Consider the following 221827-nt stretch of genomic DNA (forward strand, 5'->3'; position numbering starts at 1 on the left):
GCGCCGCGCCATCCCGATCCTGGTTCTGACCACCGAGAGCGACGCGGAGAAGAAGGCGCGGGCCAGGCGGGCCGGAGCCACCGGCTGGATCGTCAAGCCGTTCGACCCGGTGAAGCTGGTGGACGCGATCAACCGCGTCGCCGCCTGACGCCTCGCAACTGCTGCGGCGCGCCGTTCGCCGGCCGCACCGCCGTCCATCCATTCAGTCACCCGCCACGCCAGGGCGCTTGTGCCCCGAGCCGACAGTCACCCGCGCATCCGACACCAGCGCAGCCGAAGGGGCAACACGTCATGGACGCCATGGCAGAAATCCGGCAGACCTTCTTCGAGGAATGCGCCGACGGCCTCGCCGAACTCGAACAAGGCCTCCTCCACATCGAAAACGGTGAGGCCGACTCCGATACGGTCAACGCCGTCTTCCGCGCGGTCCACTCGATCAAGGGTGGCGCCGGAGCGTTCAACCTGAACGACCTCGTGCATTTCGCGCACGTCTTCGAGACGACGCTGGACGAGGTCCGCTCGAACCGGCTCGAAACGACGCCCGACGTCGTCAAGGTGCTCCTGCGCTCGGCCGACGTCCTCGCCGACCTCGTCACGGCGGCGCGCGACGGCGGCACGGCGAATGCCGAGCGCACGGTCTCCGTGACCGAGGAGCTGAAGACCTATGTCGGCGCCAAGGGCGGCGGCGCACCCGCGGCGGGCGGCGCACCGTCGGCCTCGATCTTCGGCGACGCGCCGAGCGACGACGGCATGGACGGCCTCGATTTCACGCCGGTCACCATCGACTTCTCCGACATCCTCGGCGGGGGCGGGGCCGGCGAGGGCCCGAGCTACCGCGTCGTCTTCACGCCGAAACCCGAACTCTACGTGAAGGGCAACGAGACCGCGATCCTGATCCGCGAGTGCCTGGCGCTCGGGCAGGGCACGGTGACCTGCGACACGGGCGGCCTGCCGTCCTTCGAGACGCTCGATCCGGAAGGCGCCTACCTTACCTGGACGATCGATCTGATGACGGATGTCGAGGAAAGCGCCATCCGCGAGATCTTCGACTTCGCCGAGATGGATTGCGAGCTGACCCTGGAGCGCGCCGAAGGCGGAGCCGAGGATGCCGGTGCGGTGGACGCGGCGCTCGCCGACCTCCTCGCGCAGATCCAGTCCGATTCGGTCAGCGCCGGCATCACCGACGACGACGAGCCCGTCGCTGCCGCCCCGCCGCCGGCACCGGTCAGCATCGCGCCGCCTGCCGCGGAGAAGGCTGAGGCCGCGCCCGCCGCCGCGCCGACCAAGGGGAAGGCCGCCGCCGCCAACGAGGGCGGCGACAAGGCCGGGGGCGCCGGCGCGCCGTCCGCCACGATCCGCGTCGATCTCGACCGCGTCGACCGCCTGATCAATCTCGTCGGCGAGCTGGTGATCCATCAGGTCATGCTGTCGCAGCGCGTCGCGCAGGCCGGCCTGCAGCGCGCCTCCGATGTCGCCGTCGGCATGGACGAGCTGGAGCAACTCACCCGCGAGATCCAGGACAGCGTCATGGCGATCCGCGCGCAGCCGGTGAAGTCGGTGTTCCAGAAGCTGCCGCGCCTGGTGCGCGAGGTTGCGGACCTCACCGGCAAGCAGGTGAAGCTGGTGACCGAGGGCGAGTGGACCGAAGTCGACAAGACCGTCATCGAGCGCCTGTCGGACCCGCTGACGCACATGATCCGCAACGCCATCGACCACGGCGTCGAGACGCCGGAGAAGCGTCTCGCGGCGGGCAAACCGGAAGAGGGCACGGTACGCGTCGCGGCCATGCACCGCTCGGGCCGCATCGTCATCGAAATTTCCGACGACGGCGCCGGCATCAACCGGCAGGTCGTGCGCAACATCGCGGTCACGAAGAACCTCATTCCGGCGGACGCGACGCTGACCGACGAGGAGACAGACAACCTCATCTTCCTGCCGGGCTTCTCGACGAAGGAGCAGGTGTCGGAGCTTTCCGGCCGCGGCGTCGGCATGGACGTGGTGAAGCGCTCGGTGCAGGCGCTCGGCGGCCGCGTGTCGATCTCGTCCCGCCCCGGCGAGGGCTCGATGTTCACGATGAGCCTGCCGCTGACGCTCGCCGTCCTCGACGGCATGATCGTGACCGCCGGCGAGCACACGCTCGTCGTGCCGCTCACCGCCATCATCGAGACGCTGAAGCCCAAGTCCGGCGAGGTGCGCGCCTTCGGCCGCGACCAGCGCGTCATGTCGGTGCGCGAGAAGTTCCTGCCGCTCGTCGATGTCGGCTGCCAGCTCGGCTACTGCGATACGCCGACCGATTCCAACGAGGGCGTCGCGATCCTGGTGGAAACCGAGAACGGCATGCGCTCGGCGCTCCTGTTCGACGCGATCCAGGGCCAACGGCAAGTGGTTATCAAGAGTCTTGAGGCAAACTACGGGCATGTGCCCGGCGTGGCGGCGGCGACCATCCTCGGCGACGGGCGGGTGGCACTGATCCTCGACGTGGACGTGGTCGCGGCGACGTCGCGATACGAGCAGTCTTATTCCGGCATCAACCTTCAAGCGGCGGAGTAGCCCGCATGTCACGTACCAAAGTCCCCGAGGGCGGCAAGGCCGAGGAACTCATCGCCTTCCGCATCGCCGAGCAGGAGTTCTGCGTCGACATCCAGTCGGTGCGCGAGATCCGCGGCTTCGCGCCGGCGACGCCGCTGCCGCACGCGCCGTCCTTCGTCACGGGCGTCATCAACCTGCGCGGCACGGTGCTGCCGATCATCGACCTCGCCGCCCGCCTCGGCTTCGGCAAGATCCAGCCGACCGCCCGTTCGGTCATCATCGTGGTGCGGGTGAACCAGCAGCTCGTCGGCCTCCTCGTCGACGCGGTGTCGGACATCCTGACCGTGACGGACGAGATCCTGCAGCCGACGCCGGACGTCGGCTCCGATCTCGCCAAGAGCTTCGTGCGCGGCGTGATGGCGATCGAGGGGCGCATGATCTCGCTCATCGCGATCGACGGGGTCCTGCCGCAGATGGAGATGGCCGCCTGATCTGATCGGGCGGCGGTCCGCTTAAGGATCGGTCGAGGGGCCGGCCGGGCGGGGTTTCGAGGCATCGGCGACAAGCCGGCGGGGGCACGGTTCCGTGTTGAATTCCAAACCAAAGGGCCGCGAAGGCCAGGGCTCGGAAGGCGAGTTCCTGCTGACCGACGGCGACTTCGATACGATCGCGAAGATCCTCTACGAGGACGCGGGCATCGTGCTCGCGCCGCAGAAGTCGACGCTGGTCTATTCGCGGCTCGCGAAGCGGCTGCGGGCGCTCGGGCTCGCGAGCTTCAAGGACTACTGTTCGCTGATCGCCAGCACCGGCGGGGCCGGCGAGCGCATGACCATGATGGCGGCGCTCACCACCAACGTCACGCAGTTCTTCCGCGAGAACCATCACTTCGAGCATCTGAAGAAGAGCCATCTGCCGCCGCTGCTCGAAGCCGCGAAGCGGGGAGGGCGCGTCCGGATCTGGTCGGCCGGCTGCTCCAACGGCCACGAGCCCTACACGATCGCGCTGACCATCCTGTCGATGCTGCCGAACGCGGCGGACTACGACATCAAGGTCCTCGCCTCCGACATCGATCCGAACGTCGTCGCCTTCGGACGCGCCGGCATCTACGACGAGGGCGCGATCGAGCCGGTTCCGGCGGAACTGCGCCGCCGCTGGTTTTCGGAAGCCGTGAACAGCATGCCGGGCAACCGCCTGTTCGAGGTCTCGGACGCGATGCGCACGCTCGTCGCCTTCCGCGAATTGAACCTCATCGGCGAATGGCCGATGAAGGGCAGCTTCCAGGCGATCTTCTGCCGCAATGTGACGATCTACTTCGACCAGCCGACGCGCGAGCGCATCTGGCGACGCTTCTGCGATTTTCTCGAACCGGATGCCTGGCTCTATGTCGGCCATTCCGAACGGCTGACCGGGCCGGCGCAGGACTTCCTCGCCTACGAGGGCACCACCGCCTACCGCTGCATCCGGGGAACGGGGCGATGAAGCCGGTCAGCGTTCTGGTCGTCGACGATTCGGCGACGATGCGCGCGCTGCTGCGCCGCCATCTCACCGCCGACCCCGGCATCGAGGTGATCGCCGAGGCCTCGAACCCGCTGGACGCGCGCGAGAAGATCAAGGCGCTCAATCCGGACGTCATCACGCTCGACATCGAGATGCCGAACATGAACGGCCTCGAATTCCTCGAGAAGATCATGCGGCTCAGGCCGATGCCGGTGATCATGGTCTCGAACCTCACCCAGCCCGGCGCGGCCGCGACGCTGAGCGCGCTCGAAATGGGCGCCTTCGATTGCATCCCGAAGCCGAGCAGCCTCGCCGGCAACACGTTCGAGACGCTGCCGCAGCTCATCCGCGAGGCCGCAAAGGCGAAGCGCCAGGTCGCGGCCCGCGTCGCCGGCGACGGTCCGGGCACGGGCGCTCCCGTCGCCGCGAACCGCCATCCCGGCTGGCCGGACGTCGTCGGCATCGGTTCGTCGACCGGCGGGGTCGAGGCGCTCCTGAACGTCCTGTCGGGCTTCCCCTCGGACTGCCCGCCGACCTTCATCGTGCAGCACCTGCCGGCCGCCTTCACGGAATCCTTCGCGGCGCGGCTGAACCGCGTCTGCAAGGCGGAGGTCGCGCCGGCGAGGAACGGCGAACCGGCGACGCGCGGGCGCGTCTACCTGGCGCCGGGGGGCATGCACCTGACGGTCAAGGGCAAGGGCGCGCTGCGCTGCGCCCTGTCGCAGGAGGATACGGTCCAAGGGCACCGTCCGTCCGTCGACATGCTGTTCCATTCGCTCAGCGCCGCGGCCGCCGGCACGATGACCGGCGTGATCCTGACCGGCATGGGGCGCGACGGCGCCGACGGCCTTCTCGCCATGCGGCGCGCGGGCGCCCGGACGATGGCGCAGGACGAGGCGACGTCGCTGGTCTACGGCATGCCGAAGGTCGCCTACGAGAACGGCGGGGCGGAGCGCCGCCTGCCGCTCGGCCGCATCGCCCAGGAGATCTTCGCCTGATGATCATGCCGCCGCCGGGCCATCAACGAAGATTTTGCATTTCCATAGGTAAGCTTTCCCGCATCGCCTCTTTGCCGAAGCGCGCGAGCATCACAGCAGGGGGCATGGCGACATGAGCCTGAAGTCGCAGTTGAAGGTCTTGATCGTCGACGACCAGCGGACGAGCCGGATGCTGATCCGGGATGCGCTGGATCAGCTGGGGATCCAGAACATCGTGACGGCGGAGGACGGCGAGCAGGCGTTGAAGCAGATGATGGCCTCGCCGTGCCACATCGTGATTTCGGACTTCAACATGCCGAAGCTGGACGGCTTGCAGCTGTTGCAGGCGATCCGCTCGTATCCGCCGACCAAGAAGGTGCCGTTCATCATCCTGTCGGGGCGGGGCAACAAGGAGCTGGTGCAGAAGGCGGCGCAGCTGGGGGTGAACAATTTCCTGGTGAAGCCGATCTCGGTGCCGGTGCTGCAGAAGACCATCGAGGCGGTTGTGGGGCGGCTGCAGTGAGTCGGATCGAGACGCGGGCCGAGGGCCCGTTCCGGCGCGTCCACATCATCCAGGGCGAGGCCAAGGTCGATACCCGCCCCGACGCCGTCATGACCACACTCCTCGGTTCCTGCGTCGCAGCCTGCATCCGAGATCCGGCCGCCGGCGTCGGCGGCATGAACCACTTCCTCCTGCCGGGCGACGGGGCCGCGGGCGGCGGCCAGTCGGAGTCCTACGGGCTCTACCTGATGGAGCTTCTGGTCAACGGCCTGATGAAGAAGGGGGCTCGCCGCCACGCTTTGGAAGCCAAGCTGTTCGGCGGCGCGCGCACGGTCGGCGGCCTGTCCGACATCGGGGCGAAGAACGCCGAGTTCGCCAAGAGATTCCTCGAGATGGAAGGCATCAACTACGTCGGCGGCAGCCTCGGCGGCGACCAGGGCCGGCGGATCGAATACTGGCCGATCAGCGGCCGCGCGCGCCAGGTGCTGATGGACAAGACCGCCGCTCCGACGAAGCCCGCCGTGTTCGCGGCGCCGACCTTCAGCGTGCCCGCGCCGGCGCCCGCCTCGGCCGGCGGCGACCTCGAACTCTTCTGACGAAACCTCTCGCCCCCGGCGGAACGCAAGGATCATCGAAATGTCCGTCGGAACCCTGGCCCGACTCCTGTCGGCGCTGTCCGCCGAATGCGACGAACTCGCCGTTCGCGTCGACGACATGCACCGCTTCCTGACGCGCGATCCCTCGGCGGCCCCGCGATCGTCGGAGGTGGACTACATGGTGGCGGCGCAGGACATCGACTTCATCCAGCAGCACCTCGCTGGCCTGTCGGAATTCCTGATGGTGATGGCCGAGATGACGCCGGACGCGATCCGCGTCGACCTCGCCGCGCCGCTCGCCACCGTCAAGCTCTCCGACATGAAGCGGCGGCTGTCCGGCACGGACGACGACGACGCCCCGCAGGTGCGTCCGGGCGAACTCGAACTGCTCTAGGGATTCACCTTTTCGAAGGCGAGCTTCTTCGCTGCGCTGTCGTCGACCGGCGGGGGTGGGCCGAGAAAGGCCGGCACCACGATGAAGGCCGCCAGCAGCGTGAAGACGAGCGAGATCGCCAGGAGCTCGCCCATGCTCGACGTGCCGGGATGGCTCGACGCGTAGAGGCTGCCGAAGGCGACGCCCGTCGTCAGCGCCGAGAAGAAGATCGCCCGCGTCAGGCTGGAGGCGAGGACGTCGGTGATGCCGGCCCGCCACGCGATCAGGTAGTAGATGTGGAAGGCGACGCCGACCCCGAACATCAGGGGCAGGGCGATGATGTTGGCGAAGTTCAGCGGCAGGCCGACGAGCGCCGCCGCTTCGAGCGTCAGCACGCCGGCCAGCACCAGCGGTCCCAGCGCCAGCACGACGTCCTTCAACCTTCTCAGCGCGATCCAGAGGATGACCGTGATCGCGATCAGCGCGTAGAGCCCGGCCTCGGCGAAGGCGCGCACGATGGTGCGCCCGCCCTCGTTGATGCCGACCGGCGCGCCCGTCGCGTCCGGCGCGACGGTGCGGACCGCGTCCGCGAAACGGCGGATCACGGCGTTGCTATTCGAGTCGCCCTTCGGCGAGACCTCGATTCGCGCCCGCCCGTCCGGCGCGATCCAGTCGGCGACGAGGTCCGGCGGCAGCGACGCGCGCGTCACCCGTTCCGGCGAAAGCGTCGCCTGCAGCGTCGCGACGAGCTGCGGGAGGTCGCCGAAGGCCGCCGATCCGGCCGCCTGACGAAGGTCGGCCGAGGTTTCCGCCAGATCGTGGAAGGTTTTTGCCAGCCGATGCAGCGGTTCTTTTCCCGCTTCGTCCGGGATCGCGCCCTCCGCCCGCTTCAGGGCGGCTTCCGTCCGGCGCAGGGCCTCGATGGTTTCGGGATCCGCCGGGCCCGGCACGGGCGAGTTGAATGCCGCGACGACGGGCGCGACGGCCTCTCGCGCCTTGGCGATGAGCGCGAGCTTCTGCTCCTGGTCCTCTGGCACGAACGTGTCGATGTCGATCGTCCGGGCGACTTCCGGCAGCGCGTTCAGCCGGTCCGTCATCGGTTGGATCGCCGCCTCGTCCGGCACCAGCACGTCGAGGGTGTTGGGTGCGGTGCGCGGGTCCTTCGACAGGTCGATGAAGGTCGAAACGGATTCCACCTTGGGGCTGCGGAGGTTCATCGGATTCGAATCGAAGGGCAGCCCCAGCAGAAACGGGATGCCGGCGACGACGAGGATCGCCGTCGAGGCGATCACGAGCAGCCGGTGACGGCCGATCCAGTGGTCCACCGCCGCCAGCCCGCGCGTTTCCACCGGCTTGCGCTCCGGCCGCGAGCCCATCACCGCGATCAGCGCCGGCAGGAGCGTCAGGCTCGCGAGATAGGCGACGATCATGCCGATCCCGGCGATGAGGCCGAGTTCCGACACGCCGCTGAACTCGGTGGGAATGAACGAGAAGAAACCGGCGAGCAGCGAAAGCGCGGCCAGCGTGAGCGACATGCGCACGCCGCGCGCGGCCCGCACCAGCGCCGTGCCGACGTCGCCGGCGGCGAAGCGCTCCGCGCGATAGCGCACCGTCACCTGGATGCCGAAATCGACGCCGAGCCCGATGAACAGGACCGCGAAGGCGATCGAGATGAGGTTCAGCTCTCCGACCAGCGCGAGGCCGATGCCGGCCGTGCAGGCGAGCCCGGCGAGAAGCGTCGCGAGCACGCTCAGGATAAGACGCGCCGAGCGCAGCGCCATGAACAGGATGGCGGCCACCGCGACCAGCGTCAGCGACATGTTCAGTCCGGCGTTCTCGGCGACCGTCGCGAATTCCTGGTCCGACAGCGGGACCGGACCGGTGAGGCGCAGCGTGACGCCGCTGGTGCCTGTCACACCTTGGGCGTCGGCGACATCGTGAAGAAGCTGGATCGCCTTTTTGCCGGGTTCGAGCGAGTTGAAGTCCAGCACGGGATTCATGAGGACGATGGCCCGGTGCCCGCCGCTGTCGGCCGGAGGGCCGCCGGTTGCCAGAAGTTCGCGCCAGGAGAGGGGGTCGACGTAGCCTTGCAGCCCCGATTGCAGGGCGCTCGTCAGCGCGGCGAACTGCGCCGCCGCACTTGCCGCGGCTGCCGGATCGTCGGCGGACGATTGCAGCGTCTGGAGTATGAGGTTCGACAAACCGCGCAAGGTCGGATCCCGAACCAGCCCGACGAGAAGCGGCGCCTGACGCTGCAGGGTCTCGCTCGTTCGCGCGACCTCGGCGGTTGGCAGCAAGAGAAGGCCGTTCCGCTGCAGGAACGGCGTCGCATCCGGCCGGCGGACGTTCCGGAACGTTTCCGGCCGGGACCGAAGCCCGCTCGCCAGCGCTTCGGCCGCGCGGTCCGCCCCTTCCGGCGAGCGCGCGTCGATCACCGCGACAATCAGCCCTTCCGTCTGCGGGAAGGCCTTCGCGAAGGCGATCTCGTTCTTCCGGTAGGGAACATCGGGCGAGATGAGCCGCGCCGTATCGGTATTGATCGCGAAATGCGCGACGGTCCACCAGACGGCGAGCGCGGTCAGCACGGCCGAGACCGCGATCACGAGCCAGGGATGGCGGATGCAGCGGGCGACGACCGCTTCGATCAAGCTGGCACCTCGACGGGAAGGAACGGGGAAGGGCGGACGGCACGTCCCTAGCGGGCGGGCGGCCCCGGATCAATCTCCACCCGGAACGGCATATTTACCGGACGAACGATCGGTCGGGGTTGGCTTTGGTCGCCGAGGCGCCCATTATGGCGCTGCAGCATTCGAACCGGCGTGTGATCCTTGTCCATTCCCCTCCGCCAGGCCGTTTCGGTCGGCAGCTATATCCTCAAGCAGCATCTGAAGGGCGTGAAACGCTACCCGCTCGTCCTGATGCTGGAGCCGCTCTTCCGCTGCAACCTCGCCTGCGCGGGCTGCGGCAAGATCGACTATCCGGACGAGATCCTGGATCGGAACCTCACCTATGACGATTGCGTCGGCGCGGCTGAGGAATGCGGCGCGCCGGTGGTGGTGATCGCCGGCGGCGAGCCGCTGATCCTGAAGCACCTGCCGCAGGTCGTGGCCGAGCTGGTGCGGCGGAAGAAGACCACCATCGTCTGCACCAACGCGATCCTGCTCGAGAAGAAGATCGACGCCTACGAGCCGAGCCCGTACTTCACCTGGTCGATCCATCTCGACGGCGACCGCGAGATGCACGACGCCTCGGTCTGCCGGAAGGGCATCTACGACAAGGCCGTCGCGGCGATCAGACTGGCCAAGGAGAAGGGCTTCCGCGTCACGATCAACGCGACCTTCTTCAACAACGCCGACCCGGAGCGCATCGCGAGCTTCTTCGACGAGGCGATGGCGCTGGGCCTCGACGGCATCACCGTTTCGCCCGGCTACGCCTACGAGCGCGCGCCGGACCAGCAGCACTTCCTGAACCGCGCGAAGACCAAGGAGATCTTCCGCGACGTGTTCCGCCGCGGCGACGGCGGCAAGCGCTGGAGCTTCAACCAGTCCTCGCTGTTCCTCGACTTCCTCGCCGGCAACCAGACCTACCATTGCACGCCCTGGGGCAACCCGACGCGCACGGTCTTCGGCTGGCAGAAGCCCTGCTACCTCCTCGGCGAGGGCTACGCGAAGACGTTCAAGGAACTGATGGAAGACACGGCCTGGGACGACTACGGCACCGGCAACTACGAGAAGTGCGCCGACTGCATGGTCCACAGCGGCTTCGAGGCGAGCGCCGTCGAGGACGCGTTCCGCCGGCCGTGGAAGGCGGCGAAGGTCGCGCTCGGCGGCATCCGCACCGATGGACCGATGGCGGCCGAGATCCCGCTCGACAAGCAGCGCCCGGCCGAGTTCGTATTCTCGCGCAACGTCCAGATGAAGCTCAGCGAGATCAAGGCCCAGAAGGAAGCCGAGGCGAAATCAAAGGCCGAAGCGCGGGCCAAGCAAACGGCGGACGCGGCGTAAGGCTCGCATCGCCCGAAGGGTGTCGAGCGCCGTCCCAGGCAGCAGGAGAAGCTGGCCGGGACGGAAAGCGAGTTCGCCGCTGATGGCGCGCCAGTCCAAACGGCCAGTCGGTCCGATCGCCCGGACAGCGAGCGGCGGCAGGTTCGCTTCCGCTGGATCGCTGACCGCGCGCAGGATGGCGAAGGGCAGATCGTGCTTTGCCGCATAGGCGGCCGCGACATGCGACTCGGTATCGACGGCGACCGCGCCCGTCCGTTCGTGCAGCGCGGCCTTGTCCCGCGCGGCGAGGAGCGGCGAGGCGGCGCAGGCGAACGGGCCTTCGATGGCGTTCACGCCCGCATTCGCCGCCGCTTCGATGAAGCGGGACGCGAGCCGAGGATCGCAAGTCCATGATCGGCCGTCGTGGAGCGCTTTGGTGCCGACCGCAAGCCAACCGGCATCCAAACTTGACGCGAGACCGCCGCACAGTCCGAAACTGATCACGCCGCAGGGTTCGGCCGCGAGGTCCTCCAGCTTGCCCGCGAGCGCGGACGGCGGCGCGGCGAGGCAGATCACGCCCGGCCCGGCGGCGATGCGCGCCTCGGCCGCGAGGCCGCCGACGACGAGGACGGGACGACCGTCCGCCTTCAATCCGGCATCGTTTCGAAGACGTTCAGCCCCGGCGGCAGGCGCACCCAGTCCGGCCGGTCGCGCGCGAAGATGACGTCGCGCGGTTCGAACTGCGACGGATCGTCGAGCGAGCCGGCATAGACCGTGTGCATCGCGTCCTTGCCGTATTCGCCGCCGAAGACGAGCGAGCCGCAATCGGGGCAGATGCTGCGGACCGACTCGGTTCCCCGGAACGAGGTCGAGCGGACCTGCTTGCTCCGGCCGACGACCTCGATCCGGTCCGCGCGAAACCCCATGAAGGGAATGAAGCCGGAGCCGGACGCCTTGCGGCAGTCGGCGCAGCAGCAATAGCCGGCGAATTCCGGCTTGCCGCTCGCGCGGTAGCGGAGTTGTCCGCAGAGGCAGCCGCCGGTGACGTCGCCCATCACATCCCCACGGTCACGCGCCGGCTGTTGCCGGCCTTGAGATTACGGTAGCGCGCCAGCGCCCAGAGCGGGAAGAACTTCGCGTAGCCGTGGTACTTCAGGTAGAAGACGCGCGGGAAGCCGACCGCGTTGAACAGGCGGTCGCTCCACAGGCCGTCCGCGTCTTGCGTTCGACTCAGATATTCGACGCCGCGCTCCACCGCCGGATCGTCGGCGCGGCCGGCGGCCATCAGGCCGAGCAGCGCCCAGGCCGTCTGCGAGGCCGTCGAGGGCGAGGGCTCGAAGCCGCGATAGTCCATCCTGTAGCTCATGCCGTCCTCGCCCCAACCGCCGTCCGGGTTCTGGACGGCGAGGAGCCAGTCCGCCGCCTTCGCGACGGCGGGCGCCTCCGGCGCGTGGCCGGCGGCGTTGAGGGCGGAGAGCGCCGACCACGTGCCGTAGATGTAGTTCATGCCCCAGCGGCCGAACCAGCTTCCGTCCTCGCGCTGTTCGGCGATGAGCGCTTCCACCGCGCGGGCGAGGCGCGGGCTCGTCTCGGCCGTCTCCCCGAGCTGCGCGAACATCGAGATGCAGCGGGCGGTGACGTCCGCGGTCGGCGGGTCGAGCAGCGCGCCGTGATCGGCAAAGGGGATGTAGTTCAGGTGGTGGTGGGTGTTGTCGGCGTCGAAGGCCGCGAAGCCGCCGTCGCGGCTCTGCATGCCGCCGACCCATTCCGCCCCCCGCGAGATGGCTTCCGCATACGTTTGCGATCCCGCGTTCCTGTCCGCCCGGTCCATCGCCATGGCGACGACGGCCGTGTCGTCGAGGTCGGGGTAGTGGGGGTTGGCGTACTGGAACGCCCAGCCGCCGGGGCGCACGTCCGGCTTGATCTCGGCCCAATCGCCCTTGTGATCGAGTACCTGCAGGGGTTTCAGCCATTCGAGGCCGGCCTTCGCGCGGGCCTCGGCCTCGCCGCCTGCTTCGAGCAACGCATGCGCGGCGAGCGCGGTATCCCAGACGGGCGAGAGGCAGGGCTGGCAGTAAGCTTCCGTCCCGGTCTCGACGAGAAGGCCGTCGATCGCTTCGCGCGCCGTACGCACACGCGGATCGTCGCGCGAAACGCCGAGCGCCTCGTACATCATCACCGCGTTCGCCATCGCCGGATAGATCGCGCCGAGGCCGGCGGTGCCGTTCAGCCGCTTGTCGACGAAGGCGACGGCCGCCTCGATGGAGCGTTGGCGCGAAGCCTTAGGGAAGCGCGGCTCCGCCACCTGCAGCACGCGATCGATGCCGCCGAAGATCTGCGACCAGGGAGCGACCTGATGCGGACCCTTCGGCCAGTGCTTCACCTTCTCCGGCGGCACGGCGAACAGTTCGGCGATGCCGACGCCGCGCGGGTTCGCGGCGACCGGCTTCAGCGCCTGGAGCACCAGCAGCGGCACCAGCACGGTGCGCGCCCAGTAGCTGACCTTCGACAGATGGAACGGGAACCAGCGCGGCAGCGCCATGATCTCCACCGGCATCACCGGCACGCCGCGCCACGGGATCTGCCCGTAGAGCGCGAGGAGGATGCGGGTGAAGACGTTGGCGTTCGCCGCCCCGCCGCGCGAAAGGATCGCCTTGCGGGCGCGAACCATGTGCGGAGCGTCCAGCGGCTCGCCGATCATCTTCAGGGCGAAGTATGCCTTCACGCTGGCGCTCATGTCGAACGCACCGTCGGTGAACAGCGGCCAGCCGCCATGCACGCCCTGGATGCGCCGCAGATAGGCGGCGATCTTCGCTTCCAGCGGCCGGTTCTCCTCGCCGAGCCAGTGGAGCAGCAGCACGTATTCGGAGGGGATCGTCGCGTCGGCTTCGAGCTCGAAGCAGAAGTGCCCATCATCTTTCTGGTGTGCCAGCAGCCCGGCGGTCGCGCGGGCGATCCGCTCGTTCAGCGTCGGCGGCAGGGACGGGGCGTCGGCTTCGGCAAGGGAAGGGGCATCGAGATCACGCGACTCGAACACAAGATCGTCGGTCATGCTGCCATGCGGTTCCGCGATATCCTGCCGCCGCTTCGCAGCGCGAGTTCGGCGGCCTTCCGCCCCGAGCGGATGGCTCCCTCGATCGTCGCCGGAAGGCCGGTATCCGTCCAATCGCCCGCGAGGAAGAGATTGTCCAGCGGGGTTCTCGTCTTCGGGCGCTTCGCCACCTGCTCCGGCGTCGCGCGGAAGGTCGCGCGCTTCTCGCGCACGATCTGCCAGGGCGGCATCGGTTCTGCGGAAAGGCCCGCGACGGCGGCGACCTCGCGCCAGATGTCGGCGGCGAGCGTCTCGCGCGGCCGGTCGTTCAGGCGGTCCGCCCCGCTGATCGTCACCGACAGGCGGTCGGGAAAGGCGAAGATCCACTCGCTCAGGGATCGGACCAGTCCGACGATCGTCGGCATGCCGGGCGGCGGGGCGATACGGAAATGCGCGTTGGCGATGGCACGGTGCTCGTCCGGCGCGGCGAGGTCCGGCAGCAGCGAGCGGGCGACCCAGGCGGGAACGGCGAGCACGACCCGGTCGTCGGGTCCGAGCCGGATATCTTCCCCGGTCAGACGCAGACCCGCGACGCGCCCGCCTTCGACGTCGAGCCCGCGCAAGGACGAGCCGAAGCGCACCGGCATCCCCCGCCGTTCGAGGAGCGCCACGGCCGGGTCGACCAGCGCCGCGCCGAGACCGCCGCTGGCGATCACCGGGCGGCAGGCATCGCCCCCCATTCCAAGCGTTTCGCGCATCAACGTGGCGGCCAGCCGGGCGGAGGCCTCCGCCGGATCGGTGTTCAGCGCCGCGAGCAGCAGTGGGTGCCACAGCCGCTCGTAGATCGGCCCGGTGGTCGGCATGACCTGCCCCAGCCGCCTGTTCGGGCCGGCGAGGAAGAGACGCAGCGGCGAAAGGTAGTCGCTCGCGCGGCTCCCCGGCACGCGGCGGGCGGGGTCGAAGATCCAGCGCGGCACACGGCCGGCGTTCGGGCGCAGCGTCCAGCGCTCGCCGCTCCCGAGATCGACGAAGGGAAAAGCGCATTCGTTTGCGATCTCCAGCGCGCCGCCGCCGCCGATCCGAGCGACGTATTCGAGCGCCGTGCGATTGCCGGAGAGCAGCAGGTGGTTGCCGTTGTCGATCCGCATGTCCAGCGCGACATCGTGGTAGGAGCGGCAGCGGCCGCCGGCCTGCCGCGCCGCCTCGTGCACGACGACCGTCGTGCCGGAGCCGAGCATCGCCTCCGCCGCCGCGAGGCCGGCAAGGCCGGCGCCGATGACGTGCACCGTGCCCATCGTCACAGGAAGCCGTAGCGGAGCACCGCGCCGGCGATGGCGAGCTTGCGTTTCGCGACCTTGCGGCGCGGCGGCGCCCAGCCCCGCGCCATCAGGCCTTCGAGCAGCGGCCGGTAGGCCGCCGCCATCAGCCGCGGCGCGCGCACCCGGTCGCGCGGGCAGGCGTCCATGATGCGGGTCGCTTCGGCGAAATGCTCCACGGCGCGGCTCGCGAGCGTCCGGCAGACGCCGTCGAGGCGCGGGTCGGCGAGGATGTCGGCGATGGGCAGATCGGCCAGCCCGGCATCCGTCAGCCGTTCGCGCGGCAGGTAGAGGCGGTCCATCGCGGCGTCCTCGTCGAGATCGCGCAGGATGTTGGTGAGCTGCAGGGCGCGGCCGAGCCGGTCGGCGAGCGGGATGCCGGTCTCGTCGGGGAGGCCGAAAACGCGGGTCGACAGCCGGCCCGGCGCCGAGGCGACGCGGTCGCAGTAGAGGTCGAGCTCGGCCTCCCTCGGTTTCACCGTCTGCCCGCGCACGTCCATCGCCATGCCGGCGATGATCGCGTCGAAGTCCTCGCGGCGAAGCTCGAAGCGCCGGATGGCCTCCCGCAGGCCCGCGAGCGGCATCGTCGGGGTCCGGTCGGCGTAGAGGTCGGCGATCGCGGCGCTCCAGCGGTCGAGACCGCTGAGGCGCTCCGGCACGGTGCCGCCCTCGTCGGCGACGTCGTCCACCTCGCGGCAGAAGGCGTAGACGGCGTACATCGCGGTGCGCCGGTCGCGCGGCAAGAGGCGCATGCCGAGATGGAAGGAACTGCCGACCGGCGCGCGCTGCTCATCGGGCACCGGCTGCGCCCGGCTCACGAGCCGGCTCCGGCGCGGTGGACGGAAAAGCGCGCCGCCTTGCGCCCGCCGAAGTAGCCGACGAGGGCGGCGCGTACGGCCACGAAGGCCATTGCCGGCTTGCCGAGATGCACGCGCTCGCTCAGCGGGTCGCGGCGCTGCAGGCCGCGGTTCAGCGTCTCGGCGAGCCGCTGGATCACGACGATTTCGGTGCGCAGGCGCCGGTTCTCGACATGCGCCGGCAGCGCCCTCCCGGTTTCGAGGAGGGCGTCCGTCCGGCGCGCGAGATCGGTGATGGCAGCGCGCAGGCCCGGCGTGGCCTTCGGCGCGGCGAGGTCCTCGACCCGCGCGCCGTGCTCGCGCAGCGTCTCCTCAGGCAGGTAGACGCGGTCGAGGGCGCGATGGTCCTTGGCGCAGTCCTGCAGATGGTTGATGACCTGCAGCGCGGCGCAGAGCGCGTCGGAGGCCGGCCAGGAGCACTGCGGCTCGCCGTGGACATCGAGCACGAAGCGGCCGACCGGCGCGGCCGAGACGGCGCAGTAGTCCATGAGGTCCGCCCAATCGCGGTAGCGCCGTTTCTCGACGTCGAGCCGGAACGCCTTTAGGAGGTCGCAAGGGTGGCGGGCCGAGAGCTTGCGTTCGGCGAGGATGGCGCGGAGCGGCACGGCGTCAGGCGCTTCCGCCTCGCCGAACAGCGTCGCCTCCAGCTCGTCCAGCCGCTCCAGCTTTTCGGGCCCCGGCATCGTCGGATCGTCGGCGATGTCGTCGGCGGCGCGGGCGAAGCGATAGAAGCCGAGGATCGCCGAGCGATGGCGCGCGGATACGAGGCGCGAGGCGACGGGGAAGTTCTCGCCGCGATGCGTCTTCGTCGGGATCCGCGCCTGGCCTTCCGTCATGTCCTCGTCTCGGCCTGCACGCGCCCTTTCCACGTGCCGCCCCGGCCCCGGCCGTGCTGCAGGGCGGAGTCGAAGGTGAAGAAGGCGTAGGCCCCAGCAATAAGCGGCAGGAGCGGCGCCGTCCACCACCCGGTGCGATAGAAGCGCACCATCGGCAGGAAGGCGAGCGTCATCGCCGCCCAGCCGGCGAGGCCGAGGAGGCGAGCCCAGCCGGCGGAGAACAGTGCCGCCAGCGCCGGAACCAGGAACACCAGCGCGAGGCCGGCGAGGGCGACGAGGAGGCGTGAGGGCGAGTAGCGCAGTTCCGCATAGGCCGAACGCGTCACCATGGCGCGGATGTCGGCGAAGGCGGGGTAGGGGCGCACGCTTCGCACGTCCGGCGTCAGCCCGAGCCAGACGGGGCCGACGCGCTTCATCAGGCGGCCGAGCGCACAGTCGTCGATCAGGCTGTTGCGGATCGCCGCCACGCCGCCGGCCTCGATCAGCGCGGTGCGCGTCAGCAGCATCGAACCGCCGGCCGCCGCGGCGCAGCGGTGCTCCGGGCGCCGCACTAGAGCGAAGGGGTAGAGCATGCGGAAGAAGAAGACGAAGGCCGGCACGAGCAGCCTCTCGGCGAGGCTTGCCGTCCGCAGGAGGACCATCAGCGAGGTCAGCACCGTTCCCCGGCGCCGATGCTGCGCGACGAGGCGCGCGAGCGTACCGGGGCCGTAGGAGATGTCGGCATCCGTGAAGAGGATCAGCTCCGGCGGCTCGGGGTTCGCATTCGCCCGGTCGAAACCCTGGCTCATGGCCCAGAGCTTGCCCGTCCAGCCGGGCGGCAGCGGCTGGCCGCGCAGCACGGTCAGCGCGTCGCTCCGGCCGATCTCCGCTGCCGCCTGGGCGGCGACATCGGCGGTGCCGTCGTCACTCCCGTCGTCCACCACGACGAGGTGGAACGGGCCGGCATAATCTTGGCCGAGCAGCGAGCCGACCGTTCCGGCGATCACCGACGCCTCGTTCCGCGCCGGAACCACCGCGACGACGGACGGATGGCGGTCGGACACGGGGGATGCCGGCAGCATGTCGGGCGCGAGCCGCCAGAACCCGCCCCGGAAGGCGAGAAGATACAGCCAGACGACGAGGGCGAGGCCGGCAAGAAGGATCACGCGATCCGCCCCGCCTCAGTGAACCAGCGGAGCGCGTCGGCGATGCCCTCCTGCCAGGGGCGGCTGCGGTAGCCGAGTTCGGCCCGGGCCTTCGCGTCGTCGAAGAACATGCGTTTGCGGGCCATGCGGAGCGCGTCGAAGCTGATGAAGGGCTCGCGCCCGGTGACGCGGGCGACGCCTTCCGCCAGCGCCGCCAGCGGCAGGAGCGCCGGCACGGGCAGGCGCAGGGACGGCGCCCGACGACCGCGCCGCGCCGCGATCTCGGCCAGCATGTCGGCGAGGGTCACGTCCTCGCCGCCGAGGATGTAACGCTCGCCGATCCGCCCGCGTCGGAGCGCCAAGAGGTGGCCGGCGGCGACGTCGTCGACATGCGCGAGGTTGAGGCCGGTGTCGACGAAGGCCGGCATGCGCCCGCCCGCCGCCTCGATGATGATCCGGCCGGTCGGCGTCGGCCGGGCGTCGCGCGGACCGATCGGCGTCGAGGGGTTCACGATTACGACGTCGAGGCCCTTCGCCGCGTAGTCGAGCGCCACCGCCTCGGCGAGCACCTTCGAGCGCTTGTAGACGCCGACGGCCTCCGACGCCGAGGCCGCGTCGTCTTCGGTCGCCCGGCGGCCCGGCTCGGTCGGCGGCCGCAGCGTCGCGACGCTGCTGGTATGGACGACGCGCTCGACCCCGGCGCGAAGCGCGGCTTCCATCACGTGCTGGGTGCCCTCAACATTGGTGCGCAGCATCGCCGCCGGGTCGCGGGTCCACAGCCGGTAGTCGGCTGCCGCGTGCACCACGTAGCGCGCGCCGTCGAACACCGCCGCCAGAGAGGCGGGATCGGTGACGTCGCCCGATGCCAACTCGACGCCGGGCAGCTCGGCGCCGCGACGGTCGCTTGCCGGGCGCACCATCGCGCGCACCGCGAAGCCGGCATCGCGGAAGGCGCGCACCAGCGCCGAGCCGAGGAAGCCGCCGGCGCCGGTGATCGCGACGATGCCGCCGGGCTCGGAGGCGGGCGAAGGATCGCCCGACGCCTCCGGCCTGCCGGCCACCGATGAGTCCGAATTCAGGATGGTCCCGTCCTTCCCGCGCGCCGCCGCATGGAGCGTTCGAGCGCCGCTTAGCACGCACCCGCCCGGACGGGGAGCGATTTGCTTCGCCGCCGAACGATGGCGGGCGATGTCAGTCGCCGCGCGGAAAGCGCTGGCGTTCCTCCAGGTCGTCGAGGTTCATGTGGTTGCGCATGTAGCGCTCCGAGGCCTTCTGCAGCGGCTGGTAGTCCCACGGGAAGTACGCGCCGTTGCGCAGCGCCTCGTAGGCGACGCGCCGCCGCGCCTGGCTCTCGCGCACCTCGGCGTCGAAGCGGGCGAGGTCCCAGCGCTCCGCCGCCTGCGCGCGCAACCGCGTTTCGGCTTCCGCGTAGAACGGCTGCCCGGCGAGGTTCGTCAGCTCGTGCGGGTCGGTGTCGAGGTCGAAGAGCTGCGGCGGGTCGCGGTCGCAGCGGACGTACTTGAACCGGCCCTCGCGAAGCGCGACCATCGGCGCTTCGGAGCCTTCCGCCGCGTATTCCATCGGCACCGCCGGCCGGGCCTCGCCGCGGGTGATCGCGGAGAGCGGCACGCCGTCCGTCCAGGGCTCCACCGCGGCGAGGTCGAGCCCGGCGATCTCGGCCAGCGTCGGCACGATGTCGAGCGTCGAGACCGGGGTCTCGACGAGGCCGGAGCGCAGGCCGGGCGCGGCGATCAGCAGCGGCACGCGCGCCGAACTCTCGAAGAAGTTCATCTTGAACCACAGGCCGCGCTCGCCCAGCATGTCGCCGTGGTCGGAGGTGAAGAGGATCGCCGTGTTCTCGTCCAGCCGGCAGTCGCGCAGGATGCGCAGGAGCTCGCCGACCTTGTCGTCGATGTACGAGATGTTGGCGAAATAGGCCCGGCGCGAGCGCCGCACCATCTCCGGCGTGATGTCGTAGAGATGGTCGTTGCAGGCCTTCAGGAGGCGCAGCGAATGCGGATCGAACGCCGCGTCCGGCAGCCTTCCGACCGCCGGTTCGAGCGCCGGGCAGTCCTCGTAGAGATCCCAGAACCGCCGGCGCGCCACGTAGGGATCGTGCGGATGGGTGAAGGACACGGTGAGGCAGAACGGCCGCTCGTCCCGGCTCCGGGCGTAGTCGTAGAGCTTCGCGCCGGCGAAGTGCGCGACCTCGTCGTCGTATTCGAGCTGGTTGCTGATCTCGGCGACGCCGGCATTCGTGACCGAGCCGAGGTTGTGGTACCACCAGTCGATCCTTGTCTCCGGGTGGCGGTAGTCCGGCGTCCAGCCGAAATCGGCCGGATAGACGTCGGTCGTCAGCCGCTCCTCGAAGCCGTGAAGCTGGTCCGGCCCGACGAAGTGCATCTTGCCGCTGAGCGCCGTACGGTAGCCGGCGCGACGGAGGTGATGCGCGTAGGTGGGAATCGCGGAGGCGAACTCGGCCGCGTTGTCGTAGACTTCCGTGCGGGACGGAAGCTGCGCCGTCATCAGCGAGGCTCGTGCCGGGGCGCAGAGCGGGCTCGCGGTGTAGCAGTTACGGAAACGGGCGGCGCGCGCCGCGATGCCGCGAAGGTTCGGCGCGTGCAGGAACGGCGCGGGACCGTCCGGGAACAGCGTTCCGTTGAGCTGGTCCACCACGACGACGAGGATGTTGGGGCGGGACATTCGGCACCGTTCGGCAGGGTCGCGGCGAGTCGCCGCCTGGGCGAAGCTTTACGCGCTCCCCGGCCGGAGGTCGAAACCGCCTGCGCCGCCGCGCGGCGCGATGAGGACAGGGCCGGCGGGTTCCGCAGCGGCCTTACCCGTCACGCCGCCGCGCGGAGGGCGCGGCCGGCGCGGTCGCCGTCGCAAAAAGGATGGTTCGCCCGTTCGCGACATGCTCTCACTCGGCGCGATGCGAAGGACGGGCGGGCCGGAGTTGCGGTTTGCCTCGGGTCGGGGCCGGTGTTAATCGGCTCCCGGCCCCGTTTGCCGAACGGGCTCGCTCCTGATCCTCGCGCCGGAACCGGTGGTGTTTGCGATGAAGATACTGGTCTGCGTCAAGCGTGTCGTCGACTACAACGTGAAGATCCGGGTGAAGGCGGACGGCACGGGCGTCGACCTCGCCAACGTGAAGATGTCGATGAACCCGTTCGACGAGATCGCGGTGGAGGAGGCGGTCCGCCAGAAGGAGAAGGGCGGCGTCGAAGAGATCGTCGCCGTTTCGATCGGTCCGCAACAGGCGCAGGAGACGCTGCGCACCGCTCTCGCGATGGGCGCGGATCGCGGCATCCTGGTCAAGGCGGACGGCGTCGTCGAGCCGCTGGCCGTGGCGAAGATCCTGAAGGGCGTCGTCGAGGCCGAGAAGCCGGACCTCGTGATCCTCGGCAAGCAGGCGATCGACGACGACGCGAACCAGACCGGGCAGATGCTCGCCGGGCTGCTGGGCTGGGCGCAGGGCACTTTCGCCTACCGGCTGGAGACGGCGGAAGGCCGGTCCAAGGTAACGCGCGAGGTCGACGGCGGCCTGCAGACGGTGGACCTGAAGCTGCCGGCGATCATCACCACGGACCTTCGCCTCAACGAGCCGCGCTACGCTTCGCTGCCGAACATCATGAAGGCGAAGAAGAAGCCGCTGGAGGAGAAGGTGCCGGGGGACTTCGGCGTCGACGTCGCGCCGCGGCTTGAGGTTCTGAAGACGGTGGAGCCGCCGAAACGCTCGGCCGGCGTGAAGGTCGGCTCGGTGGACGAGCTGATCTCGAAGCTGCGCACCGAAGCCGGCCTGATCTGAGGGACGAGAACCATGACGACGTTGCTGATCGCCGATCACGAGAACACCACGCTGTCGGACCAGACGGCGAAGGCGCTGACCGCCGCGCTGGCGCTGGGCGGCGACGTCCACGTGCTGGTCGCCGGCGAGGGGGCCGGGGTCGCGGCCGATGCCGCGGCGAAGCTGCAAGGCGTCGCGAAGGTGCTGCTCGCGGAAGGGCCGGCGTTGGCGCACCGTCTGGCCGAGCCCTTTGCCGACCTCGTGGTGAAGCTCGCCGCGAACTACGACGCGATCGTCGCGCCCTCCACCACGACGACGCGCAACGTGCTGCCGCGCGCGGCGGCGCTGCTCGACGTGATGCAGGTCTCCGATGTCACCGCCATCCACGGGGCCGATACGTTCGAGCGGCCGATCTATGCCGGCAACGCCGTGCAGACGGTGAAGTCGAGCGACAGGGTGAAGGTGCTGACGGTCCGTACCACCGCCTTCGCGGCGGCGTCCGAAGGCGGGTCGGCGCCGGTGGAGCGGATCGAAGCGGGCGGCGATACGGGCCTGTCCGCCTTCGTCGAGGAGAAGCTGCAGGAGAGCGAGCGGCCGGAACTGATGAGCGCGAAGATCGTCGTCTCCGGCGGCCGGGCGCTCGGCTCGAAGGAGAAGTTCGAGGAAGTTGTGCTGCCGCTGGCCGACAAGCTCGGCGCGGCGGTGGGCGCTTCCCGCGCGGCGGTTGATGCCGGCTACGCGCCGAACGACTGGCAGGTCGGGCAGACCGGCAAGGTCGTCGCGCCGCAGCTCTACGTCGCCTGCGGCATCTCGGGCGCGATCCAGCATCTCGCCGGCATGAAGGACTCCAAGGTCATCGTCGCGATCAACAAGGACGAGGAAGCGCCGATCTTCCAGATCGCCGACTACGGCCTCGTCGGCGACCTCTTCCAGATCCTGCCGGAGATGACGAGCAAGCTCTGAAACCGGCGCGGCGGGGGACACGTCGAAGTTTAGGCGTTTACCCAACGGACCTCGCGTCGCGCGAACAACTTGTTTGCCGGTCATGCCTTCGTTAAGCTTTTGTAAAAGCGGGCGAAGGCGTGTTTTGCCTCGCCCGGTCGCGTGAGGCGTTCGAGCATGAGCCGGAAGTTCTCCATCCTGGTGGCATTCTGCGTCGTGCTTTTCGGCGCGATACTGGCCGGCTACTGGGACATGCTCGACTCGGAGAAGCTGCGGCTGGTCCGCGATCAGGCCTCCGACTCCGTCGCCGAACTGACCGGGACGCGCTCCGACGCCGGAGGAACGTCGTCGGATGGAGCGCCGCCGGTGCAGACCCCGCCGGCCGTGGTGCCGGCCTCGCCCGAGCCGGTGGCAGCAGCGGGTGCGGCGGCCGAGCCCGGAACGGGCGCAGCCGGACCGACCGAGGCGGCGGGGGGCGCGCCAGCGAGCGAGCAGCCGACGCGCGAGGCATCCTTGCCGCCAGCCGCGCCCCCGGCGGCGCAGTCGCCGAAGGCTCCGGCCGCTTCGCCGGCCGCTGAGCCGCCGCGCTTCGACATCCTCCGGGTGGAGCCCGACGGTTCGGCCGTGCTCGCCGGCCGCGCCGCGCCGAACGCCGAGGTGAAGCTCCTCGACGGCGAGCGGACGCTCGGCACCGCCAAGGCCTCGCCCGGCGGCGACTTCGCCATCGTGCTGGACGAGCGCCTGCCAGCCGGCGATCACCAGATCCGCATCGAGGCGGCCGGAAACGGCAAGCCGCCGACGCAGTCCGAGGAAACGGCGATCGTCAGCGTGCCGCGTCCCGGCGAGCCGGGCGAGCTGCTCGCCATGGTCGAGGCCCCGAACCGGCCTTCACGCATCATCACCCTGCCGAGCGCGGAACCGGCGGCAAAGGGGCCGGCGGAAGCGCCTGACGTTGCCGCCGCGGGTTCCGGCGATACCGACGAGTCGAAGGCAGCTGCCCCGGCGGGCACCGTGGAAACGGCCGCGAACCAGCCGGAGCCATCGGTGAAGCCGGCCCTTTCCGCTCCCCCTCCCGCCGTGGCCGCGATCCCGCAGAACCCGGCGAAGACACCGGCTGCCGCTTCGCCGTCGCCTTTCGGCGTGGAGGCGGTCGAGATCGAGAACGGTCGCGTCTATATCGCCGGGCGCGCGCCGGGCACGGATCCGGTGCGGGTCTATATCGACAACAAGCTGGTCGGCGAGGATTCGAAGCGTGCGAACGGCCGCTTCCTCGTCACCGCCAAGGTGCCGCTAGCCACCGGCGATCACCAGATCCGCGCCGACATGATCACGACCGGCGGCATCGTCGCCTCCCGCGTCGAGGTGCCCTTCGCGAAGCCGGAGGGCGAGGCGATGTCCGCGATCGCTTCCAACGATGCGGGCGGCGGCGAGGATCGCCCGGCGCCGCCCGCATCGAGCGTCGAACCGCCGGCGCCAGCCGTCCCTTCGGCTACACCTGCGCCAGCGGCTTCCGCGGCTGTAGCCGCGGCGACTCCTTCCGCTGCCGAACCGTCGGGGCAGCCCGAAGCGACCGCGTCGGCTCCCGCACCTCTCGCGACGCCGCCCGCTTCGACCCCGCCCGCCGAGGTCGCCGTCGTCGCGAAACCGGTGGATGCCGCCAAGGCGCCGTCCCCGGCCGCGACGGAGGAGACGAGCAAGATCGCCACCGTCCGCCAGCCGGCGCTGGAAAGCGTCCAGGCGCGCGTCCTCATCCGGCGCGGCGATTCGCTCTGGCGCATCTCGCGACAGACCTACGGTGCCGGCCGCCGCTACACGGTGATCTACCTCGCGAACGGCGACCAGATCCGCAATCCGAACCGCATCTATCCGGGCCAGGTCTTCCGCCTGCCGAAGCACGATGCGAAGCCGGGATCGACCGCGTCGAACTGACCTGCCGGCGCGCGAGCCTTTCCTTCGGCCGGCCGAGCGATTAGAACGCCTCCAAACCGGCCCGCCCGTCGCGGGCCCGGACGGACCGATCCCTCCTTGTCGAACCCGCATTCGAAGACCGTCGACAGCGGCCAGACGCTGTCCACGCTGCGCAACCTCTGGCCCTACATGTGGCCGATGGAACGGCCGGACCTTCGGGCCCGCGTCGTCTGGGCGACGTTCTGGCTGGTGCTCGCCAAGGTCCTCACCGTTGGCATCCCCTATTTCTACAAGTGGGCGACCGACGCGCTGACCGGGCGGAACAGCGCGGCGGAATGGCTGCCGCTTTTCCTCACCGGCGCGGCGACGCTGGTGATCGCCTACAACGTCGCGCGGATCCTGTCGGTCGCGTTGAACCAGTTGCGCGACGCGCTCTTCGCCAGCGTCGGCCAGTACGCGGTGCGGAAGCTCGCCTTCCGCACCTTCAACCACCTGCACCGGCTGTCGCTGCGCTTCCATCTGGAGCGGCGCACCGGCGGGCTGTCGCGCATCATCGAGCGCGGCACCAAGGGTATCGAGACGATCGTGCGCTTCACGATCCTCAACACGATCCCGACCGTGTTCGAATTCGCGTTGACGGCGGCGGTCTTCGGCTTCGGCTACGGCCTCTCCTACGTCGCCGTGGTGACGCTGACGGTTGTTCTCTATTCCTGGTTCACGATCTGGGCGAGCGACTGGCGCATCGTGATCCGTAAGGAGATGAACGACTCCGATACGGACGCGAATACCAAGGCGATCGATTCGCTCCTGAACTTCGAGACGGTGAAGTACTTCGGCAACGAGGCGATGGAGGCGGACCGCTTCGACCGCTCGATGGCGCGCTACGAAAAGGCGGCGACGGCGACCTGGGTCTCGCTCGGCTGGCTGAACTTCGGGCAGGGCGTGATCTTCTCGATCGGCATGGGCGTCGCGATGGTGATGTCCGCCTTCGAGGTCCGCGCCGGCACGCAGACGATCGGCGACTTCGTGCTGATCAACTCGCTGCTGATGCAGCTTTCGATCCCCTTGAACTTCATCGGCTTCATCTATCGCGAGATCCGGCAGGGGCTCACCGACATCGAGGAGATGTTCGCGCTGCTCGACGTGCCGGAAGAGGTGCGCGACCGCGCCGACGCCGCGCCGTTGCGCGTTTCCGCCGGCGCGATCCGCTTCGAGGACGTGCGCTTCCGCTACGAGAACGGCCGCGAGATCCTGCGCGGTATCTCGTTCGACGTGCAGCCCGGAGCCACGGTCGCGATCGTCGGCCCGTCGGGTGCCGGCAAGTCGACGATCTCCCGCCTCCTGTTCCGCTTCTACGACGTCCAGTCGGGGCGGATCACGATCGACGGACAGGACATCGCCAGCGTCACGCAGTCGTCGCTGCGCGCGTCGATCGGCATCGTGCCGCAGGACACGGTGCTGTTCAACGAGACGATCGAGTACAACATCCGCTACGGCCGCACGGAAGCGAGCGCCGAAGAGGTCCGCGCCGCCGCGAACCGCGCCCAGATCGGCCGGTTCATCGAACTCCTGCCGGAGGGCTACGGCGCGATGGTCGGCGAGCGGGGGCTGAAGCTTTCGGGCGGCGAAAAGCAGCGCGTCGCCATCGCCCGCACGCTCCTGAAGTCGCCGCCGATCCTCGTGCTCGACGAGGCGACCTCGGCGCTCGACACCCATACGGAGCAGGAAATCCAGTCGGCGCTGGACGAGGCGGGCAGGGGCCGCACGACGCTGACCATCGCGCACCGGCTCTCCACCATCGTCGACGCGGACGAGATCCTCGTCCTGAAGGCCGGCGAGATCGTCGAGCGCGGCACGCACCGCTCGCTGCTTGAAGCCGGGGGGCTCTATGCCGAGATGTGGCGCATGCAGCGCGAGGCGACGGAGGCCGAGGAGGCGCTGCGCCGCGCCCGCGAGGCCGACGAGTTCGGCATCGTCGACCGCAAGCGCATCGCCTGACCGCCGGGCCTTGCGCCTCCAACGTCACTTGAACCGCGCCCGTTTTCGGGCTTGATGGCGCCTGCTCGACGCGACCTGCCGAAAGGAATGCCCGAGGATGGATATCCTCAATTCGATCCGAAACGTCCTCGTGCCGATCCACCGGGCCGGCTATCCGTTCATCGCGACCTTCCTCGTGGTCTCGATCCTGCTCGGCCTGTTCTGGCAGCCGATGTTCTGGCTCGGCCTCGTGCTGACGCTCTGGTGCGCCTACTTCTTCCGCGATCCGCAGCGCGTGACGCCGCTCGCCGAGGACGTCGCGGTCAGCCCGGCGGACGGGCGCGTCTCGCTGGTCGGCCACGTCACGCCGCCGGCCGAGCTCGAACTCGGCACCGATCCGCTGCTGCGCGTCTCGATCTTCATGAACGTCTTCGACTGCCACGTGAACCGCGCGCCGATGCGCGGCCGCGTCGCGCGCATCAGCTATCGCGAGGGCGAGTTCCGGAACGCCGAGCTCGACAAGGCGAGCGAGGTGAACGAGCGCAACTCGATGGTGATCGAGAGCGCCAAGGGCGAGATCGGCGTCGTGCAGATCGCCGGCCTCGTCGCGCGGCGCATCCTCTGCTTCTCGGCCACCGGCGACCGGCTGGAAGCGGGCGAGCGGATCGGCCTCATCCGCTTCGGCTCGCGGCTCGACATCTATTTTCCCGAAGGCGCGCGCCCGCGCGTCGCCGAAGGGCAGAAGGCGGTGGCGGGCGAGACGGTGATCGCCGAGTTCGCTGACGGTCCGTCCTCCTATCCCGCCCGGCGGGACTGAGCCCTTGGCGTCGCCGTTCCAGCCCTTCGAGCCGGCGGTTCCCGACTACGAGGACGAGATGGCCGCCCGCGCCGGCGAGCGTCGGCGCATCCCGGTCCGCCATATCGTGCCGAACCTCGTCACCATCGTCGCGATCTGCGCCGGCATGACCGGCATGCGACTCGCCTTCGAGGGCCGCTTCGAACTCGCCGTCGGCCTCGTCATCGTGGCGGCGCTGCTCGACGGCATCGACGGGCGCATCGCGCGGATGCTGAAAGGCCAGAGCCGGTTCGGCGCGGAGATGGATTCGCTCGCGGACATCGTGAACTTCGGCGTGGTGCCGGCGACGGTGCTCTATGCCTTCTCGCTGCACAATGTCGGGCCGACGGGCTGGATCGCGGCGCTGCTCTACGTCAGCACCTGCGCGCTCCGCCTCGCGCGCTTCAACACGATGCTGGAAGGGCCGAAGCGGCCGGCCTGGCAGACGAAGTTCTTCACCGGCGTTCCCGCGCCGGCCGGCGCCGGTCTGGCACTGTTTCCGGTCTATCTCAGCTTCACCGGCATCGACATCGGCGAGCCGCGCCTGACCGCGGCCCTCTCGGCGGTGCATCTCCTCCTCGTCGGCTTCCTGATGGCGAGCCGCATCCCGACCTGGTCCGGCAAGACCATCTCGGTGCGCGTCCGGCGCGACTACGTCATCCCGGTGATGCTGGGCGTCGTGCTCTACATCGTCCTCTTGGCGACGTTCCTGTGGGAAACGCTGACGGTGACGGTCGCCGCCTACTACGTCTCGATCTTCTTCTCGCTCCGCGATTATCGCCGGCATCTTCGGATGCCGGAGGCGGAGCCGGAAGAAGGGTAGGGCGCGAGGGCCGGCGGCGTCAGACGATGCCGAGCGCCAGGAGGTCCTTGAGCTGGACGAGGCCGCAGATGCCACCGTCCGCATCGGTGACGAAGATGGCCGAAACGCGCCGTTCCTCGCACAGCGCCAGCGCGTCGACGGCGAGCCGGTCCGCGCCGATCGCGAGCGGCGAGGCCGTCATCATGTCGGCGGCGCTCTGGTCGAGCGTCGGCCGCGCTTCCAGCGCCCGCCTGAGGTCGCCATCGGTGACGATGCCGGCGAAGCGGCCGCTCTCGTAGACGGCGGTCGCACCGCACTGGCCCCGGCTGATTACCGCGATCACCTCGGTCATCGGGCTCGTCGTCTCGACGCGCGGCATGGCTTTGAGGTGCGGCATGCGGTCCAGCACCTCGTGCAGCTTCAAGAGCTGCGCGCCGAGCTTGCCGCCCGGGTGGAACTTGGCGAAATCGTCACGCTGGAAGTTCCGCACCCGCATCAGCGCCGAGGCGAGCGCGTCGCCGAGGACGAGGCTCATCGTCGTCGACGTCATCGGCGCAAGCGAGATCGGGCAGGCTTCCGCCGCCTCCGGCAAGCGCAGCACGGCATCGGCGTAGCGGCCGAGCGACGAATCAGGCTTTGCCGTCATCGCGATCAGCCGGACTTGGAAGCGGCGGCAATATTCGACGATCGGCTGCATCTCGGCGCTTTCGCCCGAGTTCGAGATGGCGAGCACGATGTCCGTCTCGCCGATCATGCCGAGATCGCCGTGCGCGGCTTCGGCGGCGTGCAGGAAGAAGGCCGGCGTGCCGGTGGAAGCCAGCGTCGCGGCGATCTTCTGGCCGACATGCCCGGACTTGCCGACGCCGGTGACGACGACCCGCCCCCGGCAGACATCGATCAGTTCCACCACATGCGCGAACGCGGCGTCGATCGAGGCGGCGAGCGCGTTCAACCCCTCGATCTCGATCGCGATCGTCTGACGCGCCGTTTCCAGCGGCTCGTTGCCGATCGGATCGAGGGCGACGAGGGAGGGCCGCGACATCAGGCCGGCTTCTGGTAGGCGGTGAACCGGTTCTCACGGACGTTGAAGAGCCCGCCGGTTTCCGTCACCTCGGTGAAGAGCAGCGGCAGGATGCGCGCCGCGACGTCCTCGGCCGTCGGCAGCGTCAGCGGGTCCTCGCCGGGCATCGCCTGCTTGCGCATGGCGGTGCGCGTCGCGCCGGGATCGACGGAGTTGACGCGCAGCGCCAATGTGTCCGTCTCATGCGCCCAGGAGCGCACCAGTGCCTCGCAGGCGGCCTTGGTCGCGGCATAGAGGCTCCAGAACGCCTTGCAGCTATGCGCCGCGCCGGACGACAGCACCACGGCGCGTCCGGCCTCCGAGCGCCGCAGGAGCGGGTCCACCGCGCGGATCAGCCGCCAGGTGGCGGTGACGTTGACGGCAAACGTCTTCTCGAAGACCTTCGCCTCGATATGCCCGATCGGCGACAGGACGCCGAGCATGCCGGCATTGGCGACGAGACCGTCGAGCCGGCCCCACCGCTCCGCGATCGCCCCGCCGAGCCGGTCGATCCCGGCCATGTCGGCGAGGTCGAGCGGCGCGAGCGTCGCCGAACCGCCGGCCGCCTTGATCTCGTCGTCGAGCTCTTCGAGGCCGCCGACCGTGCGGGCGACCGCCACGACATGCGCGCCCTCCGCCGCGATCAGCCGGGCGAGCGCGCGGCCGATGCCGCGAGACGCGCCGGTGACGACCGCGACCCTGCCTTCGAGCCGCCGCGCGGCCGGGTCAGACATTGCCGCCGAGGACCGAAAGCGGACGGACGTTGTCGGCGGCGTCGAGGTCGGTCAGCGAGGTCGGATAGTCGCCGGTGAAGCAGGCATCGCAGTATTGCGGCGCGTGCGGGTTGCGGCCGCTCGCCTCGTCCGTCGCCCGATAGAGGCCGTCGATGGAGATGAAGGCGAGCGAATCGACCTGGATGAAATCGCGCATCTCTTCGATCGACATCTTGGCGGCGAGGAGCTTCGAGGTTTCCGGCGTGTCGACGCCGTAGAAGCAACTCGACGTTGTCGGCGGCGAAGCGATGCGCATGTGCACCTCCTTCGCGCCGGCATCGCGCACCATCCGCACGATCTTCTGCGAGGTGGTGCCGCGCACGATCGAATCGTCGACCAGCACCACGCGCTTGCCTTCGATCATGCGGCGGTTGGCGTTGTGCTTCAGCTTCACGCCCATGTGGCGGATCGCGTCGCCCGGCTGGATGAAGGTGCGCCCGACATAGTGGTTGCGAATGATGCCGAGCTCGAAGGGGATGCCGGCTTCCTGCGCGTAGCCGAGGGCGGCGGGGACGCCGGAGTCGGGCACCGGCACCACGACGTCCGCCGGTTCGCCGCTCTCGCGCGCGAGTTCGGCCCCGATGCGCTTGCGGATCTCGTAGACGTTCCGACCCTCCACATGGCTGTCCGGCCGGGCGAAGTAGACGTATTCGAAGATGCAGAAGCGCGATTTCCGCTTCTGGAACGGGAAGAGGCTCTCGATGCCGCTTTCCGAGACGATGACCATCTCGCCCGGCTCGATGTCGCGGACGAAATCCGCCCCGATGATGTCGAGCGCGCAGGTTTCGGAGGCGAGGATCGGCGAGCCTTCGAGATCGCCGAGGACGAGCGGTCGGATGCCGAGCGGATCGCGGACGCCGACCATCGTCTTCGGCGACAGACCGACGAGGCTGAACGAGCCTTCGAGCCGCGACAGCGCGTCGATCAGCTTGTCGGCGAGGTGACGCGCGCCGCTCGTCGCGACGAGATGCAGGATCGTCTCGGTGTCGGAGGTCGAGGAGAAGATCGAGCCGCGCCGCTGCAACTCGCGCTGCACGGTGAGAGCGTTGGTGATGTTGCCGTTGTGCGCGACGGCGAAGCCGCCGGAGGAGAGTTCGGCGAAGAACGGCTGCACGTTGCGCAGGCCGCCGCCGCCGCTCGTCGCATAGCGCGTATGCCCGATCGCGGCATGACCCGGCAGGCTTTCGAGAACGCTTTGCCTGGTGAAGCTGTCGCCGATGAGGCCGGCATGGCGCTCGACATGGAACTGCGCGCCGTCATGGCTGACGATGCCAGCCGCCTCCTGGCCGCGGTGCTGGAGCGCGTGGAGGCCCAAAACGACGAAACGCGCCGCGTCCTGCCGCTGGAAGATGCCGAAGACGCCGCATTCGTCGTGGAACGCATCGTCGTCGGAAGCGTCGAACGGAGTCTCATCCATGACGTGGGCTCGCCTGCGAAACGACGCGGGACCCGGTCGATACGTGATCGCCGGTCCGAATGCCGAACGTTGCCAAGAGCTTCATATAGTCGACATGCCCGCCCGATGCGAGCCGTTTGGAAAAGCCGGTCAGTTCGCGGGGGCCGGGCGCTGCTGCGCATCCGGTTCGTCGGTCGGCGCGTCGCCGGAATTGCCGATGACGCCCTCGATCGTGTTCGGCTCCTGCGCCGGCGCCTCGTTGGGGTTGGCGGGCTCGCTGCCTTCCAGCTTCTCGCGGATGCCCGCGGGGAGGAGTTCCATCGGCTTCTGCGGCACCGCCGCCTCCAGCCGCGCGCCGATATCGTCGAGCATCGGCTTCGACCGGGCGTTCGCCACCCAGGCCGGCTGGCTTTCCGGGGGCGTGAGGAAATTGAACAGCAGCATCGCCACGACGACGAGGAGGACGCCCCGCACCGCGCCGAAGACGAAGCCGAGCATGCGGTCCAGCGCGCCGACGCGGCTGTCGATGATGAAGTCGGCGATGCGCAGCGTGATGAACGAGACGACGATCAGCGTCACCACGAAGACGCCGGCCGCCGCGCCCGCCATCGCGATCTTCTCGTTGTCGACGTACTTCTGCACGTAGGGCGTGACGGGCTGATAGAAGAAGAAGGCCGCGGCGGCGGCCACCGCCCAGGACAGGATGGACAGCACCTCGCGCGAGAAGCCGCGGACCATGGCGAGCAGGGCCGAGATCAGCGTCACGCCGAGAAGGATTCCATCCAGCAGGGTGACGGTCATCCGCGTCCAAGCCTCGTATCGCGCCGGGCGGTCTCCTAGCCGATCGCCCGCGAAGAATTGCCGGACCGCCGAACCCGCGCTCCGCTGCGGCGCGTCATAGGCGGTTTCGCTCAGGAATCATAGTCGAGCGACCTTGCCTCGTCCCGTCGCCGGCCGCTCCCCGCGACGGCCGCGGCGAGGTGCGGCAGGCTCTCGATCTCGTGCGCGACGCCGTCCCGCATGCGCTGTCCGTCGGAAAGCTGCGGCAGCACGGACTGGGCGAAGCCGAGCTTCTCCGCCTCCTTCATGCGCTGCGCCGCGTGCGCCACCGGCCGCACCGCGCCGCTGAGGCTGATCTCGCCGAAATAGACGCAGTCGGGCGGGAGCGCGACGCCTGACAGCGAGGAGACGAGCGCCGCCGCGACGGCGAGGTCCGCCGCCGGCTCGGAGATGCGGTAGCCGCCCGCGACGTTCAGATAGACGTCGTGGCTGCCGAGCCGAACGCCGCAATGCGCCTCCAGCACCGCCAGCACCATCGCCAGGCGCGCCCCGTCCCAACCGACCACGGCGCGGCGCGGCGTGCCGAGCGAGGTCGGCGCGACGAGCGCCTGAATCTCCACCAGAACGGGACGCGTGCCCTCCATGCCGGCGAAGACCGCCGCGCCGGGGGCCTTCGAGTTCCGCTCGCCGAGGAAGAGTTCGGACGGGTTCGCCACCTCGCGAAGCCCGATATCCGACATCTCGAAGACACCGATCTCGTCGGTCGGACCGAAGCGGTTCTTCACCGTGCGCAGGATGCGGAAATGGTGGCCGCCTTCGCCCTCGAAGTAGAGGACGGCATCGACCATGTGCTCGACGACGCGTGGGCCAGCGATCTGCCCGTCCTTCGTCACGTGGCCGACGAGGATCACCGCCGCGCCGGAGGATTTGGCGTAGCGCACCAGCGACTGGACGCCAGAGCGCACCTGCGTGACCGTGCCGGGCGCGGAATCCGCCATGTCGGACCAGAGCGTCTGGATCGAGTCGATGATGACGAGATCCGGCCGCCGCTCCTGCGCGAGCGTCGCGAGGATGTCCTCGACATTGGTCTCGGCCATGAGCTGCACGTCGGTCTCGGCCGCCTGCAGCCGTTGGGCGCGAAGCCGCACCTGCGCGACCGCCTCCTCGCCGGAAACGTAGACGACCTTGTGCCCGGCGCGCGAAAGGCCGGCGGCCGCCTGCATCAGGAGCGTCGACTTGCCGATGCCGGGATCGCCGCCGATCAGGATCGCGGAACCCCGCACGATGCCGCCGCCGGTCGCCCGGTCGAACTCGGCGATGCGCGTGCGAATGCGCGGCGCTTCCTCCAACTCGCCGGAGAGCGGCATGAGCGCCACCGGCTTGCCCTTGCGAAGGCTACCGCGCTGCGGCCCGCCGCCGATGCCGCCGGCCGCATTCTCCTCGACGATCGTGTTCCACTCGCCGCAGGCCTCGCACTTGCCCTGCCAGCGCGAGGTGACGTTGCCACAGTTCTGGCAGACGAAGGTGGATTTCGGCTTTGCCATGATCGTTCGAACCCTATGCGAACCTCAAATGGCATGCGAACAAACAGGAAACAAGCTGCTCACGGCCAGACGCGCGCCACTCTCGCTCCGAGTCCCGTCAGCAACTCATACGGGATCGTCCCGGCGCCGAGCGCCACGCGATCGATGGAGACGTTCGGACCGAAGAATTCGGCGCGGTCGCCGGGCTTCACCGCGCCGTCCGGCAGGTCGGTGACGTCGAGCAACGTCAAGTCCATCGAGATGCGCCCGAGGATCGGTACTGCGCGGCCGGCGATGAAAGCGGCTGGAGGCGGGCGGTTCGCGGGGGCGGGGACGCCCGCGCCGGACGCCATCCGCATCAGCCCGTCCGCGTAGCCGATGCCGACCGTCGCGATGCGCGTGTCGCGCCGCAGCCGGGCTGCCGCGCCGTAGCCGGCGGCTTCGCCGCGGTCCGCGGTGCGGACCTGCAGGACGGCGGCGGTCAAGGACGCGACCGGGGCAAGCCCGAAGCGGCCGTCCGGATCGCCGCCGCCGTAGAGCGCGATGCCGGGACGGTTCAGGTCAAGGCGGAACGGCGCGCCGCGCAGCATGGCGGCGGAGTTCGCCAGCGAGCGCGGCACGCCGGGAAAGAGGTTCGCGAGGAGGTCGAAGATGCCGAGCTGCTGCTCCGCCTGCCCGCCTGCCTCGTCGGCGGAGGCGAGGTGGCTCATCACCAGCTTCAACTTCAGCGCGCCGGTCGCCGTGAGCTCCGCCGCCCGCATCGCGTCGGCGGCGTCGAGGCCGAGCCGGTTCATGCCGGTCTCGAACTGCAGCGCCGCCGGCATGCCGCCGCCGGCCTCGAGCCAGAGCGCGACGTCCTCCGGCGTCGACAGCACCGGCACGAGGCCGGCGTCGCGGATGTCCGAGACGTTGGACGTATCGAGACCCTGCAGCACGAAGATGCGCGCGGGTCTGTCGCCGAGCGATTCGTGCAAGGCGATACCTTCGGTGGCCCACGCGACGAAGAAGTCGCGGCAGCCGGCGTCGAACAGCGTCGACGCGACCCTTGCCGCGCCGAGCCCGTAGCCGTCCGCCTTCACCGCCGCGCCGGTGCGCCCGGCTGGGGAAAGCGCCGCGAGCTTGCGCCAGTTGCCCGCCAGCGCCGCGGCGTCGATCGAAACGCGCGGCATCCGGCCTTCGGTAGTGGCGGCGCTCATCGCTCTATTCGAAGCGTTCCGGCAGGAAGGCGTCCTCGGCGAGGTCGGTGAAGCGCGTGTACTCGGCCTGGAAGGCGAGGGGCACGGTGCCGGTCGGTCCGTGGCGCTGCTTGGCAACGATCACTTCCGCCTTGCCGCGCGCCTCGTTCATCTCGGTCTGCCAGTTCAGGTGCTCCTGCGTGCCGAACTTCGGTTCCTTCGACTGGAGATAATATTCCTCGCGATAGACGAAGAGCACCACGTCGGCGTCCTGTTCGATCGAGCCCGATTCGCGCAGGTCCGAGAGCTGCGGCCGCTTGTCGTCGCGCGACTCGACCTGGCGCGAAAGCTGCGACAGCGCGATGATCGGGACGTTCAGCTCCTTCGCCAGCGCCTTGAGGCCGGTGGTGATCTCGGTGATCTCCTGCACGCGATTGCCGGAGGTCTTGCCCGAGCCCTGCATGAGCTGGACGTAGTCGATCACCATCACGTCGAGGCCGCGCTGGCGCTTGAGGCGCCGCGCCCGTGCCGCGAGCTGCGCGATCGAGATGCCGCCGGTCTGGTCGATGTAGAGCGGCAGGCGCTGCATCATCTCCGAACAGGCGATGAGCTTCACCAGTTCCTGGTCGTTGATCGTGCCGCGCCGGATCTTCGAGGACGAGATCTCGGTCTGCTCCGACATGATGCGCGTCGCGAGCTGCTCGGACGACATTTCGAGGCTGAAGAAGCCGACGACGCCGCCGTTCTTCGCCGTCACCGAGCCGTCGGCCTGCTCCGCCGCCTCGTAGGCGGAGGCGATGTTGAAGGCGATGTTAGTGACGAGCGACGTCTTGCCCATCGCCGGGCGGCCGGCGAGGATGATCAGGTCTGAACGCTGCAGGCCGCCCATTTGCTTGTCCATCCGGGCAAGGCCCGTGGAAATGCCGGACAGGCCGCCGTCGCGGTCCTTGGCGGCGGTCGCCATCTGCACGGCGAGCGTCAGCGCCTCGGTGAAAGGCTGGAAGCCGCCGTCGTAGCGGCCGGTCTCGGCCAGCGCGAAGAGCTGTCGCTCGGCCTCCTCGATCTGATTCTTCGGCTCCATGTCGACCGGCGCGTCGAAGGCGACGTTCACCATGTCCTCGCCGATGCGGATAAGGTTGCGCCGGATCGCCAGGTCGTAGATCGCCCGGCCGTAGTCGTTGGCGTTGATGATGGTGGTGGCTTCCGCCGCGAGGCGGGCGAGATATTGCGCCACCGTGATGTCGCCGACGCGGTCCTGCGCGGCCAGAAACGTCTTGATCGTCACCGGATTGGCGATCTTGCCCATCCGGATCATCTCCGACGTCTTGGCGTAGATCTCCCGGTGCAGCGGCTCGTGGAAGTGATCCGGCTTCAGGTAGTCGTGGACGATGTAGTAGGCGTCGTTGTTGACCAGCATCGCGCCGAGCAGCGCCTGCTCGGCCTCGATATTGTTCGGCACCTCGCGATAGGGTGCAGCCGCATCGCCGCCGTGCAGCCTGAGCACCGTCGCTTCCGCCATGGCCGCACCCCCGATCCGATCGCTCGAAGGGCGACCTTAGCGGAGAGCCGTTACCGAATCCAAGCTGCGCGAAGCTGGCGCGAGGAAAGTTTTCTTATCGCCGCTCTCGATCGCACAGCGTGTGAGACAGCTGTGGATAAGTGCGTGGATCATCCCGAATGCGGCTATTCCGCCGCGTGCCGCCGGTCGTTCGCGAGGCAAAGCGCCGATTCGCGTTCGCGCAGACCATGCTCCGCCGCGGCGATGTAGTCGCGGGTGATCGGCACGACGCCATGGCGCTTCACGAGCTGGAACTGGAAGACGTTGAGGTCCCACATCCGGAACGACGCTTCCGAGCCGGCGAGATAGAATTCCCACATGCGGCAGAAGCGTTCGTCGTAGATCGCCTTCGCCTCCTCGCGATGCGCGAGGAAGCGCTCGCGCCAGGCCTTCAGCGTCTCGGCGTAGTGGATGCGCAGGATCTCCACGTCCGCCACCATCAGCCCCGCGCGCTCGATCGCCGGCGTCATCTCCGACAGGGTCGGCAGGTAGCCGCCGGGAAAGATGTACTTGGCGATGAAGCTGTTGGTGTTTCGCGGCGGCGAGGAATGGCCGATCGTGTGGAGCAGCATCACGCCGTCGCGATCGAGCAGCCGCGCCGCTTGGCCGAAGAACTCGTCGTAGCGGTCGAGCCCGACATGCTCGAACATCCCGACCGAGACGATCCGGTCGAACGGGCCGGCGGCCTTGCGATAGTCAAGGAGCTGGAAGTCCGCGCGACGCGACAGGCCTTGCGCGGCCGCCCGCTCGACCGCGATCGCGTGCTGCTCGGTGGAGAGCGTCACGCCCGTCACCTTCGCATCCGCGAGGGAGGCGAGGTAGAGGCCGAGACCACCCCAGCCGCAGCCGATATCGAGCACGGACAGGTCCGGCCGGTCGAGCACCAGCTTCGCCGCGATGTGCCGCTTCTTGGCGAGCTGCGCCTCCTCGATCGTCATGTCCGGCCGCTCGAAATAGGCGCAGGAATACTGCCGGTCCGCATCGAGGAACAGCGAATAGAACTCGGACGACAGGTCGTAGTGGTGATGGACGTTGCGGCGCGCCCGCGTGAGGTTGTTGTTCTGCGCCAGCCGGCGGACGAGCAGCCGCGCGCTCTCGATCGCGCGCATCCAGGCCGTGTCCCAGCGCGGGTCGGCGGAGTTCGCCGCGGCGAGGTGCAGGAGGTCGTAGACCGAGCCTTCGACGATGTCGAAGCCGCCCTCCATGAAGCATTCGCCGAGCTTCAGCGAAGGGTTCGCCGCGAGCGCGCGCTCGGCCGCCGGGCTGTTGAAGCGAAGATGGACGCTGGGGCTGCCGCCGGATCCGAACCTGTGCACCCTGCCGCCGGAATCCGTGACGGTAAGGCTGCCTTGCTGGGTGAAACGGCTCAGGAAATAGGAAAGGACCCTGTTCATCGCGTGTACTCCGCACTCGACCTATCGCTCGCGGCGCTGATCTCGCGGCAGACGGCCTGCACATTCGGCGGTTATTGAACCCCTCGGAAAGTGATAAGGCGCGAGTTTTCGAAGACAAGCTCCGGTTTGCTTGGATCACAACAAATGGCCCCGGCGCCGACGCGCCGAGGCCATGTTTCGAACGCAAATGAAGCTGGGTTTCAGGCCTCGGGGCCTTCGCGCTCGTCGGTGTCCTCGGCGAGTTCGACCGCCTCGAACTCTTCTTCCTCGTCGCGGCCGTAGATCGCTTCGGCGGAGGTGAGACTTTCGCCCTGCGCCTGCCGGTCGGCCTCGTCCTGCGAGCGCGCGACGTTGAAGTCGACTTCGAGTTCGACTTCCGGATGGAGCGACAGGAGCACGCTGTGGATGCCGATCGTCTTGATCGGCTGCTTCATCTGGGCGACGCCGCGGCCGACCTTGATGCCCTCGGCGTTCAGGAGATCGGAAACGTCGCGGGCGGAGACCGAGCCGTAGAGCTGGCCGGTCTCGCCGGCCGAGCGCACGATCACAAAGGTCTTGCCGCGAAGCTGGCCGGCGATCTGGAACGCCTGCTGCTTGCGCTCCTCGTTGCGGGCGACGAGATCTGCCTTCTGCGACTCGAACTTCTGACGGTTGGCCTCGTTGGCGCGCAGCGCCCGGCCGGTCGGCAGCAGGTAGTTGCGCGCGAATCCGTCCTTGACGCGCACGGTGTCGCCCATCTGCCCGAGCCGGGCGATGCGTTCGAGGAGAATGACTTCCATGGGATTGTTCCTTTCGAGGTTGAGGACGATCAGTTGATCGATGGCGGCGCGGGCCGCCGTTTCGCCGTCTCGCTGAGGCCAAGCACGGTGGCCACGACGAGGGGGAAGGTGAGGAAGAGGATCGACATGTAGAGGGCGAACAGGATCAGCCCGCGCGAGCGCGTGGCGCGCGTCATCCGGTGGATCGCGGCGAGCCCGGACAGCGTGAACGCCATGCCGAGGCTGCCGGTCGCGACCGCGCCGATCATCCCGACCGCGCCGGGCGCGAAGCTCGCGGCGAGGGCGAGGCCGAAGAGCGGCAGCGCCAGCTTCGGCAAGGATCCCGCGGTCGCCGGAATGTCGTCGCGCGGGCGCGCCAGCTTGCCGGACAGCCGGGTGATCGCCCCGCCGAGATAGAGGCTGGTCGCCAGCACCAGCGTCAGGAGCGCCGGCTGGAGGAAGGGTATGATGCGGACGACCTGCCGGGCGAACTCCTGCAACTGCGTCCGCGCCGCCTCGTTCTCGCCGACCTGCGAGGCGAACATCTCGCCGAGCTCGTTGCCGACCGCCACCGGATCGTAGCCGACCAACCAGCCGGTGAAGGTGCAGGCGAGTATCGCGACGAGCGCGATGCCGAGGAGGATGCGGGGAACCGGGAACCAGTCGAGCGCCGGATTGCCCGCCGCGTCGCTCGCGACCGGCCGGGCGAGGCCGGCGATGTGCCCGACGACGGCCGCCGGCAGCGCGATCGAGGCGAAGAGCAGCGCGCCGCTCATCGTCGAGCCCGTCACGACGCCGAGACCGCCGCCGGCGGCGAGCGCCGCGAGAAAACCGATCGGGCTGCCCCAGCCGAGGCTGGCGATGATGATCGGCAGCGGCGCCGCGAGCGACAGGAAGATCGCCAGCGAGGACTGCACGACGACGCCCGCGAAGAGCAGCGCGGTGGCGAAGCCTGCCAGAAGGCCGATCAGGATGGCGGAAGGGCGCATGCGGTCGGGTCGCTGTCCTGCTTGGGGCAGTTAGGAACGCCGTTCGCGTCCCAGCTTGGCGGAAAGGTCGAGGGTCGCTCCGGTGCCGGCGGAGCGAACGGGCGGCGCGCTCAGGAAAAGCGCGCCGCCGCGTGGCTTACTTCAGGACGTAGGGCAGGAGGCCGAGGAAGCGGGCGCGCTTGATCGCCTGGGCGAGGGCGCGCTGGTTCTTCTGCGAGACCGCCGTGATGCGGGACGGCACGATCTTGCCGCGCTCCGAGATGTAGCGCTGCAGGAGGCGGACGTCCTTGTAGTCGATCTTCGGGGCGTCGCTCGCCGCGAAGGGATCGGACTTGCGGCGGCGGTGGAACGGCCGGCGCGTCGGGATCTGGGAGATGTCGACCATGGGTGCTTACTCTCCCTCGAACGGGCGCTCGCGGCGCGGGCCGCGGTCCTCGCGGTCGCCACGCGGCGGGCGGTCGTCGCGGTCGCGGCGCGGGCCGCGGTCGTCGCGGCGCGGACGGTCGTCGCGCTTCTGCATCATCACCGAAGGCGCGTCGTCATGGCCGTCGACCTTGATCGTGATGTAGCGGAGCACGTCCTCGTTGAAGCGCATCTGGCGCTCCATCTCCTGCACCGCCGTCGCCGGAGCGTCGATGTTCAGGAGGGTGTAGTAGGCCTTCCGGTTCTTCTTGATCCGGTAGGAGAGGGTCTTCAGACCCCAGTTCTCGACCTTGCCGATAGAGCCGCCGTTCCCTTCGATCACGCCGCGGAACGAGTCCACGAGCTGATCGACCTGCTGGCCGCTGATATCCTGGCGGGCGAGAAACACGTGCTCGTAGAGAGCCATGGCGCTTCGCCTTTCCGTTCGATTTTCGTCGCGTCCTGCCCGGAACAGCGGCTAAGCCTCTGCGACTCTCCATATCGGAAAGGCGCGTCGTTTCGGACGGTCGAGAGCGGGGACACGGGAAGCGGACACGCCCGGAGGCGCGACCTCATGCCGGCGAGCCGGCATCTTCCGTTCAGCCCCCGGCTTGTCGCCGGGCAATGACGGATGGGCCGATACGCGATAGCGCCCGAAAAGGCAAGCCGCCGGCCGGCTTTCACCTTGACACGCAAGGCGGATATGCATTCAACGCGCCAACTTTCGCCGCGGGAGGGCGCATCGGATGAGCTTCGCGTTGGTGTTTCCCGGACAGGGAAGCCAGACCGTCGGCATGGGCCGGGCGCTGCGCGACGCCTTTCCGAAAAGCCGCGCCGTGTTCGAAGAGGTCGACGAGGCGCTGGGCCAGAAGCTTTCCGACATCATCTTCGACGGGCCGGAGGACCGGCTCACCCTGACCAGCAACGCCCAGCCGGCGATCATGGCAGCGTCGCTCGCGGCGCTCCGTGCCATGGAGGCGCGCGGTTTCGACGTGACGCGCGCCGCCTTCGTCGCCGGTCATTCGCTCGGCGAATATTCGGCGCTCGCGGCAGCGGGAGCGATGACGGTCGGCGAGACGGCGCGGCTGCTGCGCATCCGCGGCGACGCGATGCAGCGGGCGGTGCCGGCCGGCGAGGGCGCGATGGCCGCGATCCTCGGGTTGGAGCCGGACGCGGTGGCGGACCTTTGTAGGGAAGCGGAGGCCGGCGGCGGAGTCTGCCGGCCGGCCAACGACAACGGCGGCGGCCAGATCGTCATCTCCGGCAGCGCCGAGGCGGTCGGCCGCGCGGTGGCGCTGGCGCCCGAACGCGGCGCCAAGCGCGCGATCCCACTTGCCGTATCCGCTCCCTTCCATTGCAGCCTGATGGCACCGGCCGCCGATGCGATGGCGGAGGCGCTCCGCGCAGCCGACCTTCGCAGCCCCCGCGTGCCGCTCGTCGCGAACGTCACGGCCTCGCCGCTGGAGGACGATTCGGAAATCCGCGAACGGCTGGTCGCGCAGGTGACAGGGCAGGTGCGCTGGCGCGAATCGGTGGAGTTCATGGCGCGCGCCGGCGTCGACCGGCTGGTCGAGATCGGCAACGGCAAGGTGCTGGCGGGCCTCGCCAAGCGCATCGACCGCTCGCTCGGCACGGTGAACGTCGGCACGCCGGACGAAGTCGAGGCGGCGGTCGCCGCACTCGCCTGACCGGCGCTCGCGAAACCCGAGAAGGAGAAGCCATGTTCGATCTCAGCGGCCGCAAGGCCCTCGTGACGGGCGCCAGCGGCGGTATCGGCGAAGCGATCGCGAGGAGCCTTCATGCGGCCGGCTCGACGGTGGGCCTCCACGGCACGCGGCGCGAGAAGCTGGAGGAACTGGCGGCGGCGCTCGGCGAGCGGGCGCACGTCTTCCCCGCCGATCTCGGCAGCCGGGAGGAGCAGACGGCGCTCGGCGAAGCGGCCGACAAGGCGATGGACGGCGTCGACATCCTCGTCAACAACGCCGGCATCACCAAGGACGGCCTGTTCGTCCGCATGGCCGACGCCGACTGGGACCGGGTGATCGAGGTCGACCTGACCAGCGCGATGCGCCTCACCCGCACGCTGACGCATTCGATGATGCGCCGCCGCTTCGGCCGCATCGTCAATATCACCTCCGTCGTCGCCGTGACCGGCAATCCGGGGCAGGCGAACTACTGCGCCGCGAAGGCCGGCATGATCGGCTTCACCAAGTCGCTGGCGGGGGAGATCGCGTCGCGCAACGTCACGGTGAACTGCATCGCGCCCGGCTTCATCGAGAGCGCCATGACGGACAAGCTGAACGACAAGCAGAAAGAGGCGATCATGGGAGCGATCCCGATGCGCCGCATGGGTTCCGGCGCGGAGATCGCGGCGGCGGCCGTGTTCCTCGCTTCGAACGAGGCCGCCTACGTCACCGGGCAGACGATCCACGTCAACGGCGGCATGGCGATGATCTGAACGATCGGGGTCGACACCCGAAATCTGCCGCAATCGGGTCGCCCGCCGATCCGCAACGCTTGATCTCATCGGTTCGCGCGTCTAGTCAGGGCTTCGAACCGTCTCCCAAACGAGGAATACACATGAGCGATGTCGCTGAACGCGTGAAGAAGATCGTGGTCGAGCACCTCGGCGTCGAGCCGGAAAAGGTGACCGAGAACGCGAGCTTCATCGACGATCTTGGCGCGGACAGCCTGGATACGGTCGAACTCGTGATGGCGTTCGAGGAGGAGTTCGGCGTCGAGATCCCGGACGACGCGGCCGAGACGATCCTGACCGTCGGCGACGCGGTCAAGTTCATCGAGAAGAACCAGTCCTGACCGCTTTGCAGGCGTAAGGTCGAAGGCGATCGGGAGCGTGATGAGACGAGTCGTCATCACCGGCGTCGGGGTGGTCAGCCCCCTCGGTGCCGGAGCCGGAATCACCTGGTCCCGGCTGCTCGCCGGCCGCAGCGGCGCGCGCAAGGTCGAGAGCTTCGAGGTCTCCGACCTGCCTTGCCAGATCGCCTGCGAGATCCCGCGGGGCGACGGTTCCGACGGCACCTTCAATCCCGACCAGTGGATGGAGCCGAAGGAACAGCGCAAGGTCGACGACTTCATCATCTACGCGGTGGCGGCGGCGGCGGAAGCGCTGGACGACGCCGACTGGCATCCGGACTCCTACGAGGACCAGTGCGCCACCGGCGTCCTGATCGGCTCCGGCATCGGCGGTCTTCAGGGCATCCAGGAAACCTCGCTGGCGCTGGACGCCAAAGGGCCGCGACGCGTCAGCCCGTTCTTCATCCCCGGCAGCCTGATCAACCTCGCCTCGGGCCAGGTCTCGATCCGCAACAAGCTGAAGGGGCCGAACTCCTCGGTCGTGACCGCCTGCTCGACGGGCGCGCACGCCATCGGCGACGCGTCGCGCATGATCATGCTCGGCGATGCCGAGGTGATGGTGGCGGGCGGGGCGGAATCGCCGGTCTGCCGCATCGCGCTCGCCGGCTTCGCCGCCTGTAAGGCGCTGTCGACCCATTTCAACGATCAGCCGACCAAGGGTTCGCGCCCCTACGACCGCGACCGCGACGGCTTCGTGATGGGCGAGGGCGCCGGCGTCGTCGTCTTGGAGGAACTCGAACACGCCAAGGCGCGCGGCGCGAAGATCTATGCCGAGGTGATCGGCTACGGCCTGTCCGGCGACGCTTATCACATCACCGCACCGTCCGAGGACGGCGACGGCGCCTATCGCTGCATGAAGGCGGCGCTGAAGAGGGCCGGGATCGAGCCGCATCAGATCGACTACATCAACGCGCACGGCACCTCGACGCCGCTCGGCGACGAGATCGAACTGCGCGCCATCGAGCGGATGCTCGGCGACGCGGCGGAAGGGCGGCTGATGTCGTCGACGAAGTCGGCGATCGGGCACCTGCTCGGCGCGGCTGGGTCGGTGGAGGCGATCTTCTGTGCGCTCGCGATCCGCGATCAGGTCGTGCCGCCGACGCTCAACCTCGACAACTGCTCGGTCGAGACCCGGATCGACCTCGTGCCGCACCAGAAGCGCGCGACGAAGGTCGACGTCGCGCTGTCGAACTCCTTCGGCTTCGGCGGCACGAACGCTTCGCTCGTCCTGCGCCGCTACGCGGAGTAGGCGCGGACGAGGTCGCCCGGTCTTTCGCCACAATGAAAATCTAGTGCGGGGCGGGTGCGTCGACGGGGCGGACGCCGGGAAGCCATTCGGGGAGCGGCGTTGAGCGACGAACGAGGGACCGAGGGGCCGGACGAGCGCCGCATCCGAAAGGCGGCACGACGATCCCGCGGGGCGCGAAGCCGCGTCGTGGTCCTGTTCAACTTCCTCCTGTCCGGCGCTCTGGTCGCCTGCCTCGCGGTGGTCGCCGTGGTGCTCTGGGGCCGCTCCGAATTCGAGGGACCGGGTCCCCTGACGGCCGCGACGACGGTGGTGATCCCGAAGAACACAAGCCTCGAATCGATCGCCGGCAACCTCCAGCGCGAAGGCGTCATCTCGAACGCCCGCATCTTCGAATACGGTGCGCGCGTCACGAAGACGGCCGCCAAGCTGAAGGCCGGCGAGTACGGCTTCGATCCCGGCGTCTCGATGCGTGGCGTCCTCGACAAGCTGGCGAGCGGCGAGTCGATCATGCATTCGGTGACGGTGCCCGAAGGCTGGACGGTACGCCAAGTCTTCGACCGTGTCGCCGGCGAAGAGGTGCTGGCTGGCGACATGCCGCCGATGCCGGCGGAAGGCTCGCTGCGCCCGGATACCTACCGCGTCCAGCGCGGCATGCAGCGCGCCGAACTGATCCGCCAGATGCAAGAAGCTCAGACCGAGCTCGTGCAGCAGATCTGGGCCGGCCGCTCGAAGGACGTGAACCTCCGCGATATCGGCCAGTTCGTGACGCTCGCTTCGATCGTCGAGAAGGAGACCGGCAAGCCCGAGGAGCGGCCGCTCGTCGCCTCCGTCTTCCTGAACCGGCTGAAGAAGGGCATGCGCCTCCAGTCCGATCCGACGATCATCTACGCCGTCTGGGGCGGCGCGGGGAAACCGCCGGACGAGCCGATCCGCCAGTCGCATATCCGCAACGACAGCCCCTACAACACCTACGTCGCGAAGGGATTGCCGCCGGGGCCGATCGCCTGCCCGGGACGCGCGGCGCTGGAGGCGGTCGCCAACCCCGCCGCGTCGAAGGACGTCTACTTCGTCGCGGACGGCGACGGCGGGCACGTCTTCGCCTCGACGCTGGAAGACCACAACGCCAACGTCCGACGCTATCGCGAGATCGAGAAGCAGCGGAACCTGCCGGTGCCACCCACCGTCGGTCTGGACGATCAGGCGCTCGCTCAGTAAGGCATGGAAACGCCGCGCGGGGCGGCGGACGAGGGGAAGGGCATGCCCGTCGCCAGCATGACGGGCTTCGCCCGCATCGAGGAACAGACGCCGAGCGGCTCATTCGCGTGGGAACTGCGCTCGGTGAACGGCAAGGGGCTGGAGCTGCGGCTGCGGCTGCCGCCGGGCTTCGAGGCGCTGGAGCCGGAAATCCGCCGCCTTGCGAGCGCGCGTCTCGCCCGCGGCAACGTGCAGGTGGCGCTGACGGTGGCGAAGCCTGACGAGCGGCTGCGCTTCACCATCAACGAGACGATGCTCGCCGAGGTCCTGGCGCTGAGCGGCAAGCTCGTCGCGAACGGCGATGCCGCGACGCCGACGGCGGACGGCCTCCTCGCGATCCGCGGCATCATCGAGCCGGCCGAAGCCGGCACGGTGGAGGAAGTGCGGTCGGAGGCGCGCAACGAGGCGGCTCTTGCCGCCTTTTCCCGCGCGCTCGACGCGCTGGCCACCGCGCGGCAGGAGGAGGGCGCGGCTATCGCCCGGGTGTTGCGCGAGCGTCTGGCGACGATCGCCGACCTCACGGCGCAAGCCGAGGCCGACCCGGCTCGCCGGCCGGCTGCGATCTTCGAGCGCCTCCGGGCGCAGGTCGCGCACCTCCTCGGCACGGACGCCGCACTGGACGAAGGGCGTCTCCACGCCGAAGCCGCGCTGCTCGCGACGCGGGCCGACGTCAGCGAAGAGCTCGACCGGCTGCGTGCGCATGTGGAAGCGGCCGCCAAGCTCATCGACGGTGGCGGGCCGGTCGGCCGCAGGCTCGATTTCCTTTCACAGGAATTCAACCGCGAGTCGAATACGCTCTGCTCGAAGAGCAACGCGACCTCGCTGACCGCCATCGGCCTTGAACTGAAGGTGATCGTGGATCAGTTTCGCGAGCAGGTGCAGAACATCGAATGACGGCGTCCAGCGAACCAGGCTCGCATCGCGGGATCGAGCGGCGCGGCATCATGCTGATCCTGTCCTCGCCGTCCGGCGCGGGCAAGTCGACCATCGCGCGCCGCCTGATGGAGGAGGACCCGCAGTTCTCGCTGTCGGTCAGCGTCACGACGCGCGGGCGGCGGCCGAGCGAGGTCGAGGGGCGGCACTATCATTTCATTGATGCGGTGGAGTTCTCCCGGCGTGTGCTTGCTGATGAACTGCTCGAATGGGCCGAAGTTCACGGCAATTCCTACGGCACGCCGCGCGCGCCAGTTGAAGAGGCCATGCGCGAAGGGCGCGACATGCTGTTCGACATCGATTGGCAGGGCGCCGAGCAGATGCAGGTTAGGGCAAAGGCCGATATCGTCTCCGTCTTCATCCTTCCGCCGACAATGGAAGAACTACGCAGCCGCCTCGTCCACCGCGCGGAGGACGCGAAGGACACGATCGAGACGCGCCTGCGCAATGCCCGGCGCGAGATCGAGCGCTGGGTGGACTATGATTATGTCGTCGTGAATCACGACCTGCCGCAGGCCTACTCCGAGGTGAAGGCGATCGTTGCCGCCGAGCGGCTGCGCCGCGCCCGGCGTCCCGGCCTCCAGCGGTTCGCCTCGGCGCTGATCGCGCAGACGCTCGACGGGATCGACGGCTAGAGCAGCGCCGCGAGGCGGCAGAATTCGGCGATGTCGAGCGTTTCCGCGCGACGCTGCGGGTCGATGCCGGCCTGCACGAGCAGCGCTTCGCCCCCGAGCCCCTTGATGCTCTGGCGCAACATCTTGCGCCGCTGACCGAAGGCGGCCGCGGTGACGCGCTCCAGCGCCGCTACCGGTACGTCGATCGGCGCGGGCAGCGGTTCGAGCCGCACCACGGATGAGGTGACCTTCGGCGGTGGTGTGAAAGCCTCGCGCGAGACGTCGAACAGGATCGCGGCACGCGTGCGCCAGCCGGCGAGAACGCCGAGCCGGCCATAGGCGTCGGAGCCCGGCGCGGCGACGATCCGCTCCGCCACCTCGCGCTGGAACATCAGCGTCAGGTCGCTCCAGGCGGGCGGCCAGCCGCGCGGCGTCAGCCAGTTCAGGAGAAGCTGCGTGCCGACATTGTAGGGGAGGTTGGCGACGATCTTCACCGGCCCGCGGTTCGCGAGACGCGCGATGTCGACCGTCAGCGCGTCGGCTTCGATGATCTCCAGACGGCCCGGATAGTGGCCGGCGATCTCGCCCAGCGCCGCGATGCAGCGTCGATCCTTCTCGATTGCGACGAGGCGCTGCGCACCGTTGGCCAGCAGCGCCCGGGTGAGGCCGCCGGGGCCCGGGCCGACCTCGACGATCGTGGCGTCGCCGAAAGGCAGCGCCTGCCGCGCGATGCGGCCGGTGAGGTTGAGATCGAGCAGGAAGTTCTGCCCGAAGGATTTCTTCGGATCGAGGCCGTGCGCCGCGATCACCTCGCGCAGCGGCGGCAGACCGTCGATGGCGAGGCTCAAGCGGCAGCGGCCGCGGCGACGCCGGCCTCGGTCGCCGACATCCGGCCGGCGAGCCGGATCGCGGCGATCATGCTGTCCGGCAGCGCTTCGCCGGTGCCGGCGAGCGTCGACGCGGTGCCGTGGTCTGGCGATGTGCGCACGATCGGCAGGCCGAGGGTGACGTTGACCGTCTCGTCGAAGGCGAGCGTCTTCGCCGGGATGAGCGCCTGATCGTGATACATGCAAAGTGCCACGTCGTAGGTGCGGCGGGCGCGGGGGTTGAACATCGTGTCGGCGGGCAGGGGACCGGCGGCGTCGATGCCCTCCAGCCGCAACGCCTCCACCGCCGGGCGCACCACCTCCTCGTCCTCCAGTCCCATCGCGCCGCGCTCGCCGGCATGCGGGTTGAGGCCGGCGAGGGCGAGGCGGGGCGCAGGGAGGCCTAAGCGCGTGCGCATCTCGCGGGAAACGATGCGCGCCGTTTCGACGATGAGCTCGGTCGTCAGGCGTTTCGGCACTTCGGCGAGCGGAATGTGGATCGTCACCGGCACGCAGGAGAGTTCCGGCCCGGTCAACAGCATCACCGGCGTGAACGCACCGCCCTCGATCGTCGCGCAGAGATCGGCGAGATACTCGGTGTGGCCCGGATGCCGGAAGCCGCCGTCGTAGAGCGCCTTCTTGTCGATCGGCGCGGTGACGATGCCGCCGCATTCGCCCGTGAGCGCGGCGCGCACGGCGCGGTCGATCGCCTCCACCGTGCCGAGCGCGTTGGCCGGATCGAGCCGGCCCGGCGCTTCCGCATGGCGATTGACCAGCGGCATCACCGGGAGCGCCGAGCGAAAGGTTCGCGCCGCTTCGTCGAACGCGGAAATCTCGGCGATCGCGATGTCCAGGCCGAGACGCGCGGCCCGCGCTCGCAGCATTTCCGGATCGGCGAAGATGGCGAAAGGCGGAAGCTCCAGCGCGCCCCGATCGCGGAAGGCGGCCAGCGCGACGTCCGGTCCGACGCCGGACGGCTCGCCGACGGTCAGCGCCAGCGGCAGCGGTGGCCGGACTGGCGGCGTCATCGACGGATGATCGCCGCCTTCTCCTTCAGCTTGGCGAGAAGCTTGGCATCCGGTCCGTCCTTGCTGCTCTTCTGCAGATCCTCTGACTGGAAAACCATAGCCGCCACTTTGTCGTCGGAGACGCTGCGCGAGGAACAAACGGCGATGAACTCGAGGCCCTTCTCGGTTTCCAATACGGGCGTGACCCCGCCTTTGCCCAGCCGCGAGATGGGGTCGGTCCACAGGGCCGGCAGTTCCGGCTGCGTGACCCGTCCAAGATCGCGGATCGTCACGTCGCGCAGGCCCTTGGCGATCGTGTAGTTGTTCTCGCAGCCGCTGAAGCGGTTGCGCATGCCGTTCGCCTCGGTCATCCGGGACGCCTTCAGCGCGGCGCGTTTGGCTGGCGGGATGACGAAGATGACCTGCTGCAGCTGGTATTCGGTCGTGCTCGGCTTGTTGCCGCCCTGCTGCAGCATGCGCTGCACGACGTCTTCTTCGGAAAGTTTGCCCGCGTTGTTGCGCATCGAGGCCTGCACCGCCTGGCCCCAGCCCATCTGCACGCGGATGTAGTCCTTGAAGCCGCGCTGCGAGAAGCCGGCATGGCCGAGCACCTGGCCGAGCTGGTCGGGCGTCAGCTTGTTGTCGGACGCGAACTTCAGATAGGCCTGATCGACGGCGGCGTCGGGCACGCGGATGTTCAGGCGCCGCGTTTCCTGCTTCTTCAGCGCCTCGTCGATCAGTTCGTCCGTCGCCGCCTGGCGCGGGTCGCCCTTGACGCGCCGCAGCTTCACGAACGCCATCCGCTCCTGGATGGCGAAGGTGGTGATCGGGTCCTTGTTGACGATGATGGCGATCTCGGACGCCGCGAGCGCCGGTTGCCCTGCTGCCAGAACGGAAGCGGCCACGGCCAGGCCGAGCGCTGCGACCTTCAACCGACGAGCTGCGATCATTCCCTTCGTTTCCCCCGTTGTGCCACGCGTTCCCAAGCCGCGTTTTGCCCGTATCTCGTTGTTTCGCTAGCGCGAACCTTTGGCGAAAGAATGGTCGCCGGTCAGTCGTCGTCCTTCAGCTTGTAGGTGTAGTTGGTATCCGCCACGGTGCGCAGCGACAGCTTGAACATGATCTGGTTCTGCGAGTCGTTGAGCCGGTAGCGATCGTCGGTCTGCGTGTACTGCGCCAGCAGGCTGAAGCACTCGTCGAGATACCCGAACCCGAGCGACTTGCTGATCAGCGCGTCGTTCTCAATGTCGTAGCCGAGCGAGCCGTAGGCGGTCCAGACGTCGGTCAGCTTGAGGCTGGCGCTGACGCCGGCCTGGCTGCGGTCTTCCGGGAAACCGTAGATCGGCTGGGCGGCGATCTGCGAATAGGTTACGCCGAGGCCCAGCCGCGTATTGGCGTAGGTGCCCGAGAAGTCCGTGCGGCGGACGTCGAGCGAGTCCTCGTCGAGGCGGGTGCCGACCCCGAAGCCGAGACCGATCGGCGTGCCGACCGCGATGGACGCGACGTAGTCGGAGCGATCGGTTTCCAGTCCGGAATCCGGCCCGACGAGCGCCAGATCGGCATTCTTGTAGGGGTTCTCGCCGGCGAGGTGGAAGGATTCGCCGAGCACGGCATTCATCGTGTAGCCGCTGTCGTAGGTGCCGGAATAGCGCAGGCCGACATTCGCGCGCGTGCCGCCTTCGAGCCGGTCGTAGCCGGAGAACTTGTCGGTCGCGAAGAGGTTCGTTGTGTTGAAGACGAGGCTTTGGGCATCCTCGTTCGGCAGGTTGCCGATGTCGGTCTCGTTCGGGCGCACTAGGATCTGCCCGATCGGTTCGAGGACATGCGTCGAGCCCTTCGCCTCGAACAGGATCGGATAGCGCGCTTCGAGCCCTGCCGTCGCCATGCCGCGGAAGCCGGAATCGTCGATGTCGGCGGAGCCGGGGAAGGGTTGGCCCTGATACGGATTCGTTCCCGAAACCGGCAGGTTGATGTTGGTCGGCACGAAGGGGTAGCCGCCGGTCGACATGTTCGCGTCGTAGAGGTCGCCGCGCAGGCTGCCGAACGGCGTGAGCTGCAGGCCCCCGTCGGTCGTGAAGGTGCGACGCCATTCGGCTTCCAGGGTGCCGCGCGTGTAGTTGCCCTCCAGCGCGCGGCGGCGGAAGTAGTCGGTGCGGTAGGGGAAGCCGGAGAGGACGCCGGCGTTGAGCGCCGCCGTCGAGCTGCAGGAACCGTTGTCGAAGAAGTCCGGATCGCACAGCAGGAACTCGGACGGCCGGACGTCGGCGTCGCCGCGGCGAAGATGGATCAGGTTCGCGTTGACCTGAACCTCGCCGCCGAGCGGACCTTCCTCAATGCGTTCGTAGTCCAGCGTCGGGAAGACGTCCGGCTGCACGTCCTGATCGTCGAGGCTGATGCCGAAATTGTCGTCGTCGTCCTCGTTGTTGTCGTTGGTCTGGATGTCGAAGCGCTGCGCCCGGAGATCGAAGAAGCTGCGGTCGCCGAGGCCCGTCAGGTAGATTTCGGACGTGTGGAACGTCTGGTCGAAGTTCTCGATGTCGTAGGTGTTCGAGAAGTTCTGGTCGCTCTGCGCGAGGATGTCCCAGCCGACCGTCCACCTGTCGTTGATCGCGAAGCGGCCGGTAGTGCCGATCATGCCGCGGTCGACGTTATCGTAGTCGGGCGTGCCGATACCGTAGGCGTGCGGGTCCTGCTGCGACAGGCCGGCCGCCTGCAAGGTGTAGTAGCCGTTGCCGAAAGCCTGCCGGAACTCGACCTCGCCGAGGAAGCCCTGCTTCGTGTAGTAGGTGCCGGCCACCGTCGCGTCGTAGCTGTCGGACAGCGCGAAGAAGTACGGCACGCGCACGCCGTAACCGCGCGCCTTCGACTGCTTGAACTGCGGGATCAAGAAGCCGCTCTTGCGCTTCACCGTCGGGTCGGGCTGCGAAAGGTAGGGCAGGTAGGCGAGCGGCATGCCGAAGAATTCGAGGCTCGCGCCGTAGTAGCGGATGACCTTCTTCTGCTGGTCCCAGACGATCTTGCGCGCCTTCACCTGCCAGAGGGGTGCGCGTTCGGGATGCTCGCGGCAGGCCTGGCAGGCGGTGTAGACGCCTTTCTCCAGCGTCAGCAGGTTGCCGTTCTCGCGCACGGCTCCTTGCGCGGCGAAGCGGGTGTTGTTCGGCGATTCGATCCGAAGCGCCCGGATGAAGCCATCCGCGAAATCGTCCGTGATGTCGGCGCTGTCGGCATAGATGACGTTGCCGTCCGGCTGCACGAGCTGCACGTCGCCCGCCGCGATGAGGCGGCGCGACTTCTGGTCGTAGACGACCTTGCGCGAGACGAGCTTGTAGCCGCCGTAGTCGAGTTGCACGCCGCCCGTCGCCGTCACGACGCCGGTGTTCGACTCGTAGACGACGGTGTCGGCTTCCATGAACAGTTTGGCGTCAGCCGGAACGTTGACGTTGACCGGCAGCGGCGCGGGAATCGTTCCCTGCGCGGCCGCCGCCCCGGCAACCGACATGAGCGCGCACAAGGCGACGCCCGCCGACAGAAAGGTTCTGCGACCCCACGCACGCACCAACCGCGAGTTCCCCCTCGCCAGCATACTAACCGTCCTCCTGGTGCAGCAGGATCGTGACCCCGAACAACCCTGCCGCGACAACCGGGAACCACGCCGCCATGACGGGCGAAACGATGGAATTGCTTCCCAGCGCCTGAGCCAGAAACGTCACCACGTAGAGCGTGAAGCCCGCCGCGACGCCGCTGAGGATCGTCCTAGCAGACTGTCCTGTCCGGGCAAACCGCACCGCGACCGTAGCCGCGAGCAGCGTCATCGCCACGAACAGGGCGGGCTTTGCGATCAAGGTGTTGAGATGCATCGAGAAAGCTTCGGCGTTGTAGCCGAGGCTGCGTGCCGCCTCGATCTTCGACCAGAGCTGCCAGATCGGAATCGCCTGTGGATCGGCGAGTCGCTGCTCGATGTATTCCGGCCGAAGCGAGGTCGGGAGCCGATACCGGTCGACATGCCGGGGCGCCTGGCCGATATCGGTGACGGTCGGCGCGTCGAGGATCCAGGCGTTGCTCTGCAGGGAAGCGGTCGGAGCGTCGATCCGCGTGACGGGACCGTTCGGCGACATGACGAAGGCGGTGACGCCGCCGAGCTTCAGCCCGCCGTCCGAAACGGATTTCGCACCGATATAGGATTCGACGCCCTCGCTGTTCTGGCGGAGCCACGGCGCGATATTGCGGTCGGAGGGCGCCTTGCCGGCGAGGCTCGTCTCGATCTGGTCCGACAGCGACTGCGTATAGGCCGCGATCGGATTGTAGAGGAGCGTCGCCGCGGTTCCGAGCAGAATGGAGCCGACGATGAACGGCGCGAGGATCTGCCAGGCGGAAACGCCGGCGGCGCGCGCCACCACGAGTTCCGAGCGCTTGTTCAGCGACACGAGCGTGAAGATCGACGCGAAGAGGATGATGAACGGGAAGGCCTGCTCGATGAAGGACGGCACCCGCAGCGCCGACATCAACGCGAGGACGGAGAAGCTGACGTCGTCGAACTTGCCGCGACGCGACAGCTCGATCACGTCGATCAGGTAGATCAGCGCGAAGATCGCGACGACGGCCGAAAGGAAGTTCGACACGTAGCGGCGCAGGAAATAGCGGTTCAGCGTGCGCGTCATGCCCTACGCCGCTCCGCGGGACGCGGTTCGCCCGCCGAAACGGCTGGCGAGGGACTGTCCGATCGACTGGAACGAGCCGCCGACCGCCAGGATCGGCCGGGATTCGGCCAAGTTCGTGTTCAGCCAGATGAAGGCCGCGTTCGATGCGATCGAGGCGAGGGGCACGACATAGGCGGCCGCCTGCCAGCGGATGTCCGTATCGATCAACGCGAGGACGACGAAGCCGAGCGCTTTCAGGGTGATCGCGCCGGCCAGCCCCAAGGCCATCGCCGGCCCGGACCCTTGGCGGTTGGTGCGCGGCTGCCCCGCGACCACCAGCGCCCACATCGCGAAGGCGAGCGGGTAGAGCCAGTCCGAGAAACGCTGCGCCAGCTCCTTCGCGTAGGCCGCCGGCTTGCTCTGGTAGAGCTTGTCGTTCGGGTCGGGCAGGAAGAGTTCGCTCGTGGAGCGCTCCGAGGTGCGGATCCAGTCGCCGTCGTCGCTCGGCTGCAGCGTCGCGAGATCGAAGGCGTAGGTCTGGAACTGAATCACGGAGGCCGCGCCGTTCGCCACCGCGCGGCGATGGAGCTGGCCGTCGAAGAGCAGCAGGTACTTCTGGCCGTCCCGCTCCGCGATCTGCGCTTCCTTGGCGAAGTAGTTCAGGTCGACGGCGGGATCGCGCTGGTCGGAGATGAAGAGGTCCGAGATCGTCGATCCGCGCACGTTGCCGACGCTGAGGACCAGCTTCTTCTGCACTTCCTCGAACCGGCCCGGCGTGAGGAAGAGCGTGATCGCGTCGGCGTTCACGGCGCGAAGGCCGTTGTAGAAGGCGCCCTGCGCGATGGGACCGACGACGTGCGAGATGACGAGCACGAGAAGGGCGCCGGCGAAGCCGAGCGCGAGGATCGGCTTCACGACGACGAAGTTGCGGGCGCCGGACGCCGCGATCACGGCCCGCTCGGAATCGGCGTTGAGGGAATTGAGGGCCTGCACCGCACCGATCACCACCGCGAACGGCACGACGCCGGCCGCGAGGTCCGGGATCAGCATCATCGCGATCCAGAACATGTTGCCGGCGGCGGAGGCGCTGGTGCGGACGATGTCGACACGCTGCAGCGCCTGGACTATCCAGACGATCAGAACGAGCGCGCCAAGCGCGGCCAACGAGAAGATCAACGTCCTTCGGAAGATGTAGCGTTCGAGAAGGCTCATGAACTCGCTGTCTTCTTCTCGAAACGGTCGTCGACCGCGCTCCACGTCGCCAAGCCTGTGTTGCGCGTACCCTGGACCCGTTTGGCTAAGAATGCCCGAAGGAACGCGGTTAACAGGTTATTAACGGCCGGCCGAACCCTTGCAAAGCCGCGCACGGCATCCACCATTGCGGTTGTGTCCTTTGCAACACGTTCGCGACATGCGACACGGCCCCGACGCCGCGCGTTGCCCGACACGCGATCATCGCTGCAAGGATCCGTAATGTCCGATAGCCCGACCATCCGTTTCGCTTCGCCGGAACTGCCCAAGGCGGGCGTTCTCGCGGTTCTCGCCGGCGAAGGCGGCGCAGTTGCGGCTTCCCTGCCGGAATCCGTCCGCGCGCAGATCAAGCGCGCCGCCGACGTGGCTAAGTTCAAGGGCAAGGCGCTCTCGACGCTGGACCTTTTCGCCCCGGCCGGCACCGAGATCGAACGGATCGTCGTCATCGGCACGAAGGCCGACAAGCCTGCCGCCGAAGAGGATTGGCTGAAGATCGGCGGAACGCTGGCCGCGAAGACCAAAGGCGCGCCGGCCGTGACGCTGTGGGCGGACGGCGCGACGGGCGATCTCGATGCGGAGGCCGCCGCGGCCGTCGCGGCCGGCGTCCTGCTGCGCGCCTACGAGTTCGATCGCTACAAGACCAAGAAGAAGCCCGAAGAGGACGCGGACGAGAAGACGGCCTCCGCCGTCACCATCGCGCTGAAGGACACCGCCGCCGCCGAGACCGCCTTCGGTCGCTTCCGGGAGATCGCGGCGGGCGTCGTCCTTGCTCGCGACCTCGTGAACGAGCCGGCCAACGTGCTGGGGCCGGTGGAGTTCGCCGAGCGCATCGAGGCGCTGTCGGCGGCGGGCGTCGAGGTCGAGGTGCTGGACGAGGCGAAGCTCGCCGAACTCGGCATGCGTGCGCTCCTCGGCGTCGCGCAGGGCTCGCCGCGCCCGCCGCGCCTGGTCGTTATGCGCTGGAACGGCGCGGACAGCGGGGCGCAGCCGGTCGCATTTGTCGGCAAGGGCGTCTGCTTCGATACCGGCGGCGTTTCCATCAAGCCGGCCGGCGGCATGGAGGACATGAAGGGCGATATGGGCGGCGCCGCCGCCGTGGTCGGCCTGATGCGGGCGCTCGCCGGCCGCAAGGCGAAGGTCAACGCGGTCGGCATCGTCGGCCTCGTAGAAAACGCCGTCGACGGCAATGCGCAGCGGCCGGGCGACATCGTCACCGCGCTTTCCGGCACCACGATCGAGGTGCTGAACACCGATGCGGAAGGGCGGCTCGTCCTCGCCGACGCGCTCTGGTACTGCCAGGAACGCTTCAAGCCGCGCTTCATGGTGAACCTCGCGACGCTGACCGGCGCGATCATCGTCGCACTCGGCAACCATCACGCCGGGCTGTTCTCCAACAACGACGAACTCGCCGCGAACCTCACCGCCGCCGGCCTCGACACCGGCGAGAAGGTCTGGCGCATGCCGCTCGGGCCCGAATACGACAAGCAGATCGAGGGCAAGTTCGCCGACATCAAGAACATCGGCAACGGCCGTGCCGCCGGCTCCATCACCGCGGCGCAGTTCCTGCAGCGCTTCGTCAGCGACGTGCCCTGGGCGCATCTCGACGTGGCCGGCACCGCGATGGGCTCGCCGGCGAACGAGTACAACCAGTCCTGGGCATCGGGCTTCGGCGTGCGGCTGCTCGACCGCCTCGTCGCGGCGCGCTACGAGGCGAACTGAGAGGGGCCTTGGCCGAGGTCCTCTTCTATCACTTGACCGAAAGCCGGCTCGAGGAGGCGTTGCCCGACCTTCTCGAGCGCAGCCTCAAGCGCGGCTGGCGCGTCGTGGTGCAGGCGATGACCGCCGAGCGGCGCGACGCGCTCGACCACCATCTCTGGGTGTTCCGCGACGACGCCTTCCTGCCCCACGGAACGGACGCGGAATCGAACGGGGCGCTGCAGCCGATCCTCCTCACCATCGACCCTTCGCAGCGGGCGAACGATGCGCATGTCCGCTTCATGGTGGAGGGCGCGGTGCCGGCCACGCTCGACGGTTACGAGCGCGGCGTCTACCTCTTCGACGGGCACGACACCGAACAGCTCGGCAGTGCCCGCTCCCGCTGGAAGGTCGAGAAGGACGCCGGCCACGCCGTCACCTACTGGCAGCAATCCGAGGATCGGCGCTGGGTGAAGAAGGCCTGAGCCTCGCGCGTCAGCCGTGCTCGGCCGGCGCGACTTCCGCTGCCGCCGGTTCGCCGCCGTCCGGGCTTTCCGTCGCCGTCTTCGGAGCCGGCATGGCGTCGGGCTTCGCGTCGATGAAGGCGAGCACCGCTTCGGCGTAGCCGGCCGGGTCCTCGAGCGGCGCGGAATGCCCGACATGCGGCAGGATCGTCATCCGCGCGCCGGGGATCGAGTTCGCCAGGAACACCGTGTGATCCATGCTGATCGCCTCGTCGTGGTCGCCGATGGCGATCATGGTCGGCACGGTGATCGAGGCGAGCTCGGCGCTCGTGAAGTTCGGCTCGTTCGCCCAGAGCGCTTTGATCTCCTCGGCGACGTCGTCGTAGTGCTGCAGGATCGGCACCGGCTTGCCGGCCTCCCGCGCCTTGTCGTAGGCGATCGCGCCGTCCGGTGTCGCGTTGGCGGCCTGGACGAACATCCGCGTCAGCCGCTCGGGATGGCGGATCGCGATGTCGAGGCCAATGATGCCGCCGTCGCTCCAGCCGACGAGCGCGACCTGGCGGAGCTTCAGCTTGTCCATCAGCGCCAGGTAGTCGTCGGCCATCACGTCGTAGGTGATGGTGGTGCTGTCCCGCGTCGAGCGGCCCTGGCCGCGGCTGTCGGCGACGATGACCTCGTGATGCTTCGACAAGGTCGCGATCTGCCGGCGCCAGACGTCGGCGTTCGACAACCCGCCGGGGATGAGAAGCAGCGGCGAGCCCTTGCCGTAAACCTGATAGAACAGCCCGATGCCGTTCACCTCGGCGAAGCCAGAGTCCTTCGGCCGCGGCACCTTCGAGGCGGCGTGCGAGGAGGAGATGGCGGTCGCGAGAAGCGCCACCGCGCCGACGGCCGAGAACAGGATACGCATGCCGCCGAACCTCCGCCGAGCAAACGGGAAGCTAGCCGACGCGACGGCCGGCGCAAGCTCCTTCCGCTACACGGTTTCGCGACACTTCAGGCGATGGTGGCGAGTTCGTCGTGCTCGGTCGTCAGTGCGAGCCAACGTTCCTCGTCAGTTTCGAGGTTCTTCGCCGCCTCGGCGCGGCGTCGCGCCGCATCGCCGGCCTTCTGTGGATGCTTCTCGAAGAAACCGGGAACCGCCATCTCCTTGTCGAGAACCGCGATCGACTCCTGCAGCTTGGCGATCCGCGATTCCAGCGTGCGAATCTCCTTCTGGATCGGCCCGAGGGCAGGGCGCTTGCGCACCGGCTCCGGCGCGGCCTCCACCTTCGCAGGCGGCTCCTTGTCCTTCTTCGACCCGCCGCGGCGGGCGGCGAGCACGAGCTGCTTGTATTCGTCGAGATCGCCGTCGAACTTCGAGACGGTGCCGTCCGCGACGATCCACAGCCGGTCGACCGTCGCCTCGACCATGTGCCGGTCGTGGCTGATCAGGATCACCGCGCCCGGATAGTCGTTCAGCGCCCGCACCAGCGCCTCGCGCGAATCGATGTCGAGGTGGTTGGTCGGCTCGTCGAGGATGAGAAGGTCAGGTTCGCCGAAGGTGGCGAGCCCCATCAGCAGCCGCGCCTTCTCGCCGCCGGAGAGGGCATCGGCTTTCGTGTCCATCTTCTGGGTCGCGAGGCCCATCCGCGCCACCTTGGCGCGGACCTTCGCTTCCGGCGCGTCCGGCATCAGGCGGCGGACATGCTCCACCGCGCTCTCGTCGGCGCGCAGATCGTCGATCTGGTGCTGCGCGAAGAAGGCGACCTTCAGTCCCGGCGCCTTGACGATGTCGCCGGATCGCGCGGCGAGCCGCGTCGCGAGCAGCTTGGCGAAGGTCGATTTGCCGTTGCCGTTCGCGCCGAGAAGGGCGATGCGGTCGTCCGTGTCGATCCGCACCGTCACGCGCTTCAGGACCGGCGCGGCATCGCCGTAGCCGACCGCGACGTCGTCCATCCGGACGATCGGGGAGGCGGGACGGCGCTCGCCCGCGTCGAAGGCGAACGGCGCGACATGCTCCTCGATCGTCGCGGCGATCGGGCGCATCTTCTCCAGCGCCTTCAGGCGGCTCTGCGCCTGCCGCGCCTTCGAAGCCTTGGCGCGAAAGCGCTCGACGAAGGCCTCCATGTGCTGGCGGGCGGCGTCCTGCTTCGCCTTCGCCTTCTGCTGCAGTTCCAGCTTCTCGGCGCGCTGGCGTTCGAACGAGTCGTAGTCGCCGCGATAGAAGACGAGCTTCTGCTGGTCTAGGTGGATGATCGAGTCGACCGCGTTGTTCAGGACGTCGCGGTCGTGGCTGATCACGATCACGGTGTGCGGGTAGCGCGAGACGAAGGTCTCCAGCCACAGCGTGCCTTCGAGGTCGAGATAGTTCGTCGGCTCGTCGAGCAGCAGCAGGTCCGGCTGCGCGAACAGCACCGCCGCCAGCGCAACGCGCATGCGCCAGCCGCCGGAGAAGGACGAGACCGGCCGCGCCTGCGCTTCGGCATCGAAGCCGAGGCCGCTGAGGATCGCGCCGGCCCGCGCTTCCGCGGAATAGGCGTCGATGTCGCCGAGGCGCGTGTAGATGTCCGCGATGCGGCCGGGATCGGTCGCGGTCTCCGCTTCCGCCAGGAGGGCGGTCCGCTCCTCGTCCGCCGCCAGCACGATTTCGAGAAGGGACTCGTTCGTGCCCGGCGCTTCCTGCAGCACCTGCCCCACCTTCAGGCCTTTCGGGATGCTGACCGAGCCTGTTTCCGACGCGAGGTCGCCGGTGATGACGCGGAACAGCGTCGACTTGCCCGCACCGTTGCGCCCGACGAGCCCGGCCTTGGTGCCGGCAGGCAGCATCAGGCTGGCATGGTCGATCAGGAGACGCCCCGCGACGCGGGCGGAAAGATCGTTGATCTGCAGCATGGCCGGGCTTTTCGCATGCGCGAGAGAAAGGGGGAAGGGCGTTGTAGAGAGCATCCTCTATGTGTATGGTTTAGCTTTTCATACACCTTCGGCGAGTCGGCCATGCGTACCAATATCGATATCGACGACGACCTGATGAAAGCGGCGATGGAGATAACCGGCCTCAAGACCAAGAAGGATACGGTTGAGGAGGCGCTGCGGATCTTGGTGCAGCGGCGGCGAGCCCACGAGGAGCTTATGAAGCTGCGCGGTAAGCTGCATTGGGAAGGCGATCTGTCGGATATGCGTCGAAACCCCCACCTGCCGGACGAGGAATGATCCTCGTCGACTCCTCCGCTTGGATCGACTTTCTCGCGAGCCGCGAAACCCCTTGGACAGATGCGGTGGCTGACGCCACTCGGGACGGCGAGGTCGTCGTCGGCGATCTTGTGCTGGCAGAGGTGCTGCAAGGCTTCCGGATCGAGCATGAACTGACGAATGCCCGGCGGGTCCTGCGGATGTTCCCGCAGCGGACCTTATGCGACCCTTCGATCGCGGAGGATGCGGCCGCGAATTTTCGTCTGCTTCGTCGCCGTGGACTCACCATTCGCGGTACGATCGACGTGATCATCGCCACGTGGTGTTTGCGAAACGACGCGTCGATCATCCACAACGACCGCGATCTCGCCGTCATGGAGCGCGAACTCGGCCTCGTTTCCTATACGGGCTGAGCATTCGAGGGGGTGCCTTGTCGCTTGCAAGGCTCGCCGGTATAGAGCGCCGCGACTCTCCCGACAGCAACCGGAAAACAAGCACATGGCGGTCGAACGCACCTTCTCGATGATCAAGCCCGACGCGACGCGTCGCAACCTCACCGGCGCGATCACGAAGATCCTCGAAGAGGCGGGCCTGCGCGTCGTCGCCTCGAAGCGCGTCTGGATGAGCCGCCGCGAGGCCGAGGGCTTCTACGCCGTCCACAAGGAGCGGCCGTTCTTCGGCGAGCTGGTCGAGTCGATGTCGGCCGGGCCGACGATCGTGCAGGTGCTGGAAGGCGAGAACGCCATCGCTCGCAACCGCGAAGTGATGGGTGCGACCAACCCGAAGGACGCGGCCGAAGGCACGATCCGCAAGACGCACGCCCTGTCGATCGGCGAGAACTCGGTGCACGGCTCCGACGCGCCGGAAACCGCGAAGGTCGAGATCGCCTACTGGTTCTCCGAGACCGAAATCGTCGGCTGACCCTTCCCGATCGATGCCGTTGCGCCGTCGCGGCTCGGTCGCGGCGGCGCTTGCGTTTCGAGATGACTCACCGCGCAGACTGGCGGTCGGCGGCTCCGGGCATTAGATCGGGATAGGAGCGCGTTCCTCCCGACATCCCGAACCATCCATCCGGCCGCCTTCGCGATGCGGTCCGGAACGATCGGGCACTTAGGTGGATTCGTCCGTTCGACCAATGACCGAGGCCGACCCCTAAGCCTGATGAGCAAGGACGACGACATCATCGGCGATTTCGACGCCGACGACTTCGACGACGAGGAAGCCGAAGCCGAAGAGGCCGACGCGGAAGTCGCTGCCGGCAACGCGGCGCTCCTCGCCGCGATCGAATGGGACGGCGCGGGCACCGTCGCCGAGGACGACAAGCGCGGCACGGACGTCATCTCCGAGGCGGTGAAGCGCCTGCCGAACGATCCCGGCGTCTACCGCATGTTCGGCAAGGGCGGCGAGGTCCTCTATGTCGGCAAGGCGCGCTCGCTGAAGAAGCGCGTCGCGAGCTACACGCGCCTCAACGGCCACACCAACCGCATCATGCGCATGATCCGCGAAACGCGCGCGATGGAGTTCGTGACGACGCGCACCGAGACGGAAGCGCTGCTGCTCGAAGCCAACCTGATCAAGCGCCTGCGGCCGCGTTTCAACGTGTTGATGCGGGACGACAAGTCGTTCCCCTACATCCTGATCGGCGACGCGCACGAAGCGCCGGCGATCGTGAAGCATCGCGGCGCGCGCAACCGGAAGGGCAGCTATTTCGGCCCCTTCGCCTCGGCCGGCGCGGTGACGCGCACGATCAACTCGCTGCAGCGCGCGTTCCTGCTGCGCACCTGCACCGACGCGGTCTACGAAACGCGCTCGCGCCCGTGTCTGCTTTACCAGATCAAGCGCTGCTCCGGTCCCTGTACGCGCGAGGTCTCGCTCGACGACTATCGCGGGCTGGTGAACGAGGCGGAAGGCTTCCTGTCCGGGCGCTCCAGCCAGATCAAGCGCGGCCTGTCGGAGGGGATGCAGCAGGCGTCGGAGGAGCTGGATTTCGAGCGCGCGGCGGTCTTGCGCGACCGGCTGTCGGCGCTGGCGCACATCCAGAGCCATCAGGGCATCAACCCGCACGGCGTCGAGGAGGCGGACGTCTTCGCCATCCATGCCGAGGGCGGGCAGACCTGCATCCAGGTCTTCTTCTTCCGCACCGGCCAGAACTGGGGCAACCGCGCCTACTTCCCGCGCGCCGACATCTCGCTGGAGCCGTCGGAAGTGCTGGGGGCCTTCGTCGCGCAGTTCTACGACGACAAGCCGGTGCCGCAACTGATCCTCGTTTCCGTCGAGGTCGAGGACCGGGAGCTTCTCGCCGAGGCGCTGTCGGTGAAGGCGGCGCGCCGGGTGCAGATCGCGGCGCCCGCCCGCGGCGAGAAGCGCGACCTCGTCAGCCACGCGCTGTCGAACGCGAAGGAGGCGCTCGGCCGCAAGCTCGCCGAGACCTCGTCGCAGGCGAAGCTCCTGGAAGGCGTCGCGAAGACCTTCGAGTTGCCGGCTGCGCCGCGCCGCATCGAGATCTACGACAACTCGCACATTTCCGGCACCAACGCGGTCGGCGCGATGGTGGTCGCCGGGCCGCAGGGCTTCGCCAAGAACCAGTACCGCAAGTTCAACATCAAGGGCGCCGACATCACGCCCGGCGACGATTTCGGCATGATGCGCGAGGTGATGACGCGCCGGTTCTCGCGTCTCGTGAAGGAGCACGGCGAAGGGCCGGTCGAGGCCACGCCGCCGACGCCGGAGGAGGAGGGCGACGCCTTCCATGCCGAGATGCCGGCATGGCCGGACCTCGTGTTCATCGACGGCGGCAAGGGGCAGATGTCGGCGGTGCGCACCATCCTCGACGAGCTCGGCATCGCCGATAAGGTGACGACGATCGGCATCGCCAAGGGCGTCGACCGGGACGCCGGGCGCGAGCGCTTCGTGGTGCCGGGCCGCGAGCCGTTCACCCTGCCGCCGCGCGATCCCGTCCTCTATTTCGTGCAGCGCCTGCGCGACGAGGCGCACCGCTTCGCCATCGGCTCGCACCGCGCGCGGCGGAAGAAGGAGCTGACGCGCAGCCCGCTCGACGAGATCGCCGGCATCGGCCCGTCGCGCAAGAAGGCGCTGCTGCACCACTTCGGCACGGCGAAGGCGGTGTCGCGCGCCGGCGTCGGCGACCTGCAGAAGGTGGAGGGCATCTCGGCGGCGACGGCACAGCTCGTCTACGATCACTTCCACGAGCGCGGCTGAATGCGTATCGCTGTTTTTCGTCCGCCTTGTTGATTTTCGCCACGACGGAGTTGCAAGAAGGCGGCGGCGAGAGTCCGGTTTCGAGCGTCTGATGGCATCCCGCAAGTTCAATCTGCCGAACCTTCTCACCTATGCCCGCATCCTCGCCGTGCCGCTGGTGGTGGTGTGCTTCTTCTGGGGCGGCCGTTTCGATGCCAACGACGACGCGCGCTGGTGGGCGCTGGCGATCTTCGTGCTGGCGAGCGTGACGGATTTCTTCGACGGCTATCTGGCGCGCGCCTGGCAGCAGACCTCGACCATCGGGCGGATGCTCGACCCCATCGCCGACAAGCTGCTGGTCGCCGCCTGTCTCCTCCTGCTCGCGGCCGGCGAGACGATCAGGGGGTGGGCGCTCTGGGCGGCGATCGTCATCCTCTGCCGCGAGATCCTGGTTTCTGGCCTGCGCGAATATCTCGCCGAGCTGAAGGTCAGCGTGCCGGTGACGAAGCTCGCGAAGTACAAGACGACGATGCAGATGGTGGCGGTCGCCTTCCTGCTCGCCGGCCCGGCCGGCGACAAGCTGGTGCCCTACATGACCGAGTTCGGGACGCTGCTGCTCTGGCTCTCGGCGATCGTCACGCTCTATACGGGCTACGATTATTTCCGCGCCGGCCTGCGCCATATCGCCGACTGAGACGTTTACGGAAATCGCAGTTCGGCGCGGGAGAAGCCTCGATGAAGCTTGTCTATTTCGCCTGGGTGCGCGAGCGCATCGGGCTGGCCGAGGAAGTCGTGCAGCTTCCCGCCGGCATCGTCAGCGTTTCCGACCTGCTCCACTGGCTGAAGGCGCGAGGCGTCGGCTACGAGGCGGCGCTGCTCGCCCCGGAAACCATCCGGGTCGCCATCGACCAGGAGCACGTCGACCACTCGTCGCCGATCGCCGGCGCGACCGAGATCGCGATCTTCCCGCCGATGACGGGCGGCTGAGAATGGCGGTGCCCGCTGCGCCCCGTATCCGCGTCGTGGCCGATCGCATCGATGTCGGCGCGGAGACCATTCTTCTGGAGGGCGAGGGACGGGTCGGCGCGCTCGTCAGCTTCGTCGGCTACTGCCGCGACGAGGACGGCCGCCTCGCGGCGCTGGAACTCGAGCATTATCCCGGCATGGCGGAGCGCGAGATGGACCGTATCGCGCGGGACGCGATCGGGCGATTCGACCTCATCGGCACGTCCGTCGTGCATCGATTCGGCACGATGCGGCCCGGCGAGGAGATCGTCTTCGTCGGTTGCGCGGCCGCGCATCGCGGCGCTGCCTTCGACGCGGCGTCCTTCCTCATGGACTACCTGAAGACCAGTGCGCCGTTCTGGAAACGCGAGCACCTGACCGATGGCACGGTCGGCGGCTGGGTCGATGCGAAAGCATCCGACTCCGCCGCCATGGACCGTTGGCACAGGCTGTAAGGATCAGGCGGCGCGCTGCTGCCGATCGGCCATCACGGTCTCCGCGATCCGGGCGGCGAGCTTGGCGCCCGGGCGCTGCAGCACGTTCAGCTCGGATGCCACCGCCACCGCTTCCTCCTGCGCGCGCCGGAGACCCGGCGCCTGCCGCTCGCCAAGCGTGAAGATCGTGCCGCCGTACATGAACGGCGCTTCGTAGGCGGCGCGCTGCGCGAGCCCGACGGGCAGACGCTCAGTCGGCCGCATGTCGAGCTGCGCCTCGACGGCGCGCGCGATGCGGCTCGGGATTTGGGCGATCGCGGTCGCGACGAAGGCCTGGCGCTTGCCGGAATTCTTGGTCTCGGCCGACAGGAAAAGGTCGGTGGTCGTTGCGGCGTAGGCGGAAAGCGGCGAGAAGCGCACCGGAATCAGCACCGTTTCCGCCAGCCGGGCGGCGGCGCGCAGCGTTTCCGGCCGGGTGCCTGCGTCGATCAGCACGAGCGTGCGGCGGTCGAGGCCTTCACGCACCAGCGCGTCGAGCTTCACCGGCTTGTCGGCACGCACCACCTCGACGCAATCCGGCCGGCCCTGCTTGCCCGCCCAGGTGACGAGGTCGCCGTCGTTCGCCGCGTCGATCACCAGGACCGGAACCCCGGCGGCGGCGGCGGCGCTGGCCAGCGTCAGCGTCAGCGTCGACGACCCGGCGCTCTTTGCCGATCCGATGGATACGACGGGCATCGAGGCTTCGCGCAAACGCGGGGTACGGCGGGAAGTGGCGACGCGCGGCGTCGCAGACGAGGTGTTCATCCGATTGGTCCTGGCTGGCATGTTCGGCAGCCCGGGGATCATCGGCGCAGGAGTTGGCGCGAAGCTTGTGAGCTTATCTATTTCTTAAACTTTTGGCTTCACGTCCGCGAGAGCGGGAAAAGCGGCGTAGAAACCCTGAGCCCAGTCGCGCAGCGCGGCATGGTTCGCATCCCACCGGTCGGCGAAGCGGATGTCCAGCCAGCCGGCCATCGCGGCGACGGCGAGATGGCCGACGGTCGGCTCGGCCGGCACTTCGCCGATCTCCCGCTCGATCGCGGCGAGACCCCGTTCGGCGCGTCGCCATTGCTTGTCCATCGAGGGCTGGTGCCGGATTTCCTCCGGCCGAAAACGGTTCTCGTAGACGATGAGGATCGCCGCATCGACGACGCCGTCGGCCAGCGCTTCGAGGCGCTTGGCAGCCAGCCATTCGGCGTTGGTCTGCGGCACGATGCGGTTGCCGCTCTGGCGGTCGAGGTATTCGCAGATCACCGGGCTGTCGTAGAGCGCTTGCCCGTCGTCGAGGACGAGCGCCGGGATCTTGCCGAGCGGGTTGACCGAGGTCAGCTCGTCCGGCTCGACGGTCGTGTCGACCACGGTCTCGTCGAGCGCGATGCCGCACAGGCGCGCGGCCATGCGGACCTTTGCCGAATAGGGCGACGTGCCGGAGTAGAGGAGGCGCATCGGCTCAGAACCGGCGGAGCGACGAGCAGTTCGCGCCGTAGATGAGCCAGCGGTCGAGCCCGAGGACGCAGCTTTCCGCCTTCCAGCCGACGCTCGCGTAACCGAGAGGATAGGACACCGTGTAGTAGAGCGTGTGCTTCTGGTTGTCGGACAGGAGCACGCTGCCCTGACAGAAGCGCCGCTCGACGGAGGAGTCGTCCGTCCGCGGGAACCAGGCCTTCTCTCGGAGATCCGAGAACTCGGCGACAGTCAGATCTGACTGCAGCATGTTGACCGCGCCGTATTCGAACTGGTCCTCGACCTTGCCGAGGACGCGCGGGTCTTCGCAGTGCGGCGTGAACTGCTTGACGATCGCCTCCGGCGGCGGCTCGGACTCGATGTAGTCCGCGGCATCGGCGGCGAAGGGGGCGGAAACCACCGAAACGGCGAGAACGAGACTCTGAACGATGCGCATCGCGCGGCGGCTCCGACTACGGGAACGCCGTCGGCGCGGACGCATCCCCTTCGAGGCGATTGTTAGGGTCGCTCGGGCGACACGGCAACGATGCGCGAGGTGGCCCGATCGCCTTTTGCCAGCACCTGTTCCAGAATTGCCATAATCCGACTTGCCTCGTCGGCGAACGTATAGGGTGCGTTGACCACGGCGAGCCCGGTCCCGACGAGTTTCGGCTCGACGGCGAACGGCTCCCGCATGAACTCGGCAGCCTGGATGTCCGGGATACCGGTCGCGGCGAGGGCTGCGTGCAGGCGGTCGCGGTCGGCCTCACGCTTGATCGGATACCAGACCGCGTAGATCCCGCCCGTCCAGCGCCGGTGGGCGGCGGCGAGACCGCGCGCGATGCTGTCCACCTCGCCGCGTTCCTCGAACGGCGGGTCGATCAGGACGAGGCCGCGCTTCTCCTTCGGCGGCAGATGCGCGCCGAGCGCCAGCCAGCCGTCGAGCGCGAAGGTCTTCACCTGGATGTCCCCGGCGAACAGCGCCGCCAGCGAAGCGGCGTCCGCGGGATGGAGCTCATAGACCGAGAGCCGGTCCTGCGCCCGCAGAAGCCGGCGCACGAGGAGCGGCGAGCCGGGATAGAGGTCGGTTCCTTCCGCGTCGACGGCCTGCAGGTAGACCGCAAGCTCCGGGGCCCGTGCCGCGTGCGAATGCCGAAGGGCCGCGATCCCTTCCAGATGCTCGCCCGTCCGTCGCGCCTCGTCGCCGCCGAGTTCGTAGCGCCCGACGCCGGCATGCGTATCCAGAACGCGGAACGGTTTGTCCTTGCGTTTCAGGTACTCGACCAGCGCGACGAGCAGGGCGTGCTTCACGACGTCCGCGAAGTTGCCGGCATGGAAGGCGTGGCGGTAGTTCAACGTTCGCTGTTCCCGTGTCGCTGCGTTTCGGTTTTCGATGCTGCAATGCGGCGACGCCTTCCTATGTAAGCGCTCCGCTGCCGCCAAGCCTTGCGGCGCGCCGCTATGCAGGGGAACGTCATGCCGAAGTCCAAGCTGTTCGAACCGTTCGATCTCGGTCCGACCCGCCTCGCCAACCGCGCCGTGATGGCGCCGCTGACGCGCAGCCGCGCCACGTCCGAGGGCGTTCCGAAGGCGATGCACGTCGAATACTACCGCCAGCGCGCCGGCGCCGGCCTCATCATCTCGGAAGCCACCAACATCTCGCCGCAGGGGCGCGGCTACGCCTGGACGCCCGGCATCTTCAGCGACGAACAGGTCTCGGCCTGGAAGAAGGTGACGGATGCCGTCCGTGCCGAAGGCGGCCGCATCTTCCTGCAGCTCTGGCATGTCGGCCGCATCTCGCATCCCGACCTGCAGCTGGGCGGCGCGGCGCCGGTCTCCGCCTCGGCGGTGAAGCCGGAGGGTCAGGCCTTCACGGAAGCGGGCTTCAAGCCGCACGAGACGCCGCGCGCTCTCGAGGAAAGCGAACTGCCGGGGCTGGTGCAGGACTACGTGAAGGCGACGCGCAACGCCCGGGCCGCCGGCTTCGACGGCGTCGAGGTCCACTCGGCGAACGGCTACCTGCTCGACCAGTTCCTGCGCGACGGCACCAACAAGCGGGAGGATCGCTACGGCGGCTCTGTCGAGAACCGCATGCGCTTCCCGCTGGAGGTGCTCGACGCGGTGATCGAGGCTTGGGACAACGACCATGTCGGCATCCGCATCTCGCCGGTGACGATCATGGGCGGCAACAACACCGAGACCGACAAGCAGGGCCTGTTCAACGCCTATGTCGAAGAGATCGCCAAACGGCGGCCGATCTATCTGCACGTGATCGAAGGCCAGACCGGCGGCGACCGCAAGCAGGACGGCTTCGACTACGAGGCGCTGCGGCAGCGGTTCGACGGGGCCTACATGGGCAACAACGACTACGACCTCGACCTCGCGACGAAGCAGCTCGAGACTGGCGAGGTCGACCTCATCTGCTTCGGCAAACCGTTCATCTCGAACCCGGACCTCGTCACGCGCCTGTCGCTCGGCGCGCCGCTGAACGACTGGGACAAGGACACGTTCTACGGCGGCGACGAGAAGGGCTACACCGACTATCCGGCCCTGACCGCGGAAGAGAAGATGCGCTACGTCCAGGCGGCGTAGAAGCGGTCGCCTGCGACCCGTCTAACTTTCCAGAAGGTCGACACGACCGGAAACCGTGTCGATCTTCTCCTCGATCCGGTGCAGCGAGTTATCCAGCGTGGTCTGGAGATTGGCGAGCGAACCGCCCAGTTCCATCTTGATCGTCAGTTCGAGATCGTCGCGCAATTCTGCCTGACGACGTTCGACTCGCCGCGCGAACTCGAACGTCTGGGTGGCGAGGGACCGAATTTCCGAAAGCTCCTTCCTGACCTGACGCGTTTCATCGAGCAGCGTCTGCACCTGCCGGGATACGAATTGTAGATCGACCGTCGTGCTCATGCGCCGAAGGGCTCTTTCGAATGCGTTCGGGCATTCACCGTTCCCACATCATCAAGTCAAGATACGCGCGTTTTCAACGTATCACGTTTCTCGAAAGGTTTCGCAGCACCGTCGCTACCGCCTTCGGGTAGAGCTTGTGCTCTTCCATAAGGACACGCGATGCGAGCGTTTCGGGTGTGTCGTCCGGCTCGACCGGCACCGGCGCCTGCGCGACGACCGGGCCGGCGTCGACTTCCTTGGTGACGAAATGCACGGTGCAGCCGTGCCGCGTTTCGCCCGCTTCGATCGCTCTGGCATGTGTGTCGAGGCCGGGAAACTTCGGCAGGAGGGACGGGTGGATGTTGATCAGCCGTCCGGCGTAGCGGGTGACGAAGTCCGCCGACAGCACCCGCATGAAGCCGGCGAGACAGACGAGATCGGGCTGCGCGTGATCGATCGCGGCGACGAAGGCCGCCTCGTGCTCGGCCTTTGAGCCGTAGGCCTTGCGCGGAAAGGCGGCGGTCTCGATGCCGGCCTCAGCCGCGAAGACGAGGCCCGCCGCGTCCGGCTTGTCGGACAGGACCGCGACGACCTCGCCCGGATAGTCCGGCGCCTTCGCCGCATCCACCAGTGCCGCCATGTTGGAGCCGCGCCCGGAGATCAGGACGACGATCCGCTTTCGCGCTTCGGTCAAAGCGCCAGCTCGCCGTCGAACACGACCGCAGCCCCATTACGCGGCATGAGCCGCCCGAGCCGCATCACCGTCTCGCCTTCGCGCTCCAGCAAAGCCGCGACCGCTTCGGCATCCGCCTCGGCGGCGACGATCACCATTCCGATGCCGCAGTTGAAGGTGCGCAGCATCTCGGCGGACGCGACGCCGCCCGCCTTCGCCAGCCAGCCGAACACCGGCGGCACGGCGACGCCGCGAAGGTCGATCGCGGCAGCGAGATCGTCCGGCAAGACGCGCGGGATGTTCTCGACGAAGCCGCCGCCGGTGATGTGGGCGAGGGCCTTGATGCCGCCGGTCTCGCGGATCGAGGCCAGCAGCGGCTTCACGTAGATGCGCGTCGGCTCGATCAGCGCCTCGGCCAGCGTCCGGCCAGCGTCGAAGGGGGCAGGGGCGTCGTAGACCGCGCCGCTCAGGTCCACGATGCGGCGGACGAGCGAGTAGCCGTTGGAATGGACGCCCGACGAGGCGAGGCCGAGCAGCACGTCGCCGGCCGCAATGTCCGGGCGCGGCAGCAGCCGGCCGCGCTCCGCGGCCCCCACCGCGAAGCCGGCGAGGTCGTAGTCCTTTTCGGCGTAGAGCCCCGGCATTTCGGCCGTCTCGCCGCCGATCAGCGCGCAGCCCGCCATGCGGCAGCCATCGGCGATGCCCTTGACGATCGCCTCGCCCTGGCTCGGGTCGAGCTTGCCGGTCGCGAAGTAGTCGAGGAAGAACAGCGGCTCCGCGCCCTGCACCACGAGGTCGTTGACGCACATCGCGACGAGGTCGATGCCGATCGTCTCGTGGAGCCCGGTGTCGATCGCGATCTTCAGCTTCGTGCCGACGCCGTCGTTCGCCGCGACGAGGACCGGATCGCGGAAGCCGGCGGCCTTCAGGTCGAACAGGCCGCCGAAGCCGCCGATCTCGCCGTCCGCGCCCGGCCGGCGCGTCGCGCGGACATGCGGCTTGATGCGCCGGACGAGTTCGTTGCCGGCATCGATGTCGACGCCCGCCTCGGCATAGGTCAGGCCGTTGGCCCGGTCGCTGCTGCTCATGTCTTCCGCCTCGAACGATTTTGTTCGACTGGCACGCGGCGCGGCATGGAGCAAGGCCCTCACGTCGCCGTTCCGACCCTTGACCTCGCTCCGCCCGCCCCCCTATCTCCAGCCGAAGCGGTGCCGATTGCCGCGAGCCGACGCTGGCGCCGGGAGAGAACGCTTGATCGCAGCCGCCGACCGCAGCCGTCTGCTCCGGCGGCAGGTATTCTTCTGGAGCATTGCGGCCCTGCTGCTGGTGGTGCTGCTCTTCGTTTTCTCGTCGGTGCTCCTGCCTTTCGTCCTGGCGATGTGCATCGCCTATTTCCTCGACCCCGTCGCCGACGCCTTCGAGCGCATGGGTCTCTCGCGGCTCGTCTCGACGCTGCTCATCCTTGTCCTGTTCGTGCTGATCGTCGCGGCGGCGCTGCTCGTCGTCGTGCCGGTGATCGTCAACCAGATCAACAGTTTCGCGGAAAATCTTCCGAAATACCTGCAGAAGCTGCAGGGGCTGGCGGCCGAGTTGCGGCAGGGGCGGCTCGCATGGCTGTTCAAGACCGATCCCAGCCAGTTGCAGCAGGATTTCGCCGGCATGTTCGGCCAGGCGAGCTCTATCGCCAGCTCGGTGCTCGGCTCGCTCTGGTCGTCGAGCCTGGCGCTGGTCAACTTCCTGTCGCTGTTCGTGGTGACGCCGGTGGTCGCCTTCTACCTCTTGCTCGACTGGGACAGGATGATCGCCAAGGTGGATAGCTGGGTCCCGCGCCAGCACGTCCATACGGTGCGGCGCCTTGCGCACGAGATCGATCGTTCCGTCGCGGGGTTCGTGCGCGGGCAGGGGAGTCTCTGCCTCATCCTCGGCAGCTACTACGCGCTCGGCCTCAGCCTGATCGGCCTGAACTTCGGCCTGCTGATCGGCCTTTTCGCCGGCATCATCTCCTTCATCCCCTATGTCGGCTCGCTGACCGGTCTGATCCTCGCGCTCGGCGTCGCGCTGGTGCAGTTCTGGCCGGACTGGATCTGGATCGCCGCGACGCTGGCGGTGTTCTTCTCGGGCCAGTTCATCGAGGGCAACATCCTGCAGCCGAAGCTCGTCGGTGCGTCGGTCGGTCTGCATCCCGTCTGGCTGATGTTCGCGCTCTTCGCCTTCGGCGCGCTGTTCGGCTTCGTCGGCCTCCTGATCGCCGTTCCGGCCGCGGCGGCAGTGGGGGTGCTGATGCGTTTCGCCATCCAGCAGTACATGCAGAGCGAGATGTATTTCGGGCGCGTGTCGCAGACGATCGACCCGCATATGGCGACGGTCGAGAGCGGTCCCGCCCGCGCGGCGCTGGAGGCCGAGTTCGTGCCGGACGCCACGCGGCAGCCGCAGGGCGAATGACGCCCGGCCCGTCGCGACAGTTTCCGCTGGCGCTGCCGCATCGGCCCTCGCTGACGCGCGACGACCTGATCGTGACGAAAGCGAACCAGACAGCGGTCGCGGCGCTGGACGCCTGGCCGAACTGGCCGCACCCGGTGCTCCTCGTGGTCGGCCCGGAGGGTGCCGGCAAATCGCATCTCGCGGCGGCGTGGCGCGAGCTTGCCGGGGCCGCGGATTTCGATGGCCGCATCCCGGAAGCGCCCCAGCCCTTCGCGATCGTCATCGACGGGCTGGAGGACTGGATCGACCGCGAGCGCGAGCTTTTCGAGGTGTTGAACGCCGCGCGTCTTGGCGGCGGCTTCGTGATGGCGACGGCGCGGCGCGCGCCGGCGGTGCTGTCCCTCCGCCTGCCCGATCTTCGCTCGCGCCTCCGTGCCGCGACGCAGGTTCAGATCGCCGAGCCGGACGACGCCTTGCTGCGCGGCGTCCTCCACAAGCACTTCGCCGATCGCCAACTGGCGGTCGATGCCCGACTCGTGGACTATATGGCCGAGCGGATGGAGCGCTCGCTCGGGGCAGCCCTCCGGATCGCCGGCGAGGTTGACCGCGAAGCGCTGGCCTCGAAGGAGAAGGTGACGCGCGGCCTGATCCGGCGCATCCTCGGCGAGGAGGAGCGCGCGCGGCATGATGGCGCCGGGAACGACGCCTGACGGGAAAGGGAAAGGCCGAATCGGTGGATACGCCGCAGGACAGCGCAGAACTCAAGGAGACCGAAGCCGCCTCGCTCGCGACGGCAGGAGACGCGGCGCCCGCGAAGCCGAAGGCGCGCCGCCGGCTGCGGGCGGCGCCGACCCGGGAGCGTCGCTCGTCCCCGAAGGCAGCGGCCGCCGCGAAGACCCAGGCCGAGGCCGACAACCCCGTCGCGATGCTGCCGATGTCCGCCAAGCTGCCGGCCGTCAGCGTCGCCAGCATCAAGGAGCGGCTGGAGGCGAACTCCGTCGAGGCGATCCCGCCCGTGCTGGCGGAGCCGGTGACGGCCGACGCCGCGCCGCCGGCGGAACGCTTCATCAACCGCGAACTGTCCTGGCTGCAGTTCAACCGGCGCGTCCTGGAGGAGTCGCAGAACGAGGCGCATCCGCTGCTGGAACGCCTGCGCTTCCTCTCGATCTCGGCCGGCAATCTCGATGAGTTCTTCATGGTGCGCGTCGCGGGTCTCGCGGCGCAGGTCCGCGCCGGCCTGCAACTGAAGAGCGACGACGGCCTGACGCCGCAGGGCCAGCTCGACCGAGTGCTGGAGGAGGTGGATCGGCTGCAGGAGGAGCAGCAGGCCTCGCTCGCCGCGCTCGTCAAGGAACTCCGGAGCGCGCACATCCACATCGTCGCCGCGGGCGAATTGAAGAAGGACGACCGCGCCTGGCTGGAGCAGCACTTCACCGAGGCGATCTTCCCGGTGCTGACGCCGCTTTCGGTCGACCCGTCGCACCCGTTCCCGTTCATTCCGAATCTCGGCTTCTCGGTAGCGCTGGCGCTCGTCCGCGAGCGCGACGGCCAGAAGATGAGCGCGCTCCTGCGCCTGCCGGTGGCTCTGCCGCGCTTCGTCGAGATGCCGCGGGTCCCGGACGACCCGAACACCTTCCGTTTCGTGCCGATCGAGAGCGTCGTGGCGCTGTTCATCGGCCGGCTCTTCCCCGGCTACAAGGTGCGCGGCTCCGGCACCTTCCGCATCATCCGCGACTCCGACATCGAAGTGGAGGAGGAGGCGGAAGATCTGGTGCGCGTGTTCGAAACGGCGCTGAAGCGTCGGCGGCGCGGCAAGGTGATCCGAATCGAGTTCGATTCGCTGATGCCGGAGGATCTGCGCGAGTTCGTCGCTTCCGAGGCCGGCGTCTCGCGCTCGCGCATTTCGGTGATGGCCGGAATGCTGGCGCTGGAATCGGTCTCGCAGATCGTCAAATGCCCGCGCGACGACCTGAAGTTCGTTCCCTACAACCCGCGCTTCCCGGAGCGCATCCGCGAGCACGGCGGCGACTGTTTCGCGGCGATCCGCGAGAAGGACATCGTCGTCCACCACCCCTACGAGAGCTTCGACGTGGTGGCGCAGTTCCTGCGGCAGGCGGCGGGCGATCCGAACGTCGTCGCGATCCGCCAGACGCTCTACCGGACCTCGGCCGATTCGCCGATCGTGCGGGCGCTGGTGGACGCCGCCGAGGCCGGCAAGTCGGTGACGGCGCTGGTGGAGATCAAGGCGCGCTTCGACGAGGAGGCCAATATCCGCTGGGCGCGCGACATGGAGCGCGCCGGCGTGCAGGTCGTGTTCGGCTTCATCGAGAAGAAGACGCACGCCAAGCTCAGCCACGTCGTCCGGCGCGAGGAAGGGCGCATCCAGAACTACGTGCATCTCGGCACGGGCAACTACCACCCGATCACCGCGAAGATCTACACCGACCTCAGCTACTTCACGGCCGATCCGGTGATCGCGCACGACGTGCTGCTGATCTTCAACTACATCACCGGCTACGCCGAGCCGACCGGACTTCGGAAGCTCGCGGTGTCGCCGCTGAACATGCGCCGGCGCATCCTCGACGAGATCGCCGCCGAGGTGGAGCACGTGAAGGCCGGCCGCCCCGGCCAGATCTGGATGAAGATGAACTCGCTGGTCGATGCCGAGATCATCGACGCGCTCTACGCGGCGAGCGGGGCCGGGGTCGAGATCGACCTCATCGTGCGCGGCATCTGCTGCCTGCGCCCGCGCGTCGCCGGGCTGTCGGAGAACATCCGCGTCAAGTCGATCGTCGGACGGTTCCTGGAGCACAGCCGCATCTACTGCTTCGGCAACGGCGTCGGCTTGCCTTCGGACCAAGCGACCGTCTACATGAGTTCCGCCGATCTGATGCCGCGCAACCTCGACCGCCGGGTGGAAGTGATGGTGCCGATCACCAATCCGACCGTGCACAGTCAGGTCCTGTCGCAGATCATGCTCGGCAACATCCTCGACAACCAGCAGAGCTGGTCGGTCCTGTCCGACGGAACCTCGCGGCGCATCGTACCCTCCGCGAAGGAACAGCCCTTCAATACGCAGCGCTACTTCATGACCAACCCCAGCCTCTCGGGCCGCGGCAAGGCGTTGAAGTCCGACGCGCCCAGACTGATCGCAAGGCAGCGTGCAGAACATTCCCGCTATGACTGATGCGCCGGCGCAGGGGCGCATCATGGGCCGCGAGCCGGTGGCCGTGGTCGATATCGGCTCGAACTCGGTCCGCCTCGTTCTCTACGAGGGGAACGTGCGCGCGCTCACCATGCTGTTCAACGAGAAGATCCTGTCGGGTCTCGGCAAGGGCATCGCGCAGACGAATCGGCTCGACGAGAAGTCGGTGGCGAGCGCGATCGCGGCGCTGAAGCGCTTCCGCAAGCTGATCGATCAGTCGGGCGTCACCGAGGTGCATCCGCTGGCGACGGCGGCGGCGCGCGAGGCGACGAACGGGCCGGAATTCGTCGCGGCCGCCGAGGAGGCGATCGGCACGCCGATCCGCATCCTGTCCGGCCAGGACGAGGCGTTCTACGCGGCGCAGGGCGTCGTCGCCGGCTTCCACGCGCCGAACGGCGTCGCCGGCGATCTCGGCGGCGGCAGCCTCGAACTCGTCGACATCGCGTCCGGCAAGATCGGGCGCGGCCTGACGCTGCCGCTCGGGGGCCTCCGCCTGCAGGACCTGTCGGGCAACGACATCGGCAAGGCGCGCGGCATCGCCGATACGCTGGTCGCCTCCTGCGGCATGACGGGCAGGGCGGAGGGACGCGCCTTCTTCGCGGTCGGGGGCACGTGGCGCAACCTCGCGAAGCTGCACATGGAGCAGCGGAAGTATCCGCTGCACGTGATGCACGGCTATTCGATGCCGGCCGGCGAGTGGACCGGTTTCCTCGATGCGGTCGCGAAGGGCGATCCCGACAAGCTGCCGGGCATCGCCGCGGTGTCGAAACCGCGCCGGGCGCTGCTCGCCTTCGGCGCGGTCGCGCTGCAGGCGGTGATCAAGCACCTGCGGCCTGCGACGGTCGTGCTCTCCTCGCTCGGCGTGCGCGAGGGCTACCTCCACACGCTCCTGGCCGAGGAGGAGCGCGAGAAGGACCCGCTGCTCGAAGCCGCCGAGGAATTCAACGTCCTCAGGTCCCGTTCGCCCGCCCATGCGCGCGAGCTGGTCGAATTCAGCCGCCGCAGCTTCGAGACGCTGCGGATCGACGAGACGCCGGAGGAGGAGCGCTTGCGCGCCGCGGCCTGCCTCCTGTCGGATGTCGGCTGGCGGGCGCATCCCGACTATCGCGGCGCGCAGAGCCTTTCCATGCTGACCCACGCGTCGCTGTCGGCGGTAGATCATGCGGGCCGGGCCTATCTCGGACTCGCGAACTACTATCGGCACGAGGGCGACTTCGAGCAGACCGTGATCCCGGAGGTCCACGCGCTGGCCGGCGCGGCGCTGATGGAGAAGGCGAAGCACATCGCGGCCCTGTTCCGCGTCGCCTACATCCTGACCGCCTCGACGCCCGGCATCCTGAACCGGCTGCGCTGGCGGCAGGACCCGCGCGGCGGCTTCACGCTGGTGCTGCCGCGGGATCTTGCCGGCCTCGTCAGCGAGAAGCCGCTGGCGCGGCTTGAAAGCTTCGCGCGGGTGGTCGACCGGAAGCTGCGGCTCGACGTCGGATGACCGCGCCCTGGCTGCGCTGGCTGTCGCTCTTCGTCGGGATCGGGGTCGGCGTGTCGCTCTTCCTCGGCTGGAAGTGGTACGCCTACGTCACCAACACGACCTCGCCCTACGACGAGGTCGGGATCGAGCTGAACAACACGGTACCGCAGGGGATGCGCGACTGGGGCTGCGCGCGGCTGCAGGCGAGCTTCGCCGGCGCGGTGCCGCCCTACGGCTGCGCCGGACCGGACGGGGGCTGGAGGGTATCCCCGCCCGGCCCCTGACCGCTGCTACAGGCTGACGACCGCCACCTTGCCGTTTCGGAAGCAAAGAGCGGCGCGGCCGGCGAGGAGATCGAGCGCGCGGTCGCCGAAGAGCTTGCGCCGCCAGCCTTGCATCGCCGGAACGTCGGCTTTCGCGCCCTCGGCGGCCAGCTTCTCCAGATCGTCGGTCGAGGTGATCAGCTTCGCCGCGACGCCTTCCTCGTCCACGACGATCTTCAGGAGCACCTTGAGGAACTCCACCGCCGCTGCCGTGCCTTCCGGGTAGTTCGGCTGGCGCGGGATCGGCGGCAGCTCGCTCTTCGGGATCGCGAAGGCTCTTGCGACCGCCGCCAGTAGCTGCGCGCCGGCGCTGGAGCGCTCGAAGCCCTTCGGCAGGGCGCGCAGCCTGGCCATCGCCGCTTCGTCGCGCGGCTGCTGCTGCGCGATCTCGTAGAGCGCGTCGTCCTTGATGATGCGCCCGCGCGGCACGTTGCGGCTCCGCGCCTCGCGCTCGCGCCACGCCGCCACTTCCTTGAGAACGGCGAGCTCGATCGGCTTGCGAGCCCGCATCTTCAGCCGCTTCCAGGCGTCGTCCGGGTGGACGTCGTAGACGTCCGGCGACGCGAGGATCGCCATCTCCTCGTCGAGCCAGCGCTCGCGGCCCTCCGCCTCGATGCGCCCCTTCAGGACGCGGTAGACGTCGCGCAGATACGTCACGTCGGCCAGCGCGTAGGAAAGCTGCTGGTCGGACAGCGGCCGCCGCCGCCAGTCGGTGAAGCGCGAGGTCTTGTCGATCCGCCCGTCGGTGGTGCGCGCTACGAGCTGGTCGTAGGCAACCGATTCGCCGAAGCCGCAGACCATCGCCGCGACCTGGCTGTCGAACAGCGGCGCGGGCACGCTGCCGCTCAGCTTATAGATGATCTCGATGTCCTGCCGCGCGGCGTGAAACACCTTCACCACCTTCTCGTCGCGCATCAGCGCGAAGAAGGGCGCGAGGTCGATGCCCTCCGCCATCGGGTCGACCAGCACGGCGAGGTCGTCGGAGGCCATCTGCACCAGGCATAGCTCCGGCCAGAAGGTGGTTTCGCGGATGAACTCGGTGTCGACGGTGACGAAGGGCGCTTCGGCCAGCGTCCGGCAGGCCGCGGCGAGTTCCGCCGTGGTTGTGATCGGTGTCATGCGTGCTCCATAAACGAAGCATCGCGCCCGAGGGAAGCGAACCTTGACATGGGCCGCGATTGACGTGTTCTTCGCGCCGACTTTCGGCGGCGCTCCGGCTCGGATCGCTGCTCAAACGCCTCGCCGGACCGATCGAGGCTGAAATGGATTCGCCGATGCACCGCTACCGCACGCATACCTGCGCCGCCCTTCGCGAGACCGATGTCGGCTCCGACGTGCGCCTGTCCGGCTGGGTGCACCGGGTGCGCGACCACGGTGGCCTCCTGTTCATCGACCTGCGCGACCACTACGGCCTGACGCAGATCGTGGTCGATCCCGATTCCGCCGGCTTCGCCACCGCCGAGCGCCTGCGCTCCGAATGGGTGGTGCGGGTCGACGGCCGCGTGAAGGCTCGGACGCCCGAGACGGTGAACGCCAAGCTCGACACCGGCAAGGTGGAGGTCTTCGCCAGCGAGATCGAGGTCCTGTCCGAGGCGAAGGAACTGCCGCTCCCCGTTTTCGGCGAGCCGGACTATCCGGAGGACGTGCGGCTGAAGTACCGCTTCCTCGACCTTCGCCGCGAGACGCTGCACGCGAACATCGTGAAGCGCACGAAGATCATCGCCGCGATGCGCCGGCGGATGGGGGAGGCGGGCTTCACCGAGTTCTCGACGCCGATCCTCACGGCGTCCTCGCCGGAGGGCGCACGCGATTTCCTGGTGCCGAGCCGCATCCATCCCGGCACGTTCTACGCGCTGCCGCAGGCGCCGCAGCAGTACAAGCAGCTCATCATGATGAGCGGCTTCGACCGCTATTTCCAGATCGCGCCCTGCTTCCGCGACGAGGATCCGCGCGCCGACCGCCTGCCGGGCGAGTTCTACCAGCTCGACGTGGAAATGAGCTTCGTCACGCAGGACGACGTCTTCGCGGCGATGGAGCCGGTCATCCGCGGCGTCTTCGAGGACTTCGCCGACGGCAAGCCGGTGACGCAGAAGTTTCCGCGCATTCCCTACGCCGAGGCGATGCGCAAATACGGCTCGGACAAACCGGATCTGCGCAACCCGATCGAGATGCGGGCGGTGACCGAGCACTTCGCCGGCTCCGGCTTCAAGGTCTTCGCGAACATGATCGCGGCCGACCCAGTGGTGGAGGTCTGGGCGATCCCGGCGAAGACCGGCGGCTCCCGAGCCTTCTGCGACCGCATGAACGCCTGGGCGCAGGGACAGGGGCAGCCGGGCCTCGGCTATATCTTCTGGCGCAGCGAGAACGGTGCGCTGGAAGGCGCGGGACCGCTCGCTAAAAACATCGGGCCGGAGCGGACGGAAGCCGTCCGCACCCAGCTCGGCCTCGACGCGGGCGACGCCTGCTTCTTCGTCGCGGGCCTGCCGAAGAACTTCGTCGCCTTCGCGGGACAGGCGCGGACGCAGGTCGGCGAGGAGCTGAACCTCGTCGACCGCGACCGGTTCGAGCTCGCCTGGGTGGTCGATTTCCCGTTCTACGAGTGGAACGAGGACGAGAAGAAGATCGACTTTTCGCACAACCCGTTCTCGATGCCGCAGGGCGGCATGGAAGCGCTGGAAGGCGGCGATCCGCTGTCGATTAAGGCGTTCCAGTACGACATCACCTGCAACGGCTTCGAGATCGCCAGCGGCGGCATCCGCAACCAGTTGCCGGACGTGATGGTGAAGGCGTTCGAACTCGCCGGTTACAGCCGCATCGACGTGGAAGAGCGGTTCGGCGGCATGTTCCGCGCCTTCCAGTACGGCGCGCCGCCGCACGGCGGCATGGCGGCGGGCGTCGATCGCATCGTGATGCTGCTCTGCGGCACGCGCAACCTGCGCGAGATCACGATGTTCCCGATGAACCAGCAGGCCTACGATCTTCTCATGGCCGCCCCAGCGGAAGCGACGCCCGCTCAACTGCGCGAACTCGGTATCCGCGTTGCACCTTCTACCTCGAAGGGATGAAGAGAACGGTTGGAAACTTAACAATATTCAGCATCGCCGCATCCAAAACGAAAAAGCCGCCGTATCTTCCTGCAAGTTGACGCATTGGGAGATGTGCGATGCTGCAGGAATCGGCTGATTTATACTCGCGTCTGGTGTGTTCTGCTTCGCGTTCAAGCGTTCGAGGCATTGCCGTCGCTTCCATCTTGCTCGCCTCGGTTGTGGTTGCCGGTGCGCAGTCCGCGGGTGGCGGCGGTGCGTCGGGCGGTGGTGGCGCGTCCGGCGGCGGAGGGGCATCGGCCGGCGGTGGCGGGGCTTCGGCGGGTGGTGGCGGGGCTTCGGCCGGCGGCGCGGCGGCGGGAGGTGCCAGTGCCGCGGGTGGCGGCGTGACCGCAGCGCCGACCGCTCCGTCGCCGTCGACGCCCAACGTCACGAGCGCGGCGAATGCGCTCGGCTCCGGCGGCGGCTCCGCGCCCGGACAGGCCGGTCTCGCGCAGGAAAACAACTGGACCCTGCCGGTCACGCTCGACCCCGAGGCCGGCACCCAAGCCGGTAGCAGTTCGGCATCGACGCAGGCGACCGCGACCGCCGGCTCCACCAACCTCAATTCCGTCAATGCCGGCTCGGTCGCGACCTCCGGCAACCCGAACACCGCGTCCGCGACGGGCGCGACGACGATCGGCAGCACGAGCGGCCGCGCCTCCACCGCGCCCGGCGCCCGCAACGACCGCCAGTCGATCGCCGGTGCGGGACGGCCGGAGGATTTCCGCATTCCGGTGCCGGTGATCGGCGTCGACCTCGTCAGCATCCGCGGGGCGCTGTCGAACGGCTCCAGCGCGACCCCGAGCTCGGCGGGGAACTAAGCCGGGACGCGGAAAGGGAACTCCCCCGCCGCGTCCCACGGGCCGCCGCGATAGCGCCAGAGCAGCAGGCCGATACCGCGCGCGTCGAACGGTTCGAACGCCGCCTGCAGTGCGGCGAAAGTGCGTTTCGCTTCCGCCGACGCCACCTTGTTCTGAATGGTGACGTGCGGTCGGAAGCCGGAGGCGTCCTGCGGCGTCAGGGTGTCCCGCCATCCGTCGGCGAGTTCCTTGCGCAGCGTGACGAGCGGCGGGCAGTCGATCTCGTAGGCGCAACCGTAGCCGAGGAAGCGCAGGCTGGTGACCCGCAGCGGTAGCGGCTCACGCTCGCGCGTTGCCTCGCGCAGTGTTGCGGTAACATCCGCCTCGCTCTCGCCCGGCAGGTGGTGGAACAGCGTCAGGTGCGCCGGGATATGATTCCGCTCCGGCGGAAAGTGCTGCCGCCGCATCCCGTCGAAGCGCCGGAACGATGCGTCGTCGAAGCGAAGGGTGAGGATCAGCGGCGCGGAACTCATCTCCGCCGATATGGAAAGGCCGCCGCAATTGCCCGCGGCGGCCTCGTCTCGTGCAGCGATTTGGCGCAGCTTACTGCGTGTTGGCCGTCACCTTGAGCTGCAGCACGTTCGGCAGGGTCTGCGGCGCGCCCATCGCGGCGCCGATGATCTGCGTCGCGGGGATCGGCTGCGTCGGCTTCACCTCGACCTTGATCGACTTCGGGTCCTTGAGGAAGGCGGAAATCGCTCCGGCCACCTGCGCCTGGAACTCCGGGTTGTTCAAGGCCGCGAGCGACTGCGGCGCCATCTGGCTCAGCGAATCGGCGAGCTGCTCGCGGGTCGTGCCGTTCTCCTTGGCGAAGTAGTCGAGGAGCTTGTTGGTGAGCGAGGCGTCGGTGAAGCCGACCTGCAGCGAACCGATGCTGAGCTGCGACAGGAGGCCGATGATCGCCATGCCCGACTGCGAGGCCTGATCCGGCTGGCTCGCCATCTGGTTCTGGATCTGGCTGAGCTGCTTGGCGAAGGCCGGCGTATAGCCCTTGATCATGTAGGCCACGTCGAACTTGCCGGCGTTCTGGAAGTCGAGCGTGAACGGGTCGAGCGTCAGGTCGCCCGACTTCGGGTCCCAATTCATGTGCATCGTGCCGTTGCCGGCGAGCTGCGGGTAGCCGACGGCGGTCATGGTCTTCGCCGCTTCGTCGTCCTTGGTGGCGGTGAAGTCAAGCTTCAGGTCGCCGAGCGTGAAGTTGGAATCGATCGCGCCGCCGGATGCGACGGAGTTGGTGAACGACGTCGCGCCGAGCGAGAACACCGGCTTGCCGGACTCGGTGCCCTCGACCCCCTGGACCGCGGCAGAATCGAAGAACCACGGCGCCTCGCCGGGCAGCGTCGACGGCTTGTCCTTCGGCGCGATCTGGATGCCGGAGACGACCATGCCGCGCGCCTGGATGCGCTTGTCGCCGTCGGCCTGGTCGACGTCGGCGATCGGCACGCGCGTTACCTTCCAGCCGTCCGCGTCCGACCCGGTGACGCCCTCGAACGTCACGTCGCCGAGCTTGGCAGCGTCGGGCCCGGTACCGAAGGTGACGCCTTTCACCACCACGTTGTCGCCCTGCGACTCGGCGCCGGCGAAGCTCATCGGCAGGGAGCTGGCCGCGACCGCATCCTTCAGGCGGTTGGCGAAAGCCTGCGCGTCGGCGGCGAGCGCTGAGGCGGAGCCGGCAAGCAGAAGCCCCAGGCTCGCGAGGACGGCTCGGCTGGCGGATGCGCGCATGATGGATCCTTCGCTGGAAGCCGCCTCGGTCGGCGGCGGTAGGTGGGGCAACAGGCAGTCAATTGCAGGTAAACTGTGGCAGACGTGTTACGCAAGGTGCGGCGCGTTGCCGTGTCGGCCGGTCCGCAACCGCATCCGAAGGCGTGTTCCGGTCTTGTTCCCCGTGAGCCGGCATCGTAAATTCACCGCATGGGAAAGCCTACCGATCCGCCGTCCGGTTCCGGCACGGTCGAACTCGTCGATCTGAAGTCGGCGCTCGAGGAGCGCTACCTCGCCTATGCGCTCTCGACCATCATGGGCAGGGCGCTGCCGGACGTGCGCGACGGGTTGAAGCCCGTCCACCGGCGCATCGTCCACGCCATGCGCGCGCTGCGGCTCGATCCCGGACAGGGCTACAAGAAGTCGGCCCGCATCGTCGGCGACGTGATGGGCAAGTTCCACCCGCACGGCGACGCCTCGATCTACGACGCGCTGGTGCGCCTCAGCCAGGATTTCGCGATCCGCTATCCGCTGATCGACGGGCAAGGCAACTTCGGCAATGTGGACGGCGATAGCCCGGCGGCCATGCGCTACACCGAGGCGCGGATGACGCCGGTCGCGACGCTGCTGCTGCGCGGCATCGACGAGGACGCGATCGACTTCAAGCCGACCTACAACGAAGAGGACGAGGAGCCTGTCGTCCTGCCGGGCGCGTTCCCGAATCTCCTCGCCAACGGTTCGTCCGGCATCGCGGTCGGCATGGCGACCTCGATCCCGCCGCACAACGCCGCCGAACTCTGCGACGCGGCGCTGAAGCTGATCGAGAACCCCGGCACCGAGTTGGATGGGCTCCTGCGCTACGTACAGGGGCCGGACTTCCCGACAGGCGGCATCGTGGTCGATTCGGTCGCCGTGATCCGTGAGGCCTATGCGACGGGGCGCGGCTCTTTCCGCGTCCGCGCCCGCTGGGAGAAGGAGGAACAGGGGCGGGGCGGCTACCAGATCGTCGTCACCGAGATCCCGTATCTCGTGCAGAAGTCGCGGCTGATCGAGAAGATCGCCGAACTGCTAGCGGCGAAGAAGCTGCCGATGCTGGCGGATGTGCGCGACGAATCGGCCGAGGACGTGCGCATCGTCTTCGAACCCAAAAGCCGATCGGTCGACGCCGAACTGATGATGGAGGCGCTGTTCCGGCTGACTGATCTCGAATCGCGCATCCCGCTGAACATGAACGTGCTTTCCGGCGGGAAGGTGCCGAAGGTGCTGAACCTCAAGGAGGTGCTGGTCGAATGGCTGGCGCACCAGCGCGAGGTGCTGCTCCGTCGCACGCGCTTCCGCCTCGCCGCGATCGAACGGCGGCTGGAAGTGGTGGCGGGCTACCTGATCGCCTTCCTCAACCTCGACGAGGTGATCCGCATCATCCGCGAGGAGGACGAGCCGAAAGCCGAGCTGATCCGGGCCTTCAAACTGACGGACGTGCAGGCGGAAGCGATCCTGAACCTCCGCCTGCGCTCGCTCCGCAAGCTCGAGGAGTTCGAGCTGAAGCGCGAGTTCGACGAGTTGAAGGCGGAGAAGGCGGAGCGGGAGGCGTTGCTCGGCTCCGACGAGCGGCAGTGGAACGCGCTCGCCGCCGAGGTGCGGGAGGTCAGGGAGACCTTCTCGAAGAAGACCAAGCTCGGCAAACGGCGCACCACCTTCGCCGATGCTCCGGCTCGCGCGCTGGACGACATCGCCACCGCCTTCATCGAGCGGGAGCCCGTGACGGTGGTGCTGTCGCAGAAGGGTTTCCTGCGGGCGCTGCGCGGCCATGTCGCCGAACTCGCCGGCCTGACCTTCAAGGAAGGCGATTCGCTGAAGCTCGCCTTTCCGGCGATGACGACCGACAAGCTCGTCTTCCTGTCGACGGACGGGCGCGCCTACACGCTCCTCGCCGACAAGCTGGCGGGCGGGCGCGGACAGGGCGAGCCGATCCGCCTCGCGATCGACCTCGAAGACAAGGCGGACATCGTCACCGGCTTTCCGGCGGTGACTGGCCGCAAGCGCCTCGTCGCGTCGAGCGACGGCAGCGGCTTCGTCGTGTCGGAAAGCGAGCTCCTGTCCGGCACACGCAAGGGCAAGCAGATCCTCAACGTCGGCCCCGGCACGTCGCTGAAACTCGCCGCGATCGCCGAAGGCGACACGGTCGCGGTGGTCGGCGAGAACCGCAAGATGCTCGTCTTCCCGCTGATCCAGGTGGCCGAGATGACGCGCGGCAAGGGCGTCCGCCTGCAGCGCTACAAGGACGGCGGCCTGTCGGACCTCAAGGTCTTCCGCCTCGCCGAAGGCCTCGCCTGGCAAGGCGCCGGCGGCCGGAGCTTCCTGCGCAAGGCCGACGAACTGCTGGAATGGCAGGATTCCCGCGCCCACGCCGGCCGCATGGTCCCGAACGGCTTCCCGAAGTCGAACCGGTTCGGGTGAGCGGTCAGCCTTCCTCGTACCGCTCCCACCCCTTCGGCGTCAGGTGTTCCTGGGGCTGGTAGCGGATCTTGTAGTTCATCTTGGGCGAGTCCTTCACCCAGTAGCCGAGATAGACGTAGGGAAGGCCCATCTTTCGAGCGCGCTCGATGTGGTCGAGGATCATGTAGGTGCCGAGGCTGCGCTCGCTCTCGTCAGGGTCGAAGAACGAATAGACCATCGACAGGCCGTCGTTCATCACGTCAGTGAGGGCGGCCCCGACGAGGCTGCCGTCCGAGCGCTCGCTGAACCGCGAGTCGGGACCACGCCGGAGATAGCGCACCAGCCGCGTGTCGACCTGGCTGTCCTCCACCATCATCGCGTAATCGAGTACCGACATCTCCGACATGCCGCCCATCGCGTGGCGGCTGTCGAGGTAGCGCCGGAACAGCGAATACTGCTCGCTCGACGGTTCCGGATCGCCGATGCGGCCGACGAGGTCGCCGTTCCGCAGCCAGACGCGCCGCATCGACCGCGTCGGCTGGAACTCGCGGACGAGGATGCGCACCGAGACGCAGGCGCGGCAGCGCTCGCAGGCGGGCCGGTAGGCGATGTTCTGCGAGCGGCGGAAGCCGCCCTGCGTCAGGAGGTCGAGAAGGTCCGGCGCGCGGTCGCCGATGAGATGCGTGAAGACCTTCCGCTCGAACTGGCCGGCGAGATAGGGGCAGGGCGAAGGCGACGTCAGGAAGAACTGCGGCGTCTGCGAATGGATGGTCATGAAAGCGTCGATGCCTCGGCCCGCCGCCCGGCTGCGCCGGATCGGGACGGTAACGCCTTTATTAAGCACGCGGATGCCGGCCTGAAAACTGGCCGGCTCCGGCTTCTCCAAGTACGGTTGCCGCGTCAGCGGTCGCGGACGATCACCGTTCCGAGAGCGATGTCGTGGAGAAGCTGCTTGCGGCGCGTGAACAGCGCGACGAGCAGCACGAACGGCGTCAAGAGCGTGACGGAGGCCCAGAACAGGACGCCGTGCAGCGCCGCTGTCGCCGGGTCCACCGTGCCGCCATCGAGACGCTCGAGATGGACGCCGGCCAGCCGCATGCCGGGGGTCGCCTGCGACCGTCCGCCCATCGTGAACGCGACGTAGACGAGCGCTACCGCCGGCAGCATGATCGCGTAGAGGTGCCAGCCGATCGACAGCGTGACGATGCCGAGAAAGAAGATCAGCACCGCGACCGGAATGCAGAGCACCAGTACCATCGCGTAGTCGACGAAGAAGGACATCGCCCGGCGGGTCCTGACGCCGTCGTAGAGACGCGGCGCGTCGAGGTCGCGTCGGTCGAACGTGCGGTAGAGGGTGCCTTGTTCGCTCATCTGCCTTGTTTCGCTTCCGCCGGTCCAGACGACCGGCAGGGGAAATGTGGGAAGGCGAACGCGGCGACGCAATGCCGCTATGCGGCACGCAGCGCCTTCGCCGCCCGCGGCGCGAAATAGGTGAGGACGCCGGCGGCCCCGGCGCGCTTGAACGCGGCCAGCGTTTCCATCATGGCACGCTCCCCGTCGATCCAGCCGTTCGCGGCGGCCGCTTCGATGGTCGAGTACTCGCCCGAGGTCTGGTAGGCGAAGGTCGGCATGCCGAACTCGCTCGCCAGTCGCGACAGGACGTCGAGATAGGGCAGGCCCGGCTTCACCATGATCATGTCCGCGCCCTCCGCGATATCCTGCTCCGCCTCGCGCAGCGCCTCGGCCGTGTTGCCGTAGTCCATCTGATAGGTGCGCTTGTCGCCCTTCAGGAGATCGTTCGAGCCGACCGCCTCGCGGAACGGCCCGTAGAAGGCGGAGGCGTACTTCGCCGCGTAGGACATGATCATCGTGTCGCGGAAGCCTTCCGCGTCGAGCGCGTCGCGGATCATCGCGACCCGCCCGTCCATCATGTCGGACGGACCGACGATGTCGCAGCCCGCTTTCGCCTGCACCAGCGCCTGCCGGCACAGGATCTCGACGCTCTCGTCGTTGACGATCCTTCCGTCCCGCATGATGCCGTCGTGGCCGTGGCTGGTGTAGGGATCGAGCGCGACGTCGCACATGACGCCCACTTCCGGCACCGCGTCCTTGATCGCTCCGACCGCGCGGCAGACGAGGTTGTCGAGGTTGGTCGCCTCGCTGCCGCGCTCGTCCCGCTTGTCGCGGGTCGTATAGGGGAAGAGCGCCAGCACCGGGATGCCGAGATCGCGCGCCTCGCGAGCGGCATCCACGACGCGCTCCAGCGAATAGCGGACGACGCCCGGCATGGAGGCGACCGGCTCGTCGGCGCCCGAACCGTCCCGCACGAAGACGGGCCAGATCAGGTCGGCGGGGGCGAGGCTCGTTTCGCGCACGAGACGACGCGTCCAGTCGTGCTGGCGCAGTCGCCTAAGGCGCCGCCCGCCGGTCGCGGCATCGATTCGTCCGGCAATGCCCCGGTCGCTTGCGAAATCCATCCGAACCATCCTGAACCGAGCCGAGAAGCCGAAGATAAAGGTCGAGTCGAGGGACGGGTTAGGCGCTTCCGCGCCCGGCATCAATCCGGCGGCGAACGGGGAGAGGCATCCTCAGTGGTGGAGGAAGGCGGCACGGGCTGGCGTTCGGCGCGGACTTCTGGCCAAAAGGGCGCATGACGATTCCGGCGGCACCGGCTCCGGGAAGCGGACGATACGTGCGGCTTTCCATCCTCTGGCTGCGGCGAATCGCAGGCCTCGCCCTGTTCGCGATCGGCATCGCCTACTGGATCCGCCTCGTCGGCGTGTTTCCGGAGGCGAACTGGCGGTTCGACCTGATGTCGTCGCAGTGGCGGGCGGCATCCTGCGTGCTCGCGGTCCTTGCGCCGGTCGGCGGCGTCGGTCTCTGGCTCGCGGCTTCCTGGGGCACCGTGGTCTGGATCATCGTCGCGACGCTGGAGGCGGGCATGCATTTCGCCCTGCCGCAGATCTTCGGCGGGCCGGATGCCGAACTCGCCGTGGTACTCGCGACTCTGGCGGCGTTCGCGCTGCTGCGCATCGCCGAATGGTGGTCGCATCGTCCGCCGGGCCGGGCTGGTTGACGAAATCCATCCACGGGTCACGGCTCGTTAGTGAAGAAAATCGGAGGCGAAACAGTAAGATGCTCTTAAGCCTGGGCTTTAAGTCGAACTTTAGTCGCGCCTCGTATTGTGGTGCATAAGACGAGGCCGGAACAAGAGCTCTCGTCACTGCAACAGCGGAGGCGATACTATGAAGACCCAGGTCAAGAAGCAGCCGGAACAGTTCGTCGAGGTCAACACCGAGCTGAAGGGTCTCTACTTGGAGACCGTTCAACTGGTGGAGCGTCTGCACCGCCGGCTGCTGGACGTGATCAAGGACGAGTTCGATCGCGCCGGCCGGACCGACATCAACGCCGTGCAGGCGCTGCTGCTCTTCAACATCGGCGACTCGGTGCTGACGGCGGGCGAGCTGCGCACCCGCGGCTTCTACCTCGGCTCGAACGTCTCCTACAACCTGAAGAAGCTGGTCGACCTCGGCTTCATCGACCACCAGCGCTCGCGGGTCGACCGCCGCGCGGTGCGGGTGCAACTCACCAAGTCCGGCGGCGAAGTCGCGGCCATCGTGGCGGACCTCTACCAGCGCCACATCGGCTCGATCGACAAGGTCGGCGGTCTCGACGAGCAGGAGTTCCAGAAGCTCAACAAGTCGCTGCAGCGCCTCGACCGGTTCTGGAACGACTCGATCGCCTACCGCCTCTGATCATAGCCGCGAGGCGACCTTCTCAAACCTCCGTGACCGCTCCCGGCGGTCGCGGAGGTTTCGCGCGTTGCCCTATCGCCACGCGACCACGCTAAACCATTGATACGGACACTCTCTTCCATGCTTTGGCCATATTGCCGTGGCCATGCGGAACCAGCCGCGGGCTGAACCGGCCACCGAGCGAGCCGGGCCCGTTGTCGGTCCGTTTACCTTGGTAGCCCGATATTTGCCCAAGCGAACGGTTTCGGCCTCGACGAGGGACTTTGATGCAGAACGAGAAGCGCCACGGTATCCACCGGCTGTCCCGCCGCCAGTTCTTCGCGGGAGCCGCTATCGCGGGCGCCGCGCTCGTGCCCGGCGTCGCGGCCGCGCAGGAAGCGCTCGACGATCTCCTGCAGGCGCCGCGGCGCGGCAACTGGGACGACGACTTCGATACGCGCTCCTCCGGCGTCGCGCAGGTCGCGTCGAGCCAGCCGATCTTCTCGCAGAACACCGTGACCTCGCTGAGCCAGGCGATCGAGAACTACCGCGCCATCGCCGCGAACGGCGGCTGGCCGAACGTGCCGGAGGGCGGCAAGCTGAAACTCGGCATGCAGGACCCGGCCGTCGGCGTGCTCCGCCAGCGGCTTGCGGTGTCCGGCGACCTGCCGCGCTCGGCCGGCATGTCGGAGGCCTTCGACTCATACGTCGATGCGGCGGTCAAGCGGTTCCAGACGCGTCACGGCCTGCCGGCCGACGGCGTCGTCGCCGAGATGACCTACAAGGCGCTGAACGTGCCGGTGGACGTGCGCATCGGCCAGATGCAGACGAACCTCGTGCGCCTCCAGTCGATGAACGGCTTCCTCGGCCAGCGTTTCGTGATGGTCAACGCGCCGGCGGCGGCGCTGGAGGCGGTGGAGAACGGTCGCGTCGTACAGCGCCACATCGCCATCGTCGGCAAGATCGACCGCCAGACGCCGATCCTGAACTCGAAGATCACCAACCTCAACCTCAACCCGTACTGGCACGCGCCGGCCTCGATCGTCGAGAAGGACATCATTCCGCTGATGCGGAAGGACCCGACCTATCTCGCGCGGAACGAGATCAAGATCTTCGCCGGCAACGGGCAGGAGATTCCGCCGGAATCCATCGACTGGAACACGAACGAGGCGGTGAAGTATCTCTTCCGGCAGGAGCCGGGCAAGAACAACGCCATGGCCTCGGTGAAGATCAACTTCCCGAACCAGTTCAACACCTACATGCACGACACGCCGCAGCAGAGCCTGTTCTCGAAGCTGATGCGCTTCGACTCGTCCGGCTGCGTGCGCGTGCAGAACGTGCGCGACCTCGTGGTCTGGCTGGCGCGCGACGAGCCGGGCTGGGACCGGCAGCACATCGAGCGCGTCATCGCTGCCCGCACCCGCGAGGACATCAACCTCACCAACCCGGTGCCGGTGTACTTCACCTACCTGACCGCGTGGGCGACCGATCCGAACGCCGTGCAGTTCCGCGACGACATCTACCATCGCGACGGCTCCGAGCTCCTCGCGATGAACGATTCCGCGCCGCGCGCCTACCAGCCGGGCGAGCAGGTGCAGACGCAAGCCTCCGACATGGCGAACTGAACGGGCGAACGCCTCCGAGGGGGAGCAGGGCCGGGAGCGGGGGGGCGCTTCCGGCCCTGTCCATTTCAGGAAGCCTCGTCGGGCTGCGGCGGCTTTCGTGTCGGATCGGCGCGGTTGGTTGTCGCTCGCTGTCGTGCTATCGCGTCGCTCCGTCCGCTACGGATGACGTCCCGCAACGACGAGGTGATGCCATGTCCGAACTGCGCAAGCCGGAAGCCGCGGCCGAATTCGACACGTTCTTCACGGGCGGGCTCGCCTCCACCGATCCGGCGCTGTTCGGCGCGATCAAGGGCGAGCTGAACCGCCAGCAGACCGAGGTCGAGCTGATCGCCTCGGAGAACATCGTCTCGCGCGCTGTGCTTGAGGCACAGGGCTCGGTGCTGACCAACAAGTACGCCGAAGGTTATCCCGGCAAGCGCTACTACGGCGGCTGCCACTACGTCGACATCGCCGAGGAACTGGCGATCGATCGCGCCAAGCACCTCTTCGGCTGCGCCTTCGCCAACGTCCAGGCGAGTTCCGGCAGCCAAGCCAACCAGTCGGTGCTGATGGCGCTTTCGAAGCCGGGCGAGACGATCCTCGGCATGAGCCTCGACGCCGGCGGTCACCTGACGCACGGCGCGAAGCCGAACCTGTCCGGCCGCTGGTTCGACGCCGTCCAGTACGGCCTCGACACCGCGACCGGCCTCATCGACTACGACGAGGTCGAGCGCTTGGCGCACGAGCGCAAGCCCCGCATCGTCATCGCCGGCGGTTCGGCCTATTCGCGCGTCATCGACTTCGAGCGCTTCCGCAAGATCGCCGACGCGGTCGGCGCCTTCCTCTGGGTCGACATGGCGCATTTCGCCGGCCTCGTTGCGGGCGGCCAGCATCCGAGCCCGTTCCCGCACGCCCATGTCGTGACCTCCACCACGCACAAGACCCTGCGCGGCCCGCGCGGCGGCCTCGTGCTGACGAACGACGAGGACATCGCCAAGAAGATCAACTCGGCGATCTTCCCCGGCCTGCAGGGCGGTCCGCTGATGCATGTCGTTGCCGCCAAGGCCGTCGCCTTCGGCGAAGCGCTGACGCCGGCCTTCCGCTCCTACGCGGCTTCCGTCGTGGAGAATGCCAAGATCCTGGCGCAGACGATCAGGGAAGGGGGCCTCGACATCGTCTCCGGCGGCACCGACACGCACCTGATGCTCGTCGACCTCCGGCCGAAGAACCTCACCGGCAAGTCGTCTGAGAACGCGCTCGGCCGCGCCGCGATCACCTGCAATAAGAACGGCGTACCGAACGACCCGCAGAAGCCGACGATCACCTCCGGCATCCGGCTCGGCACCCCGGCCGCGACGACGCGCGGCTTCGGCGCGGCGGAGTTCCAGGAAGTCGGCCGCCTGATCGTGGAAGTGCTCGACGGACTGAAGGCCGCGAACTCGGAGGAGGGCAACGCCCGCGTCGAGACCGCCGTGAAGGAGAAGGTTCTGGCGCTGACGAGCCGGTTCCCGATCTACTCCGGCGCCTGAGGCAGGGGTCGCTAGCCGCCGATGCGCTGCCCCTATTGCGGCTCGCAGGACAGCCAGGTGAAGGACAGCCGCGCCGCCGAGGACGGTGACGCGATTCGCCGCCGCCGCGTCTGCCCGGACTGCGGCGGCCGCTTCACCACCTTTGAGCGGGTGCAGCTTCGCGAACTGACCGTGCAGAAGAAGTCCGGCCGGCGCGTGCGCTTCGACCGGGAAAAGCTGGCGCGCTCGATCCAGGTGGCGCTCCGCAAGCGGCCCGTCGATCCCGAGCGCGTCGACCGGATGATCTCCGGTATCGTGCGCCAGCTCGAATCGTCCGGCGAAAGCGAGATCAGCTCGAACCGTATCGGTCTTCTCGCCATGGAAGCGCTGCGCGGTTTGGACGACGTCGCCTATCTGCGCTTCGCTTCGGTCTACCGCGACTTCCATGACGCGAAAGATTTCACCGCCGTGATCGGCGAACTTGCCAAGCCGCCGGAAGTGGACGACCTCGAGGCGGAAGGGGCGGCCGCGGATCGCGATGGCTGACGACGACCGTCGTTTCATGGCGGCCGCGCTTCGGCTGGCGGAGCGGCATTCGGGCCTCACCGGAACGAACCCTTCGGTCGGCACGATCCTCGTCCGTGACGGCGTGGTCGTCGGGCGAGGCATCACCGCGCCGGGCGGGCGGCCGCATGCGGAGACGATCGCGCTCGCGGAAGCCGGCGAACGAGCGGCCGGAGCGACCGCCTATGTCACGCTGGAGCCGTGCTCCCACCACGGCCGCACGCCGCCCTGCGCCGAAGCCTTGATCGCGGCCGGCGTCGCGCGTGTCGTCATCGCCGCGAGCGATCCAGACCCGCGCGTCGACGGGCGCGGCGCGGCGATGCTGCGCGCGGCCGGCATCGTGGTCGAGGCGGGCGTCCTGGCCGCGGAAGCGCGTCGCTCGTTGGCCGGATATCTCTCGCGAATGACGAGGAAGCGCCCGTATGTGACGATGAAGTTTGCGATTTCCGCCGACGGCATGATCGGCCGTCGCGGTGAGGGGCAGGTCGCGATCACGGGACCTGATGCCAATCGCCAGACCCATCTCCTGCGCGCGCGGAGCGACGCGATCCTCGTCGGCATCGGGACGGTCGCGGCCGACGATCCCAGCCTCACCTGCCGCCTGCCGGGCCTCCGCGACCGCTCGCCGACGCGCATCGTGCTCGATTCCCGGTTGGAAATCCGGCCGGACTCCGTTCTGGTCCGGACGGCGAGGGATGTGCCCGTGATGGTCGCGACACTGGCGCCAGCATCCGAGCAGGCCTCGGCCATCCGCGCCGCGGGGTGCGAGCTTCTCGCCTGCGAGGCCGAGCCCGGAACGAACCGGATCGCGCTGCCGGAACTCTTCGAGGATCTGGCGGCGAGAGGCCTGTCCAGCCTGATGGTCGAGCCCGGAGCCCGGCTCGCCGCGACCTTGCTGGAGCAGCAACTCGCCGATCGCCTGATCGTGGTCCGCGGCGAAACCATCGTCGGCGCGGGTGGAGTTCTGGCGCCCCTCGATGCCGGATCGCCAGAGGGCTTCCGCAAGGTCACCGAATACCGTTTCGGTCCCGACCGCTGGCAGGAGTTCGAGCGACTCGCCTGAGCAGAGACATTCATTGTGATCGGACGCTCCGATCGCTAGATGCGGGGGGAAATCAGGAAGCGGGACCATCCATGTTCACCGGAATCGTCACCGATGTCGGGCGGATCGACGCCGTCGAGGCGCTGCCGGAGGGTAAGCGCTTCCGGGTCGAGACGGCCTACGATCCGGCCGGCATCGCCATCGGTGCATCGATCGCCTGTTCCGGCATCTGCCTCACCGTGACGGCGCTGCCGGAGGCCGACTCGAACCGCCGCTGGTTCGAAGTGGAGGCTTGGGAGGAGGCTCTCCGCCTCGCGACGGCCGGCGCGTGGCGGGAAGGCACTCGCCTCAATCTCGAGCGTTCGCTGAAGCTCGGCGACGAGCTCAGTGGCCATCTCGTGTCCGGCCATGTCGACGGGCAGGCTGAAATCCTGTCCCGCGAGGCGGAGGGCGACGCGGTGCGCTTCCGCCTGCGCGTGCCGGCCGAGTTCAAGCGCTTCGTCGCGCCGAAGGGCTCGATCTGCCTCGACGGCACGTCGCTGACCGTCAACAGGGTCGAGGACGACGTGTTCGACGTCCTGCTCATCCGGCATTCGCTGGAGGTGACGACCTGGGGAGAGCGGCAGGCGGGCGACCGGGTCAACCTCGAGATCGACCAGATCGCGCGCTACGCCGCCCGGCTCTTCGCGGCCGATACGCAGGCGAACTGACCGCCGACCGACTTTCGTCTTACATCCGACCAAGGACTTCGGTAAGGACGCCGCTTCGACGACGCGGCGCCCCGCGCGCCGCCGTCGGAACGACCCGGAAGGACATTCATGGCAGCCCCGCATCTCCTCATCGTGGAAGCCCGCTTCTACGACCACATCGCCGACGCGCTCCTCGAAGGCGCCCGGGCGGCGCTCGACGAGGCGGGCGCGACCTACGAGGTCGTCACCGTGCCCGGCGCGCTGGAGATCCCGGGGGCGATCGGCTTCGCGCTGATCGGCGCGGACGAGGGCGGCAAGGAATACGACGGCTTCGTCGCGCTCGGCTGCGTCATTCGCGGCGAGACCTACCATTTCGACATCGTCGCCAACGAATCCTGCCGGGCGATCATGGATCTGTCGGTGAACGAGGGCATAGCTGTCGGCAACGGCATCCTGACCGTCGAGACCGAGGAGCAGGCGCTGGTGCGCTCGGCCAAGGGCGAGAAGAACAAGGGCGGTTCGGCGGCGGAGACGGCGCTGACCATGATCGCGCTGCGCGAGCGGCTCGGAGGCTGATCCCGTGAGCGACACCGCCCCGTCCCGGCCCGTGCGCCCCGCCAACAAGCGCGGCGCGGCCCGCCTCGCCGCCGTGCAGGCGCTCTATCAGATGGACGTCGGCGGTACCGGGCTTCTGGAAACGGTGGCCGAATACGAGACGACGCGGCTCGGCCAGGAGATCGATGGCGAGACCTACCGCGAGGCGGACGCCGCTTGGTTCCGCGACATCGTGTCCGGCGTGGTGCGCTCGCAGAAGACGCTGGATCCGATGATCCACACCTCGCTGACCGCCGACTGGCCGCTGTCCCGCCTCGATACGACGCTGCGTGCCATCCTCCGGGCGGGCGCCTACGAGGTCTTGAACCGCAAGGACGTGCCGACGGCCGTGATCGTCAGCGAATACGTCGACGTCGCCAGAGCTTTCTTCGCCGAAGAGGAGCCGCGCCTCGTCAACGCGGTGCTCGATCGAATCGCGCGGCGCTCGCGCGGCGAGGGGCGCGGCACGGACCCGCAGGACGAGTAGCCGCCGCCTCGCTTCCCCTGAGGACATCCCGCCCATCGTCGCGGCGCTTGACGCGGCCCGGTGCTTCGCTAACCTCCGCCGCGTCGCGACGGGCCGATGATGCACGCGCATGGCTGAGGGGAGGGACCGTCCGGTCGACCATTCGATCGGCGGCGAGGGAGTTTCATGTCGACAGCATTGATTGTGGTCATCCTCTGCGGGGCGTTGTCCATCGCCTACGCGGCCTGGGCGACGCGTTCCGTGCTCGCGTCCGATCAGGGCAGCGAGCGCATGCAGGAAATCGCCGGCGCCATCCGCGAAGGGGCGCAGGCCTATCTCGCCCGCCAGTACACGACGATCGCGATCGTCGGCGTCATCGTCTTCGTCATCTCCTGGCTGCTCTTGTCCATCCACGCGGCCATCGGCTTCCTGATCGGCTCGGTGCTGTCCGGCGTCGCCGGCTTCATCGGCATGAACGTCTCGGTGCGGGCGAATCTGCGCACCGCGCAGGCGGCCTCGCGCTCGCTCGCCGCCGGTCTTGCCATCGCGTTCAAGTCGGGCGCCATTACCGGCATGCTCGTCGCCGGCCTCGCGCTGATCGGCGTCGCGGCCTACTTCCTGATCCTCACGGGCGCGCAGGGCTATGCGCCGTCCGACCGCGTCGTTATCGACTCGCTGGTCTCGCTCGGCTTCGGCGCGTCGCTGATCTCGATCTTCGCGCGCCTCGGCGGCGGCATTTTCACTAAGGGCGCCGATGTCGGCGGCGACCTCGTCGGCAAGGTCGAGGCGGGCATCCCGGAGGATGATCCGCGCAACCCCGCCACCATCGCCGACAACGTCGGCGACAATGTCGGCGACTGTGCCGGCATGGCGGCCGACCTCTTCGAGACTTACGCTGTGACGGTGGTTGCCACGATGGTGCTCGGCGCGATCTTCTTCGCCGGCAGCGCGGTGGTCGGCACCGTGATGCTCTACCCGCTCGCCATCTGCGCGGCCTGCATCGTCACCTCGATCGTCGGCACCTTCTTCGTGCGCCTCGGCCGCAACGGCTCGATCATGGGCGCGCTCTACAAGGGCCTCTGGGTGACGACGCTCCTGTCCGTCGCGGGCGTCGCGCTGGCGACCTACCTGACCGTCGGCTTCGGCGATGTCGGAACGGCGCCGGGAACGATCCTGTCCGGCCTCAAGCTGTTCTTCTGCGGCATCGTCGGGCTGATCGTCACCGGCCTGATCGTGTTCATCACCGAGTACTATACCGGCATCGGCTACCGCCCGGTCGGCTCGATCAGCCAGGCCTCCGTGTCCGGCCACGGCACGAACGTCATCCAGGGGCTCGCCGTGTCGCTGGAATCGACGGCGCTGCCGACGATCGTCATCATCGCCGGCATCATCGCGACCTACCAGCTCGCCGGCCTCTACGGCACCGGCATCGCGGTGACCGCGATGCTCGGCGTCGCCGGCATGATCGTCGCGCTCGACGCCTTCGGCCCGGTGACCGACAATGCCGGCGGCATCGCCGAGATGGCCGGGCTGCCGGCGGACGTGCGGAAATCCACCGACGCGCTCGATGCGGTCGGCAACACGACGAAGGCGGTGACGAAGGGCTACGCCATCGGCTCCGCCGGTCTCGGGGCGTTGGTGCTCTTCGCGGCCTACAACTACGACCTCCAGTACTTCGTCGCGCAGGCGAAGGCCGGCCAGGGCTACGGCTACTTCCAGGGTGTCTCGCCGGACTTCTCGCTGACCAACCCGTTCGTGGTGGTCGGCCTGCTGCTCGGCGGTCTCATCCCCTACCTCTTCGGCGGCATCGCGATGACCGCCGTCGGGCGCGCGGCGGGCGCGGTGGTCGAGGAAGTGCGGCGGCAGTTCCGCGAGAAGCCGGGCATCATGGAAGGCCGCGAGCGTCCGGACTACGCCCGCGCGGTCGACATGCTGACGCGTGCGGCCATCCGCGAGATGATCGTGCCTTCGCTCCTGCCGGTGCTGGCCCCGATCGTCGTCTATTTCGCGGTGCTCGTGATCGCCGACAAGAGCCAGGCCTTCTCGGCGCTCGGCGCGATGCTGCTCGGCGTCATCGTCACCGGCATCTTCGTCGCGATCTCGATGACCTCCGGCGGCGGCGCCTGGGACAATGCGAAGAAGAGCTTCGAGGACGGCTTCGTCGACGCGGCCGGCGTGCGGCACATGAAGGGCTCCGACGCGCACAAGGCCTCCGTCACCGGCGACACGGTCGGCGATCCCTACAAGGACACGGCGGGCCCGGCGGTGAACCCGGCGATCAAGATCACCAACATCGTGGCGCTCCTGCTGCTGGCAGTCCTGTCGCACCTCTGAAGCGCTCTCCACAAACAAGAAGGCCCGCGGAGAGCGATCTCCGCGGGCCTTCTGCGTTCCGAAAGTCCGGTATCGTCAGCCCGGACCGGCGGGCTTGTTGATGTCGACGGGGTCGCGATTCTGCTGCACACCGGGGATGCCGGTGGGGCCGCCGGGCTCGAGAAGCTGGCCGATGAAGCTCACGTCCTTGCCGCCGGTCGGCGTGGTGCGCGAGATGAAGTCGAACAGCCTGCCGTTCTCGAGGCCGTAGTTGGCGATGTTCGTGACGGTGTCGTCCGGCCCGAAATAGATCGCCAGCACCCGCTGGTCGACGATGTGCGGATTCATGAAGGCGACGGGCCGCACCCTCTTCTGCGAGATGTAGTAGAAGACCTCGTTGTCGAAGGTCGCCTTGGTGGACGGCGTGCCGAGCGCGGTGAGGACCTGTTCGCGGCTGGAGCCGACGGGCACGAGCTGGATGGTCTGCTCGTCCACCACGTAGCCCTGATTCAGGACCTCGCTGGTGTTGCAGGCGCTGGCGAGGCTGAGCGACGCCATGCCGGCTGAGAGAAGGATCAGGCGTAGGCTCGTCCGACGGCGGATCAACTTCGCACTCCCGTGAAGCATTTCCGTGCCGTTAAACGGCGCTCGCGTCATAAACACGGCGACACTGCGGCGCGGCTGCGCCCGCGCGGCGCGGTTCCGCCTCGTAAAGCAGTCCGTTCGCCGTTGCAATCGAGTCGCAGCCATGCGACGCCCATCGCCGATGGAAGGCACGATGCTGTCGCGTTTCAAGCTGCGCAGGCAAATCCGCAACCGCAACCGCGAGATCGTGGACGCGCTCTACGAAAGCGTCGTCGCGCGTTCGCGGACGCCGAAGCTCTACCTGGAATTCGGCGTGCCCGACACGGTGATGGGCCGTTTCGAGTCCCTTTCCATCCACATCTTCTTGGCGCTCGCGCGCTGCAGCCGGGACGAAGCGACCAAGCCGGTGGCGCAGGACCTCGTCGACCGCTTCATCGTCGACGTCGAGGACTCGATCCGCGAGATCGGCATCGGCGACGTGGCGGTGCCGAAGCGCATGCGCAAGCTGACCGGCATGTTCTACGAACGCGTCTCCGCCTACGATCCGCCGTTGCGCGACGGCGACGAGCCGGCGCTGGCCGCCAAGCTGGAGCGCTACGCCTTGGGCGAGGCTCCGCCGGACCAACGCGACGCCGCAGCGCTCGCGACCCACATGATGACCACGAAGGCCGAGCTCGACCGGCTCGAAACGGATGCGATCCTTTCCGGCCGCCTGTTCGAAGACGGATCAAGCCGATGAGCGAGGGGCAAGCGCCCGACGCGCCGGTCTTCGCGCTCGTCGTTTCGCGGCTGCCGCAGGACGGGCTGCGCATCCGCTTCGAGGCGGACGAAGCGCAGCGGCGGGCGATCGCCGCACGCTTCGGCATCCTCGGCGTCGAGCGGTTCGAGGCCGAGCTTCTGGCCAGGCGCTGGCAGGACGACGGCGTCGCGGTGGACGGAACGCTCTTCGCCGCCACCCTGCAGCCCGACGTCGTCACGCTCGATCCGGTGCGCCAGGATATCGAAGAAGAAGTCACCCTCTTCTTCGTGCCGGAGCATTCGCGGCTGGCTCGCCCGGCGGTCGCCGAGGACGACGCGATCGATCTCGATCCCGGCGACGAGGCGATCGAAACCTTCCGCGGCGACCGGATCGACCTCGGTGAGCCGCTGGTTCAGCTCCTCGGCGTTGCGCTCGACCCCTATCCGCGCGGGGAGGACGTGTCCTTCGAGGCGGTGCGCGAGGGCGAGCGCGAGCCCTCGCCCTTCGCCGTGCTCGCCCGGCTGCGGGAACCGAAGAAGGATTGACCGTGTCGTCCGCGCAGTTGCCGGAGGGCGCAGATCGGATAAGAGGGCGTGCGCCGCCGGTTTTGGAACGGCTCGAAAGATCGTATGGAGCGGTGCCGTACAGGCGCCGCACAATCGTCGGCTTCTGCGGCAAGGGAGTCCGCCACCGCAAGGTCGACATGAAAGCGAGCCGCAGTTGAGTTCCAGTTCAGGCGTGACGATCGCCATCGACGCGATGGGCGGCGACCACGGACCGTCCGTCGTGCTTCCCGGCGCCGCGATCTCGCTCGAACGCCGCCCCGGCATCCGCTTCGCCATCTTCGGCGAGGAGCAGGCCGTGCTGCCGGTTCTGGACGGCTTGCCGAAATTGAAGGCGGCCTCCGTGTTCCACCATTGCGACGTTTCGATCCGCATGGACGAGCGGCCCTCGCAGGCGCTGCGGCAGGGGCGCTACCGCTCCTCGATGTGGCGCGCGGTGGAGGCCGTGAAAACCGGCGAGGCGCATGTGGCCGTCTCGGCCGGTAACACCGGCGCATTGATGGCGATGGCGAAGTTCTGCCTTCGCACCATGGCGAAGGTCGAGCGGCCGGCGATCGCGGCCATCTGGCCGACGCTGCGCGGCGAGAGCATCGTGCTCGACGTCGGCGCGACCATCGGGGCCGACGCGCAGCAGCTCGTCGACTTCTCGCTGATGGGCGCGGCGATGGCGCGGGCGCTGTTCGGCGCCGAGCAGCCGACGGTCGGCCTCCTCAATGTCGGCGTCGAGGAAGTGAAGGGGCAGGAGGAAGTGCGCGAGGCCGCGCGCTTCCTGAAGGAGACCGCGATTTCCGGCCTGTCCTACAAGGGCTTCGTCGAGGGCGACGATCTCGGCAAGGGCACCGTCGACGTCGTGGTGACGGAAGGCTTCACCGGCAACGTCGCCCTGAAGACGGCGGAAGGCACCGCGAAGCAGATCGCCGGCTATCTCCGGGCCGCCATGTCCCAGACCTGGATGGCCCGGCTCGGCTACATCCTGGCGAAGAGCGCCTTCGACCGGCTGCGGGACAAGATGGATCCGCGCAAGGTGAACGGCGGCGTCTTCCTCGGGCTCAACGGCGTCGTCATCAAGAGCCACGGCGGCACGGACGCGGAAGGGCTGGCGGCCGCGATCGACCTCGCCTGCGCCATGGCCGAGAACGGCCTGCTCGGCAAGGTCGAGGAAGCGCTTCGCCTGTTCCACGAACGCCTGACGGCCGAAACGGTCGTCGAAGTCGCGCCGGAGACGATCTGATGCACACTCGGCGCTCCGTCGTCCTCGGCACCGGCTCCGCGCTGCCGGCCCGCACCGTCTCCAACCGCGAGCTCGAAAAGACGATCGAGACTTCCGACGAGTGGATCACGCAGCGCACCGGCATCCGCAACCGGCGGATCGCCGGCGAGGGCGAGACGACGGTCTCGCTCGGCGAGGCGGCGGCCCGCAAGGCGCTCGATGCGGCCGGCGTCACGCCCGCCGACATCGATCTCGTGATCCTCGCGACCGCGACGCCGAACAACACCTTTCCCGCCTCGTCGGTGCAGGTGCAGCGGCGGCTCGGCATCGCTCGCGGCTTCGCCTTCGACGTGGCTGCGGTCTGCAGCGGCTTCGTCTACGCGCTGACGACGGCGGACCTGTATCTGCGCTCCGGCATGGCGACGCGCGCCCTCGTCATCGGGGCGGAAACGTTCTCGCGCATCGTCGACTGGGAGGACCGGACGACCTGCGTGCTGTTCGGCGACGGGGCGGGGGCCGTGGTGCTGGAAGCGGCGGAAACGGCCGAGGGCGCGGCGGGGCGCGGCGTGCTGGTCTCGCGCCTGCGCGCCGACGGCAACCACGAGGAGAAGCTCTACGTCGACGGCGGTCCCTCGACCACCGGTACCGTCGGCAAGCTGCGGATGGAGGGCCGCGAAGTCTTCAAGCACGCGGTGGCGATGATCACCGACGTGGTCGAGGAATCCTTCGCGGCGGTCGGTGTCGATGCCGAGGCGGTCGACTGGTTCGTGCCGCACCAGGCGAATCGGCGGATCATCGACGCCTCGGCGAAGAAGCTCGGCATCGCGCCGGAAAAGGTGGTCGTGACGGTGCAGGACCACGGCAATACCTCCGCCGCCTCCATCCCGCTGGCGCTCGACGTGGCGGTGCGCGACGGCCGCATCAAGCGCGGCGATCTGGTCCTCCTGGAGGCCATGGGCGGCGGTTTCACCTGGGGGGCGATGCTCGTCCGCTGGTAGCTGCGACAGGCTCCCGGCCGCCCTGTCAAGGTCTTCTTAACCTTGATTAAAGGTCGGAATTGCGTATCTTGGCGCCGTCTAAAGGTCGGCCGCGACGTTGGGGAGCAGCGCGGGCGTCTGGATTTCAGGGGATGGGCATGAGCGACAAGACGATCACGCGGGCCGATCTCGCTGAAGCCGTGTTTCGCAAGATCGGGCTTTCCCGCACCGAGTCCGCTTCGCTCGTCGAGATGATCCTCGAAGAGATGTGCTCGACGATCGCCCGGGGCGAATCGGTGAAGATCTCGTCCTTCGGCTCGTTCCTGGTGCGCGACAAGAACGAGCGCGTCGGCCGCAACCCGAAGACCGGCGAGGAAGTGCCGATCCTTCCGCGCCGCGTTGCGGTGTTCAAGCCGTCGAACGTCATGAAGGACCGCATCCTCGAAGCGCATTCGAAGCGGATCGGCGGCGGCGTGAGCGTGACGCCGGCGCTGAAGGCGGCGGAATGACGCCAGACGCCTGACGCATGAGCATGAAGAGCACCGACGCGTTCCGGACGATCAGCGAAGTCGCGGAAGAGCTCGACCTGCCGCAGCACGTGCTGCGGTTCTGGGAGACCCGCTTCTCGCAGATCCGCCCGATGAAGCGTGGCGGCGGCCGGCGCTACTACCGGCCGGACGACGTCGAACTGCTGAAGGGCATTCGATACCTGCTCTACGTCAAGGGCTTCACCATCAAGGGCGTCCAGCGCATCCTGCGCGAGAACGGCAACCGGTTCGTCGTCGGCGTCGGTGCGGGCGACGTCGCCTCGCTGGATGCGATGCCGGCTGTGGCGGGCGACCGCGAGGCCGGCGAGGTGGAGATCGGAGTGCCGGAGGATACGGAAGGCGAGGCGGAACCGGAGATCGCGCCGGCCTCGGCTTCGCCGGTCGGCGAGCGGCGGTCGGGGTTCACGTCCTTCCTGCGCCGCGACCGCGGCACCGGTGGCGACGAGGCGCCGGTCGGGCTGCCGCGGGAAAGCGTCGCGACGCTGCAGGACGTGCTGATCGAACTCCTCGAATGCAAGCGACTGCTCGACCAGTCGCGCTGATCCACCCGTGCGACGCGTCTCCGGCGGGGCGGAGCGCGAATGGGGCTTGCCTCCCGGGGCCGCCTTCTCTAGGAAATGGTGCAGTCGGAGCGTAGCGCAGTCTGGTAGCGCACTTGGATGGGGTCCAAGGGGTCGGAGGTTCAAATCCTCTCGCTCCGACCAGTCCCGCGAACGCCCCCAGTTCACCCTTGAAAAATTCGTAGCGTCACCTTCCTGTCGCGGGAACCTGCCATCATGCGGCAAGGTTAATCCCGGGTAACCGGTGCTGCCGGTTTTCAGCTGGCGGGGAGGTGGAACGATGTTCGTTGTTCGGGTCGAAAACGACGAAGCGACGTCGTATCGCGCCTTCCGCCGTTCTCAGACCGCGCGTGCCTGGGCGGCCGAGCGGAATGGCGAGGACGTGGATTGCCTGGTCGACGTCTTCGAGACGAGCGGCCTCGGGGACGATCCGAGGGGGGCTATCGCCGCGGTCCGCGCCGGCAACGCGCGCGAGATTCTGCGCGGCGAGGCGCTGGCAGCGCGCCCGCCCGTCACGACCGGCGCTTCCGACATCGATTTCGGGGTAGCTGTCGCCGTCTGACACCGGCGCTTGCCTCAAGGGCGAGCGCGGCCTGGCCGAACGCTCACCTTGGATTGACGGACATCCCTGCCGTCATCAATAGGCGTTCTCGGTCTTGAGAAGGCTCAGCGGCGTCCTGGCGAGGATCGCGACGTCGAACAGGATCGACCAGTTGTCGATGTAGTGCAGGTCGTATTCGAACCGCTTCCTCAGCTTGTCCGCCTGGTCGATCTCGCCGCGGTAGCCGTTCACCTGCGCCCAGCCCGTGATGCCGGGCTTCACCTTATGACGCCCGAAATAGTCGTCGACGATCTCGATGAAGGCCTCGTTGCTGCTGGAGAAAGCGTGGACGGCGTGGGGGCGGGGGCCGACGAGCGAGAGCTCGCCGCGCACCACATTCCAGAGCTGCGGAAGCTCGTCGATCGAGGATTTCCGAATAAATCGCCCGACGCGCGTCACGCGCGGATCGCCCTTGGTGACGACGCGCTTGGCGGCGGGGTCGGCCTGCTCGTGATACATCGAGCGGAACTTGAAGACCTCGATCACCTGATTGTTGAAGCCATGCCGCTTCTGCCGGAAGAAGATCGGCCCCTTCGAGTCGAGCCGCACCGCAATGGCCGTGGCGAGGAAGACGGGTGAAAGGGCCACGATCGCCGCGCTGGCGATGAGGATGTCGAAGACCCGCTTGGTGAGGGCGTTCCAGTCGGCGATCGGCTTGTTGAAGACGTCGAGCACCGGCACCTGCCCGACGAAGGAATGCGAGCGCGAGCGGAACTGCGGGTTCGCCGCGTGGGCCGCGAGGCGGATATCGAGCGGCAGCACCCACAGGCTCTTCAGGAATTCGAGCACGCGCTTCTCGGCCGAGAGCGGCAGCGTGACGATCAGCATGTCGATGCGGGCCGTGCGGGCGAATTCGACGAGTTCGCGGATGTTGCCGAGCTTCGGGTAGCCGGCGACGAGCGGCGGCGAGCGCCGGTCGCCGCGATCGTCGAAGATGCCGCAGATGCGGACGTCCCCGTCCGGCTGCGCGATGATGGTGCGGATCAGCTCTTCCGCCGCCTGTCCGCCGCCGACGATCACGGCGCGCCGCTCCATCACGCCGTCGCGCTTCCAGCGCCGGATAGGTCCGGCAAGCACCATTCTGGCGCCGAGCAGCGCCACGGCGCCTGTCACATACCAGATGGACAGCCATGCGCGCGAAACGGCGCTTTCCGGCTGCAGGACAAGGAGACCGAGACCGATGGCGGCGAGCGCCGCGGCCCAGCCACTGGCGACGGGCACGATCTGCGCGGCGCGCCGCGACAGCATGCCGATCTCGTAGCCGCCGAAGACATGGATGCCGCAGACGCCCGCGACCGCGCCGCCGACGGAAATGACGAGGCAACGCCACAGCATGTCGGCGCTCGGCGCATCGGCGGTGGCGATGACGGCGATCGAGATCGCGGCGAGAACCACGCATTCGGCGATCATCAGCATGCCCGATACGATGGCGGGAGCGATGACGCGGCTCGCATAGCGATCGGCCGTCTCGGAGGCGAGCTGGTTCAGCATCGCGGGCGTCGCCGGTGCGGCGACCTTCACGGCGCGAACGGCGGCGGGCGAGAACGGCAGCGCGCCGTCGCGGCCGGGGGTATCCTGCCTGCCTTCCGAGAGGCGAGCTTGAGTCTGGCGCATCGGGCCGATCCGATTGAGATTGCGGCCGGACGCTACGTCAATTTCCTTATCGTTTCGGCTGCGGGCCCGCTCAAACCTTAACGATCGACGGGCGTCGGGTCGGAGGAGGCGCGATCAGAACCAGCGCTCGCGCACGAAGATCGTGTCACCCGGCTGGATCGGATCGGAGATCAGCACCCGGCCGGATGCGATCTTGCCGTTCACCTGCCGCGTCAGATCCACCGTCTTCTGCTCGGCGCGGGGCGAGAAGCCGCCCGCCGCGGCGATGGCGTTCTGCACCGTCATGCCGGGCACGTAGCTGTACTGCCCGCCCTGCGTCACCTCGCCCATGATGAAGAAGGGGCGGTAGGTCTCGACCTCGACAGAGATGTCCGGATCGCGCAGGAAGCCGTCGCGCAGCTTCGTCGCGATCGCCGCTTCGAGTTCCTCAGGCGTCTGGCCGCGCGCCGGCACCGTGCCGACGAGCGGCATGGAAACATAGCCGCTCTTGTCCACCGCGTAGGTGCTGGTCAGGCCCTCCTGTTCGAAGACGGTGACGCGGACCTTGTCGCCGCTGTCGAGGCGGTAGGGCTCGTTCAGCGCCTTGTGGAAAGCCGGCTGCGGCGGCTGGTAGCTCGCGCAGCCGCTAAGGGAGGCGGCCAAGGCAACCGCCGTTATCGTATGGCGCAGCCGCATCCCCCGTCGCCCCGTCGATCCGCGCCGCGGCGGATATCGCCGGCGGCCTCGTCGACATCGTTGTAGATTGGTTAGGGTTAACGGGCCGTTAAGCAAAGCTGCAGGCACATGTATTGCGTGTGTTTTCCGGGCCTTAACCGAGCCGTTACCCGAGGGCATCTACGATGCGTCATCCCGAGACGGAGCGGACGATGCCGACCCCGAGCGACGACGGCGGACCTGTCGACAGCCGCGATCACGGCCGGAAGCGCGGACTGCAGTTGACCTGCGGCGCGGCGCTCGCCGCGACGAGCGCCTTTGCCTGGGCGACGCTGCTGCAGCCCGATCTCGTGCCGTCCGGCATCCCGATGAACGGCTCCGCGTCGCTGGTGATCGGTCTGGCCGGCCTCGCGGCCCTCGGCCTCGTCATCGTTTCCGCCCGGACGAACCCGGCCAGAGCGGAAGGCGCCGGAGCGGCGGCAGACGGTCGTGAGGTGCCGGCCGCGTCGATGCCGGGCCTCGCGCCGATGCGCGCGAGCGTGGCGGAACTGGCGAAGGCGGCCGCGGCCGCGCGCATATCGCGCATCCTCATTCTCGCGCCGCCCGGCTGGAAGGCGGCCGAAGCGGTGGCGGTGGCCCGCCACCTTTCCAATGGAGACGAGCCGACGATCCTCGTCGATTTCGACGGCGGGTGCACGGTCGGCGATCTCGCCTTGTCACGCGAGGTCGAGAGCATCGCGCATATCGCGGCGAGCCCGACGACCTTCGCCCACGCCATCCAGCGGGATCGAGCGGGACGCACCCATCTCCTCGCCGCGCGCCTCGATGCGCCGAATGCGGCTTCGGACGCCGCTTCCGTATTGACGACGCTGGAAGAGGTCTATGCGCGGGTCGTCGCCATCGTCCCCGCCGACGCCGAAACGCTGGCGCCGCTCGTCCATGACGATACGGCGCTCGTCGTGCCGCGCCGGATCGAGGCGGAGGTCGGCCTGAAAACCACGATCGGCCGTCTCATGCCCGGCGGTCTCGACGAAGTGGTCTTTCTGGACGAGGATTTGGACGAACGAGCGAAGCTCGTTCCGCACCACACGGTGGTCAAACGCGCCGTCCGAGCCTAGCGGGATTTGCCGGAATAGCCCTCCATCCAGCGGATCAGCAGCGCCGCCGGCGCGACCCAGAGCAGGCCGCTGACGAGGAAGAAGGCGAGGTGCACCCAGCCGCTCGAATGCGCAAGGTAGAACGAGGCGAATGCCGTGGCGAAGATCGCGTAGACGAAGATCAGGAGCAGCAGCACGATCGTGCCGACGAGCTTGCGGAAGCGGATGGGCATGGATGGTCTCGGTCCCGGAATGCTGGGCTTCCTATGGGCTCGACGTCCGCCAAAAGCCAGCATTCGGCGCTGCGACGCTTGGTTTCGCTTGTGCGTGGCGGCTTCCGGGGACAAATGAAGTCGGACATATCCGACTGACGCGAGTTCGCCCCCGATGACTCTGGCGATGGCCCCGACCGGCCTCTCCCGCTCCGTAAATGCGACGCGCAGCCTGCGGCCGGTCCGTCTCTGGCTCTACGCGGTGGCGCTCGTCCTCTTCGCGCTGGTGCTGGTCGGTGGCGCGACGCGGCTGACCGAAAGCGGCCTGTCGATCACGGAATGGAAGCCGATCCACGGTGTCGTCCCGCCGCTATCGGCGGCGGAATGGCAGGAGGAGTTCGAACTCTACCAGCGGATCCCGCAATACACGGAACTCAACGAAGGCATGAGCCTCGACGGGTTCAAGACGATCTACTGGTGGGAATGGACGCACCGGTTCCTGGCCCGCTTCGTCGGCGTGGTCTTCGCGGTGCCGCTACTCCTCTTCTGGCTGACGGGGCGTCTGCCCTCGCCATTGAAACCGCGGCTTCTCGGCATCCTGGCGCTCGGCGCGGTACAGGGCGGCATCGGCTGGTGGATGGTCGCGTCCGGCCTTTCGGCGCGCACCGACGTCAGCCAGTATCGGCTGGCGGTGCATCTCACCACGGCCTGCATCATCTTCGCGTCGACGCTCTGGGTGGCGCGGGGTCTGGCCCGCCATTCGGACGATCCGCCGCCCTCGGTCGGTTCCGCCTGGGCGGCCGGCGCGATCGTCGTGCTCGCCCTCTGCCAGATCTATCTCGGCGGTCTCGTCGCCGGGCTCAACGCCGGCATGACCTTCAACACCTGGCCGCTGATGGACGGGCAGATCGTGCCGCGCGGCCTGCTGACGATGGCCCCGGCCTGGCGCAACTTCTTCGAGAACGTCATGACGGTGCAGTTCATGCACCGCGCCAGCGCCTATCTGCTGCTCGCCGTCGTGGCGCTGCACGCCGCCGCGTCCTGGGTTCTCGCGCCGCGAACGACGCATGCGCGCCGCGCCGCGGTGCTCTTGGCTCTCGTCGTCTGTCAGGCCGCGCTCGGGATCACGACCCTCCTGCTGGCGGTGCCGATCGGCTGGGCGCTTCTGCATCAGGCGGGAGCGCTGGTGGTCCTCGCCTTCGCGGTGGCGCATGCGCGCGGCGTGGTCGGCCCGTATCGCTTCGCGCCGACGCGCTACGCCGAAGCCTGACGCTCAGGCGGCGGCCAGCATCAGGTCGAGGTTCTGCACCGCCGCCCCGGATGCGCCCTTGCCGAGATTGTCGAGCAGGGCGACGAGGTTGACGAGGCGTCCGTCCGCCGAGGCGAAGACGAACAGCTTCATCCGGTCCGTCCCGGCGAGTTCGGTCGGATCGATGCGCTTCAGCCCCGCCACCTCCTCCTGCGAGGCGACCGAGACGAGGTCCTGCCCGGCATAGTGGTCGGCGAGCGCGGCGCGCATCCGCTCGGCATCGCCCGGCTCGGCGCGGAGCGGCACCTGGACGATCATCCCCTGCGGGAAGCGGCCGACCGACGGCGCGAACAGCGGCTCGTGTTCCAAGCGACCGTAGGTCCGCATCTCGGGCAGGTGCTTGTGGTGCAGATCGAGGCCATAGAGGAAATGCGGCGCGGCGACGTGGTCGGCCCGCGTCGAGTCCTCCATCTGCCCGATCAACTGCTTGCCGCCGCCGGTATAGCCGGAGACGGCGTTCACCGACACCGGATAGCCGGCGTCGATGAGGCCGGCGTCGCGGAGAGGACGCAGCAGCGCGATCGCGCCGGTCGGGTAGCAGCCGGGATTGGCCACTCGCGCGGACGCCGCGATCCGCTCGCGTTGCCCGGCAGCCATTTCCGGAAAGCCGTAGGCCCAGTCGGGGTCTGTCCGATGCGCCGTCGAGGTGTCGATGACCCGAGTCGAATTGTTGCCGTCGAGGAGCCCGATTGCCTCGCGCGCCGCGTCGTCCGGCAGGCAGAGGATCGCGACGTCTGCCGCGTTCAGCATGTCCTCGCGCATCGCGGCGTTGCGGCGCTCTGCTTCCGGGATTGACAGGAGCTCGACGTCCCGCCGTTCGGCCATGCGCTGGCGGATCTGCAGGCCGGTCGTGCCGTGCTCGCCGTCGATGAAGATGCGAGGAAGCGCCATCGGATCAGGAAGCCTTCTTCTCGGCGAGGATGCCGAGGAGGTACATCGCGACCGTCGCGCCGGCAATCGCGGTGACGTCGGCGTGGTCGTAGGGCGGCGACACCTCCACCACGTCCGCGCCGAGAAGTTCGACGTTCTTCAGGTGGTGCAGCACCGCCAGCATCTTGGCGCTCGACGGGCCGCCCGCGACCGGCGTGCCGGTGCCCGGCGCGAAGGCGACGTCGAGGCAGTCGATGTCGAAGGTGAGGTAGGCCTTCGTGCCGCCGGTCCGCTCGTAGATGCGCTTGGCGATCTCGATGCTCGTCATGTCCTCGAGTTCGTGGCCGTAGACGATCTCGAGCCCAAGCGTTTCCGGCGCGTGGGTGCGGATGCCGACCTGGATCGAGGTGTCGGGATCGACGATGCCGTGCCGCACCGCGGTGGTGAGGAACGAGCCGTGATCGACGCGCTCGCCGGCGGTCGGCCAGGTGTCCTGATGCGCGTCGAAGTGGATCAGCGAGAGCTTGCCGTGCCGCTCCGCCAGCGCCTGCAGCAGCGGATAGGTGATCGAATGATCGCCGCCGAGCGTCAGGAGGAAGTTCGTCTGGCCGAGCAGCTTCGCCGCTTCCGCGCGGATCGCTTCGTGCGCGGTCTCCGGCGTCCGGTAATCGATCAGGCAGTCGCCGTAGTCGACCACCCGCAGCGCGTCGAAGAGGTCGAGCTTAAACGGGTATTGCGGGTCGTTGTCGAAGATCTGAGAGGCTCGCCGCAGCGCCGCCGGTCCGAAGCGCGCACCCGGCCGGTTCGAGACGGAGGCGTCGAACGGCACGCCCCAGACGGTGACGTCTGCATCGGCCGGCTCCTTCGTCAGCTTGCGGCGCATGAAGGAGGCGACGCCGGCATAGGTCGGGTCGCTCGCGGCCCCGAGCGTGTCGGTCGCGGTGATCGCGTGGTCGATGGATTTGCCGGCCATGAAGTCGTCCCCAAACGAAAAGGGCCGCGGATCGCTCCGCGGCCCCCGTGAAACCCTGAGGTAAGGCGGATCAGCGCTTCGAGAACTGGAAGGAGCGGCGGGCCTTCGCCTTGCCGTACTTCTTGCGCTCGACGACGCGGCTGTCGCGCGTCAGGAAGCCGCCCTTCTTCAGGACCGGGCGCAGGCCCGGCTCGAAATAGGTCAGCGCCTTCGAGATGCCGTGGCGCACCGCGCCCGCCTGACCCGACAGGCCGCCGCCGGTGACGGTCGCGACGATGTCGAACTGCCCGTCACGGGCCGCCGCGACGATCGGCTGCTGCAGCACCATCTGGAGCACCGGCCGCGCGAAGTAGGCGCCGAACTCCTTGTCGTTGACGGTGATCTTGCCGCTGCCGGGCTTCACCCAGACGCGGGCGACGGCGTCTTTGCGCTTGCCGGTCGCGTAGGCGCGGCCCTGCGCATCGAGCTTCTGGACGTGGACCGGCGCGGCGGCGACGGTCTCGACCGTCTGGAGGTCCTGGAGGGAGGAAAGCTGCGACATCAGGCGGCCCTCTTGTTCTTCGAGTTCAGGGCCGCGACGTCGAGCGCCTCGGGCTTCTGCGCCTCATGGGGATGGTTCGAGCCGGAGTAGACGCGCAGGTTGCGCAACTGCTGGCGGGCGAGGGGGCCTTCGGGGAGCATCCGCTCCACGGCCTTCTCGACCACGCGCTCCGGGAAGCGACCTTCGAGGATCTGGCGCGCCTTGCGCTCCTTTATCCCGCCGGGATGACCGGTGTGCCAGTAGTAGGTCTTGTCCGTATACTTCTTGCCGGTGAAGACGACCTTGTCGGCATTGACGATGATGACGTTGTCGCCGTCGTCGATATGCGGGGTATAGGTCGCCTTGTGCTTGCCGCGAAGGCGAAGGGCGACGAGGGAGGCGAGGCGGCCGACGACGAGCCCTTCGGCGTCGATCAGGATCCACTTCTTCTCCACCGTCTCGTTCTTCTGCGAGAAGGTCTTCATCCAATAATCCTCGGGTGGGCGGAACGGCGCTTCGCCCGGTCGGGCGCGGCGGTGCCGACACGACGTCAACCGCCGCTGTCGCGGGATGCCATACGGAACGATGGACACATCGTCAAGCCTCTCCGGCTTCCGAAAACGTGCATCACTGCAGCAAAAACAATGAGATAGGATATAGGGTAATTTGATACCGCAAAATTGACGGCGGAGAGGGTGTGGGGCGTGTTACTGATCGGTTTTCCATCCGGCGGTCGAGACGCTAGGTTGCAGCCTCGTGAATGGCGGGAATGGGCGATGGGCGAAGTCGTAGAGATGCACGCGGCGGCGGAACCGGCGGCACGGCGTGCCGTGCACCGCGTAACGTTGTCCAACCCGCCGGCGAACGTCCTGTCGGTCGCCGCGATCGACGGGTTGCTGGAAGTGCTGGACGCGGCGAAGAACGATCCTGATTGTCGCGTCGTCGTGCTCGCCGCCGCCGGCAACGTCTTTTCGCTCGGCGCGGACTACGAGGAGGCGGGGCGTCGCCGGGCCGACGAGGATGGGGGAGAGGCCTTCTTCGAGGCTTCGGAACGGCTCCTGGCAGGCTTGGCGCAGGCGATCGTCCGGCATCCGAAACCGGTGATCGCTGAAGTCGCGGGCGCGGCGTCGGGCGCGGGCTGTCAGCTCGTCGCGGCTTGCGATCTGGCGATCGCCGCGGAGACCGCGACTTTCCGGGTGCCGGACGTCAACCTCGGCCTGCCGGGTGCTGGACCGATGGTGGCGCTGTCACGCGGCCTCGGCCGCAAGCATGCGATGGAGATGCTGCTGACCGGCGAGACGATCGACGCGCGCACGGCGCGCGAGTTCGGCCTCGTGAACCGCGTCGTGCCGCCGGAGTATCTCACGACCGTCGTCGACAAGTACGCGTCGAGCATCGCGGCGAAGCCGGCGGAGGCGATCCGTCTGGCGAAGGAGGCGTTTCACGCGCAGGCGGAAATGGGACTCGCCGCCGCCTACGACTACGCCGCCGCGCTTTCGGCCGAGAGCATGAAGAGCGAGGAGGCGCGGGAGGGCATCCGTGCCGCGCTTTCCCGGCGCGGTTCACGCGAGGCTGGCGAATGAGCGCGGGTCCGCCGATCGCCTCGGACGATGCGATCCGCCGCATCCTGTCCACCGTCCGAACCATCGCGATGGTCGGGGCAAGTCCGAACCCGGCGCGGCCTTCCTACGGCGTGCTGGAATATCTCCTCCGCCGTGGCTATCGCGTCTTTCCGATCAATCCGGGGCAGGCCGGCAAGCCGATCTTCGACACGACGTTCCGCGCGACGCTGGCGGATGTCCCCGAGCCGATCGATATGGTGGACGTCTTCCGCGCGAGCGACGCGCTGCCGGGGATCGTGGAGGAGATGCTGCAGCTCCATCCGGTGCCGAAAGTGCTCTGGACGCAGCTCGGCGTCGTCCACGCCGAAGCGGCGGCGCGGGCCAGTGACGCCGGCATCGAGGTCGTCATGGACCGCTGCCCGAAGATCGAGATTCCGCGGCTGGGCGTGGCGCCGCGATAGCGTCCGACCGACGTTCCGCTCCCGTTCGGACGGTGCTACATAACGGGAAGCCGCAAGGAGCGAGCCGATGGCGACCCTGACGATCACCGTGCCCGACCCGACGAAGGACTGGATCGAGGCGCGCGCGAAAGCGCAAGGCTTCCCCACGATCGACGCCTACCTGGGCGATCTGCTGGAGCGCGAGCGCGCGGACGACACGGCCGAAGACTGGCCCGACCAGCCGGAACTGACGATCGAGGACCTGCGCCGCATCGTCGAAGAGTCGCGCGCCAGCGGCATTGGCAATAGGAGTATGGCGGACATCATTTCGGAAGGGAACTCGATCGCGAAGGCCCGCGGCTTCTTTCGTGAGTAGCTGGTCCTCAAACCGACGTGCGGAGGACGACCTCCTGGACATCTACGTTCACAGCGTCGAAGCCTTCGGGCGTCGTCAGGCCGTCGAATACATCCATGGCTTCGAGCACGTCTTCGAACTCCTCGCTTCGAACCCTCGGATGGGGCGGCGAGCGGAGACGATTGCACCGAACGTCCGCCGCCACGAACATGGGCGGCATGTCATTCTCTACGAGGAGATTCCGGACGGCGTGCTGATCCTCGCCGTGGTCCATGCGAACTCGATGCGTCGGCTTCGTTTGTGAGACCGCGGCAAAGCAGCGATGATGATTGACGACGGAAAGCCTGCCGAAAACGGAAAGGAAGGGAGCATGAGCGACGCGCCGGGTTTCGAGACGCTTGCCATCCATGCCGGCGCTGCGCCCGATCCGGCGACCGGGGCGCGGGCGACGCCGATCTACCAGACGACATCCTTCGTCTTCAACGACGTCGACCATGCGGCTGCGCTGTTCGGGCTCCAGCAGTTCGGCAACATCTACACGCGCATCATGAACCCGACGCAGGCCGTGCTGGAGGAACGCGTCGCGGCGCTGGAGGGCGGCGCGGCGGCGCTTGCGGTCGCCAGCGGTCATGCCGCGCAACTCCTCGTCTTCCACGCGCTGATGTCGCCCGGCGACGAGTTCGTCGCCTCGCGCAAGCTCTACGGCGGTTCGATCAATCAGTTCGGACATTCGTTCAAGTCGTTCGACTGGCAGGTGAAATGGGCCGACCCCTTCGATCTCGCGAGTTTCGAAGCGGCGATCACCGAGAAGACCAAGGCGGTGTTCATTGAGTCGATCGCCAATCCCGGCGGCGTCGTGGTGGACATCGCCGGCATCGCGGAGATCGCGCATCGGCACGGCCTGCCGCTCGTCGTCGACAACACGATGGCGACGCCGTATCTCTGCCGCCCGATCGAGCACGGGGCCGATATCGTCGTGCACTCGCTGACGAAGTTCATGGGCGGCCATGGCAACTCGATGGGCGGCGTCATCGTCGACTGCGGCACCTTCGACTGGTCGGCGACCGACCGCTATCCGATGCTGTCGCAGCCTCGGCCGGAATATGCCGGCATCGTGCTGCACCAGACCTTCGGCAACTTCGCCTTCGCCATCGCCTGCCGGGTGCTTGGCCTGCGCGACCTCGGCCCGGCGATCTCGCCGATGAACGCCTTCCTGATCCTGCAGGGCATCGAGACGCTGCCCTTACGTATGCAGCGCCATTGCGACAACGCGCTGGCGGTGGCGCAGCATCTCAAGGGGCATGAGAAGGTCGGCTGGGTCTCCTATGCCGGCCTGCCGGACGATCCCGGCCATGCGAACATGCAGCGCTATGCGCCGAACGGGGCGGGGGCGGTGTTCACCTTCGGCCTGAAGGGCGGCTACGACGCGGGCGTCGCCTTCGTGCAGGGCCTCGAACTTTTCTCGCATCTGGCGAACATCGGCGACGTGCGCTCGCTGGTGATCCATCCGGCCTCGACCACCCACCGGCAGCTCGCCTCCGACCAGCAGGTCGCCGCCGGCGCGGGGCCGGACGTGGTGCGCCTGTCGGTCGGCATCGAGAACGTCGCCGACATCATCGCCGACCTCGATCAGGCCTTGGCGAAGACATGAGCGAAAGACTGCTGAAACTCTCCACGGATCAGGCCGAGCCGGACGAGGGTGCGCCGCCGGCGGAGCGGATCGTTTCCGGCAACCCGTCCAACAAGACCTGGAACGTCGAGGACGACGGCGCCGGGCTCTATGCCGGCATCTGGGAATCGACGCCCGGCGAACGGCGCGTCGAGTACTCCGAATGGGAGTTCTGCCACATCCTGTCCGGCCTGTCGGTGCTGACGGAGGACGACGGCTCGGTCACGACACTCCGGCCCGGCGACGGCATCGTCATCCGCCCGGGCTTCAAGGGTACGTGGCGCGTCGTCGAGACGACGCGCAAGCACTACGTCATCAAGACCTGACTGCCGCCGGCTCGAAGGCGAGGTCGAGCCGTTCCAGCCCGTGGAAATGCCAGGAGTCGCGGTAGCGCGGCGGGGCAGCGATCCGGAGGTCCGGCAGGCGCTCGAACAGGACCCGAAGCGCGATGCGCAGTTCGAGCCGCGCCAGCGGCGCGCCGACGCAGAAGTGGATGCCGCCGCCGAACGAGACCGGCGCGGGCCCTGAACGAGCCGGATCGAAGCGATCGGGTTCCATATAGGCGGCAGGATCGCGGTTCGCGGCGCCAAGCAGCAGTGCGACCTCCTCGCCGCGCCGCACGGTGAGCCCGCCCGGCAACTCGACGTTCTCCAGCGCGACCCGCTCGAAAAGGTGCAGCGGCGCATCGAAGCGCAGCATCTCCTCCACCGCGCGGCCGCCCTGCGCTTCATCGGCGAGCAGGCGACGAGGATTGGCGCCGCCGTTCTCCAGCATCGTCTTCACGCCGTTGCCGATCTGGTGGACGGTCGCCTCGTGCCCGGCATTCATCAGAAGGACGATGGTGGAGACCATCTCGTCCTCGCTGAGCTTGCCTTCTTCGGTTTCGGCGCGCACCAGGGCCGAGAGGAGATCATCGCCCGGACGTTGGCGCTTCGCCGCGATCTCGCCGAGCACGAAGTCGCGGAACTCGGCGGCGGCGCGGTCGGCCTCGATCTCGATCTCCCGCGTCCGGCCGAACTGGTACATCGCCACCATCCGATGCGACCAGTCGAGAAGCTGCGCGGTTTCGCTGGCGTCGACGCCGATCAGTTCGGCGATCACCATGACCGGCAACGGCGTCGCGAACCCGGCGACGAGCTCGACCTCGCCCCGGCCGGCGAACCGGTCGACGAGACCGTTCGCCAGCGCTTCGATGCGTGGCGCCAGCCGATCGACCTGCCGCGAGACGAAGGCCTTCAGCACCAGCCCGCGGATGCGCGAATGCGTCGGCGGTTCAAGATCCAGCATGGAATGCCGTTCGATCGCGTAGAAGTTCCGCAGATGCTGGGGGATGTCGGCGTAGTCCGGCCGACCATCGGAAGCGGCCGGCAGGATGCGGCCGAAGCGGCGGTCGCGCAGCAGCGAGGCGACCAGCGAATGGCCGCAGACCGCGAGGCGGTCGAGTTCGTGCCAGCGGAAGAAAGCGCAGTGCCGATGCATCTCGGCATAGGCGGGGTAGGGGTCCTCGAAGAAGGCCGGGCCGCGCGGGTCGAGGTGAAGGGTGCCGCCGTCCCATCGAAGGGACGCGGGAAGACCGGAGGGCGCAGTTGTCATGTCGGCCGACAGGATGCGGTGGCATGCGCGCCTTCGCAACATGAAAACGCCCGCCGAAGCGGGCGTTTTCCACGAATCAGGCGGCTGTCGTCAGCGCTCGATCTCGATCAGGATCTCGTTGCGCTTCAGGAAGCCCGGAACCAGCGGCGGATTGTAGAACGCGTATTCCGGATCGCCCTTCTGCTTCAGGTTTTCGTCGGCGATGTAATTGTAGAGGGTCATCAACTTCTTCGAGGCAAGACTCGCCGAGAAGTTGCCGTTGAAGCGGATGGCGACGACCCGCTTCGGCGCGACGTCCTTCAGGCGCACGTCGTTGCCGCCGGGGGCGGGCAGCGTCGCGGTGGAGTACTTCTTCGGCATGACGAAGCGGATCGCCCAGCCCTTCGTCTGCCCTTCCGACTCGGAGAGTTGCTGCAGCACCGGCACGGTCATCGTGATCTTCTTGCCGGGACGGTTATGCGCCGAGATGTAGTCCGACAGCGTCAGGTAGCCGTCCTTGCGGGCCTTCTCGTGATAGCCGCTCTTCACCGTCTCGGCGACGACCATCGCGTCGTAGTCGCGCACCTCGATGTCGCCGTCGCGGCGGACCACGTCGTAGTCCGGCTCCTCGGTGTGGTCGTAGAATTTCTTCGCGACATAGGCCGCGCCGCCGATCGCGACCACCGCGCCGCCGACGATCAGCACGGTCGTCAGCGTGTCGTTGTCGCGCAGACGGTCGACGCCGCGCTGCGTCTGCATCCCGCGGCGGAAGCTGCCGTAGCGCGGCAGGCGCGCGTCAGGCAGGCGGGAGCGCGTTTCGGAGGCGACGCGCCGCCAACTCGGCAGGTGGCTCGCCCAGTCGGAAAGCTGCGAGCGGAGATCGGACAGCGTGTCGGCGGTGGTGCCGTAGGCGCTGTTGTAGGCGGAGCGGGCATCGTCGGTGCTCGGAAGCTGCCAGCCGCGCGCGAAATCCGGCAGGTAGCGGTACAGGCCGGTCTGGTGGCCGGGCAGATACTGCGCCACGGAGCGGCGGGCCCGCTCGGCGACGGACGGCGTCGGACTCACCCGCTCGGCGACGTTATGCTCGAGTTCCGCGATCCGCTCGCCGATGTCGGATATGGCATCGGTCAGCCGGTCGTAGGCCGTGGACTTGTGGCGGAACATCTCGAACTCCAGCAAAGGCGGCCGGCCGCCGCATCGTGAACACCGCGCCGGCGAAAGCACCTAGCGCGACGGCCTAACGCGACAATCAAAACCTTGGTTGCGCGGCGATGCGGGAGAGGCGTCGAGAACTCGTTTGCAACCATTTGGCCGCTAAGGGATTCTTCGGGTATCAGGTTTTTCATGGCCTGATACTCCAGTCGAACTCAGGGCGGCCTCGTGCCGCCCATTTTTTCGACCTTTTCAGAGAAGGACGCGCGGGTCGGCGCGTCCGCGCATGGGGAAGTCGAGCAGGAAAATCTTGCCTGCCTCCGGATCGGCGGCCCGGCTTTCCGCATCGAGCCCCTGATGGGCGGTCGTCACCAGCATGCGATCGAGCTTCGCGCCGACGAAGGCCGGGCAGCTCGACTGCCGCGCCGGCACCGGCACTTCCCGCACCACCGTTCCGTCCGGCGCGAGGGCCGTGACGCGCGCGCCGCCCCAGCGGGCGACCCAGATCAGCCCGTCGGCATCGACCACCGCGCCGTCGAGATGGGCTTCCGCGTCGTCTGCCGGCACCTCGAAGATCACGGACGGCTGTTCGGTCGGCAGGCCGGTGGCGGGATCGAGCGCGACGCGCATCAGCTTGCCCGACACGGTGCCGGTGAAGTAGCCCGTCCGCCCGTCCGGCGCGAAGCAGATGGCGTTCGGGATGTTGGCGTTCGGGTAGAGCTGACGCACCTCGCCGCCGCGGAACCAGTAGATCGCGCCGGCGCCGCGCTCGCCGTTCAGCCCCATCGTCCCAATCCAGAGCGCGCCGGAGGGATGCGTGCGGCCGTCGTTGGATCGCGTGGCGGCGTTGTCCGCTTCGAGCGGATTGACGAGGGTCAACTCGCCGCTCGCGACGTCGCGAAGGAAAAGGCCCTTGTCGGCCGCGACGAGCTGGCGGCCGTCGTCGACGAAGGAAAGCTGGCTCGCCATGAAGGGCAAGGCGTGCCGGCGCGTTTCGCCGGTCGCGAAGCGGTGCTCGAACAGGGTCTTTCCTAGGATGTCGGACCACCAGGCCGTATCGCTGGCTTGATCGTAGGTCGGCCCCTCGCCGAGCTGGCACGGCTCGTCGTGGAGGATCGTCGTAGCGACCTGCACTGCCTCGTCCGTCATGCGCTGTGAACTCCGCCGAAGACGCGGTCGTAGGTCTCGACCGCAAGCCGGCCGTGCGCCGCGACATCGGCCGCGCTCATGCCGGGCTTGTAGAGGCTGGAGCCGAGCCCGAAGGCCGTGACGCCGACCCTGCCGAAAGCGTCGAAGTCGGCTTCCGAGACGCCGCCGACGACGCCGATCACGGTCGTCTTCGGCAGCACCGCTCGCACCGCCGAAACGCCGACGGGCCCGAGCGTCACCGCCGGAAAGAACTTCAGCGCGGACGCGCCGGCTGCCAGCGCCTGAAAGGCTTCGGTCGGCGTGAAGCAGCCGGGCATCGTCACCATGCCACGCTCGCCGGCCCGGCGCAGCACCGCCGGATCGACATTCGGGCTGACGAGCAGCCGGCCTCCCGCGGCGTCGAGCCCGTCTACCGCCTCCGGCGACAGCACCGTGCCGCCGCCGATCAGCACGTTATCCGGCGCCAGCTTCGCAGCGATCTCGATGGAGCGGAACGGCTCCGGCGAGTTCAACGGAATCTCGATCGCCTCGAAGCCGACCTCGATCAGACCGCCGACGACCCCCTCGGCTTCCTCCGGCTTCAATCCCCGCAGGATCGCGACGAGCGAGCGCTTGAGGGAAGGCCAAGGGACGGTCGGTTCGAAGGACGGGATCATGTGGGCATTCCGAAACATTGGTGGGCGGCCGCGAGCAGGCCTTCGCGGACGGCGGTGTCGGCATCCGCCGTTTCCACCGTGAAGCCGCCGGCTGCGAGCGCGACGGCATAGAGGTCGGCGAGCGGGCCGGATGCGGCGAGGATCACCGACCGGCTTTCCGGCAGCGCGGCGCGTGCGCCGGCGATCTCGGACCCGATCAGGTATCCCGACAGGCGCGCCGCCGCTTCCTCGCTCGCCGCCGTGCCGAGGAGACCGCCCGCGCGAAGCGAGAAGAGGCGGTTCAGCAACGCTTCCGGCTGCCGGGCCGACGCCTCGACCGCTTCGGTGAAGGCGTCGCGGTGCGCGAGGGCATCGTGGTTCTCGCCGACCGTATGCCGGAGGATCGACTGGCCGGCGAGGAGCGCAAAGATCTCGCCGGTCATGAAGGTCGAGAAGGCCTCGATCCTGCCATCCGCCACCGAGACCCATTTCGAATGGGTGCCGGGCAGGCAGATCAGTCCGTCGCGGCCGAGGCCCATGACCTGCGTTTCCTCGCCCCGCATCACGTCGGGACGAGCCGCGTCGCGCTGGGCGACGCCGGGGAGGATGCGCACGTCGCGCGCGAGGCCGGGCACCGGCGTCGCCTTGCCGGCGATCTCGGCCAGCGCCGCCGGCGCGTCGGCATAGGGCACCTCGACCCAGCCCTGTCGCGCCCCGGCCATGCCGCAGACGATGACGGGCAGGTCGACTGGCGCGCCGAGGCTCGCCAGATGCGTTTCCAGCACCGCCGAGAAGCCGCCGGCCGCGACGGCCGACTGCATGCCCTCGCGCGAGCGCTTCTCGCCGAGCACCGTTCCGTCCCCGGCCAGAAGCCAGAGACGGAAGCTCGACGTTCCCCAGTCCGCCGCCGCGCAGAACGGCGCTCCCCCGTTGCTCATCGGCTGCGGCTCAGTGGTTGTCGCGCGGCAGGCCCTTGGTCTGGGCGATGCGCTGGTAGGCGATGGCCGGCTCCAGCACCGCACCAGTGGCGAGTTCGCCGACCACGGAGCGCTGGATCTCCTGCCACGGCGTCTGGTTGGCGGGGTACTTGTAGCCACCGGAAGCCTTCAGGGCCTCGCGCCGCCCGGTCAGCTCCTCGTCCGAGATGAGGATGTCGGCCGAGCCCTTGCGGAGGTCGATCCGTACGCGGTCGCCGGTCCGGAGCAGCGCGAGGCCGCCGCCGGTCGCCGCTTCCGGCGAGGCGTTCAGGATCGACGGCGAGCCGGACGTGCCGGACTGCCGCCCGTCGCCGATGCAGGCGAGCGAGGTGATGCCGCGCTTGATGAGGTAGTCGGGCGCCCGCATGTTCACGACCTCCGCCGCGCCGGGGTAGCCGACCGGCCCGGCGCCGCGCATGAAGAGCACGGTGTTCTCGTCGATCTCGAGCGACGGATCGTCGATTCGGTGGTGGTAGTCCTCCGGCCCGTCGAACACGACCGCGCGGCCCTCGAAAGCGTCCGGGTCGTCCGCGTTCGAGAGATAGCGCTCGCGGAACTCGTCCGAGATGACGGAGAGCTTCATGATCGCCGAATCGAACAGGTTGCCGCGCAGGACGCGGAAGCCGGCATGCTTCTTCAGCGGCGCGTCGAAGGTGCGGATGACCTTGTCGTCTTCGATCTTCGCGTCGCGGCAGTTCTCGCCGAGCGTCTTGCCGTTCACGGTCATCGCGTCCTCGGCGATGAGCCCTTGTGTCATCAGCTGCGCGACGACGGCCGGCACACCGCCGGCATGGTAGTAGTCCTCGCCGAGATATTCGCCGGCCGGCTGCAGGTTGACGAGCAGCGGGATCTCCTCGCCGAACTCCTGCCAGTCGTCGATGGAGAGTTCGACGCCGACATGCCGGGCGAGGGCGTTGAGGTGGATCGGCGCGTTGGTGGAGCCGCCGATGGCGGAGTTGACGCGGATCGCGTTGAGGAAGGCGTCGCGCGTGAGGATGTCGGAGGGCTTCAGGTCCTCGTGCACCATCTCAACGATTCGCTTGCCAGTGTAATATGAGATCTCCTGCCGGTCGCGGTAGGGCGCAGGAATCGCCGCGGAACCCGGCAGCTGCATGCCGAGCGCTTCGGCGAGCGAGTTCATCGTCGTCGCGGTGCCCATCGTGTTGCAGTAGCCGGTGGAGGGCGCCGAGGACGACACGAGCTTGATGAAGCCCTTGTGGTCGATCTCGCCGGCCGCCAGAAGCTCGCGCGCCTTCCAGACGATGGTGCCGGAGCCCGTGCGCGCGCCGCGGAACCAGCCGTTCAGCATCGGGCCAACGGACAGCGCGATCGCCGGGATGTTAACGGTGGCCGCTGCCATCAGGCAGGCGGGCGTGGTCTTGTCGCAGCCGATGGTCAGCACGACGCCGTCGAGCGGATAGCCGTAGAGCACCTCGACCAGCGCGAGATAGGCAAGGTTGCGGTCGAGGCCCGCGGTCGGGCGCTTGCCGGTCTCCTGGATCGGGTGGACAGGGAATTCCAGCGGAATGCCGCCGGCCTCGCGAATGCCGTCGCGGACGCGCGACGCGAGTTCCAAGTGATGCCGGTTGCAGGGCGACAGGTCGGAGCCGGTCTGCGCGATGCCGATGATCGGCATGCCGGACTGCATCTCCTCGAGGCTGAGGCCGAAGTTCAGGTAGCGCTCGAGATAGAGCGCGGTCATGTCGATGTTGTCCGGGTTGTCGAACCAAGCGCGCGAGCGCAGCTTCGCCGGACCGTTCTCGTTCGATTTCAACATCTTCCGTCTGCTTCTTCTTGTTCGTTGTCGGGTTGGAGCGTCAGTCGAACGCTTCCACGGTGTTGCGGCGGCCGAGCATGAAGGCGTCGGCGACGAGGGTCAGCGGCGCGAGGTCGACATCGGACCGGTTCGACGCTGCGAGTTCCGTGAAGTGCGCGTAGATGCCGGGATACTCGCGGTCGCGGCCTTCGAGGACGGTTTTCCCGTCAACGCGCAGCAACGCTCCTCCGTTCGACAGGGTCAGCCGGCCCTTGTCGGCGACGACCTCGATATCCCAGCTCTGCGGTCCGGTCTGACGCCAGTCGAACTCGGCTTCCACCGGCACGCCCGTCACGTCGGCGAAGCGCAGGCTCGCCGCGATCGGCGTTGCGCGGTTGGCCGGGAACGACAGTTCGCCTTTCGTCAGGTGGATCGGCCGCGGCAGGATCGCCGTCACGATGGACAGGGCGTTGATGCCCGGATCGAAGACGCCGAGGCCGCCCGGCTCCCAGATCCAGTCCTGGCCGGGGTGCCAATGGCGCACGTCCTCCTTCCAGTTGACCGTCACCCGCTCGATCCGCGCATCGGCCAGCCATTCGCGCGCCGGGCGGACGCCATCGGCGAAGCGCGAATGCCAGGTGGCGAAAAGCGTGCGGTTCGCCTGCTTCGCCTTGGCGACCAGCGGCTCCAGTTCGGCAAGCGTCGCCGCCGGCGGCTTCTCCAGAATCACGTGCTTGCCGGCCTCGAAGGCCTCGAGCGCGAAAGCCTGCCGGGCGGTCGGCGGAGTGCAGAGCGATACGGCGTCGATCTCCGGCACGTCACGCAGCATCTCGCCAAAGTCCTTGAAGCTGCGGACGCCATCCAGCGAGGCGTGCCGGCTGCAGGTGGCGACGAGTTCGAGACCGTCGTGGCCGGCTATCGCGGGAACGTGCTGATCGCGGGCGATCTTGCCGATGCCGACGAGGGCGATGCGGATGGGACTCATGCCGTTGTGTCTGCGCTTTCGAGTTTCATGTGGTGGCGGGAAGGCGGAGCATCGGCTGCTTCGACGCTCGGGTCGGGCGGGAACAGGCAGGCGACGACGTCGCCGCAGGCGCTCTCGATCAGCTGGCGCATGAACAGGGCCGCTGCGTCGCCGTCGCCGCGCTGGATGGCTTCCAGCACGCGCGCGTGCTGGTTCACCGTCTCGGCCTGCGGGTTCTGCCGCCAGCTGAGCGAGAAGGAAATGGCGAGACTGCGTTCGATCACCGTGCCGAGCGAGCGCAGGATCGGGTTGCCCGTCGCCTCCAGGATGATGCGGTGGAAGTCGAGGTCGGCTGCGACGAGTTCCGCCGAGCCGCGCGGATGCATCGTCATGCGTTCGAGCGCTTCGGCGAGCTCGTCGAGCTTCTCGGGCGATATGCGCGCGGCGGCGAAGCGCGCCGCTTCCGGCTCGTTGATGAGGCGCATCTCGTAGAGCGCCTCGACGAAATCCCGCCGGACGCCGGCCGTGAGGTGCCAGCGCAGCACGTCGCCGTCCAGCATGTTCCACTCGATGTTCGGCCGCACGCGGGTGCCGACCTTCGGGCCGACCGCGATCAGCCCCTTCGCGGAAAGGTGCCGCATCGCTTCCCGGACCACGGTTCGCGAAACGCCGTAGCTGGCCTGGATGTCGCCTTCGGTGGGCAGCACGGCGCCGACGGGCCATTCGCCGGACGTGATGCGGCGGCCGAACTCGACCGCGAGCGCCATCGTCCGGTTCTTCGCCTCTCCCATGCTGGCCGCAGTCATGGCCCGTACCACCGGATCTGAGCAGGCGCCGTTCGCCCGCGATGGATGCGCACGGCTCGGGGCCGCCTGCCGCCATCGCGTCAGGACGAAGGCGGCAAATCATACGATGAAACGCCGCTTCGTTCTCGCAGCCTGAAATGCCGAAATCAAGCCCGCACAGGCATGCCGGAGGGAAGATGGAGCCGCGTCGCGGACGGCGAATCGCCGCGAGCATAACAAGCGGAGCGTATAGCGGAGATTTTACGCGCGAGAAGTTCTCGCAAGGGGCGAGCCGCCTGCCATTAACCCTCGAAACGACAGGCGAAATTATGATACGATGATAGCTCGCTGAGCCGCTTGACAGTCGCTTCAAACGAAATCAAGAGTCCGGCCCGCGATCGGCTTGCTCGCGGCGTGGCGATGGTGGTTCGAACCGCCGTCCCGGCCGGTGACGGGACGCAGTTTGCGAGGTCCTTCGGACCACTGGGTTGGACATTCGACAGGCCCGAACCGGCTTCGTCGCGTTGGCAGCGTGCCACAAGGGGAGAGTTATGAAGTCATTGAAGATGTTGCTGGCCGGCGCCGCGCTCGGCCTGGCGCTCGCCACGCCTGCCGCCTTCGCGCAGGAGAAGGGCACCGTCGGCGTGCTGATGCCGACGAAGGCCTCCGCCCGCTGGATCGCCGACGGCGACAACATGAAGAAGCAACTCGAGGAGAAGGGTTACAAGGCCGAGCTGCAGTACGCCGAGGACGATATCCCGACCCAGCTCTCGCAGCTCGAGAACATGGTCGCGTCCGGCGCGAAGTACCTCGTGATCGCCTCGATCGACGGCACGACCATGACCGACGTGCTGCAGCAGGCGCACGACAAGGGCATCAAGGTCATCGCCTACGACCGCCTGATCCGCAACACGCCGAACGTCGACTACTACACGACCTTCGACAACCAGCAGGTCGGCGTTCTCCAGGCGACCTCGCTCGTCGACAAGCTCGGCCTGAAAGACGGCAAGGGCCCGTTCAACATCGAGCTCTTCGGCGGTTCGCCGGACGACAACAACGCCTTCTTCTTCTACAACGGCGCGATGACCGTGCTGCAGCCCTACATCGACCAGAAGAAGCTCGTGGTGCAGTCGGGCGAGATGGGCATGGACAAGGTCGGCACGCTCCGCTGGGATCCGGCGGTGGCGCAGTCCCGCATGGAGAACCTGCTGTCGTCCTACTACGGCGACAAGAACGTCGACGCGGTGCTCTCGCCCTATGACGGCCTGTCGATCGGCATCATCTCGGCGCTGACGGCGAACGGCTACGGCTCGGGCGACAAGCCGATGCCGGTCGTGTCCGGCCAGGACGCCGAGGTGCCCTCGGTCAAGTCGATCGAGAACGGCCAGCAGTACTCGACGATCTTCAAGGACACCCGTGACCTCGCCAAGGTGACCGTCGGCATGATCGACGCGCTCGGCACCGGCAAGGAACCGGAGGTCAACGACACGAAGACCTACGAGAACGGCGTCAAGGTCGTGCCGGCCTATCTGCTGAAGCCGCTCCTCGTCACCAAGGACAACGTGCAGGCCGCTCTGGTCGACACCGGTTACTACAAGGCCGACCAGATCAAGCCCTGATCGGCTTGGCTCTGAAGGGCTGACCGCCCTTTTCCATCGATCCGCAGGCCGGCGTCTCGCGACGCCGGCCTGCATCCGTAACCGAGCGCCGGGGACAAGCGCGATGGCAGCAATTCTGGAGATGCGCAGCATCACCAAGACGTTTCCGGGCGTCCGCGCGCTCGACGACGTCAACCTCACCGTCGAGGCCGGCGAGATCCACGCGATCTGCGGCGAGAACGGGGCCGGCAAGTCGACCCTGATGAAGGTCCTGTCCGGCGTCTATCCGCACGGCACCTACGAGGGCGACATCGTCTACGACGGCGAGGTGCGCTCGTTCCGCGACATCCGCGACTCGGAGCATATCGGCATCATCATCATCCACCAGGAGCTGGCGCTGGTGCCGCTCCTGTCGATCGCGGAGAACATCTTTCTCGGCAACGAGGTATCGCGCGGCGGCGTCATCAACTGGGACGAGGCCTTCAGCCGGACGTCGGAACTGCTCAAGCGGGTCGGCCTGTCCGAAGCGCCGACCACGCTGATCAAGGACATCGGCGTCGGCAAGCAGCAGCTCGTCGAGATCGCCAAGGCGCTGTCGAAGAAGGTGCGCCTCCTGATCCTGGACGAGCCGACCGCCTCCCTCAACGAACGCGACAGCCAGGCGCTGCTCGACCTACTGCTGGAGTTCAAGGCGCAGGGCCTGACCTCGATCATGATCAGCCACAAGCTGAACGAGATCGCCCGCGTCGCCGACTCGATCACCGTCATCCGCGACGGCTCGACCGTGTCGACGCTCGACTGCAAGGACGGCGTCAGCGAGGACCGGATCATCCGCGACATGGTCGGGCGTCAGCTCGACGACCGCTACCCGCCGCGCCATCCGAACATCGGCGACGTCCTGTTCGAGGTGAAGGGCTGGAACGCCTTCCACCACCTGAACACCCAGCGCCAGATCGTCAAGGACGTGTCGTTCAACGTCCGCAAGGGCGAAGTCGTCGGCATTGCGGGCCTGATGGGGGCGGGACGCACCGAACTGGCGATGAGCCTCTTCGGCAAGGCCTACGGCCGGCACATCTCCGGCGAGGCGCGGATGCACGGCAAGCCGGTCGACATCTCGTCGATCCCGAAGGCGATCGGAGCCGGCATCGCCTACGTGACGGAAGACCGCAAGCAGTACGGCCTCCTGCTGGAAGACGACATCCGCCAGAACGTCTCGCTCGCCAACTTGGCCGGCATCGCGAAGAGCGGCGTGATCGACGCCGACCGCGAGCGCAGCGTCGCCGAGGACTACCGGACGAATCTGCGCATCCGCTCGTCCAACATCTTTCACAAGACGCTGAACCTCTCGGGCGGCAACCAGCAGAAGGTCGTCCTGTCGAAGTGGCTGTTCTCGAACCCGGATCTGCTGATCCTCGACGAGCCGACGCGCGGCATCGACGTCGGCGCGAAGTTCGAGATCTATTCCATCATCGAGCGCCTGGCCTCGGAGGGGAAGGGCATCCTGATGATCTCGTCGGAGATGCCGGAGCTTCTCGGCATGTGCGATCGGATATACGTGATGAACGAGGGCCGGTTCGTGGCTGAGATGCCGCGCGGGGAGGCGACGCAGGAAAGCATCATGCGTGCCATTATCCGGTCGGCAGGAAGGAACGCTGCATGAGCATCAAGACCATCGACGCGCCCGCCGCGTCCGAATCGGCGGCGAACGCCAGCCTCGATTACTTCAAGCGGCACCTGCGCGAATACGGCATGCTGGTGGCGCTGCTCGCCATCATCGTGTTCTTCGCGATCTATTCGCAGGTCACCGGGCGGCCGACCTTCGTGTCGCCGTCGAACCTGACGAACCTGTTCCTGCAGAACAGCTACGTGATCGTCATGGCGATCGGCATGCTGCTGATCATCATCACCGGCCACATCGACCTTTCGGTCGGTTCCCTCGTCGGTTTCATCGGTGCGGTGGGGGCGGTGCAGATCGTGCTGTACGGCGTGCCGGTGCCGATCGCCTGCATCGTGTGCCTTCTCGTCGGGGCGCTGATCGGCGCGATCCAAGGGTACTTCGTCGCCTTCCTGCGGATCCCGTCCTTCATCGTGACGCTGGCCGGCATGCTGGTCTTCCGCGGCCTGACCTTCATGACGCTCGGCTCGTCGTCCTCGATCTCGCCGATCCCGGCATCGCTCCGCGCGCTTTCCACCGGCACGCTTCCCGATTTCCTGCCGGTTCTCAGCCCGACCTTCGCCAATTCCACCACCCTCGTGCTGGCGATGGTGCTCGCGGTAGGCTTCGCCGTCTTCGCCTTCTCGCGGCGCGCGGCGAAGAGCCGGGTCCGCCCGGTGGACGAGCCGTACTCCTTCTTCGTCGGTCGCGTCGTCCTCGTGATGGCGGCGGTGCTCTACATCGGCTACCTTCTTGCCAGCAATCGCGGCCTGCCGAACGTCCTGATCCTGATGGCCGTCCTGATCGCGGTCTACGCCTTCGTGACGACGCGCACGACGATCGGCCGGCGCGTCTACGCCGTCGGCGGCAACGAAAAGGCGGCGAAGCTTTCGGGCGTCAAGACCGAGCGCATCGTCTTCCTCGCCTTCGTCAACATGGGCGTTCTGGCGGCGATCGCCGGCCTCGTCTTCTTCGCCCGCGTCGGCAGCGCGACCGCGAAGAACGGCACGGGCCTCGAACTCGACGTCATCGCGGCCTGCTTCATCGGCGGCGCCTCGGCCTATGGCGGCGTCGGCAAGGTGACGGGCGCGGTGATCGGCGCCTTCATCATGGGCGCGCTGAACATGGGCATGCAGAGCGCCATGCAGCTCTCGATCGACTACCAGCAGCTCGTGAAGGGCCTCGTGCTCCTCGCCGCGGTCTGCTTCGACGTCTACAACCGCAACAAGGCCTGACGCCTCTCGCATCGGGTATGTTCGGAACCCGTCCGCCGCGAGGCGGGCGGGTTCTTTCATTTCGCGGTCTCGGCGCTTGGCGCCGCACTTTCCTCGGGCTCCACGACGCCGCGGTTCTCCAGCCAGCGGGCCAGCAGCCACCAGCCGAGCGCCCAGGCGATGCCGACCGACCAGCCCGCGATGACGTCGCTCGGCCAGTGAACGCCGAGATAGACGCGGCTGATGCCGACGCAGAAGGTGAGCAGGGCCGCGACGGACAGGATATAGACCTTCATCGTCCGCCCTTTCTGGACGCGTGCCAGCAGCGCGCCGAGCGTCAGGAAAGTGATCGCCGCCGCCATCGAATGGCCGCTCGGAAAGCTGGTCGAATAGACGATCGAGCCGTGCGGAACGAGGTCGGGCCGAGGCCGGTCGAAACCGTATTTCAACAGCGGCGACAGGATGCGCCCGCTCATCGTCGCGGCGAGGACGAGGAAGAGCGAACGGCGCTTGCCGTCGATCCACAGGAAGCCCGCGACGAACAACACGAGCAAGGTCAGGACGACGGTGCCGCCGAGAGCGGTGAAGTCCCGCATCATCTCCTCGATCCAGCCGGGACCGAGGGGGTCGGACGGGTCGGCGGGGTTGCGCAGGGACAGAAGGAGGCGAGTGTCCAGCGCCAGCGTCTCGCCCTCCATTACCTCCTCGGCGAGCAGGATGAACAGCCCGGCAGCGGCGGCGATGCAGAAGGCGCCGATGAGCGTCGGTGTCTCGACGAAGCGCGACGTCCACCCGACGACGTGGCGCGGACGCAGCCGTCTGATATGTCGGATGTCCGCCATGCCGTTTCCCGCTTTCTTGCGTCGCCGCCTTGCGATCTAGTGCGCGCCGACCCGGAATGCTCGCGTCGAGACGTGGACATGTGAAACGAGGCAGTGGCATGAGCGACGAGATCCGACCGAACGACGCCCTGATCGTCGTCGACGTCCAGAACGACTTCTGCCCGGGCGGCGCGCTGGCGGTGGCGGACGGCGACGCCGTTGTGCCGCTCGTCAACCGGCTGATGCCGCGCTTCCCGATCGTCGTCCTCACGCAGGACTGGCACCCGGCCGGGCACGCCTCCTTCGCCTCGGCGCACGGCCGCGCGCCGTTCGAGACGATCGACCTCGACTACGGCCGGCAGATCCTGTGGCCGGACCATTGCGTACAGGGCAGCCGGGGCGCCGAGTTCCACCCGGCGCTTGAAGCTTCTCGCGCGCAGATGATCGTGCGGAAGGGCTTCCATGCCGGTGTCGACAGTTATTCCGGCTTCGTGGAGGCGGATCGGCGGACCGCGACCGGTCTCGCCGGCTACCTGCGCGACCGCGGGGCGGGGCGCGTCTTCGTCTGCGGCCTCGCCACCGATTTCTGCGTCGCCTGGACGGCGCTCGACGCCCGTGCCGCCGGCTTCCCGGTCGTCCTCGTCGAAGACGCCTGCCGGGCGATCGACCTCGACGGCTCGCTCGACCGCGCCTTCGCCGACATGGCTGCGGCGGGCGTCGAGCGGGTGCCCGCGATATGAGACGACGCATGCCCGCTTGACTGGCATCGATAATGCCACATGATCGCTAGCGGGAGAAACGAGCGGACGGCGCACGGCACAAGCGAGAGACTCGCCCCGGATCGGGGATGTCCTAGCTGGCCAGTCGTTCCGGCACGCGAGATCGAGCGTGCGTCGATGGGAGGATTGAGGCGTGATCCTGCGCAAGCTTGCGGCATTCATGTTGATCGGCATCTCGGCCGCCGCGACGGCTCCGGCCGTCCATGCCGACGAGGTGGCGGTCGCTTCCGGCTCCGTCGGCACCGACATCGCCGAGTTGCAGGCAGCCGGCGAGCGGTTCAAGGCGAAGACCGGCCACACGTTGATGGTCGTGACGCTGCCGGCCTCGACCACCGACCAGTTCGGCCAGTACCGGCTCTGGCTCGCGGCCGGCAACGCCGACATCGACGTCTACCGGACCGACGTGATCTGGGCGCCGCAACTCGCGGAGTATTTCGTCGACCTGAAGCCGCTGATGGGCGACCTCGTTTCCAAGCACATTCCGGCGGTGATCGAGAGCCAGACGGTCGACGGCAAGCTCGTCGCGATGCCGACCTGGGCCGACGCCTCGGCGCTCTACTACCGCAAGGACCTCCTCGACAAATACGGCAAGCAGCCGCCGAAGACCTGGGACGAGCTGACGTCGACGGCGAAGGAAATCCAGGAGAAGGAGCGCGCGGGCGGCGCGAGCGACCTCTGGGGCTTCGTATTCCAGGGCGCACCCTACGAGGGCCTCACTTGCGACGCGCTGGAATGGGTCGCGTCCTTCGGCGGCGGCAAGATCGTCGAGCCGGACGGCACGATCTCGATCAACAATCCGAAGACGGCCGCCGCGCTCGAAATGGCGAAGGGCTGGATCGGGACGGTCTCGCCGCCCGGCTCGCTCTCCTACAAGGAGGAGGATGCGCGCGGCGTCTGGCAGACCGGCAAGGCCGTCTTCATGCGCAACTGGCCCTACGCCTATTCGCTCGGCAACGGCGGTGACAGCGCCATCAAGGGCAAATTCGACGTGGCGCCGCTGCCCGGCGCTGAGGGCGGCGCATCCGTTTCCACGCTCGGCGGCTGGAACGTCGCGCTGTCGAAATATTCCAAGCATCAGGACGCGGCGGTCGAGTTCATCAAGTTCTGGACCTCCGACGAGGAACAGAAGTACCGCGCGATCCAGAACACCCGCCTGCCGACGATTCCGGCGCTCTACGACGACGCCGAGATCAAGGAGAAGCAGCCGCTGATCGCTCGCTGGAAGGACGTGTTCGCGGCCGCCGTGCCGCGCCCGTCGGCGCCGACCAAGGCCAAATACAACGAAGTCTCCAGCGAGTTCTGGACGGCGGTCAACAACACGCTCGCCGGCAACGGCACGGCGGACTCGAACCTGAAGCGGCTCGAGGCCCGGCTGAAGCGGCTGAAGGGACGGGCCTGGTAAGGCGGCACGGCGCGGGGAGGCGGCGATGGCCCTGACCACGGCGGAGACCGGCAACCCGCGCGGCGCGGCGGTAAACGTCGCGCACTCGGCCCGATCGGAACTGCGGTCGCAGCGCATCCGCTCGGCCTGGCTGTTCCTCGCGCCCATGCTTCTGGTGCTGGCCGCAGCCGCCGGCTGGCCGCTGCTCCGGACGATCTGGTTCTCCTTCACCGACGCGCGCCTGTCCTCGCTCGGCGACGCAGCCTTCGTCGGCTTCACCAACTATCTCGACTACGAGGACTACGGCGACGGCACGGGCGAGTATTTCGGCCTCCTCGCCGAGCCGGCCTGGTGGCAGGCGGTCTGGAACACGGTCTACTTCACCGTCATCTCGGTCGCGCTGGAGACCGTGTTCGGCCTCGTCGTGGCGCTGGTGCTGAACGCGAACTTCGTCGGGCGCGGCATCGTGCGCGCCGCGGTCCTCATCCCCTGGGCGATCCCGACGGTCGTCTCGGCCAAGATGTGGGCCTGGATGATGCACGACCAGTTCGGCATCCTGAACGACATGCTGATGCGGATCGGCGTGATCTCCGCGCCGATCGCCTGGACCGCCAATCCGGACACCGCCATGTGGGCGGTGATCATCGTCGACGTCTGGAAGACGACGCCGTTCATGGCGCTGCTGATCCTCGCCGGCCTGCAGATGGTGCCGGGCGACATCTACGAAGCGGCGAAGATCGACGGCGTGAACCCGGTGAAGGTGTTCTGGCGGGTGACGCTGCCGCTGATCCGCCCGGCGCTGATGGTGGCGATCATCTTCCGGGCGCTGGATTCGCTCCGCGTCTTCGACCTCATCTACGTGCTGACGCCGGCGAACGACCAGACGAAGACGATGTCGGTCTACGCGCAGGAGAACCTCTTCCAGTTCGACCAGTTCGCCTACGGCTCCGCCGCTTCGACGCTGCTGTTCCTGGTGATCGCCTTCATCACGATCGCCTACATCAAGCTCGGGCGGCTAAATCTCGGCTCGGAAGGGCGGTGAGGCGATGAAGGCGCTGAAGACCGCGGGCTTCTACCTGCTCGTCGCGGTGATCGTCATCCAGGCGGTGTTTCCGTTCTATTACGCCGTGATGACGTCGTTCAAATCCGGCACGGCGCTCTTCGCCATCGACTACGTGCCGAAGGTCCTGTCGCTGGCGAACTACGAGGCAGTACTCGGCAGCGGCACCTTCCCGCGCAACTTCGCCAACTCGGTGCTGGTGGCCTTCGTCGTGGTGGCGCTGTCGCTGCTGCTCGGCCTCACCGCCGCCTTCGCGCTGTCGCGCATCTCGTTCCGGGGGCGGGGTCTTCTGCTGCTGACGGTGCTGTCGGTGTCGATGTTCCCGCAGATCGCTGTGCTCGCGGGCCTGTTCGAGATCATCCGCCTGTTCGGCATCTACAACACGCCGCTCGCGCTGATCTTCTCGTATATGATCTTCACGCTGCCCTTCACGGTCTGGGTGCTGACCACCTTCATGCGCGACCTGCCGATCGAGATCGAAGAGGCGGCGATCGTCGACGGCGCCTCGCCTTGGACGATCATCATGAAGGTGTTCCTGCCGCTGATGTGGCCGGCGCTGGTGACGACCGGCCTCCTCGCCTTCATCGCCGCCTGGAACGAGTTCCTGTTCGCGCTAACCTTCGTGTCCGGCGACGACCAGCGCACCGTGCCGGTGGCGATCGCGCTCCTGTCCGGCGCGACCTCGTTCGAGATTCCGTGGGGGCTCATCATGGCGGCATCGATCATCGTCACCGTGCCGCTGATCGCGCTCGTCCTGATCTTCCAGCGCAAGATCATTTCCGGACTCACCGCCGGCGGCGTGAAAGGGTAGGAGTCTAAACCGATGGCCGATCTGAAGCTCACCGACGTTCGCAAGACCTTCGGCGCGGTCGACGTCATCAAGGGCGTCGACCTCGACATTCGGGCAGGCGAATTCATCGTCTTCGTCGGCCCGTCCGGTTGCGGGAAGTCGACGCTGCTCCGCCTCATCGCCGGGCTGGAGGAGATCACCGGTGGCACCTTCACCATCGACGGGCAGGTCGTGAACGGACTGCCGCCGGCCAAGCGCGGCATCGCGATGGTGTTCCAGAGCTACGCGCTCTACCCGCACATGACGGTCTACGAGAACATGGCCTTCGGCATGAAGCTGGCGAAGGCGGGCAAGGACGACGTCGACCGGCGCGTCCGGCGCGCGGCGGAGATGCTGCAACTCACGCAGTATCTCGACCGCCTGCCGAAGCAGCTTTCCGGCGGCCAGCGCCAGCGCGTCGCCATCGGCCGGGCGATCACCCGCGATCCGAAGGTGTTCCTGTTCGACGAGCCGCTGTCGAATCTCGACGCGGCGCTGCGCGTCGCGACGCGGATCGAGATCGCCAGGCTGCACGAGTCGATGCCGACCACGACGATGATCTACGTGACGCACGATCAGGTGGAGGCGATGACGCTCGCCGACCGCATCGTCGTCCTGAACGGCGGGCGGGTGGAGCAGGTCGGCACGCCGATGGAACTCTACCACCATCCGGACAACCTCTTCGTCGCGGGCTTCATCGGTTCGCCGGCGATGAACGTCGTGGAGGCGCGCGTCGGCGATGGGGGAAGCATCGAACTCGGCGGCGGGGCGAAGGTCGCCGCGAGCGTGGACGTTCCCGCGAACGCCCGGGGGCAGGGGGTGAAGCTCGGCGTGCGGCCCGAGGACCTCGAAATCTCGTCAGGCGGCCAGGCGCTTTTCGCCGGCAAGGTCGATCTCGTGGAGAAGCTCGGCGAAGTGACGCTGATCTACGTCGATATCGGCGCGGCGGAGCCGATCGTCGCCAAGCTCGAAGGCGAGAGCGCGGTCCGGCGCGGCGAGGACGTGAGGTTGTCGGCGTCGCCCGATGCGCTGCATGTCTTCGGGGCCGATGGCCGGGCCTTCCGGCGCTCGCGCGCCGGAGCGATGGTCGCCTGAAGCGAGCATCCTTTCCCCGATGTAACCTTCGCGCGCTTGGCGGCTCCCCGGCCGTTCGGTAGACAGGGCGCGGGGGGTGATTCGGGGGTTTCACCATGCTCACGAGTGAAGTGTTCGGGCTGATCATGGATCACGACCCGAACCTCGTCTTCATCAAGGATGCAAACAGCATCGTCCTTTACGCCAATCGGGCGTGCCTCGAATGCTATCCGCCGGAGCGGCGGGCTTCGATCGTCGGATCGACGGGGCTGGAAGATTTCCCGCGAGAGGAGGCCGCGCTTCGCCTTGCCGAGGATCGCCGCGCGTTCGCCCTCGGAGAGAGCGAGGCGACGACTACTGGTGTGGATTATCTCGGTCGTTGCCGGGTACTTCTCACTCGCAAGCGGGCGTTCATGACCGCGGACGGCGAGCAGCGCCTGCTCGGCATCTCGACGGACATCACGGAACTGTCGGAACGCGAAGCCTCGCTGGTTCGGATCAACGACCAGCTCTCGCGCTTCACCGCCTTCGCCGCGCACGATCTGCGCTCGCCGCTGGCCAGCATCGTCAGCGCCCTGAACGTCATCCGGCACGACCGGCAGACGAAGCTGGGGCCGAACGCTTCGGACTATATCGAGCTCGCCACCGCCAGCGCGATGAGCATGGCGCAGCAGGTGACGGCGCTGCTTTCAGTCTCGCGCGCCGAACACCGGCAGGACGTGCGCATGGTGGAGACCGACCTGAACGTCCTCGTCGAGGAGGCGCGCTCTAATCTCTCGGCGCTGATCGCGCAGACCGAGAGCTATATCCTCGCTTCGCGCCTGCCGACGCTGAGGGTGGAGCCCGACCTGTTCCGGCAGCTTATCCAGAACCTCATCGAGAACGGCATCCGGCACCGTGCCGACCGCGCGCCGCAGATCGCCATCCGCTACGAACAGGCGGGTTCGGAACACATGCTGTCGGTCGAGGACAACGGCACGGGCGTCGCGGCACAGGATGCGGAGCGGCTGTTCCAGCCCTTCGAGCAGGGGAGCCGCACGAAGGGTGGTTCCGGCCTCGGCCTGTCGCTCTGCCGCCGCGTCGTTTCCCTGCACGGCGGCTCGCTCGCCGTCGATCCGACCTATGTCGGCGGCTGCCGCGTGGTCGTGCGGCTGCCGGAAGCCCTCGGCACTGTGAGCATGGCGGCCGCGTGACGCCCCGGCGTTCCGGCGAAGGCTTGCGGCCCGCTCAGTTCGCCGCGGTTGCTTCCGCCTCCTCCAGCCGCAGCCATTCGAAGCCGTAGGCGGCGAGGCGCAGATCGCAGCGGCCGTCCGCGTCGCAACGCAGTTCCGCATCCTGATGCAAGAGGCTACGCCCGGCATAGCCTTCGCCGACCGCCGGCCCGAGATCGATGGTCAGCGGCCGGTCGGCGAGGTTGTGCAGCGTCAGCACCGCGCCGCCGCGCCACTGCGACTTCAGCGCGATGACCGACGGCTCACCCGTGTCGACGACCTCGGCGGGCGACCAGCCGATCTCGCGGCAGGCGCGGCGGAGGCGGATCAGGCGCTGGATCGTCGCGAACAGCGAGGTCGGGTCCTTGCGCTGCGCTTCCGCGTTGACGAAGCGGTGCGAAAACGGCCCGTCCGGGATCGGCGGGCGTACCCACGTCTTCGGGTCGGCCGCCGAGAAACCGCCGTTGCCGCGCGGATGCCACTGCATCGGCACGCGCACCGGATCGCGCTCGGACAGGGCCATGTTGTCGCCCATGCCGAGCTCGTCGCCGTACCAGATCACCGGCGTTCCGGGCAGCGACAGCATCAGGCTGAAGGCCATCGCGACCCGCCGCTCGTCGCCGCCGAGCATCGGCGCGAGCCGGCGGCGGATACCGCGATCATAGAGCTGCATCGACTTGTCCGCGCCGAAGGCGTCGAACACTTCCTGCTTTTCCGCCGGCTCCAGCCGGCCGAGGTCGATCTCGTCGTGATTGCGCAGGAACGTGCCCCATTGGCCGACGAGCGGCAGGTCGGGCAACTCCTTCAGGAACGCCGTCACCGGCTCGGCTTCGCCCCGCGCCAGCGCCAGGAACAGCTTCTGGTTCAGGGGGAAGTTGAAGATGACGTGCAGCCGGTCGCCGGAGCCGAAATACTCGCCCGCCATATCCATCGTGATGTTGGCCTCGGCGAGCAGCATCGCCTCGGACTCCCGCCAGGACAGGAATTCCTGCAACTCGGAAAGATAGGCGTAGGGGTCGGTGCCCTGGATCTTGTCGAGGTCTTCGAGGATGAACGGCGCCGCGTCGATGCGGAAGCCCGACGCGCCGAGCTGCAGCCAGAAGCCCATGATGCGCTGGATCTCCTCGCGCACCGCCGGATTGGCGATGTTGAGGTCCGGCTGGTGATCGTAGAAGCGGTGGAAGTAGTATTCGCCGCGCTTGCGGTCGTAGGTCCAGGTCGTCTTCTGGACGCCTGGAAACACGACGCCCTTGTCGGCATCGGCCGGCTTCTCCTTCGACCAGACGTACCAGTCGCCGTATTTGCCCTCCGGGTCGGAGCGGCTCGCCTGGAACCAGGGATGGTCGATCGAGGAATGGTTGACCACGAGGTCGACGATCACGCGCAGGCCGCGGTCCTTGGCGGCCTGCATGAAGTCCACGAACTCGCCGAGCGTCCCGTAGCGCGGGTCGACGCCGTAGTAGTCGGCGATGTCGTAGCCGTTGTCGCGGTTCGGGGAGGGATAGAAGGGCAGCAGCCAGATGCAGGTCGCGCCGAGCGCCTCGATATATTCGAGATGGTCGGCGAGCCCGCGCAGGTCGCCGACGCCGTCGCCGTCCGAGTCGAAGAAGGAGTCGACGTCGAGGCAGTAGATGACCGCGTTCTTGTACCAGAGATCGATCATCCCGCCCGTTCCTCACGCCCCGACGTGACGCAAGGTAGGGCGGTGCCCGGCGATCTCTAACGGCTTCAGCCCGGCAGGATCAGGAGGCCGAGATAGGCGATCACCATGACGAGGAGCGAGCGGAAGGCGAGAATGACGAGCCGGTACTTGGCCTTGCAGATCGCCGCCAGCGTCTCCGTGTTCCGCATCAGGTCCTTGAGAACGAAGTCCGGATTGTTCTCCGCCCGTGCCGCCAGCAGCCGATCCCCGGCGCTCGGCCACGCACCCCAGTAGAGGACGCTGACGCCCGGCCGCGCCCGCGGCAGCACCACACAGATCGCCGCACCCAACGCGACGACGATCGAGGCGAGCAGCAGCAGCGTGACGGCGAGCGATACGGGATCGTCGGCCATGAGCTTCTGCATGCTGAGCGCCTTGCGCGTCTCGGTGGACCACACCATCAGCGCCAGTACGAAGGTGAAGATGTAGGCTGCCTTCTGGTCCGCCACGCGGATCTGGTCCACGAAATTGCGGTTGGCATCCATGAGATGCCGCTGGAAGGGACAATCGGTCGGAGGCGCTCCCGCCGGAAGGGCGATGGGGGCGATCGGGGCGGACGAGACCTCGTCGGACCACCGCTTCTGCGCGACTTCCTTCAGCATCTCTCGGGCTCTTGCCGTTCAGGGTGCCGGATCGACCGGGCGAAGCGCCTCTTTTTGCAGGGCAAAAGAAGCCTATCTTCTGCGTCACCTCTAGCATCAGACGGCATGGTCGAACAGGCCTGCCCCGGAGTTTTGCATGCCTGACGATCAGCGGGCGCCGACCATCGACGCCGAAGAAGGGCAGCGGCATGACGCGCCCGCCGGCCGTTCGCTCGACGACTGGCAGAAGGATGCCGAGCGGAAGGCGAAACGGGGCGGTCAGGAGGACGAGCAGGCGCCGAAGCGTTCCGAAGGGTCAGCCGAGAACGAGAGCGACGACGCTGCGGACGAGGGCGGCGACGAGCAGCCGGCGCCGAAGAAGCCGTCGCTGATCCGTCGCCACCCGCTCTGGATCCTCTTCGGCCTTATCGGCGTCGCCGTCGTCGCCGTGCTCGGCTACTTCACCTGGCTGATCTTCTTCTACCCGTACGAGTCGACGGACGATGCCTTCGTCGATGCGCGTCAGTTCTCCGTCGCGGCGAAGGTGTCGGGCTATGTCGGCGAGGTGCCGGTGACCGACAACCAGCACGTGAACCCGGGCGACGTGATCCTCAGCATTGACCCGCGCGATTACCAGATCGCGCTCGACCAGGCGAAGGGGCAACTCGAATCCGCCAAGGCCTTCGTGCAGTCGGCCGACGCGCAGATCGCCTCCAGCAACGCCGCTGTCGATCAATCGAAGGCGCGGATCGCTTCGGCCCAGGCAGCCCTCCAATTCGCGCAGGACGAGGCGAGCCGGCAGCAGAAGCTCGCGCAGACCGGCACGGGTACCGTGCAGAACGCGCAGCAGGCGGTTTCGAATCTCCAGCAGTCCCAGGCGAGCTTCCAGGAAGCGCAGGCAGGCCTGACCTCCTCGGTCAAGAGCGTCGCCTCGGCGCAGGCGCAGAAGGCGAGCGCCATCGCCAGCCTGCATCAGGCCGAAGCCTCGGTCGAGCAAGCCGAGCAAAACCTCGGCTATACGACGATCAAGGCCGAACAGGCCGGCCGCGTCGTCCGCCTTACCGGTTCGAAGGGCCAGTATCTGGATGCCGGCCAGAGCGTCTCGATGTTCGTGCCGGACGAGATCTGGGTGACTGCGAATTTCAAGGAAACGCAGATTACCGACATGCGGCCCGGCCAGCCGGTGGACGTTTCCATCGACGCCTATCCGGACCATCCGTTGCAGGGTCGCATCGATTCCGTGCAGCCCGGCTCCGGCACCGCCTTCTCGCTGCTGCCGGCGGAGAACGCGACGGGCAACTACGTGAAGGTGGTGCAGCGCGTGCCGGTGAAGATCGTCGTCGACAAGTGGCCGACCGATGTCTCGATCGGCCCCGGCATGTCGGTGGTGCCGAGCGCGACCGTGCGCCAGCCGCCGGCCTATATCCGGCCCTATGCCGACCGGCTGAGGAACTGACGTGGCGGCAGCGGGCGCGGCGTCGGGCGGCGGTTCGTCCGGCGTCGCGAAGGGCATCAACCCGTGGGCGATCGCGCTCGTCGTGTCGCTTGCGACCTTCATGGAGGTGCTCGACACCACCATCGCCAACGTCGCGCTCCGCTACATCTCCGGCGGGCTCGGGGTCAGTTCCGACGAGGCGTCATGGGTCGTCACGACGTATCTCGTGTCGAACGCGATCGTGCTGGTCGCATCCAGCTTCATCGCGAAACGCTACGGGCGCCGGCGCTTCTACCTGCTTTGCCTCGCGACCTTCACCGCCGCGTCCGTGCTGTGCGGCCTCGCCTGGAACCTCGACTCGCTGCTCGTCTTCCGGGTCATCCAGGGTTTCGCGGGCGGTGGCATGGTGCCGATCTCGCAATCGATCCTGGCGGACTCCTTCCCGCCGCAGAAGCGCGGGCAGGCCTTCGCGCTGTTCGGCGTCGCCGTGGTCGTCGCCCCGGTGGTCGGGCCGACGCTCGGCGGCTTCCTCTCCGACAACTACTCCTGGCACTGGTGCTTCCTGATCAACGGGCCGGTCGGCGTCCTCGCCTTCACGCTCGTCTGGTTCATGGTGCAGGAGCCGGAGTCGCTTCGAAAGGAGCGGGCGAAGATGCGCAAGACCGGCGTGCGCTTCGACATCGTCGGCTTCGCGCTCGTCGCCACCTTCCTCGGCGCGCTGGAAGTGGTGCTGGATCGCGGTCAGACCGACGACTGGTTCAACTCGAACTTCATCATCGTCATGGCGCTCGTCAGCGGGTTGGCGCTGGCGCTGTCGATCCCGTGGCTGCTGACGCACAAGAACCCGGCGGTCGATGCGCGGCTTCTCGGTAGCCGGCAGTTCGGCTCGTGCTTCATCGTGATGGGCGCGACGGGCGCGATCCTCTACGCGACGACGCAGTTCCTGCCGGAACTGCTACAGCAGTACTACGGCTACACGGCCACCTGGGCGGGTCTGGCGCTGTCGCCCGGCGGCGTCGTCACGATGATGATGATGTTTCTGATCGGCCAGGTCTCAGGTAAGATCCAGCCGAAGTACCTGATCGCTGTCGGCGCCGCGATCATCGCCGGTGCGATGTGGGACCTGACGCGGCTCTACGGCGACTCGAACTTCTGGTTCTTCGCGCTGTCGCGCATCTATCTCGGTTTCGGCCTGCCGCTGATCTTCATTCCGATCACCTCGGCCTCCTATGCGGGGCTCAAACCGAACCAGACGGATCAAGCCTCGGCGCTGATCAACGCGGCGCGCAACACCGGCGGGTCGATCGGTGTCTCCATCGCCGCCAACACGCTGGCGCACCGGGAACAATGGCATCAGAGCCGTCTCGTCGAAAGCGTCGTGCCGTCGGAGCCGGCCTATCACCAGTCGATGTCGACGCTGACGCAGTTCTTTTCCGAACGCGGCGCGACCGCCGTCGAGGCGCAGAACCAGGCGACGGCGTGGATCGGCCAGCAGGTCGAAACGCAGGCCGGCTACCTCGCCTATATCGACGTGTTCTTCACCCTGATGCTCCTGTCGCTCGCGGCGATCCCGCTGGCGCTGATCCTACGCAACATCAAGCTCGGTGGGGGCGGCGGCGGGGCGGGAGGGCATTGATAAGATCAACGATTTTCCCGAAAGTTTTGGAACGATCTCGTGCTAGTGATCGGCAAGCCGCTCCGGCATGTTGCGTATTGGGCCGTTCTATACCGGATTCTCAATGATTGCTTGGTTGGTGGTTTCGGTCGTTCTGATGATTTGGAACGCGTTTTATTGTATCGCAAAAGCGCTCGCGGCCTTTCGGAGCGAAAGGCCATCGTGAGGCGTTTGGGGGCTTCTTGCCGGTATTGGTTCGTTATCGAGTCTTGGGTTGTTGATCTTTATCGGTCTTGCATCCTTGTCAGGTATATAAAAAAGAAAAGGGCCCGTCCGAGGACGGACCCTTTTGCTTTCCCGGGATGGCTGCGTCAGCCCTCGTTCCAGAAGTGGATCTGGTTCGTCGCCGCCTTCGCGAAGGCACGGGAGATGTGGGCGAAGGAGCGCTGGGCGGTCGCGTGGGTCTCGTCGTCCAGCGGCTCCAGCACGAACACCAGCAAAGAGCGGCCGGTCGCCATGTATTCGTCGCCGAAGTCGAACGGCACGAGTTCGGAGCGGTCGGGCAGGTTCGTGTCGATCACACAGTGCCAGCGCTCGCCGCCGTTCGCTTCCGGCAGCTTGAAGTTCACCACGTCGTGGTGGGCGTTCATCACGATCAGCATCGTGGCTTCCGTGCCGGGACGCCGAATGCCGCTGGACTGCGCGCGCCCGTCGAGCAGCATGCCGAAGCAGCGCGCCCCGCCGTCGTTCCAGTTCTGCTGGTCGAACTCGACGCCGGCCGGCGTGATCCAGGCAAGGTCCTTGACGCCGTACTCCTCGTCGAAGGCGCCTGTCAGGAACTTGCCGCGCCGAAGCATCGGCAGCGACTGGCGCAACATGATCAGCTTCTGGACGAACTCGGCAAGATCGCGGCTTTCGTCCGTCACCTCCCAGTCGACCCAGCCAATCTCGTTGTCCTGCGCATAGGCGTTGTTGTTGCCGTTCTGCGTGCGGGCGAACTCGTCGCCAGCGAGGATCATCGGCGTGCCGCGCGAGAAAAGCAGCGTGCCGAAGAGATTGCGAAGCTGCCGATACCGGATCTCGGTGATCGTCTCGTCGTCGGTCGGTCCCTCGACGCCGTAATTGTTCGAGAGGTTGTGCGAGTGGCCGTCGCGGTTGTTCTCGCCGTTCGCCTCGTTGTGCTTGTCGTTGTAGCAGACGAGGTCGTGCAGCGTGAAACCGTCATGCGCCGTGATGAAGTTCACGCTCGCCCACGGCTTGCGGCCGCGGTTGTTGAAGATGCCGGCCGAGGCGCTGATCTTGTCGGCGACCGCCGGGATCTTTCCTTCGTCGCCGCGCCAGAACGAGCGGATCGTGTCGCGGTAGCCGTCGTTCCACTCGGCCCAGCCCGGCGGGAAGCGGCCGACCTGATAACCGCCCGGACCGCAGTCCCAAGGCTCGGCGATGAGCTTCACCGAGGCGAGCAGCGGATCCTGCATGCAGGCGTAGAGGAAGCTCGATCCCTCGTCGAAGCCGTTCGGCTCGCGCGCCAGGATCGTCGCGAGGTCGAACCGGAACCCGTCGACCCGGCACTCGCCCGCCCAGTAGCGCAGCGAATCCGTCACGATCTGCATGACGCGCGGATGGCTGGTATTCACCGTGTTACCGGTGCCCGTGTCGTTGATGTAGTAGCGCTTCTGGTCCGGCAGGAGGCGGTAGTAGGTGGCGTTGTCGATGCCCTTGAACGAGATCGTCGGGCCGAGCTCGTTGCCTTCCGCCGTGTGGTTGTAGACGACGTCGAGAATCACTTCGAGCCCGGCATGGTGGAACTGCGTCACCATCTCCTTGAACTCGTTGATGAACGGCGTCGCGCAATAGCGCGGCTCCGGCGCGAAGAAACCGATCGTGTTGTAGCCCCAGTAGTTCCGGAGGCCCTTCTCGACGAGGTAGCTGTCGTCGACGAAGGAATGGATCGGCAGCAGTTCGACGGCAGTGATGCCGAGGCTCTGGACGTATTTGATGACGTCGCGTTGCGCCATGCCCAGGAAGGTGCCGCGGTGCTCCTCAGGTACCGCCGGGTGGCGCTGCGTGAAGCCTTTCACGTGGGTCTCGTAGAAGATCGTCTTCTCCCACGGGACGTTCGGACGCTGTTCGTCGCCCCAGGTGAATGCCGGGTCGACCACGCGGCACTTCGGCACGAAGGCGGCGCTGTCGCGCTCGTCGAACGAAAGGTCAGCGTCCTTGTGTCCGATCGTGTAGCCGAAGAGGGCGTGGTCCCACTTCACCTCGCCCACATGCTGCTTGGCGTAGGGGTCGATCAGCAGCTTGTTGTGGTTGAAGCGGTGGCCGGCATTCGGCTCGTAAGGGCCGTAGACACGATAGCCATAGGTGAGGCCCGGGCGCGCTTCAGGCAGGTAGCCGTGGAAAATCTCGTTCGTGTATTCCGGCAGCTCGATCCGCTCGATCTCGGTCTCGCCGTTCTGATCGAAGATGCAGAGCTCGACCTTCGTCGCATGGGCGGAAAAGAGCGCGAAATTCACACCCAGTCCGTCCCAGGTCGCGCCGAGCGGAAACGGCCTGCCTTCCTCGATGCGCGAGCGCCGGACCGCCGGTTTTGCGCTGAAGGCTTTCATCTTGACGGACGGAAGTTGGACGTTCACCGAATACGGCTCCCCTCATGTCTGATGGTGCCATAAGCCGGCGCGGCTGCTTCCGTTCCCTCGCCGGTCAAAGAGTCGCTGAACATATTCGCCGCGCTGCAAGCGGGTCGGTTCAGCCGCCGGACCGCCCCTCGAGAAAGCGCCGAAAGGCCTGCAACGTCTCGTTGCCGACGTGGTGCTCGATGCCTTCGGCATCGATTTCCGCGGCCTCCGGCCGCACCCCGATCGCGACGAGGAAATCGAAGACGAGCCGGTGCCGGGCGCGCACATCCTCGGCAACCTGCTTGCCGCGCTCGGTCAGGAAGATGGATCGGTACGGCTGGCTCTCGACGAAGCCGTCCCGGGCGAGGCGTTGGATCGTGCGAGCCACCGTGCCCGGCGAGACGCCGAAGCGGTCGGCGAGGTCGGCCGCCCGCGCTTCGCCCCGCTCGGCGATGAGGTCGTCGATCATCTCGACGTAGTCCTCCGCCAGTTCCGACTGGTTGGCCCGCCGCACCCGCGCAAAGCGTTCGGCCGCGGAACCGCAGGGCAAATCGTCGCCGCCTTTCGTCATAGCCTTTCCGCTTTCGATCAAAAGCTCACATACAGGACGATCGCCGAAGCAGCAAAGTTTGTCACTGGACAAACTTCACACCCTGGGACAGATTTGGCTTTGACCAATTCGAAGGATCGAGCCATGTCGGCGGAGATGGGCGTGCGGATCGACGGCGAGGGCTGGCGCCGGGAGCGTGGCGAGGGATCGCTGCTCGACGTCCATCGCTCCGTCGAGGCGCGCGGCGGCTCGCCGATGCGGAAAGCCTTCGCCTTCGTCGGCCCGGGCTATCTCGTCGCCGTCGGCTACATGGACCCCGGCAACTGGGCGACCTCGATCGCCGGCGGCTCGGCCTTCGGCTATACGCTGCTCACCGTCGCGCTCCTGTCGAACATCATGGCGATCGTGCTGCAATCGCTCTGCGCCCGGCTCGCCATCGCATCGGGCCGCGATCTCGCGCAGGCCTGCCGCGACGCCTATCCGGGCTTCGTCGCCCTTCCGCTTTGGCTCCTGGCGGAGATCGCGATCATAGCCACCGACATCGCGGAGGTGATCGGCACCGCCATCGGTCTCAACCTGCTGTTCGGCATTCCGCTGGAGATCGGCGTCGTCATCACCGCGCTGGACGTGTTCCTGATCCTGCTCCTGCAGCGGCTCGGTTTCCGCTGGGTGGAGGCGCTGGTGATGACGCTGCTCGGCGTCATCGCCGTCTGCTTCGCCGTCCAGATCGCGATGGTCGATCCGAACTGGGGCGACGTGATCCGCGGTTTCGCGCCGACCACCGAGATCGTCTCGAACCCGCAGATGCTCTACCTCGCGCTCGGCATCCTCGGCGCGACGGTGATGCCGCACAACCTCTACCTGCATTCGGGCATCGTGCAGACCCGTGACTACGGGCAGACGCTGCCGGAGAAACGTCAGGCGCTGCGGTTCGCCACCATCGACTCCACCGTCGCGCTCTGCTTCGCGCTCCTCGTGAACGCCTCGATCCTCATCCTCGCCGCCGGAACTTTCCATGTGACGGGCCGGACGGAGATCGCCGAGCTTGGACAGGCGCACAGCCTGCTCGCGCCGATCCTCGGGGTGGCCATCGCGCCGACGCTGTTCGGCATCGCGCTGCTCTGCTGCGGTCTCAACTCGACCGTCACCGCGACGCTCGCCGGCCAGATCGTAATGGAAGGGTTTCTGAACCTCAAAATCGCGCCGTGGCTCCGCCGCCTCGTCACGCGCGTGATCGCCATCGTGCCGGCGGCGGGCGTCACCATCTTCTATGGCGACGCAGGCACGGCGGAACTCCTCGTGCTGACGCAGGTCGTGCTCAGCCTCCAGCTTTCCTTCGCCGTGTTCCCGCTGGTCCTCTTCACCGCCAGCCGCACGAAGATGGGCGCGCTCGTCGCGCCGCGCTGGCTGACCGGCTTCGCGATGCTGATAGCATTCGTGATCGCCGGCCTGAACGTCAAGCTCATCGTCGACTTCCTGCTCGGCTGATGCCCGTCCCAGATCGAGCCGTCGACGCGCGCCCGGCCGCTCTCGCGGACGCGGCAGGCGCCATTGCAGGCGCGCTTGGCGAATGGGGGCTGCCGCCCGCGACGCGGCTGGACCTCATAACCGAGTCCGAGAACGCGACCTTTCTCGCGACCGGCTCAGATGGCAGACGCCGGGTCGTGCGGCTGCATCGGGCGGCTTACAATGATGCGGCCGCCATCCGCTCCGAACATGCCTGGATCGAGGCGCTGCGGCAGGACGGGATCGTCCGGACGCCTGCCGTGTTGGCGCGGTTCGATGGCGCCACGGTCGGCGAGGCGCGGATCGGCGAGGGGATACGACATGTCGCGGTGTTCGAGTTCGCGGACGGCGCAGAGCCGCCGGTCGACCGCGATCTGCCACGCTGGTTCGAACGGCTGGGCGCGATCACCGCCCGCCTCCACACGCACAGCCGGACCTGGACGAGGCCGGCCGGCTTCACGCGGCGCGTATGGGACTTCGAACGAAGCCTCGGGAGCCGGGCGCATTGGGGTGACTGGCGCGCGGCGAGAGGGCTCGACGCCTCCGGTCAAGCTGTGCTCGCACGCGCGGTCGCCGCAATCGAGCGGGCGCTCGCTGCCTACGGCGCCAGCCCGGAGCAATTCGGCCTGATCCATGCCGACCTGCGGCTCGCCAACCTTCTCGCAGCGGGGGATGAGCTGAGTGTCATCGATTTCGACGACTGCGGCTTCGGCTGGTTCATGGCGGATTTCGCCGCGGCCATCAGCTTCATCGAGCACGAGCCGGTGGTGCCCGATCTGCAGGCGGCCTGGGTCGAGGGCTACCGGTCCGTCGCACCGTTGAGACGTGACGATGCGGCGATGCTGCCGGTCTTCGTGCTGCTTCGGCGTATCCTTCTCACTGCCTGGGCGGCCTCCCGCCGGGACGGCGAGACCGCCAGTCGCTACGGCGAATGGTACACGGCCGGTACGGTGGAACTCGCCGAGCGCTTTCTGACGCAGTTCCCCAAGGCTTAACGAGAGTTCACTACGCAAACCCGGGAGGGCGGGTTAAGGGGACGCAACGCAACACGTCGAAAGGCGGGCGATGTTCAAGTCGTTCTTTCCGAACCCGAAGCCGTTCTTCATCTCCGCCGTCGTCTGGGCGCTGATCGGCGTCGTCGCGTGGTACGGCTTCGTGCGCGATCTCGGCGCCTCGTTCGGCATGGGTCCGCTGCCGGACGGGCAGGAGCCGGAAGTCGGCGTCTCGATCTTCTGGTCGCCGCCGTTCCTGTGGTTCTACATCTATTTCGCCGTGATGACGCTGCTGTTCCACCTGTTGTGGCGGTGGCGCGAGCCGCGGCATCCGTGGCTGAACTGGTCGATCCTCGGCTCGGCGCTGATCCTCTTCACCACCTACTTCCAGGTGCAGGTGAGCGTCGCGATCAACAACTGGTACGGGCCGTTCTACGATCTCGTGCAGGCGGCGCTGTCGAAGAGCCGGCCGGTCACGCTCGCCGAACTCTACGGCGGCATCGGCACCTTCCTTTCCATCGCGCTCGTCGCCGTCGCGGTCGGCGCGCTGACCCGCTTCTTCGTCAGCCACTACATCTTCCGCTGGCGGACGGCGATGAACGACTACTACATGGCCTACTGGGAGCGCCTGCGCGGCATCGAGGGTGCATCCCAGCGCGTTCAGGAAGATACGATGCGTTTCTCCACCACGATGGAAACGCTCGGCGTCAGCCTGATCGATGCGGTGATGACGCTGATCGCCTTTCTGCCGGTGCTGCTGCGGCTGTCGGGCAGCGTCACCGAACTGCCGATTCTCGGCGCCGTGCCGCATCCGCTGGTGACGGCGGCGATCGTCTGGGCGGCGTTCGGCACCGCCTTCCTCGCCATCGTCGGCATCAAGCTGCCGGGCCTCGAATTCCGCAACCAGCGGGTCGAGGCGGCCTACCGCAAGGAGCTCGTCTACGGCGAGGACCATGCCGAGGCGGCGCAGCCGCCGACCGTCGCCGCCCTGTTCGAGAACGTGCGGCAGAACTACTTCCGGCTGTATTTCCACTACGTCTATTTCAACATCGCCCGCATCGGCTACCTGCAGATCGACAACATCTTTCCCTATCTCGTGCTCGGGCCGGCGATCGTCGCCGGCGCGATTACGCTCGGCGCGCTGACACAGATCACCAACGCCTTCGATCAGGTGCGCTCGTCGTTCCAGTACCTCGTCAATTCTTGGCCGACGATCGTCGAGCTCCTGTCGATCTACAAGCGCCTCCACGGCTTCGAGGCGACGATCAAGGGCGAACCGCTGCCGGACATCGACCGCCGCTACCACGAGCGGCTCGCCTCCGGCCTCGGCGAACTGGAGGCGACGCGCCCGCACTGAGCGGGTTCAAGGCTGCAACTGGAAGCGCTCGAAGCGTCCGAGTTCGGCGTCGACCCGCCGCTTCAGCTCGGCGGACGGTTCTTCCAGCCACGTCGCCTTCTGCATGAGGAGACGCCCGTTGCGGCGGTCGGTCTTCAGGTCGAACGCCGCGACCACCCGGTCGCCGACGAGGACGGGGAGGGCGAAGTAGCCGAGCACCCGCTTGTCGCTGGGCACATAGGCCTCGAACCGGTGCTCGTAGCCGAAGAACGCCGCGAGGCGTTTGCGCTGGATGATCAGCGGATCGAAGGGCGAGAGCAGGTGCACCGGCTCCTCGTCCGGCGGCGCCAGCGCCTCCAGCGCCTCCGGCGCGGCCCAGTGCTCGACGCGGCCGGCATCCTCCACCGCGACCGCCCGCAACGCGCCGCGCCGCACGCGCGCCTCGATCCGCTCGCGGATCGCCGTCTTGCGGCTCGGCACGAGGTGGCAGACCGAATCGAGGCTGACGATCCCCTGCGCCTTGAGCGCGCGATCCAGCATGTAGTCGGCGACCTGCCGCTCAGTCGCGGGCTTCGGCCGTTCCGCCCAGCCGAAATGCCGATCCGTCAGCTCGTAGGTCTTCAGCATGCCGGTGCGGGCGCTGATCGTCAGCGCGCCGGTGTAGAAGGCGAGCTGCAGCGCGCGCTTCGACGGCTTGCGGCTCGCCCAGGCATGGTCCTTCTCGACCAGGACGTCGTCATCGATCTCGCGGATCGACAGCGCGCCGCCGTCGCGCACCAGCTTCATGACCTTCGCGAGGTCGGCCTTCGTGACCTTCTCGAACCAGTTCGCCGGCTTCAGCCGATATCGCCGCATCGCGGGCAGGAAGAAGCGGTAGTCCTCCGCCGGCACGAAGGACAGCGCGTGCGTCCAGTATTCGAAGACGCTGCGGTCGACGCTCTGAGCCTGCGCAAGGTGCTCGAGCCGATAGGACGGAATGCGGGTCCAGAGGATATGGTGATGCGAGCGTTCGATGACGTTGATCGTGTCGATCTGCACGTAGCCGAGATGCCGGACGGCGGCTGGGGTCGCCTCGGCGCCGCCGCCGAACGGCTCGCGCGAATCGAGCCTCTGCGCGCGAAGCCAGATGCGGCGCGCGTCGTGTTTCGAAACGGGAAGCGGTGAACGGCGGGACATGGCCATTCCCGTTCTGTTCCGCAGCGAACGTGATGCGTCAAGCCCGTCCGGCGTGGCGGGGCGGCAACGCTCGGCAACAACCCGGCGGATCGATCCGCCGCTCCTTCATTTCGCGCCAATCCCACCCTATGGCCTCGGTCCGAACACCCTCGACGAGCCGCCTGTGCTGCCTCTCATCCGCTATTCCGCCATTGTTCTCGTTCTCGCGGCGTGCGCTACGCCGGCATTCGCCGGCGACGTCGAGCCGAGCCTGCGTCTCGATCACTTGACGGGAAGCCGCGAGATCGCGCTGACCTTCGACGCCTGTTCCGGCGAGACCGACCACCGAATCCTCGACACGCTCGTCGCCGAGCACATCCCGGCGACGGTGTTCGTCACCGGCCGCTGGCTGAAGCGGAACGGTCCGGCGCTCGCCGTGATGCTGGCGCATCCCGATCTGTTCGAGATCGAGAACCACGGAGCGGAGCACGTGCCCGCCGTCACCGATAAGCCGACCGTCTTCGGCCTTCCCTCGGCCGGGACGCTGGAAGCGGTGCGGGCGGAGGTCGACGGCGGCGCTCTGGCGATCTTCGCGGCCACCGGCACCGCGCCCCACTGGTTCCGCGGCGCGACCGCACGCTACAGCCGCGACGCGGTCGCGCTCGTCACCAGCGAGGGTTACCGCATCGCCGGCTATTCGCTGAACGCCGATGTCGGCGCGTCCCTGCCGGCAGCCGCCGTCGAGAAGCGCTTGGCCGCCGCGAAGGATGGCGATGTCGTCATCGCGCATATCAACCAGCCGCACCGGCCGGCGGGGGCCGGCGTCGCGGCGGGCATCCTCGCGCTGAAGCGGGCAGGAGCGACCTTCGTCCGGCTGGAGGATGCCGACGAGGCCGAGGGCAAGGTCAATGCCGCGAAGCCGAGTTCGCATCCGTCGTCGTGAGGGTGGCTTCCCGGTCGCCTACTCGACCTCGATGACGTCCATCAGCGCGCCGACGCCGAGGAATTTCGGCGGCAGGAGGCGCCAGATCGTGCCCGTCGTCGAGGACCAGATCTCGAGTTCGTCGCTGCGGAAGCTGTCGGCGCAACCGAGGTCGTCCGGCGGCAGGAGGATGGGGGCGCGACGTGGGCGGCGCTCGCCCTTGCGAACGGCGGGCGTTCGATAGGAGATTTCAGCGACCCTCACCGAGGAGAACAAGTCGAAATCCACGGCGTGGGCGGCGCGAGGAACGGCGGCGATCCCGACAACCAGCAACAGGATCGACCGAAGCAACATCGCACATGCGCCGAACTATAGTTCGGGCGCGAAGATCCAGGCTCCGGCCTTCCCCGTCAAGCGGGATCATGGCGAATGTCGAGATGCCGGGGATGCTTTTCCTGACCTTGCGGTACGGTTTTCGTTCAGGCGGCTCGCACGAGAATGGCGAGGTCGATTTTCGGGCATTCGCCGCCGAAGAGTTCGAACGAGAACGGCTCCGGCGCATAGAGGGCGCTACGGAGCTGCACGATTTCCGCCGGCTGTCCGGGTACTGGCTCTTCTACCGGCTCCAGCACCACGATGGGGGCGGAATCGACGCCCAGTTCGTCCTCGATCTGCTGCTTGGCCTCGGCCCAATGCACGTGTTCTTGCCCGGTCGGACGCCCGGCCTTTTCCCAGAGCGCGTAGGCGCGATCCCTGATCGCCTCGTCATTGTCGATCACCGGCATGACGCGTCCCTCCTACCCGTTGCACGCGCATGAATGCGACGAGGTCACAGGCGGTTCCGCAGCCTCTAGCCGTTTTTGTTTTGCCGGGCAGCGAGCGCCGCCAGCCCGCGTTCGAGATCGGTTCTGAGGTCCGTGAAGTCCTCCAGCCCGATCTGCAGACGGACCACCGGACCCTCGTCGGGAGCCAATGCGAGCGTGCGATCCGACAGGTCGACGGGTACTGCCAAGCTCTCGAAACCGCCCCAGGACCAGCCGATGCCGAAGAGCTCCAACGCGTCGACGAAGGGGGCCGGGTCGCCATGCGGCTGGCGCAGCACGATCGAGAAAAGCCCGCTCGCGCCGGCGAACTGCCGTTTCCACAGGTCGTGGCCGTCGAAGGAGGGCAGGGCAGGATGGAGCACCCGCGCCACCGCTTCGTGCCCTTCCAGCCATTCCGCGAGGCGCATCGCCGTCTCGGCATGGCGATCGAGCCGGACGCCCATCGATCGCAGCCCGCGCAGAACGAGATAGACGTCGTCGGGTGCGGCGTTGATGCCGAGCGTCAGCTGCGTGTCGCGCAGTCGGCGATACGTCGCCTCGTTGGCGGAAACGCTGCCCATCAACACGTCGGAATGCCCGCTCGGATACTTGGTCAGCGCGTGGATCGAGATGTCGACGCCGTGGTCGAGCGGCCGGAAATGCAGCGGCGTCGCCCAGGTGTTGTCGATCATGGTGACGGCGTTCGCGGCCCTCGCCGCGCGCGCCGCCGCGCCGATATCCAACATCTCAAAGGTATTGGAGCCGGGCGCTTCGAGGAACACGACTTTCGTCTCCGCCCGAATCAGATCCGCGATCCCCTCGGCCCGCTTCGGATCGAAGTATTCCACCTCGACGCCGAGCCGCTTCAGCACCGTGTTCGCGAAGCGGCGGGTGGGGCCGTAGATGCAGTCCACCATCAGAAGGTGATCGCCGGCGGAAAGGAAGGCGAGCAGCGGAACCGTCACGGCCGCGAGGCCGGATGGGACGAGGATCGTGCCGGCTGCGCCTTCGAGTTCGGAAAGCGCCGCCTCCAGCGCCTCAGTCGTCGGCGTACCGGACAGGCCGTAGGTGTAGCGCTGCGAGCGGCCTTTCAGCGCGGCCGAGTCGGGGAACAGGATGGTGGAAGCGCGCACCACCGGCGGATTGACGAAGCCATGATAGTCCGACGGCCGATTGCCGCCGTGCGCCAGACGCGTGTTGGGGCCCGGTGCAGGCTTGCCCGTGGGGTCGATCTCACTCAAAAGATGTCGGCTTTCATTGACTGGAGGCGGCGACCGTTCGCTGGCCGTGGGTGGGCGCGGAAAAAATACGCCGGCTGCTTGACCTGCTGATTTTTATGGCATGAAGTCCGGCAAAGGCAATCGGGGCGCTGCGATCCGAGGACGCCTTCAGTCGTAGAGTTGAGTGGCCAAGGAGCACAGTTCTCATGAAGACGAAATACCTGGCAGCCGCCATCGGTCTCGCCGTCGCCGGAATGGCGGCGAGCGGCGCGTCGGCCGCGACGCTGGACGACGTCAAGTCCCGCGGCACGCTGCGCTGCGGCGTGAACACCGGCCTGCCGGGCTTCGCCTCCCAGAACGACCAGGGCCAGTGGCAGGGCCTCGACGTCGACTACTGCAAGGCGATCGCCGCCGCGGTGTTGGGCGACGCGACCAAGGTCCAGTACGTGCCGCTTTCGGCCGTGCAGCGCTTCCCGGCGCTGCAGAACGGCGAGATCGACGTTCTGGCGCGCAACACGACCTGGACGCTCGGCCGCGACACCAAGGACGGCATGTCCTTCGCCGGCGTGAACTACTACGACGGCCAGGGCTTCATGGTGAAGAAGGAGCTGAACGTCACGTCGGCGCTGCAACTCTCCGGCGCGACCGTCTGCGTCCAGAGCGGCACGACGACCGAGCTCAACCTCGCGGACTACTTCCGCGCCAACAACATGCAGTTCAACCCGGTCGTCATCGAATCGCAGAACGACGTGAACGCCGCCTACGACAGCGGCCGTTGCGACGTTCTGACCACCGATCAGTCGGGTCTCTACGCTTCCCGCCTCGAACTTTCGAAGCCGGACGACAACATCGTGCTGCCCGAGATCATCTCGAAGGAGCCGCTCGCCCCGGCCGTGCGGCAAGGCGACTCGCAATGGTTCAACGTCGTGAAGTGGACGCACTTCGCGCTGCTCGACGCGGAGGAGCTTGGCGTCACGCAGGCCAACGTCCAGGAGATGACGAAGTCGCCGAACCCGGAAATCCAGCGCATGCTGGGCAACGGCTCGACCTTCGGCCAGGACATGGGCCTGACCAACGACTGGGTCGTAAAAATCGTGACGGCCGTCGGCAACTACGGCGAGGTGTTCGAGCGCAACATCGGCTCGGCGACGCCGCTCGGCATCGCGCGCGGCCAGAACGCGCTCTGGACAAAGGGCGGCCTGCAATACGCTCCGCCGATCCGCTGAGCTATCGGAGCCGGGGTCCGCGCGGACCCGGATTTCAGCATCGACGCGCGGCCTCGGCCGCGCGTTCCGACGACCTTCCCCGAGGAAGCGCCGCCTTATGACCGCCGATACGCATCCCTTGCACGAGCGGCCGGCCAGGGTTTCCTGGACCAACGATCCCGCGATCCGCGGCATCGTCGTCCAGGCCTTGGTCGTCGCCCTGCTGATCGCCTTCGTCTGGTGGATCGCGCACAACGCGGCGGAGAACCTGCGGGCGCTCGGCAAGACGTTCGGCTTCGGCTTCCTCGAAGGGCGGGCAGGGTTCGACATCGCCCAGAAGCCGGTCGCCTTCACGCCGGACGCATCCTACGCCCGGGCCCTGCTCGTCGGACTGACGAACACGTTGATCATCGCGGTCTGCGGCATCGCGATGGCGACCGTGCTCGGCTTCCTCGTCGGCATCGGCAGGCTGTCGCACAACGTGCTGATCCGCGGGCTTTCCACGACCTATGTGGAAATCTTCCGCAACATCCCGCCGCTGCTCGTCATCATCTTCTGGTACAACGGCGTCCTGTCCGTCCTGCAGCCGCCGCGCAACCTCCAGCCTTCGTCTCTCGGCGTCTACCTGACGAATCGCGGTCTCCAGACGCCGCGCTTCCTGTTCGAACCGCTCGCCTGGGCGACGCTCGGCGCTCTCGTCCTCGGCATCGCGCTGACGGTCTTCCTCTCGGCCGCGAACGCGCGCCGTCAGGCCGCGACGGGGCAGCGCCGGCCGATGCTCCTGCCGGCGCTCGGATTGATCGTCGGGCTACCCGTGATCGTGTTTCTCGCGACCGGCATTCCGGCGACGCTCGAAATGCCGGCGGCGACGCGCTTCAATCTCGTCGGCGGCTTCCAGATCGCGCCGGAATTCCTCGCGATGTTCCTGGCGCTGTCGATCTACACCGGTGCTTTCATCGCCGAGATCGTGCGGGCCGGCATCATGGCCGTATCGAAGGGGCAGACGGAGGCGGCGTCGGCGCTCGGCCTGACCCGCTGGCAGATGCTGCGGCTGGTGATCGTGCCGCAGGCCTTCCGGGTAATCATCCCGCCGCTCACCAGCCAGTATCTGAACCTGACGAAGAACTCCTCGCTCGGCCTCGCGGTGGGCTATGCCGATCTCGTCGCGGTCGGCAACACGGTGCTCAACCAGTCCAGCCGCTCGATCGAGATCGTCGCGGTCTGGATCGCCGCCTACCTGACGATCAGCCTGATCGTTTCCTTAGCCATGAACATCTTCAACGCCCGCATGGCGTTGGTCGAGCGCTAGGGGCCCGCGATGGAAGAGCAGGTCGCGGGCTATGTCGCCGATCAGCCGAAGCTGCCGCTGCCGCCGCCGGCGAGCGAGGTCGGCTTCGGGGCGCGGCTGCGCCGCAGCCTCTTTGCGACGCCGACCGACGCGATCCTGACGGTTCTCGCAGCGCTGCTGATCCTCTATGTCGGCTGGAACCTCGCACAGTGGGCACTCGTCCACGCAGCCTTCGCCGGCGCCGACCGCACGGCCTGCGTCCCGGCCGGGGCTGAGGAGAGCGGCGCCTGCTGGGCCTTCGTCCGTGCCCGCTTCGCGCAGTTCATGTACGGCCTTTACCCGGTGGAGGAGCGCTGGCGGATCGACATCCTCGCGCTGGTCCTCGTCGCGCTCGTCGCGGCCATCGCCGTCCCGCGCGTGCCGTTCAAGCGGCTGAACGCGATCCTCCTTCTCGCCGTCTATCCGGTCGTGGCGCTGGTGCTTCTGACCGGCGGCCGGTTCCTGTTCGGCGGCGCGGCGATCGCGCTGCTCTTCGCCCTCGCCGCGGTGGTGACGCTCGTCATCGCCAGCGGGCAGATCGGCTTCCGCTGGAGCGATCCGCTGATCCGGGCGGCGCGTCTCCTCGTCGTCTTCGCCTTCGCCGCGCTGGTCGCCTCGGCCACCACCGACTTCGACCAGCGTCTTTTCCTGAACCAGAGGTTCGACACCGCGACGCTGGCGGCCTTCCTCGCCTCGCTGCTTGCCGTAGCGCTGACGATCGCGGCGGCGTTCCGGAATGCCGACCTTCGTGCGGGCGCGCCGTCGCTGGCGATCCCGCTGGCGGCGCTCCTCGCCGCGCTTGCCTTCCTCACCGCCGATCTGGGTCTTGCGCCCGTGCGCACCAACTACTGGGGCGGCCTCAGCCTGACGCTGGTCGTCGCGTTGACCGGCATCGCGGCGTCGTTTCCGCTCGGCATCCTGCTCGCGCTCGGGCGCCGCTCCACCATGCCGGCCGTGCGCATCCTCTGCATCATCTTCATCGAGTTCTGGCGCGGCATTCCGCTGATCACCGTCCTGATCATGGCGCAGTTCATGCTGCCGCTGTTCCTGCCGAGCGGCGTGACGATCAACGAGCTCCTGCGTGCGCTGGTCGGCGTGTCGCTGTTCTCCGCCGCGTACATGGCGGAGGTCATCCGCGGCGGCCTGCAGGCGATCCCGAAGGGGCAGTACGAGGGAGCCGACTCGCTCGGCCTCGGCTACTGGCAGAAGATGCGGATGATCGTGCTGCCGCAGGCGCTGCGGCTGGTCATTCCCGGCATCGTCAACACGTTCATCGGCCTGTTCAAGGACACGACGCTCGTTTCCGTGATCGGCCTCGCCGACTTCCTCGGTGCGGTCCGGCGCGGCTTCTCGGACCCGACCTGGATCACCGAGCAGACCGCCGCCTCGGGTCTCGTCTTCGCCGCCTTCCTCTATTGGGTCTTCTGCTTCTCGATGTCGCGCTATTCCATCTTCATGGAACGGCGGCTCGATACCGGGCACAAACGCTAGGATTTCTCCCATGTCGCTCGAAACCAACGTCCAGGAAGCGACCGCCCCGGCGGCGGCGGCGCGCGCTCCGCGCACCCTGTCCTCTGAGGTCGCGGTGGAACTCGCCGACGTCAACAAGTGGTACGGCGAGTTCCACGTCTTGCGCGACGTGAACCTTCGCGTCCGGCGCGGCGAGCGGATCGTCGTCTGTGGGCCGTCCGGCTCCGGCAAGTCGACGATGATCCGCTGCATCAACCGGCTGGAGGAGCATCAGAAGGGCCGGATCGTCGTCGACGGCATCGAGCTCACCAGCGACCTGAAGAAGATCGACGAGGTGCGCCGCGAGGTCGGCATGGTGTTCCAGCACTTCAACCTCTTTCCGCACCTGACCATCCTCGAGAACTGCACGCTCGCGCCGATCTGGGTGCGCAAGATGCCGAAGAAGAAGGCCGAGGAAGTCGCGATGCACTTCCTGAAGCGGGTGCGCATCCCGGAGCAGGCGAACAAGTATCCAGGCCAGCTTTCCGGCGGTCAGCAGCAGCGGGTCGCGATCGCCCGCTCGCTCTGCATGAACCCGAAGGTGATGCTGTTCGACGAGCCGACCTCGGCGCTCGATCCCGAGATGATCAAGGAAGTGCTGGACGTGATGGTCGGGCTGGCCAACGAAGGCATGACGATGATCTGCGTCACGCACGAGATGGCCTTCGCGCGGCAGGTCGCCGACCGCGTCATCTTCATGGATGCCGGCCAGATCGTCGAGCAGAACGAGCCGGAAGCCTTCTTCCGCAACCCGCAGCACGAGCGCACCAAACTCTTCCTCAGCCAGATCCTGCACTGATCGGAGAGAGGATCGAAGGCCGGCGACGGGTAAACCGCCGCCGGCCTCCCGTCCGCGTCAGCGACCCGAGGTCTCGACCGGCTTCACCAGCGCCGTGATGCGCCGGACGGTGACACGCCGGTTCTCGCGGTTCTCGCCTTCGGTGTTCACCTTCAGCTCCTGCTCGCCGTAGCCCTGCGTCACGAGATTCTCGGCCGGCACGTCGAAGTACTGGGTGAGGGCGCTCGCCACCGACTCCGCCCGCTTGTCGGACAGGACGAGGTTCGCCTCCGGGCTGCCGACGGCGTCGGTGTGGCCTTCGATCAGGAAGGTCTCGCCGGGATTGGCCTTCACGACCTTGTCGATCGCTTCCGCCAGACCCTGCAGCTTGTCGACCTGATCCTGCAGGATGGTCGCGGAGGCGAAGTCGAAGTTGATCGTCGCGAGATCGATGCGGCGCACCTTCTCGCGGATGCGGGGTGAGCGGCGCACCTCGTCGATCGAGTAGATCCGCTCCACCGTTTCCACCGGCGGCGCGACGAGCGTGTTGTAGTAGAGTTGCTCGTCGGGCTCGTCCGTGTCGACCACGTACTCGTCCTCCGGGATGTCGACGCGCACCGGCGGCAGGTCGCGGCCCGGATCCTCGAAATAGTCCGGCCGCCGTTCGTCGGCCGAGTCCGGATCGTAGAACAGGACCACTTCGCGGCCATCCGGCATGACGCGCGAGCGCTGGATCACGTCGCCGTAGCGGTTGGTGACCGTCACGATCTGCACACCGTTCTCCTTGACGATGGTGTCGCGCGTGCGGCCACGCGGCAGGCGCTCGCTGTACTGCTCGCGCGAGCCCTTTTCGAGCCGATCGTCGTCGTTCGAGCGGATGAAGTATCCGGCCGTCGCACCCGCCACGGCGCCGGCGACCGCCGCCGCGCCGAGGCTGAGGATCTGCCGGTCGCCGTCCCGCTTCACCACCTTCGCGTCCGGCGGCAGTTCGTAGCGCGGTGCTTCCCGGATGCGCTCGCCGCGCTCGCGGGTGATCGGCTGCACGTCGACCGGCGTCTGCAGCGTCTGCACGCGGGCGTCGCTCTGGTCGATCCGGCCCGGCTGGACCGGCGCGGTCTGTATGTCGGCCGGCACGGGCTGCGGCGCGGGCGTCGCGGAAGCGGCGGGTGCTCCAGCCGCGGTCGGCGCGGCCGGGGCGGTGGTACCGGCGGCAGGTGCCTGCGCCGGAGCGCGCTGCCCGGGCGCTAGCGGCTGCGCCGTTCCGGGAACGGCGGTGGTCGCATCCGGCGCGCCGGGCTGCGCCGAGGCGTTCGGGGCGGCGGTGGCGGGAGCGGCAGGCGTGCCGGGCGTCGCGGGCTGCGCCGGCACCTCGCCGGTCGGAGCGGCGGCGTTGCCGGAGCGCGGTGCACTGGCATCCGGGGTCGTCGCCGGAGCGGCGGTTTCGGCGGGAGCGGCACGCGTCGCCGAGCCCGGCTTGGCCGGTGCCTTTTCCGGCGCGGGTGCCGCTTCACCGGCCTGTTCGCGCTGCCGCTGGCGGCGCTGCGAGCCGGGCTGCCCCTCCGGCGCTTGCGGTTCGGCGGGTTGCGTGGTGGCCGCAGACGGCTCGGCCGGCTGCGCAGCCGTCACGGGTGCCTCAGCCGGCTCGGTCTTCTGGCGGCGGCCGGCAGGTCGTTGTTTGGTTTCGCCCTCGGCCGGACTCGCGGCCGTTGGCTCGGCAGGGGCTTCCGATGCCGCGCCGGGCTGCTGTTCCTGCCGGTTCCGGCCGTTGCGGCGCGGCGCTTGCTCGCCGCTCTCGCTGGCTGCGCCCGCGGCTCCGCTCGTCTCGCCTTCGGCCGGTTGCGGGCGCTTGCGCCGCTGCGGTGCGGCGTCGGGATCGGCTGCGGCCGCTCCGCTGGTTTCCGCCTCGCCCGCGGCGGTCGCCGCGGGTGCTTCCTTGCGCTGACGGCGCGGCGAGGGTTGTTCGGCGTCCGAGGCCGCCGCGCCGGTTTGCGCCGAAGGCTCCGCGTTTTCGGCTGCGCCCCGCTGCCGGCGCGCCGGCTGCTCGCTCTCGCCCTGTTCGGCCTGCGCCTTCCGGCGCTGCTTCGGCTGCGCTTCGCCGCCTTCCGCGCTGCCGGCCTCGCCGGCTTCGGGCTGCGCCTGACGGGTCTGGCGACGCGGCTTGACCGGCGCTTCGCCCGCCGCTCCACCCCCGGCCTCGGCGCCGGGCTCTTCCGCCTGTGCGAGGCGGATCGCACCCGGCTGCGCGGCGAGCGCGAAGGTCGGGCCGGTCAGCGTCGTCGACGCGGCGAGCATGGCGGTGAAGAGGAAGCGGGTCGGCTTATCGGTGATCGGCATGTTCCATCCTGGAAGGAAAGCAGTCCCTTGCTTTCTCGGACCCCTGACGCCGTCGGGGCGATGCGCGCCAGATAGGTGCCCGGCGCGGCACAGGAAGGGCAGACGCTCGCGATCAGGCGTCGTCCGGCGTCCAGTCGTAGAGCCAGCCGAGGTCGCGGAGCAGCGACGCTTCCGACCGCGCGCGCAGCACGAGGTTCCGGCCGAGGGCGAACGGGAAGGGCAGATGGTACACCATGCGGTGGAACGCGACTCGCCGCCGGACCCGCTGCCAGCGCGGGCGGCGCACGGCCTCGAAGCGCTGCCACGCGGCAGCGGCGTCCTCCGCTCGCGCGAGGCATTCGGCGGCGACGAAGCCGTCCTCGATCGCCAGCGCCGCACCCTGCGCCGCGTAGGGCGGCATGGCGTGCGCCGCATCGCCGACGAGCAGCAGGCCCGGCGGATCGCCCGGCCGACGCGGCCGGTCGGAGGCGGCGAGCGGCCAGGGCGTCGCTTGGTCGAGCGCTTCGGAGATCCGATGGAGGAAAGGATCGGCACCGACGAGAAGCCTGCGCGAATTTCCGGCCTTCTCAGGCACGGCTACGACGACGTTGATCCGTCCGCCACGATCCACGGGATAGGCGACGACATGGCAGCGTGGGCCGAGCCATGCCGTGATGCCGGACAGCGGCTCCCGCCCCTCCGCCCCGAGCGTCAGCCGCCAGGCGACGTCATCGGTCGGCTCGGCGGCGGGGTGGCCGAAGGCCGACGCGATCTCCGACCGCACGCCGTCCGCGGCGATCACGACGCCGGTCGCCACCTCGCCGTCGGAAAAGGAAAGGACGGTATGGGTCCCGTCCTGTCTGGCCGCGACGAGCTCGGAACCGAGATGGAGGCGGATCGACGCCGTCGCCGTCACGGCATCGAGAAGCACGCGCTGCAGGTGGGCGCGCGTCAGGGAAAGGTACGGCGTCCCGTCGCTTCCGAGCACCGGCACATTGGCGAGCCGACGGCCGGTGCGAAGGTCGCGCAGCGTGACTTCGCGGGCTTCCACCGCTCGCTCCCGCAGCGCCGAGAGGAGGCCGAGCCGGTCGAGCACCCGCAGCGCGTTCGGCGAAAGCTGGATGCCCGCGCCGATCTCGTCCAGCCGCTCCGCCTGCTCGTGGAGGTCGACGGCAAAGCCGCACCGGGCGAGGGCGAGGGAAGCCGCGAGGCCGGCGATCCCCGCCCCGACGACCGCAACGGGCTGCGCCGGCCTCATCGGGCGACGACGGGAACCTTCAGGTCGCGCGCTCCTCGAACAGGCAGCCGGCCGGGCGGGTTTCGGCGGCCTTCAGCGACGGATCGATGCGGTAGAGGGTCGAACAATAGCCGCAGACCTTCTCGCCTTCGTCGCCCATGTCGAGATAGACGTGCGGATGGTCGAACGGCGCGGACGCGCCCGTGCACATAAATTCGGTGACGCCGATCTCGATGACGTCGTAGCCACCGTCGTTCTGGAAGTGCGGGATGAGGTGGTCGGCCATTCGAGGCTCCGGCGGTTGGTCGCGATGGGTTCTATCCGCGCGCAGGCCGGAAGAACAGGGGAAGCCGCGGGTCCGCATGGTCTCCGGGCTGGAACAAAGGATCGAGCGGGCGATGGATGTCTTCGAGAACGACGGATTGCGCCTTGCCTTCCTCGATGAGGGCGATCCGGCCGCGCCCGCCGTGTTGCTGATCCACGGCTTCGCATCCTCCATGCGGGTGAACTGGATCGAGCCGGGCTGGGTGCAGACGCTTGCCGGTGCGGGCTATCGTGTCCTCGCCTTCGATCATCGCGGTCACGGCGGCAGCGACAAGCCGCGCGAGCCGGCCGCCTACACGCCGGAGAAGATGGCGGGCGATGCGCATGCACTCCTGGCGCGCCGCTCGGTCGAGCGGGCCGCGCTGTTCGGCTATTCGATGGGCGCGCGGGTCGCCGCCTTCGCGGCGCTGGAAACGCCGGAGCCGTTCCCCGCGCTGGTGTTCGGCGGCCTCGGCGACGGGCTCGTGCGCGGCGTCGGCGATTGGGATCCGATCGCCGCAGCGCTGCTTGCCGACTCGCTCGACGATGTGACGCACGAGCGCGGCCGCATGTTCCGCGCCTTCGCCGACCGGACGCGCAGCGACCGGCGCGCTCTCGCCGCCTGCATCACGACGTCGCGGCGGGAACTGTCCCCGGCCGATGTGGGCCGCATCGCGCAGCCGACGCTGATCGGCGTCGGAACCAAGGACGATATCGCCGGCTCCGCCACCGAGCTCGCCGCGATGATGCCGAACGCAACGGCCTTCGCCATTTCGGGGCGTGACCACATGCTGGCGGTGGGCGATCGCGCCTTCAAGGCGGAAGTGCTGCGTTTCCTGGCGAACAGCTACGTGCGATAGCGATTTTCCTTTAAGCTGCGGCGTTGCAGGTCGATTGTTCCAAGAGGAGCGGCGGCCTATCTAGCGGCTACGAACTGGCGCAGTGCGGGAGGATACGTCGTTCATGAGTGCAGCGAACCGCGCCTCGCACGACCACCTGAAAGCGGTCGACCCGATCTGGGAGAATGTGCGCGGAGAGGCGCTCGCCGCCAGCGAGAACGAGCCCGCGCTCGCCGGCTTCTTCTATTCGGCGGTCCTCAACCATTCGAGCCTGGAGGCCGCCGTCACCTATCGCGTGTCGCAGCGGCTGCATCATGCCGACGTGCCGGCGGCGCTGATCGCGCAGGCCTTCGACCAGTTCCTCGCGCCGGAAGCGGAATGGCGCGACTCGCTGCGCGCCGACCTTCGCGCGGTGTTCGATCGTGATCCGGCCTGCTCGCGGTTCATCGAGGCGCTCCTGTACTTCAAGGGCTTCCACGCCATCCAGACGCACCGCTTGGCGCACCGGCTGCTGCGCGAGGGGCGGCGCGACTTCGCGCTCTACCTCCAGTCGCGGTCGTCGAGCGTCTTCCAGACCGACATCAATCCCGCCGCCAGGATGGGGCGCGGCATCTTCCTCGACCATGCGACGAGCATCGTCATCGGCGAGACGGCTGCGATCGGCGACGACGTGTCGATCCTGCAGGGCGTCACCCTCGGCGGCACGGGCAAGGAAACCGGCGACCGGCATCCCAAGATCGACAGCGGTGTGCTGATCGGGGCGGGGGCCAAGGTGCTCGGCAACATCCGGGTCGGCAAGTGCGCGAAGATCGCCGCCGGCTCGGTGGTGCTGAAGCCGGTGCCGCCTTGCTCCACTGTCGCCGGGGTGCCGGCGCGCGTCATCGGCACGGTGGAGGATTGCGGCGGCGAGCCGGCGCGGGCGATGAACCAGATGTTCGACCGTCCGGAATGACCTGCCGGCGGTCCGGCGGCCCGGATATGGGCCGAAACGTCGCCGCCGGGAAGATTCGATATTCGCGGGGCACGCTCTAGCTTCCGGCGCGCATACCCAGGAGCGCCACGTGAAGCCCGACGAAATCCGCAAGCTCGAGACCTACCTGAAGACGCTGTTCAAGGGGTCGGACATCAAGGTCCGCGCTCTGCCGCGGAAGGCGGACTCCGGCGAAGTCTATGTGGGCGAGGAGTTCATCGGCACGGTTTCGAAGGATACCGACGAAGGCGAGACCTCATATCACGTGACGATCTCGATCCTCGACGTCGACCTCGATTAGCCGCTTCACTTCACGCTGCCGACCAGCATGTCGCGGTCGTCGTCGACGCCGAGCCACTTGCCGGCATGGCGCTCGGACTGGCGCTTCAGGAAGCGTAGGTCCGAGTCCTTCCAGTCGAGAACCCGTTCGTCGAGGTTGTCGAGGATGAAGTCGCCGCGGTCGGTGCGGACGGTCAGCACGGCGTGCCCGTCGCCGTTCGGCTGGCGCGCGACGGTGATCAGCAGGGCGGAGCGCGGATAGCCGGCCTTCTCTAGCATATACTGCTTCAGGAGGGCGAAGTCCTCGCAGTCGCCCTCGACCTTCGGGTACTCCCAGTATTCCGCCTTGCCGTAGATCTCCTGGTCGGTGCGCGGGAAAATGCTGCTGTTGACGACCTTGTTCACGTCGACGATCTGCTTCCAGGCGGCCTGCGTCAGCTTGACGAAGCCGACCTGGGTGTTCCGCTCGCACTCCGAAGCGTAGCGCTGGCAGAACTCGTAGTGTCCGATCGGTTGCGAGGTCGGCCCGGAAAGCTGCATCGGGCGGCCGTCCGCCGCCGCGCCCGAAGCCGAAAGGGCAAGGCAGGCTGCTCCGATGATCCCGAGAATATGCTTGAACACTGCTGCCACTCCGATGTTGACCGGATAGTGGCATTCCGATTTTACTCCGGCGCGAAGTCCGAAGTTGCAATTTTAATCAATCGAATATTCGTGGTCGATCCAACGAATACTTGCGGATTTGTCGATGTGCATCTCGCAATTCGAGCGAATGGCGGCGCAAGATTTTAACCATGCTCGTTCGGGTCGGAGGGTGGCCGAAGGAAGATAGTGACCGGCGACAGTGCTGCGTGCCTGGACCCGCTTCCGCGGCAGCCCGTGGAGCCGCGAGCGGAAATCCAGCGGTGCGTGAAATGGCGTTCGGAACCGGAGACGGCTGAGATGCCGTCCCGGCATCGCCAAGACTGGATAAGCTTGCTGCCGACGGTTTCAGAGGTCCGAGATGGTCTCGGTCGTCTGCGCCACCGCGAACTCGATGGCGAAACCCTCTTCCAGGAGGCGGACGACGCGGCCCTGCGTATGACCCAGCACGACGCGCGAACCGACCGCCGGCCGAACTGCCGACTGCACGGCCGCGCCGGACAAGGAAAGGTCCATGATCTTCACCTTGTACTTGCGGCCGTCGTCGAGGGTGATGTCGATCATCGGGTTCTTCGGCTGCAGGCGCTCGTGCCGCCGATCCTCCGGCAGGTTGAGCTCATGCCGGTTTGCCAGCCAGGTGAGCTGCGCCGCCATCTTCTCGCGTTTGCGGTCCGACATCGCGAGATCGACCGCGAAGCCGCCCTGGAAGAGCCGGCGCACCGTGCCCTCCATGCGCCCGAGCTGGTCGACGTAGAAGATCACCCGCTCGCCGAGCCGCGCCTGCGCGGCGGCGAGAACCGCCGCATCGCCGGGCGAGATGTCGCGCACACGGCACGGGAACTCGCTGCGGTTCTCCAGCATGAAACGGCCGAGAAGATCGACCGGGATGCGATGGAAGTGCCGCCGTTCCGGGAAGTCCCGAGGCGCTTGCGCCGCGAAAGCTGACATGAAGGAAACCCGTTCCCGGAGGGCATCTGGCGGGTTCGACGCTACAAACCAAAACTTAAGGATCGATGAGTCGCGCCTCGAAACGTCGCCGCATCCCGGGGCCGGTTTGTCGATGTTTCCGGTCTTGGCTATGGGATGCGGGTCGCGGCGCGAACGCGCGGCTCACCAGGGAAAGACAGCTTTTGTCCATCGAACAGGAAGCCGCCGACAAGCGGCGAGATCCGCCCAGGCCGGCGCATCCGCCGGCGCTCAACGTGCCGGGCGCGGTGCTCGCGACGATCGTCCTGCTCGGGCTGGTGCATGCGGTGCGCACCTTCGTGCTCGGACCGGCGGCGGACGACCGGCTGGTCTTCGATCTCGCTTTCATCCCCGGCTGCTACGAGACGGATTGCGTCGGCATCTACGGGCGGGCGGCCGGTGCCGGCTTCTGGACGCCGCTGACGCATGCCTTCCTGCACGGCGACTGGGCGCATTTCGGCTTGAACGCGGTCTGGCTGCTCGCCTTCGGCACGCCCGTCGCGCGGCGGATCGGAGCACGGCGCTACGTCCTGTTCTCCGTCGCCGGGGCGCTCGCCGGCGCCGGTCTGTTCTTTCTCGTCAACCCGGCGCTCATGGAGCCGGTAATCGGCGCGTCGGGCGTCGTCTCGGCGCTGATGGGCGGCGCCTGCCGCTTCGCCTTCGGCGCGTCCCGCCAGTTCGGCGAGTCCGCCAGCGAGGTGCCGCTGCTGCCGATCGGCAGGGCGCTCGCCGACCGCACCGTGCTCGTCTTCATCCTCGTGTTCTTCGCGACCAACCTTGCAACCGCGACGAGCTTCGGCAGCTTCATCAGCGGCGGCTCCGCCATCGCCTGGGAAGCGCATCTCGGCGGCTTCGCCTTCGGTTTCCTGTGCTTCGGACCATTCGACCGCCGCAGGGCGGCCTGATCGCGCCGCCCTTGCGGTTACGGAGCGGCTGCCGCACCATCCTTCCATAACAACAATGGGAGGTAGCGATGAGTGTCCGCAGCATCCTGGAGGAAAAGGGCAGGGACGTCTTCACCATGCGCCCGGAAGCGAAGCTTTCCGAGGCGGCAGCCGAGCTCGCGAGCCGCCGGATCGGCGCGCTGGTGCTGCTCGGTGACGACGGCCGGATCGCCGGTATCCTGTCGGAACGCGACATCGTCCGCGTGGTCGGCACGACCGGGGCGGGAGGCCTGGAGCAGAGCGCCGCGCAGGTGATGACGACGAGGGTCGTGACCTGCGGCGAGGAAGCCTCCATCGACGAGGTGATGGAGACGATGACCAAGGGCCGGTTCCGCCACCTTCCCGTTGCGGAAGACGGCCGCCTCGTCGGCATCGTCTCGATCGGCGACGTCGTGAAGCGGCGCATCGCGGAGGCGGTACGCGAGGCCGAGGACATGCGGACCTACATCACCGCCGGCGGCTGACCGCCTGACCGTTCAGCTCTCGTCGAACCCCTCGGCGACGCGCTCGATCTCCGGCAGGCGGCGGATCGTCTCTTCGTAGCCAAGGGCGATCGCCTCGTTCGCCCGGTGGAACTCGGCGAGGCCGATGCCGCGAACCTTCGGCTGGAGCGAGAGATCGGGTGGGTCGCCTGCCAGCCGCGACCGCGAGATGCGGTCCTGCACGATGTTGAACGCGTCGGCCATCGAACGCGTGATGCCGATCTTCTCGCGCCGGCGAACGGCCTGCAGGAGCAGGGGGTCGAGTTCGCCCGTCACGATCGCGGCGGGTTTCGCGGCCGATCCGACGGAGGCATCCACCGCGTGCATCCGCACCACGGCGGCCCGGCCGAAAAGGTCGTAATGGAGGTTCACGGCGACGACGAGCGGCTGCTCGCAGGCGCGGCAGACGGACACCGGCACCGGGTTCACGAGCGCGCCGTCGAAAAGTTGCCGGTCGCCGCACTGCACCGGCTCGAACACGCCCGGCAGCGCGTAGGAGGCGCGCATCGCGACGATCAGGGAGCCGGAGCCCAGCCAGACCTCGTGGCCGCTATGCGCCTCGGTCGCGACGCAGATGAAGGGCTTCGGCAGTTCCTCGATGCGGACGTTCGCCAGGTGCTCGACCAGACGGCGATTGAGGCGCATGCCGCCGAGCAGGCCGGCCGCGCCGAACCGGAGGTCAAGGAAGCGGATCAGGCCGCGGCGGGTCAGCGAGCGGGCGAACTCCTCTAGCTCGGGCAACCGTCCCGCCAGATAGCAACCGCCGACCAGCGCGCCGATCGAAGTGCCGGCGATCATCGAGATTTCGACGCCGTTGTCGCGAAGCGCCTTCAGGACGCCGATATGCGCCCAGCCTCTCGCGGCGCCGCCGCCGAGAGCGAGCGCGATGCCGAGCCGGCGGCGTTTCACGGCCGGCGTCGACAGGTGGCCAGGGGACACGAACGGCAGAACCGGCGGCATGGCCGGCGAGTCCCGCAGCGGCTGGCTGCGTACCGCTTCCCGCAGGTCTCCTTTCGTCGAGCCGCGTCGCCACATGCCGACGAGGATAGAGCAAGAGCCTTGCCGCTTTCCTAAACTTTCACCGGAAGATGCGGATCGAAGACCAGCGTCCTGCCGTCGCCTTCGAGATCGACCAAGCGGTAGAAGCAGGACGCGCGGTGGGTATGGCAGGTCTCGGCGGGCCGCTCGGTGCGCACCTTCAGCCAGACGGCGTCCTGGTCGCAATCGACCCGGATTTCCTCGACCGCCTGCGTCGCGCCCGAGGTCTCGCCCTTCTTCCAGAGCGCCTGCCGCGACCGGCTCCAGTAGTGGGCGACGCGGGAGCGGATCGTCAGATCGAGCGCCCTCTCGTTCATGTGCGCCACCATCAGAAGGTCGCCGGACGCGGCATCGGTCACGACCGCCGTCACGAGGCCATCGCGATCGAAGCGGGGCGCGAGGCGTTTCCCCGCTTCCGCCTCGGCCTTCGCGCCGGGCGGGTCGAGCAGGCGATCCGGTTCGGCCGTCATGCGCCCCGCCAGATCGTCGACAGGACGCGGTCGCGCTCTTCGCGATCGTCGGCGAAAACGCCGTGGAAGCTCGTCGTCACAGTGGTCGAGCCTTTCGTGCGCACGCCCCGCATGGCCATGCAGAGATGCTCCGCCTCCAGCACGACGGCGACGCCGCGCGGGCGAAGCACGTCTTCGATCGCGGCCGCGATCTGCACCGTCATCTTCTCCTGCGTCTGCAGCCGGCGCGCGAAGATGTCGACGACGCGCGAGATCTTCGACAGCCCGAGCACCCGGCCCGACGGAAGATAGGCGACATGCGCCTTGCCGATGATCGGCACCATGTGGTGCTCGCAATGCGAGTGGAAGTCGATGTCGCGCAGCAGCACCATGTCGTCGTAGCCACCGACCTCCTCGAAGGTGCGGCCGAGCACCGCGCCGGCATCCATGCGATAACCCCCGAACAGTTCCTCGTAGGATTTCGCGACACGGGCCGGCGTTTCGCGCAGACCTTCCCGCGCCGGATCGTCGCCGGCCCAGCGGATCAGCACCTCGACCGCCGCTTCCGCCTGCTCGCGGGTGGGACGCTCGACCGCCGCGTCCCCGCGGCTGTCGGGAAACTTCTTGATGATGGCGTCCATGAAAGCGCTACTCCGAGGCCATCGCGCCGCAAATCTTCCGGGCCGGCGTGAGGCATCCTATATAATCGGCGCGACCGGAGCTTTGAAGGCTCGGCGCGGCTGCGGGAAACGAGCGACGTGATCGACGACGTCTATAATGCGGAAATCCTCCGCTACGCCGGCAATATCGGACGGATCGGCCGCTTGGAAGCGCCGGATGCGACGGCGACCGCGCATTCGAAGCTTTGCGGCTCGACGGTCACCGTGGAACTCGTCGTCCGCGACGGCGTCGTCGCCGACTTCGCGCATCAGGTGCGCGCCTGCGCGCTGGGCCAGGCATCCTCGTCCATCATGGCCGCGAACATCGTCGGCACCCCGCCCGATGAACTGCGGTCGCTCCGCGAGACCATGCGGCGGATGCTGAAGGAGAACGGCGAGCCGCCAACCGGCCGTTTCGCCGACCTGCGCTTCCTCGAGCCCGTGCGGGATTACAAGGCGCGCCACGCCTCCACCCTCCTGACCTTCGACGCCGTGGTCGACGCGCTGGACCAGGTGGAAGCGAAGTCCGCCGAAGCAGCCTGAGGAGCAGCGATGCGTCCGTCGGAAGCGTTGGAGAGGCACCGCGACGAGGTGCTGCGGATACTGAAGGAGTTCCGCGTCATCAACCCTCGGATATTTGGGTCTGTCGCGCGTGGTGAGGATGTCGAAGGCAGCGACCTCGATATCATCCTGGAGTTGGAGGAGTCGGCATCCTACTTCAACGTCTTCCGCATTGAGGATGCCTTGACCGAACTGCTCGGGGTTCCTGTCGATGTCAGAACCCCGGGGCGTCCGGGAACGCGGTTCGCACGCGAAGTGGAAAAAGATGCGATGCGTGTCTGATGGCGAAGGCTGCCCGCGGCCTGCCTGAACTGCTGACCGATCTCGTCAACTGGGGAGAACGGGTCGAGCGCGTGCTGAGCCTCACCTCGACCGAAGCTATCCGTAAGGATGAGCTGGCGGAACTCGCGCTGGCTCGCGGGATGGAGATATTCGGCGAGATTTCCGGACGTTTGATCAGGGAACATCCCGAATGGGCATCCGAGGAGTCCCGAACTGAACTCCGGTACGCGTATCGGCTCCGTAACAAGCTGGCGCACGACTACGACGACATCGACTTGGACACCGTCCACAAGATCGCAAGTACGGATATCCGGCGGTTGACCGAAGCGGCGAGACGATGGCTCGATGAAATTGACGCCCCCCGAAAGCCGTAACTACTCTGGGCCGTGGCCGCGCACGCCGTCGCGGTTGTTCGGCATCGGCCTCATCCGGCTCTACCAGCTCACCCTGTCCGGCTTCATCGGCCATCATTGCCGGCATCTACCGACCTGTTCGGAATATGCCTACGAGGCGGTTGCGCGATACGGGCTTCTGGTCGGCGGATGGCTGGCGGCGAGGCGCGTCACTCGCTGCGGACCGTTCGGATCCGCGGGCTTCGACCCCGTGCCGGAGAAATTCGGCGTCCCGCGACGTCACTCCTCGAATTGACGAAAGCAACGCACCGGTTATTTCCATCCTCGCAACTGGACCGCGAGGACCGTCATGGCGCATAAGTTCGAGATCGTGAAAGACAAGAAGGGCGAATACCGCGCCCGTTTCAAGTACAACAGCGAAATCATATTCGCGACCGAAGGCTATTCCTCGCGGGCCGGCGCCCAGCGGGCGATCGAGGCGATCAAGAAGCACGTTCCGACCGCCGAGGTCACCGAAGTCGAGACGCCGGTGGCCGACGCCAAGGGCATCTGACGCCGAACAGAGCCCACAGGCGATCTTTCGCGAGGCTGCAGCCAGGTGCGGCCCCGCGAAGTCGCGGCTTGTCCCGTGATCGATCGGTGGTAGAACGCCCGCCACGCGCAAGGCGCGCCGATCGATAGGCTTACCCGCATCCGTAGGCGGGGGTGAGCGGAAAGGACATGCGATGATCGACCTTCGTTTCCCCGATGGTTCCGTGCGGCAGTTCGAGCCCACGACGACCGGTGCGGAGATCGCCGCCGGCATCTCCAAATCGCTCGCCAAGAAGGCCGTCGCCTACGCGCTCGACGGCGAGGTCCGCGACCTCGCCGACCCGGTGCAGCGGCCCGGCATGGTCGAGATCGTGACGCGCGACGACCCGCGTGCCATCGACCTCATCCGGCACGACGCGGCGCACGTCATGGCCGAGGCGGTGCAGGAACTCTGGCCGGGCACGCAGGTCACGATCGGGCCGGTGATCGAGAACGGCTTCTACTACGACTTCGCCCGCGACACGCCGTTCACGCTGGACGACCTAGCCGTGATCGAGAAGAAGATGCTGGAGATCGTCCGCCGCAACGCGCCGTTCCGCAAGGAAGTCTGGAGCCGCGACAAGGCGAAGGCCGTCTTTGCCGAGAAGGGTGAGACCTACAAGGTCGAACTGGTCGACGCGATCCCCGAAGATCAGGACGTCAAGATATACAGTCAGGGCGACTGGTTCGACCTCTGCCGCGGCCCGCACATGGCCTCGACGGGGCAGGTGGGCGAGGCGTTCAAGCTGATGAAGGTCGCAGGCGCCTACTGGCGCGGCGACTCGAACAACCCGATGCTGACGCGCATCTACGGCACGGCCTGGGCCAGCCCCGAGCAACTCAAGACGTATCTTACGATGCTGGAGGAGGCGGAGAAGCGCGACCACCGCCGGCTCGGCCGCGAGATGGACCTTTTCCATTTTCAGGAGGAGGGACCGGGCGTCGTCTTTTGGCATCCTAAGGGCTGGTCGCTGTTCCAGGACCTCGTCGCCTACATGCGGCGGCGGCTGAAGGGCGACTACGACGAGGTGAATGCCCCGCAGGTACTCGATAAGTCGCTGTGGGAAACGTCCGGTCACTGGGGCTGGTACCGCGAGAACATGTTCCAGGTGCAGTCGGCCGGCGACGAGGCGGAGGACAAGCGCGTCTTCGCGCTGAAGCCGATGAACTGCCCTGGCCATGTGATGATCTTCAAGCACGGCCTGAAGTCGTACCGCGAACTGCCGATCCGCTATGCCGAATTCGGTCTCGTCCATCGCTACGAACCGTCCGGCGCGATGCACGGCCTGATGCGGGTGCGCGGCTTCACGCAGGACGACGCGCACATCTTCTGCACCGACGAGCAGATGGAAGCCGAGTGCCTGAAGATCAACGACCTGATCCTCTCGGTCTATCGCGACTTCGGCTTCGAGGAAGTGGTCGTGAAGCTGTCGACGCGGCCGGAGAAGCGGGTCGGATCGGACGCGCTCTGGGACCGGGCGGAATCCGTGATGCGCGACGTGCTGAAGACGATCGAGACGCAGTCCGGCGGCCGCATCACCACCGGTATCAACAAAGGCGAGGGCGCGTTCTACGGTCCGAAGTTCGAGTACACGCTGCGGGATGCGATCGGCCGCGAATGGCAATGCGGCACGACGCAGGTGGACTTCAACCTGCCGGAGCGCTTCGGCGCCTTCTACATCGATTCGAGCTCCGAGAAGACCGTGCCGGTGATGATCCACCGCGCGATCTGCGGCTCGATGGAGCGGTTCCTCGGCATCCTGATCGAGAACTTCGCCGGCAACTTCCCGCTTTGGCTCGCCCCTGTGCAGGTCGTCGTCGCGACGATCACATCCGAGGCCGACGACTATGCGGCCGAGGTGGCGGCGAAGCTGCGCGCGGCGGGTATCCGCGCGGAAGCCGACCTTCGCAACGAGAAGATCAACTACAAGGTCCGCGAGCACAGCCTCGCGAAGGTGCCGGTGATCCTCGTCTGCGGCAGGCGCGAGGCGGAGGAGAGCAGCGTCAACATCCGCCGGCTCGGCTCGCGCGACCAGCAGGCGATGGCTCTTGACGCGGCGATCGCCGCACTCGTCGACGAGGCGACCCCGCCGGACCTGCGGCGCGCTCGAACGGGCGCATCGGCCGAACTCGGCCTCGCGGCGGAATAGCGGCAGCAGCGGCGCGGCCGGCGGGATGCCCCGCCTGTCGCGCCCGCCCTTCGCTCAGTCGCCGGAGCCCTGATCGGAATCCTGCGCCGGCAGCACGTCGGTCGTCAGCAGTTCGACATCCGCGTTCTTGCCGGCTTCCACGGTGAAGTCCCGCTGGTAGGTCTTGTCGCGATTCTTCGCGACGACGAGATAGTTGCCCTCCGCCAGCACCATCGAGGGGAACGCGCCGACACGCTCCTCGACGAGGTCGCCGTCGCCCGTCATCACCTGCCACGCGGTGTCGGCGATCGCCTCGCCGCCCTTGTCGCGCAGAAGCTTCATCGTCAGTTGCGCGGCGCTGTGCTGTAGGGTGACGTCGGTGACCTTGCCGGCCTCGATCTTCACCTCGCCGTGCACCTCGGCATTCTCGTCGCCGTAGTGCGAGACGATCTGGTACGAGCCGGCGTTCAGCGCCACCACCGAGTTCGCATCGACGTCGCCCGCGATCAGGCGGCGATCGCTCTCGACCACTTCATCCGAATAGACGTCGAACCGCAGCTTGTCGGGCGGGATCGCGCCGTTGGCGCCGACGCGTGCGTTCATGCGCAGGCCCCCGGCGTCGAGCACGATGTCCTCGTTCGACGCAGGTCCCCCGATGTCGATACGCTTCGTGACGCCCGCGCGCCCGAGGCCGACATGCATCAGGTAGGAGCCCGCCGGTATCTCGAAATCGGCGCTGCCGCCCTTGGCTGACGCGATGAGCGCCAGCTTGCCGTCGACGCCGGGGATCGGCGAGAACAGGCGCCAGACTAGGCCGGACGGCAGCTTCGCGCCGTCCTTCACGAGTCGCGCATCGAGATGCAGCCGCCGCGTCCGCGCCAGCGGGTTCGCGGCGACAGAGTTCTGCGGCGCGTAGGCGGGAAGTGCCGGCAGCGACAGTTCCGGCTGCGGCAACCCGCCGAGCTCGGTATTCGGCAGCGCGATCGGCTCGAGCTTGTGCAACGGCTGCGGCAGGTTGACGCCGAGATCGCCCGGCGAGCTGTTCGGAATGGCCGAAGGCGAGACGTAGGCGCCGGGCTCGTCGCCGCCCTCCTTGCCGCCGCCGAAGCTGCGGGAAAAGAAGCCGCCCTTTCCCCCCGGCGCTTCTTGCGCGACGGCCGGCAGCACCGACACCACCGCCAAGGCGACGCCCGCGGCGGTAAGTGCCGCGCCATGCCAGCGCAGAAGTGGATGCAGAACTGAACCCATCGTCTCAGGTTGAATACGTTTCGAGCCGGTTTCCAAGTGTGGAGCGCCGTCGTCACCGCTTCTTTGTGGCGAGGTTAGGGGAAAGCGAGGCCGCGGCTTGGATTTCGCCGCCAGTGTGGCTAGCTGACACCTATCCGAAGAGGGACCCCGACGTTGAACGAAATCGCCCAGTACCTGTCCACCCGCCGGTCGATCGCCATTCCCGCGCTCGGCCAGCCGGCGCCTGAAGGCGAAACGCTGGAAGCGATGCTGCGGATCGCGGCGCGCGTGCCGGATCACGGCAAGCTCGCGCCCTGGCGCTTCATCCTCTACCGCGGCGATGCGGCCGTGCGGATCGGGGTGGCGCTTCGCGAACTGGCGGAGCGGCGGGAAGGACCGCTCGGCGAGATGCGGCGGGACATGGAGGAAAAGCGCTTCAGCCGTTCGCCGCTGGTGGTCGGCGTCGTGTCGCGCGCCAAGCCGCATGTGAAGATACCGGAATGGGAGCAGGTCATGTCCGCCGGCGCCGCGGCGATGAACCTCGTCCACGCGGCGCACGCCCTCGGCTTCGGCGCGAACTGGCTGACGGAATGGGTGGCCTACGACGACGAGGCGAAAGGCATCCTCGGCATCGCGCCGAACGAGAAGGTCGCGGGCTTCATCCATGTCGGCTCGCCGGTCGACGTCCAGACCGATCGCGTCCGGCCCGAACTCGCCGACATCGTCAGCGAAGCCGCCGCGCCGCCGGCGGCGGCCTGAACCGATGTTCTACACGACGGAGGCGAACGATCACGGCCTGCCGCACGATCCGTTCAAGGCGATCGTCGCGCCGCGTCCCATCGGCTGGATCTCGACACGGGCGCGCGACGGCTCCATCAACCTCGCGCCCTACAGCTTCTTCAACGCGATCTCCGACAAGCCGAAGCTCGTCATGTTCTCGTCGAGCGGCATGAAGCACAGCGCGAGCTTCGCCATCGAGACCGGCGAATTCGTCGCGAACCTCGCGACGGAGGCGCTGGCGGCGGCCGTGAACCGTTCGTCCGCTCCCGCTCCGCGCGGCACGAGCGAGTTCGCGCTCGCCGGCCTGACGGAAGCGGCGTGCCGGCTCGTCGCCGCGCCGCGCGTCGCGGAAAGCCCGGCGGCGCTGGAGTGCAGGGTCACAACGCATTTCACGCCGGCCGGCTTGAACGGCGAGCCGTCCGAATCGGTGATCGTGATCGGGGAGGTCGTCGGCATCCATATCGACGAGGCGCTGCTGCGGGACGGCATGATCGACATGGCGCTGGCGAGGCCGCTGTCTCGTCTCGGCTATTTGGACTACGCGGTCGCCGCCGACGTGTTCCAGATGACCCGCCCCAAGCAAGCGGACGGTGCCGACGCCGCGTGAAACGATGAAGGATCGGTGAAAAAGCTCAGTAAACCGATCCTTAACCGCCGACGCATAACCTTTCCCGGTCAGTTCCTCGTCCGGCTCCGCCACCCGCCATGAATCTGCAGCGTTTCGTTAGATGGTGCGAGACGGCGTCCAGCCGGCAGCGCGCCGAAGGCTACGCCATTCTCGCCCGGGCACTGGCCGACGAGACTCTGCCTCCCTTGGATCGTGACGCGGCCTCGAACGGCCTCTATCTGGCGCTGGATGATCCGTCGCCCAAGGTCCGCCTGACGGTCGCCGATGCGGTTGCCGAAAGCGCCGCAGCGCCCCGAGCGCTCGTGAAGGGGCTGCTCCTCGATATCGATGAGATCGCCGCCCGCGTCGCGCTCTCGCCGGTCCTGACGAGCGAGGATCTTCGCGACGCGCTGGTCGTCGTGCGCGAGCCGGTCCGTGCGGCGATCGCCGCCCGTCCGCGGCTGGGAGCCGTCGCAGTTGCGCTCGCTCGCGTCGGCGGCATCGCCGCCTCCCTGGTCCTTGCCGCAAACGATTGCGCGTCCATGCCGGCCGCCACCTTCCGCTGCATGGCGGAGCGCTGGGGCGGCAATGCCGCACTGCGCTCGCTGCTGCTGGAACGGCACGATCTCCCGGCCGATGTGCGCCAGACGCTGATTCTAGAAGCGGGCCATGCCCTGCAGCACTCGGCCTTCGTGGCGGGAGTGCTGGGGGTGGCTCGTTCCAGCGAGATCGCCTTCGAGGCCTGCGCCCGCGCGACCGCCGCGATGGCGGAGTGGCTGGACGGCCGCGACATGCCGAGCCTGATCGATCATCTCCGGACCAGCGGCCAGCTCACCCCGGCCTTCCTCATCCGTATCACCTGTTCCGGCAACATCGATCTTCTTGCGGCATCGCTGGCGGCGCTGTCCGGCCTGTCGGAACGGCGTGTGCGGGCTGTGGTGGTGGAAGCGCGCCAAGGCCCGTTCCGTTCGCTGGCGCGCGACTGCGGGCTCGACGAGTCTGCCGCCGCACTCCTCCATCTCGCCACCCGGCAGTGGAAGGAAGTGGCGACCGGCGCGGTTTCGGGCGACGTGCGGGACGTGTCGGCCTTCGTCATGCGGCGCGTCGTCGAGGCGTTCCGCGCGCTGCCGGGATGCCGGCCGGGTGACACGACGCGGTTCCTGCGACAACTCGAAGGCGAATCGGCGCGCGACGCCGCCCGCAACCGACGTGAACTGCTGCTGGCTGCCTGAGGTCAGTACCGGAACTGCTCGGAGATGATGCGCTCGTCCCAGGAATGGTCGCGGTCGAAGAGGATCTGCGCCTGAAGCGTGGTCGATTCGCGCACGGCGATGTGCTGTACCGACTTCACCTCCGTGTGGTCCGCCACCGCGTTCACCGGGCGCTTGCCGGGCTCCAGCGTCTCGATCTCGACCGTCTGCCGGCTGGAAAGGAGCGCCCCGCGCCAGCGCCGGGGCCGGAAGGCGCTGACCGGCGTCAGGGCCAGCAGCGGAGCATCCATCGGGATGATCGGCCCCTGCGCCGAGAGGTTGTAGGCGGTTGAGCCGGTCGGCGTCGCGACCATCACGCCGTCGCAGACGAGTTCCTCCAGTCGCGGCTGCCCATCGATCACGATCCGCAGCCGCGCCGCCTGGTAGGATTGGCGGAACAGCGCCACCTCGTTGATGGCGCGCGCCTCGTGCCGGGCGCCGTCGACGTCGATCACGGCCATTTCGAGCGGCCTGATCGTATGTTCGGCGGCCGCTTCGATCCGCTCGATCAGGCCCGTCTCGCGGAACTCGTTCATCAGGAAGCCGATATGGCCCTGATTCATCCCGTAGATCGGGATGCCCGTATCCATGAAGCGGTGCAGCGACTGCAGCATGAAGCCGTCGCCGCCGAGCGCTACGACGACATCGGCCCGTTCCGGAGGTGCTTGCGGATAGAGCGCTTGCAGCCGCTCGGCTGCTTCGCGCGCGGAGGGCACGTCGCTCGCAACGACGGAGATCGCGGAGATGGATCGCGGCATCGGCTCCGAAGCGTCGTTCGCCCTCGTGCCGACGCGGCAGGGCATTCCCAGACCTGGCAAGGGCGGAGCCGCGAATACGGCCGACTACGGACCGCCCTTCGATCCGCCGGCGATGATAGGGCGGAACGTCCCGGTTTCCAACGCCTCTGCGGCTCGGAAGGCGCGGTGGGCCCGGAGGGACTTGAACCCCCAACCAAGCGGTTATGAGCCGCCGGCTCTAACCAATTGAGCTACAGGCCCGGCCGAAACCCGCCATAAGCGAAAGCGGTGGCGCGCTCAAGGCGCGATCGCCGCCATATCCTCGTGGCCACCTCTGTCTTCGCGACGCAACCGCTCCATTATCGCGTCCGTTAGTTTGCGAGGCACCTGACGGCAGCGGCAATCGTCGCGACAGGCGTGACGGCCCGCGGGAAGGAACGAGATGAAGAACGACGACGAGGAACGGATTCGCCAGGAAGCGCATCGTCTCTGGGAAGCGGAAGGGCGACCGGACGGGCGCGCCGACCGGCATTGGGCCGAGGCGCGCGAGATCGTCGCGCTGCGTGACAGCATGGGCAGCACGCTGAAGCCCGTGCAGGACACGCTGGAAGAGCCGGCCGAACCCGCGCTGGCGGCCGAGAACCTCGGTGATCTGCCGGGCATGACGGATCAGGGTGACGAGAAGCTGGCTCCCAGCCTCGACGCGGCTCGCGACCTGACCGACGAACAGTCGCTGAGCACCGACAAGGACCGGAAGAAAGAGAAAGCCAAGGCGCCGGCCGCCAAGGCGAAGGCCGCCGATAAGTCGAAGGCGAAGACCAAGGCCGCGACGGCGAAAGCCCCGGCGAAGGGCGAGACCAAGGCGTCCAAACGCAAGAGCGCGTGACGTTTTCGAGGAGCATGTGATGTCGAAGCTGAGACAGGAAGAGCGCGACGCAGCGCTGCCGCAGGACGGGGCCTTCGCGAACGAGGACGACCTGCACCCCTCGGACCGCGCCGTTGCCGGGCTGGAAGCGGAGGACGAGGGTCTCGACCCGGCGGATCGGCAACCGGGCACGTTGGCCGACGACGACGCGACCCAGATGGACGTCGGCACCGAGCCCCGCAGCGAGGAAACCTCCGTCGACTACGCCAACGACGACCAGGAAACGCTGGACGGCCTGGACGAACTGGAGGAGTCCGTGCGCGAGCAGGCGGAGGACCGACCGCTCGGCAGCGCGAGCGAGTTCGAACCGTAAGGGGTCAGCCGAGCCCGAGCGCGGCGAGCAGTTCGCCGAGATCGGTCACCGTCAGGACCGGGAGATCGTTCAGGGCTTGGCTCGCCGCGGACGTCCGCGCGATGCCGACCGGCACCGCGCCGGCTGCGCGGGCGGCATGCATGTCGTGCGGCGAGTCGCCGAGGAGGGCGACCGCGGAAGCCGGCAGTCCGGTGGCACCGGCGAAAGCCTGCACCATGCCGGGACCGGGCTTGCCGCCGAAGCCCGAGTCGTAACCGGCGACGAAGCCGAAGAAGCCGTCGATCGCCAGCTTTTCCAGATGGGCGCGGGCCGTCTGCTCGAAATCGTTGGTCGCGATGCCGACCGGCAGGCCCGCCTCGGTCAGCCGGGCGAGGGCGACGGGGACGTCGTCGTAGGCGGTGAGATGGCGGAGGCTCGCGGCGCGGAACGCTTCGTCGAGCCGCGTAAGGAGCGCCCGGTCATAGGGGTCGCCGAGACGCTCGGCCCAGGCCGGTGCGAACTCGTCGGCATCGCCGCCGATGATCGGCGAGTCCGGCAGGAACCGGTTTTCGCCCGGTACGAAGCCGCAGGAGGTGGCGAGGGCCGCGATCATGGCAATGTCGCCGCCGGCGAGTTCGTCCAGCACTTCGGCGGTGGCCGGACCCCAGGTGGCTTCGAAGTCGAGAAGCGTTCCGTCCTTGTCGAACAGAACCGCGCGGACGCCGACGAGGGCGGGATGGACGTCGCGCCGCATCAGCGCATCCAAGGCGCGTCCTCGTGCTCGGCATGGCTGGGCGGCGGCGGACGGCGGAGCGCGAGCGCGGTGCGAAGCTCGTCCAGATAGGGATTGGTCTCGACCGAAGCCGAATAGTCCTCGGCATCGATCGTCGCGTCGATGAAGCCGAGTTTGTCCTCCGGCGCGACGGCGATGCGGGCGCCGTCCGGCGCCGCGACGCAGGAAAGGCCCTGATAGGAGAAGCGATCGTCCTTGCCGGCGTGGTTCACGTAGACGATGAAGACGTGGTTCTCGAAAGCGCGCACCGGCACGACGCTCTCCGCGATGAAGCGCGAGGCCGAACCTGCCGGCAGGGCGGTCGGCACGAAGATGATCTCCGCGCCTTCGAGCGCCAGCTCGCGAACCCGCTCCGGAAACTCGACATCGAAGCAGACGAGGACGCCCGCCTTCTTGCCGGCGATCTCGAAGATCTGGCTGGCGCTGGTGCCGGGGGTGAACAGCGCCTTTTCGTATTCGCCGTAGAGGTGCTGCTTGGCGTAGACGATCGGCTTCTGGCGCGGGCGCACCACCACCGCGGCGTTGATCAGGTTCTCCGTTTCGCGGAGTGCGAGGCCGATGACGATCGCGATGGAATGGTCGTCCGCCATCTCGCGGAGCTCGGACATGATCGGACCGTCCGCCTCTTCCGCCACCTCGCGGATCGCTTCGCCGGCTCCGTAGCCGGTCGGCGCGAGTTCAGGAAAGACGACGACGTCCGCCCCGTCCGAGGCGGCGTCGGCGATAAGGTAGCGGATCGCCGACAACCGGGCCTGGAGGTCGGTTTCCTCCGCCGGCATCTGGCACGCACGGACTTCCATGGAGGGCTCCGTCGAATGGAAAGCTGCGCGGCTACGTTCCGGTGCGCTGCAGCATGAGGCGCGCCATTTACGCGCCCGCTACGCCGGGTTCAACCCCGCGGTCGCCTGATCGAAGGCGCGGGCGAAACGGTCGAGCATCTCGTCCACCTCTTTTTCGGTGATGATCAGCGGCGGGCAGAAGGCGATCTGGTCGCCGATCGCCCGGATGATCACGCCCTGCTCGTGGGCCGCATCGAACACCGCCAGTCCGAGCTTGCCGACCGGATCGAAGCGGCGCTTCGCCGCCTTGTCCGCAACGAGCTCGATCGCCGCGATGAGGCCGACGCCGCGCACTTCCCCCACCAGCGGATGATCTGCGAAGCGCCGCCGCAACTCGCGCTGCAGGTGCTCGCCGACGACCCGCGCGTTCTCCACCAGCCCGCGCTCCTCGATGATGTCGAGGTTCTCGTTCGCGACGGCGCAGGCCACCGGATGCGCCCCGGCGGTGAAGCCGTGGCCAAGCGTGCCGATCTTCGCCGAATTGTCGGCGATCCCCTGGTAGATCTCGTCGCTGATCAGCACAGCGGCCAGCGGTTGATAGGACGAGGTGATCTGCTTCGACAGCACCAGCACGTCCGGATCGATGCCGTAATAGTTGCAGCCGAAGGGCGTGCCGAGCCGACCGAAGCCGTTGATCACCTCGTCGATGACAAGGAGCACGTCGTACTTGTGGCAGACGGCCTGGATCTTCTGCCAGTAGCCTTCCGGCGGCGGCATCACGCCGCCGGCACCCATCAGCGGCTCGCCGATGAAGGCGGCGATCGTCTCCGGCCCGGCTTCGAGAATCGTCGCTTCCAGTTCGTCCGCGAGCCGCGTCGAGAACGCTTCCTCGCTCTCGCCGGGATCGGCGTAGCGGTAATGGTGCGGGCAGGTGACGTGCTTCACCGGGATGATCGGCAGGTCGAAGTCGCGGTGGTTCGTCGGCAGGCCGGTCAGCGAGCCGGAAGCGATGGTGATGCCGTGATAGGCCCCCTGGCGCGCGATGAAGGTCTTCTTCGCGTGGTGGCCGCGCGCGTTGTTGAAGTACCAGACGAGCTTGATCGCGGTATCGTTCGCCTCCGAGCCGGAGTTGGTAAAGAACACCTTCCGCAGCCGCTCCGGCGTCATGCCGACCAGGCGCTCGGCGAGGAGGATTGCCGGCTCGTTCGATTTGTGGCTGAACGAATGGTAGTAGGGCAGCTTCTGGAGTTGCCGGTAGGCGGCGTCCGCCAGCCGCTTCTCGCCGAAGCCGACGGCGACGCTCCAGAGCCCGGCCATCCCCTCGATATATTCCCGACCCTCGTCGTCGAAGACGCGGATGCCTTGCCCGCGCTCGATGACGATCGGGCCGCGCTCCTCATGCCGGCGGGCGTTCGTCACCGCATGCAGCAGATACTCGACGTCGCGCGCCTGCATCGAGTTCGGGAGGGCATTCGACATGAGGAAGCGCTCGCGGGTTGGCGTCGTGGGGACGTATCCTCCTAGCCTGTCGCCTTCTGCGAGGCAAAGGCGGCGGCGCGCATGTCGCAGGCCCCGAACCGGATCGCCCTGCCGCCGTTCACCCCCGGACGGACAGGGATGAGTGCCATGCAGGACCCGAAGGACACGCACGTGGTTTCGCGCAACTCCTCGCACGAGAATGAGCGCACGCCGGATGGCGGGCAGACGCCGCGGGTGTCCGACACGCTGGCGAACGCGCGCGGCGGGCCGGACGCCGACCACCACATTGAAGCGGCCGCCAACACCGTGGTGGACGAGGAATCGGGCGCATCCGGCGCAGGCGAGCCGGAGGGCCGCATCGAGCCGTTGAAGCGGCGCTAGCTCACGCCGTCGGCTCGGCGAAACGTTTGCTGAGGTAACGCGAGCCCTTTTCGCCGAAGCGCCAAGGCGTCGTCTGGCTCTTGCTGATGCCGATGCGCGGGCCGATGGCGACCACCGGCGGATTGGAGACGTGCTCCAGTCGGAACGGGGCCGCGTCGAGCGGCAGGGCATTGAACGAGTGGTCGACGCCGAGCGCCTCGGCGAGACGCCCCGGCCCGGAGCAGAGCTTCAGCGGATCGGCGAGGCCGCGCCGCTCGGCCATCCGGTCCAGTCCGGCGGTCGGTCGCAGCGCGCGGATCAGCACGCCCGCGCCGAAGCCCTCCCGTTGGCAGACGAAATTCAGGCACCAATGCATACCGTAGGAGCGGTAGACGTAGGCGTGGCCCGGTGGCCCGTACATCACGACGTTGCGCCCGCGCGGGCCGCCGAAGGAATGCGAGGCGGGGTCGTCCTGATCGTAGGCCTCGGTTTCCACGATGACTCCGCCGACCGCGTCCACGAACAGCGCACAGCCGATGAGGTCGGCCGCGACGGTGGCGACGGGCCGGTCGAAGAAGGACTTCTCGATCATCTTGCCGTATATGGTGCGGCCACGGCCGGCCGTTCCTGTTGCGGCAGGTGCGGCCCATCATATAAAGAAATCTTTATGTCTTGATGCCGGTGGGCGAAGCCGGGACGGAAGTCGAGCGGATGAGCGAGATCAGCGACAGCCTTTTCGGGATCGGTACGAGCACCGATCGCCCCAGCGCGCGCGAAGCGCTGGCGGCGGCGGCGGCCGAGCGCATCCTGATCCTCGACGGCGCGATGGGCACGCAGATCCAGGGGCTCGGCCTCGACGAGGAGCATTTCCGCGGCGACCGGTTCCAAGGCTGCGAGTGCCATCTGAAGGGCAACAACGACCTCCTGATCCTGACGCAGCCGAAGGCGATCGAGGACATCCACTACGCCTACGCCATCGCCGGCGCGGACATCATCGAGACGAACACCTTCTCGTCCACCACGATCGCGCAGGCCGACTACGCGATGGAGGATCAGGTCTACGAGCTGAACCGCGACGGTGCGCGGCTGGTGCGCCGAGCCTGCATCCGCGCCGAGCAGGATGACGGCAAGCGCCGCTTCGTGGCCGGCGCGCTCGGGCCGACGAACCGCACGGCCTCGATCTCGCCGGACGTCAACAATCCGGGCTTCCGGGCCGTCACCTTCGACGAGCTGCGCATCGCCTATGCCGAGCAGGTGAGGGGCCTCGTCGACGGCGGCGCCGACCTGATCCTGATCGAGACGATCTTCGACACGCTGAACGCCAAGGCGGCGATCTTCGCCGTCCGCGAGGTCTTCGCGGAGAAGAATGTCGACCTGCCGATCATGATCTCCGGCACGATCACCGACCGTTCGGGCCGGACGCTTTCCGGCCAGACGCCGACCGCCTTCTGGCATTCGGTGCGCCATGCCGAGCCGTTCACGATCGGGCTGAACTGCGCGCTCGGTGCTGCGGCGATGCGCGACCATCTGGCCGAGATTTCCGGCGTCGCGGACACGCTGGTCTGCGCCTATCCGAACGCCGGCCTGCCGAACGAGTTCGGCCAGTACGACGAGACGCCGGAGATGATGGCCGCGCAGATCGCCGGCTTTGCGGACGAGGGTCTGATCAACGTGGTCGGCGGCTGCTGCGGCTCGACGCCGGACCATATCCGCGCCATCGCGAAGGCCGTCGAGGGCAAAGCGCCGCGCCGCGCGCCGACGATCGCGCCGCAGATGCGGCTGTCGGGGCTGGAGCCGTTCGTGCTCACGGAGGAAATTCCGTTCGTGAACGTCGGCGAGCGGACGAACGTCACGGGCTCGGCGCGCTTCCGCAAGCTCATCACCAACAACGACTACCCGGCGGCGCTGGCGGTGGCGCGCGAGCAGGTGGAGAACGGCGCGCAGGTCATCGACGTCAACATGGACGAGGGCCTGATCGACTCGAAACAGGCGATGGTCGACTACCTCAACCTCGTCGCCGCCGAGCCGGACATCGCCCGCGTGCCGGTGATGATCGATTCATCGAAGTTCGAGGTGATCGAGGCCGGCCTGAAATGCGTGCAGGGCAAGCCGATCGTCAACTCGATCTCCATGAAGGAGGGCGAGGAGGCGTTTCTGAAGGCCGCGAAGCTGGTGCGCGACTACGGCGCGGCGGTCGTCGTCATGGCCTTCGACGAGGAGGGGCAGGCCGACACGCTGGAGCGCAAGGTCGCCATCTGCGGGAGGGCCTACAAGCTCCTGACGGAGCGGATCGGCTTCCCGCCGGAAGATATCGTCTTCGATCCGAACGTCTTCGCGGTCGCGACCGGTATTGAGGAGCACAACGGCTACGGCACCGCCTTTATCGAGGCGACGCGGACGATCCGCGAGACGCTGCCGCACGCCCACATCTCCGGCGGCGTCTCGAACCTGTCCTTCTCGTTCCGCGGCAACGAACCGGTGCGCGAAGCCATGCACGCCGTGTTCCTCTACCACGCCATCCAGGCGGGCATGGACATGGGCATCGTCAATGCTGGCCAGCTCGCCGTCTACGAGTCGATCGACGCGGAACTGCGCGAGGCCTGCGAGGACGTGGTGCTGAACCGCCGGGCGGAGGCGACCGACCGGCTGCTGGCGATCGCCGAGCGCTTCCGCGGCACGGGCGGCGGGCAGGCGAAAGTGCAGGACCTCGCCTGGCGCGAGAAGCCGGTGGCGGAGCGCCTCAGTCACGCGCTTGTCAACGGCATCACCGACTTCATCGAGGCGGATACGGAGGAAGCGCGCGCCGCGGCCGCGCGGCCGCTCCACGTCATCGAAGGGCCGCTGATGGCGGGCATGAACGTCGTCGGCGACCTCTTCGGCGCGGGCAAGATGTTCCTGCCGCAGGTGGTGAAGTCGGCCCGCGTGATGAAGCAGGCCGTCGCCTACCTCCTGCCGTTCATGGAAGCCGAGAAGGAAGCCGAAGGCGGCAAGCGCCAGGCCGCCGGCAGGATCCTGATGGCGACGGTGAAGGGCGACGTCCACGACATCGGCAAGAACATCGTCGGCGTCGTCCTCGCCTGCAACAACTACGAGATCATCGATCTCGGCGTGATGGTGCCGTCCGCAAGGATCCTGGAGGAGGCGAAGAGGCACGAGGTCGACGTAATCGGCCTCTCGGGCCTCATCACGCCTTCGCTGGACGAGATGGTGCACGTGGCGAGCGAGATGGAGCGGGAAGGGCTCGACATCCCGCTGCTCATCGGCGGCGCGACGACGAGCCGCGTCCACACGGCGGTGAAGATCGACCCGAACTACCGCGCCGGCCAGACGGTCTACGTGACGGACGCGAGCCGCGCGGTCGGCGTCGTGTCGAACCTCCTGTCGCCGGAAGGCCGCGACGGCTATGTGCGGCAAGTGCGCGAGGAATACGAGAAGGTCGCGGCGAACCACGCGCGCTCGGAGGCGGAGAAGAAGCGCCTGCCGCTGGAGCGCGCGCGGGAGAACGCGCTGCGCATCGACTGGTCGGCCTACGCGCCGACGCGGCCGAGCTTCCTCGGCACCCGCGTCTTCGAGACCTACGATCTCGAACGCCTGTCACGCTACATCGACTGGACGCCGTTCTTCCAGACCTGGGAGCTGAAGGGACGCTTCCCGCAGATCCTCGACGATGAGCGACAGGGAGAGGCGGCACGGCATCTATACGACGACGCGCGCAACATGCTGCGGCAGATCGTCGAGGAGAAATGGTTCGCGCCGAAGGCGGTGATCGGCTTCTGGCCGGCGAATGCGGTCGGCGACGATATCCGGCTCTTCGCGGACGAGGGCCGCAGGCAGGAACTCGCGACCTTCTACACTCTCCGTCAGCAGCTTTCGAAGCGCGGGGACGACCGGGCGAATCTGGCGCTCGCCGATTTCGTCGGGCCGCAAGCGTTGGGAATCGAGGACTATGTCGGCGGCTTCGTGGTGACAGCCGGGATCGAGGAGGAGGTTATCTCCGAGCGTTTCGCCCGGGCGAACGACGACTACGCCTCGATCATGGTGAAGGCTCTGGCCGACCGCTTCGCCGAGGCCTTCGCCGAGGAGATGCACGAGCGCGTACGCCGAGAGCTTTGGGGATATGCATCGGAGGAGGCGCTGTCGGCCGAGGAACTGATCGCGGAGGGCTATGCCGGCATCCGTCCGGCACCCGGCTATCCCGCGCAGCCGGACCATACGGAGAAGAAGACGCTGTTCCGCCTCCTCGACGCGGAAGCCGCGATCGGCGTGAAGCTGACCGAGAGCTACGCGATGTGGCCCGGCTCCTCGGTGTCCGGCATCTATATCGGCCACCCGCAGGCGCATTATTTCGGCGTCGCGAAGGTGGAGCGCGATCAGGTCGAGGACTACGCCGCCCGCAAGGGCATGCGGGTCGCTGAAGTCGAGCGCTGGCTCGGCCCGATCCTCAACTACGTGCCCGTGGCAGAAGCCGCGGAATAGCACTTACGCTGGCGAGTGCGCGCCATTCCTCTCCCCGTCGGGGAGAGGGTGGACGACGCGAAGCGGCGGACGGGTGAGGGGCGTGCAGCCGTAGCGGGTGCCCGCCAAGCGCTCCCTTCGAGAATACGCCCCTCATCTCCTGCCGGACCTTCTCCCCGAAGGAGAGAAGGCTATCGTCAGCCGTTCGGACGCTCCGGCAACCGCCTCAGACGTCTTCGACGTCGCCGCCGAAGTCGCCTCCATCGTCGTAGGACGCGTCCTGGTAGCCGCCATCCTGGTAGCCGGAGTTATCGTCAGCATAGCCGCCCTGATCGGAGGCGTCCTGCCGCTCGCCGCCCCGATCGCCCTCGTAGATGTTGGTGGTCTCGTTGACGACCTCCTGCGGCTGCTCGTTGCCGCCGCCGAACAGGCCGCCGTGGCCGCCGAACATCGAACCGATGGCGTTGCCGAGGACGACGCCGCCGGCGACGCCCATCGCGGTCTGCGCCGCTCCCGCCAGGAAACCGCCGCCGCCCCCGCCGCCGAACCCGCGTCCGAAGCCGCTCTGTTGCGGCGCGTACTGAGGCGGCTGGGCGTATTGCGGCTGTTGCTGGGCGTAGCCCTGCGGCGCGGCCTGCTGCGCACCTCCGCCCCACGGTCCGCCGCGGCCCGCCGCCGGCGCGCGGTCAACGTCACCACCGCCGAACATGCGCGACAGGAAGCCGCCGCCTTCGCTCGGACGGTCGCGGCCGGCGGCTTCACCGTGCTCCACCCGGCGCTTCAGGTCGTCGAGTTCCTGCTGCTTGGCGTTGAGCGCCATGTCCTGCATGACGATGGTCTGCGCCATATAATAGGAAGCGCCCGGCAGCCGCTGCGTTTCGTCGGCGATCAGGCGCTCGGCTTCCGCGTCGCGCGGACCGGCCTGGTGTTCGACGTCCCGCAGCTTGCGGAAAAGATCGGAGATCGCGTCGCGGTCCCGGGAATCCATCTGCTCCTCCATCGCATCCGCCGCGACAGGCACGGCCGTGCGGATGAGATGGGAAGGACGCCCAGGTTCCGCCAGCGCGCATCGGATCGATGACGGAATCGTTTCCGTTCCACTGCGAGTGGAAGCGATAGCTTCGAGAAACCAGCCGGTGAAACGAAAACCGTCGCGAACGCGCTACTTCGGCTCGCGAATCCTTTCTAGGATCGCTCGTCGACTCAAGCGAAGGATGAATCGTAACCCGATGACCGCCAAGAAGGACGCCCTCCAGTACGGGGCGCTTCCCTATCTGATCGAGAATGGCGAGCTGCGCGTCCTTCTCGTCACATCGCGGGGCACGGGGCGCTGGATCATTCCGAAGGGCTGGCCGATGAAAGGCAAGCGTCCGCACGAAGCCGCGGCGCAGGAGGCGTTCGAGGAGGCCGGCGTCGTCGGCAAGGCGCGGCGGAAGCCGATCGGCGCCTACGAATACGACAAATATGCGCTCGACGGTTCCTTCGTCCGCTGCACGGTCCGGGTCTTTCCTTTGCCGGTGGAAACGCTGACCGACGACTGGAAGGAGGTGCTCCAGCGCCGGCGGCAGTGGTTCGGCCGGGAAACAGCGGCGGGGCTCGTCGAGGAACCCGACCTCCGCGAGCTGTTGCGGACCTACCAGCCCGGCAAGGTGCCGTCAGGTGAACAGCCGCTCGAACAGGAGGGAAAATCCCTCGAAGACGAAGGCGCCCATCAGACCGAGAACGGCGATCGAAAGGGCCGTAAGCAGAAGGCCAAGCAGCGCCCAGACCCCGTCCTGCTCCAGAAGCGCAAGCGAAAAAAAGCAGATCGCGATCGCCGGAAGCATGTTGCCAAGCGGGATCGGCAGGAAAAGCACGATCGCCATCAGGAGGCAGGCGATCCCGATGAGGTACTCGGAGGGCGCGCGGACGAGAACGGTCAGCCGCGGTCGTAGCAGCTTCTCGGCCCGCTGGATCCAGGGCACGACGCGGGTGATCATGGTCTCGAAGTCGGCGCGCGGCATGGATCGGTTCGCGATGACCCCGGGCAGCCACGGCGAGCGCCCGAAGCTCAGTTGCGCGGCGAGGATCACCAGCGGCGCGCCGAGGATCGCGGACGTGCCCGGAATGGCGGGAAGCGCGTTCGGGATCGCGAAGATCAGCATCAACGCCCCGAAGGCGCGGTCCTGCAGCGCCATGACGAGATCCGCGACCGAGACCCGCGCGCGGGTCTCGTCGGCAGCCATGGCTTCGAGGATATCGGCGAGCGTTCGCTTGGCCGGGGGCGGCGGCAGGGCTCCGTCGTCCATGCTTGGTTCAGCGCTCGCTTCCTGCTGCGATCCGGGGCATTTGCACGCGTTGCGTGACGAATGAAAGTCGCCGCGGCGGCTTCGTGTTCCCTAGGCGCTAAATGGTGAACTGCTGTCCCATTTCGACCACGCGGTTCGTCGGCAGACAGTAGTAATTCGACGTATCGGCGGCGGACAGCGCGAGCGTGATATAGAGCCGGTCCTGCCACTGCGGCATGCCGACATTCGCGGTGGCGCGGAACACCCGGCGCGACAGGAAGAACGAGGTCGACATGATCTCGAACTTCAGCCCCTTCTTCTTCGCCAGCGAGAAGGCCTTCGGCACGTTCGGCTCCTCCATGTAGCCGAAGGTGAGGAAGACGCGCGTGAAGAGTTCGGACGCCTGCTCGATCCGCACGCGATCCTCAAGCGGCACGCGGGGCGTGTTCTCCACAATGATCGTCATGATGATGTTGCGTTCGTGGAGCACGCCGTTGTGCTTCAGGTTGTGCATCAGGGCGCTCGGCGCCATCTGCGTGTCGGAGGTGAGGAACACCGCCGTTCCCCGCGCCCGCGCCGGCTGCGAGCGCTCCAGCATGTGCGTGAGGTCGGTCAGCGCGATGCTCTCGCGCCGCGCTTTCGCGTAGACGATCCGCGTGCCGCGCATCCAGGTCCACATGATGACCGTCAGCCCGGTCGCGAGGCCGAGCGGCGCGTAGCCGCCGTCGAGCACCTTCAGGAGATTCGACCCGAGGAAGATGCATTCCAGGAGGACGAAGGGGATCATCGTCAGGAGCGCCAGCGGCAGCTTCCACTTCCAGCACTTCCAAAGGAAGATGACGGTCAGGATCGACGTCCCGATCATGTTGCCGGTGACGGCGATGCCGTAGGCGCTGGCAAGGCGGCCCGAGGTCTGGAACGACAGCACCAGCACCATCACGCCGATGAACAGGAGGAAGTTCACCTTCGGCATGTAGATCTGGCCGAACTGCTCCTCCGACGTGTGGAGGATCTCGAGGCGCGGCACCAGGCCGAGCTGGACCGCCTGCTGCGTCAGCGAGAAGGCGCCGGTGATCACCGCCTGGCTGGCGATCACGGTCGCCATCGTGGCGAGGATCACCAGCGGCAGCCGGCCCCATTCCGGCGCCATCAGGAAGAACGGGTTCTCAAGCGCGGCCTGATCCTTCATGATCAGCGCGCCCTGGCCGAGATAGTTGAGCGCAAGCGCCGGGAACACGAGGAACACCCAAGCGACGCGGATCGGTTTGCGGCCGAAATGGCCCATGTCGGCGTAGAGCGCCTCCGCGCCGGTGATCGCCAGGAACACCGATCCGAGGACGATCAGCGCCAGGAAGCCGTGCTCGATCAGGAAGAAGAAGGCGCTGAGCGGGTTCAGCGCCAGGAGGATGTCGGGCCGGTCGCCGATATGGACGATGCCGAGCACGCCGATCACGACGAACCAGACGAGGGTGATCGGGCCGAAGAACACCGATATCCGCCCCGTGCCGCGGCTTTGCACCGCGAACAGCCCGATCAGGATGACGATGGTGATCGGCAGGACCCAATGGTCGAAGACCGGCGTCACGAGCTTCAGGCCCTCGACCGCCGACAGAACGGAAATCGCCGGCGTGATGATCGCATCGCCGTAGAACAGCGAGGCGCCGATGATGCCGATGATCGCCAGGAACATCTTGCGGCCGAGAACGCGCTGCACCAGCGCCAGCAGCGAGAGGGTGCCGCCTTCGCCATTGTTGTCGGCTTGGAGGACGAGGATGATGTACTTCACGGTGACGATGAGCGTCAGCGCCCAGAAGAGCAACGAGACGACGCCGATCACCTCGCTGTCGAGCAGACCGTCCGCGGCCGAATGGACGACGGCCTCGCGCAGCGCGTAGAGCGGGCTGGTGCCGATGTCGCCGTAGACGACGCCGATGCAGCCGAGCAGCAGCTTCCAGAACCCGGAACTGACGTGGTCCTGCTCGGAAACCGCGTGCGGATGATCTGCTTCGACGGCCAATCAGCTTCTCCGGGCCGCGACCTCTATCCCGACGAACCGGGAAGCGGCGCAACCTTCCGATGGCGTCGTTCGGACTCGGTCCCGAGGCCGGAGGAACGCCGGGCCGCTTGGAATAGCAAATCGCACCGCATTGCAACTGAACTCTCGGCACAGTTGGTATGCAGCGCTGCACATGCATAAGGCAAACGATCGGAAGCCGGAAAGTAATGGGCCGCTCGACCGCTTCAAGCGGATGCGGCATCGACGGCCGGCGCGGGGCTAACCCGCGAACGGCGCATGGAAATCGACCCGGAACGGCCCGCCTGTCGCGTCCTCCACGAACAATGCCAGACTGCCGATCCGGAGCGGGGTGCCCTCGAAGGATGCGAAGCGGCGGCGCAGTTCGGTTTCCGCCACCGACGCCTCCGGATCGGCGAGCGAACCGGTGAGCGTCATATGGAAGCGGAAGTCCTCCTGCACGAACGGATAACCCCAGCGATCGAGATGCGCGAGCTGGCGCGCGGAAAGGCGTTCGGGACGTCGGCGGGCGCGCTCGGCTTCCCCCAACGGCGCGCGGAAGGGCTCGAAGGCCGACAGGACGTCGCCTTCGAGATCCGCGAGTTCGGAAGCCGGTCCATCTGGCACGAGAGCGTGGAAGCCGCCGAGCCGCGCGAGAACGATGTGCGGCAGCGCGAAGGCAGCGCGCCCGGCCGCGAAGCGGCCGAGGGCGTCCCGCACCTCGTCCATCGTCACGCCGTCCGCGAGGCGAAACGGCGCGCGCATCGTCGCATGGAAGCCGTAGCGCGCCGGTTCCGCGACCAGCGGGTCGATTGCGGCATCGGCGGCACGAGTCGGCTCGCCCGTGAAGGCGTCCCGGCCGAGCCACAGCGCCGCCGCGCGGGTCAGCGGATCGTCGGCGGGCGGCGTGAAGTAGACGGCGGCGCGCATCGGCCGCCGCTCAGCCGAGATGGACCGGGTTCGTCCAGGCCTGCCGGCCGCTCTCGTCCATGACGACGACGCGGAACCAGTCGCCGCGGAACCGCTCCAGCGGCAGTTCGGCCTGGGTCAGCCCGTCGCCGCCGACATATTCCGCCCGCGAGCCGCGCCCGACGACCGCGATGCCGCGCGCCGGCGAGCAGGCGACGCGCACCTTGTCGCCGTCGACATGCACATCCTCCAGCACCGGGCCGCGCGAGGAATAGAAGTCGCCGCGCTTCATCGCGGCGAGGATCGCGTCCGGCTCGTTCGTCTCGCTCTTCACCATCATCCAGCCACCGCACCAGTCCGGCGACTTGAAGTGCGCGTCGTCGGAGGCGTAGGCGAGCAGGCGGTGGCCTTCGCTGAGCAGGGCGTCGAGCAGCGCCGTGCCGTCGCCGCGGTCGCATTCCACCGCGCAGCCGGTGTTCCAGATCTCCACCGAATGGGCGATCTCCGCCATCTGCCGCCCGTCCTCGATCGAGAGGCCGGACCATTGCGGATGCGCGATGCCGAGGAAGGCTCCCGCCGCGACGGCGCGTTTCGCCAGCGCCACGGCGTCCTCGTCCTTGCCGAGCGGCGCGAAGTCGAGCGGCAGGCCGCAGGCGAGCAGGTGCCAGATCTCGCCGTGGCTGTTCGCCGGCGCGTGGATCTCCGCCCCGAAGATCGTGGTGAAGCGGTCCGTACGGAGAGCGGAAGTGTCGACGACGGGGAATCCGAACCGCTCGAGGAAATGGTCCGACAGGCACAGGAAGTCGTAGCCCGCCTCGGCATAGACGCGGCACACCTCTTTCGGCGAGCGCGCGCCGTCCGATCGCGTCGAATGGGTGTGGATGTTGCCGCGGCGGAATCGGCCGGGCCGGGCGAAGGCGGAAAGGGTCATGGCTGGCGTTCTGGCATGGCGGGATGACGAACTCCTGACAGCGATCCGCCCGCGCTGTCCAGAGCGTCCTTTCGCCGGCGCCGCCGCGTTCATCATCTCCGCGGTTTGCCGGGCAGCACGCGGGCCATGGCGCTATCGGCTGCCGCCGCCGCGCCTTAATATCTGCTTAACCGGAAAAAATCGGGTTCGAGTCGCGGCGATCGTCCGCCACTTGGTGCGGAGCGTCCATGTCGAAGTCGCAATCCTACCTGCTTCGCGGGCAGATCAACCGGCTCGAAGTCACGACGCAGGTGACGCTTTCGGTTCTCGCGCTCGGCAGCGGCGTGTTTACCTATCTCGGCGTCCGGGAACTGCTGGACGGCTCGCCGACCACCGTCTTCCTCGGCGCTGTGATCTACTCCTCGGCGGTTTCGGTCGCGATCTACGCCTTCTGGAGCTACCTGATGCGGCTGATGCCGCATGTGCGCGGCAGCCGCGGCCTCCTTTACGTCGCGATGGCGCTCGGCGCGGCGATGATCATGGCGATGTCGTCCTGGCTGAACGCCTCGGCGCTGGCCGGCGCGGCGGCGCTGGAGCAGCATCTCGCCAACACGACCGAGGAATATCAGCAGCGCTTCAACGCCGCGAACGAGAATGCGCTCGCCGCCCAGAGCCTCCTGCCGGACATCCAGCTCGCCTCGCAGCGATTCGCCGGGCTCGCCGACGTCGAGCGGCAGTCGGGCGCGCTCACCGGCACGTCGGGCTCCGGCACCGTGGTGCAGCTTCTCTCGCAGATGTCGGCCCAGCTCGGCGGCCTGCAGCAGGAGATCACCGAATCGCGCCAGGCCGTCGACGTGCTCTTCGCCGACGGCTCGAAGCGGCTCGCCACCATGCGCGAGCTCGTGTCCTCGTCCGGCCCGATCGCCGAGCGCTCGAACGCCTATGCGGAGGAAGCGGTGAAGCTGTCGGGGCTGATCACGGCGCTGCAGCAGACCTCCGTCGCGCCGGCGGTCAAGCGGGCGGCGGACGATCTCGGCAAGAGCTTCATCGCGCCGGTCGCGGACGGCGTCGACGCGACGCTCCAGACCCGCCAGACCGAAGTCGTCGGCAAGGTCGAGGCCGCCGTGAAGGCGCAGAGCACCGCGCTCGCGAGGGCCGCCGACGAGATCCTCTCACGGCCCGTCGTCGAGCCGCTGCGCTTCACGCCGCTTTCCGCTCCGGAGGCGGTGATCCGCTACGCCGCGGACTTCCTGCCGTCCTGGGCGGGAGCCATCGCGATCGACCTCGTGCCGGGCGTCCTGATCTTCATCCTCTGCGTCGTGCAGGACGTGATCCGGCGCGAGGACGGTACCGCGGCGGAGACCGAGGAGATGAGCTCGGTCGATCTCATGCGGGCGCTGAAGATCCAGCGCCAGTTGCGGCAGGCGGAGGACGAGGCGGACGGCGTGGTCGTCGAGCGCGACGACATCGTGCAGCAGAACCAGCCGCACGGTCCCGCCTATCCCAGAACCGTGGTTCGCTAGCGGATGGTCGGCGACGAATATTCGCCGGGCGCGGTGGAGCGGCTGTTCCGCCGCATTCCGGACGGTGCGATCCTGCGCGCTGTCTTCTTCGTTCTCCTGGCGCTCGCCGTCGGTGTCATCGGGCAGGACTACCGCACGATGGCGCTCGCAGACGCGGACAGGGCGCGCACCGAGCGCACCGAGCCGCTGCCGCTGGCGCCGCCGAAGCCCGGCGACCAGATCCGGCCTTTCCTGCCGAGGACGATCCCCGTCGCGCCGGATCGCGGCGAGCCGCGACTGCCCGGCTACGACGCGCCGGCGGCGACGGCCGCGATGAGCCAGCCGATGCAGTTCCGGATGGCGGCCGACCGCGCCGCCACGGCGGTCGGGCGGATCGATGTCGGCACGGCGGAAGCGTTCGGCGCGTTCCTCGACGGGGAGGGCAGAGGCGTGAAGTCGCTGATCCTGCATTCGCCGGGCGGTTCGGTCGAGGACGCGATGGCGATGGCGCGGCTCGCCCGCGAGCGGAAGCTCGAAATGCTGGTGCCGGCGGACGGCTACTGCGCCTCGGCCTGCCCGCTGTTCTTCGCCGGCGGCCGCTACCGCGCGGCCGGCGACCATGCCTGGATCGGCCTGCATCAGGTCTATGCGGTGGACGTGCCGGGCGTACCGCGCATGCGCGATCTCGACCGCTCGATCTCGGACATCCAGGCCACCGTCGCGCGCTGCCAGCAACTGCTGCAGGAGATGGGCGTGAAGCCCGATATCTGGATCAAGGCAATGCAGACGCCGCCGAACGACCTCTACGTCCTGACGCCGGACGAGCTTTCCATCTCGAACTACGTGACGAAGCCGGTGCAGGGGCCGCCGATGCCGCCGACATCCACTTCGCCCGAACGGCCGTCCGCCGCCTGACCGGCGATCAACCTTCCGGTGCGATGCGGTCCAGCCACCGTTCGAAGCTGCCAAGCGCGGCGGCGCGGATCGGTTCGATCTCGTTCAGCGTCTCGTGGCGCGCGCCCTCCTGCACCAGAAGCGTCACGTCGCGGCTGCCGGCGTGGCGGAGACCCCCGGCGAGGGCGTGCGCCGCCTCGCCGCGACGCGCCGCAGGGTCCTCCGTTCCGCCGAGCACGTGAACCGGAAGCCCATCCGGCAGGGCGGCCCAGGCGGCTTCGGTCGAGCCGCCGCGGATGAGTTCCAGGACGTCGAGCGCCATCGAGTTCGTCGGCGTCCAGCCGCAGAGCGGGTCGTTCAGATAGCGGTCGACCTGCGCCTCGTCGTGGCTCAGCCAGTCGCCGTCCGTCCGGCGGTTCTCGACGCTCCGCGCCCAGGCCTGGAAGGTCGAGCGCGCGAACAGATCGCTCGCGACGTCGGAGCCCTTCAGGGCGCGCTCCGCCTTCAGCGCGGCGACGCCCAGCCGCTCGCGGTAGCCGAAGGCTGGATCGGCGTTCCAGATCGCGAGGCCGGCAAGCTGCGGGCCGAGCCGGAGGGCGAAGTTCAGCGCCACGAGCCCGCCCATCGAATGGCCGAAGACGATGATCGGCAGGCCGCGCCGGTGCTCGGCCCGCGCCCGATCGAACACCGCGCGGCAATCGCCGACGACCTTCGCTGCGCCGTCGCGCTTGGCGAAGCGGCGTAGCGGCGCGTCGGACGCGGTGGTCGAGCCGTGACCCCGGTGGTCGTGTGCGTAGACATGGAAGCCACGCTCCGCCATCTCGCCGGCGAAGCGCCCGTAGCGCTCGGCATGTTCGGCGAGACCGTGGAAGACGAGGAGGATGCCGCGCTCGTGCGCGCGGGCGTCGGCGCGAAAGACGTTGAGCAGCGCGCCGGTCGGGCTGTCGAGGCTGAAGCGATGGTCGAACACGGGCGCAACTCGCGGAAAGTCCGACGCAGTCTTCGCCGGCTGCTTCGATCGGCGCAAGCGCCGGTTTTCGTGGCCGGCGACGCCTTGCCAAATCGCCGCGACTCGGAAATGTTTCCGGTCTGTTCCGACAAGGAGAAGTCGCGGATGAAATGGGTTCTGGCGCTCGCCGCGATGTTTGCCGCGTCGGGGCAGGCGGGGGCGCAGCAGGCGTCCGGCGAGGGGTACTTCATTGCGAAGCGCGCCTGCGAGGCGACCCAGTCCATCCGGGGCGGCGACGGCGTCCAGCCGGCAACGCTGACGGTCGACCGCGCCTACAGGTTCGTCGCCGAGAACAAGCAGCCGGCCAGCCACTACCTGATCGAGATTCCCGACGTCTCGCCGAACCGCCGCTGGGTGGAGCGCGACTGCGGCGAACGCGTCGCCTCGGTCGGAGCCGCCGCTTCCACCGGGGCAAAGTCGTCGTCCGACTCCACCGTGTCGACGCGCAACATCCTGGCGATCAGTTGGCAACCGGCCTTCTGCGAGGGACAATCGAACAAGCCGGAATGCCGCTCGCAGACGGCGGATCGCGCCGACGCGTCGCGCTTCTCGCTGCACGGCCTCTGGCCGCAACCGCGGTCGAAGCAGTATTGCGGCGCGGCCGCCGGCCTGAAGGACAAGGACAAGTCGCCGGCTTGGCAGAGCCTGCCGGCGCCCGAGCTTTCCGCCGAGACGCGCCGCCGGCTGGAAGCGGCGATGCCCGGCACGCAATCCTTCCTCGACCGCCATGAATGGGCGCGCCACGGCACCTGCTACGGCCGGAACGCCGACGGCTACTTCACCGAAACGCTGGCGCTGCTCGACGCGGTGAACGCTTCGCCGGTCGCGAAGCTCTTCGCGGATCGGGTGGGGAAGGACGTGACGGCCGAGGAAATCCGCGGCGCGTTCGACCAGGCCTTCGGGAACGGGGCGGGCGAGCGCGTCCGCATCGCCTGCCGCAACGACGGCGACCGCCGGCTCGTGACGGAACTCACGATCGGCCTCGGCGGCGAGGTCGGCGCGACGCCGGACCTTCCCGCGCTGCTGCGCGCCGCGCGCCCGACGAAAGCGGGGTGCCCCGGCGGCGTGGTGGATGCGGCTGGGCTGCAGTAGAAATGCCGCGGTCCGATGCACCGGCACTTTCGCCGCGGGTTTCAGACAAGCCCCACGTCGTCGAACTCCCGAACGGCTACGTGGTCAGCGACGAGCGGCCGCGCATCGACATGGGCTTCGTTCACGCCTCGCTCGCCGACGCGTATTGGGCGGAAGGGCGTCCGGCGTGGCTGACCGAAAGAAGCTGGTCGAACTGTCTCTGCTTCGGCGTCTACGCGCCGGACGAGAAACAGTCGGGTTTCGCCAGGGTGTTGACCGACTATGCGCTTCGCGCGCATGTGGGCGACGTGTTCGTTCATCCGGCCGCTCGCGGCCTGGGCCTCGGCAAGGCGCTGATCGCGGCGATTCTGGGTCACCCCGAACTCGCAACCGTCACGCACTGGACGCTGACGACCGCGGACGCGCACGAACTCTATGCGCGCTACGGCTTCCGGGCGTCGAAAACGGACGCTGATTGGATGACGCTAGTTCGGCAACCTTGGGTCGGCGACGATGCCGGACGGTAATGCAGGGATGATCCGGTGACGGTCGCCAGACTCCTCATCCTGTTCCTCGCCGCGCTCGCGGTTGCGCTGCTCGTCTCGACGGTTCTCGTGCAGATGGGGGTGCGTCAGCGCGTGGCGATCGTGGCGGCCGCGATCGCGACACCGGTCGTCTTCGTCGCCGTGCCGCTGCTGCCGGCGCTGATCGCTCGTCTGTCCGGATGACCGATCCTCGCCATACCGTGATTCTTTGGCGCGGCTGCCGATCTGTTGCGGCTTGGCCCCGGATCGCTTAGTTACGCCGCAGCTTTTCCTCATCCATCCGGATTCGGAGTTCCTCGCGCGCCATGGCTCGCCAGTTCGTCTACCATATGTCGGGCCTGAAGAAGGCTTATGGCAACAAGAAGATCCTCGACGACATCCACCTGTCCTTCTACCCGAGCGCCAAGATCGGCATCCTCGGGCCGAACGGGTCGGGCAAGTCGACGCTCCTGAAGATCATGAGCGGCGAGGACAAGGAATATACCGGCGAGGCCTGGGCCGCCGAAGGCGCGACGGTCGGCTACCTGCCGCAGGAGCCGCAGCTCGACGAATCGAAGACCGCCTTCGAGAACGTCATGGAGGGCGTCGCCGACAAGCAGGCGATCCTCGACCGCTACAACGAACTGATGATGAACTACTCGGACGAGACGGCCGAGGAGGGGGCGAAGCTCCAGGACATCATCGACTCGCAGAACCTCTGGGACCTCGAACCGCAGGTCGAGATGGCGATGGAGGCGCTGCGCTGCCCGCCGAAGGATGCCGACGTCTCGACCCTGTCCGGCGGCGAGAAGCGCCGCGTCGCGCTGTGCAAGCTCCTCCTGTCGAAGCCGGACATCCTGCTCCTCGACGAGCCGACCAACCATCTCGACGCCGAGACGATCGCCTGGCTGGAGAAGCACCTTCGCGACTACGAGGGCGCCGTGCTGATGGTGACGCACGATCGCTACTTCCTCGACAACGTCACCGGCTGGATCCTCGAGCTCGATCGCGGCCGAGGGGTGCCCTACGAGGGCAACTACTCGACCTACCTCGACAAGAAGGCCAAGCGCATGACGCAGGAGGGCCGCGAGGACGACAACCGCCAGCGCGCCATCTCGCGCGAGCGCGAATGGATGCAGCAGGGCGCCAAGGCCCGGCAGACGAAGTCCAAGGCGCGTATCCAGGCCTATCTCGACCTTGTCGAGCGGGCCGATCAGCGCCGGCCGGCGGATGGCCGCATCGTCATCCCGACCGGCGAGCGGCTCGGCCAGAAGGTGATCGAGGTCAACAACATCACCAAGAGCTACGGCGACCGCGTCCTCATCGAGAACCTGTCGTTCAAGCTGCCGCCCGGCGGCATCGTCGGCATCATCGGGCCGAACGGTGCCGGCAAGTCGACCCTGTTCAAGATGATCACCGGGCAGGAGCAGCCGGACGCCGGCGAGGTGGCGGTCGGCGACACGGTCTCGCTCGGCTATGTCGACCAGAGCCGCGACGACCTCGACGGGAAGAAGAACGTCTGGGAGGAGATCTCCGGCGGCGTCGACATCCTGAAGCTCGGGAAATACGAAATGAATTCTCGGGCTTACGTCGGCAACTTCAACTTCAAGGGCACCGACCAGCAGCAGAAGGTCGGAACCCTGTCCGGCGGCCAGCGCAACCGCGTGCATCTGGCGAAGATGCTGAAGTCGGGCTCGAACGTCATCCTCCTCGACGAGCCGACGAACGACCTCGACACCGAGACGCTGGCGGCGCTTGAAGACGCGCTGGAGGATTACGCCGGCTGCGCCGTGGTCATCAGCCACGACCGCATGTTCCTCGATCGGCTCGCGACGCACATCCTCGCCTTCGAGGGCGACAGCCACGTCGAATGGTTCGAAGGCAACTTTGCCGACTACGAGGAGGACAAGATCCGGCGGCTGGGCCCGGAGGCTGTCAACCCGAAACGGCCGACCTATAAGCGGCTGACGCGCTGACGAAGGACTCACAGCTTTTTTAGCTGGCCACCCTTCACTTCGGATGGCCGCGCTTCAGAATGCCGCTGACGGGTCCGGATACCCGATGCGATCGAACAGCAAGGCGCCGGTGCGCCTTCCGGCCGCATCGGACCGCCCGCAAAAGAGCAGTCTTTTGTTCCAAGACCGTCCGAGTTGCCTTTCGGGACAGCGCATGCCGTGATCGATTTCGAAAGCCTCTTCGCTTCGATCCCAAGCCCTTACATGGTGCTCGACGCCCGGTTCAATTATGTGGCCGCCAACCGCGCCTACTCGGACGTGGTCAAGCTGGCGCCCGAGCGGCTGATCGGCAACAACCTGTTCGAGCTCTTCCCGAACGACGGTGAGGAGGGGCAGCGGTTGCGACGGTCGCTGCAGTCCGTGCTCGATACCGGCAAGAGCAACACCATCGCCTTCATTCCCTACGCGATCCCGCGTCCCGAGGCGGAAGGCGGCGGGACCGAGACCCGGTATTGGACGGCCGTCCACACGCCATTGCGCGGCCCGGACGGCGGCACCGCCTTCGTCCTCCAGAACACCGTCGACGTGACCGAACTCGTCCATTCCCGGGCTGGGGCCGACGGCGGTAGTCTCGACATGCTGCAGCGCGCCCGCGAGGCCGAGCGCGCCTATCGCGATACCCTCGCGGAAAGCGAGGAGTTCCGCCGCCTTTTCGCGCAGGCACCGGGGATGATCGCGGTGTTCGAGGGCGCCGACCATCTCCTCGCATTCGCCAACGACGCCTATAAGGCGTTCGCCGGCGACCGGCCGCTGAAGGGACGCGCGGTGCGGGAAATCTTCCCGGACCTCTTTCCGGAAGGCGAGGATGTCGTCGAATGGCTCGACATCGTCTTCCGCAGCGGCAAGCCGAAGGCCGGCGAGGGCATCCGCGTGGTGATCGGCGGCGGGAAGGAGCCGGCGCGGGAAGTGTTCATCGACCTCCGCTGCCAACCGATCTTCGATAGCGTCGGCACGGTGACGGGCGTCTTCGTGCAGGGCACCGATCGCACCGACCAGTATCTGGCGATGCATCGCCTGCAGCTTCTCCTGGACGAGTTGAACCACCGCGTGAAGAACACGCTGTCGACGGTTCAGTCGATCGCGCGCCGCTCGTTCCGCGACGCCGACAGCGCCGGCCTCGCGGCCTTCGAGGCGCGCATCAAGGCTCTGTCCGCCGTCCACGACATCCTCAGCGACCGGCACTGGGAAGAGATCGGGCTGGAAACGCTGCTACGGCAGGAGATCGCCGCCTTCGGCGAAAATCGCGTAGCGGTGGCCGGGCCCGCGATCGGGCTGACGCCCCGCGCCGCGATCGCGCTGTCCATGGTGTTCCACGAACTCGCCAGCAACGCGGTCAAGTACGGCGTGCTCGCGATGGAGGAGGGCTCGCTCTCGGTCGGCTGGAGCGTCGATCCGGATGACGGCGACCGCCTGCGGTTCGAATGGCGGGAGGACGGCAACGGCTCGGCGCCGGCCGACTGGTCGCGCGGCTTCGGCATGCGCACGCTCCGCCGGATCATCGAGGGCGAACTCGATGGAACGCTCGCTCTTGATTTGGCGGCGACCGGTTTCATTTGCCGCTTCGACATCGCCCTCGACGAGGTAGGAAAAGTTGCAGGCTGACGACCAGGAAGGCGTGACGGCGCCGAAAGCGCTGACGGGCCTGAAAGTCTTCGCGGTCGAAGACGAATCCTTGGTGGCGATGCAGCTCGAAGACATGCTCTACGATTTCGGCTGCGAGGTCGTCGGCGTCGCCATGCGCTTCAACCGGGCGCTGGAGATGGCGGCCGCCCTGCCGCAGATCGATTTCGCGGTTCTCGACGTCAATATCGGCGGCGACAAGGTCTATCCCGTCGCCGAGCGGTTGCGGGCGCGGGGCGTCCCGATCGTCTTCGCCACCGGCTACGGCCGCACTGGCGTCGATGCCGAATGGCATGGCTGCCAGATCGTGCAGAAGCCCTACACGGCGAAGGAACTCGGCCGCCACATCGTGGCGGCGGTCTCCGCCACGCGATAGGGCCGCGGGGCGGTTCATCGGACCTCCAACGAACGGAAGGCGGCGCTGGCATGGATGTCTTCGTCAGACACCTCATGGAAACGCTGGGGCCGGCCGGCATCGCGCTGCTGATGTTCCTGGAAAACATCTTCCCGCCCATTCCGTCCGAGCTGATCATGCCGCTGGCGGGCTACCAGGCGGCATTGGGCGAGATGTCGATCGTCGTCGTCATCGCGGCTGGCCTCGTCGGCTCGGTGCTCGGCATCATCCCCTGGTATTGGCTGGGATACGCGATCGGGGAGAAGCGGATCGTCGCGCTCGCCGCCCGCTACGGCCGCTGGCTGACGATGACGCCGGAAGACGTGGAGGCGGCGGACCGCTGGTTCCTGCGCAAGGGCTGGTGGGCGGTGTTCTTCGGGCGGCTGGTGCCGACCGTGCGCACGCTGATCTCCGTGCCAGCCGGTCTGGCGCGCATGCCGTTCGGCCTTTTCCTCCTGCTTTCGGCCGTCGGCAGCCTGATCTGGACGGCCGGCCTGGCGCTCGCCGGCTACCTCATGGGGCAACAGTACGAGGCGATCGAAAGCTATGTCGGACCCGTGTCGAACGCCGTGGTGATCGCGGCGGTCGGCATCTACGTCTGGCGGGTCGTGACGTTCAAGCCCGGCCCGCGCGCCGCGACGGTGGACTTGAAATCGAACGAACGGCCGCATCTCTACGAAGGGCCGGATGCCTGAGGCGAGGCGACGCCTCCCGCGCCGGAAGCTGCAGGGGATCGTCACCGGCCTCTACCGCGCGACGGCGAAGGATTTCGTCACCAACCCGGTCGACGAGCTTGACCTCTCGTTCGAGGGCATCGCCGGCGACGTCCACGGCGGCGCGACGCGCCGCTCCGGCGGGCGTGAGCCGTGGTACCGGCGCGGAACGGAGATGCGGAACGAGCGGCAACTGACGCTTCTGGCGATGGACGAGCTGGCGGCCGCCGCGGCCGATCTGGGCATCCCCGAGATCAAGCCGGAATGGATCGGCGGCAACGTGCTGGTCGAAGGCATACCCCAGCTGAGCTGGCTGCCGCCCCGCACGCTGCTGTTCTTCGAAGGCGGCGGGACGCTGAAGGTCGACGGCGACAACGCGCCGTGCCGGGCGTCGGGTCGCAGCATCGCTCGGCATTGCGAGGGGCGCGGCGAGATCGAGACCGGCTTCGTCAAAGCGGCACGCCACCGGCGCGGGCTCGTCGCCTGGGTCGAGAAGCCGGGCCGCGTGCGGACCGGAGAGGGGTTCGAGGCCCGCCTGCCGGAACAATGGCTATATGTCCGATGACGGCATCGGCTCGTCCTCGTCGGCCTCGGGTTCGAGGCGGCGCGTCGAGCCCCAATGGTCGAGCGTGGCGTTGATCGCGTCCACCACGAAGAAGCGGGCCGCGTCGCGGTCGTAGCCTTCGTCCATCAGCGCGTCGTAATCGGTGTGGGCGTGGCGAATATGCGCGACGATCGCCAGCCACAACGCCGCGCCGGGCGACAGCGCCCGCATGTGCCGCGCCGCCGCGGCGGCACGGATAGCCTCGGCGTCAATGAACGGCACGCGCGGGATGGTCGCCGTCAGGAGCTTGGCGATCGACCGCTGGCGCTCGGTCGTCATCGGCGGCTCACGCTTCACCGGGAGGCGGCACGTCGACGCTGCCGATGAAGGGCTTGATGTCGAGGAGCGGCGTTGCGTCGAGCACGTCGACGGCGTCGAGGGTGATGCGTCCGGCGGGGGCGTCGATATGCAGCGCGCGGACGAGATGCAGGCCGATCGGATTCGGGCGCACCGGCGAGCGCAGCGAGAAGGTGCCGAGCGCGCGGTCCGCATGCCGCGGCCGCTGCAGGGCGAGGTCGCGCCGCGCCCGGTCGAGCCAGGTGAGGAGGATGAGCCATTGGCCGTCCCCGAGATCGGCAAGGCCCTCGCGGAACGGCGGCAGGACCTCGACGAGCGGCGACCCGCCGCCACGCTCCCGCGCCTCGCGGACGTTCTTCGGGCATGACGACCGCTCGCGCCAATCCGAGCGGATCCGCCCGATGAAGCGCAGCCGCGCATCGCCCGATGCGGCGTGGTCGAGGCTGGCGAAAAGGACTTCCCCGTCGCGAAGGCCGGCTTGATCTTCCTGCATGACCGCGTTCTTGCCCGGAGCCGCGTCGACGTCAACGCGACCGAACGGCGGCTTGCCCACGCTTCGAGAAACATATAAAGATATCTTTATATCATCTATCGAGCGTGGAATGCTGGATACCTCGAAGCTCTCGTTCGCCGCTTCGATCGAAGTGCTGAAAGCGCTCGGCGAGCCGACGCGCCTGCGGCTGGTTCGCCTGCTGGCCAGCCACGACCTGACCGTTTCCGACCTGACGAGCATTCTCGGCCAGTCGCAGCCGCGCATCTCGCGGCATCTGCGCCTCCTCGTCGAATGCGGCGTGCTGACGCGATATCAGGAAGGCGCCTGGGCCTATTTCCGCTCCGCCGATGCGCTGGACGTGGCGACGCTGACGCGCGCCGTCGTCGGACGCATCGCTGGCGACGATCCGATGCTGGCGCGCGATCTTGATCGCCTCGAAGCGATCCGGCGCGAGCGCGCGGCGCGGGCCGCAGACTACTTCGCCCGCAACGCGGAGCGGTGGGACAGGCTGCGGCTCCTCCATGTCGCCGATGCCGACGTCGAGGCCGCGCTGCTAGAAGCCCTCGGCGAGGAGACGCTCGGCGACGTCCTCGATGTCGGCACCGGCACCGGGCGGCTGCTCGAACTCCTGGCGCCTCGCGCGGCGCGGATCGTCGGCGTCGATGCCTCGCGCGAGATGCTGCAGGTCGCCCGCGCCAAGCTCGACGCGGCCGGCATCGCCAACGCGCAGGTGCGGCAGGGCGACGCCTACTCCCTGCCGCTGGCGCATGGCAGCTTCGACCTCGTCACGTTGCATCAGGTGCTTCATTATCTCGACGACCCGGGCGCCGCGGTGCGCGAGGCCGCGCGCATGCTGCGACCGGCGGGGCGCCTCGCCATCGTCGATTTCGCCCCGCACGGGCTGGAGTTCCTCCGCGAGGAACAGGCGCATGTCCGCCTCGGCTTCTCGCAGGAAACGCTTGCCGGCTATCTGGGCGAGGCCGAACTCGACGTCGTGGCTTGGCGCCTCCTCGTGCCGGGTGTCGAGTGCCCCGAACGGTTGACGGTCGTCGTCACCGTTGCGCAGGATCGGCGGCGTACCATCGCTGCCGACGCATCTTCCGCCGCCCAGCCCGAGCGAGTCTGACAGCCATGCCGCAAGTTCCCCCCGCCCGCGAGAAGCTGCGCGTGTCCTTCGAGTTCTTTCCGCCGAAGACGGAACGGATGGAGGAGGGGCTCTGGGCCGCCATCGAGCGCCTGCAGCCGCTGTCGCCGGACTTTGTGTCAGTGACCTACGGGGCCGGCGGCTCGACCCGCGAGCGCACGCACCAGACCGTGAAGCGCATCCTGGATGAGAGCGATCTCGTGCCGGCGGCGCACTTGACCTGCGTCGATGCGAGCCGTGCCGACATCGACGCGGTGATCCGCCAATACCGGACGACGGGCGTGAAGCATTTCGTGGCGCTGCGCGGCGACAGCCAGAACGGCGCGGGCTCGCCCTACGCGGCCCATGCGGAAGGCTACCAGAGCTCGGCCGATCTCGTGGCGGGTCTGAAGGCGATCGATCCGACGATCGAGGTCTCGGTGTCCGCCTATCCGGAGAAGCATCCCGAAAGTCCGGATTTCGCGACGGACATCGACCTTCTGAAGCGCAAGATCGACAACGGCGCGACCCGCGCGATCACGCAGTTCTTCTTCGACAACGACGTGTTCGAGCGCTTCGTCGAGCGCGTGCGCCGCGCGGGCATCTACGTGCCGATCGTGCCGGGCATCGCTCCGATCCACGACTTCGCAAAGATCTCGCGCTTCGCGCAGGGGTGCGGCGCGACCGTGCCGAACTGGCTCGCCGCGCGCTTCGAAGGGCTGGGGAACGACCCGCAGACGCACAGCCACGTCGCCGCCGCGGTCTGCGCCGAGCAGGTGCTGGACCTCGCCGACCGGGGCTTCCGCGACTTCCATTTCTACACGATGAACCGGGCCGATCTGGTCTATTCGATCTGCCACATCCTCGGCCTGCGGCCGAAGACCGCCGTCGCCGTGGTGCCGGCTCTCGCGGCCGCCGAGTAGGCCGAGGCCTCGACGGAAAAAGGGCCGGAAGCGCTACCGCTTCCGGCCCTCGCATGTCTCGCGCGAAACGCGCCGAGCCTCTACGGCAGAACTCCGATCACCGCCGCCGCCACGAAGGCGAAAGCAGCCGACATCATCAGGACGTTCAGAGACCGTGTCAGATGCATGCGTCCTCCTCTTGCGATAACGAGAGATTAACGAATGTTGCCGGTTCGTAAAGACGACATTTCGTGTTCAGGACGCGCCACGGGCTATCTCGCGCGGAAATCCACAGATCCGATGGGGCTTTGACGGCCCGAAGATTTTTGTCAGCCGGCTTTTCCGGGCGCGGCATCGCGCGCTCGCGCAACCGTCGCGATTCGGCGCAGCCGGGTTGCATGTAACGCCGTCGCGTGCGAGCGCATCGCCACGGAGGGGAGGCGTCGGTTCGGGTGCTTCCCGCAAGGGGCGGATAGAGCAATCATGCAGCGATTCACCAGCGCGAAAGACGCAGCCCTGACGCTTCGTCCCGATGCGCCGGTCTATTGTTTCCGCCCGGAAGTGCTGACGGCCGACGCGAAGGCGTTCATGGCGGCCTTTCCCGGCGAAACCGCCTACGCGGTGAAGACCAACGGCGAGCGCATGGTGCTGGAAACGCTGGCGAAAGCCGGCGTCGCGACTTTCGACGTCGCCTCACCTGGCGAGTTCGAGGCCGTGCGCGCCGTCGCGCCGCAGGCGGCCATGCTCTACATGCATCCGGTGAAGGCGCAGTCCGACATCAACCTCGCGCTGCAGACCTACGGCATCCGCACCCTGTCGCTCGACCACGAGGACGAGGTCGCGAAGATCCTGCGCATCGTGCGCGCGCTCGATCTCGACCCCTCGACCATCACGCTGTTCATCCGCCTCGCCACCAAGGGTCACGCCGCCTACGAGCTGTCGAAGAAGTTCGGTGCGGCGCCCGCCCATGCCGTCGAGCTGCTGCAGCGCTGCGAGCGGATCGGCTTCAAGGTCGGCCTTTGCTTCCACGTCGGCTCGCAGATCGAGGACCCGGAAACCTACGAGCGGGCGCTCGCCTCGGCCGACTGGGTGCGCGCGCGGGCCGGCGTGACGCTCGCCGGCCTCGACGTCGGCGGCGGCTTTCCCGCCGAATACGGCCACGATCCGCGCCGCCGGAAGCCCGAGATGCCGGCGCTGCCGGAGATCATGGAACGGCTGCGCGCCGACATCGCCGCGTGGGGCTTCGAGGACGTGCCGCTCGTCGCCGAGCCGGGCCGCGTCGTCGTGGCCCGCGCCTTCTCGCTGATCGTGCGCGTGCTGCTGCGGAAAGGCCGCCGGCTCTACATCAACGATGGCATCTGGGCGTCGCTATCCGACTCGTGGACGGGCAAGATCACGCTGCCGGCGCGCTTCATCCCCGACCCGGCGCGGAAGACGCGCAACGGCGACCCCGCCCAGGTCACCGCATTTCGCGTTTGCGGCGCGACCTGCGATTCGGTCGACATCCTGTCGCGGCCGTTCTGGCTGCCGGAAACCGTCGACACCGGCGACTGGATCGAGATCGGCCATATCGGGGCCTACTCGCTTTCTCTGCGCACCCGCTTCAACGGCTTCTACCCGGACACGTTCGTCGAGGTCGAAACGCCATTCGATGCCGGCGACGCCCCGCAGGGCTATGCCAGCCTGGAGACGATGGCCGACTGATGGCCCTCAGCGCTTCGGCGTGATGTCCTTCATCGAATCGGGGTCGATCCGGCTGCCGCTATCCCCGAAGTGGTCGAGCACCATCTGGGCGTTGCGGCGGTGCGACTTGAAGTAGACGTCGAACACGTCGCCGGCCACCGGCACCGAGCCGACCGCCGCGTCGAGCGCGACGTTGGCGACCATCTTCAGGAGCTTCTGCTTCGGCATGCCGAGCTTGCGCGCCTCGTTGATGATGTAAAGGCCGACCAGGCCGCCCGCCGCGTCGCCGATGCCGGGAACGAGGCCGATGACGCTGTCCAGCCCGAAGCGGACGCCGACGAAGGGCACATGGACGGCCGTGTCCATCAGGCGGGCGATCCGCGCGATGCGCTGCACCCGGCGCATCCGGTCCGCCTGCGCCATCGCGTCGAACGGACGATCGGCATAGGTGGAACTCATCGAAGCCTGTTCTCCGTCGCGCCACGCCGATCGCGGCCGCGCGGAGGATATGGGAACATCGCGAGCCGGTTGGAAGTGCCGTTCACATAGCGGCGAGCAGCGCGTCCGTCGGCCAGCCATCGGCCGGCATGCCGAGCCGCCGCTGTTCCTGGCGCACCGCCTCGCGCGTCGCGCCGCCGAGGATGCCGTCCACCTTGCCGACCTCGTAGCCCTTGGCGGCGAGCTTCTCCTGCAGCGACTTCATCGAATCGAAGGAGAGGCCCGGCTCCGGGCTGCCCATGTCGACCGGCTCGGCTCCGGCGAGCCGGGTCGCGAAGTAGCCGGCGGTCAGCGAGTAGACGAGCGAGTTGTTCCATTCGAGGAACACGTCGAAATTCTTGAAGGCGAGGAAGGCCGGACCGCTCTTGCCCATCGGCAGGAGGATGGAGGCCTCAATGCCGTCGCTTTCCAGCGCCGAGCCGTCCGCCTTCGTCACGCCGAGCTTGGAGAACTCAGCTCGCGGCTCCTTGTTGGCGAGCGCGGCGCGGTCCCACGGGAAGTCGGCGGGAAGGCGGATCGCCTCCAGCCAGGGCTCGCCGCGCTGCCAGCCGAGCGAGGCCATGAACTTGCCCGTCGTCGCCAGCACATCGGGCGAATCGGTCAGGAGGTTGACGGAGCCGTTGCCGTCGCCATCCGTGCCGAACTTCACGTATTCCTCCGGCAGGATCTGCGTCTGGCCGAGCTCGCCGGCCCAGGCGCCTTTCATCTGCTCCGGCTGCAGGTAGCCGGAGTCGACCACCCGCATCGCCGCAATGAGGTGCGGGCGGAAAAGGTCCGGGCGACGGCAGTCGTGCGCCAGCGTCGACAGGGCGGCCAAGGTGTCGAAATCGCCGAGCACCGCGCCGTAGTCGGTCTCGAGACCCCAGAAGGCGGCGATCGCCGGGCCGGGCACGCCGGTCTCGGCCTCGACCTTGTCGAAGACGGCGGCGTATTTCTGCAGGTTCTGCTTGCCGAGCTTCAGCCGGTAGCCGTTGACCATGCGGCCGGCGAACTCGCCCCAGGTCTGGGTGAAGACCTTCTGCCCGCGGTCCCGCGCCAGCACCTTCTCGTCGATGCGCATGCGCGCGACGGAACGCTCGACGGCGTCCTGCGAGATGCCGGCCGCGATCGCCTCCGCCTTCACGCCGTCGACGAAGGCGGTGAAGTCGCCGCCGCATTGCGCCGTCTTCTGCTCCTGCGCGAGCGCCGTCGAGGCCGAAAAGAGCGCGAAGGCGAGGGCGAGGGGGCGAAGGGTGAGCATGAACGAGGGTCCCAACGGCGGCTTGTCCGATTTCCCTCGGTATCGCCGGACGTTAGCGGCGGCAAGATGGCCGCCCCAAGATAGGACGCTCAGCTGCGGCGCGGACGCCGCGCGCCCAGCCACTTCGTCCAGTCGGCCCGCGAACCGGAGAAGGCGTTGCGGTCCACTTCGCCGGAAACGCCGGGCACGGTGCCGGTCGCCGTCCATTGCCAGAAGCGGAACGGTCGCCCCTCGTAGACGGCGCTCGGATGGTCCTTCACCGCCCGCAGCCAGAACTCGTAGCGCGGGAACGCCCCGACCAGCCGGTCGCGATGCACGTCGATCGGCACGTAGAGGATCGGACGGACGCCGTAGTACTTCTCCACCGTGTCGAGGAAGTCCTGCATCTCGCGCATCAGGTCGTCGCGCGGCGGCCGCTTGGTGCAGGTGGGGGAGTCCGGCGTCCATTCGACGTCCAGCACCGGGGGCAGGGCGTCCGGGTCGCGAGGCACGTTGGCGATGAACCAGCGCGCCTGCTCCTTGCCCGTCCGGCAATGGTAGAAGAAGTGGTAGGCGCCGCGCGGCATGCCGACGGCACGCGCCGCCGCCCAGTTCTCGGCGAACTTCGCGTCCACCCGGTCGCCGCCCTCCGTCGCCTTCAGATAGGCGAAGGCGACGCCGCCCTTCTTCGCGGCCGGCCAGTCGACGTCGCCCTGGTATTTCGAGAGGTCGATGCCGTGGACCGGGTAGTCCTCCGGGCTCGTGCCCGCGTGGCCGTCGAGGCCGAGAGCGACCGGGTCCAGCGTGGTGGAGGTACAGCCGCCCGCCGGGAGCAGCGCCGCCCACAGCGCCAGGGCCGCATACGCACCCGGCCGTCCGATAGCCCAACGCAACACCATGCGCGATACGTCCCCGTCCGCGCCCCCAGCGCGACACCATCAATGGCCGCATACTCCCACAGCAGGGTTAACGGCCGTTTACCATAAGTCGACGGCTGCACTGGCCGTTCGCAACCTCCGCTCCATTTTTAAGCAGACTTCGTCGAAGTCGGAACGAAGCGGACGTCACGGCATTGAACTTTCCGTGATCCGTTGCGGTCAGACGCAAAGAACCGGCGCGGTTGTCGCGTCAGGCAAATGAAGAGAGGATTGGAGACAGACGTGAAGAAGCTTGGACTTTCCATCGGCGCTGCCGCTCTCCTGGCGCTCGGCGCCTGCTCGGACAACAGCAGCAGCACCGCCACTCCGCCGGCGACGAACACGACGCCGCCCGCGGCGAGCGGGTCCGCAACCACGACGCCTCCGGCCACCACCACCACGACCCCGCCCGCCACCACTGGCGGCGCGATGGCGCCTTCGGGCGGCGCGACCGGCGGCGCCGGCGGCACGACGCCCCCGGCCCAGTAAAACTCGACACGACAGACGATGCATACGACGCCCGGCGCATCCGCGCCGGGCGTTTTCGTGCACGGCGGCGCGGGTCGGTGAACGAGGGGTTCGCCGAAATCGCCGTGGCGCCCGCGCGACCGCGCGTGATAAGAGCCGTGCCATGACCGATCTGATGCAAGAGGGGCGGCGCGTCGCGGATCGACCGTCGGCCGGCCGGGCGCTGGCGGACGGCGTCGGAGCGATCCTGCAGGCCATCGGGTCGCGGAGCGTCTCCACGCTGGAAGCGCTGTTCGAGTGTGTCCATACCCTCTTCAGCGGTGACCGCGAGACGCGCCGGCGGGTGTCGTTCTCCGTCGCGATGATCGCGCTGTCCGCCAAGATGGCGAAGGCGGACGGCATCGTCGCGCCGTCGGAGGTGGCGGCCTTCCGCAGCATCTTCCAAATTCCGCCGGAGGAAATGCGCAACGTCTTCCGGCTCTACGATCTTGCGAAGCAGGATACAGCCGGCTTCGAAGCCTACGCCGCGCGGATGACGACGCTCTGCGGCGAGGGCGAGCATCACTGCCAGCTTCTTTCCGACGTGCTGGACGGGCTGTTCCACATCGCCAAGGCGGACGGCATCCTGCACGAGCGCGAACTCGAATTCCTGCGCCGCATCGCGACGGTGTTCGAGATGTCCGAGCGCGAGTTCGCGGCGGTGGAGAACCGGCACGTCGCGCACGGCGCGGCCGGCGACTACGCGGTGCTCGGCGTTTCCCCGAACGACACCCTACCGGCGATCCGCGCGCGCTATCTCGAACTCGTGCGCGAGAACCATCCCGACCGGCTGGCGGCGCGGGGCGTGCCGGCCGAGTTCATGGCGATCGGCACCGAGCGGATGAAGGCGATCAACGCCGCCTACGAGAGCGTCGCGAAGGCCCGGGCCGCGGCGTGACGCCGGATACCGACCTCGTCGATCTCGTTATGCCCTCGCCGAACCGCAACGAGCGGCGCGGCGCCGGCCCGGATATCCTGCTACTGCATTACACCGGCATGGAAGACGGCGAGAAGGCCGCGAAGTGGCTGACCATGCCGGTGTCGCAGGTCTCCTGCCACTACCTCGTCCACGAGAACGGACGCATCGTGCAGTTCGTGCCGGAGACCGAGCGGGCGTGGCATGCCGGTGCGGGAAGCTGGCAGGGCAGGGCCGACATCAACTCGCGCTCGGTCGGCATCGAGATCGTCAATCCCGGTCACGAGTTCGGCTACCGCGCCTTTCCGGACGCCCAGGTCAGCCGGATCGTCGCGCTTTGCCTAGGTATCCTGTCGCGCTGGCCGATCGAGCCGCGCAACGTGCTCGCCCATTCCGACACCGCGCCGAGCCGGAAGCAGGATCCGGGCGAGCTTTTTCCCTGGGACCGGCTGCACGCCGCCGGCATCGGGCATCTGGTCCAGCCGGAGCCGATCCGCGGCAGCCGCTTCCTCGCGCTCGGCGACGAAGGCGCGCCGGTGGACGCTTGGCAGGAACTGCTGGTGCTTTATGGCTACGAGGTCGAGCGGACGGCGCGTTTCGACGAGGCGACGCGTTTCGCGACGCTCGCCTTCCAGCGCCACTTCCGCCCCGAGCGGGTGGACGGCGTCGCCGACGTCTCGACCGTCGCGACGCTGCACCGGCTGCTGCAGGCGCTGCCTCCGGTCGCCTAGCCGCGCCGGCGGGTGACGAGGATGCCGGCGATGATCAGCGCGACGCCGGCCGCGCTCGCCCAGAATGCCGGCGACCGGTCGCGGACGAAATCGAAGGCGACGCCCGAGACCATCTGTCCGGCGATCACGAGCAGCGCCGTGTTGAGCGCTCCGACCCGCGCGATCACCCAGCTTCCCGCGGCCACGAAGACGACGCCGATCGGGCCGCCGAGATAGGCGTACCAGGGCGTGCCCGCCGCGCCGGCCGGCACCAGACCGCCCGCCAGCAGGCCGACCAGCGTCAGCGCGACGAAGCCGACGGCATGGTTCCAGAACGACGAGATCATCGGCGAGGTGGAAAGGCTGAGGCGGCCGTTGAGCTGACGGCTGAGACCGACGAGCAGGCCGCCGATGAAAGCCAGCAGGATCGGACCGCTCATCACGCGATCCGCGCGAAAAGGATGATCAGCGCGCTGCCTGCGAGAATGAGGACGAGCGACAGCGCGTCGAAGCGGTCGGGCTTTCGCACTGGCAGGCTGAAGAGGCCCCAGCGATCCGCCGCGAGGGCGAAAAGGGCCTGTCCCGCGAGGCCGAGCGCGAGCGTTCCGGAAAGACCGATCCGGCTGTTCACCGCGGTCGATGTCGCGAGAACCGTCGCCGCACCGGAAAGGCCGCCGAGACAGGCCCAGACGGGCGCCTTCGATGCGGTGCCCGCTCCGCGTCTCCGGCTGCGAAACGCAAGCGCGAGGAATGCCGCGGCAGCGAGAAGACCGACGCCATGCGCGGTCCATGACGCGAACATCGCTCCGCCGAAGCGGGCCAGCTCGCCGTTCAGGTAGACCATTAACGTCAGCAGGCAGCCCGTGCAGAAGGCGGCCAGCAGATGATGCGGCTTCGGACGCGACGTAGAGGGGGTAGGCATCGAGTCCCCCTAGCACGAGCCTCCGGCGCGATACGAGGATACGGGTTCGCATCGGTTCGGGAATCGGCATGGAAGCAGACTCGGAGTTTTTGGCTGCCGTCCGGGACAATCGCCGCAATCGCGAACTGCTCGTTCGCCTGCGCCGGCTCGGGCTGGACGACTGCTTCCTCGTGGCGGGCTGCCTGTTCCAGTCGTTCTGGAACCGCCTCTCCGGCCTCCCGCCCGAGCACGGGATCAGGGACTACGACATCTTCTATCACGACGGTTCCGACCTCTCGTTCGAGGCGGAGGACGCCGTCGTCCGCCGGGTACACGATGCCGTCGCCGATCTCGGCATCGCGGTGGACGTGAAGAACCAAGCCCGCGTGCATCTCTGGTACGAGGGTCGGTTCGGGCATCGGAGGGAGCCGCTCCGCGACTGCTGCGACGGGATCGACCGGTACCTTGTCGCCTGTACCTGCGTCGGCATCGACGTGCGCAGCGGCGCTATCTACGCGCCGAACGGCCTCGCCGATCTTCGCGCCGGCATCCTGCGGCCCAATCCGAAGAGCGGCAGCCCTGCCGCGTTGTTCGCGGCGAAGGCGGCGGACTACCGGGCGCGCTGGCCGTGGCTTCGGATCGAGCCGGACGGCGCGCTTGGCCGTTGACTTCGCGGCCTCGAACCGGCACGGGAGCCCGCGTCAGCCGGCCGGGCGGCCGCTCCCGTCACATGCCGAAAGGCGGCGGGGGAGGAAAGTCCGGGCTCCACGGAGAAACGGTGCCGGGTAACGCCCGGCGGGGGCGACCCCAGGGAAAGTGCCACAGAGAACGAACCGCCTCGGCCTGCCGGGGTAAGGGTGAAAAGGTGGGGTAAGAGCCCACCGCGCGACCGGCAACGGGAGCGGCACGGCAAACCCCACCGGGAGCAAGACCGAATAGGGACGACGCGGCGGCTCCGGCTGCCAGCCCTTCTCCGGGCCGGTCGTCCGGGTGGGTTGCTCGAGGCGGCGCGCGAGCGCCGTCCCAGAGGAATGGTCGCCCGGTGGCTTCGGCCATCGACAGAACCCGGCTTACAGGCCGGCTGACTTCGACCATCGCCGGCCTTCAAATCATTTCGTTCGCTCGGAACCGTTGCAACTCCTGCGCGACAATCTCGAATGATGCGATGTGGACGAAAAGCGGCGCAAGTCACTGTGGGGCGATGATTTCCCGCCTCCGCAACACGTCGGTCGCAGCAGCGGACAGGATCGACTTCCACTAGGCGAAGCTTGCGTGAAGTTGGGGCCGATCCCCTTCCGGCGCCACTTATCAACGCATTGTTAAGTTTAACGATTTATGGATGTCTTCGAACCCCGCCGCCCGTGGCGGGGCGCGCCGTCCCATTGACGCCCATATGGCCCCATGTTAACCCTGCCGCCAGTTCGAGGGGAGGCTGAACGCTCCCTTTCATCAGGCAAACAGTGCAACTCCGGCGTGATCGCAGCCGGTGGCGACGGAACGGCAGCGTTCCGCGCTTCGGTGCATCGCGTCCGTTTGGCTGGCGGCCGCAATCGACGCGACGCGCGCTGGCGTTCGATCGAAGGGGCGGGCGCATCGTCGGATGGATCGATTCCTTTCCAATTCGGTTCTCGGCATCGACGCGAAGGGCAGGGTGTCCATCCCGTCGGGTTTCCGCCAAGTGATGGCGGCGCGCGGTTTCCGCGACTTCTACGGCATGCAGTCGCTTGGCGACCCGGCGATCGACGTCGGCGGCTCGGACCTCCTGGAGCGCTACGAGTCGCGCATGTCGGCGGAGGATCCGCTTGGCGAGACCTACGCCGACCTTTCGCTGCTGGCCTACGGGGACGGCACCTTCCTGAAGGTCGATCCGGAAGGGCGCATCACGGTGACGGACTTCATCCGCTCCCACACGGGGATCGCGGATCGCGTCGCCTTCGTCGGCCGCAACCAGTTCTTTCAGCTCTGGGAGCCGGACCGGTTCGAGGCGCACCGGGCGGAAGCGCGGGCGCGGCTGCTGGCGGCCCGCAAGTCCGGCTCCGGGCGGGTCGAATGATGGAACATCGCGGCGAATTGCACGTGGAAACGCACGACGGCAGCGTCCCGCATATTCCGGTGATGCTGGCCGAGGTGCTGGAGGCGCTGCGCCCGAAGATCGGCGAGACGGTGGTCGACGGCACCTTCGGGGCCGGCAGCTACAGCCGCGCCATCCTTTCACGCGGTGCGAACCTCGTCGCGATCGACCGCGACCCGGACGCCTTCGCCGAGGCCGACCGGACGGCGAGGGCGTTTCCAGACCGCATGACCGCCGTGAACGGCCGCTTCGGCGAGCTGGCGGACCTCGTCGCCGACCGCGTGCCGGGCGGGCTGGTCGACGGTGTCGTGCTCGACATCGGCGTCTCGTCCATGCAGCTCGATCAGGCCGAGCGCGGCTTCTCGTTCGCCAAGGACGGGCCGCTCGACATGCGCATGGGCGGGCATGGGCCGACCGCGGCCGACGTGGTGAACCGGATGAAGCCCGGCGACCTCGCGCGCGTCTTCAGCTTCCTCGGCGAGGAGCGGCATGCCGGGCGCGCCGCCCGCGCGATCGAGGCCCGCCGTGGGGAGCGGCCGTTCGAGCGCACGCTCGATTTCGCCGGCGTGGTGGGCAAGGCGGTGGGCCGGGCTCCCGGCGACCGGATCGACCCGGCGACGCGCGTGTTCCAGGCGCTGCGCATCTTCGTCAACGACGAGCTCGGGGAGCTGGCGCGGGCGCTGGTCGGCGCGGAGCGCGTGCTGAAACCCGGCGGCCGGCTCGTCGTGGTGTCGTTCCATTCGCTTGAGGATCGCATCGTCAAGCGCTTCCTGCGCGACCGCTCCGAAGCCCCTTCGGCCTCTCGGCATATGCCCGACGTGCCGGCGAAGGCGCTGACCTTCGAGGCGCGCAACCGTGCGCTCGCCGCCGGCGAAGCCGAATGCGCCGGCAATCCGCGGGCTCGCTCGGCGAAGCTTCGCTTCGGCACCCGTACCGCCGAGCCGCCGCGCGACGCCGCCGACCCTCTCGATTTCGCGGCGCTGCCTTCGCTCGCCGCCCTGCCGTTCTCCGGAGCCTGACCGCCGTGTTGAAGACGATCGACATCATCCTCGTCGCCTTGATGGTCACGGCCGCCGCGTGGACCTTCAAGGTCAAGTACGAGGCCGAGTCGCTCGAGGCGCAGGTCGCCTCGTTCGATCGCAAGGCGCAGCTCGAGCGCGAAACGATCTCGCTGCTCGACGCCGACTGGAGCCTCCTGAATCAGCCCGACCGCCTGCAGCGGTTGGCCGAGGCCTTCAAGGGCGATCTCGCGCTGGAGCCTGTGCAGCCGCAGCAGATCATCGAGCCGGAGGAGCTGCCGGCCGTGCCGATCGACATCGTGCCGAGCCCCACCGCCTCGCTCGGCGGCTATGCCGAAGCCTCGAAGACCAAGGTGCGCTGAGATGAAGCTCCCGAAGCCGTCTTTCGCGCCGCTCGCCCGTCTTGCCGTGTCGCCGCTGACTTTGCGCCTGCCGGGCTCCCGCCGTTCGTCGGCGAAGGCCGACGCGCGACCGATGTCGGAGAAGGTCCGGAACAAGAGCCGCTTCACCATCGCGATGACGGCCTTCTGCTGCATCTACGCGGTGATCGGCGGCCGGCTGGTCTGGTGGGGCGTCGCGCCCGCCGACGACGGCGGCTACCGCGCCTTCGGGCAGGTGGTGGCGGACCGTCCCGACCTCATCGACCGCAACGGCGAGGTGCTGGCGACCGACATCAAGACCGCCTCGCTCTTCGCCGAGCCGAACCGCATCGTCGACGCCGACGAGGCGACGGAACTCCTGACCGGCGTCCTGCCGGACCTCAACCCGAAGCAGCTCCGCACCAAACTGACCAGCGGCGCGAAGTTCGCCTGGCTGCAGCGCGAGCTGACGCCGAAGCAGCAACAGCAGATCTTCGAGCTCGGCATCCCCGGCATCGGCTTCCGCACGGAGAAGCGGCGCTTCTACCCGGGCGGCAACACCGCCTCTCACATCATCGGAGCGGTGAACGTCGACAACCAAGGCATCGCCGGGATGGAGAAGTACATCGACGATACCGGCCTGCGCGACATCCAGAACCTCGGCCTCGCCGGCGGCGAGATGGCGCCGGTCAAGCTGTCGATCGACCTGCGCGTCCAGCACATCATGCGCGACGAGCTGGCCGCCGCGATGAAGCGCTACCGCGCGATCGCCGCCGGCGGCGTCATCATCGACGTCGATACCGGCGAGATCCTCGCGATGGCCTCCATGCCGGACTACGATCCGAACCAGCCGGCGGAAGCGTTGAAGAAGGAGAACCTGAACCGCATGTCGGCGGGCGTGTTCGAGATGGGCTCGACCTTCAAGAGCTTTACCACCGCGATGGCGCTGGATTCCGGCAAGGTGACGCTGAACACCGTGTTCCCGACGAACCCGTTCCGCGTCGGCGGCTTCACGATCAAGGAGTTCCACTCCAAGCACCGGCCGCTCTCGGTGCCGGAAATCTTCCAGTATTCGTCCAACGTCGGCTCGGCGCACGAGGCGGATCTCGTCGGCATCGAGGGCCATCAGGCGTTCCTGACGCGCATGGGCCTCCTGTCGCGCCTCAAGACCGAGCTGCCCGAAGTGGCGACGCCGACGCAGCCGCGGGTCTGGAAAAAGATCAACTCGATGACCGCCTCCTACGGCCACGGCGTCGCGACGACGCCGCTGCAGACCGCGGTCGCGGCGGTCGCGCTGATGAACGGCGGCTACCTGATCCCGCCGACCTTCCTCACCCGCACGAAGGAGGAGGCCGACAAGCTGAAGACACAGGTCGTCTCGAAACGCGTCAGCGACGAGATGCGCTACCTCTACGACCTCAACGGCGAGCGCGGCTCCGGCCGGTCGGCGCAGGTCAGCGGCTACCGCGTCGGCGGCAAGACCGGCACGGCCGAGAAGGTCGTGAACGGCCGCTACAGCGGCAACAAGAAGTTCAACGCCTATCTCGCTTCGTTCCCGATCGACGCGCCGCGCTACGTGGTGCTGGTGGTGGTCGACGATCCGCAGGTGGAAGAAGGCAAATCGAACGCGCAGGCCGCCGCCAACGCCGCGCCGACCGCGGGCGCCATCATCCGCCGCGCGGCTGCGCTTCTGAAGGTCAAGCCGGTCTTCAAGGAGCAAGGAAATTCCTTGCTCGTGTCGTACTGAGGCGGCAGAACGGCAACCTTGGAGCCGGCGCGGGGAAACGCCGGCTCGCCGACCAGGGGATTGCCGCATGAAGATTTCCGAGCTCGCCAAAGGACTTGCGGACGGCGGCGGCGAAACGGATGTCGAAGTGACGGGCGTCGTTTCCGACTCCCGCAAGGCCGTGCTGGGAAGCCTGTTCGCGGCGCTGAGCGGCTCGAAGGCGGACGGCGCCGGCTTCGTGGCGGACGCCGAACGGCGCGGCGCGGCCGCGGTGCTGGCGGCCGACGGACTGGCGCTCGACACGGCGCTCCCGGTGCTCCGCTCCGTCGATCCGCGCCGGGCGCTCGCCCTGATCGCGGCACGCTTCCACGGAGCACAGCCCGGCACCATCGCCGCCGTCACCGGCACCAGCGGCAAGACCTCGATCGCCGCCTTCACGCGCCAGATCTGGGCGGCGGCCGGCGAAGCGGCCGCTTCGATCGGCACCGTCGGCGTCGTCTCGCCGACCCGCAACGAATACGGCTCGCTGACGACGCCAGACCCGATCGACCTCGCGCGGTTGCTGGCCGAACTGAGCGGCGAGGGCGTGACCCACGTCGCGATGGAAGCCTCCAGCCACGGCCTCGACCAGCGTCGGCTCGACGGCGCGAAGCTTGCCGCCGCCGCCTTCATCAATCTCGGCCGCGATCATCTCGACTACCATCCGGATATCGAGAGCTATTTCGCCGCGAAGATGCGCCTGTTCGACACGCTTTTGCCGCAGGGCGCGCCGGCGGTGATCTTCGCCGACGACGGCTGGTCGGACCGCGCCACCGCCGTCGCGCTCCATTCCGGCGCGGACCTCCTGACGGTCGGGCGCAAGGGTACGTTTCTGTCGCTGAAGCGGCTGGAGCACGAGCGCCACCGCCAGATTGCCGAGATCGAGCATGCCGGCCGGCTCTATCGCGTCGTGCTGCCGCTCGCCGGCGAGTTCCAGATGGCGAACGCGTTGGTCGCGGCCGGCCTCGCCATCGCCACCGGCGTCGATCCCGACATCGCGCTTGAGGCGCTGGAGTCCTTGAAGGGCGCGCCCGGACGGCTCGACCTCGCCGGCAACACGGCGGAAGGCGCGCCGGTCTTCGTGGACTATGCGCACAAGCCGGAAGCGCTGGAGAACGTGCTTTCGTCCGTCCGTCCCTTCACCACGGGCCGCGTCGTCGTGGTGTTCGGCTGCGGCGGCGACCGGGACAAGGGCAAGCGGCCGATCATGGGCGAAATCGCGACCCGCCTCGCCGACGTCGCGATCGTCACCGACGACAATCCGCGCTCCGAGGTGCCGGCGACGATCCGCGCCGAGATCATGGCGGCGGCGCCCGGCGCGACGGAGATCGGCGACCGGCGCGAGGCGATCCGCGCGGCGGTGCGCGAGGCCAGGGCCGGCGACACGGTAGTAATCGCCGGCAAGGGCCATGAGAACGGCCAGACGATCGGATCGCAGACCCTGCCGTTCAGCGACCACGAGGAGGTTCGCGCGGCGATCGCGGAGGCCGGCCGATGAGCGAGAACTGGCTCTGGGAATCCGATGCGCTGCTCGCCGCACTCGGCGGCCGGGCGCATGGCGCGCTGCCGGGCGGCGTCACCGGCCTTTCCATCGACACGCGGACGCTGAAGGCCGGCGACGCGTTCTTCGCCATCAAGGGCGACCGGTTCGATGGCCACAATTACCTGACCGCGGCGCGCTCGGCCGGCGCTTCGGTCTTCGTCGTCGCGCAATCGAAGCTTCCGGCGCTCGGGAAGGTGCTGGGGTCGCTGATCGTGGTGGACGACGTGCTCGCGGCACTCGGGCGTCTCGCGTCGGCCTCCAGGGCGCGCTCGAAGGCGAAGATCGTCGCCGTCACGGGCAGCGTCGGCAAGACCACGACCAAGGAGGCGCTGCGGCACGCGCTGGAGGCATCCGGTCCGGTCCATGCCTCGGCGGCGTCGTTCAACAACCATTGGGGCGTGCCGCTGAGCCTGGCGCGGATGCCGGCCGACGCGCGCTACGGCGTGTTCGAGATCGGCATGAACCATCCGGGCGAGATCCGGCCGCTGGTGAAGCTGGTGCGGCCGCACGCAGCGATCGTGACGCTGATCGCGCCGGCGCATCTCGGCTTCTTCCGCGACCTCGATGAGATCGCCGTCGCCAAGGGTGAAATCTTCGAGGGCGTGGTGGAGGGCGGCACGGCGATCCTCAATGCCGACGACCCTTACCACCTGCCGCTCGCCGAAATGGCCAGACAGGCGGGGGTCAACGATATCAAGCTCTTCGGCGAAAATGCTGAAGCGAACTACAGGCTGGCGGACTTCCAGCCGATGCCGGGCGGCGCGCGGATGCGGGCAAACATCGCCGGCGAGGATGTCGACGTCGACCTGCCGACGATGGGGCGGCACATCGCGCAGAACCTCCTCGCCGTGCTCGGAACGGCCTCGGTGTTCGGCGCGGACGTCGCCGCGACCGCCGCGGCGCTGTCGAGCTGGCGGGCCGGCAAGGGGCGCGGCGCGCGTCACCACATCACGCTGGCGGACGGCCGCCGTTTCGAGCTGATCGACGAAAGCTACAACGCCAACCCGGCGTCGATGCGCGCGGCGATCGCGGTGCTGGGCGCTTCCAACCCGAAGGGAAACGGCCGGCGCATCGCCGTGCTCGGCGACATGCTGGAACTCGGCGACGGTGGGCCGGCCATGCATGCCGAACTCGCCGAACCGCTGGAAGCGGCGAAGGCCGAGCGCGTCTACATGCTCGGCGAAGCCATGAAGGCCCTCGACGACGCGCTCGACGGACGCCTGCCATGCGAATGGCATCAGAGCTTCAGCGAGCTTGAGACAAGCCTGATCGGGCAAGTTCGCGACGGCGACGTCCTGATGGTCAAGGCGTCGAACAGCATCGGTTTGTCGAAGATCGTGGACCGTCTCACCGCCGCATCCTCCTCGGAGCCGTCCGACCCGGCCGCCGCAAGTCGGCCGTCGCAAGGACAGTAGAGGCATGCTCGCATTTCTCGGCCAGTTCGGCGGCGACGTCCCGGCCTTCAACGTCTTCCGTTACATCACCTTCCGGACCGGAAGCGCGATGATCACCTCGTTCATCGTCGTGTTCCTGTTCGGGCCGGCGGTGATCGCGACGCTGCGCATCCGGCAGGGACGGGGTCAGCCGATCCGCGCCGACGGCCCGCAGACGCATTTCAAGAAGGCTGGTACGCCCACCATGGGCGGCCTGATGATCCTCACCGGGCTCATCGTCTCGATTTTGCTCTGGGCGGAACTCGCCAACCTCTACGTCTGGGCGGTGCTGCTCGTGACGGTCGGCTTCGGCGCGATCGGCTTCTACGACGACTACCTGAAGGTCACGAAGCAGAGCCATCTCGGTCTTTCCGGTAAGGCGCGGCTGGCTTGCGAGTTCGTCATCGCCGGCATCGCGCTCGCCATGATCGTCCATGCCGGAACCGGCAGCTTCGCGACCTCGCTCGCCTTTCCGTTCGTGAAGTCGCTGCTGCTCAACCTCGGCCTGTTCTACATCGTGCTCGGCGCCTTCGTGGTGGTCGGCTCCGGCAACGCCGTGAACCTCACCGATGGGCTCGACGGGCTCGCCATCGTGCCGATCATGATCGCGGCCTCCGCCTTCGGCCTCATCGCCTATCTGGCCGGCAACGTGAACTTCTCGAACTATCTGCAGATCCACTACGTCGCCGGCACCGGCGAGCTCGCGGTCGTCTGCGGCGCGGTGATCGGCGCGGGCCTCGGCTTCCTCTGGTTCAACGCGCCGCCGGCCGCGATCTTCATGGGCGACACCGGGTCGCTCGCGCTCGGCGGCATGGTCGGCACCATCGCCGTCGCCACCAAGCATGAGCTGGTGCTGGCGATCATCGGCGGGCTGTTCGTGATCGAGGCGCTGTCAGTGATCATCCAGGTCGCCTCGTTCAAGCTCACCGGCAAGCGCGTCTTCCTGATGGCGCCGATCCACCACCATTTCGAGAAGCTCGGCTGGACCGAAAGCCAGGTCGTGGTCCGCTTCTGGATCATCGCCTTCATCCTCGCCTTCGTCGGCCTGTCGACGCTGAAGCTCCGATGATCCCGGTCGCATCGCTCGAGGGCAGGAAGATTGCGCTGTTCGGCCTCGGCGGTTCGGGGCGCGCGACAGCCGAGGCGCTGGTTGCGGGCGGCGCGAATGTCACCGCCTTCGACGACAACCCGGCGAGCGTTGACGCCGCGGCTGCGGCGGGCATCCCGACCGCCGACCTGAAAAGCTTCGACTGGTCCGGCACGACGGCACTGGTGCTGTCGCCCGGCGTTCCGCTGACGCATCCGAAACCGCACTGGACCGTCGATCTCGCCAAGGCTGCCGGCGCGGAGGTGATCGGCGACATCGAGCTGTTCGGGCGCGAGCGCCGCACCCGCGCTCCGGAGGCGCCGTTCATCGCCATCACCGGCACGAACGGCAAGTCCACCACGACGGCGCTGGTCGCGCATTGCCTCGCGCATGCCGGGCGCGACACGCAGCTCGGCGGCAATATCGGTACGGCCGTGCTGACGCTGGAGCCGCCCGCGCCGGAGCGCTTCTATGTCGTGGAGTGTTCGTCCTACCAGATCGACCTTGCGCCGACGATCGAGCCTTCCGTCGGCATCCTCCTGAACCTGACGCCCGATCATCTCGACCGGCACGGCACGATGGAGAACTACGCCGCCGTGAAGGCGCGCCTGCTGAAGCAGGCCGGCACCGCCGTCGTCGGCATGGACGACGACTGGTGTGCCGGGATCGCCGATTGGCTGGAGGCGGACCGGCGCCGCGTCGTGCGGATATCCAACACGCGCGAACTGCATAGCGGCATGTTCTTCGCCGATGGGCGCGTCGTCGCCCGCACCGACGAGATCGAGCACGTCTTCGACCTCGCCGGCATCGGCTCCTTGCGCGGCCGGCACAACGGGCAGAACGCGGCGGCGGCCGTCGCGGCGCTCGCGGCGAGCGGTCTGTCCGCCGCCGAAATCGACAACGGCTTAAAGACGTTTCCGGG

At 67.9% G+C, this 221827-nt stretch carries 222 protein-coding genes, 2 tRNA genes, 1 other RNA gene and 1 pseudogene (1 of these 226 cut by a window edge); 130 read left to right on the forward strand and 96 right to left on the reverse strand.

Features of this window, described 5'->3' with window-relative positions; all coding sequences use genetic code 11:
* From F6X38_RS06350 to F6X38_RS06385, 8 genes are all read left to right on the forward strand, one after another.
* The coding region (locus F6X38_RS06350; RefSeq protein WP_150968780.1) for a response regulator at nt 1-148 on the forward strand (148 nt) is incomplete at its 5' end.
* 143 nt (nt 149-291) lie between these two features.
* Nucleotides 292-2550 carry a chemotaxis protein CheA gene (locus F6X38_RS06355; RefSeq protein ID WP_150968781.1) on the forward strand — a complete coding sequence of 753 codons (2259 nt, stop codon included), beginning with the start codon at nt 292-294 and terminating at the stop codon, nt 2548-2550.
* Between the two features lie 5 nt (nt 2551-2555).
* The gene (locus tag F6X38_RS06360; RefSeq protein ID WP_150968782.1) at nt 2556-3020 is read left to right on the forward strand and encodes a chemotaxis protein CheW; all 465 of its coding nucleotides are present in this window, start codon (nt 2556-2558) and stop codon (nt 3018-3020) included.
* Nucleotides 3021-3117: 97 nt separating this feature from the next.
* Nucleotides 3118-4008 (forward strand): CheR family methyltransferase, encoded by an 891-nt coding sequence (locus F6X38_RS06365; protein WP_150968783.1) that lies wholly within the window; start codon nt 3118-3120, stop codon nt 4006-4008.
* Nucleotides 4005-5024 (forward strand): protein-glutamate methylesterase/protein-glutamine glutaminase, encoded by a 1020-nt coding sequence (locus tag F6X38_RS06370; protein ID WP_150968784.1) that lies wholly within the window; start codon nt 4005-4007, stop codon nt 5022-5024. The genes F6X38_RS06365 and F6X38_RS06370 overlap by 4 nt, the downstream gene beginning before the upstream one ends.
* Before the next feature lie 112 nt (nt 5025-5136).
* Nucleotides 5137-5526: a response regulator gene (locus tag F6X38_RS06375; RefSeq protein ID WP_150968785.1), complete on the forward strand. Its 390-nt coding sequence runs from the start codon at nt 5137-5139 to the stop codon at nt 5524-5526.
* On the forward strand, nt 5523-6101 hold the full coding sequence (locus tag F6X38_RS06380; RefSeq protein WP_425482826.1) for a chemotaxis protein CheD: 579 nt from the start codon (nt 5523-5525) through the stop codon (nt 6099-6101). Before F6X38_RS06375 ends, F6X38_RS06380 begins: the two co-directional genes overlap by 4 nt.
* 40 nt (nt 6102-6141) lie before the next feature.
* A complete protein-coding gene (locus tag F6X38_RS06385) occupies nt 6142-6495 on the forward strand; it encodes a hypothetical protein (RefSeq protein ID WP_150968786.1) in 354 nt (117 codons plus the stop codon).
* On the opposite strand, the gene F6X38_RS06390 is transcribed toward F6X38_RS06385, so the two are convergent.
* Nucleotides 6492-9122, reverse strand: a complete 2631-nt coding sequence (locus tag F6X38_RS06390; protein ID WP_150968787.1) for an MMPL family transporter — start codon at nt 9120-9122, stop codon at nt 6492-6494. The two genes, F6X38_RS06385 and F6X38_RS06390, sit on opposite strands and share 4 nt — an antisense overlap.
* Nucleotides 9123-9302: 180 nt before the next feature.
* On the opposite strand from F6X38_RS06390, the gene hpnH reads away from it, so the two are divergent.
* A complete protein-coding gene (gene hpnH, locus F6X38_RS06395; protein ID WP_150968788.1) occupies nt 9303-10478 on the forward strand; it encodes an adenosyl-hopene transferase HpnH in 1176 nt (391 codons plus the stop codon).
* Here hpnH and F6X38_RS06400 read toward each other — a convergent pair.
* From F6X38_RS06400 to betC, 9 genes are all read right to left on the reverse strand, one after another.
* On the reverse strand, nt 10434-11108 hold the full coding sequence (locus F6X38_RS06400) for a phosphorylase family protein (protein WP_150968789.1): 675 nt from the start codon (nt 11106-11108) through the stop codon (nt 10434-10436). The genes hpnH and F6X38_RS06400 overlap by 45 nt on opposite strands.
* Nucleotides 11105-11512 (reverse strand): GFA family protein, encoded by a 408-nt coding sequence (locus F6X38_RS06405; protein WP_150968790.1) that lies wholly within the window; start codon nt 11510-11512, stop codon nt 11105-11107. The genes F6X38_RS06400 and F6X38_RS06405 overlap by 4 nt, the downstream gene beginning before the upstream one ends.
* Complete coding sequence (shc, locus tag F6X38_RS06410; protein WP_150968791.1) at nt 11512-13509, reverse strand: squalene--hopene cyclase; 1998 nt, start codon at nt 13507-13509, stop codon at nt 11512-11514. The genes F6X38_RS06405 and shc overlap by 1 nt, the downstream gene beginning before the upstream one ends.
* Nucleotides 13506-14783 carry a hydroxysqualene dehydroxylase HpnE gene (gene hpnE, locus F6X38_RS06415; RefSeq protein WP_150968792.1) on the reverse strand — a complete coding sequence of 426 codons (1278 nt, stop codon included), beginning with the start codon at nt 14781-14783 and terminating at the stop codon, nt 13506-13508. The genes shc and hpnE overlap by 4 nt, the downstream gene beginning before the upstream one ends.
* A 2-nt stretch (nt 14784-14785) precedes the next feature.
* A complete protein-coding gene (hpnD, locus tag F6X38_RS06420) occupies nt 14786-15604 on the reverse strand; it encodes a presqualene diphosphate synthase HpnD (protein ID WP_246191221.1) in 819 nt (272 codons plus the stop codon).
* Between the two features lie 14 nt (nt 15605-15618).
* Nucleotides 15619-16497 carry a squalene synthase HpnC gene (gene hpnC, locus F6X38_RS06425; protein ID WP_150968793.1) on the reverse strand — a complete coding sequence of 293 codons (879 nt, stop codon included), beginning with the start codon at nt 16495-16497 and terminating at the stop codon, nt 15619-15621.
* The gene (locus F6X38_RS06430) at nt 16494-17642 is read right to left on the reverse strand and encodes a glycosyltransferase (protein ID WP_150968794.1); all 1149 of its coding nucleotides are present in this window, start codon (nt 17640-17642) and stop codon (nt 16494-16496) included. Before F6X38_RS06430 ends, hpnC begins: the two co-directional genes overlap by 4 nt.
* Nucleotides 17639-18682 (reverse strand): hopanoid-associated sugar epimerase, encoded by a 1044-nt coding sequence (hpnA, locus tag F6X38_RS06435; RefSeq protein ID WP_150968795.1) that lies wholly within the window; start codon nt 18680-18682, stop codon nt 17639-17641. Before hpnA ends, F6X38_RS06430 begins: the two co-directional genes overlap by 4 nt.
* 130 nt (nt 18683-18812) lie before the next feature.
* Nucleotides 18813-20324 carry a choline-sulfatase gene (betC, locus tag F6X38_RS06440; protein ID WP_150968796.1) on the reverse strand — a complete coding sequence of 504 codons (1512 nt, stop codon included), beginning with the start codon at nt 20322-20324 and terminating at the stop codon, nt 18813-18815.
* A 355-nt stretch (nt 20325-20679) separates the two neighbouring features.
* Here betC and F6X38_RS06445 point away from each other — a divergent pair, with 355 nt between their 5' ends.
* The 6 genes from F6X38_RS06445 (at nt 20680) to F6X38_RS06470 (ending at nt 27893) form a co-directional block, all read left to right on the forward strand.
* Nucleotides 20680-21429, forward strand: coding sequence for an electron transfer flavoprotein subunit beta/FixA family protein (locus F6X38_RS06445; protein ID WP_150968797.1), 750 nt, complete (start codon nt 20680-20682; stop codon nt 21427-21429).
* 12 nt (nt 21430-21441) lie between these two features.
* A complete protein-coding gene (locus tag F6X38_RS06450; RefSeq protein ID WP_150968798.1) occupies nt 21442-22371 on the forward strand; it encodes an electron transfer flavoprotein subunit alpha/FixB family protein in 930 nt (309 codons plus the stop codon).
* A 156-nt stretch (nt 22372-22527) separates the two neighbouring features.
* Complete coding sequence (locus F6X38_RS06455; RefSeq protein ID WP_150968799.1) at nt 22528-24279, forward strand: LysM peptidoglycan-binding domain-containing protein; 1752 nt, start codon at nt 22528-22530, stop codon at nt 24277-24279.
* Between the two features lie 168 nt (nt 24280-24447).
* Nucleotides 24448-26256, forward strand: coding sequence for an ABCB family ABC transporter ATP-binding protein/permease (locus F6X38_RS06460; protein ID WP_425482830.1), 1809 nt, complete (start codon nt 24448-24450; stop codon nt 26254-26256).
* Between the two features lie 97 nt (nt 26257-26353).
* Complete coding sequence (locus F6X38_RS06465) at nt 26354-27052, forward strand: phosphatidylserine decarboxylase (protein WP_150968801.1); 699 nt, start codon at nt 26354-26356, stop codon at nt 27050-27052.
* A gap of 4 nt (nt 27053-27056) precedes the next feature.
* On the forward strand, nt 27057-27893 hold the full coding sequence (locus F6X38_RS06470) for a CDP-alcohol phosphatidyltransferase family protein (protein WP_246191222.1): 837 nt from the start codon (nt 27057-27059) through the stop codon (nt 27891-27893).
* Nucleotides 27894-27912: 19 nt separating this feature from the next.
* Here the strand turns inward: F6X38_RS06470 and F6X38_RS06475 are convergent, their stop codons facing one another.
* The 12 genes from F6X38_RS06475 to rpsF form a co-directional block, all read right to left on the reverse strand.
* Nucleotides 27913-28914 carry a KpsF/GutQ family sugar-phosphate isomerase gene (locus F6X38_RS06475; RefSeq protein WP_150968802.1) on the reverse strand — a complete coding sequence of 334 codons (1002 nt, stop codon included), beginning with the start codon at nt 28912-28914 and terminating at the stop codon, nt 27913-27915.
* Nucleotides 28914-29666 (reverse strand): SDR family NAD(P)-dependent oxidoreductase, encoded by a 753-nt coding sequence (locus tag F6X38_RS06480; protein WP_150968803.1) that lies wholly within the window; start codon nt 29664-29666, stop codon nt 28914-28916. Before F6X38_RS06480 ends, F6X38_RS06475 begins: the two co-directional genes overlap by 1 nt.
* Complete coding sequence (gene purF / locus F6X38_RS06485; protein WP_150968804.1) at nt 29659-31122, reverse strand: amidophosphoribosyltransferase; 1464 nt, start codon at nt 31120-31122, stop codon at nt 29659-29661. The genes F6X38_RS06480 and purF overlap by 8 nt, the downstream gene beginning before the upstream one ends.
* Before the next feature lie 129 nt (nt 31123-31251).
* The gene (locus F6X38_RS06490) at nt 31252-31902 is read right to left on the reverse strand and encodes a CvpA family protein (RefSeq protein WP_150968805.1); all 651 of its coding nucleotides are present in this window, start codon (nt 31900-31902) and stop codon (nt 31252-31254) included.
* Between the two features lie 110 nt (nt 31903-32012).
* Nucleotides 32013-33425, reverse strand: coding sequence for a DNA repair protein RadA (gene radA, locus F6X38_RS06495; protein ID WP_150968806.1), 1413 nt, complete (start codon nt 33423-33425; stop codon nt 32013-32015).
* 59 nt (nt 33426-33484) lie between these two features.
* Nucleotides 33485-34600 (reverse strand): alanine racemase, encoded by a 1116-nt coding sequence (gene alr, locus F6X38_RS06500; protein WP_150968807.1) that lies wholly within the window; start codon nt 34598-34600, stop codon nt 33485-33487.
* Nucleotides 34601-34604: 4 nt separating this feature from the next.
* Complete coding sequence (locus F6X38_RS06505) at nt 34605-36098, reverse strand: replicative DNA helicase (protein ID WP_150968808.1); 1494 nt, start codon at nt 36096-36098, stop codon at nt 34605-34607.
* Nucleotides 36099-36262: 164 nt separating this feature from the next.
* On the reverse strand, nt 36263-37531 hold the full coding sequence (locus tag F6X38_RS06510) for a cyclopropane fatty acid synthase (protein ID WP_150968809.1): 1269 nt from the start codon (nt 37529-37531) through the stop codon (nt 36263-36265).
* A 200-nt stretch (nt 37532-37731) separates the two neighbouring features.
* Nucleotides 37732-38310, reverse strand: coding sequence for a 50S ribosomal protein L9 (gene rplI / locus F6X38_RS06515; RefSeq protein ID WP_150968810.1), 579 nt, complete (start codon nt 38308-38310; stop codon nt 37732-37734).
* Between the two features lie 29 nt (nt 38311-38339).
* The gene (locus tag F6X38_RS06520; protein ID WP_150968811.1) at nt 38340-39278 is read right to left on the reverse strand and encodes a hypothetical protein; all 939 of its coding nucleotides are present in this window, start codon (nt 39276-39278) and stop codon (nt 38340-38342) included.
* Nucleotides 39279-39414: 136 nt separating this feature from the next.
* A complete protein-coding gene (gene rpsR / locus F6X38_RS06525; protein ID WP_150968812.1) occupies nt 39415-39663 on the reverse strand; it encodes a 30S ribosomal protein S18 in 249 nt (82 codons plus the stop codon).
* A 6-nt stretch (nt 39664-39669) separates the two neighbouring features.
* Complete coding sequence (gene rpsF, locus F6X38_RS06530; protein ID WP_150968813.1) at nt 39670-40107, reverse strand: 30S ribosomal protein S6; 438 nt, start codon at nt 40105-40107, stop codon at nt 39670-39672.
* A 319-nt stretch (nt 40108-40426) separates the two neighbouring features.
* Here rpsF and fabD point away from each other — a divergent pair, with 319 nt between their 5' ends.
* From fabD to gmk, 7 genes are all read left to right on the forward strand, one after another.
* Nucleotides 40427-41368, forward strand: a complete 942-nt coding sequence (fabD, locus tag F6X38_RS06535) for an ACP S-malonyltransferase (protein ID WP_150968814.1) — start codon at nt 40427-40429, stop codon at nt 41366-41368.
* A gap of 32 nt (nt 41369-41400) precedes the next feature.
* Nucleotides 41401-42138: a 3-oxoacyl-[acyl-carrier-protein] reductase gene (fabG, locus tag F6X38_RS06540; RefSeq protein WP_150968815.1), complete on the forward strand. Its 738-nt coding sequence runs from the start codon at nt 41401-41403 to the stop codon at nt 42136-42138.
* Between the two features lie 122 nt (nt 42139-42260).
* Nucleotides 42261-42497: an acyl carrier protein gene (locus F6X38_RS06545; RefSeq protein ID WP_150968816.1), complete on the forward strand. Its 237-nt coding sequence runs from the start codon at nt 42261-42263 to the stop codon at nt 42495-42497.
* A gap of 40 nt (nt 42498-42537) precedes the next feature.
* A complete protein-coding gene (fabF, locus tag F6X38_RS06550; RefSeq protein WP_150968817.1) occupies nt 42538-43803 on the forward strand; it encodes a beta-ketoacyl-ACP synthase II in 1266 nt (421 codons plus the stop codon).
* A gap of 99 nt (nt 43804-43902) precedes the next feature.
* Nucleotides 43903-45018, forward strand: coding sequence for an endolytic transglycosylase MltG (gene mltG, locus F6X38_RS06555; protein WP_246191223.1), 1116 nt, complete (start codon nt 43903-43905; stop codon nt 45016-45018).
* A 42-nt stretch (nt 45019-45060) separates the two neighbouring features.
* Nucleotides 45061-45951, forward strand: coding sequence for a YicC/YloC family endoribonuclease (locus F6X38_RS06560; RefSeq protein ID WP_150968818.1), 891 nt, complete (start codon nt 45061-45063; stop codon nt 45949-45951).
* Nucleotides 45948-46625: a guanylate kinase gene (gene gmk, locus F6X38_RS06565; protein WP_150968819.1), complete on the forward strand. Its 678-nt coding sequence runs from the start codon at nt 45948-45950 to the stop codon at nt 46623-46625. The genes F6X38_RS06560 and gmk overlap by 4 nt, the downstream gene beginning before the upstream one ends.
* Here the strand turns inward: gmk and rsmA are convergent.
* From rsmA to F6X38_RS06595, 6 genes are all read right to left on the reverse strand, one after another.
* Nucleotides 46622-47452, reverse strand: coding sequence for a 16S rRNA (adenine(1518)-N(6)/adenine(1519)-N(6))-dimethyltransferase RsmA (gene rsmA, locus F6X38_RS06570; protein ID WP_150968820.1), 831 nt, complete (start codon nt 47450-47452; stop codon nt 46622-46624). The two genes, gmk and rsmA, sit on opposite strands and share 4 nt — an antisense overlap.
* Nucleotides 47449-48498 carry a 4-hydroxythreonine-4-phosphate dehydrogenase PdxA gene (gene pdxA, locus F6X38_RS06575; protein ID WP_150968821.1) on the reverse strand — a complete coding sequence of 350 codons (1050 nt, stop codon included), beginning with the start codon at nt 48496-48498 and terminating at the stop codon, nt 47449-47451. Before pdxA ends, rsmA begins: the two co-directional genes overlap by 4 nt.
* Nucleotides 48495-49427 (reverse strand): SurA N-terminal domain-containing protein, encoded by a 933-nt coding sequence (locus tag F6X38_RS06580; RefSeq protein ID WP_150968822.1) that lies wholly within the window; start codon nt 49425-49427, stop codon nt 48495-48497. Before F6X38_RS06580 ends, pdxA begins: the two co-directional genes overlap by 4 nt.
* A 101-nt stretch (nt 49428-49528) precedes the next feature.
* Entirely contained in the window at nt 49529-51976 is a 2448-nt protein-coding gene (locus tag F6X38_RS06585; protein ID WP_246191224.1) for an LPS-assembly protein LptD, read from the reverse strand.
* An 85-nt stretch (nt 51977-52061) separates the two neighbouring features.
* Nucleotides 52062-53135: an LPS export ABC transporter permease LptG gene (gene lptG, locus F6X38_RS06590; protein WP_150968824.1), complete on the reverse strand. Its 1074-nt coding sequence runs from the start codon at nt 53133-53135 to the stop codon at nt 52062-52064.
* 3 nt (nt 53136-53138) lie between these two features.
* Nucleotides 53139-54326 (reverse strand): LptF/LptG family permease, encoded by a 1188-nt coding sequence (locus F6X38_RS06595; protein ID WP_150968825.1) that lies wholly within the window; start codon nt 54324-54326, stop codon nt 53139-53141.
* A 261-nt stretch (nt 54327-54587) separates the two neighbouring features.
* Here F6X38_RS06595 and F6X38_RS06600 point away from each other — a divergent pair, with 261 nt between their 5' ends.
* Both F6X38_RS06600 and F6X38_RS06605 read left to right on the forward strand, forming a co-directional pair.
* Nucleotides 54588-56084, forward strand: coding sequence for a leucyl aminopeptidase (locus F6X38_RS06600; protein ID WP_150968826.1), 1497 nt, complete (start codon nt 54588-54590; stop codon nt 56082-56084).
* Between the two features lie 8 nt (nt 56085-56092).
* Nucleotides 56093-56545, forward strand: a complete 453-nt coding sequence (locus F6X38_RS06605) for a DNA polymerase III subunit chi (RefSeq protein ID WP_150968827.1) — start codon at nt 56093-56095, stop codon at nt 56543-56545.
* A gap of 10 nt (nt 56546-56555) precedes the next feature.
* Here F6X38_RS06605 and F6X38_RS06610 read toward each other — a convergent pair whose 3' ends face one another.
* Together F6X38_RS06610 and F6X38_RS06615 are read right to left on the reverse strand one after the other, a co-directional pair.
* Nucleotides 56556-57434, reverse strand: coding sequence for an alpha/beta fold hydrolase (locus F6X38_RS06610; RefSeq protein ID WP_150968828.1), 879 nt, complete (start codon nt 57432-57434; stop codon nt 56556-56558).
* Between the two features lie 86 nt (nt 57435-57520).
* Nucleotides 57521-59398 (reverse strand): ABC-F family ATP-binding cassette domain-containing protein, encoded by a 1878-nt coding sequence (locus F6X38_RS06615; RefSeq protein WP_150968829.1) that lies wholly within the window; start codon nt 59396-59398, stop codon nt 57521-57523.
* 102 nt (nt 59399-59500) lie between these two features.
* On the opposite strand from F6X38_RS06615, the gene F6X38_RS06620 reads away from it, so the two are divergent.
* The 7 genes from F6X38_RS06620 (at nt 59501) to F6X38_RS06650 (ending at nt 64353) form a co-directional block, all read left to right on the forward strand.
* Nucleotides 59501-59716 carry a type II toxin-antitoxin system VapB family antitoxin gene (locus tag F6X38_RS06620; protein WP_150968830.1) on the forward strand — a complete coding sequence of 72 codons (216 nt, stop codon included), beginning with the start codon at nt 59501-59503 and terminating at the stop codon, nt 59714-59716.
* Nucleotides 59713-60108: a type II toxin-antitoxin system VapC family toxin gene (vapC, locus tag F6X38_RS06625; RefSeq protein ID WP_150968831.1), complete on the forward strand. Its 396-nt coding sequence runs from the start codon at nt 59713-59715 to the stop codon at nt 60106-60108. The genes F6X38_RS06620 and vapC overlap by 4 nt, the downstream gene beginning before the upstream one ends.
* 85 nt (nt 60109-60193) lie before the next feature.
* Complete coding sequence (gene ndk, locus F6X38_RS06630) at nt 60194-60616, forward strand: nucleoside-diphosphate kinase (protein WP_150968832.1); 423 nt, start codon at nt 60194-60196, stop codon at nt 60614-60616.
* Between the two features lie 240 nt (nt 60617-60856).
* A complete protein-coding gene (gene uvrC, locus F6X38_RS06635; RefSeq protein ID WP_150968833.1) occupies nt 60857-62914 on the forward strand; it encodes an excinuclease ABC subunit UvrC in 2058 nt (685 codons plus the stop codon).
* 91 nt (nt 62915-63005) lie between these two features.
* Nucleotides 63006-63587: a CDP-diacylglycerol--glycerol-3-phosphate 3-phosphatidyltransferase gene (pgsA, locus tag F6X38_RS06640; RefSeq protein ID WP_150968834.1), complete on the forward strand. Its 582-nt coding sequence runs from the start codon at nt 63006-63008 to the stop codon at nt 63585-63587.
* A 41-nt stretch (nt 63588-63628) separates the two neighbouring features.
* Nucleotides 63629-63880: a molybdopterin converting factor subunit 1 gene (gene moaD / locus F6X38_RS06645; RefSeq protein ID WP_150968835.1), complete on the forward strand. Its 252-nt coding sequence runs from the start codon at nt 63629-63631 to the stop codon at nt 63878-63880.
* 2 nt (nt 63881-63882) lie between these two features.
* Nucleotides 63883-64353 (forward strand): molybdenum cofactor biosynthesis protein MoaE, encoded by a 471-nt coding sequence (locus F6X38_RS06650; protein ID WP_150968836.1) that lies wholly within the window; start codon nt 63883-63885, stop codon nt 64351-64353.
* A 3-nt stretch (nt 64354-64356) separates the two neighbouring features.
* On the opposite strand, the gene F6X38_RS06655 is transcribed toward F6X38_RS06650, so the two are convergent.
* The 4 genes from F6X38_RS06655 to F6X38_RS06670 form a co-directional block, all read right to left on the reverse strand.
* Nucleotides 64357-65067, reverse strand: a complete 711-nt coding sequence (locus F6X38_RS06655; RefSeq protein ID WP_150968837.1) for a chromosome partitioning protein ParA — start codon at nt 65065-65067, stop codon at nt 64357-64359.
* A gap of 153 nt (nt 65068-65220) precedes the next feature.
* On the reverse strand, nt 65221-65817 hold the full coding sequence (locus tag F6X38_RS06660; RefSeq protein ID WP_150968838.1) for a glutathione S-transferase family protein: 597 nt from the start codon (nt 65815-65817) through the stop codon (nt 65221-65223).
* 4 nt (nt 65818-65821) lie between these two features.
* A complete protein-coding gene (locus F6X38_RS06665) occupies nt 65822-66271 on the reverse strand; it encodes a hypothetical protein (RefSeq protein ID WP_150968839.1) in 450 nt (149 codons plus the stop codon).
* A 62-nt stretch (nt 66272-66333) separates the two neighbouring features.
* Nucleotides 66334-67170 carry a 23S rRNA (adenine(2030)-N(6))-methyltransferase RlmJ gene (locus F6X38_RS06670; protein WP_150968840.1) on the reverse strand — a complete coding sequence of 279 codons (837 nt, stop codon included), beginning with the start codon at nt 67168-67170 and terminating at the stop codon, nt 66334-66336.
* Between the two features lie 120 nt (nt 67171-67290).
* On the opposite strand from F6X38_RS06670, the gene F6X38_RS06675 reads away from it, so the two are divergent.
* Complete coding sequence (locus tag F6X38_RS06675) at nt 67291-68406, forward strand: alkene reductase (RefSeq protein ID WP_150968841.1); 1116 nt, start codon at nt 67291-67293, stop codon at nt 68404-68406.
* A gap of 21 nt (nt 68407-68427) precedes the next feature.
* On the opposite strand, the gene F6X38_RS06680 is transcribed toward F6X38_RS06675, so the two are convergent.
* From F6X38_RS06680 to purM, 3 genes are all read right to left on the reverse strand, one after another.
* Nucleotides 68428-68724 (reverse strand): hypothetical protein, encoded by a 297-nt coding sequence (locus tag F6X38_RS06680; RefSeq protein ID WP_150968842.1) that lies wholly within the window; start codon nt 68722-68724, stop codon nt 68428-68430.
* 73 nt (nt 68725-68797) lie between these two features.
* The gene (purN, locus tag F6X38_RS06685) at nt 68798-69397 is read right to left on the reverse strand and encodes a phosphoribosylglycinamide formyltransferase (RefSeq protein WP_150968843.1); all 600 of its coding nucleotides are present in this window, start codon (nt 69395-69397) and stop codon (nt 68798-68800) included.
* Nucleotides 69394-70464: a phosphoribosylformylglycinamidine cyclo-ligase gene (gene purM / locus F6X38_RS06690; protein WP_150968844.1), complete on the reverse strand. Its 1071-nt coding sequence runs from the start codon at nt 70462-70464 to the stop codon at nt 69394-69396. Before purM ends, purN begins: the two co-directional genes overlap by 4 nt.
* Before the next feature lie 166 nt (nt 70465-70630).
* Here purM and F6X38_RS06695 point away from each other — a divergent pair, with 166 nt between their 5' ends.
* The 5 genes from F6X38_RS06695 to F6X38_RS06715 all read left to right on the forward strand — a co-directional run bounded on the left by F6X38_RS06695 (nt 70631) and on the right by F6X38_RS06715 (nt 76754).
* Nucleotides 70631-71818, forward strand: a complete 1188-nt coding sequence (locus F6X38_RS06695) for an AI-2E family transporter (RefSeq protein WP_343033204.1) — start codon at nt 70631-70633, stop codon at nt 71816-71818.
* Nucleotides 71815-72507 (forward strand): P-loop NTPase family protein, encoded by a 693-nt coding sequence (locus F6X38_RS06700; protein ID WP_150968846.1) that lies wholly within the window; start codon nt 71815-71817, stop codon nt 72505-72507. Before F6X38_RS06695 ends, F6X38_RS06700 begins: the two co-directional genes overlap by 4 nt.
* A gap of 224 nt (nt 72508-72731) precedes the next feature.
* Nucleotides 72732-74984: an RNA degradosome polyphosphate kinase gene (locus F6X38_RS06705; RefSeq protein ID WP_150969123.1), complete on the forward strand. Its 2253-nt coding sequence runs from the start codon at nt 72732-72734 to the stop codon at nt 74982-74984.
* On the forward strand, nt 74977-76491 hold the full coding sequence (locus F6X38_RS06710; RefSeq protein WP_150968847.1) for a Ppx/GppA family phosphatase: 1515 nt from the start codon (nt 74977-74979) through the stop codon (nt 76489-76491). The genes F6X38_RS06705 and F6X38_RS06710 overlap by 8 nt, the downstream gene beginning before the upstream one ends.
* Complete coding sequence (locus F6X38_RS06715; protein ID WP_150968848.1) at nt 76488-76754, forward strand: hypothetical protein; 267 nt, start codon at nt 76488-76490, stop codon at nt 76752-76754. Before F6X38_RS06710 ends, F6X38_RS06715 begins: the two co-directional genes overlap by 4 nt.
* 6 nt (nt 76755-76760) lie before the next feature.
* On the opposite strand, the gene rnd is transcribed toward F6X38_RS06715, so the two are convergent.
* Nucleotides 76761-77912, reverse strand: a complete 1152-nt coding sequence (gene rnd, locus F6X38_RS06720) for a ribonuclease D (protein ID WP_150968849.1) — start codon at nt 77910-77912, stop codon at nt 76761-76763.
* 155 nt (nt 77913-78067) lie between these two features.
* Here rnd and aspS point away from each other — a divergent pair, with 155 nt between their 5' ends.
* Nucleotides 78068-79858, forward strand: a complete 1791-nt coding sequence (gene aspS, locus F6X38_RS06725) for an aspartate--tRNA ligase (protein WP_150969125.1) — start codon at nt 78068-78070, stop codon at nt 79856-79858.
* Between the two features lie 98 nt (nt 79859-79956).
* The gene (locus tag F6X38_RS23780; protein ID WP_210248880.1) at nt 79957-80700 is read left to right on the forward strand and encodes a hypothetical protein; all 744 of its coding nucleotides are present in this window, start codon (nt 79957-79959) and stop codon (nt 80698-80700) included.
* On the opposite strand, the gene F6X38_RS06740 is transcribed toward F6X38_RS23780, so the two are convergent.
* Together F6X38_RS06740 and F6X38_RS06745 are read right to left on the reverse strand one after the other, a co-directional pair.
* On the reverse strand, nt 80697-81212 hold the full coding sequence (locus F6X38_RS06740; RefSeq protein ID WP_150968851.1) for a 2'-5' RNA ligase family protein: 516 nt from the start codon (nt 81210-81212) through the stop codon (nt 80697-80699). The genes F6X38_RS23780 and F6X38_RS06740 overlap by 4 nt on opposite strands.
* 70 nt (nt 81213-81282) lie before the next feature.
* Nucleotides 81283-82464 carry a hypothetical protein gene (locus tag F6X38_RS06745; RefSeq protein ID WP_150968852.1) on the reverse strand — a complete coding sequence of 394 codons (1182 nt, stop codon included), beginning with the start codon at nt 82462-82464 and terminating at the stop codon, nt 81283-81285.
* Nucleotides 82465-82653: 189 nt separating this feature from the next.
* Here F6X38_RS06745 and parC point away from each other — a divergent pair, with 189 nt between their 5' ends.
* A complete protein-coding gene (gene parC / locus F6X38_RS06750) occupies nt 82654-84900 on the forward strand; it encodes a DNA topoisomerase IV subunit A (protein WP_150968853.1) in 2247 nt (748 codons plus the stop codon).
* 4 nt (nt 84901-84904) lie between these two features.
* Here the strand turns inward: parC and F6X38_RS06755 are convergent, their stop codons facing one another.
* The 3 genes from F6X38_RS06755 to hemB all read right to left on the reverse strand — a co-directional run bounded on the left by F6X38_RS06755 (nt 84905) and on the right by hemB (nt 87356).
* Entirely contained in the window at nt 84905-85654 is a 750-nt protein-coding gene (locus F6X38_RS06755; RefSeq protein WP_150968854.1) for an arginyltransferase, read from the reverse strand.
* A gap of 125 nt (nt 85655-85779) precedes the next feature.
* The gene (locus F6X38_RS06760) at nt 85780-86250 is read right to left on the reverse strand and encodes an RDD family protein (RefSeq protein WP_150968855.1); all 471 of its coding nucleotides are present in this window, start codon (nt 86248-86250) and stop codon (nt 85780-85782) included.
* A gap of 77 nt (nt 86251-86327) precedes the next feature.
* Complete coding sequence (gene hemB, locus F6X38_RS06765) at nt 86328-87356, reverse strand: porphobilinogen synthase (RefSeq protein WP_150968856.1); 1029 nt, start codon at nt 87354-87356, stop codon at nt 86328-86330.
* Between the two features lie 215 nt (nt 87357-87571).
* Between hemB and F6X38_RS06770 the strand changes: the two genes are divergently transcribed.
* The 10 genes from F6X38_RS06770 to F6X38_RS06815 all read left to right on the forward strand — a co-directional run bounded on the left by F6X38_RS06770 (nt 87572) and on the right by F6X38_RS06815 (nt 97414).
* Nucleotides 87572-87955, forward strand: a complete 384-nt coding sequence (locus F6X38_RS06770; protein ID WP_246191225.1) for a DUF6163 family protein — start codon at nt 87572-87574, stop codon at nt 87953-87955.
* A gap of 169 nt (nt 87956-88124) precedes the next feature.
* Nucleotides 88125-88634, forward strand: a complete 510-nt coding sequence (gene ldtR, locus F6X38_RS06775) for a transcriptional regulator LdtR (protein WP_150968858.1) — start codon at nt 88125-88127, stop codon at nt 88632-88634.
* A 266-nt stretch (nt 88635-88900) separates the two neighbouring features.
* A complete protein-coding gene (locus tag F6X38_RS06780; protein WP_150968859.1) occupies nt 88901-90238 on the forward strand; it encodes a L,D-transpeptidase family protein in 1338 nt (445 codons plus the stop codon).
* 191 nt (nt 90239-90429) lie between these two features.
* A complete protein-coding gene (gene glyA / locus F6X38_RS06785; RefSeq protein ID WP_150968860.1) occupies nt 90430-91746 on the forward strand; it encodes a serine hydroxymethyltransferase in 1317 nt (438 codons plus the stop codon).
* A gap of 21 nt (nt 91747-91767) precedes the next feature.
* The gene (gene nrdR, locus F6X38_RS06790; protein WP_150968861.1) at nt 91768-92271 is read left to right on the forward strand and encodes a transcriptional regulator NrdR; all 504 of its coding nucleotides are present in this window, start codon (nt 91768-91770) and stop codon (nt 92269-92271) included.
* The gene (gene ribD / locus F6X38_RS06795) at nt 92264-93352 is read left to right on the forward strand and encodes a bifunctional diaminohydroxyphosphoribosylaminopyrimidine deaminase/5-amino-6-(5-phosphoribosylamino)uracil reductase RibD (protein ID WP_150968862.1); all 1089 of its coding nucleotides are present in this window, start codon (nt 92264-92266) and stop codon (nt 93350-93352) included. The genes nrdR and ribD overlap by 8 nt, the downstream gene beginning before the upstream one ends.
* A gap of 71 nt (nt 93353-93423) precedes the next feature.
* Nucleotides 93424-94041, forward strand: coding sequence for a riboflavin synthase (locus tag F6X38_RS06800; protein ID WP_150968863.1), 618 nt, complete (start codon nt 93424-93426; stop codon nt 94039-94041).
* A gap of 108 nt (nt 94042-94149) precedes the next feature.
* Nucleotides 94150-94596, forward strand: coding sequence for a 6,7-dimethyl-8-ribityllumazine synthase (locus F6X38_RS06805; protein WP_150968864.1), 447 nt, complete (start codon nt 94150-94152; stop codon nt 94594-94596).
* A gap of 4 nt (nt 94597-94600) precedes the next feature.
* Nucleotides 94601-95101 (forward strand): transcription antitermination factor NusB, encoded by a 501-nt coding sequence (nusB, locus tag F6X38_RS06810; RefSeq protein ID WP_150968865.1) that lies wholly within the window; start codon nt 94601-94603, stop codon nt 95099-95101.
* 165 nt (nt 95102-95266) lie between these two features.
* A complete protein-coding gene (locus F6X38_RS06815) occupies nt 95267-97414 on the forward strand; it encodes a sodium-translocating pyrophosphatase (protein ID WP_150968866.1) in 2148 nt (715 codons plus the stop codon).
* A 75-nt stretch (nt 97415-97489) separates the two neighbouring features.
* Here the strand turns inward: F6X38_RS06815 and F6X38_RS06820 are convergent, their stop codons facing one another.
* Nucleotides 97490-97951 (reverse strand): outer membrane protein assembly factor BamE, encoded by a 462-nt coding sequence (locus F6X38_RS06820; RefSeq protein WP_246191246.1) that lies wholly within the window; start codon nt 97949-97951, stop codon nt 97490-97492.
* Between the two features lie 190 nt (nt 97952-98141).
* On the opposite strand from F6X38_RS06820, the gene F6X38_RS06825 reads away from it, so the two are divergent.
* The 8 genes from F6X38_RS06825 (at nt 98142) to F6X38_RS06860 (ending at nt 103137) form a co-directional block, all read left to right on the forward strand.
* Nucleotides 98142-98717 (forward strand): ubiquinol-cytochrome C chaperone family protein, encoded by a 576-nt coding sequence (locus tag F6X38_RS06825; protein WP_246191226.1) that lies wholly within the window; start codon nt 98142-98144, stop codon nt 98715-98717.
* The gene (locus tag F6X38_RS06830; protein ID WP_150968868.1) at nt 98714-99262 is read left to right on the forward strand and encodes a YceD family protein; all 549 of its coding nucleotides are present in this window, start codon (nt 98714-98716) and stop codon (nt 99260-99262) included. The genes F6X38_RS06825 and F6X38_RS06830 overlap by 4 nt, the downstream gene beginning before the upstream one ends.
* 175 nt (nt 99263-99437) lie before the next feature.
* On the forward strand, nt 99438-100511 hold the full coding sequence (gene plsX, locus F6X38_RS06835) for a phosphate acyltransferase PlsX (protein ID WP_150968869.1): 1074 nt from the start codon (nt 99438-99440) through the stop codon (nt 100509-100511).
* Nucleotides 100511-101488: a beta-ketoacyl-ACP synthase III gene (locus F6X38_RS06840; protein WP_150968870.1), complete on the forward strand. Its 978-nt coding sequence runs from the start codon at nt 100511-100513 to the stop codon at nt 101486-101488. Before plsX ends, F6X38_RS06840 begins: the two co-directional genes overlap by 1 nt.
* Nucleotides 101489-101625: 137 nt before the next feature.
* Nucleotides 101626-101976, forward strand: a complete 351-nt coding sequence (locus F6X38_RS06845) for an integration host factor subunit alpha (protein WP_150968871.1) — start codon at nt 101626-101628, stop codon at nt 101974-101976.
* A 17-nt stretch (nt 101977-101993) separates the two neighbouring features.
* A complete protein-coding gene (locus tag F6X38_RS06850) occupies nt 101994-102557 on the forward strand; it encodes a MerR family transcriptional regulator (protein WP_150968872.1) in 564 nt (187 codons plus the stop codon).
* Nucleotides 102558-102642: 85 nt separating this feature from the next.
* Nucleotides 102643-102719 (forward strand) — tRNA-Pro (locus F6X38_RS06855).
* Between the two features lie 100 nt (nt 102720-102819).
* Complete coding sequence (locus tag F6X38_RS06860; protein ID WP_150968873.1) at nt 102820-103137, forward strand: hypothetical protein; 318 nt, start codon at nt 102820-102822, stop codon at nt 103135-103137.
* A gap of 75 nt (nt 103138-103212) precedes the next feature.
* On the opposite strand, the gene F6X38_RS06865 is transcribed toward F6X38_RS06860, so the two are convergent.
* Together F6X38_RS06865 and F6X38_RS06870 are read right to left on the reverse strand one after the other, a co-directional pair.
* A complete protein-coding gene (locus tag F6X38_RS06865) occupies nt 103213-104790 on the reverse strand; it encodes an undecaprenyl-phosphate glucose phosphotransferase (RefSeq protein WP_246191227.1) in 1578 nt (525 codons plus the stop codon).
* Nucleotides 104791-104904: 114 nt separating this feature from the next.
* Entirely contained in the window at nt 104905-105465 is a 561-nt protein-coding gene (locus F6X38_RS06870; protein ID WP_150968874.1) for a polysaccharide biosynthesis/export family protein, read from the reverse strand.
* Nucleotides 105466-105656: 191 nt separating this feature from the next.
* On the opposite strand from F6X38_RS06870, the gene F6X38_RS06875 reads away from it, so the two are divergent.
* Nucleotides 105657-106562: a hypothetical protein gene (locus F6X38_RS06875; RefSeq protein ID WP_150968875.1), complete on the forward strand. Its 906-nt coding sequence runs from the start codon at nt 105657-105659 to the stop codon at nt 106560-106562.
* On the opposite strand, the gene F6X38_RS06880 is transcribed toward F6X38_RS06875, so the two are convergent.
* Nucleotides 106559-106774, reverse strand: a complete 216-nt coding sequence (locus F6X38_RS06880; protein ID WP_150968876.1) for a DUF2842 domain-containing protein — start codon at nt 106772-106774, stop codon at nt 106559-106561. The two genes, F6X38_RS06875 and F6X38_RS06880, sit on opposite strands and share 4 nt — an antisense overlap.
* A gap of 154 nt (nt 106775-106928) precedes the next feature.
* Between F6X38_RS06880 and F6X38_RS06885 the strand changes: the two genes are divergently transcribed.
* The gene (locus F6X38_RS06885) at nt 106929-108023 is read left to right on the forward strand and encodes a COX15/CtaA family protein (RefSeq protein WP_150968877.1); all 1095 of its coding nucleotides are present in this window, start codon (nt 106929-106931) and stop codon (nt 108021-108023) included.
* 3 nt (nt 108024-108026) lie between these two features.
* Here F6X38_RS06885 and argC read toward each other — a convergent pair whose 3' ends face one another.
* From argC to rplM, 4 genes are all read right to left on the reverse strand, one after another.
* The gene (gene argC / locus F6X38_RS06890) at nt 108027-108953 is read right to left on the reverse strand and encodes an N-acetyl-gamma-glutamyl-phosphate reductase (RefSeq protein WP_150968878.1); all 927 of its coding nucleotides are present in this window, start codon (nt 108951-108953) and stop codon (nt 108027-108029) included.
* Between the two features lie 4 nt (nt 108954-108957).
* On the reverse strand, nt 108958-109905 hold the full coding sequence (speB, locus tag F6X38_RS06895) for an agmatinase (protein ID WP_150968879.1): 948 nt from the start codon (nt 109903-109905) through the stop codon (nt 108958-108960).
* Between the two features lie 70 nt (nt 109906-109975).
* Nucleotides 109976-110446, reverse strand: coding sequence for a 30S ribosomal protein S9 (gene rpsI / locus F6X38_RS06900; RefSeq protein WP_150968880.1), 471 nt, complete (start codon nt 110444-110446; stop codon nt 109976-109978).
* Nucleotides 110446-110910, reverse strand: coding sequence for a 50S ribosomal protein L13 (gene rplM / locus F6X38_RS06905; RefSeq protein WP_150968881.1), 465 nt, complete (start codon nt 110908-110910; stop codon nt 110446-110448). The genes rpsI and rplM overlap by 1 nt, the downstream gene beginning before the upstream one ends.
* A gap of 291 nt (nt 110911-111201) precedes the next feature.
* Here rplM and F6X38_RS06910 point away from each other — a divergent pair, with 291 nt between their 5' ends.
* The 6 genes from F6X38_RS06910 to F6X38_RS06935 all read left to right on the forward strand — a co-directional run bounded on the left by F6X38_RS06910 (nt 111202) and on the right by F6X38_RS06935 (nt 114777).
* Nucleotides 111202-112008, forward strand: coding sequence for an enoyl-CoA hydratase-related protein (locus tag F6X38_RS06910; RefSeq protein WP_150968882.1), 807 nt, complete (start codon nt 111202-111204; stop codon nt 112006-112008).
* Entirely contained in the window at nt 112005-112448 is a 444-nt protein-coding gene (locus F6X38_RS06915; protein ID WP_150968883.1) for a CoA-binding protein, read from the forward strand. The genes F6X38_RS06910 and F6X38_RS06915 overlap by 4 nt, the downstream gene beginning before the upstream one ends.
* Before the next feature lie 67 nt (nt 112449-112515).
* On the forward strand, nt 112516-112803 hold the full coding sequence (locus F6X38_RS06920; protein ID WP_150968884.1) for a ribbon-helix-helix domain-containing protein: 288 nt from the start codon (nt 112516-112518) through the stop codon (nt 112801-112803).
* The gene (locus tag F6X38_RS06925; protein ID WP_150968885.1) at nt 112796-113086 is read left to right on the forward strand and encodes a type II toxin-antitoxin system RelE/ParE family toxin; all 291 of its coding nucleotides are present in this window, start codon (nt 112796-112798) and stop codon (nt 113084-113086) included. The genes F6X38_RS06920 and F6X38_RS06925 overlap by 8 nt, the downstream gene beginning before the upstream one ends.
* 66 nt (nt 113087-113152) lie before the next feature.
* Nucleotides 113153-114433, forward strand: coding sequence for an O-acetylhomoserine aminocarboxypropyltransferase (locus F6X38_RS06930; RefSeq protein ID WP_150968886.1), 1281 nt, complete (start codon nt 113153-113155; stop codon nt 114431-114433).
* Entirely contained in the window at nt 114430-114777 is a 348-nt protein-coding gene (locus tag F6X38_RS06935; RefSeq protein WP_150968887.1) for a cupin domain-containing protein, read from the forward strand. Before F6X38_RS06930 ends, F6X38_RS06935 begins: the two co-directional genes overlap by 4 nt.
* Here F6X38_RS06935 and F6X38_RS06940 read toward each other — a convergent pair.
* The 8 genes from F6X38_RS06940 to F6X38_RS06975 form a co-directional block, all read right to left on the reverse strand.
* The gene (locus tag F6X38_RS06940) at nt 114767-116044 is read right to left on the reverse strand and encodes a cytochrome P450 (RefSeq protein ID WP_150969129.1); all 1278 of its coding nucleotides are present in this window, start codon (nt 116042-116044) and stop codon (nt 114767-114769) included. The genes F6X38_RS06935 and F6X38_RS06940 overlap by 11 nt on opposite strands.
* A gap of 90 nt (nt 116045-116134) precedes the next feature.
* A complete protein-coding gene (locus tag F6X38_RS06945; RefSeq protein WP_150968888.1) occupies nt 116135-117187 on the reverse strand; it encodes an SOUL family heme-binding protein in 1053 nt (350 codons plus the stop codon).
* A 240-nt stretch (nt 117188-117427) separates the two neighbouring features.
* Nucleotides 117428-118324 (reverse strand): SMP-30/gluconolactonase/LRE family protein, encoded by an 897-nt coding sequence (locus F6X38_RS06950; RefSeq protein ID WP_150968889.1) that lies wholly within the window; start codon nt 118322-118324, stop codon nt 117428-117430.
* Nucleotides 118321-118980, reverse strand: coding sequence for a 2-dehydro-3-deoxy-6-phosphogalactonate aldolase (locus F6X38_RS06955; RefSeq protein WP_150968890.1), 660 nt, complete (start codon nt 118978-118980; stop codon nt 118321-118323). The genes F6X38_RS06950 and F6X38_RS06955 overlap by 4 nt, the downstream gene beginning before the upstream one ends.
* The gene (locus tag F6X38_RS06960) at nt 118977-119897 is read right to left on the reverse strand and encodes a 2-dehydro-3-deoxygalactonokinase (RefSeq protein ID WP_150968891.1); all 921 of its coding nucleotides are present in this window, start codon (nt 119895-119897) and stop codon (nt 118977-118979) included. The genes F6X38_RS06955 and F6X38_RS06960 overlap by 4 nt, the downstream gene beginning before the upstream one ends.
* Nucleotides 119898-119907: 10 nt before the next feature.
* On the reverse strand, nt 119908-121713 hold the full coding sequence (locus F6X38_RS06965; RefSeq protein WP_161992646.1) for an IlvD/Edd family dehydratase: 1806 nt from the start codon (nt 121711-121713) through the stop codon (nt 119908-119910).
* Nucleotides 121714-121753: 40 nt separating this feature from the next.
* Nucleotides 121754-122677, reverse strand: a complete 924-nt coding sequence (locus F6X38_RS06970) for a Gfo/Idh/MocA family protein (RefSeq protein ID WP_150968892.1) — start codon at nt 122675-122677, stop codon at nt 121754-121756.
* Nucleotides 122674-123462: a FadR/GntR family transcriptional regulator gene (locus F6X38_RS06975; protein WP_246191228.1), complete on the reverse strand. Its 789-nt coding sequence runs from the start codon at nt 123460-123462 to the stop codon at nt 122674-122676. The genes F6X38_RS06970 and F6X38_RS06975 overlap by 4 nt, the downstream gene beginning before the upstream one ends.
* A 530-nt stretch (nt 123463-123992) precedes the next feature.
* On the opposite strand from F6X38_RS06975, the gene chvE reads away from it, so the two are divergent.
* From chvE to mmsB, 3 genes are all read left to right on the forward strand, one after another.
* Complete coding sequence (gene chvE / locus F6X38_RS06980) at nt 123993-125060, forward strand: multiple monosaccharide ABC transporter substrate-binding protein (RefSeq protein WP_150968893.1); 1068 nt, start codon at nt 123993-123995, stop codon at nt 125058-125060.
* A 103-nt stretch (nt 125061-125163) separates the two neighbouring features.
* Nucleotides 125164-126699 carry a multiple monosaccharide ABC transporter ATP-binding protein gene (gene mmsA / locus F6X38_RS06985; RefSeq protein ID WP_161992647.1) on the forward strand — a complete coding sequence of 512 codons (1536 nt, stop codon included), beginning with the start codon at nt 125164-125166 and terminating at the stop codon, nt 126697-126699.
* Complete coding sequence (gene mmsB, locus F6X38_RS06990; protein ID WP_150968894.1) at nt 126696-127928, forward strand: multiple monosaccharide ABC transporter permease; 1233 nt, start codon at nt 126696-126698, stop codon at nt 127926-127928. Before mmsA ends, mmsB begins: the two co-directional genes overlap by 4 nt.
* A 56-nt stretch (nt 127929-127984) precedes the next feature.
* Here mmsB and F6X38_RS06995 read toward each other — a convergent pair whose 3' ends face one another.
* The gene (locus F6X38_RS06995; RefSeq protein WP_150968895.1) at nt 127985-128749 is read right to left on the reverse strand and encodes a phosphatase PAP2 family protein; all 765 of its coding nucleotides are present in this window, start codon (nt 128747-128749) and stop codon (nt 127985-127987) included.
* Between the two features lie 98 nt (nt 128750-128847).
* Between F6X38_RS06995 and pncA the strand changes: the two genes are divergently transcribed.
* From pncA to F6X38_RS07025, 6 genes are all read left to right on the forward strand, one after another.
* Nucleotides 128848-129468, forward strand: coding sequence for a bifunctional nicotinamidase/pyrazinamidase (gene pncA, locus F6X38_RS07000; protein ID WP_150968896.1), 621 nt, complete (start codon nt 128848-128850; stop codon nt 129466-129468).
* A gap of 199 nt (nt 129469-129667) precedes the next feature.
* The gene (locus F6X38_RS07005; protein ID WP_150969137.1) at nt 129668-130909 is read left to right on the forward strand and encodes an ABC transporter substrate-binding protein; all 1242 of its coding nucleotides are present in this window, start codon (nt 129668-129670) and stop codon (nt 130907-130909) included.
* Between the two features lie 25 nt (nt 130910-130934).
* Nucleotides 130935-131930: a carbohydrate ABC transporter permease gene (locus tag F6X38_RS07010; RefSeq protein ID WP_150968897.1), complete on the forward strand. Its 996-nt coding sequence runs from the start codon at nt 130935-130937 to the stop codon at nt 131928-131930.
* A 4-nt stretch (nt 131931-131934) separates the two neighbouring features.
* Nucleotides 131935-132759 (forward strand): carbohydrate ABC transporter permease, encoded by an 825-nt coding sequence (locus F6X38_RS07015; RefSeq protein WP_150968898.1) that lies wholly within the window; start codon nt 131935-131937, stop codon nt 132757-132759.
* Between the two features lie 12 nt (nt 132760-132771).
* A complete protein-coding gene (locus F6X38_RS07020) occupies nt 132772-133872 on the forward strand; it encodes an ABC transporter ATP-binding protein (RefSeq protein ID WP_150968899.1) in 1101 nt (366 codons plus the stop codon).
* Between the two features lie 95 nt (nt 133873-133967).
* Nucleotides 133968-135044 carry a sensor histidine kinase gene (locus tag F6X38_RS07025; protein WP_150968900.1) on the forward strand — a complete coding sequence of 359 codons (1077 nt, stop codon included), beginning with the start codon at nt 133968-133970 and terminating at the stop codon, nt 135042-135044.
* A 34-nt stretch (nt 135045-135078) separates the two neighbouring features.
* Here F6X38_RS07025 and F6X38_RS07030 read toward each other — a convergent pair whose 3' ends face one another.
* Together F6X38_RS07030 and F6X38_RS07035 are read right to left on the reverse strand one after the other, a co-directional pair.
* A complete protein-coding gene (locus F6X38_RS07030) occupies nt 135079-136725 on the reverse strand; it encodes an alpha-amylase family protein (RefSeq protein WP_150968901.1) in 1647 nt (548 codons plus the stop codon).
* Nucleotides 136726-136790: 65 nt separating this feature from the next.
* On the reverse strand, nt 136791-137366 hold the full coding sequence (locus F6X38_RS07035; RefSeq protein ID WP_150968902.1) for a Pycsar system effector family protein: 576 nt from the start codon (nt 137364-137366) through the stop codon (nt 136791-136793).
* 136 nt (nt 137367-137502) lie between these two features.
* Between F6X38_RS07035 and F6X38_RS07040 the strand changes: the two genes are divergently transcribed.
* Both F6X38_RS07040 and F6X38_RS07045 read left to right on the forward strand, forming a co-directional pair.
* Entirely contained in the window at nt 137503-138801 is a 1299-nt protein-coding gene (locus F6X38_RS07040) for an HlyD family secretion protein (protein ID WP_150968903.1), read from the forward strand.
* 1 nt (nt 138802) lies between these two features.
* The gene (locus F6X38_RS07045; protein WP_150968904.1) at nt 138803-140416 is read left to right on the forward strand and encodes a DHA2 family efflux MFS transporter permease subunit; all 1614 of its coding nucleotides are present in this window, start codon (nt 138803-138805) and stop codon (nt 140414-140416) included.
* 350 nt (nt 140417-140766) lie between these two features.
* Here F6X38_RS07045 and glgX read toward each other — a convergent pair whose 3' ends face one another.
* A complete protein-coding gene (gene glgX, locus F6X38_RS07050) occupies nt 140767-143007 on the reverse strand; it encodes a glycogen debranching protein GlgX (RefSeq protein WP_150969138.1) in 2241 nt (746 codons plus the stop codon).
* 139 nt (nt 143008-143146) lie between these two features.
* Nucleotides 143147-143587 carry a manganese-binding transcriptional regulator MntR gene (gene mntR / locus F6X38_RS07055; protein WP_150968905.1) on the reverse strand — a complete coding sequence of 147 codons (441 nt, stop codon included), beginning with the start codon at nt 143585-143587 and terminating at the stop codon, nt 143147-143149.
* A 135-nt stretch (nt 143588-143722) separates the two neighbouring features.
* Here mntR and F6X38_RS07060 point away from each other — a divergent pair, with 135 nt between their 5' ends.
* The 3 genes from F6X38_RS07060 to sbmA all read left to right on the forward strand — a co-directional run bounded on the left by F6X38_RS07060 (nt 143723) and on the right by sbmA (nt 147421).
* Nucleotides 143723-145054 carry an Nramp family divalent metal transporter gene (locus F6X38_RS07060; RefSeq protein WP_150969139.1) on the forward strand — a complete coding sequence of 444 codons (1332 nt, stop codon included), beginning with the start codon at nt 143723-143725 and terminating at the stop codon, nt 145052-145054.
* Complete coding sequence (locus F6X38_RS07065; RefSeq protein ID WP_150968906.1) at nt 145054-146067, forward strand: phosphotransferase enzyme family protein; 1014 nt, start codon at nt 145054-145056, stop codon at nt 146065-146067. Before F6X38_RS07060 ends, F6X38_RS07065 begins: the two co-directional genes overlap by 1 nt.
* A gap of 70 nt (nt 146068-146137) precedes the next feature.
* Nucleotides 146138-147421: a peptide antibiotic transporter SbmA gene (sbmA, locus tag F6X38_RS07070; protein ID WP_150968907.1), complete on the forward strand. Its 1284-nt coding sequence runs from the start codon at nt 146138-146140 to the stop codon at nt 147419-147421.
* A gap of 6 nt (nt 147422-147427) precedes the next feature.
* Here sbmA and F6X38_RS07075 read toward each other — a convergent pair whose 3' ends face one another.
* Nucleotides 147428-148576 (reverse strand): winged helix-turn-helix domain-containing protein, encoded by a 1149-nt coding sequence (locus tag F6X38_RS07075; protein WP_150969141.1) that lies wholly within the window; start codon nt 148574-148576, stop codon nt 147428-147430.
* A 190-nt stretch (nt 148577-148766) separates the two neighbouring features.
* Here F6X38_RS07075 and F6X38_RS07080 point away from each other — a divergent pair, with 190 nt between their 5' ends.
* Nucleotides 148767-149498, forward strand: coding sequence for a polysaccharide deacetylase family protein (locus tag F6X38_RS07080; RefSeq protein ID WP_425482831.1), 732 nt, complete (start codon nt 148767-148769; stop codon nt 149496-149498).
* A gap of 18 nt (nt 149499-149516) precedes the next feature.
* On the opposite strand, the gene F6X38_RS07085 is transcribed toward F6X38_RS07080, so the two are convergent.
* The 3 genes from F6X38_RS07085 to metC form a co-directional block, all read right to left on the reverse strand.
* The gene (locus F6X38_RS07085; protein WP_150968909.1) at nt 149517-149831 is read right to left on the reverse strand and encodes a hypothetical protein; all 315 of its coding nucleotides are present in this window, start codon (nt 149829-149831) and stop codon (nt 149517-149519) included.
* Nucleotides 149832-149956: 125 nt separating this feature from the next.
* Complete coding sequence (locus tag F6X38_RS07090; RefSeq protein ID WP_150968910.1) at nt 149957-150262, reverse strand: DUF2934 domain-containing protein; 306 nt, start codon at nt 150260-150262, stop codon at nt 149957-149959.
* 65 nt (nt 150263-150327) lie between these two features.
* Nucleotides 150328-151512: a cystathionine beta-lyase gene (gene metC / locus F6X38_RS07095; RefSeq protein WP_425482832.1), complete on the reverse strand. Its 1185-nt coding sequence runs from the start codon at nt 151510-151512 to the stop codon at nt 150328-150330.
* Between the two features lie 194 nt (nt 151513-151706).
* Between metC and F6X38_RS07100 the strand changes: the two genes are divergently transcribed.
* The 4 genes from F6X38_RS07100 to F6X38_RS07115 all read left to right on the forward strand — a co-directional run bounded on the left by F6X38_RS07100 (nt 151707) and on the right by F6X38_RS07115 (nt 156340).
* A complete protein-coding gene (locus tag F6X38_RS07100) occupies nt 151707-152726 on the forward strand; it encodes an amino acid ABC transporter substrate-binding protein (RefSeq protein ID WP_150968912.1) in 1020 nt (339 codons plus the stop codon).
* Between the two features lie 97 nt (nt 152727-152823).
* Nucleotides 152824-154014, forward strand: coding sequence for an amino acid ABC transporter permease (locus F6X38_RS07105; protein ID WP_150968913.1), 1191 nt, complete (start codon nt 152824-152826; stop codon nt 154012-154014).
* A gap of 9 nt (nt 154015-154023) precedes the next feature.
* Entirely contained in the window at nt 154024-155523 is a 1500-nt protein-coding gene (locus tag F6X38_RS07110; RefSeq protein WP_150968914.1) for an amino acid ABC transporter permease, read from the forward strand.
* A 10-nt stretch (nt 155524-155533) separates the two neighbouring features.
* Nucleotides 155534-156340: an amino acid ABC transporter ATP-binding protein gene (locus tag F6X38_RS07115; RefSeq protein WP_246191229.1), complete on the forward strand. Its 807-nt coding sequence runs from the start codon at nt 155534-155536 to the stop codon at nt 156338-156340.
* Between the two features lie 57 nt (nt 156341-156397).
* On the opposite strand, the gene F6X38_RS24090 is transcribed toward F6X38_RS07115, so the two are convergent.
* From F6X38_RS24090 to F6X38_RS07130, 3 genes are all read right to left on the reverse strand, one after another.
* Nucleotides 156398-158653, reverse strand: a complete 2256-nt coding sequence (locus F6X38_RS24090) for an OmpA family protein (RefSeq protein ID WP_281353053.1) — start codon at nt 158651-158653, stop codon at nt 156398-156400.
* 112 nt (nt 158654-158765) lie between these two features.
* On the reverse strand, nt 158766-159890 hold the full coding sequence (locus tag F6X38_RS07125) for an FAD-dependent monooxygenase (protein ID WP_150968915.1): 1125 nt from the start codon (nt 159888-159890) through the stop codon (nt 158766-158768).
* A gap of 19 nt (nt 159891-159909) precedes the next feature.
* Complete coding sequence (locus F6X38_RS07130; RefSeq protein WP_150968916.1) at nt 159910-160155, reverse strand: zinc-finger domain-containing protein; 246 nt, start codon at nt 160153-160155, stop codon at nt 159910-159912.
* 112 nt (nt 160156-160267) lie between these two features.
* Here F6X38_RS07130 and F6X38_RS07135 point away from each other — a divergent pair, with 112 nt between their 5' ends.
* From F6X38_RS07135 to F6X38_RS07145, 3 genes are all read left to right on the forward strand, one after another.
* Entirely contained in the window at nt 160268-161032 is a 765-nt protein-coding gene (locus tag F6X38_RS07135) for an alpha/beta fold hydrolase (protein ID WP_150969147.1), read from the forward strand.
* A gap of 103 nt (nt 161033-161135) precedes the next feature.
* Nucleotides 161136-161963, forward strand: coding sequence for a serine O-acetyltransferase (cysE, locus tag F6X38_RS07140; RefSeq protein WP_150968917.1), 828 nt, complete (start codon nt 161136-161138; stop codon nt 161961-161963).
* 109 nt (nt 161964-162072) lie between these two features.
* Nucleotides 162073-162282, forward strand: coding sequence for a DUF3126 family protein (locus F6X38_RS07145; protein WP_150968918.1), 210 nt, complete (start codon nt 162073-162075; stop codon nt 162280-162282).
* Nucleotides 162283-162287: 5 nt separating this feature from the next.
* On the opposite strand, the gene F6X38_RS07150 is transcribed toward F6X38_RS07145, so the two are convergent.
* Together F6X38_RS07150 and F6X38_RS07155 are read right to left on the reverse strand one after the other, a co-directional pair.
* Entirely contained in the window at nt 162288-162800 is a 513-nt protein-coding gene (locus F6X38_RS07150; RefSeq protein ID WP_150969149.1) for a transglutaminase-like cysteine peptidase, read from the reverse strand.
* Nucleotides 162801-163247: 447 nt separating this feature from the next.
* Nucleotides 163248-163847 carry a PilZ domain-containing protein gene (locus tag F6X38_RS07155; protein ID WP_150968919.1) on the reverse strand — a complete coding sequence of 200 codons (600 nt, stop codon included), beginning with the start codon at nt 163845-163847 and terminating at the stop codon, nt 163248-163250.
* 182 nt (nt 163848-164029) lie between these two features.
* Between F6X38_RS07155 and F6X38_RS07160 the strand changes: the two genes are divergently transcribed.
* The gene (locus F6X38_RS07160) at nt 164030-164770 is read left to right on the forward strand and encodes a rhomboid family intramembrane serine protease (RefSeq protein ID WP_246191230.1); all 741 of its coding nucleotides are present in this window, start codon (nt 164030-164032) and stop codon (nt 164768-164770) included.
* Between the two features lie 68 nt (nt 164771-164838).
* The gene (locus tag F6X38_RS07165) at nt 164839-165273 is read left to right on the forward strand and encodes a CBS domain-containing protein (RefSeq protein ID WP_150968921.1); all 435 of its coding nucleotides are present in this window, start codon (nt 164839-164841) and stop codon (nt 165271-165273) included.
* Nucleotides 165274-165285: 12 nt separating this feature from the next.
* On the opposite strand, the gene F6X38_RS07170 is transcribed toward F6X38_RS07165, so the two are convergent.
* The 3 genes from F6X38_RS07170 to folE form a co-directional block, all read right to left on the reverse strand.
* Nucleotides 165286-166251 carry a patatin-like phospholipase family protein gene (locus F6X38_RS07170; protein ID WP_150968922.1) on the reverse strand — a complete coding sequence of 322 codons (966 nt, stop codon included), beginning with the start codon at nt 166249-166251 and terminating at the stop codon, nt 165286-165288.
* A 110-nt stretch (nt 166252-166361) separates the two neighbouring features.
* Nucleotides 166362-166799, reverse strand: a complete 438-nt coding sequence (gene hisI / locus F6X38_RS07175; protein WP_150968923.1) for a phosphoribosyl-AMP cyclohydrolase — start codon at nt 166797-166799, stop codon at nt 166362-166364.
* Entirely contained in the window at nt 166796-167419 is a 624-nt protein-coding gene (gene folE, locus F6X38_RS07180; protein WP_150968924.1) for a GTP cyclohydrolase I FolE, read from the reverse strand. The genes hisI and folE overlap by 4 nt, the downstream gene beginning before the upstream one ends.
* Before the next feature lie 117 nt (nt 167420-167536).
* Here folE and F6X38_RS07185 point away from each other — a divergent pair, with 117 nt between their 5' ends.
* From F6X38_RS07185 to thrS, 6 genes are all read left to right on the forward strand, one after another.
* Nucleotides 167537-167980: an iron-sulfur cluster assembly scaffold protein gene (locus F6X38_RS07185; protein ID WP_150968925.1), complete on the forward strand. Its 444-nt coding sequence runs from the start codon at nt 167537-167539 to the stop codon at nt 167978-167980.
* A gap of 9 nt (nt 167981-167989) precedes the next feature.
* Complete coding sequence (locus tag F6X38_RS07190) at nt 167990-168280, forward strand: nucleotidyltransferase family protein (protein ID WP_150968926.1); 291 nt, start codon at nt 167990-167992, stop codon at nt 168278-168280.
* Nucleotides 168280-168654 carry a HepT-like ribonuclease domain-containing protein gene (locus F6X38_RS07195; protein ID WP_150968927.1) on the forward strand — a complete coding sequence of 125 codons (375 nt, stop codon included), beginning with the start codon at nt 168280-168282 and terminating at the stop codon, nt 168652-168654. Before F6X38_RS07190 ends, F6X38_RS07195 begins: the two co-directional genes overlap by 1 nt.
* Nucleotides 168626-168928 carry a membrane protein insertion efficiency factor YidD gene (gene yidD / locus F6X38_RS07200; RefSeq protein ID WP_150968928.1) on the forward strand — a complete coding sequence of 101 codons (303 nt, stop codon included), beginning with the start codon at nt 168626-168628 and terminating at the stop codon, nt 168926-168928. The genes F6X38_RS07195 and yidD overlap by 29 nt, the downstream gene beginning before the upstream one ends.
* Before the next feature lie 54 nt (nt 168929-168982).
* Nucleotides 168983-169186: a YegP family protein gene (locus F6X38_RS07205; protein WP_150968929.1), complete on the forward strand. Its 204-nt coding sequence runs from the start codon at nt 168983-168985 to the stop codon at nt 169184-169186.
* Nucleotides 169187-169358: 172 nt separating this feature from the next.
* Nucleotides 169359-171353 carry a threonine--tRNA ligase gene (thrS, locus tag F6X38_RS07210; RefSeq protein WP_150968930.1) on the forward strand — a complete coding sequence of 665 codons (1995 nt, stop codon included), beginning with the start codon at nt 169359-169361 and terminating at the stop codon, nt 171351-171353.
* 54 nt (nt 171354-171407) lie between these two features.
* Here thrS and F6X38_RS07215 read toward each other — a convergent pair whose 3' ends face one another.
* Entirely contained in the window at nt 171408-172580 is a 1173-nt protein-coding gene (locus F6X38_RS07215) for a hypothetical protein (protein ID WP_246191231.1), read from the reverse strand.
* A 153-nt stretch (nt 172581-172733) separates the two neighbouring features.
* Between F6X38_RS07215 and F6X38_RS07220 the strand changes: the two genes are divergently transcribed.
* The 3 genes from F6X38_RS07220 (at nt 172734) to F6X38_RS07230 (ending at nt 175178) form a co-directional block, all read left to right on the forward strand.
* Nucleotides 172734-173318: a nitroreductase family protein gene (locus tag F6X38_RS07220; RefSeq protein ID WP_150968931.1), complete on the forward strand. Its 585-nt coding sequence runs from the start codon at nt 172734-172736 to the stop codon at nt 173316-173318.
* Between the two features lie 4 nt (nt 173319-173322).
* Entirely contained in the window at nt 173323-173946 is a 624-nt protein-coding gene (locus tag F6X38_RS07225) for a flavin reductase family protein (protein ID WP_150968932.1), read from the forward strand.
* 206 nt (nt 173947-174152) lie between these two features.
* The gene (locus F6X38_RS07230; protein ID WP_161992649.1) at nt 174153-175178 is read left to right on the forward strand and encodes a DUF2336 domain-containing protein; all 1026 of its coding nucleotides are present in this window, start codon (nt 174153-174155) and stop codon (nt 175176-175178) included.
* Nucleotides 175179-175180: 2 nt separating this feature from the next.
* On the opposite strand, the gene F6X38_RS07235 is transcribed toward F6X38_RS07230, so the two are convergent.
* Nucleotides 175181-175954: an NAD kinase gene (locus F6X38_RS07235; RefSeq protein WP_150968934.1), complete on the reverse strand. Its 774-nt coding sequence runs from the start codon at nt 175952-175954 to the stop codon at nt 175181-175183.
* A 166-nt stretch (nt 175955-176120) separates the two neighbouring features.
* A tRNA-Ile gene (locus F6X38_RS07240) sits at nt 176121-176194 on the reverse strand.
* A 181-nt stretch (nt 176195-176375) separates the two neighbouring features.
* On the opposite strand from F6X38_RS07240, the gene F6X38_RS23670 reads away from it, so the two are divergent.
* Nucleotides 176376-176819 carry a DUF2934 domain-containing protein gene (locus F6X38_RS23670; protein ID WP_202617946.1) on the forward strand — a complete coding sequence of 148 codons (444 nt, stop codon included), beginning with the start codon at nt 176376-176378 and terminating at the stop codon, nt 176817-176819.
* 19 nt (nt 176820-176838) lie between these two features.
* Nucleotides 176839-177171: a hypothetical protein gene (locus F6X38_RS07255; protein ID WP_150968935.1), complete on the forward strand. Its 333-nt coding sequence runs from the start codon at nt 176839-176841 to the stop codon at nt 177169-177171.
* Nucleotides 177172-177175: 4 nt separating this feature from the next.
* Here F6X38_RS07255 and F6X38_RS07260 read toward each other — a convergent pair whose 3' ends face one another.
* The 3 genes from F6X38_RS07260 to F6X38_RS07270 form a co-directional block, all read right to left on the reverse strand.
* Nucleotides 177176-177916 (reverse strand): HAD family hydrolase, encoded by a 741-nt coding sequence (locus F6X38_RS07260; protein WP_150968936.1) that lies wholly within the window; start codon nt 177914-177916, stop codon nt 177176-177178.
* Complete coding sequence (locus F6X38_RS07265) at nt 177904-178743, reverse strand: carbon-nitrogen hydrolase family protein (protein WP_150968937.1); 840 nt, start codon at nt 178741-178743, stop codon at nt 177904-177906. The genes F6X38_RS07260 and F6X38_RS07265 overlap by 13 nt, the downstream gene beginning before the upstream one ends.
* Before the next feature lie 78 nt (nt 178744-178821).
* The gene (locus tag F6X38_RS07270; protein ID WP_150968938.1) at nt 178822-180201 is read right to left on the reverse strand and encodes an aspartate aminotransferase family protein; all 1380 of its coding nucleotides are present in this window, start codon (nt 180199-180201) and stop codon (nt 178822-178824) included.
* A gap of 81 nt (nt 180202-180282) precedes the next feature.
* Here F6X38_RS07270 and F6X38_RS07275 point away from each other — a divergent pair, with 81 nt between their 5' ends.
* Entirely contained in the window at nt 180283-180582 is a 300-nt protein-coding gene (locus tag F6X38_RS07275; protein ID WP_161992650.1) for a hypothetical protein, read from the forward strand.
* 1 nt (nt 180583) lies between these two features.
* Here F6X38_RS07275 and F6X38_RS07280 read toward each other — a convergent pair whose 3' ends face one another.
* Nucleotides 180584-181153, reverse strand: a complete 570-nt coding sequence (locus F6X38_RS07280; RefSeq protein ID WP_150968940.1) for a DNA-3-methyladenine glycosylase — start codon at nt 181151-181153, stop codon at nt 180584-180586.
* Between the two features lie 119 nt (nt 181154-181272).
* Here F6X38_RS07280 and metH point away from each other — a divergent pair, with 119 nt between their 5' ends.
* Complete coding sequence (gene metH, locus F6X38_RS07285; RefSeq protein WP_150968941.1) at nt 181273-185037, forward strand: methionine synthase; 3765 nt, start codon at nt 181273-181275, stop codon at nt 185035-185037.
* Between the two features lie 205 nt (nt 185038-185242).
* Here the strand turns inward: metH and F6X38_RS07290 are convergent, their stop codons facing one another.
* On the reverse strand, nt 185243-186004 hold the full coding sequence (locus F6X38_RS07290) for a DUF2076 domain-containing protein (RefSeq protein ID WP_150968942.1): 762 nt from the start codon (nt 186002-186004) through the stop codon (nt 185243-185245).
* Between the two features lie 241 nt (nt 186005-186245).
* Between F6X38_RS07290 and F6X38_RS07295 the strand changes: the two are divergent.
* Nucleotides 186246-186623 (forward strand): annotated as a pseudogene (locus tag F6X38_RS07295) (NUDIX hydrolase); the annotation flags it as partial.
* A 48-nt stretch (nt 186624-186671) separates the two neighbouring features.
* Here the strand turns inward: F6X38_RS07295 and F6X38_RS07300 are convergent.
* The 4 genes from F6X38_RS07300 to F6X38_RS07315 all read right to left on the reverse strand — a co-directional run bounded on the left by F6X38_RS07300 (nt 186672) and on the right by F6X38_RS07315 (nt 191137).
* Nucleotides 186672-187304: an exopolysaccharide biosynthesis protein gene (locus F6X38_RS07300; RefSeq protein WP_150968943.1), complete on the reverse strand. Its 633-nt coding sequence runs from the start codon at nt 187302-187304 to the stop codon at nt 186672-186674.
* A gap of 97 nt (nt 187305-187401) precedes the next feature.
* Nucleotides 187402-189300, reverse strand: a complete 1899-nt coding sequence (locus F6X38_RS07305; RefSeq protein ID WP_150968944.1) for a potassium transporter Kup — start codon at nt 189298-189300, stop codon at nt 187402-187404.
* Between the two features lie 258 nt (nt 189301-189558).
* A complete protein-coding gene (locus tag F6X38_RS07310) occupies nt 189559-190227 on the reverse strand; it encodes a DUF1045 domain-containing protein (protein WP_150968945.1) in 669 nt (222 codons plus the stop codon).
* Nucleotides 190228-190237: 10 nt separating this feature from the next.
* A complete protein-coding gene (locus F6X38_RS07315; RefSeq protein WP_150968946.1) occupies nt 190238-191137 on the reverse strand; it encodes a CehA/McbA family metallohydrolase in 900 nt (299 codons plus the stop codon).
* 227 nt (nt 191138-191364) lie between these two features.
* Between F6X38_RS07315 and F6X38_RS07320 the strand changes: the two genes are divergently transcribed.
* Entirely contained in the window at nt 191365-192639 is a 1275-nt protein-coding gene (locus tag F6X38_RS07320; protein ID WP_150968947.1) for a hypothetical protein, read from the forward strand.
* Nucleotides 192640-192642: 3 nt separating this feature from the next.
* Nucleotides 192643-193533 (forward strand): COG3904 family protein, encoded by an 891-nt coding sequence (locus F6X38_RS07325; protein ID WP_150968948.1) that lies wholly within the window; start codon nt 192643-192645, stop codon nt 193531-193533.
* Nucleotides 193534-193540: 7 nt separating this feature from the next.
* On the opposite strand, the gene F6X38_RS07330 is transcribed toward F6X38_RS07325, so the two are convergent.
* Nucleotides 193541-194482: an alpha/beta fold hydrolase gene (locus F6X38_RS07330; RefSeq protein ID WP_150968949.1), complete on the reverse strand. Its 942-nt coding sequence runs from the start codon at nt 194480-194482 to the stop codon at nt 193541-193543.
* A gap of 144 nt (nt 194483-194626) precedes the next feature.
* On the opposite strand from F6X38_RS07330, the gene F6X38_RS07335 reads away from it, so the two are divergent.
* From F6X38_RS07335 to F6X38_RS07370, 8 genes are all read left to right on the forward strand, one after another.
* Nucleotides 194627-195613: a ribonuclease T2 family protein gene (locus tag F6X38_RS07335; protein ID WP_161992651.1), complete on the forward strand. Its 987-nt coding sequence runs from the start codon at nt 194627-194629 to the stop codon at nt 195611-195613.
* Nucleotides 195574-196119 (forward strand): GNAT family N-acetyltransferase, encoded by a 546-nt coding sequence (locus F6X38_RS07340; RefSeq protein ID WP_150968951.1) that lies wholly within the window; start codon nt 195574-195576, stop codon nt 196117-196119. The genes F6X38_RS07335 and F6X38_RS07340 overlap by 40 nt, the downstream gene beginning before the upstream one ends.
* Nucleotides 196120-196134: 15 nt before the next feature.
* Nucleotides 196135-196320, forward strand: coding sequence for a hypothetical protein (locus tag F6X38_RS07345; RefSeq protein ID WP_150968952.1), 186 nt, complete (start codon nt 196135-196137; stop codon nt 196318-196320).
* 122 nt (nt 196321-196442) lie between these two features.
* On the forward strand, nt 196443-198092 hold the full coding sequence (ettA, locus tag F6X38_RS07350; protein WP_150968953.1) for an energy-dependent translational throttle protein EttA: 1650 nt from the start codon (nt 196443-196445) through the stop codon (nt 198090-198092).
* Between the two features lie 198 nt (nt 198093-198290).
* Nucleotides 198291-199733 (forward strand): sensor histidine kinase, encoded by a 1443-nt coding sequence (locus F6X38_RS07355; RefSeq protein WP_150968954.1) that lies wholly within the window; start codon nt 198291-198293, stop codon nt 199731-199733.
* Nucleotides 199723-200127: a response regulator gene (locus tag F6X38_RS07360; RefSeq protein WP_246191232.1), complete on the forward strand. Its 405-nt coding sequence runs from the start codon at nt 199723-199725 to the stop codon at nt 200125-200127. Before F6X38_RS07355 ends, F6X38_RS07360 begins: the two co-directional genes overlap by 11 nt.
* Before the next feature lie 50 nt (nt 200128-200177).
* A complete protein-coding gene (locus tag F6X38_RS07365) occupies nt 200178-200840 on the forward strand; it encodes a DedA family protein (protein WP_150968955.1) in 663 nt (220 codons plus the stop codon).
* Nucleotides 200833-201423: an MOSC domain-containing protein gene (locus tag F6X38_RS07370; protein WP_150968956.1), complete on the forward strand. Its 591-nt coding sequence runs from the start codon at nt 200833-200835 to the stop codon at nt 201421-201423. The genes F6X38_RS07365 and F6X38_RS07370 overlap by 8 nt, the downstream gene beginning before the upstream one ends.
* Here the strand turns inward: F6X38_RS07370 and F6X38_RS07375 are convergent.
* On the reverse strand, nt 201409-201741 hold the full coding sequence (locus F6X38_RS07375) for a DUF2293 domain-containing protein (RefSeq protein ID WP_150968957.1): 333 nt from the start codon (nt 201739-201741) through the stop codon (nt 201409-201411). The genes F6X38_RS07370 and F6X38_RS07375 overlap by 15 nt on opposite strands.
* A gap of 7 nt (nt 201742-201748) precedes the next feature.
* Nucleotides 201749-202252, reverse strand: a complete 504-nt coding sequence (gene tsaA, locus F6X38_RS07380; protein ID WP_150968958.1) for a tRNA (N6-threonylcarbamoyladenosine(37)-N6)-methyltransferase TrmO — start codon at nt 202250-202252, stop codon at nt 201749-201751.
* Between the two features lie 109 nt (nt 202253-202361).
* Between tsaA and F6X38_RS07385 the strand changes: the two genes are divergently transcribed.
* The 3 genes from F6X38_RS07385 to F6X38_RS07395 all read left to right on the forward strand — a co-directional run bounded on the left by F6X38_RS07385 (nt 202362) and on the right by F6X38_RS07395 (nt 205981).
* The gene (locus F6X38_RS07385; RefSeq protein WP_150968959.1) at nt 202362-203378 is read left to right on the forward strand and encodes an ArsR/SmtB family transcription factor; all 1017 of its coding nucleotides are present in this window, start codon (nt 202362-202364) and stop codon (nt 203376-203378) included.
* 5 nt (nt 203379-203383) lie between these two features.
* Nucleotides 203384-204298 carry a methylenetetrahydrofolate reductase [NAD(P)H] gene (gene metF / locus F6X38_RS07390; RefSeq protein ID WP_150968960.1) on the forward strand — a complete coding sequence of 305 codons (915 nt, stop codon included), beginning with the start codon at nt 203384-203386 and terminating at the stop codon, nt 204296-204298.
* Between the two features lie 462 nt (nt 204299-204760).
* Nucleotides 204761-205981: an alanine racemase gene (locus tag F6X38_RS07395; RefSeq protein ID WP_150968961.1), complete on the forward strand. Its 1221-nt coding sequence runs from the start codon at nt 204761-204763 to the stop codon at nt 205979-205981.
* Between the two features lie 6 nt (nt 205982-205987).
* Here F6X38_RS07395 and F6X38_RS07400 read toward each other — a convergent pair whose 3' ends face one another.
* The 3 genes from F6X38_RS07400 to F6X38_RS07410 form a co-directional block, all read right to left on the reverse strand.
* The gene (locus F6X38_RS07400; RefSeq protein WP_150968962.1) at nt 205988-206419 is read right to left on the reverse strand and encodes a DUF4112 domain-containing protein; all 432 of its coding nucleotides are present in this window, start codon (nt 206417-206419) and stop codon (nt 205988-205990) included.
* An 82-nt stretch (nt 206420-206501) separates the two neighbouring features.
* Nucleotides 206502-207698 carry a lytic murein transglycosylase gene (locus tag F6X38_RS07405; RefSeq protein WP_150968963.1) on the reverse strand — a complete coding sequence of 399 codons (1197 nt, stop codon included), beginning with the start codon at nt 207696-207698 and terminating at the stop codon, nt 206502-206504.
* Nucleotides 207699-207787: 89 nt separating this feature from the next.
* Complete coding sequence (locus tag F6X38_RS07410) at nt 207788-208576, reverse strand: glycoside hydrolase family 25 protein (RefSeq protein WP_150968964.1); 789 nt, start codon at nt 208574-208576, stop codon at nt 207788-207790.
* 237 nt (nt 208577-208813) lie between these two features.
* On the opposite strand from F6X38_RS07410, the gene F6X38_RS07415 reads away from it, so the two are divergent.
* The 3 genes from F6X38_RS07415 to F6X38_RS07425 all read left to right on the forward strand — a co-directional run bounded on the left by F6X38_RS07415 (nt 208814) and on the right by F6X38_RS07425 (nt 210748).
* Nucleotides 208814-209083 carry a hypothetical protein gene (locus tag F6X38_RS07415; protein WP_161992652.1) on the forward strand — a complete coding sequence of 90 codons (270 nt, stop codon included), beginning with the start codon at nt 208814-208816 and terminating at the stop codon, nt 209081-209083.
* A gap of 142 nt (nt 209084-209225) precedes the next feature.
* Nucleotides 209226-209999, forward strand: a complete 774-nt coding sequence (locus F6X38_RS07420; protein ID WP_246191233.1) for a J domain-containing protein — start codon at nt 209226-209228, stop codon at nt 209997-209999.
* A 29-nt stretch (nt 210000-210028) separates the two neighbouring features.
* A complete protein-coding gene (locus F6X38_RS07425; RefSeq protein WP_150969156.1) occupies nt 210029-210748 on the forward strand; it encodes an N-acetylmuramoyl-L-alanine amidase in 720 nt (239 codons plus the stop codon).
* Here F6X38_RS07425 and F6X38_RS07430 read toward each other — a convergent pair.
* Together F6X38_RS07430 and F6X38_RS07435 are read right to left on the reverse strand one after the other, a co-directional pair.
* Nucleotides 210745-211167, reverse strand: coding sequence for a DMT family transporter (locus F6X38_RS07430; protein ID WP_150968966.1), 423 nt, complete (start codon nt 211165-211167; stop codon nt 210745-210747). The two genes, F6X38_RS07425 and F6X38_RS07430, sit on opposite strands and share 4 nt — an antisense overlap.
* Nucleotides 211167-211649: a DMT family transporter gene (locus F6X38_RS07435; protein ID WP_150968967.1), complete on the reverse strand. Its 483-nt coding sequence runs from the start codon at nt 211647-211649 to the stop codon at nt 211167-211169. Before F6X38_RS07435 ends, F6X38_RS07430 begins: the two co-directional genes overlap by 1 nt.
* 68 nt (nt 211650-211717) lie before the next feature.
* Here F6X38_RS07435 and F6X38_RS07440 point away from each other — a divergent pair, with 68 nt between their 5' ends.
* From F6X38_RS07440 to murD, 10 genes are all read left to right on the forward strand, one after another.
* The gene (locus F6X38_RS07440; RefSeq protein ID WP_150968968.1) at nt 211718-212296 is read left to right on the forward strand and encodes a nucleotidyltransferase family protein; all 579 of its coding nucleotides are present in this window, start codon (nt 211718-211720) and stop codon (nt 212294-212296) included.
* Between the two features lie 33 nt (nt 212297-212329).
* Nucleotides 212330-212717: RNase P RNA component class A (gene rnpB, locus F6X38_RS07445), an RNA gene on the forward strand.
* Between the two features lie 511 nt (nt 212718-213228).
* Nucleotides 213229-213681: a division/cell wall cluster transcriptional repressor MraZ gene (gene mraZ / locus F6X38_RS07450; protein WP_150968969.1), complete on the forward strand. Its 453-nt coding sequence runs from the start codon at nt 213229-213231 to the stop codon at nt 213679-213681.
* On the forward strand, nt 213678-214718 hold the full coding sequence (rsmH, locus tag F6X38_RS07455) for a 16S rRNA (cytosine(1402)-N(4))-methyltransferase RsmH (RefSeq protein WP_425482827.1): 1041 nt from the start codon (nt 213678-213680) through the stop codon (nt 214716-214718). The genes mraZ and rsmH overlap by 4 nt, the downstream gene beginning before the upstream one ends.
* A 5-nt stretch (nt 214719-214723) precedes the next feature.
* Entirely contained in the window at nt 214724-215080 is a 357-nt protein-coding gene (gene ftsL / locus F6X38_RS07460; protein WP_246191234.1) for a cell division protein FtsL, read from the forward strand.
* 1 nt (nt 215081) lies between these two features.
* Nucleotides 215082-216824, forward strand: a complete 1743-nt coding sequence (locus tag F6X38_RS07465) for a peptidoglycan D,D-transpeptidase FtsI family protein (protein WP_150968970.1) — start codon at nt 215082-215084, stop codon at nt 216822-216824.
* 67 nt (nt 216825-216891) lie between these two features.
* Nucleotides 216892-218340, forward strand: a complete 1449-nt coding sequence (locus F6X38_RS07470) for a UDP-N-acetylmuramoyl-L-alanyl-D-glutamate--2,6-diaminopimelate ligase (protein WP_150968971.1) — start codon at nt 216892-216894, stop codon at nt 218338-218340.
* Nucleotides 218337-219800 carry a UDP-N-acetylmuramoylalanyl-D-glutamyl-2,6-diaminopimelate--D-alanyl-D-alanine ligase gene (locus F6X38_RS07475; protein ID WP_150968972.1) on the forward strand — a complete coding sequence of 488 codons (1464 nt, stop codon included), beginning with the start codon at nt 218337-218339 and terminating at the stop codon, nt 219798-219800. The genes F6X38_RS07470 and F6X38_RS07475 overlap by 4 nt, the downstream gene beginning before the upstream one ends.
* A 4-nt stretch (nt 219801-219804) precedes the next feature.
* Complete coding sequence (mraY, locus tag F6X38_RS07480; protein WP_150968973.1) at nt 219805-220887, forward strand: phospho-N-acetylmuramoyl-pentapeptide-transferase; 1083 nt, start codon at nt 219805-219807, stop codon at nt 220885-220887.
* Nucleotides 220884-221827: the 5' portion of a UDP-N-acetylmuramoyl-L-alanine--D-glutamate ligase gene (murD, locus tag F6X38_RS07485; protein WP_150968974.1), read on the forward strand. Its footprint extends 448 nt past the window's final position; the window shows 944 of its 1392 coding nt (coding positions 1-944); the start codon lies at nt 220884-220886; its stop codon lies beyond the right edge, outside the window. Before mraY ends, murD begins: the two co-directional genes overlap by 4 nt.

The sequence above is a fragment of the Plantimonas leprariae genome (genome assembly GCF_008802405.1).
GTDB lineage: Bacteria > Pseudomonadota > Alphaproteobacteria > Rhizobiales > Rhizobiaceae > Plantimonas > Plantimonas leprariae.

Coding starts and splice junctions, on each gene's coding strand:
- F6X38_RS06355 (WP_150968781.1), top strand. CDS start 292: ATGGACGCCATGGCAGAAATCCGGCAGACCTTCTTCGAGGAATGCGCC.
- F6X38_RS06360 (WP_150968782.1), top strand. CDS start 2,556: ATGTCACGTACCAAAGTCCCCGAGGGCGGCAAGGCCGAGGAACTCATC.
- F6X38_RS06370 (WP_150968784.1), top strand. CDS start 4,005: ATGAAGCCGGTCAGCGTTCTGGTCGTCGACGATTCGGCGACGATGCGC.
- F6X38_RS06375 (WP_150968785.1), top strand. CDS start 5,137: ATGAGCCTGAAGTCGCAGTTGAAGGTCTTGATCGTCGACGACCAGCGG.
- F6X38_RS06385 (WP_150968786.1), top strand. CDS start 6,142: ATGTCCGTCGGAACCCTGGCCCGACTCCTGTCGGCGCTGTCCGCCGAA.
- F6X38_RS06405 (WP_150968790.1), bottom strand. CDS start 11,512: ATGGGCGACGTCACCGGCGGCTGCCTCTGCGGACAACTCCGCTACCGC.
- shc (WP_150968791.1), bottom strand. CDS start 13,509: ATGACCGACGATCTTGTGTTCGAGTCGCGTGATCTCGATGCCCCTTCC.
- hpnE (WP_150968792.1), bottom strand. CDS start 14,783: ATGGGCACGGTGCACGTCATCGGCGCCGGCCTTGCCGGCCTCGCGGCG.
- hpnC (WP_150968793.1), bottom strand. CDS start 16,497: ATGACGGAAGGCCAGGCGCGGATCCCGACGAAGACGCATCGCGGCGAG.
- betC (WP_150968796.1), bottom strand. CDS start 20,324: ATGTCCCGCCCCAACATCCTCGTCGTCGTGGTGGACCAGCTCAACGGA.
- F6X38_RS06445 (WP_150968797.1), top strand. CDS start 20,680: ATGAAGATACTGGTCTGCGTCAAGCGTGTCGTCGACTACAACGTGAAG.
- F6X38_RS06450 (WP_150968798.1), top strand. CDS start 21,442: ATGACGACGTTGCTGATCGCCGATCACGAGAACACCACGCTGTCGGAC.
- F6X38_RS06455 (WP_150968799.1), top strand. CDS start 22,528: ATGAGCCGGAAGTTCTCCATCCTGGTGGCATTCTGCGTCGTGCTTTTC.
- F6X38_RS06460 (WP_425482830.1), top strand. CDS start 24,448: ATGTGGCCGATGGAACGGCCGGACCTTCGGGCCCGCGTCGTCTGGGCG.
- F6X38_RS06465 (WP_150968801.1), top strand. CDS start 26,354: ATGGATATCCTCAATTCGATCCGAAACGTCCTCGTGCCGATCCACCGG.
- F6X38_RS06475 (WP_150968802.1), bottom strand. CDS start 28,914: ATGTCGCGGCCCTCCCTCGTCGCCCTCGATCCGATCGGCAACGAGCCG.
- F6X38_RS06480 (WP_150968803.1), bottom strand. CDS start 29,666: ATGTCTGACCCGGCCGCGCGGCGGCTCGAAGGCAGGGTCGCGGTCGTC.
- purF (WP_150968804.1), bottom strand. CDS start 31,122: ATGGATGAGACTCCGTTCGACGCTTCCGACGACGATGCGTTCCACGAC.
- F6X38_RS06490 (WP_150968805.1), bottom strand. CDS start 31,902: ATGACCGTCACCCTGCTGGATGGAATCCTTCTCGGCGTGACGCTGATC.
- radA (WP_150968806.1), bottom strand. CDS start 33,425: ATGGCAAAGCCGAAATCCACCTTCGTCTGCCAGAACTGTGGCAACGTC.
- alr (WP_150968807.1), bottom strand. CDS start 34,600: ATGAGCGCCGCCACTACCGAAGGCCGGATGCCGCGCGTTTCGATCGAC.
- F6X38_RS06505 (WP_150968808.1), bottom strand. CDS start 36,098: ATGGCGGAAGCGACGGTGCTCAGGCTGCACGGCGGCGATGCGGCTGCA.
- F6X38_RS06510 (WP_150968809.1), bottom strand. CDS start 37,531: ATGAACAGGGTCCTTTCCTATTTCCTGAGCCGTTTCACCCAGCAAGGC.
- rplI (WP_150968810.1), bottom strand. CDS start 38,310: ATGGAAGTCATTCTCCTCGAACGCATCGCCCGGCTCGGGCAGATGGGC.
- F6X38_RS06520 (WP_150968811.1), bottom strand. CDS start 39,278: ATGCGCCCTTCCGCCATCCTGATCGGCCTTCTGGCAGGCTTCGCCACC.
- rpsR (WP_150968812.1), bottom strand. CDS start 39,663: ATGGTCGACATCTCCCAGATCCCGACGCGCCGGCCGTTCCACCGCCGC.
- rpsF (WP_150968813.1), bottom strand. CDS start 40,107: ATGGCTCTCTACGAGCACGTGTTTCTCGCCCGCCAGGATATCAGCGGC.
- fabD (WP_150968814.1), top strand. CDS start 40,427: ATGAGCTTCGCGTTGGTGTTTCCCGGACAGGGAAGCCAGACCGTCGGC.
- fabG (WP_150968815.1), top strand. CDS start 41,401: ATGTTCGATCTCAGCGGCCGCAAGGCCCTCGTGACGGGCGCCAGCGGC.
- F6X38_RS06545 (WP_150968816.1), top strand. CDS start 42,261: ATGAGCGATGTCGCTGAACGCGTGAAGAAGATCGTGGTCGAGCACCTC.
- fabF (WP_150968817.1), top strand. CDS start 42,538: ATGAGACGAGTCGTCATCACCGGCGTCGGGGTGGTCAGCCCCCTCGGT.
- F6X38_RS06560 (WP_150968818.1), top strand. CDS start 45,061: ATGCCCGTCGCCAGCATGACGGGCTTCGCCCGCATCGAGGAACAGACG.
- gmk (WP_150968819.1), top strand. CDS start 45,948: ATGACGGCGTCCAGCGAACCAGGCTCGCATCGCGGGATCGAGCGGCGC.
- pdxA (WP_150968821.1), bottom strand. CDS start 48,498: ATGACGCCGCCAGTCCGGCCACCGCTGCCGCTGGCGCTGACCGTCGGC.
- F6X38_RS06580 (WP_150968822.1), bottom strand. CDS start 49,427: ATGATCGCAGCTCGTCGGTTGAAGGTCGCAGCGCTCGGCCTGGCCGTG.
- F6X38_RS06585 (WP_246191224.1), bottom strand. CDS start 51,976: ATGTCGGTTGCCGGGGCGGCGGCCGCGCAGGGAACGATTCCCGCGCCG.
- lptG (WP_150968824.1), bottom strand. CDS start 53,135: ATGACGCGCACGCTGAACCGCTATTTCCTGCGCCGCTACGTGTCGAAC.
- F6X38_RS06595 (WP_150968825.1), bottom strand. CDS start 54,326: ATGAGCCTTCTCGAACGCTACATCTTCCGAAGGACGTTGATCTTCTCG.
- F6X38_RS06600 (WP_150968826.1), top strand. CDS start 54,588: ATGTCCGATAGCCCGACCATCCGTTTCGCTTCGCCGGAACTGCCCAAG.
- F6X38_RS06610 (WP_150968828.1), bottom strand. CDS start 57,434: ATGCGTATCCTGTTCTCGGCCGTCGGCGCGGTGGCGCTTCTCGCGACC.
- F6X38_RS06615 (WP_150968829.1), bottom strand. CDS start 59,398: ATGCTGCAGATCAACGATCTTTCCGCCCGCGTCGCGGGGCGTCTCCTG.
- F6X38_RS06620 (WP_150968830.1), top strand. CDS start 59,501: ATGCGTACCAATATCGATATCGACGACGACCTGATGAAAGCGGCGATG.
- vapC (WP_150968831.1), top strand. CDS start 59,713: ATGATCCTCGTCGACTCCTCCGCTTGGATCGACTTTCTCGCGAGCCGC.
- ndk (WP_150968832.1), top strand. CDS start 60,194: ATGGCGGTCGAACGCACCTTCTCGATGATCAAGCCCGACGCGACGCGT.
- uvrC (WP_150968833.1), top strand. CDS start 60,857: ATGAGCAAGGACGACGACATCATCGGCGATTTCGACGCCGACGACTTC.
- pgsA (WP_150968834.1), top strand. CDS start 63,006: ATGGCATCCCGCAAGTTCAATCTGCCGAACCTTCTCACCTATGCCCGC.
- moaD (WP_150968835.1), top strand. CDS start 63,629: ATGAAGCTTGTCTATTTCGCCTGGGTGCGCGAGCGCATCGGGCTGGCC.
- F6X38_RS06650 (WP_150968836.1), top strand. CDS start 63,883: ATGGCGGTGCCCGCTGCGCCCCGTATCCGCGTCGTGGCCGATCGCATC.
- F6X38_RS06655 (WP_150968837.1), bottom strand. CDS start 65,067: ATGCCCGTCGTATCCATCGGATCGGCAAAGAGCGCCGGGTCGTCGACG.
- F6X38_RS06660 (WP_150968838.1), bottom strand. CDS start 65,817: ATGCGCCTCCTCTACTCCGGCACGTCGCCCTATTCGGCAAAGGTCCGC.
- F6X38_RS06665 (WP_150968839.1), bottom strand. CDS start 66,271: ATGCGCATCGTTCAGAGTCTCGTTCTCGCCGTTTCGGTGGTTTCCGCC.
- F6X38_RS06675 (WP_150968841.1), top strand. CDS start 67,291: ATGCCGAAGTCCAAGCTGTTCGAACCGTTCGATCTCGGTCCGACCCGC.
- F6X38_RS06680 (WP_150968842.1), bottom strand. CDS start 68,724: ATGAGCACGACGGTCGATCTACAATTCGTATCCCGGCAGGTGCAGACG.
- purM (WP_150968844.1), bottom strand. CDS start 70,464: ATGAGCAGCAGCGACCGGGCCAACGGCCTGACCTATGCCGAGGCGGGC.
- F6X38_RS06700 (WP_150968846.1), top strand. CDS start 71,815: ATGACGCCCGGCCCGTCGCGACAGTTTCCGCTGGCGCTGCCGCATCGG.
- F6X38_RS06705 (WP_150969123.1), top strand. CDS start 72,732: ATGTCCGCCAAGCTGCCGGCCGTCAGCGTCGCCAGCATCAAGGAGCGG.
- F6X38_RS06710 (WP_150968847.1), top strand. CDS start 74,977: ATGACTGATGCGCCGGCGCAGGGGCGCATCATGGGCCGCGAGCCGGTG.
- F6X38_RS06715 (WP_150968848.1), top strand. CDS start 76,488: ATGACCGCGCCCTGGCTGCGCTGGCTGTCGCTCTTCGTCGGGATCGGG.
- rnd (WP_150968849.1), bottom strand. CDS start 77,912: ATGACACCGATCACAACCACGGCGGAACTCGCCGCGGCCTGCCGGACG.
- aspS (WP_150969125.1), top strand. CDS start 78,068: ATGCACCGCTACCGCACGCATACCTGCGCCGCCCTTCGCGAGACCGAT.
- F6X38_RS23780 (WP_210248880.1), top strand. CDS start 79,957: ATGCTGCAGGAATCGGCTGATTTATACTCGCGTCTGGTGTGTTCTGCT.
- F6X38_RS06740 (WP_150968851.1), bottom strand. CDS start 81,212: ATGAGTTCCGCGCCGCTGATCCTCACCCTTCGCTTCGACGACGCATCG.
- F6X38_RS06745 (WP_150968852.1), bottom strand. CDS start 82,464: ATGCGCGCATCCGCCAGCCGAGCCGTCCTCGCGAGCCTGGGGCTTCTG.
- parC (WP_150968853.1), top strand. CDS start 82,654: ATGGGAAAGCCTACCGATCCGCCGTCCGGTTCCGGCACGGTCGAACTC.
- F6X38_RS06755 (WP_150968854.1), bottom strand. CDS start 85,654: ATGACCATCCATTCGCAGACGCCGCAGTTCTTCCTGACGTCGCCTTCG.
- F6X38_RS06760 (WP_150968855.1), bottom strand. CDS start 86,250: ATGAGCGAACAAGGCACCCTCTACCGCACGTTCGACCGACGCGACCTC.
- hemB (WP_150968856.1), bottom strand. CDS start 87,356: ATGGATTTCGCAAGCGACCGGGGCATTGCCGGACGAATCGATGCCGCG.
- ldtR (WP_150968858.1), top strand. CDS start 88,125: ATGAAGACCCAGGTCAAGAAGCAGCCGGAACAGTTCGTCGAGGTCAAC.
- F6X38_RS06780 (WP_150968859.1), top strand. CDS start 88,901: ATGCAGAACGAGAAGCGCCACGGTATCCACCGGCTGTCCCGCCGCCAG.
- glyA (WP_150968860.1), top strand. CDS start 90,430: ATGTCCGAACTGCGCAAGCCGGAAGCCGCGGCCGAATTCGACACGTTC.
- nrdR (WP_150968861.1), top strand. CDS start 91,768: ATGCGCTGCCCCTATTGCGGCTCGCAGGACAGCCAGGTGAAGGACAGC.
- ribD (WP_150968862.1), top strand. CDS start 92,264: ATGGCTGACGACGACCGTCGTTTCATGGCGGCCGCGCTTCGGCTGGCG.
- F6X38_RS06800 (WP_150968863.1), top strand. CDS start 93,424: ATGTTCACCGGAATCGTCACCGATGTCGGGCGGATCGACGCCGTCGAG.
- F6X38_RS06805 (WP_150968864.1), top strand. CDS start 94,150: ATGGCAGCCCCGCATCTCCTCATCGTGGAAGCCCGCTTCTACGACCAC.
- F6X38_RS06815 (WP_150968866.1), top strand. CDS start 95,267: ATGTCGACAGCATTGATTGTGGTCATCCTCTGCGGGGCGTTGTCCATC.
- F6X38_RS06820 (WP_246191246.1), bottom strand. CDS start 97,951: ATGGCGTCGCTCAGCCTCGCCAGCGCCTGCAACACCAGCGAGGTCCTG.
- F6X38_RS06825 (WP_246191226.1), top strand. CDS start 98,142: ATGCGACGCCCATCGCCGATGGAAGGCACGATGCTGTCGCGTTTCAAG.
- F6X38_RS06830 (WP_150968868.1), top strand. CDS start 98,714: ATGAGCGAGGGGCAAGCGCCCGACGCGCCGGTCTTCGCGCTCGTCGTT.
- F6X38_RS06840 (WP_150968870.1), top strand. CDS start 100,511: ATGCACACTCGGCGCTCCGTCGTCCTCGGCACCGGCTCCGCGCTGCCG.
- F6X38_RS06845 (WP_150968871.1), top strand. CDS start 101,626: ATGAGCGACAAGACGATCACGCGGGCCGATCTCGCTGAAGCCGTGTTT.
- F6X38_RS06850 (WP_150968872.1), top strand. CDS start 101,994: ATGAGCATGAAGAGCACCGACGCGTTCCGGACGATCAGCGAAGTCGCG.
- F6X38_RS06865 (WP_246191227.1), bottom strand. CDS start 104,790: ATGCGCCAGACTCAAGCTCGCCTCTCGGAAGGCAGGCAGGATACCCCC.
- F6X38_RS06870 (WP_150968874.1), bottom strand. CDS start 105,465: ATGCGGCTGCGCCATACGATAACGGCGGTTGCCTTGGCCGCCTCCCTT.
- F6X38_RS06875 (WP_150968875.1), top strand. CDS start 105,657: ATGCCGACCCCGAGCGACGACGGCGGACCTGTCGACAGCCGCGATCAC.
- F6X38_RS06880 (WP_150968876.1), bottom strand. CDS start 106,774: ATGCCCATCCGCTTCCGCAAGCTCGTCGGCACGATCGTGCTGCTGCTC.
- F6X38_RS06885 (WP_150968877.1), top strand. CDS start 106,929: ATGACTCTGGCGATGGCCCCGACCGGCCTCTCCCGCTCCGTAAATGCG.
- argC (WP_150968878.1), bottom strand. CDS start 108,953: ATGGCGCTTCCTCGCATCTTCATCGACGGCGAGCACGGCACGACCGGC.
- speB (WP_150968879.1), bottom strand. CDS start 109,905: ATGGCCGGCAAATCCATCGACCACGCGATCACCGCGACCGACACGCTC.
- rpsI (WP_150968880.1), bottom strand. CDS start 110,446: ATGTCGCAGCTTTCCTCCCTCCAGGACCTCCAGACGGTCGAGACCGTC.
- rplM (WP_150968881.1), bottom strand. CDS start 110,910: ATGAAGACCTTCTCGCAGAAGAACGAGACGGTGGAGAAGAAGTGGATC.
- F6X38_RS06910 (WP_150968882.1), top strand. CDS start 111,202: ATGGGCGAAGTCGTAGAGATGCACGCGGCGGCGGAACCGGCGGCACGG.
- F6X38_RS06915 (WP_150968883.1), top strand. CDS start 112,005: ATGAGCGCGGGTCCGCCGATCGCCTCGGACGATGCGATCCGCCGCATC.
- F6X38_RS06920 (WP_150968884.1), top strand. CDS start 112,516: ATGGCGACCCTGACGATCACCGTGCCCGACCCGACGAAGGACTGGATC.
- F6X38_RS06930 (WP_150968886.1), top strand. CDS start 113,153: ATGAGCGACGCGCCGGGTTTCGAGACGCTTGCCATCCATGCCGGCGCT.
- F6X38_RS06935 (WP_150968887.1), top strand. CDS start 114,430: ATGAGCGAAAGACTGCTGAAACTCTCCACGGATCAGGCCGAGCCGGAC.
- F6X38_RS06940 (WP_150969129.1), bottom strand. CDS start 116,044: ATGACAACTGCGCCCTCCGGTCTTCCCGCGTCCCTTCGATGGGACGGC.
- F6X38_RS06945 (WP_150968888.1), bottom strand. CDS start 117,187: ATGTTCCGCCACAAGTCCACGGCCTACGACCGGCTGACCGATGCCATA.
- F6X38_RS06950 (WP_150968889.1), bottom strand. CDS start 118,324: ATGACGGACGAGGCAGTGCAGGTCGCTACGACGATCCTCCACGACGAG.
- F6X38_RS06955 (WP_150968890.1), bottom strand. CDS start 118,980: ATGATCCCGTCCTTCGAACCGACCGTCCCTTGGCCTTCCCTCAAGCGC.
- F6X38_RS06960 (WP_150968891.1), bottom strand. CDS start 119,897: ATGAGCAACGGGGGAGCGCCGTTCTGCGCGGCGGCGGACTGGGGAACG.
- F6X38_RS06965 (WP_161992646.1), bottom strand. CDS start 121,713: ATGTTGAAATCGAACGAGAACGGTCCGGCGAAGCTGCGCTCGCGCGCT.
- F6X38_RS06970 (WP_150968892.1), bottom strand. CDS start 122,677: ATGAGTCCCATCCGCATCGCCCTCGTCGGCATCGGCAAGATCGCCCGC.
- F6X38_RS06975 (WP_246191228.1), bottom strand. CDS start 123,462: ATGACTGCGGCCAGCATGGGAGAGGCGAAGAACCGGACGATGGCGCTC.
- chvE (WP_150968893.1), top strand. CDS start 123,993: ATGAAGTCATTGAAGATGTTGCTGGCCGGCGCCGCGCTCGGCCTGGCG.
- mmsA (WP_161992647.1), top strand. CDS start 125,164: ATGGCAGCAATTCTGGAGATGCGCAGCATCACCAAGACGTTTCCGGGC.
- mmsB (WP_150968894.1), top strand. CDS start 126,696: ATGAGCATCAAGACCATCGACGCGCCCGCCGCGTCCGAATCGGCGGCG.
- F6X38_RS06995 (WP_150968895.1), bottom strand. CDS start 128,749: ATGGCGGACATCCGACATATCAGACGGCTGCGTCCGCGCCACGTCGTC.
- pncA (WP_150968896.1), top strand. CDS start 128,848: ATGAGCGACGAGATCCGACCGAACGACGCCCTGATCGTCGTCGACGTC.
- F6X38_RS07005 (WP_150969137.1), top strand. CDS start 129,668: ATGTTGATCGGCATCTCGGCCGCCGCGACGGCTCCGGCCGTCCATGCC.
- F6X38_RS07010 (WP_150968897.1), top strand. CDS start 130,935: ATGGCCCTGACCACGGCGGAGACCGGCAACCCGCGCGGCGCGGCGGTA.
- F6X38_RS07015 (WP_150968898.1), top strand. CDS start 131,935: ATGAAGGCGCTGAAGACCGCGGGCTTCTACCTGCTCGTCGCGGTGATC.
- F6X38_RS07020 (WP_150968899.1), top strand. CDS start 132,772: ATGGCCGATCTGAAGCTCACCGACGTTCGCAAGACCTTCGGCGCGGTC.
- F6X38_RS07025 (WP_150968900.1), top strand. CDS start 133,968: ATGCTCACGAGTGAAGTGTTCGGGCTGATCATGGATCACGACCCGAAC.
- F6X38_RS07030 (WP_150968901.1), bottom strand. CDS start 136,725: ATGATCGATCTCTGGTACAAGAACGCGGTCATCTACTGCCTCGACGTC.
- F6X38_RS07035 (WP_150968902.1), bottom strand. CDS start 137,366: ATGCTGAAGGAAGTCGCGCAGAAGCGGTGGTCCGACGAGGTCTCGTCC.
- F6X38_RS07040 (WP_150968903.1), top strand. CDS start 137,503: ATGCCTGACGATCAGCGGGCGCCGACCATCGACGCCGAAGAAGGGCAG.
- glgX (WP_150969138.1), bottom strand. CDS start 143,007: ATGAAAGCCTTCAGCGCAAAACCGGCGGTCCGGCGCTCGCGCATCGAG.
- mntR (WP_150968905.1), bottom strand. CDS start 143,587: ATGACGAAAGGCGGCGACGATTTGCCCTGCGGTTCCGCGGCCGAACGC.
- F6X38_RS07060 (WP_150969139.1), top strand. CDS start 143,723: ATGGGCGTGCGGATCGACGGCGAGGGCTGGCGCCGGGAGCGTGGCGAG.
- F6X38_RS07065 (WP_150968906.1), top strand. CDS start 145,054: ATGCCCGTCCCAGATCGAGCCGTCGACGCGCGCCCGGCCGCTCTCGCG.
- sbmA (WP_150968907.1), top strand. CDS start 146,138: ATGTTCAAGTCGTTCTTTCCGAACCCGAAGCCGTTCTTCATCTCCGCC.
- F6X38_RS07075 (WP_150969141.1), bottom strand. CDS start 148,576: ATGTCCCGCCGTTCACCGCTTCCCGTTTCGAAACACGACGCGCGCCGC.
- F6X38_RS07085 (WP_150968909.1), bottom strand. CDS start 149,831: ATGTTGCTTCGGTCGATCCTGTTGCTGGTTGTCGGGATCGCCGCCGTT.
- F6X38_RS07090 (WP_150968910.1), bottom strand. CDS start 150,262: ATGCCGGTGATCGACAATGACGAGGCGATCAGGGATCGCGCCTACGCG.
- F6X38_RS07100 (WP_150968912.1), top strand. CDS start 151,707: ATGAAGACGAAATACCTGGCAGCCGCCATCGGTCTCGCCGTCGCCGGA.
- F6X38_RS07105 (WP_150968913.1), top strand. CDS start 152,824: ATGACCGCCGATACGCATCCCTTGCACGAGCGGCCGGCCAGGGTTTCC.
- F6X38_RS07110 (WP_150968914.1), top strand. CDS start 154,024: ATGGAAGAGCAGGTCGCGGGCTATGTCGCCGATCAGCCGAAGCTGCCG.
- F6X38_RS07115 (WP_246191229.1), top strand. CDS start 155,534: ATGTCGCTCGAAACCAACGTCCAGGAAGCGACCGCCCCGGCGGCGGCG.
- F6X38_RS24090 (WP_281353053.1), bottom strand. CDS start 158,653: ATGCCGATCACCGATAAGCCGACCCGCTTCCTCTTCACCGCCATGCTC.
- F6X38_RS07125 (WP_150968915.1), bottom strand. CDS start 159,890: ATGAGGCCGGCGCAGCCCGTTGCGGTCGTCGGGGCGGGGATCGCCGGC.
- F6X38_RS07130 (WP_150968916.1), bottom strand. CDS start 160,155: ATGGCCGACCACCTCATCCCGCACTTCCAGAACGACGGTGGCTACGAC.
- F6X38_RS07135 (WP_150969147.1), top strand. CDS start 160,268: ATGGATGTCTTCGAGAACGACGGATTGCGCCTTGCCTTCCTCGATGAG.
- cysE (WP_150968917.1), top strand. CDS start 161,136: ATGAGTGCAGCGAACCGCGCCTCGCACGACCACCTGAAAGCGGTCGAC.
- F6X38_RS07150 (WP_150969149.1), bottom strand. CDS start 162,800: ATGCAGCTTTCCGGGCCGACCTCGCAACCGATCGGACACTACGAGTTC.
- F6X38_RS07155 (WP_150968919.1), bottom strand. CDS start 163,847: ATGTCAGCTTTCGCGGCGCAAGCGCCTCGGGACTTCCCGGAACGGCGG.
- F6X38_RS07165 (WP_150968921.1), top strand. CDS start 164,839: ATGAGTGTCCGCAGCATCCTGGAGGAAAAGGGCAGGGACGTCTTCACC.
- F6X38_RS07170 (WP_150968922.1), bottom strand. CDS start 166,251: ATGCCGCCGGTTCTGCCGTTCGTGTCCCCTGGCCACCTGTCGACGCCG.
- hisI (WP_150968923.1), bottom strand. CDS start 166,799: ATGACGGCCGAACCGGATCGCCTGCTCGACCCGCCCGGCGCGAAGGCC.
- folE (WP_150968924.1), bottom strand. CDS start 167,419: ATGGACGCCATCATCAAGAAGTTTCCCGACAGCCGCGGGGACGCGGCG.
- F6X38_RS07190 (WP_150968926.1), top strand. CDS start 167,990: ATGCGTCCGTCGGAAGCGTTGGAGAGGCACCGCGACGAGGTGCTGCGG.
- F6X38_RS07195 (WP_150968927.1), top strand. CDS start 168,280: ATGGCGAAGGCTGCCCGCGGCCTGCCTGAACTGCTGACCGATCTCGTC.
- yidD (WP_150968928.1), top strand. CDS start 168,626: ATGAAATTGACGCCCCCCGAAAGCCGTAACTACTCTGGGCCGTGGCCG.
- F6X38_RS07205 (WP_150968929.1), top strand. CDS start 168,983: ATGGCGCATAAGTTCGAGATCGTGAAAGACAAGAAGGGCGAATACCGC.
- thrS (WP_150968930.1), top strand. CDS start 169,359: ATGATCGACCTTCGTTTCCCCGATGGTTCCGTGCGGCAGTTCGAGCCC.
- F6X38_RS07215 (WP_246191231.1), bottom strand. CDS start 172,580: ATGGGTTCAGTTCTGCATCCACTTCTGCGCTGGCATGGCGCGGCACTT.
- F6X38_RS07225 (WP_150968932.1), top strand. CDS start 173,323: ATGTTCTACACGACGGAGGCGAACGATCACGGCCTGCCGCACGATCCG.
- F6X38_RS07235 (WP_150968934.1), bottom strand. CDS start 175,954: ATGCCGCGATCCATCTCCGCGATCTCCGTCGTTGCGAGCGACGTGCCC.
- F6X38_RS23670 (WP_202617946.1), top strand. CDS start 176,376: ATGAAGAACGACGACGAGGAACGGATTCGCCAGGAAGCGCATCGTCTC.
- F6X38_RS07255 (WP_150968935.1), top strand. CDS start 176,839: ATGTCGAAGCTGAGACAGGAAGAGCGCGACGCAGCGCTGCCGCAGGAC.
- F6X38_RS07265 (WP_150968937.1), bottom strand. CDS start 178,743: ATGGAAGTCCGTGCGTGCCAGATGCCGGCGGAGGAAACCGACCTCCAG.
- F6X38_RS07270 (WP_150968938.1), bottom strand. CDS start 180,201: ATGTCGAATGCCCTCCCGAACTCGATGCAGGCGCGCGACGTCGAGTAT.
- F6X38_RS07275 (WP_161992650.1), top strand. CDS start 180,283: ATGTCGCAGGCCCCGAACCGGATCGCCCTGCCGCCGTTCACCCCCGGA.
- F6X38_RS07280 (WP_150968940.1), bottom strand. CDS start 181,153: ATGATCGAGAAGTCCTTCTTCGACCGGCCCGTCGCCACCGTCGCGGCC.
- metH (WP_150968941.1), top strand. CDS start 181,273: ATGAGCGAGATCAGCGACAGCCTTTTCGGGATCGGTACGAGCACCGAT.
- F6X38_RS07290 (WP_150968942.1), bottom strand. CDS start 186,004: ATGGATTCCCGGGACCGCGACGCGATCTCCGATCTTTTCCGCAAGCTG.
- F6X38_RS07300 (WP_150968943.1), bottom strand. CDS start 187,304: ATGGACGACGGAGCCCTGCCGCCGCCCCCGGCCAAGCGAACGCTCGCC.
- F6X38_RS07310 (WP_150968945.1), bottom strand. CDS start 190,227: ATGCGCGCCGCCGTCTACTTCACGCCGCCCGCCGACGATCCGCTGACC.
- F6X38_RS07315 (WP_150968946.1), bottom strand. CDS start 191,137: ATGACCCTTTCCGCCTTCGCCCGGCCCGGCCGATTCCGCCGCGGCAAC.
- F6X38_RS07320 (WP_150968947.1), top strand. CDS start 191,365: ATGTCGAAGTCGCAATCCTACCTGCTTCGCGGGCAGATCAACCGGCTC.
- F6X38_RS07325 (WP_150968948.1), top strand. CDS start 192,643: ATGGTCGGCGACGAATATTCGCCGGGCGCGGTGGAGCGGCTGTTCCGC.
- F6X38_RS07335 (WP_161992651.1), top strand. CDS start 194,627: ATGAAATGGGTTCTGGCGCTCGCCGCGATGTTTGCCGCGTCGGGGCAG.
- ettA (WP_150968953.1), top strand. CDS start 196,443: ATGGCTCGCCAGTTCGTCTACCATATGTCGGGCCTGAAGAAGGCTTAT.
- F6X38_RS07365 (WP_150968955.1), top strand. CDS start 200,178: ATGGATGTCTTCGTCAGACACCTCATGGAAACGCTGGGGCCGGCCGGC.
- F6X38_RS07370 (WP_150968956.1), top strand. CDS start 200,833: ATGCCTGAGGCGAGGCGACGCCTCCCGCGCCGGAAGCTGCAGGGGATC.
- F6X38_RS07375 (WP_150968957.1), bottom strand. CDS start 201,741: ATGACGACCGAGCGCCAGCGGTCGATCGCCAAGCTCCTGACGGCGACC.
- tsaA (WP_150968958.1), bottom strand. CDS start 202,252: ATGCAGGAAGATCAAGCCGGCCTTCGCGACGGGGAAGTCCTTTTCGCC.
- F6X38_RS07385 (WP_150968959.1), top strand. CDS start 202,362: ATGCTGGATACCTCGAAGCTCTCGTTCGCCGCTTCGATCGAAGTGCTG.
- metF (WP_150968960.1), top strand. CDS start 203,384: ATGCCGCAAGTTCCCCCCGCCCGCGAGAAGCTGCGCGTGTCCTTCGAG.
- F6X38_RS07395 (WP_150968961.1), top strand. CDS start 204,761: ATGCAGCGATTCACCAGCGCGAAAGACGCAGCCCTGACGCTTCGTCCC.
- F6X38_RS07400 (WP_150968962.1), bottom strand. CDS start 206,419: ATGAGTTCCACCTATGCCGATCGTCCGTTCGACGCGATGGCGCAGGCG.
- F6X38_RS07405 (WP_150968963.1), bottom strand. CDS start 207,698: ATGCTCACCCTTCGCCCCCTCGCCCTCGCCTTCGCGCTCTTTTCGGCC.
- F6X38_RS07410 (WP_150968964.1), bottom strand. CDS start 208,576: ATGGTGTTGCGTTGGGCTATCGGACGGCCGGGTGCGTATGCGGCCCTG.
- F6X38_RS07415 (WP_161992652.1), top strand. CDS start 208,814: ATGAAGAGAGGATTGGAGACAGACGTGAAGAAGCTTGGACTTTCCATC.
- F6X38_RS07420 (WP_246191233.1), top strand. CDS start 209,226: ATGACCGATCTGATGCAAGAGGGGCGGCGCGTCGCGGATCGACCGTCG.
- F6X38_RS07425 (WP_150969156.1), top strand. CDS start 210,029: ATGCCCTCGCCGAACCGCAACGAGCGGCGCGGCGCCGGCCCGGATATC.
- F6X38_RS07430 (WP_150968966.1), bottom strand. CDS start 211,167: ATGAGCGGTCCGATCCTGCTGGCTTTCATCGGCGGCCTGCTCGTCGGT.
- F6X38_RS07435 (WP_150968967.1), bottom strand. CDS start 211,649: ATGCCTACCCCCTCTACGTCGCGTCCGAAGCCGCATCATCTGCTGGCC.
- F6X38_RS07440 (WP_150968968.1), top strand. CDS start 211,718: ATGGAAGCAGACTCGGAGTTTTTGGCTGCCGTCCGGGACAATCGCCGC.
- mraZ (WP_150968969.1), top strand. CDS start 213,229: ATGGATCGATTCCTTTCCAATTCGGTTCTCGGCATCGACGCGAAGGGC.
- rsmH (WP_425482827.1), top strand. CDS start 213,678: ATGATGGAACATCGCGGCGAATTGCACGTGGAAACGCACGACGGCAGC.
- F6X38_RS07465 (WP_150968970.1), top strand. CDS start 215,082: ATGAAGCTCCCGAAGCCGTCTTTCGCGCCGCTCGCCCGTCTTGCCGTG.
- F6X38_RS07470 (WP_150968971.1), top strand. CDS start 216,892: ATGAAGATTTCCGAGCTCGCCAAAGGACTTGCGGACGGCGGCGGCGAA.
- F6X38_RS07475 (WP_150968972.1), top strand. CDS start 218,337: ATGAGCGAGAACTGGCTCTGGGAATCCGATGCGCTGCTCGCCGCACTC.
- mraY (WP_150968973.1), top strand. CDS start 219,805: ATGCTCGCATTTCTCGGCCAGTTCGGCGGCGACGTCCCGGCCTTCAAC.